Source organism: Paraburkholderia kururiensis JCM 10599 = LMG 19447, from assembly GCF_003986935.1.
Classification (GTDB): domain Bacteria; phylum Pseudomonadota; class Gammaproteobacteria; order Burkholderiales; family Burkholderiaceae; genus Paraburkholderia; species Paraburkholderia kururiensis.
Genome location: NZ_RJZE01000012.1, coordinates 55,733 through 221,499, shown reverse-complemented (window position 1 = coordinate 221,499; position 165,767 = coordinate 55,733). Strand labels below are relative to the sequence as shown.

General features: G+C 65.1%; 153 protein-coding genes, 1 tRNA gene and 2 pseudogenes (1 of these 156 cut by a window edge). 90 read left to right on the top strand and 66 right to left on the bottom strand.

Annotation, left to right across the window (positions count from 1 at the left end; all coding sequences use genetic code 11):
- Nucleotides 1-301 precede the first annotated feature (301 nt).
- The 4 genes from PKKP23_RS16675 (at nt 302) to PKKP23_RS16660 (ending at nt 3,242) form a co-directional block, all read left to right on the top strand.
- Nucleotides 302-871, top strand: a complete 570-nt coding sequence (locus tag PKKP23_RS16675; protein ID WP_126877709.1) for a carboxymuconolactone decarboxylase family protein — start codon at nt 302-304, stop codon at nt 869-871.
- Between the two features lie 64 nt (nt 872-935).
- Nucleotides 936-1,712, top strand: a complete 777-nt coding sequence (locus PKKP23_RS16670) for an enoyl-CoA hydratase/isomerase family protein (protein WP_126877708.1) — start codon at nt 936-938, stop codon at nt 1,710-1,712.
- A 52-nt stretch (nt 1,713-1,764) separates the two neighbouring features.
- Complete coding sequence (locus tag PKKP23_RS16665) at nt 1,765-2,436, top strand: peroxiredoxin-like family protein (RefSeq protein ID WP_126877723.1); 672 nt, start codon at nt 1,765-1,767, stop codon at nt 2,434-2,436.
- Nucleotides 2,437-2,525: 89 nt separating this feature from the next.
- Nucleotides 2,526-3,242: an SDR family oxidoreductase gene (locus tag PKKP23_RS16660; RefSeq protein WP_126877707.1), complete on the top strand. Its 717-nt coding sequence runs from the start codon at nt 2,526-2,528 to the stop codon at nt 3,240-3,242.
- Here PKKP23_RS16660 and PKKP23_RS16655 read toward each other — a convergent pair.
- Nucleotides 3,219-4,151, bottom strand: coding sequence for a LysR family transcriptional regulator (locus tag PKKP23_RS16655; RefSeq protein WP_126877722.1), 933 nt, complete (start codon nt 4,149-4,151; stop codon nt 3,219-3,221). The two genes, PKKP23_RS16660 and PKKP23_RS16655, sit on opposite strands and share 24 nt — an antisense overlap.
- 206 nt (nt 4,152-4,357) lie before the next feature.
- Nucleotides 4,358-5,473 (bottom strand): alkene reductase, encoded by a 1,116-nt coding sequence (locus PKKP23_RS16650; RefSeq protein WP_126877706.1) that lies wholly within the window; start codon nt 5,471-5,473, stop codon nt 4,358-4,360.
- A gap of 244 nt (nt 5,474-5,717) precedes the next feature.
- On the opposite strand from PKKP23_RS16650, the gene PKKP23_RS16645 reads away from it, so the two are divergent.
- The gene (locus PKKP23_RS16645) at nt 5,718-6,341 is read left to right on the top strand and encodes a glutathione S-transferase family protein (RefSeq protein WP_126877705.1); all 624 of its coding nucleotides are present in this window, start codon (nt 5,718-5,720) and stop codon (nt 6,339-6,341) included.
- A 318-nt stretch (nt 6,342-6,659) separates the two neighbouring features.
- Here PKKP23_RS16645 and PKKP23_RS16640 read toward each other — a convergent pair whose 3' ends face one another.
- The 4 genes from PKKP23_RS16640 to PKKP23_RS16625 form a co-directional block, all read right to left on the bottom strand.
- The gene (locus PKKP23_RS16640; RefSeq protein WP_126877704.1) at nt 6,660-7,562 is read right to left on the bottom strand and encodes a plasmid partitioning protein RepB C-terminal domain-containing protein; all 903 of its coding nucleotides are present in this window, start codon (nt 7,560-7,562) and stop codon (nt 6,660-6,662) included.
- On the bottom strand, nt 7,559-8,428 hold the full coding sequence (locus tag PKKP23_RS16635; RefSeq protein ID WP_420873233.1) for a ParB N-terminal domain-containing protein: 870 nt from the start codon (nt 8,426-8,428) through the stop codon (nt 7,559-7,561). The genes PKKP23_RS16640 and PKKP23_RS16635 overlap by 4 nt, the downstream gene beginning before the upstream one ends.
- A 29-nt stretch (nt 8,429-8,457) precedes the next feature.
- Nucleotides 8,458-10,023 carry a recombinase family protein gene (locus PKKP23_RS16630; RefSeq protein ID WP_176049016.1) on the bottom strand — a complete coding sequence of 522 codons (1,566 nt, stop codon included), beginning with the start codon at nt 10,021-10,023 and terminating at the stop codon, nt 8,458-8,460.
- 169 nt (nt 10,024-10,192) lie between these two features.
- Entirely contained in the window at nt 10,193-10,636 is a 444-nt protein-coding gene (locus tag PKKP23_RS16625; protein ID WP_126877702.1) for a hypothetical protein, read from the bottom strand.
- 403 nt (nt 10,637-11,039) lie between these two features.
- On the opposite strand from PKKP23_RS16625, the gene PKKP23_RS34990 reads away from it, so the two are divergent.
- The gene (locus tag PKKP23_RS34990; protein ID WP_126877701.1) at nt 11,040-11,375 is read left to right on the top strand and encodes a hypothetical protein; all 336 of its coding nucleotides are present in this window, start codon (nt 11,040-11,042) and stop codon (nt 11,373-11,375) included.
- A gap of 211 nt (nt 11,376-11,586) precedes the next feature.
- Here PKKP23_RS34990 and PKKP23_RS16615 read toward each other — a convergent pair whose 3' ends face one another.
- The 3 genes and pseudogenes from PKKP23_RS16615 to PKKP23_RS16605 all read right to left on the bottom strand — a co-directional run bounded on the left by PKKP23_RS16615 (nt 11,587) and on the right by PKKP23_RS16605 (nt 13,115).
- Nucleotides 11,587-12,099, bottom strand: coding sequence for a 3'-5' exonuclease family protein (locus PKKP23_RS16615; RefSeq protein WP_126877700.1), 513 nt, complete (start codon nt 12,097-12,099; stop codon nt 11,587-11,589).
- Nucleotides 12,100-12,559: 460 nt separating this feature from the next.
- Nucleotides 12,560-12,754, bottom strand: a pseudogene (locus PKKP23_RS16610) (magnesium chelatase domain-containing protein); the annotation flags it as partial.
- Nucleotides 12,755-12,860: 106 nt separating this feature from the next.
- Nucleotides 12,861-13,115 (bottom strand): accessory factor UbiK family protein, encoded by a 255-nt coding sequence (locus PKKP23_RS16605; RefSeq protein WP_017772582.1) that lies wholly within the window; start codon nt 13,113-13,115, stop codon nt 12,861-12,863.
- Between the two features lie 409 nt (nt 13,116-13,524).
- Here PKKP23_RS16605 and PKKP23_RS16600 point away from each other — a divergent pair, with 409 nt between their 5' ends.
- The 7 genes from PKKP23_RS16600 to ptsP (PKKP23_RS16570) all read left to right on the top strand — a co-directional run bounded on the left by PKKP23_RS16600 (nt 13,525) and on the right by ptsP (PKKP23_RS16570) (nt 21,154).
- Nucleotides 13,525-13,863, top strand: a complete 339-nt coding sequence (locus PKKP23_RS16600; protein ID WP_006048089.1) for a P-II family nitrogen regulator — start codon at nt 13,525-13,527, stop codon at nt 13,861-13,863.
- Nucleotides 13,864-13,889: 26 nt separating this feature from the next.
- On the top strand, nt 13,890-15,398 hold the full coding sequence (locus PKKP23_RS16595; protein ID WP_126877699.1) for an ammonium transporter: 1,509 nt from the start codon (nt 13,890-13,892) through the stop codon (nt 15,396-15,398).
- A 273-nt stretch (nt 15,399-15,671) separates the two neighbouring features.
- Nucleotides 15,672-16,961, top strand: coding sequence for a glutamate--cysteine ligase (gshA, locus tag PKKP23_RS16590; protein ID WP_017772583.1), 1,290 nt, complete (start codon nt 15,672-15,674; stop codon nt 16,959-16,961).
- Between the two features lie 169 nt (nt 16,962-17,130).
- Nucleotides 17,131-18,087 (top strand): glutathione synthase, encoded by a 957-nt coding sequence (gshB, locus tag PKKP23_RS16585; RefSeq protein WP_126877698.1) that lies wholly within the window; start codon nt 17,131-17,133, stop codon nt 18,085-18,087.
- A 274-nt stretch (nt 18,088-18,361) separates the two neighbouring features.
- Nucleotides 18,362-18,859, top strand: a complete 498-nt coding sequence (locus PKKP23_RS16580; RefSeq protein ID WP_017772585.1) for a PTS sugar transporter subunit IIA — start codon at nt 18,362-18,364, stop codon at nt 18,857-18,859.
- Between the two features lie 67 nt (nt 18,860-18,926).
- Nucleotides 18,927-19,196, top strand: a complete 270-nt coding sequence (locus PKKP23_RS16575; RefSeq protein WP_017772586.1) for an HPr family phosphocarrier protein — start codon at nt 18,927-18,929, stop codon at nt 19,194-19,196.
- Nucleotides 19,197-19,411: 215 nt separating this feature from the next.
- Nucleotides 19,412-21,154, top strand: coding sequence for a phosphoenolpyruvate--protein phosphotransferase (ptsP, locus tag PKKP23_RS16570; RefSeq protein ID WP_017772587.1), 1,743 nt, complete (start codon nt 19,412-19,414; stop codon nt 21,152-21,154).
- 45 nt (nt 21,155-21,199) lie between these two features.
- Here the strand turns inward: ptsP (PKKP23_RS16570) and PKKP23_RS16565 are convergent, their stop codons facing one another.
- From PKKP23_RS16565 to gpmA, 3 genes are all read right to left on the bottom strand, one after another.
- A complete protein-coding gene (locus tag PKKP23_RS16565) occupies nt 21,200-21,958 on the bottom strand; it encodes a HesA/MoeB/ThiF family protein (RefSeq protein ID WP_017772588.1) in 759 nt (252 codons plus the stop codon).
- A gap of 175 nt (nt 21,959-22,133) precedes the next feature.
- A complete protein-coding gene (locus PKKP23_RS16560; protein ID WP_126877697.1) occupies nt 22,134-23,717 on the bottom strand; it encodes a S41 family peptidase in 1,584 nt (527 codons plus the stop codon).
- Nucleotides 23,718-23,989: 272 nt separating this feature from the next.
- A complete protein-coding gene (gene gpmA, locus PKKP23_RS16555) occupies nt 23,990-24,736 on the bottom strand; it encodes a 2,3-diphosphoglycerate-dependent phosphoglycerate mutase (protein WP_017772590.1) in 747 nt (248 codons plus the stop codon).
- Nucleotides 24,737-24,915: 179 nt separating this feature from the next.
- Here gpmA and PKKP23_RS16550 point away from each other — a divergent pair, with 179 nt between their 5' ends.
- The 4 genes from PKKP23_RS16550 (at nt 24,916) to PKKP23_RS16535 (ending at nt 27,260) form a co-directional block, all read left to right on the top strand.
- The gene (locus tag PKKP23_RS16550; protein ID WP_126877720.1) at nt 24,916-25,341 is read left to right on the top strand and encodes a rhodanese-like domain-containing protein; all 426 of its coding nucleotides are present in this window, start codon (nt 24,916-24,918) and stop codon (nt 25,339-25,341) included.
- Nucleotides 25,338-25,598 carry a glutaredoxin 3 gene (gene grxC, locus PKKP23_RS16545; RefSeq protein WP_017772592.1) on the top strand — a complete coding sequence of 87 codons (261 nt, stop codon included), beginning with the start codon at nt 25,338-25,340 and terminating at the stop codon, nt 25,596-25,598. The genes PKKP23_RS16550 and grxC overlap by 4 nt, the downstream gene beginning before the upstream one ends.
- A 168-nt stretch (nt 25,599-25,766) precedes the next feature.
- Complete coding sequence (gene secB / locus PKKP23_RS16540; RefSeq protein WP_017772593.1) at nt 25,767-26,240, top strand: protein-export chaperone SecB; 474 nt, start codon at nt 25,767-25,769, stop codon at nt 26,238-26,240.
- A gap of 21 nt (nt 26,241-26,261) precedes the next feature.
- Nucleotides 26,262-27,260: an NAD(P)H-dependent glycerol-3-phosphate dehydrogenase gene (locus tag PKKP23_RS16535; RefSeq protein ID WP_126877696.1), complete on the top strand. Its 999-nt coding sequence runs from the start codon at nt 26,262-26,264 to the stop codon at nt 27,258-27,260.
- A 71-nt stretch (nt 27,261-27,331) separates the two neighbouring features.
- Here PKKP23_RS16535 and trmL read toward each other — a convergent pair whose 3' ends face one another.
- Both trmL and PKKP23_RS16525 read right to left on the bottom strand, forming a co-directional pair.
- Entirely contained in the window at nt 27,332-27,802 is a 471-nt protein-coding gene (trmL, locus tag PKKP23_RS16530) for a tRNA (uridine(34)/cytosine(34)/5-carboxymethylaminomethyluridine(34)-2'-O)-methyltransferase TrmL (protein WP_126877695.1), read from the bottom strand.
- Nucleotides 27,803-27,827: 25 nt separating this feature from the next.
- Entirely contained in the window at nt 27,828-28,502 is a 675-nt protein-coding gene (locus PKKP23_RS16525; RefSeq protein WP_240659036.1) for a ComF family protein, read from the bottom strand.
- A 243-nt stretch (nt 28,503-28,745) separates the two neighbouring features.
- Here PKKP23_RS16525 and PKKP23_RS16520 point away from each other — a divergent pair, with 243 nt between their 5' ends.
- From PKKP23_RS16520 to PKKP23_RS16490, 8 genes are all read left to right on the top strand, one after another.
- Nucleotides 28,746-29,711 carry a methyltransferase domain-containing protein gene (locus tag PKKP23_RS16520; protein ID WP_126877693.1) on the top strand — a complete coding sequence of 322 codons (966 nt, stop codon included), beginning with the start codon at nt 28,746-28,748 and terminating at the stop codon, nt 29,709-29,711.
- Nucleotides 29,712-29,973: 262 nt separating this feature from the next.
- Nucleotides 29,974-30,450 (top strand): DUF2244 domain-containing protein, encoded by a 477-nt coding sequence (locus tag PKKP23_RS16515; RefSeq protein ID WP_126877692.1) that lies wholly within the window; start codon nt 29,974-29,976, stop codon nt 30,448-30,450.
- Nucleotides 30,451-30,525: 75 nt separating this feature from the next.
- The gene (gene coxB / locus PKKP23_RS16510) at nt 30,526-32,112 is read left to right on the top strand and encodes a cytochrome c oxidase subunit II (protein ID WP_126877691.1); all 1,587 of its coding nucleotides are present in this window, start codon (nt 30,526-30,528) and stop codon (nt 32,110-32,112) included.
- Between the two features lie 43 nt (nt 32,113-32,155).
- Nucleotides 32,156-33,769, top strand: coding sequence for a cytochrome c oxidase subunit I (ctaD, locus tag PKKP23_RS16505; RefSeq protein ID WP_026121002.1), 1,614 nt, complete (start codon nt 32,156-32,158; stop codon nt 33,767-33,769).
- A gap of 105 nt (nt 33,770-33,874) precedes the next feature.
- Nucleotides 33,875-34,009, top strand: coding sequence for a cytochrome oxidase small assembly protein (locus tag PKKP23_RS34565; protein ID WP_017772601.1), 135 nt, complete (start codon nt 33,875-33,877; stop codon nt 34,007-34,009).
- A 31-nt stretch (nt 34,010-34,040) separates the two neighbouring features.
- Nucleotides 34,041-34,682 (top strand): cytochrome c oxidase assembly protein, encoded by a 642-nt coding sequence (locus tag PKKP23_RS16500; protein WP_126877690.1) that lies wholly within the window; start codon nt 34,041-34,043, stop codon nt 34,680-34,682.
- Nucleotides 34,683-34,717: 35 nt separating this feature from the next.
- Nucleotides 34,718-34,945, top strand: coding sequence for a DUF2970 domain-containing protein (locus PKKP23_RS16495; protein ID WP_126877689.1), 228 nt, complete (start codon nt 34,718-34,720; stop codon nt 34,943-34,945).
- Between the two features lie 142 nt (nt 34,946-35,087).
- The gene (locus tag PKKP23_RS16490) at nt 35,088-35,945 is read left to right on the top strand and encodes a cytochrome c oxidase subunit 3 (RefSeq protein WP_017772604.1); all 858 of its coding nucleotides are present in this window, start codon (nt 35,088-35,090) and stop codon (nt 35,943-35,945) included.
- A gap of 128 nt (nt 35,946-36,073) precedes the next feature.
- On the opposite strand, the gene PKKP23_RS16485 is transcribed toward PKKP23_RS16490, so the two are convergent.
- A complete protein-coding gene (locus PKKP23_RS16485) occupies nt 36,074-36,283 on the bottom strand; it encodes a twin transmembrane helix small protein (RefSeq protein WP_017772605.1) in 210 nt (69 codons plus the stop codon).
- Between the two features lie 99 nt (nt 36,284-36,382).
- On the opposite strand from PKKP23_RS16485, the gene PKKP23_RS16480 reads away from it, so the two are divergent.
- From PKKP23_RS16480 to PKKP23_RS16460, 5 genes are all read left to right on the top strand, one after another.
- Nucleotides 36,383-37,108: an SURF1 family protein gene (locus tag PKKP23_RS16480; RefSeq protein WP_126877688.1), complete on the top strand. Its 726-nt coding sequence runs from the start codon at nt 36,383-36,385 to the stop codon at nt 37,106-37,108.
- 91 nt (nt 37,109-37,199) lie between these two features.
- A complete protein-coding gene (locus tag PKKP23_RS16475; RefSeq protein WP_126877719.1) occupies nt 37,200-37,880 on the top strand; it encodes an SCO family protein in 681 nt (226 codons plus the stop codon).
- 73 nt (nt 37,881-37,953) lie between these two features.
- Nucleotides 37,954-39,063: a COX15/CtaA family protein gene (locus PKKP23_RS16470; protein WP_126877687.1), complete on the top strand. Its 1,110-nt coding sequence runs from the start codon at nt 37,954-37,956 to the stop codon at nt 39,061-39,063.
- An 8-nt stretch (nt 39,064-39,071) separates the two neighbouring features.
- Nucleotides 39,072-39,977: a heme o synthase gene (gene cyoE / locus PKKP23_RS16465; RefSeq protein WP_017772609.1), complete on the top strand. Its 906-nt coding sequence runs from the start codon at nt 39,072-39,074 to the stop codon at nt 39,975-39,977.
- Between the two features lie 4 nt (nt 39,978-39,981).
- Nucleotides 39,982-40,608 carry an SCO family protein gene (locus PKKP23_RS16460; protein WP_126877686.1) on the top strand — a complete coding sequence of 209 codons (627 nt, stop codon included), beginning with the start codon at nt 39,982-39,984 and terminating at the stop codon, nt 40,606-40,608.
- A gap of 61 nt (nt 40,609-40,669) precedes the next feature.
- On the opposite strand, the gene PKKP23_RS16455 is transcribed toward PKKP23_RS16460, so the two are convergent.
- Nucleotides 40,670-40,960: a YciI family protein gene (locus tag PKKP23_RS16455; protein ID WP_126877685.1), complete on the bottom strand. Its 291-nt coding sequence runs from the start codon at nt 40,958-40,960 to the stop codon at nt 40,670-40,672.
- Nucleotides 40,961-41,232: 272 nt separating this feature from the next.
- On the opposite strand from PKKP23_RS16455, the gene PKKP23_RS16450 reads away from it, so the two are divergent.
- From PKKP23_RS16450 to chrA, 3 genes are all read left to right on the top strand, one after another.
- Nucleotides 41,233-43,206 carry a methyl-accepting chemotaxis protein gene (locus PKKP23_RS16450; protein ID WP_126877684.1) on the top strand — a complete coding sequence of 658 codons (1,974 nt, stop codon included), beginning with the start codon at nt 41,233-41,235 and terminating at the stop codon, nt 43,204-43,206.
- Between the two features lie 230 nt (nt 43,207-43,436).
- Nucleotides 43,437-44,249 (top strand): MetQ/NlpA family ABC transporter substrate-binding protein, encoded by an 813-nt coding sequence (locus PKKP23_RS16445; RefSeq protein ID WP_042299402.1) that lies wholly within the window; start codon nt 43,437-43,439, stop codon nt 44,247-44,249.
- A gap of 225 nt (nt 44,250-44,474) precedes the next feature.
- Nucleotides 44,475-45,686 carry a chromate efflux transporter gene (gene chrA, locus PKKP23_RS16440; protein WP_168724573.1) on the top strand — a complete coding sequence of 404 codons (1,212 nt, stop codon included), beginning with the start codon at nt 44,475-44,477 and terminating at the stop codon, nt 45,684-45,686.
- 45 nt (nt 45,687-45,731) lie between these two features.
- On the opposite strand, the gene PKKP23_RS16435 is transcribed toward chrA, so the two are convergent.
- Nucleotides 45,732-46,661, bottom strand: coding sequence for a bifunctional helix-turn-helix transcriptional regulator/GNAT family N-acetyltransferase (locus PKKP23_RS16435; RefSeq protein WP_126877682.1), 930 nt, complete (start codon nt 46,659-46,661; stop codon nt 45,732-45,734).
- 342 nt (nt 46,662-47,003) lie between these two features.
- Here PKKP23_RS16435 and PKKP23_RS16430 point away from each other — a divergent pair, with 342 nt between their 5' ends.
- The 5 genes from PKKP23_RS16430 to nagE all read left to right on the top strand — a co-directional run bounded on the left by PKKP23_RS16430 (nt 47,004) and on the right by nagE (nt 54,533).
- The gene (locus PKKP23_RS16430) at nt 47,004-47,738 is read left to right on the top strand and encodes a GntR family transcriptional regulator (protein ID WP_017772616.1); all 735 of its coding nucleotides are present in this window, start codon (nt 47,004-47,006) and stop codon (nt 47,736-47,738) included.
- A 101-nt stretch (nt 47,739-47,839) separates the two neighbouring features.
- Nucleotides 47,840-48,943: an N-acetylglucosamine-6-phosphate deacetylase gene (gene nagA / locus PKKP23_RS16425; protein WP_126877681.1), complete on the top strand. Its 1,104-nt coding sequence runs from the start codon at nt 47,840-47,842 to the stop codon at nt 48,941-48,943.
- Nucleotides 48,936-49,952 carry an SIS domain-containing protein gene (locus PKKP23_RS16420; RefSeq protein ID WP_126877718.1) on the top strand — a complete coding sequence of 339 codons (1,017 nt, stop codon included), beginning with the start codon at nt 48,936-48,938 and terminating at the stop codon, nt 49,950-49,952. Before nagA ends, PKKP23_RS16420 begins: the two co-directional genes overlap by 8 nt.
- Before the next feature lie 12 nt (nt 49,953-49,964).
- Nucleotides 49,965-52,607 (top strand): phosphoenolpyruvate--protein phosphotransferase, encoded by a 2,643-nt coding sequence (gene ptsP, locus PKKP23_RS16415; protein ID WP_126877680.1) that lies wholly within the window; start codon nt 49,965-49,967, stop codon nt 52,605-52,607.
- Nucleotides 52,608-52,751: 144 nt separating this feature from the next.
- On the top strand, nt 52,752-54,533 hold the full coding sequence (gene nagE, locus PKKP23_RS16410; RefSeq protein WP_126877679.1) for an N-acetylglucosamine-specific PTS transporter subunit IIBC: 1,782 nt from the start codon (nt 52,752-52,754) through the stop codon (nt 54,531-54,533).
- A 132-nt stretch (nt 54,534-54,665) separates the two neighbouring features.
- Here the strand turns inward: nagE and PKKP23_RS16405 are convergent, their stop codons facing one another.
- The 6 genes from PKKP23_RS16405 to rpoH all read right to left on the bottom strand — a co-directional run bounded on the left by PKKP23_RS16405 (nt 54,666) and on the right by rpoH (nt 62,893).
- Complete coding sequence (locus tag PKKP23_RS16405) at nt 54,666-54,863, bottom strand: hypothetical protein (RefSeq protein WP_017772621.1); 198 nt, start codon at nt 54,861-54,863, stop codon at nt 54,666-54,668.
- A 10-nt stretch (nt 54,864-54,873) separates the two neighbouring features.
- Nucleotides 54,874-56,010 (bottom strand): cytochrome d ubiquinol oxidase subunit II, encoded by a 1,137-nt coding sequence (cydB, locus tag PKKP23_RS16400; RefSeq protein WP_017772622.1) that lies wholly within the window; start codon nt 56,008-56,010, stop codon nt 54,874-54,876.
- An 18-nt stretch (nt 56,011-56,028) separates the two neighbouring features.
- Nucleotides 56,029-57,618, bottom strand: a complete 1,590-nt coding sequence (locus PKKP23_RS16395; RefSeq protein WP_126877678.1) for a cytochrome ubiquinol oxidase subunit I — start codon at nt 57,616-57,618, stop codon at nt 56,029-56,031.
- Nucleotides 57,619-57,981: 363 nt separating this feature from the next.
- Nucleotides 57,982-59,829: a thiol reductant ABC exporter subunit CydC gene (gene cydC, locus PKKP23_RS16390; protein ID WP_240659035.1), complete on the bottom strand. Its 1,848-nt coding sequence runs from the start codon at nt 59,827-59,829 to the stop codon at nt 57,982-57,984.
- 4 nt (nt 59,830-59,833) lie between these two features.
- Nucleotides 59,834-61,627, bottom strand: coding sequence for a thiol reductant ABC exporter subunit CydD (gene cydD / locus PKKP23_RS16385; RefSeq protein ID WP_126877677.1), 1,794 nt, complete (start codon nt 61,625-61,627; stop codon nt 59,834-59,836).
- 330 nt (nt 61,628-61,957) lie between these two features.
- Entirely contained in the window at nt 61,958-62,893 is a 936-nt protein-coding gene (rpoH, locus tag PKKP23_RS16380; RefSeq protein ID WP_026121009.1) for an RNA polymerase sigma factor RpoH, read from the bottom strand.
- Between the two features lie 357 nt (nt 62,894-63,250).
- On the opposite strand from rpoH, the gene PKKP23_RS16375 reads away from it, so the two are divergent.
- Both PKKP23_RS16375 and PKKP23_RS16370 read left to right on the top strand, forming a co-directional pair.
- A complete protein-coding gene (locus PKKP23_RS16375) occupies nt 63,251-63,814 on the top strand; it encodes an acyloxyacyl hydrolase (RefSeq protein WP_042299413.1) in 564 nt (187 codons plus the stop codon).
- Between the two features lie 49 nt (nt 63,815-63,863).
- Nucleotides 63,864-64,247 (top strand): nuclear transport factor 2 family protein, encoded by a 384-nt coding sequence (locus tag PKKP23_RS16370; RefSeq protein ID WP_017772628.1) that lies wholly within the window; start codon nt 63,864-63,866, stop codon nt 64,245-64,247.
- 36 nt (nt 64,248-64,283) lie between these two features.
- On the opposite strand, the gene leuA is transcribed toward PKKP23_RS16370, so the two are convergent.
- Complete coding sequence (gene leuA / locus PKKP23_RS16365) at nt 64,284-65,981, bottom strand: 2-isopropylmalate synthase (protein WP_126877676.1); 1,698 nt, start codon at nt 65,979-65,981, stop codon at nt 64,284-64,286.
- A 354-nt stretch (nt 65,982-66,335) separates the two neighbouring features.
- Entirely contained in the window at nt 66,336-67,331 is a 996-nt protein-coding gene (gene ybiB / locus PKKP23_RS16360) for a DNA-binding protein YbiB (protein WP_126877675.1), read from the bottom strand.
- Between the two features lie 265 nt (nt 67,332-67,596).
- Between ybiB and PKKP23_RS16355 the strand changes: the two genes are divergently transcribed.
- Complete coding sequence (locus PKKP23_RS16355; protein WP_126877674.1) at nt 67,597-68,295, top strand: fumarylacetoacetate hydrolase family protein; 699 nt, start codon at nt 67,597-67,599, stop codon at nt 68,293-68,295.
- Nucleotides 68,296-68,322: 27 nt separating this feature from the next.
- Nucleotides 68,323-68,967, top strand: coding sequence for a maleylacetoacetate isomerase (maiA, locus tag PKKP23_RS16350; RefSeq protein ID WP_126877673.1), 645 nt, complete (start codon nt 68,323-68,325; stop codon nt 68,965-68,967).
- 124 nt (nt 68,968-69,091) lie between these two features.
- Here the strand turns inward: maiA and ftsY are convergent, their stop codons facing one another.
- Complete coding sequence (gene ftsY, locus PKKP23_RS16345) at nt 69,092-70,453, bottom strand: signal recognition particle-docking protein FtsY (RefSeq protein ID WP_126877672.1); 1,362 nt, start codon at nt 70,451-70,453, stop codon at nt 69,092-69,094.
- A gap of 246 nt (nt 70,454-70,699) precedes the next feature.
- Here ftsY and rsmD point away from each other — a divergent pair, with 246 nt between their 5' ends.
- The 3 genes from rsmD to PKKP23_RS16330 all read left to right on the top strand — a co-directional run bounded on the left by rsmD (nt 70,700) and on the right by PKKP23_RS16330 (nt 72,364).
- On the top strand, nt 70,700-71,329 hold the full coding sequence (gene rsmD, locus PKKP23_RS16340; RefSeq protein WP_126877671.1) for a 16S rRNA (guanine(966)-N(2))-methyltransferase RsmD: 630 nt from the start codon (nt 70,700-70,702) through the stop codon (nt 71,327-71,329).
- A 110-nt stretch (nt 71,330-71,439) separates the two neighbouring features.
- Nucleotides 71,440-71,949, top strand: a complete 510-nt coding sequence (coaD, locus tag PKKP23_RS16335; RefSeq protein ID WP_017772636.1) for a pantetheine-phosphate adenylyltransferase — start codon at nt 71,440-71,442, stop codon at nt 71,947-71,949.
- 157 nt (nt 71,950-72,106) lie between these two features.
- Complete coding sequence (locus PKKP23_RS16330; protein ID WP_017772637.1) at nt 72,107-72,364, top strand: YfhL family 4Fe-4S dicluster ferredoxin; 258 nt, start codon at nt 72,107-72,109, stop codon at nt 72,362-72,364.
- Nucleotides 72,365-72,396: 32 nt separating this feature from the next.
- Here PKKP23_RS16330 and hisC read toward each other — a convergent pair whose 3' ends face one another.
- From hisC to PKKP23_RS16290, 8 genes are all read right to left on the bottom strand, one after another.
- A complete protein-coding gene (gene hisC / locus PKKP23_RS16325; RefSeq protein WP_126877670.1) occupies nt 72,397-73,467 on the bottom strand; it encodes a histidinol-phosphate transaminase in 1,071 nt (356 codons plus the stop codon).
- A gap of 19 nt (nt 73,468-73,486) precedes the next feature.
- Nucleotides 73,487-74,086: an aminoacyl-tRNA hydrolase gene (gene pth, locus PKKP23_RS16320; RefSeq protein WP_017772639.1), complete on the bottom strand. Its 600-nt coding sequence runs from the start codon at nt 74,084-74,086 to the stop codon at nt 73,487-73,489.
- A gap of 138 nt (nt 74,087-74,224) precedes the next feature.
- Nucleotides 74,225-74,845, bottom strand: coding sequence for a 50S ribosomal protein L25/general stress protein Ctc (locus tag PKKP23_RS16315; RefSeq protein ID WP_017772640.1), 621 nt, complete (start codon nt 74,843-74,845; stop codon nt 74,225-74,227).
- Between the two features lie 155 nt (nt 74,846-75,000).
- On the bottom strand, nt 75,001-75,963 hold the full coding sequence (locus tag PKKP23_RS16310) for a ribose-phosphate pyrophosphokinase (RefSeq protein WP_176049014.1): 963 nt from the start codon (nt 75,961-75,963) through the stop codon (nt 75,001-75,003).
- Nucleotides 75,964-76,002: 39 nt separating this feature from the next.
- Nucleotides 76,003-76,079, bottom strand: a tRNA-Gln gene (locus PKKP23_RS16305).
- Between the two features lie 52 nt (nt 76,080-76,131).
- Nucleotides 76,132-77,013, bottom strand: a complete 882-nt coding sequence (gene ispE, locus PKKP23_RS16300; RefSeq protein ID WP_126877669.1) for a 4-(cytidine 5'-diphospho)-2-C-methyl-D-erythritol kinase — start codon at nt 77,011-77,013, stop codon at nt 76,132-76,134.
- 21 nt (nt 77,014-77,034) lie between these two features.
- Entirely contained in the window at nt 77,035-77,700 is a 666-nt protein-coding gene (gene lolB / locus PKKP23_RS16295) for a lipoprotein insertase outer membrane protein LolB (RefSeq protein WP_126877668.1), read from the bottom strand.
- Nucleotides 77,700-79,547, bottom strand: a complete 1,848-nt coding sequence (locus PKKP23_RS16290) for a tetratricopeptide repeat protein (RefSeq protein ID WP_126877667.1) — start codon at nt 79,545-79,547, stop codon at nt 77,700-77,702. Before PKKP23_RS16290 ends, lolB begins: the two co-directional genes overlap by 1 nt.
- A gap of 87 nt (nt 79,548-79,634) precedes the next feature.
- On the opposite strand from PKKP23_RS16290, the gene mutM reads away from it, so the two are divergent.
- On the top strand, nt 79,635-80,465 hold the full coding sequence (gene mutM, locus PKKP23_RS16285) for a bifunctional DNA-formamidopyrimidine glycosylase/DNA-(apurinic or apyrimidinic site) lyase (RefSeq protein WP_126877666.1): 831 nt from the start codon (nt 79,635-79,637) through the stop codon (nt 80,463-80,465).
- A gap of 36 nt (nt 80,466-80,501) precedes the next feature.
- Nucleotides 80,502-81,608, top strand: coding sequence for an A/G-specific adenine glycosylase (gene mutY, locus PKKP23_RS16280; protein WP_126877665.1), 1,107 nt, complete (start codon nt 80,502-80,504; stop codon nt 81,606-81,608).
- Nucleotides 81,609-81,640: 32 nt separating this feature from the next.
- Here the strand turns inward: mutY and PKKP23_RS16275 are convergent, their stop codons facing one another.
- The 11 genes from PKKP23_RS16275 to kdsD all read right to left on the bottom strand — a co-directional run bounded on the left by PKKP23_RS16275 (nt 81,641) and on the right by kdsD (nt 91,178).
- Nucleotides 81,641-82,276: an LON peptidase substrate-binding domain-containing protein gene (locus tag PKKP23_RS16275; RefSeq protein ID WP_126877664.1), complete on the bottom strand. Its 636-nt coding sequence runs from the start codon at nt 82,274-82,276 to the stop codon at nt 81,641-81,643.
- Between the two features lie 80 nt (nt 82,277-82,356).
- Nucleotides 82,357-83,250, bottom strand: a complete 894-nt coding sequence (gene rapZ, locus PKKP23_RS16270; RefSeq protein ID WP_017772649.1) for an RNase adapter RapZ — start codon at nt 83,248-83,250, stop codon at nt 82,357-82,359.
- Between the two features lie 66 nt (nt 83,251-83,316).
- Nucleotides 83,317-84,285 carry an HPr(Ser) kinase/phosphatase gene (gene hprK / locus PKKP23_RS16265; RefSeq protein WP_017772650.1) on the bottom strand — a complete coding sequence of 323 codons (969 nt, stop codon included), beginning with the start codon at nt 84,283-84,285 and terminating at the stop codon, nt 83,317-83,319.
- 152 nt (nt 84,286-84,437) lie between these two features.
- Nucleotides 84,438-84,953: a PTS IIA-like nitrogen regulatory protein PtsN gene (gene ptsN / locus PKKP23_RS16260; protein ID WP_017772651.1), complete on the bottom strand. Its 516-nt coding sequence runs from the start codon at nt 84,951-84,953 to the stop codon at nt 84,438-84,440.
- Between the two features lie 278 nt (nt 84,954-85,231).
- A complete protein-coding gene (hpf, locus tag PKKP23_RS16255) occupies nt 85,232-85,591 on the bottom strand; it encodes a ribosome hibernation-promoting factor, HPF/YfiA family (RefSeq protein WP_017772652.1) in 360 nt (119 codons plus the stop codon).
- Nucleotides 85,592-85,762: 171 nt separating this feature from the next.
- A complete protein-coding gene (locus PKKP23_RS16250; RefSeq protein WP_126877715.1) occupies nt 85,763-87,271 on the bottom strand; it encodes an RNA polymerase factor sigma-54 in 1,509 nt (502 codons plus the stop codon).
- Between the two features lie 290 nt (nt 87,272-87,561).
- A complete protein-coding gene (gene lptB, locus PKKP23_RS16245) occupies nt 87,562-88,344 on the bottom strand; it encodes an LPS export ABC transporter ATP-binding protein (protein ID WP_017772654.1) in 783 nt (260 codons plus the stop codon).
- Entirely contained in the window at nt 88,341-89,018 is a 678-nt protein-coding gene (gene lptA / locus PKKP23_RS16240) for a lipopolysaccharide transport periplasmic protein LptA (protein ID WP_126877663.1), read from the bottom strand. The genes lptB and lptA overlap by 4 nt, the downstream gene beginning before the upstream one ends.
- A gap of 32 nt (nt 89,019-89,050) precedes the next feature.
- On the bottom strand, nt 89,051-89,650 hold the full coding sequence (gene lptC, locus PKKP23_RS16235; protein WP_126877662.1) for an LPS export ABC transporter periplasmic protein LptC: 600 nt from the start codon (nt 89,648-89,650) through the stop codon (nt 89,051-89,053).
- Nucleotides 89,647-90,195 carry a KdsC family phosphatase gene (locus PKKP23_RS16230; protein ID WP_126877661.1) on the bottom strand — a complete coding sequence of 183 codons (549 nt, stop codon included), beginning with the start codon at nt 90,193-90,195 and terminating at the stop codon, nt 89,647-89,649. The genes lptC and PKKP23_RS16230 overlap by 4 nt, the downstream gene beginning before the upstream one ends.
- The gene (kdsD, locus tag PKKP23_RS16225; RefSeq protein ID WP_017772658.1) at nt 90,195-91,178 is read right to left on the bottom strand and encodes an arabinose 5-phosphate isomerase KdsD; all 984 of its coding nucleotides are present in this window, start codon (nt 91,176-91,178) and stop codon (nt 90,195-90,197) included. Before kdsD ends, PKKP23_RS16230 begins: the two co-directional genes overlap by 1 nt.
- Before the next feature lie 158 nt (nt 91,179-91,336).
- Between kdsD and PKKP23_RS16220 the strand changes: the two genes are divergently transcribed.
- The 5 genes from PKKP23_RS16220 to purU all read left to right on the top strand — a co-directional run bounded on the left by PKKP23_RS16220 (nt 91,337) and on the right by purU (nt 96,593).
- Entirely contained in the window at nt 91,337-93,334 is a 1,998-nt protein-coding gene (locus tag PKKP23_RS16220) for a monovalent cation:proton antiporter family protein (RefSeq protein ID WP_026121015.1), read from the top strand.
- A gap of 119 nt (nt 93,335-93,453) precedes the next feature.
- Nucleotides 93,454-94,020 (top strand): adenine phosphoribosyltransferase, encoded by a 567-nt coding sequence (locus PKKP23_RS16215; RefSeq protein WP_042299439.1) that lies wholly within the window; start codon nt 93,454-93,456, stop codon nt 94,018-94,020.
- A gap of 125 nt (nt 94,021-94,145) precedes the next feature.
- Nucleotides 94,146-94,760: a LysE family translocator gene (locus PKKP23_RS16210; protein ID WP_126877660.1), complete on the top strand. Its 615-nt coding sequence runs from the start codon at nt 94,146-94,148 to the stop codon at nt 94,758-94,760.
- Between the two features lie 14 nt (nt 94,761-94,774).
- Nucleotides 94,775-95,620 carry an NUDIX hydrolase gene (locus PKKP23_RS16205; RefSeq protein ID WP_126877659.1) on the top strand — a complete coding sequence of 282 codons (846 nt, stop codon included), beginning with the start codon at nt 94,775-94,777 and terminating at the stop codon, nt 95,618-95,620.
- Between the two features lie 103 nt (nt 95,621-95,723).
- Complete coding sequence (purU, locus tag PKKP23_RS16200; protein ID WP_126877658.1) at nt 95,724-96,593, top strand: formyltetrahydrofolate deformylase; 870 nt, start codon at nt 95,724-95,726, stop codon at nt 96,591-96,593.
- An 81-nt stretch (nt 96,594-96,674) separates the two neighbouring features.
- Here the strand turns inward: purU and PKKP23_RS16195 are convergent, their stop codons facing one another.
- The gene (locus tag PKKP23_RS16195; RefSeq protein ID WP_126877657.1) at nt 96,675-97,760 is read right to left on the bottom strand and encodes an AI-2E family transporter; all 1,086 of its coding nucleotides are present in this window, start codon (nt 97,758-97,760) and stop codon (nt 96,675-96,677) included.
- A 49-nt stretch (nt 97,761-97,809) separates the two neighbouring features.
- Nucleotides 97,810-100,692: an excinuclease ABC subunit UvrA gene (gene uvrA, locus PKKP23_RS16190; RefSeq protein ID WP_017772665.1), complete on the bottom strand. Its 2,883-nt coding sequence runs from the start codon at nt 100,690-100,692 to the stop codon at nt 97,810-97,812.
- 134 nt (nt 100,693-100,826) lie between these two features.
- Between uvrA and PKKP23_RS16185 the strand changes: the two genes are divergently transcribed.
- Together PKKP23_RS16185 and PKKP23_RS16180 are read left to right on the top strand one after the other, a co-directional pair.
- Complete coding sequence (locus PKKP23_RS16185; RefSeq protein ID WP_126877714.1) at nt 100,827-101,984, top strand: MFS transporter; 1,158 nt, start codon at nt 100,827-100,829, stop codon at nt 101,982-101,984.
- 166 nt (nt 101,985-102,150) lie between these two features.
- On the top strand, nt 102,151-102,672 hold the full coding sequence (locus PKKP23_RS16180) for a single-stranded DNA-binding protein (RefSeq protein ID WP_126877656.1): 522 nt from the start codon (nt 102,151-102,153) through the stop codon (nt 102,670-102,672).
- 95 nt (nt 102,673-102,767) lie between these two features.
- Here PKKP23_RS16180 and PKKP23_RS16175 read toward each other — a convergent pair whose 3' ends face one another.
- Nucleotides 102,768-103,487 (bottom strand): alanyl-tRNA editing protein, encoded by a 720-nt coding sequence (locus tag PKKP23_RS16175; protein ID WP_126877655.1) that lies wholly within the window; start codon nt 103,485-103,487, stop codon nt 102,768-102,770.
- 143 nt (nt 103,488-103,630) lie between these two features.
- Between PKKP23_RS16175 and PKKP23_RS16170 the strand changes: the two genes are divergently transcribed.
- Nucleotides 103,631-104,356: a helix-turn-helix transcriptional regulator gene (locus PKKP23_RS16170; RefSeq protein ID WP_126877654.1), complete on the top strand. Its 726-nt coding sequence runs from the start codon at nt 103,631-103,633 to the stop codon at nt 104,354-104,356.
- Entirely contained in the window at nt 104,353-105,327 is a 975-nt protein-coding gene (locus PKKP23_RS16165) for a threo-3-hydroxy-L-aspartate ammonia-lyase (protein ID WP_126877653.1), read from the top strand. The genes PKKP23_RS16170 and PKKP23_RS16165 overlap by 4 nt, the downstream gene beginning before the upstream one ends.
- 146 nt (nt 105,328-105,473) lie before the next feature.
- On the opposite strand, the gene PKKP23_RS16160 is transcribed toward PKKP23_RS16165, so the two are convergent.
- Complete coding sequence (locus tag PKKP23_RS16160; protein WP_126877652.1) at nt 105,474-106,388, bottom strand: LysR family transcriptional regulator; 915 nt, start codon at nt 106,386-106,388, stop codon at nt 105,474-105,476.
- 105 nt (nt 106,389-106,493) lie between these two features.
- Between PKKP23_RS16160 and PKKP23_RS16155 the strand changes: the two are divergent.
- The 3 genes and pseudogenes from PKKP23_RS16155 (at nt 106,494) to PKKP23_RS16145 (ending at nt 109,789) form a co-directional block, all read left to right on the top strand.
- A pseudogene (locus PKKP23_RS16155) lies at nt 106,494-107,845 on the top strand (MFS transporter).
- Between the two features lie 337 nt (nt 107,846-108,182).
- Nucleotides 108,183-108,617 (top strand): CHRD domain-containing protein, encoded by a 435-nt coding sequence (locus PKKP23_RS16150; RefSeq protein ID WP_017772673.1) that lies wholly within the window; start codon nt 108,183-108,185, stop codon nt 108,615-108,617.
- Between the two features lie 182 nt (nt 108,618-108,799).
- A complete protein-coding gene (locus PKKP23_RS16145; protein WP_126877651.1) occupies nt 108,800-109,789 on the top strand; it encodes an alpha/beta hydrolase in 990 nt (329 codons plus the stop codon).
- On the opposite strand, the gene PKKP23_RS16140 is transcribed toward PKKP23_RS16145, so the two are convergent.
- Nucleotides 109,762-110,655: an EcsC family protein gene (locus PKKP23_RS16140; protein ID WP_126877650.1), complete on the bottom strand. Its 894-nt coding sequence runs from the start codon at nt 110,653-110,655 to the stop codon at nt 109,762-109,764. The genes PKKP23_RS16145 and PKKP23_RS16140 overlap by 28 nt on opposite strands.
- A gap of 136 nt (nt 110,656-110,791) precedes the next feature.
- On the opposite strand from PKKP23_RS16140, the gene PKKP23_RS16135 reads away from it, so the two are divergent.
- Complete coding sequence (locus tag PKKP23_RS16135; RefSeq protein ID WP_126877649.1) at nt 110,792-112,387, top strand: MDR family MFS transporter; 1,596 nt, start codon at nt 110,792-110,794, stop codon at nt 112,385-112,387.
- A gap of 69 nt (nt 112,388-112,456) precedes the next feature.
- Complete coding sequence (locus tag PKKP23_RS16130; RefSeq protein WP_017772677.1) at nt 112,457-112,921, top strand: MarR family winged helix-turn-helix transcriptional regulator; 465 nt, start codon at nt 112,457-112,459, stop codon at nt 112,919-112,921.
- Nucleotides 112,922-112,973: 52 nt separating this feature from the next.
- On the opposite strand, the gene PKKP23_RS16125 is transcribed toward PKKP23_RS16130, so the two are convergent.
- A complete protein-coding gene (locus PKKP23_RS16125) occupies nt 112,974-114,266 on the bottom strand; it encodes an amino acid deaminase (protein ID WP_126877648.1) in 1,293 nt (430 codons plus the stop codon).
- A gap of 205 nt (nt 114,267-114,471) precedes the next feature.
- Between PKKP23_RS16125 and PKKP23_RS16120 the strand changes: the two genes are divergently transcribed.
- The 3 genes from PKKP23_RS16120 (at nt 114,472) to PKKP23_RS16110 (ending at nt 117,379) form a co-directional block, all read left to right on the top strand.
- Nucleotides 114,472-115,362: a MurR/RpiR family transcriptional regulator gene (locus tag PKKP23_RS16120; protein WP_026121018.1), complete on the top strand. Its 891-nt coding sequence runs from the start codon at nt 114,472-114,474 to the stop codon at nt 115,360-115,362.
- Nucleotides 115,363-115,365: 3 nt separating this feature from the next.
- Nucleotides 115,366-116,874, top strand: coding sequence for an N-acyl-D-amino-acid deacylase family protein (locus PKKP23_RS16115; RefSeq protein ID WP_126877647.1), 1,509 nt, complete (start codon nt 115,366-115,368; stop codon nt 116,872-116,874).
- 115 nt (nt 116,875-116,989) lie between these two features.
- Nucleotides 116,990-117,379, top strand: coding sequence for a RidA family protein (locus PKKP23_RS16110; RefSeq protein ID WP_017772681.1), 390 nt, complete (start codon nt 116,990-116,992; stop codon nt 117,377-117,379).
- 7 nt (nt 117,380-117,386) lie between these two features.
- On the opposite strand, the gene queF is transcribed toward PKKP23_RS16110, so the two are convergent.
- The 3 genes from queF to ilvA are packed head-to-tail and all read right to left on the bottom strand — an operon-like array spanning nt 117,387 to nt 120,679.
- Complete coding sequence (gene queF, locus PKKP23_RS16105) at nt 117,387-118,211, bottom strand: NADPH-dependent 7-cyano-7-deazaguanine reductase QueF (protein WP_017772682.1); 825 nt, start codon at nt 118,209-118,211, stop codon at nt 117,387-117,389.
- The gene (locus PKKP23_RS16100; protein ID WP_126877646.1) at nt 118,208-119,110 is read right to left on the bottom strand and encodes a 5'-nucleotidase; all 903 of its coding nucleotides are present in this window, start codon (nt 119,108-119,110) and stop codon (nt 118,208-118,210) included. The genes queF and PKKP23_RS16100 overlap by 4 nt, the downstream gene beginning before the upstream one ends.
- A gap of 45 nt (nt 119,111-119,155) precedes the next feature.
- Nucleotides 119,156-120,679 carry a threonine ammonia-lyase, biosynthetic gene (gene ilvA / locus PKKP23_RS16095; protein WP_126877645.1) on the bottom strand — a complete coding sequence of 508 codons (1,524 nt, stop codon included), beginning with the start codon at nt 120,677-120,679 and terminating at the stop codon, nt 119,156-119,158.
- A gap of 465 nt (nt 120,680-121,144) precedes the next feature.
- On the opposite strand from ilvA, the gene PKKP23_RS16090 reads away from it, so the two are divergent.
- From PKKP23_RS16090 to PKKP23_RS16005, 18 genes are all read left to right on the top strand, one after another.
- Nucleotides 121,145-125,257, top strand: coding sequence for a DUF3683 domain-containing protein (locus PKKP23_RS16090; protein WP_126877644.1), 4,113 nt, complete (start codon nt 121,145-121,147; stop codon nt 125,255-125,257).
- A gap of 42 nt (nt 125,258-125,299) precedes the next feature.
- Nucleotides 125,300-125,728 (top strand): HIT family protein, encoded by a 429-nt coding sequence (locus PKKP23_RS16085; protein WP_017772686.1) that lies wholly within the window; start codon nt 125,300-125,302, stop codon nt 125,726-125,728.
- 8 nt (nt 125,729-125,736) lie between these two features.
- Entirely contained in the window at nt 125,737-126,150 is a 414-nt protein-coding gene (locus tag PKKP23_RS16080) for a gamma-butyrobetaine hydroxylase family protein (RefSeq protein WP_126877643.1), read from the top strand.
- Nucleotides 126,151-126,238: 88 nt separating this feature from the next.
- Nucleotides 126,239-126,970: a bifunctional demethylmenaquinone methyltransferase/2-methoxy-6-polyprenyl-1,4-benzoquinol methylase UbiE gene (gene ubiE / locus PKKP23_RS16075; RefSeq protein ID WP_126877642.1), complete on the top strand. Its 732-nt coding sequence runs from the start codon at nt 126,239-126,241 to the stop codon at nt 126,968-126,970.
- Between the two features lie 36 nt (nt 126,971-127,006).
- Nucleotides 127,007-128,047 carry a Tim44 domain-containing protein gene (locus tag PKKP23_RS16070; RefSeq protein WP_126877641.1) on the top strand — a complete coding sequence of 347 codons (1,041 nt, stop codon included), beginning with the start codon at nt 127,007-127,009 and terminating at the stop codon, nt 128,045-128,047.
- 130 nt (nt 128,048-128,177) lie between these two features.
- On the top strand, nt 128,178-128,813 hold the full coding sequence (locus tag PKKP23_RS16065; RefSeq protein ID WP_126877640.1) for a ubiquinone biosynthesis accessory factor UbiJ: 636 nt from the start codon (nt 128,178-128,180) through the stop codon (nt 128,811-128,813).
- A 15-nt stretch (nt 128,814-128,828) separates the two neighbouring features.
- Entirely contained in the window at nt 128,829-130,409 is a 1,581-nt protein-coding gene (ubiB, locus tag PKKP23_RS16060; RefSeq protein ID WP_026121020.1) for a ubiquinone biosynthesis regulatory protein kinase UbiB, read from the top strand.
- 52 nt (nt 130,410-130,461) lie between these two features.
- The gene (locus PKKP23_RS16055; RefSeq protein WP_126877639.1) at nt 130,462-131,154 is read left to right on the top strand and encodes a methyltransferase domain-containing protein; all 693 of its coding nucleotides are present in this window, start codon (nt 130,462-130,464) and stop codon (nt 131,152-131,154) included.
- Nucleotides 131,155-131,295: 141 nt separating this feature from the next.
- On the top strand, nt 131,296-131,661 hold the full coding sequence (locus PKKP23_RS16050; protein ID WP_126877638.1) for an FmdB family zinc ribbon protein: 366 nt from the start codon (nt 131,296-131,298) through the stop codon (nt 131,659-131,661).
- 76 nt (nt 131,662-131,737) lie between these two features.
- A complete protein-coding gene (locus tag PKKP23_RS16045; protein ID WP_017772694.1) occupies nt 131,738-132,397 on the top strand; it encodes a DUF502 domain-containing protein in 660 nt (219 codons plus the stop codon).
- Nucleotides 132,398-132,463: 66 nt separating this feature from the next.
- Nucleotides 132,464-134,266 carry an aspartate--tRNA ligase gene (gene aspS, locus PKKP23_RS16040; protein ID WP_017772695.1) on the top strand — a complete coding sequence of 601 codons (1,803 nt, stop codon included), beginning with the start codon at nt 132,464-132,466 and terminating at the stop codon, nt 134,264-134,266.
- 230 nt (nt 134,267-134,496) lie between these two features.
- Nucleotides 134,497-134,979, top strand: a complete 483-nt coding sequence (gene nudB / locus PKKP23_RS16035) for a dihydroneopterin triphosphate diphosphatase (protein ID WP_126877637.1) — start codon at nt 134,497-134,499, stop codon at nt 134,977-134,979.
- Nucleotides 134,976-136,271 carry a cardiolipin synthase ClsB gene (gene clsB / locus PKKP23_RS16030; RefSeq protein WP_126877636.1) on the top strand — a complete coding sequence of 432 codons (1,296 nt, stop codon included), beginning with the start codon at nt 134,976-134,978 and terminating at the stop codon, nt 136,269-136,271. Before nudB ends, clsB begins: the two co-directional genes overlap by 4 nt.
- A 237-nt stretch (nt 136,272-136,508) precedes the next feature.
- Nucleotides 136,509-137,108, top strand: a complete 600-nt coding sequence (locus tag PKKP23_RS16025) for a TetR/AcrR family transcriptional regulator (protein ID WP_017772698.1) — start codon at nt 136,509-136,511, stop codon at nt 137,106-137,108.
- 73 nt (nt 137,109-137,181) lie between these two features.
- Nucleotides 137,182-138,969, top strand: coding sequence for an acyl-CoA dehydrogenase C-terminal domain-containing protein (locus PKKP23_RS16020; RefSeq protein ID WP_042299469.1), 1,788 nt, complete (start codon nt 137,182-137,184; stop codon nt 138,967-138,969).
- A gap of 135 nt (nt 138,970-139,104) precedes the next feature.
- On the top strand, nt 139,105-141,543 hold the full coding sequence (locus PKKP23_RS16015) for a 3-hydroxyacyl-CoA dehydrogenase/enoyl-CoA hydratase family protein (RefSeq protein ID WP_126877635.1): 2,439 nt from the start codon (nt 139,105-139,107) through the stop codon (nt 141,541-141,543).
- Nucleotides 141,544-141,573: 30 nt separating this feature from the next.
- Nucleotides 141,574-142,773 (top strand): acetyl-CoA C-acyltransferase, encoded by a 1,200-nt coding sequence (locus PKKP23_RS16010; protein ID WP_042299471.1) that lies wholly within the window; start codon nt 141,574-141,576, stop codon nt 142,771-142,773.
- 122 nt (nt 142,774-142,895) lie between these two features.
- Nucleotides 142,896-143,669 carry an enoyl-CoA hydratase gene (locus PKKP23_RS16005; protein WP_126877634.1) on the top strand — a complete coding sequence of 258 codons (774 nt, stop codon included), beginning with the start codon at nt 142,896-142,898 and terminating at the stop codon, nt 143,667-143,669.
- A gap of 94 nt (nt 143,670-143,763) precedes the next feature.
- Here PKKP23_RS16005 and fdhD read toward each other — a convergent pair whose 3' ends face one another.
- Nucleotides 143,764-144,588 (bottom strand): formate dehydrogenase accessory sulfurtransferase FdhD, encoded by an 825-nt coding sequence (gene fdhD / locus PKKP23_RS16000; protein WP_126877633.1) that lies wholly within the window; start codon nt 144,586-144,588, stop codon nt 143,764-143,766.
- Nucleotides 144,589-144,738: 150 nt separating this feature from the next.
- Between fdhD and PKKP23_RS15995 the strand changes: the two genes are divergently transcribed.
- Both PKKP23_RS15995 and PKKP23_RS15990 read left to right on the top strand, forming a co-directional pair.
- A complete protein-coding gene (locus tag PKKP23_RS15995; RefSeq protein ID WP_126877632.1) occupies nt 144,739-145,221 on the top strand; it encodes a nitrate reductase associated protein in 483 nt (160 codons plus the stop codon).
- Between the two features lie 147 nt (nt 145,222-145,368).
- Complete coding sequence (locus PKKP23_RS15990; protein WP_126877631.1) at nt 145,369-148,485, top strand: sensor domain-containing protein; 3,117 nt, start codon at nt 145,369-145,371, stop codon at nt 148,483-148,485.
- A gap of 37 nt (nt 148,486-148,522) precedes the next feature.
- Here PKKP23_RS15990 and PKKP23_RS15985 read toward each other — a convergent pair whose 3' ends face one another.
- On the bottom strand, nt 148,523-148,918 hold the full coding sequence (locus tag PKKP23_RS15985) for an acyl-CoA thioesterase (protein ID WP_017772706.1): 396 nt from the start codon (nt 148,916-148,918) through the stop codon (nt 148,523-148,525).
- A 178-nt stretch (nt 148,919-149,096) separates the two neighbouring features.
- On the opposite strand from PKKP23_RS15985, the gene PKKP23_RS15980 reads away from it, so the two are divergent.
- Nucleotides 149,097-151,031, top strand: a complete 1,935-nt coding sequence (locus PKKP23_RS15980; protein WP_126877630.1) for an ABCB family ABC transporter ATP-binding protein/permease — start codon at nt 149,097-149,099, stop codon at nt 151,029-151,031.
- On the opposite strand, the gene murU is transcribed toward PKKP23_RS15980, so the two are convergent.
- Both murU and PKKP23_RS15970 read right to left on the bottom strand, forming a co-directional pair.
- A complete protein-coding gene (gene murU, locus PKKP23_RS15975) occupies nt 151,015-151,746 on the bottom strand; it encodes an N-acetylmuramate alpha-1-phosphate uridylyltransferase MurU (RefSeq protein ID WP_126877629.1) in 732 nt (243 codons plus the stop codon). The two genes, PKKP23_RS15980 and murU, sit on opposite strands and share 17 nt — an antisense overlap.
- A gap of 16 nt (nt 151,747-151,762) precedes the next feature.
- Nucleotides 151,763-152,851 (bottom strand): aminoglycoside phosphotransferase family protein, encoded by a 1,089-nt coding sequence (locus PKKP23_RS15970; protein ID WP_126877628.1) that lies wholly within the window; start codon nt 152,849-152,851, stop codon nt 151,763-151,765.
- A gap of 259 nt (nt 152,852-153,110) precedes the next feature.
- On the opposite strand from PKKP23_RS15970, the gene PKKP23_RS15965 reads away from it, so the two are divergent.
- The 4 genes from PKKP23_RS15965 to rsmA all read left to right on the top strand — a co-directional run bounded on the left by PKKP23_RS15965 (nt 153,111) and on the right by rsmA (nt 158,907).
- Complete coding sequence (locus PKKP23_RS15965) at nt 153,111-155,483, top strand: LPS-assembly protein LptD (RefSeq protein WP_126877627.1); 2,373 nt, start codon at nt 153,111-153,113, stop codon at nt 155,481-155,483.
- 105 nt (nt 155,484-155,588) lie between these two features.
- Entirely contained in the window at nt 155,589-156,947 is a 1,359-nt protein-coding gene (locus PKKP23_RS15960; protein WP_017772711.1) for a peptidylprolyl isomerase, read from the top strand.
- Nucleotides 156,948-156,976: 29 nt separating this feature from the next.
- Complete coding sequence (pdxA, locus tag PKKP23_RS15955) at nt 156,977-158,002, top strand: 4-hydroxythreonine-4-phosphate dehydrogenase PdxA (RefSeq protein ID WP_126877625.1); 1,026 nt, start codon at nt 156,977-156,979, stop codon at nt 158,000-158,002.
- A 59-nt stretch (nt 158,003-158,061) separates the two neighbouring features.
- Nucleotides 158,062-158,907: a 16S rRNA (adenine(1518)-N(6)/adenine(1519)-N(6))-dimethyltransferase RsmA gene (rsmA, locus tag PKKP23_RS15950; protein ID WP_126877624.1), complete on the top strand. Its 846-nt coding sequence runs from the start codon at nt 158,062-158,064 to the stop codon at nt 158,905-158,907.
- On the opposite strand, the gene PKKP23_RS15945 is transcribed toward rsmA, so the two are convergent.
- The 4 genes from PKKP23_RS15945 to PKKP23_RS15930 form a co-directional block, all read right to left on the bottom strand.
- Nucleotides 158,876-159,835 carry a DMT family transporter gene (locus PKKP23_RS15945; RefSeq protein ID WP_126877623.1) on the bottom strand — a complete coding sequence of 320 codons (960 nt, stop codon included), beginning with the start codon at nt 159,833-159,835 and terminating at the stop codon, nt 158,876-158,878. The two genes, rsmA and PKKP23_RS15945, sit on opposite strands and share 32 nt — an antisense overlap.
- A 155-nt stretch (nt 159,836-159,990) precedes the next feature.
- The gene (locus tag PKKP23_RS15940) at nt 159,991-160,428 is read right to left on the bottom strand and encodes a MarR family winged helix-turn-helix transcriptional regulator (RefSeq protein ID WP_017772715.1); all 438 of its coding nucleotides are present in this window, start codon (nt 160,426-160,428) and stop codon (nt 159,991-159,993) included.
- The gene (panE, locus tag PKKP23_RS15935; protein ID WP_126877622.1) at nt 160,425-161,381 is read right to left on the bottom strand and encodes a 2-dehydropantoate 2-reductase; all 957 of its coding nucleotides are present in this window, start codon (nt 161,379-161,381) and stop codon (nt 160,425-160,427) included. Before panE ends, PKKP23_RS15940 begins: the two co-directional genes overlap by 4 nt.
- Before the next feature lie 128 nt (nt 161,382-161,509).
- Nucleotides 161,510-162,520 (bottom strand): LysR family transcriptional regulator, encoded by a 1,011-nt coding sequence (locus tag PKKP23_RS15930; RefSeq protein WP_126877621.1) that lies wholly within the window; start codon nt 162,518-162,520, stop codon nt 161,510-161,512.
- 214 nt (nt 162,521-162,734) lie between these two features.
- Between PKKP23_RS15930 and gloA the strand changes: the two genes are divergently transcribed.
- Entirely contained in the window at nt 162,735-163,121 is a 387-nt protein-coding gene (gene gloA / locus PKKP23_RS15925) for a lactoylglutathione lyase (RefSeq protein WP_126877620.1), read from the top strand.
- 1 nt (nt 163,122) lies between these two features.
- Here the strand turns inward: gloA and PKKP23_RS15920 are convergent, their stop codons facing one another.
- The 4 genes from PKKP23_RS15920 to glyS all read right to left on the bottom strand — a co-directional run.
- Nucleotides 163,123-164,055: a M48 family metallopeptidase gene (locus PKKP23_RS15920; protein WP_126877619.1), complete on the bottom strand. Its 933-nt coding sequence runs from the start codon at nt 164,053-164,055 to the stop codon at nt 163,123-163,125.
- Nucleotides 164,056-164,135: 80 nt separating this feature from the next.
- Nucleotides 164,136-164,897, bottom strand: a complete 762-nt coding sequence (locus tag PKKP23_RS15915) for a lysophospholipid acyltransferase family protein (RefSeq protein ID WP_126877618.1) — start codon at nt 164,895-164,897, stop codon at nt 164,136-164,138.
- Between the two features lie 72 nt (nt 164,898-164,969).
- A complete protein-coding gene (gene gmhB, locus PKKP23_RS15910; RefSeq protein ID WP_017772721.1) occupies nt 164,970-165,533 on the bottom strand; it encodes a D-glycero-beta-D-manno-heptose 1,7-bisphosphate 7-phosphatase in 564 nt (187 codons plus the stop codon).
- Nucleotides 165,534-165,540: 7 nt separating this feature from the next.
- A protein-coding gene (gene glyS / locus PKKP23_RS15905; RefSeq protein WP_126877617.1) for a glycine--tRNA ligase subunit beta crosses the window boundary here: on the bottom strand, nt 165,541-165,767 show its end. 1,879 nt of this gene lie beyond the right edge of the window; only the last 227 of its 2,106 coding nucleotides appear in the window; the start codon falls outside the window, past its right edge; it ends in the stop codon at nt 165,541-165,543.

Here is a 165,767-nt window from a genome sequence, read left to right as displayed (position 1 = left end):
AGCACGACACAGCCAAAGAAGGAGCGAAAGAAGACCCAGATACCCACCGAATAACCCGCAAAGCTGGTCCAACGGGTGGGTCAGAATTCAATGCAAATCGTGGGTCAGGCTTCCGTGCAAATCAACATCAGAGCATTTGCTCCGGTTGCGTTGGACCATCTGCTCTCCTCAGACGTGTACCTCAACGGCACAGCGACCGCTTTATGCCTGCCAGGAATGAGTGTTATCGACGGCGCCTGCCTTCTTCGAAAAGGCGCTGACCTTCATCATTTGCTCACCGTCAACCAACAGGAGCAAAACGATGAGCAACTTCCAAACCTACACAATCGATAACGCACCGGCCGCTTCGAAGTCCAGTCTCGAAGACACGAAACGCGCCTTTGGTTTCGTCCCCAACCTGCAGGCGCATATGGCGGAGTCGCCCGCGCTGCTCGCCGGTTACTCGGCGCTGTGGGATCTGTTCTCGAAGAGCACGCTGACACCGCACGAACAGCAGGTCGTCTATCTGACTTCCAACTTCGAAAACAACTGCCACTACTGCATGGCCGGTCACAGCACGCTGGCAAAGATGATCAAGATGGACGCAGGCGTGATCGCCGCGCTGCGCGCCGGCACGCCGCTGCCCGATGCAAAGCTCGAAGCGCTGCATCGCTTCACGACCCTGGTCGTGCGTGAGCGTGGCTTCGTTCCGGAAGCCGATGTCGACGCGTTTGTCGCCGCTGGCTACACCCGTCAGAACGTCCTCGAAGTGATTCTGGGCGTAGCAACCAAGGTGATGAGCAACTACACGAACCACATCGTCCACACCGAACTCGACGGCTTCATGGCCGGTAACGAGTGGACCAAACCGGTCGCCGTCGCTGCCGCCTAAGCCGTCTCCGGGCGCCCTCGCAGCTCCCGTTCCACCCCATATCGAAGCTCACCGAGGAACCGCCATGTCCACGTTCGACCGCTACAAAGACGCCTACTCCAACGCCAGACTGGCCCGTACGCCGGACGGCGTGCTCGAAGTCCGTTTCCATACCGACGGCGCGAAGCTCGTCTTCAATGGCCATACGCATGAGCAGTTCACCGACATGTTTCATCAGATCGGCGAAGACCCGGATAACCGCGTCGTCATCCTGACAGGTAGCGGCGACGCATTCATGGACGCGATCTCGCCGGAAGGCTTCGATTTCTTTACGCCGCGTGGCTACGACAAGATCTTCCGCGAAGGCCGCAAGATCCTGATGAATATTCTCGATATCGAAGTGCCGATGATCGCCGCGCTGAACGGTCCGGTGCTGTTGCATTCGGAATACGTCCTGCTGTGCGACATCGTGGTGGCGACACCCGAGACGGTGTTTCAGGACATGCCACATGCCGTGTTCGGCATCGCTCCCAACGATGGCGTCCATCTGCTGTGGCCGGAAATGATCGGCAGCATTCGCGGCCGGTATTTCGTGCTCACGCAGCAAGAGCTCGGGGCCGAGGAAGCAAAATCGCTGGGCGTAGTCAACGAGATCGTGCCTGCGGATCAGTTGCTGGAACGTGCGCACGCAATTGCCGCAACGATCACAAAGCAGCCGCCGCTCACCACCAAATACACGCGCATCGGACTGACGCAGCGTCTGCGCCGCGTGATCGACGAGGGCATCGGCTACGGCTTGGCGCTCGAAGGGATCACTGCGGCCGAAGTGGCCCGCATTGCAGCCGCGCAGAACCCAGCCTGAATTTGCGGCCACCCGATTCCTCAATTCACTATTCCCCTCAAGGAGAACGCTCATGTCACTGCAAGACAAACTCGATGCATTCCGGGCCGATTTCAAGGCGGGCAAACCACCGTTCAACGCACCGCCGGAGATTCATCCGGTAATGGAGCGTGCTACGGCAGAACTGATAGCAAGCGGACAGGCGGGCCGCGCGATCAAGGCAGGCGACCGCGCACCGCATTTCAACCTGAAAGATCAGGATGGCAACGACATTTCTTCCGCTGCGTTGCTGGTGAAGGGCCCACTGGTGGTGACGTTCTATCGCGGCGTCTGGTGCCCTTACTGCAATATCGAATTGCAGGCGATCAACGAAGTGCTGCCGAAGATTCAGGCTTATGGCGCGAACGTCGTGGCAATCTCGCCGCAAACGCCGGTCAACAGCCGTAAATCGGTGCGCACCAACGAACTCGGTTTTCCGGTGCTGAGTGACGTGGGCGGCCAGACGGGCGCCGAGTTCGGATTGCAATTCGCGTTGCCCGACTATCTGGTCGATCTGTACAAAAACCTGAAGAACGATCTGCCGACGTTCAATAACGATCCGGGCTGGACCTTGCCGATGCCAGCGCGCTACGTCATCGGACAGGACGGCATCGTGCTGTATTCGGAGGTCAACCCGGATTACACGCGTCGTCCGGACCCGTCGGACATGTTTCCGGTTCTGGAAAAAGCAACGGCCAACGCCTGAGCCCTGCCGCTCAACGCCAGCCAATTGCCACCTGCGCCGGAGAACCCGGCGCGGCTTTTCTAGCCCTTCCAGTTCGTAAAGGACATTTGATGACACAGCGTACATTTCTCGTAACCGGCGCGACCAAAGGCATTGGCCTTGCACTAACAGAACGGCTGATCGCCGATGGCCACCACGTGGTGGGCCTCGCGCGTGACGCAAGCGACTTTCCGGGCGAACTGGTCCGCGTCGATCTGGCCGATCGTGCCGCAACCGGCGCGGTACTCGATGACCTCGTTCGCCGCCATGCGTTCGATGGTGTGGTGAACAACGTCGCGTTGGTCAGACCGCAGCCTCTGGGTGAAGTCGCGTTAAACGATCTAGACGACGTTCTCGCGCTGAATCTTCATCCTGCGGTGCAGACCGTGCAGGCCCTGCTTCCCGGTATGCGCACACGCGGCTGGGGACGGGTCGTGAACATTTCCAGCCTGACGATTCTGGGCATGACGCAGCGCACGGCCTATGCCGCAGCGAAAGCAGCGTTGGTGAGCTTTGCGCGTTCGTGGGCGCTGGAACTCGCGGGCACGGGTATTACGGTGAACGCGGTCGCGCCGGGTCCGACCGAGACCGCACTGTTTCGCGCGAACAATCCGCCGGGCAGCGACGGCGAGAGGCGTTATCTGTCCGCAGTGCCGATGGGGCGCTTCGGCCAGCCGCATGAAATTGCCGCGACGATTGCGTTTCTGCTATCCGACGCGGCTGCTTTCATGACCGGCCAGACGCTTTATGTCGACGGCGGCGCATCAATCGGAAAGCTCGCTTTCTGAGGCCATGCCGTCGGTGCCGCTGCCAGCGGCACCAAGGATCTCTTCAACAAAGGCGACGAACGCTCGCGCCTTCGCACTCATCAGTCGTCCGGCGGGAAACACCGCCCACAGGTCGATCGAGGGCAATTCCCAGTCCGTGAGTACCGCTTGAACCGTGCCATCGGCAAGTTCGGGCGAGAACATCCATTCCGATGCGATCGCGAGACCTATGCCGCCGAGCACCGTCGTGCGGATGCCTTCGGCGGCGCTCACACTGACGCGTCCAGACACGACAACGGCCACTTCCTTGCCTTGCTGGCTGAATGCCCACGACTCGCCACCGCCTCGCAACGAATACACGATCACCTGATGCTGACTGAGGTCCGCAGGCGTTTTCGGCGCGCCCGCTACGGCGAGATACGCAGGCGTTCCAACAACCAGTCGGCGGCTTTGTGCAATGCGGCGTGCCGTCATCGTCGAATCATCGAGAGAACCCATGCGCAGTGCAACGTCCACACCCATTTCGAGCAGGTCGATGGTTCGATCGTCCAGCACGATATCGATCTGCAGGTTCGGGTGTCGGTCAAGAAACGTCTTGAGCGCAGGCAGGATATGCAGGCGCGCGAACGTCACGGCGGCACTGATGCGCAGCACGCCGGATAGCCCGGTCGACGCGTCGCGCGCGACATGCTCGGCAAGCTCTACTTCTTCGATTGCGCGCCTCGCGTGCTCGTAGAAGCGCTGCCCCGCATCGGTGGGGGTCAGGCCGCGTGTCGAGCGCAACAGCAGTCGTACGCCGAGCCGCTCCTCAAGTTGCGCAATCGACTTCGATACGGCCGGTTGCCCGAGTTTGAGCCGCTTCGCGGCTGCCGAAAACGAGCCCGCCTCCACAACGCTGATGTACGTTTCCATTGCTGCCATCCGGTCCATGAAGTCGCTTCTCCTTGAAGGACCGTAAAGTCCGTGTTGTAGCCGAGATGTGTGTTCAGCCAGAAGTCTATCGCGCCAGAACATGGCCGATGAAGTCAGTGGTGTTAGCGGCCTTTGCATCGACATCGCAATCAGAATCCGCAAAAGCAAAACGACCCCGCACAGGCGATCCTGCGTCGGAGCCGTCAGCAACGCTCGCTTCTGTTTCAGATACCCGGCGCCGCGCTGTGGAAGGAATAATCGGTGTAGCCGCGCGCATCACCGCCATAGAACGTCGAGCGGTCGTAACGGTTCAGCGGCGCGCCGACACGCAGTCGCTCAGGCAGATCCGGATTGGAGATAAACAGGCGCCCGAAGGCGACGAGATCGGCGTCGCCTGCCTCGATGATGCGATGCGCGCTATCCGCAGTAAAACCGCCCGCCGCGATGAGTGTGCCTTTGAACACTTGCCTCAAATCTTTCGCGGAGACCGCCGAGGCCGCTGCGGCGACGTCATCGTTACCGCGCACACGCGGCTCGACTACATGCAGATACCCGAGCCCATAGCCATTCAGACGACTGGCGACATAGCCGAACGTGGCACGCGGATCGCTATCGGACATCGTGCCGTAGGAGCTTCCCGGCGACAGACGAACCGCGATCTGGCCTGCGTCCCACACCGAACTGATGGCATCGAGCACCTCGAACAGAAAGCGTGCGCGGTTCTCCAGCGAGCCGCCGTACGCGTCGGTACGGTGATTCGAACCGTCCTGGAGAAACTGGTCGGGCAAATAACCATTGGCGGCGTGCAGTTCGATACCATCGAAACCAGCCTGTTTCGCCAGTGTCGCAGCGTATCGGAATTCCTCGATTACGCCGGGAATCTCATCAAGTGCGAGTGCACGCGGGACGACCTGTTCGACTTCGACAACCTCGCCGCTTTCGTCGTGGATTGCCGAGTGTTCATAGGCGCGGATGGCAGAAGGCGCGACCGGCACTTCTCCGCCGATGTTGGCGGGATGCGCCTGTCGTCCCGCGTGCCACAGTTGCAGGAAGATTCGTCCGCCTTCCGCGTGGACGGCGTTCGTGACGCGTCTCCAGCCGCGCGCGTGTACATCAGTGTAGATGCCCGGTGCGCCCACATAGGCGAAGCCGAGCGGAGAGACGGACGTCGCATCCGAAATCAGCAAGCCGCCCGACGAAGCGCGCTGCGCGTAGTAATCGACCATCAGATCGCCGGGGACGTTGTGCGCATCGGTGCGCATCCGTGTGAGCGGGGCCATGACGACACGGTGACTGACCGGATAAGGACCGACCTGAGTCTGGGTGAAGAGCATGTTCATTGCGCGTTACCTGAAAAATGAAAAGACCTTCTGATTCTCAGGGCAAGCGTGGGTCTGCAGAAGACCGCACCGAGTGATAGCTGCCATTCCTGCGCGGAATAGCGAGAAGCATGAGTCACCGGGCGTCGTGAGCCATTCCTTGCAGGAATAGCGCTTATCACTTCGGCCGGACTTCACCGATGGTCAAATCCCGCGCAAAGTTCGTCTCACGTCAGGCAGTTACCTCTCCCAAAGGACCACACCCATGTACCACGTTCATGCATTCGCTACGCCCAATTCCGTCAAGGTGCCGATCGCACTCGAAGAGCTCGGAATCGACTACACGCTGCATGCCGTCAACGTTCGAAAGGGCGAGCAGAAGAGCGAAGCATTTCTCGCATTAAATGCCAATGGCAAAGTGCCCGTGCTGACCACCGGGGACCGTAGTTTCACACTGACGGAGTCAGCGGCCATCCTTGTCTATCTCGCCGAGACGCACGGCAAGCTGCTCTCGCAAGACCCGTTGCGGCGGGCGCGTACGTTCGAACAGCTCTTCGTCCATGGGTCGGGCCTGAGCCCGGCCTTCGGGCAAGCGGGGTACTTCCTCAAGTTTGCACCGGAGCCGATGCCACACGCCATCGAGCGCTTCTCGAGCGAAGCAAATCGTCAATTGAAGCTGCTCGACGCGATGCTTGCCGTGCAGCCATTCGTCGCGGGCGATGAATATTCCATCGCGGATATCGCTCACTTTGGATGGATATGGCGACGTGCCTTTCCGGACCTGACGCTTGACGAGACGCCGCATGTGCAACGCTGGTACGATGCGATGCTTGCCAGACCGGCAGTCACGAAGGCAATCGGGAAACTCGAACGGCTTGCGAACGCGTGATGCGCTTCACGCATGTCGACCGGCAGGAAATCGCACGCCGATCAACTGCTCACTCCTCGTCCACAACCGACGGACCAGGTCCGGGCCGACTGCCCAAGGCGCACACCGGCTTTGCTACGATCGGACACGGCCAGAGACGCGATATCGCTGGGTGGCAAAATGTCCGCTCCCGAAAGTGGACCGGCCGTTCGGCGTCCCAGCGGATGCTCATACAAACGTCCGAAATTGGCCGATTTGCGCCTCATGCGAATGGCATATCGAGTCGAAGCAGCCGGCGAAGGTGGTCGGCTGTATGCGCTTCCGAGCGTGGAGCGCCCCTTATGCCGACCCCTCGAACGCGGGCTGATCGAGAGCAATTGTGTCGACAATGGTCTGGATTTCCACGAACAGGTCGGAATGTTGAGATCGCAGATACTGTTGTACCGATGCGTTGTCCAGCAGCCTCGCCAGATATCCCTTTGCGAGCACAAGGTTCAACACGTCCTGCCCATAGGTCTGTTCCACCAGCTTGTATTGCCCCTGCAGGTTGCTCATCTCCCGTTCCATTTTTGCCATCTGCTCCGGACCCACGCCCGTCAGCTTTTTGGGCTTCTTTCCGTCGATCAGCTGGGATGCAGGCGTCGCGACGAGCAGTGCTTCAGCGTACGCGACGGTCAGGCTATTCGCCGCAGTCATCAATTCGACGCACTCGACCTGTCGCGTCGTTTTCATCTTGCGCAGGGCACGAACGAGCTCGGGCGAAAACTGCCGGTCCTTCAGCAGTTCGGCCGCCTCCGCACAGATGCCGTCGAGCAACGCCATCCGCTTGAGGATCTGTGATACGTCCACCGCCAGCGCCTTCGCCAGCCGCTCCGGCGAGACCCCTCGTTCGACCGCCCGACGGATCATGTGGTGCTCCTGGATGGTGGATAGCCGGTTGACCCTGTTGTTGAAGGTGTAGCTCTCATCGTCGGTTGCGACGAGACAGGTAGCGGTTTCGAACTGCAGATCCAGCAGCGCAGCGAGCCGGAGATGGCCATCGAGCAGGACGTGCTGACCCGACGTGATGTCGGCGGCCGTAACCGACAGTGGTTCGATCATCCCGACCTCTTCGATCGAACTTTTGATCTGCCTGAACTTGCGTGATATCGGCACTCCGGCCGACAACCGCTTGGAGGGCAGGATGTTCCCGACCGGAACCGTCAGCGGTTCGGGAATGAAGCCTAGTGCAACGCTGCTCATGCCAGGCTCCCACTGGACCACACACGTTCTGCCAGATACTTCGGCAGCGTGGCCAGTCCTTCCGCGCGCAGCAGGTTCACAAAATTCTCGTCCGAAAACAGTTGCCGGAGTGCGCCGACCACGAACAGTAAGCGCTGCTGCGTGAACTCAGCTTTCTTTACCATCGCCTTTTGCCGCGCCACCTCGCGCTGGTATGTCCGGACAAGACTGGATGTCGTTACGTCAGCCATCTTGCGCGGCATGTTCCGGCCGGCGCCACGGCCAAGCGCCTTACGGCGCTCGACGATCCTTCGGGCGTCCATCAACTGCCGGCCGCGCAACTTCCCGGATTCGTACGCCTCCTGCAGGGCTGCCTGAATGGCTTCATCGCTGTCCCCGGCGCCAACGATCGACAGAGCCGTCCTCAGTGGAACCTGCCCCGTTTCCACCGCAACGACAAGGCGTTCCTCGCCCTGCCGAAGCAGCGTCAGGATGCCCTGGACGTAATGCATCGTGAGACCAGTCTTCTCGGCGATGGCTCTCGGCGCATAGCCCCGTTCCTGCAGGTCCCGGATTCCGGCGAGCAACTCAAGCGGACGGCACAGCCGACGTGCAATATTCTCCGTGAGGCTCATGATGAATGCGTCTTCGTCGCTCACGATGTCCACAAGAGCCGGAATGGTGGTCTCGCCAAGGGCGCGAAATGCTTTCAGGCGGCCCTCGCCACAGACGAGCAGGTAGCGCTCACCCCCGTCCGCCGTCGCGCGCGGGGTTACGACAATTGGCTTCTTCAGGCCGATCGCCTTGATGTTGCTGACGATCTCCTCGAAAACGCGGCTGTTCCGCTCTCTTGGATTGATCACGTCGATCTGGTCGATCGGGACCATCCTTACCTCGGCTGGCTGCCGATGTCGCATCATGCTGCTCTCCTCAGGCGGGCGCGCTGCGCCATGCCATACAGGAAATCGAGTGTGTCGAAGCGATAGCTTTCGAACTCGACGGGATTCCAGTCTGCGAGCTGGATACGCGGCTGGCCGAAGTCGAGCCGCGGGAGGAGGTAGTAGTCAAGCGTGGACTGGTTGTTGCGGTCCAGCCGGACGGCTACCGTGATGTCGGGCAGCAGACTGGTGTCAAACCGGACCTTCCAGTGGTTGCGGCCCGAGTCGTGTACCTGGCAGCGCGACAGGACAATGCATGCCGTAAATTCGCTGTTCACAGCCAGCATGTCTGTTGCGGGGTCGCGAACGACCATGCCACCCAATGCCGCTATCCGGTTCTCGGTCTCGGCAACAATGCCCGGATGCAGTTGTCGCAGGAACCGGTTGGTCTCGATGTACCGGTAGTCGCGACCCGGCGTGAATCCGACCGTCTGGTATGCGCGGATCAGGCTGCCAAAGTGATAGGCATAGACCGACGAGGATGGCATACCCTCCGTTTCGTCGATCACTACGCCGGAAAGGAATCCCCGACTGTGATACAGCTTGCGCAGGCGCTCGATGAGATCCTCGCTTGAGTAGCGCCGGGCTCGCGCGCGCATGATGCCCTGGGCTGTGTAGAAAGTTTCACTGGGGACAACCGGTTCGAACGCCCTTTCCTTGCGGATCCACATGTCAGGTGGATTCACAACGCGGGCCTTCCTGAGCTTGAAGGAGACACGGTTGTAGACGTTGTTACCGATGTATTTCTCGTTGGTCAGAACCTCCCGTACGGTTGCCCGGGTCCAGTTGCGCCCGAGATCGGTCTGGATATGCATGCCGTTCAGCCGGCTGGCGATCTCATATTCGTTCAGCGACCCGTCGATGAACCAGCTGTAGATGAGGTTTACCGTCCGGATTTCGTTCTCAGGGCCGGGCATGAGGATGACGCGGTCGGTCTGCAGGCATTTGTGCTCACCGCGCACCAGTTCGCCCTTCATCAGGCCAGCCTGATCCACGAGAATGCGGCGGAGCCCATAGCCTGCGGGACCGCCTTGTCTGAAACCCAGTTCGATCAGCCGGCATTGTCCGGCGAACACCTTCGCCGAGAGCTCCCGACTGTATTCGCCAGCCATTGCGCGCTTGACACCCTTGACGATTGTTGAGACCGGAGAGCCATCGTTTTCGAACTGCTCGGCGCAGTACGCTACCTGGATGCCGGCCCGCCGGCAGACGTACTCATAGTAGGCACTTTCGTCTGCATCCTGGAACCGGCCCCAACGACTCACGTCATAGACGAGAATCACCTGAAAATCCGCGGCGCCGCTTTCGACGTCCCGGATCAAGGCCTGGAGCGCCTGGCGCCCGCCAATGCTCAGGCCGCTCTTGCCTTCATCGGCATAGGTACGCACGATCTCGAGTCCGCGGCCCGCTGCGTAGTCCCGTATCCGGTCCCGCTGATTTTCGGTCGAGTACTGCTGGTGTTCCGTTGACATCCGGACATACTCGGCCGCACGCACCGCTGAAGCCTGCGTGACGACTGGTTCGCCTGTGCATTCGAGGTTCACGATTCGCTCCAACCGGCAACGACTCCTCGCCTCGCCGCTCCAGGTCCACCGGCCAACCGGATTCCTGTCGACGTCAGCCGATCCAACAGGTTGAGCGCGGCTGATGCGAGCAACACAAGACAAACGTAGCAGGTGTACAGCCGGGATCAATCACGTCATCTCTTTGCAATCACACGGGAGGAGAGCCGGGCGCGGAAAGGACGGTGATGTGAACCATCCACGCGTTCATCTTTGCAACGCTTGCCCCGACTGCATCGCACAGAAGATAGAAGCCCGACGTCAGCGGGCGGAAGGCCGCTGACACATCCATCTTTGCAACGGGCTCGGCATGTCGCAGGGCATTGCGTTCTCGCTGCATTGCGCGGTTGCGCTCGCGCGACGCTGGATGCGTTTCGCGATAGCGTCGCCAGTACTCCGGATGCCGGGCACTCCAGGTGGCTTGGGCCTTTGCCTGGTTCTCTCGATAGTCAGGATCCGTTCGAAGGCGCTCATGCTGCCAGGCGCGCCGACGGGCGGCCTGACAGGCCGCCGATGAGCAGTACCGTTGATTCGGGACGTGTGCGAGCGGGGTGAAGAGCGCGCCGCAGGCGGCGCAGGTGCGGGCCGGTCTCATGGCAGGGCTCCAGGCCGGCACATTGTCGACACACGTTCAGCGCACGCCGGCCAGCTCTTCGCTGAACGTCGCATTTTGACGTGTAGCGACGCGCGTGACCGACACCTCCTTGACGAAAGGACCGCGTGTCGGCTTTTCAGCGCCAAATTCGACCTTGAACGCGTTCTATACGCCTCAGAGCTTACGATGGAACGCTTATTGTCCACCAGGCGAGCGCGCCCGTTTTCACATCGACTCAGCGATCTTCCTCTCGTACGTACCTGATTATGGATGACCCAGGACATACACGGCGAGCATTGCCTGTGAAGTCAGCCCGTTCGATCGTGACCGCATCCGCCTTGGTGTCACGCAGGCTCGAGGAAAATGGTGGTATTCCAAAGCCGCAGAGTATGCAGGCCGCCCGATGGAGAGTCTGGAAATGGACCACACATTAGTCGATATATGGGTAATTGACGACAACCTCGGCATTCCGCTCAGACGAGGGCCAATGACTGTTCATGGCCGATTCTGTCGAAAAACACCGCAGAATTCGAGCGGGTTACGCCGCTGCATGAGCGAAGGACTCGTTGAAGGCGAAGGATTCGCCGTGGACGCCAGCGTGGTTAAGGCCGATGCGAATCGTGCGCGCGGCGTGCCTGGAGAAGAAGTGATTGACTGGCGCAAAGGCGATGGCCTAACACGGTCTAGAGAAGCCTTGATCGCCGCTCAGCGGTCGTTACCGCTTAACATGGCCGAGTGAAATCACTCGGCCATGTTAAGCCACAACCAGCCAGCCAGATTGCTTAATTCGCGACGCGCAGAAGCCCGGCGTTGTTGATGTTCACGCAGAACTGACCCACCCTAATCCAAAACCGAGGGTGCTAAAGATTAAACAGATGGAAGTGACGGATAACACGGCCATAGACCTTCCGGGAGAACCTATGCCGATAGCTGGAAATCTTCTCGGTGTTTCAGCGGCTGCATGCCCAGGCATTTGCGCGAGCATCATGTAGCGCGTGATGCTCGCCGCCGTGACGCCTGTAATACAAGGCGCGACGTTGGGCATTGAGTTGAGTCGACACGTCCTCGACCTTCCAGCCGTTTAAGACGGAATCATCGATCAGTGTAAAGAGAAGGTCGAGGTCCATGCGGAGCTCGTAGCAAAGCGTCGGGCACCCCGAAACCGGGATGCGGAGGAACCAGTTGCACAATTCGCTTCGCAGTTGTGCGAGCGTCATACTGCGCCCAGCTACACGTCCCATTTGCGGCAGTACCGCAGCTCGTACGAATTCATTGCACGCCGATGGATCAAAGTCGTGGCGCTCGCCATAGAATTCGTGCCCATTTTCGCCCACAACAGCCAGACTAATCAGCGCGGGGTGCTCAAATCCTGTGAACTCGGTATCAATGAAGTAGCGATTGTTCCAACCGCTTTGTGATGCCGGGTGCAACTGTTCGTCCCCGGAGAAGGTAATGTGGCGCATGACTTGCCTCCCGGCCAACCTAGATCCTCGAGCGCGTCACACGCGGCTCGACTTCGACGCCCTGTAGCTAGCAATAGACTTGACCTCGACGAGCAATGGGCGGCACCGATCTTCAGACAAGCGATTGCTGGCCCTAAATCGTACGAGGAAATCGGGCGTGTAACGTTGATCTCGCGCGGTTCTGTATCTACCGTCGCAAAGATAGGCGTTGGTCGTGCCTACACGCCTTTCTGCGGAGGAAGATTCATGTGCCGGCCGTCAGAACCGCTAGGGTGCTGCTCTCCACGCGTGATCAAGTTGCGCCCGAGAAGTCCAAATGAGAATGAAAGATTTGTAACAAGAGGCGGCTCGGTTGCGTATCCCGTAATGTGAGAAAGTGGGTCTGAAGCTGCGAGGCCGAAAGATATCGATGGTGAAATACCTTGCTCACATTTGCCCAAAAGAGTCCTTGACTACATTTGATCCGGCGGACCGGAAAGTCGAAACCGCAGTTTTGAAGCGCGGCGCGAACACGCTCGCGGCTTTCGCGGACTTCGAGGTCGGGCAGGCCGACCATGGAGAACGAGGGTAATCCGTTGGCGAGGTGAACCTCGACCGTGACTTCGGGCGCGCGGCCAGCAGCCGGCGCGCGGCTGCGCACCACGGCAAGCGACATGTTTTCCTCCCGGTGAAGTAGCCCGGCGGCGGACGCCCGGGCTACCTCGAAACGCTGATGACTCTACGGCTCGCTTGCCGTGGCTCGGGTCTCGACTCGCGAGACCTTAAGAGGACTGTGCCGTAGCGAGCTTCTGCTCGAGTTCGGCGACGCGCCGCTCCAGTTCTTCGAGCCGCGAGCGCGTGCGCACGAGCACCTGAGTCTGCGTATCGAATTCCTCGCGCGTGACGAGGTCGAGCTTCGAGAAGCCCTGCGAGAGCATTGCCTTGACGTTGCGCTCCATGTCCTTCGCGGGCGAGTTCTTCAGCAACTCCCCAATACGTGCCTGCAGATCGTTGAAGACGTCGTTCGGCTGTTTCATTTCAAACCCCTTTCTGCACAGAGACTGTGCAAGTTTCGTTGTGACTGTGCTGAGCGGCGCGCAATGAACAATTTTGGTGCGTGAAACACGAGCCACCTCACATTCATGGGCGCCTTTGGTGCGGGCGCTGCCCGGCCAACCGTGCGGACACTCTAGCAACGATCGCGTCGTGGCGCCACCCAGCGCGGCCCACGTTAGCCGTCAGGCCAGGGGCCTTGTTGCGGCGGGCGCAGAGGTGCGTTGGCCATGCGGCTATGTAAATTGGCATGGGAGTTGCTGTTACTGCCCCGCGCACCGAAAGCCGGCTCGCCGGCGGTGCATCGACGCGGTTGGGGAGTACCGCATGTCGACGGACAGGGCACGAAAAACGGGTTACGCAAAGGGTTACGCAACTTCAGCGAGGATTTCAATGAAACTCATTACCGCAATCATCAAGCCGTTCAAGCTCGATGAGGCGCGCGAAGCCTTGTCGGCCATCGGCGTCTCCGGGATCACGGTCACGGAAGTGAAGGGCTTCGGACGGCAGAAGGGGCACACGGAGCTTTATCGCGGCGCCGAATACGTCGTGGACTTTCTGCCCAAGGTGAAGATCGAGGCGGCAGTTTCCGACGACATCGTCGACCAGGCGATCGAGGCGCTGGAGCGTGCCGCGCGTACGGGCAAGATCGGCGACGGCAAGATCTTCGTCACGCCGATCGAACAAGTGATCCGGATCCGCACCGGCGAAACGGGCGCGGACGCCCTGTAAGAATACAGAGACAAGAGGAAACGAAGATGCGCAAAGTATTGATGTCATTGTTCATGGCCGGCTCGCTGCTGGCGGGCGGTATCGGCGCTGCACTGGCCGATGACGCGTCCGCGCCGGCGGCCGCTTCCGCTGCTGCATCGGAGCCGGCCGCAAGTGCCGCGCCCGACGCATCGGCGGCGGCTCCGGCGTCGGCACCTGCTGCAGACGCATCCGCAGCACCGGCGGCCAGCGCCGCCGCAGCACCCGACGCGTCGGCCGCTTCGGCCGCCGCTGCGGCTCCGGCCGCGCCCACCGCGCCGTTCTCGGTCGATTCGTCGAAGATCAATTCCGGCGACACCGCGTGGATGCTGACCTCCACCGCGCTCGTGCTGTTCATGACGATTCCGGGTCTCGCGCTCTTCTACGGCGGCATGGTCCGCAAGAAGAACGTGCTCGCGACGATCATGCAGAGCTTCGCGATCACCTGCCTCATCACGGTGATCTGGACGGTGATCGGCTACAGCCTCGCGTTCACGCCGGGCAACTCGTTCATCGGCGGCTTCTCGCGCGTCTTCCTCGCCGGCATGAACTACATCAAGGGCGACAAGGCGACGACGCTCACGGTGAGCCACCTCGCGACCACCATCCCGGAGACGGTCTACTTCGTCTACCAGATGACGTTCGCGATCATCACCCCGGCGCTCATCACCGGCGCGTTCGCGGACCGCATGAAGTTCTCGGCGATGCTCGTGTTCATGGCGCTGTGGTCGATCCTCGTCTACTCGCCGATCGCGCACATGGTCTGGGAACCGACCGGCTGGCTCGCATCGGCAGGCATTCTGGACTTCGCAGGCGGCACGGTGGTGCACATCAACGCCGGTATCGCCGGTCTCGTGTGTGCGCTCGTGCTGGGCAAGCGCGTGGGCTATGGCCGCGACGTGATGGCTCCGCACAACCTGACGCTGACGCTGATGGGCGCCGCGATGTTGTGGGTGGGCTGGTTTGGCTTCAACGCGGGTTCGGCAGTGGCGGCGGATGGCCGTGCCGGTTTCGCAATGCTCACGACGCAAGTGGCGACGGCATTCGCCGCGCTGGGCTGGATGTTTGCCGAGTGGATCGCCAAGGGCAAGCCCTCGGCGCTGGGTATCGCGTCGGGCGCCGTGGCGGGTCTGGTGGCCGTTACGCCGGCCTCGGGCTTCGTGGGTGTGGGCGGTGCGATCGTGATCGGCATCGCGGCTGGCGTGATCTGCTTCTGGTCGGCCACGTGGCTCAAGGGCAAGTTCGGCTATGACGACTCGCTCGACTGCTTCGGCGTGCACGGCGTGGGCGGTATCGTCGGCGCCATCCTGACCGGCGTGTTCGCGGTCAAGGACATCGGCGGCGCCGACGGCAGCGTGGTTCTGCAGCTCAAGGGCGTGCTCACCACCGTGATCTACAGCGGCGTGCTGAGCTTCATCCTGCTGAAGGTGATCGACATGGTGATCGGCCTGCGCGTCACGGAAGAAGAAGAGCGCGAAGGTCTGGACGTGGTGCTGCACGGCGAGCACGTCGAATAAAGGAATTCGGGGCGGCCGCCCGGCCGCCCTCACGGAGTAACAAGCGCAGCGACTTTGGCCCGCCTTATGGCGGGCTTTTTTCTGCCTGCACGTTTTTGCTCTTCGCCTCGGGATGCCGGCAATGAGGCGCCCGCGCGCCTGCTTCTTTCCCCCTTCTGCCTATCAGGGCTATAGCCACAATGCATGCGCCCCCCGCTTGCCAACGGAGAAAGCGGCCCCAAATGCACAAGGCATTTGCTCTACAATCTTTTTTCTCCCGTCAGCGAGTGATCAATGGTTCCGCATCTAGTTACGGCGTTAAACGGCCCGCTGCTCGATCTCGAGCGGAAGATCCTCGACGCCACGCCGGCGATCGAACGCTGGTTCCGGCTCGAATGGCAGGAGCACACGCCGCCGTTCTACTGTTCGGTCGATCTGCGCAACGCGGGCTTCAAGCTCGCGCCGGTCGACACCAACCTCTTTCCGGGCGCCTTCAACTGCCTGCCGCAGGAAGTGCTGCCGCTTGCCGTGCAGGCCGCTATGGCGGCCATCGAAAAGATCTGTCCGGACGCGAAAAACCTGCTCGTGATTCCGGAGCGCCACACGCGCAACGCGTTTTATCTGGAGAATGTGGCGCGGCTCGCCACCATCATGCGCCAGGCGGGACTCAACGTCCGCTTCGGCACGCTCGACGAAACCATTGCCGGCCCCGTCACGATCACGCTGTCTGACGGCCAGAAGATCGTGCTGGAGCCGCTCGAGCGCACGCCGCGGCGGCTGGGTCTCAAGAACTTCGATCCGTGTTCGATCCTGCTCAACAACGATCTCTCCGGCGGCATTCCGCCCGTGCTCGAAAACCTGCATGAGCAGTATCTGCTGCCTCCGCTGCATGCCGCGTGGGCGGTGCGCCGCAAGTCGACCCACTTCTCGTGCTACGACGACGTGGCCAAGAAGTTCGCGAAGATGGTCGAGATCGATCCGTGGATGATCAACCCGTACTTCGCGCACGTCACGGGCGTGGATTTCGAACTCCGCACGGGCGAAGAAGCGCTGGCCGATGCGATCGACGGCGTGCTCAAGAAGATCGCGCGCAAGTACCGCGAGTACGGCATCTCCGAGCGCCCTTACGTGGTGATCAAGTCCGACGCGGGCACCTACGGCATGGGCGTGATGACGGTTCACGACGCCTCGGAAGTCGCGGCGCTTTCCAAGCGCGAGCGCACCAAGATGGCGGCGACGAAGGAAGGGCTGGAAGTGCACGACGTGATCGTGCAGGAAGGCGTCTACACCTTCGAGCACGTAGGCGACGAGGTGGCCGAGCCGGTGGTCTACATGATCGACCGGTATGTGGTGGGCGGTTTCTACCGTGCGCACGGCAGCCGTGAGCGCGACCAGAACCTCAACGCGCCGGGTATGCACTTCGTGCCGCTCGGTTTCGAACACACCGCGCTGCCCGACGCCCATGCGAAGCCGGGCGCGGCGCCGCCGAACCGCTTCTACATGTACGGCGTGGTGGCGCGGCTGGGGCTGCTCGCCGCGTCGGTGGAACTCGAGAAGACCGACCCGGAAGCCATTCAGGTGTAGCGCGAGGCGCGTCGCCGCGTTTGGGCGGCAAGGCCGACGGCGCCCCTCACGGTCAACGCAAGTGAGGCGCCGCGCCACCGCGCCGCGGCCGCACGCTGGCGAGGTGCGCAGCGCTGCTGTCTGGCGCGGTACCGGGCGCCGCAGCGCCCATCAAAACATCAGGGAATTCATGAACATCCTTTTTATCGCCGACCCGCTGGACCGCTTCAAGATCTACAAGGATTCGACCTACGCGATGATGGCCGAGGCGGCGCGCCGTGGCCACACGCTCTACGCGTGCGAACCGAAGCACCTGGGCTGGGCGATGGGCGCTGTCGAGGCGACGGTGCGGCGCTTTCAGATCATCGGCGACGGCGAGGACTTGCATCGTCATCCGTGGTACGCCGCTGAGGCGCCCACGGCGCGCGAACTCACCGGCTTCGACGCCATTCTGATGCGCAAAGACCCGCCGTTCGACATGGAGTACGTCACGTCGACGTGGCTGCTCGAAATTGCCGAGCGGGCCGGTGCGCGTGTGTTCAACCGGCCACAGGCGATTCGCGATCACTCGGAGAAACTGGCGATCGGCGAATTTCCGCAGTTCGTGGCGCCTACGCTGGTGACGCGCGACGCGGACCGGTTGCGCGCGTTCCACGCCGAGCACGGCGACGTGATCCTGAAGCCGCTCGACGGCATGGGTGGCATGGGCGTATTTCGCGTGAAGCCGGACGGCATGAACCTGGGCTCCATTATCGAAATGCTGAGCCACGATGGCGCGCGTTCGGTGATGGCGCAGAAGTTCATCCCCGAAATCAAGGACGGCGACAAGCGCATTCTGCTGATCGGCGGCGAGCCCGTGCCGTATTCGCTCGCGCGCATCCCGCAAGGCAACGAGGTGCGCGGCAATCTCGCCGCGGGCGGGCTGGGCCGCGCGCAGCCGCTTACGGCGCGCGACCGCGAGATCGCCGCGACGCTGGCCCCGGTGCTTGCCGCGCGCGGGCTGTTGCTCGTGGGACTGGATGCCATCGGCGACTGGCTCACCGAGGTCAACGTGACGAGTCCTACGTGCTTCCGCGAAATCATGGAGCAGACGGGTTTCGATGTGGCCGCCATGTTCATCGACGCGCTGGAGCGCGCGGTCGCCTGAGCGCATCCGCCCTGCGCGATACGGCGCAGGGCGGATGCGATGCAGGTGCGAGCCAGGAGCCAGGGCGGGCAGATGTTTGTTCAAAGAGCGAAAATGACCCTGCTACAATGCGCGCTCGCGCGGCGGGACAGTGGAAAAAACGCTGTCTATACAAGGGCTTTCAAACAGCCGACCGCGTGGTCCGACCCTTGCATCTCATGCGGATGCGAAGCTGAAAGGTCGGAGGTTTCGGTCCGGGCCGCGCTCCAGGGCCGTTATTTGCAGCAAGGCTGATATGGCAGGCATTCTGATCATCGCGCATGCTCCGTTCGCTACCGCGCTTCGCGAGTGTGTTGCTCACATTTACGGCGGGTTGCCCGCACGCATCGGTGTCATCGATGTGTTGCCGGACAGCGACCCCGCGCAGGTGGTGGCGCAGGCCAACGCCGAGATCGACCGTCTCAGGGAAGAAAACGGCGCCCTTGTGCTGACCGACATGTTCGGCGCCACGCCGTCCAACATCGCGGCACGGCTTGCCACGCTCCCGCAGGTGCGGGTGCTGGCCGGCGTCAATCTACCGATGCTCGTGCGCGCCGTCTGCTATCGAGCCACGCCGCTCGATACGCTCGTCGACAAGGCGCTCGCCGGTGCTACCAAAGGGGTTCAAGAGATCGTTCCTGGCGCGCCTGCGGTATCTGCTGCCGCCGCGGCTTCGGACTGTCTGACCGAAGCGGCCGTCACGCCCTGTGCGGCGCTGCCGAATAACGAGACTGTGAAGCCGGCTGGAGCGTAACGAAGCATAGACGAGCGCCTGACTTCACTACCTGTCTGTCCTACCAACCAGCGTTTCGGACCCACCCATGCTGCAACAAGAAACCACCATCGTGAACAAGCTCGGCCTGCATGCTCGCGCCTCGGCCAAACTGACGCAACTTGCCGGCAACTTCCAGGCGGAGATCTGGATGAGTCGCAACGGCCGGCGCATCAACGCGAAGAGCATCATGGGGGTGATGATGCTGGCGGCGGGCATTGGCAGCCAGGTGCTGATCGAAACCGAAGGTCCGGACGAGCAGGACGCGATGGACGCACTGCTGAAACTGATCGCCGATAAATTCGGCGAAGGCCAGTAAGCGCGCGACGCAATCCCGATGCGTGAAAACGCCGCGGCTTGCCGCGGCGTTTTTTGTTTGGCATGCCGAATAGCGGCTTGCGTACGGCATTGCGGCGGGTGGCGACCATGCTGCGCCGCACACCATCGATACGCGTTACGGAATTTATAATCACTATCGGGGTCCGAGGCATTGCAGCGGTTTGCCGCGGCATCACACAACTAGAGGAGGTGCGCGTGTCGTTCACGCTGCATGGAATTCCCGTGTCACGCGGTATCGCCATCGGGCGGGCCTATCTCATCGCCCCGGCTGCACTCGACGTCGACCACTATCTGATCGAGCCTTCCCAGATCGAAGGGGAGGTCGAGCGCTTTCGTACGGCGCAGGGCACAGTCCACGAGGAACTGGAGGCGCTGCGCGCCGACCTGGCTGCGGACGCGCCCAGCGAAATGGGCGCCTTCCTCAACGTTCATACGATGATCCTGAACGACGCGATGCTCGTGCAGGAGACCATCGACCTCATCCGCACGCGTCGCTACAACGTGGAGTGGGCGCTGACTGAGCAGCTGGAACGTCTGTCGCGCCATTTCGACGACATCGAAGACGAGTACCTGCGCGAGCGCAAGGCCGACATCGAGCAGGTCGTGGAGCGCGTCTTGAAGGCGCTGGCCGGTGGTTCACAGTCGGCGCTGGATGGCGTGCACGGCAGTTGCGACGAGATGATCGTCGTGGCGCACGACATCGCGCCTGCGGACATGCTGCAGTTCAAGACGCAAACGTTCCAGGGCTTCGTCACCGACCTGGGCGGACGCACCTCGCATACGGCAATCGTTGCACGCAGCCTTGGAATTCCCGCCGCGGTGGGCGTGCAGCAGGCGAGCACGTTGATCCGCCAGGACGACCTCATCATCGTGGACGGCGATCACGGCATCGTGATCGTCGACCCGGCGCCCATCGTGCTGGAGGAGTACACGTACCGGCAGAGCGAAAAGGCACTCGAGCGCAAGAAGCTGCAGCGGCTCAAGTTTTCGCCCACGCAAACGCTGTGCGGCACGAAGATCGAGCTGTGCGCGAACATCGAATTGCCCGAAGACGCGCGTGCGGCGCTCGAAGCCGGCGCAACGGGCGTGGGGCTCTTTCGCACCGAGTTCCTGTTCATGAATCACAAGGAACAACTGCCCGAGGAAGAAGAGCAGTTCGCGGCGTACCGCCACGCGGTCGAACTCATGAACGGCTTGCCGGTGACGATTCGCACCATCGACGTGGGCGCCGACAAACCGCTCGACGCGGCCGCCGAAAGCTACGAAACCGCGCCGAATCCTGCACTGGGATTGCGCGCCATTCGCTGGAGCCTCTCCGAGCCGCAAATGTTCCTGACGCAGTTGCGCGCGATTCTGCGTGCGTCGGCATTCGGCTCGGTGAAAATTCTGATTCCGATGCTCGCGCACGCGCAGGAGATCGACCAGACGCTCGACCTGATCCGCGAAGCGAAGCGCCAACTCGACGATGCCGGCCTCGCCTACGATCCGAACGTGCGCGTGGGCGCAATGATCGAGATTCCCGCGGCTGCGATCGCGTTGCCGCTGTTCCTGAAGCGCCTCGATTTCCTCTCGATCGGCACCAACGACCTGATTCAGTACACGCTCGCCATCGACCGCGCGGACAACTCTGTCGCGCATCTCTACGATCCGCTGCATCCCGCGGTATTGCATCTGATCGCGTTCACGCTGCGCGAGGCGAAGCGGGCAGGCGTACCCGTTTCGGTGTGCGGAGAGATGGCCGGCGACCCGGCGTTGACGCGTCTGTTGCTGGGCATGGGGCTCACCGAGTTCTCGATGCATCCGAGTCAGCTGTTGGTCGTGAAGCAGGAAATTCTGCGCTCGCACCTGAAGACGCTCGAAAAGCCGGTGGCCGACGTGCTCGCCGCGTTCGAGCCGGAAGAAGTGCAGGCCGCGCTCAAGCGCGTGGCGCAAGCCTGATCGAAGGGCTACTCATGCGGCCGGCACGTGCACGCCGGCTGCGCTTCACTCGCGATGCGCTTTGCCGCATACCGGGCAATCCGGCTGGCGCGCAATGCGCATCGTGTTCCATTCCATGTGCAGCGAGTCGAGCATCATGAGCCGCCCGACGAGCGGCGTGCCGATCTTCGCGATCACGCGCAGCGCTTCGGCTGCCTGCATGGTGCCGATGATGCCGACGGTGGGTGCGAACACGCCCATCGTCGAACACGCGACTTCCTCGAACGGCTGGTCTTCCGGAAACACGCAGGCGTAGCAGGGCGAAGCCGGATCGCGGAAATCGAACGTACTGATCTGGCCGTCGAAGCGCAACGCCGCGCCGGAGACGAGCGGCACGCCGTGGGCGACGCACGCGCGGTTGATCGCGTGACGCGTGGCGAAGTTGTCGGTGCAGTCGAGCACGACGGTGGCGGTCGGCACGGTGGCATCGAGCCATGCCGCGTCCACGCGTGCCGCGACCATGTCCACCTTCACATCCGGATTGATGCGCGCGAGCGTCTCGCGCCCCGACTCCACCTTCTTGCGGCCAATCGATGTGGTGGCGTGGAGAATCTGCCGCTGGAGATTGGTGAGGTCGACGGTGTCGTCGTCCACGAGCGTAAGGCGGCCGACGCCGGATGCCGCGAGGTACATCGCAGCGGGCGAACCCAGACCGCCGGCGCCCACCACAATGGCGTGCGCGTCGAGAAAGCGCTGCTGCGCTTCGATACCGAGTTCGTCGACGAGGATATGGCGGGAATAGCGAAGGAGCTGATCGTCGTTCATGGCAGGCGCGGGTTGAGGCGTCGCGTGGGTGCGGAGGATGCCGGTCGGGCGGACGGTCCGTGTGTTGTCGCTATTCTAGCCGCGCAAACAAATGAGCCTTCGCAGCGCGTGCTGCGAAGGCTCAGTTAGAAAGCGACTGATTGAAGCGGCTGCGGCCTTACTTCGGGCTGCGGCCTTACTTTGCGGCCGGTGCGGAGGTCGCACCCGGCGCCGACGCCCCCGGCGCGGCGGAGGCGCCCGGCGTGACCGGCAGCGCAGGCTTGACCGAAACAGGCGCCGAAGCGGACTGCGGCGGCTTGTTTTGCGCGAGGCGCCGCTCCATCGGCGACTTCGATTCGACAACGGGCTTGCCTTCCAGCTTGTTCAAAGCCTGCTGGAGCATGAAGTCGTCAGCGGAACCGAACTCGACCGGCTTGCGCTCGCGATCCTTCTCGCGTTGTTCCGGCGTCTTCTTGTCGTTCTGTTCTTCGAGCATGCGCAGTTCGTCCATGCGCATCTGCTCGCGCTGCTCCTGTTCCTTCTTCTCGTTCGGGTCCTGCGTGTTCGCGAGGTGATTCGAGTAATCGACTTCACGCGTGACGAGTGCGTCGTCCGGATCGCCGTCGGCGTACTGATCGACCGGGATATCAGGACGAATGCCCTTGTTCTGGATCGAGCGGCCGCTCGGCGTGTAGTAGTACGCGGTGGTCAGGCGCAGGGCCGTGTCGGCAGTCATAGGACGCACCGTCTGCACCGAGCCCTTGCCGAACGTGGTCTTGCCCACAAGCAGCGCGCGATGCTGGTCTTGCAGCGCACCCGCCACGATTTCGGACGCCGACGCGGAGTACGCGTTGGTCAGCACGATCATCGGTACCGTCTTGAAGATGGACGGCAGATTCTTGAGCGGGTCGCCGTCGAAGGACGGCAGCCGATAGTTGTCGTAGGTGTCGCGGTAGATCTGCTTGGAATCCGGAATCTGGCCGTTGGTGGAGACCACCACCGAATCCGGCGGCAGGAAGGCGCCCGCCACGCCTACCGCGCTCTGCAGCAGGCCGCCGCCGTTGTTGCGCAGGTCGAGGATGAGGCCCTTCAGATTCGGTTGCTGACGCGCGATGTCCTGCAGCCGCGCCGCGAGATCGGGCGTGGTGCGTTCCTGGAAGCTTGTGATGCGGATGTACGCGTAGCCCGGCGCCAGAATCTTCATCTTCACGCTCTGGACCTTGATGATCGCGCGCGTAACGGTGAGCGGGAAGGTGCGGTCGTCGGTCTTGCGGAAGATGGTGAGCGTGACCTTCGTGCCCGGCTCGCCGCGCATCTGCTTGACAGCATTGTCGAGTGTCATGCCGCGCACCGGCTTGTCGTTGATGCGCGTGATCAGGTCGCCCGGACGGATGCCGGCGCGAAACGCGGGCGTGTCTTCGATGGGCGAGATCACCTTGATGAGACCGTCTTCCTGCGAAATTTCGATGCCGAGACCGGCGAAGCGACCCTTGGTCTGCTCCTGGAGTTCGGCGTAGTCCGTTTTGTCCAGATACGACGAGTGCGGGTCGAGGCTCGACACCATGCCCTTGATGGCGGCGGTGAGCAGCTTCTTGTCGTCGACCGGCTCGACGTATTCATGCTTGATCTGCCCGAAGACTTCGGCGAAGAGCCGCAGCTGGTCGAGCGGCAACGGCGCGCTCGCGGGTTGCTCGGCCGACACGGAGAACTGCAGGGTTGCAAAAACGCCGGTGGCAAGGCCCGCGGCGATCAGGCCGATGTTTTTCAGGTTCTTTCGCATAGAGTCTGTTGCGGTCAGAAGCGCGTGGCAACGTCAAAGGGGAGAGCGACGGACAAGTATAACTGCACACCGCTACGCACTGTGCAGATGGCGGCGCGACGCCAATGGGACTTCGACAGGGGCCAGGCGGGCAGGTTCAAGACGCGCCGGAGTGGACGGTGTGCGCGGGCGGTGCAGTGCAACATCAGGGCAGAGGCCGACGCCACGCAGTAGTGAGGCATCGGTGGGCGGCGATCGTATGCTCTTCGATCGCCGCCGGAAACTGGCTTGCGTCAGCCCTTCTTGCCCTGATTCGCGACCGCGGCTTGCGCCTTCGCGATGGCTTCGGCGTCGCCGAGGTAATAGTGCTGGATCGGTTTCAGGTTCTCGTCGAGTTCGTACACGAGCGGCACGCCGTTCGGAATGTTGAGGCCGACGATGTCGGTGTCCGAAATATTGTCGAGATACTTCACGAGCGCGCGGATCGAGTTGCCGTGCGCCGCGATCAGCACCTTGCGGTCCGAGCGCACGGCCGGCGCGATCGATTCGTTCCACATGGGCAGCACGCGTGCCACCGTGTCCTTCAGGCATTCGGTGAGCGGCAACTGCTCGCGCGGGACCTTCGCGTAGCGCGGGTCGTTGTAGGACGTGCGGTCGTCGGATGCGTCCAGCGCGGGCGGCGGCGTGTCGTAGCTGCGGCGCCAGACGAGCACCTGCTCGTCGCCGTACTTCGCCGCGGTTTCGGCCTTGTTGAGGCCGGACAGCGCGCCGTAGTGGCGTTCGTTGAGGCGCCACGAATGCACCACCGGGATGTACATCAGGTCCATCTGATCCTGCACGTGCCACAGCGTGCGGATGGCGCGCTTCAACACGGAGGTGTAGGCGATGTCGAACGTATAGCCTGCTTCCTTCAGAAGCAGGCCGGCCTGCTGCGCTTCGCGGGCGCCCTGTTCGGTGAGGTCGACGTCGACCCAGCCGGTGAAGCGGTTTTCCTTGTTCCACGTCGATTCGCCGTGGCGGATGAGAACGAGTTTGTACATGGAGTGTGTGCCGGTCGGTAGTAAGGAAGCGGTAAATGGGTGCCGCGCGAGTTGCGGTGCGGGGTGGACCGCAAGCGCGTCGGTCGAAGGCCCTGCCGGAGCGGCGCAGGTTGCGTCGCCCTCGCGTCAAACGGTTATTTTATAATGAGCGGATTGCCCGTTTCCGGATTCCCTTTCTCGTGACGTTCTTCTCCAATTACATCAACCTTGTACTCATTGCGATCGTCCTCATTTCCGGAGGGTTGCTCCTGTGGCCTTCGATCAGGCGGGGCGGGCGCGGCGGAGTCTCCGCCGCCGAGGCAACCCAACTGATCAACCGGCGCAACGCGATCGTGGTGGACGTGCGGGCAGCCGACGAATTCGCCAAAGGCCATCTGCCTTCAGCGCGTCATGTCGAACTTGCCGAACTGCAGGCAAAGGTCGCCCAGATCGCGAAGAACAAGAGCACCCCGGTGCTGCTCGTCTGTCAGACGGGGCAGCGGGCGAACAACGCGGCGCGTATCGTGCGCGACGCGGGTTACGCCGAGGTCCATGTGCTGGAGGGCGGCATCAACGCCTGGCAGCAGGCCGGCATGCCGGTCGTCAAACAAGGAGTCGCGAAGTGAACAAGGTTCTCATGTACAGCACGCAGGTGTGTCCGTATTGCCAGATGGCCGAACGTCTTTTAAAGTCGCGCGGCGTCGAGCATATCGAAAAGGTGCTGATCGACAAGGATCCGTCCCGTCGCGAGGAAATGATGACGCGCACCGGGCGCCGCACGGTCCCCCAGGTGTTCATCGGGGAAACGCATGTCGGCGGTTACGACGACCTTTCCGCGCTGGATCGCGCTGGCGGCCTGACGCCGCTGCTCGAAGCGGCCTGAGCCGAAGCGGGGCGCAAGGCAGCGCACGGCGCCTCGTGCGCCTCCGCACGCCCCGGCCGCTCGTGTCGAGCACATGCGCTCGCTATATTTGCCGACTTGAGCGCCACAACCACACGCACGGCGGACTACGGCCCGCCGCCATCCGTTAATCAGGGAGCCTGCATTACCATGTCCGACGAGAACAACCAGCCGTTTTTCAACATCCAGCGCATCTACCTGAAGGATCTGTCGCTCGAGCAGCCGAATTCGCCCGCGATCTTCCTCGAACAGGAGATGCCCTCGGTCGAAGTCGAAGTCGACGTGAACGCTGCGCGTCTCGCCGACGCCGTGTTCGAAGTCGCGGTGACCGGTACGGTGACGGCCAAGGTCAACGACAAGGTCGCATTCCTGATCGAAGCGAAGCAGGCCGGCATTTTCGACATCCGCAACATTCCGGCTGAGCAGATCGATCCGCTCGTCGGCATTGCATGCCCCACGATCATCTTCCCGTACCTGCGTTCCAACATCGCCGACGCGATCACGCGCGCGGGCTTCCCGCCCATCCATCTGGCCGAGATCAACTTCCAGGCGCTCTATGAGCAGCGCCTCGCGCAGATCTCGCAAGGGGACGGCGGCGCGCAGCAAAGCAACGCCACGCATTAACCCACCTTGACGGTGCCGGGTATGAAGGTTGCCGTTCTCGGCGCCGGCGCATGGGGCACCGCGGTCGCCGCCCATCTGGCCGCGCGGCATGACACGGTGCTCTGGGCGCGCGACAGCGCGCTCGTTGCCGAACTCTCCACGACGCATGAAAACGCCCGCTATCTGGCGGGCGTGGCCTTGCCGCAGAGCCTGCGTTACGACGCAGATCTGGCGGCGGTGCTCGACCACGCGCGCGATGACGCCTCGCTCGTCGTGCTTGCGGCGCCTGTCGCCGGGCTGCGCGGCTTGCTTCGCTCGATGCGCGACGGCGGCAAGGTGCCCGCGCATTTCGTGTGGCTGTGCAAGGGCTTCGAGTCCGATACGCAGCTCATGCCGCATCAGGTGGTGGGCCAGGAGTTGCCCGATCATGCGAGCAACGGGGTGCTTTCGGGACCGAGCTTCGCGCGCGAAGTGGTGGAGGGCTTGCCGGTCGCGCTGACGGTGGCGAGCGCGTCGGCGGTGTGCCGCGAGCGTACGGTCGCAGCGTTTCATCATCGCGCCATGCGCATCTACACGGGCGACGACGTGGTGGGCGTGGAAGTGGGCGGCGCAGTGAAGAACGTGCTCGCGATTGCGACAGGCATTTCCGATGGCCTCGGGCTCGGACTCAACGCGCGCGCGGCGCTCATTACGCGAGGTCTCGCGGAAATGTCGCGGCTTGGCGTGACGCTGGGCGGCCGGGCCGAAACGTTCACCGGTCTCACCGGACTCGGCGACCTGATTCTCACCGCAACGGGCGATCTTTCGCGCAATCGAACGGTGGGCATGCAGTTGGCCTCGGGCCGCACGCTCGACGACATTCTTGCCGCACTCGGCCACGTGGCCGAAGGCGTGCGTTGTGCGAAGGCGGTGCTCGCGCTCGCGCAGGCGCATGGCATCGAAATGCCCATCACGCAGGCCGTCTGCGCGGTGCTGTTCGAAGGCGTCGCGCCGCGCGATGCCGTGAGCGCCCTGCTCAGGCGCGACTCCAAGGCCGAGTAGGCTCGACTCCTCTTTCGTTCAACGTCCTGCAATCGTGACGGGGTGCATTTCGCGCTCCGCTCACGCGCTCCTCACTCTCCTCCTTCGAATCCCGCTTGCCGCCACGCTTCGAACACGACCACGGCGACCGTGTTCGAGAGGTTCAGGCTGCGATTGCCGGGCCGCATCGGCAGCCTCACGCGTTGCTCCGCGGGGAAATGAGCGAGCACGGCATCGGGCAGGCCACGCGTCTCCGCTCCGAATACGAACCAGTCGCCTGGCTGAAACGGGTGCGAGTGAAACCGCCCTGAGCCGCGCGTCGTGAACGCGAACATGCGGGACGGGGCGGGCGACTCTGCTGCAATGAAGGCTTCCCAGTTCGCGTGCACGCGCATCTGGGCGTACTCGTGATAGTCGAGCCCCGCGCGACGCATCTTCGCGTCGTCGAGCGGAAAGCCGAGCGGTTCGATGAGATGCAGTGTCGCGCCTGTGTTCGCGCAAAGGCGGATCACGTTGCCGGTATTCGGGGGGATTTCAGGTTCGACGAGAACGACGTTGAACATATCGGAATGAATTGAAGACGGACAGCTAGTTTTTCGGCGTGCGCAGCGCGACGAAGTTCGTGACGCGGCGTGCGCCGGCGTCCTTGAGTATGCGTGCAAGCGCTTCGAGCGTTGCGCCGGAGGTCATCACGTCGTCGACGATGCCGACATGCAACCCTGCTACGGGACTCGCAAGCGCAAACGCATGTCGCAAGTTGTGGCGGCGCGCTTCGAGGTCGAGTTGCGACTGCGGCGCTGTATGGGCGACGCGATTGACGAGCCGCGCATCGCTGCGTACACCGAGCGCTTTGGCAAGCGGCCTTGCCATCTCCCAGGCCTGGTTGTAGCCACGCGTGGCAAGTCGTTTGCGCGACAGCGGTACGGCGGCGATCACGTCGGGAAGCTGGGCGGCGTCCACTGCGTCGCTTGCTGTCCGGGCCAGCCGTCGCGCGAATTCGCCGGCCAGTGCAAGGCGAGCGTTGAACTTGAGGCCGCGCGCGAGCGTATCGAGTGGTGGACGGTAGTCGGCGAGGGCAAAGGTCGCCTCGAAGGGCGGCGGCGAGGCCGAGCAGTCGGCGCAGCGGTAGGGCGTCGCGCCCGCCCGCCGTGGCCGGCGCACCGTTCTCGCGGTGGGCAGCGGTATCGCGCATGCCGCGCAGCGCAGGCGCGACTCGTTCCAGTAAGCCTCGTCGCAGCCCGCACAAAACACCTGCTGCGACATATTGCCGCATAACGCGCACAGATTCGGCAATGCGAACTGCGTAACGCGCGGCAACCATCGCCGGGCTTCCAGGTCCGCGGTCGTCCATAACCGATTCGCAAACCGGGCGACGCGGTTCTTCATGATCGGCACGAGGGGAGCAAAAGACGGGGCAGGCATGTCAAGGCCGCGCCGCGCGGGCGGCTACGCTGAATCGAGGGGAGCGACCGAGTATACTTTGCGCTCTTCTCCAATACGACCGCCATGTCCCCGTCTCCCGCAAAATCCAGCCGTCCGGCCTATGACGCCCGGCTGCTGCGGCGGATCTTCGACCGCCGCGCCGCGACCTTCAGCGACGTCGCGTTCCTCCCGCGGGAAATCGCCCAGCGCATGCACGAGCGGCTCGACTACATCAAGGCGAGCCCGGCCAGCGTGCTGGACGCGGGCTGCGGCACGGGCGACGACCTTCCGGCACTTCGCGAGCGTTTTCCCGAGGCGCCGGTATTCGGCACCGACCTTTCGCACGGCATGCTGCTGCGCGCCCTGCGCCACGAGACCGCCGACACGAGCTGGCGGCGCTTTCTGCCGGCCGTGCTCGGCAAGACGCTGGGCACGCGCGGCCCGCGCTTCGCGCAGGCCGACTTCGGCGCGCTCCCCTTTGCATCGGGCGCGTTCGACTTCGTCTGGTCGAATCTGGCGCTGCACTGGCATTCGCGTCCCGACCTCGTTTTCCCTGAGTGGCAGCGCGTCCTCAAGGTGAATGGCTTGCTCATGTTCAGCACGCTCGGCCCCGATACGCTCAAGGAACTGCGCGGCGCGTGGGCCGAAGTGGACGCGGCGCACGGCATTGCCACGCGCGCGCATGTGATCGACTTCGTCGACATGCACGATCTGGGCGACATGCTGGTGGAAAGCGGCTTCGAGATTCCCGTGATGGACCAGGAGACCTTGACCATCACCTACCGTTCGCCCGAGTCGCTCTTGAAGGACGTGCGCCGCTGGGGCGCCTATCCGTTTGGCCGCGATGCCGCGTTGTCGCGCATTTCGCGGCGCCTCATGAAGGCGCTGTACGCGGCGCTCGAAGCGCGCCGGCGCGAGGACGGCACGATCCCGCTCACCTTCGAGGTGATCTACGGACACGCGTGGAAAGCGGTGCCCCGGACCACGCCCGAAGGGCACGGCATCGTGCGCATCGAGGACATCGGACGCGGGCCGACGAGGAACCGATAACGCGGTAAAGCGCCGGTTCGTTATGGCGGGAATCAGTGTTGCAAAGCGCGCCATGAACCTGCGACAAAAGGGCGCAGAGGCTTGTCGCATCTGGCTCCGAGGCCCGTGGCGCCTTGCTTGTGGCCGCCAGGGATCGCGCCTATAATGCGTCAGTTTGTCGCTCAGGGTCCCCACTTCTGAAGCGGCAGACCCAACGCTGAAGAGTGCCGAAGGCTCACATGGAAGAGCCGTTTAGCGGCAGCGGCGTGAGCAGGAGGCGACGATGCAGGTGTGCGATCTGCTGGCGAATCCGGAGACGGTTCTCAAGGACTGGACGATCAGGCGCAACTGCTCGGTGTCGCCTCGGCAGTTCGTGGGTTTCTATGTATCGCTCGCGCTCGTGTCTTCGGCGATCGCCATCATGCTGCTCGTGAAGGGCGTCTGGCTGGTATTGCCGTTCACCGGTCTCGAGCTGCTGGTTGTCGGTGTCGCGTTCGTCGTGTACGCGCGCCATGCAGTCGATTACGAACGCATCAGGCTGTATCCGCACCGGCTGGTGGTCGAGCAGGTCAGCGCCGACGAGCTCACGCAGTTCGAGTTCAATCCCCGCTGGGTGCGAGTCGAAACAGGCGCCACGCCGCGCGAACCGGTCAAGCTGGTATCGCGGGGGCAGACGGTCGCAGTCGGCGTGCATCTTGCGCAATATCGGCGCGCGCAGTTTGCCGAAGAACTGCGCAGGGGGCTTGCCGGTTGCGGCTAGCAGCCGGTTGCGAAGCGCCGCCGCGCGAGGCAAGGGGATGCGTGGCGATGGCCTTGCGGCGGGGCGAGGGTTTGAATGGAAATTTTGGGTAAGGAAGCTATGAAAACAATCAAGCGAGCCCTCATGGGCGTGCTGGCGTGTAGCGGACTCTTGTTCGCCGGCGCCGCCCTGGCAGTTGGTGATAGTCCCGGCGGCCCCGCCGTCAACGAGATCAATCTCCAGCCGCCTGTGACACGGATCGCAGAGGAGCTCTACAGCCTCCACACGATGATGTTGATCCTGTGTACCGCGATCTTCATCGCCGTGTTCGGCGTGATGTTCTATTCGGTCTTCGCGCACCGCAAGTCGAAAGGACACAAGGCCGCCAATTTCCACGAAAGCACCACCGTCGAAATCATCTGGACGATCGTGCCGTTCATCATCGTCGTGCTGATGGCGCTGCCCGCCACCCGCACCGTCGTCGCGATGAAAGACACCACCAACGCCGACCTCACCGTGAAGGTCACCGGCTACCAGTGGAAGTGGGGCTACGACTACATCAAGGGTCCGGGCGAGGGCATCAGCTTCCTGTCCACGCTGACCACCCCGCGTGCCGAAGTGAACGGCCAGACGCCGATTAACGACACCTACCTGCAGGAAGTCGACAATCCGCTCGTCGTGCCCGTCAACAAGAAGATCCGCATCATCACCACCGCCAACGACGTCGTGCACTCGTGGTACGTGCCCGCATTCGGCGTGAAGCAGGATGCGATTCCGGGCTTTGTGCGCGACACGTGGTTCAAGGCCGAGAAGGTGGGCACCTATCGCGGCTTCTGTACCGAACTGTGCGGCAAGGAACACGCGTTCATGCCGGTCGTCGTCGAGGTGCTCTCGGATGACGACTACGCGAAGTGGGTCGACGTGCAGAAGAAGAAAATGTCCGCCTCTGCCGACGATCCCAACAAGACCTACACCATGGCCGAACTCATGGAGCGCGGCGCGAAGGTCTACGCGGCGAACTGCGCGGTGTGCCACCAGCCGACCGGCAAGGGCGCGGGCGCATTCCCGGCGCTCGACGGCAGCAAGATCGCCAACGGTCCGCTCGCCCAGCACGTGAGCCTCGTGCTGAAGGGCAAGAACGCGATGCCCTCGTGGGCGCCGACGCTGAATGACGTCGAGATCGCTTCGGTCATCACCTATGAACGCAACTCGTGGGGCAACCACACGGGCGACGTGCTGCAACCGCGCCAGGTCGCGGACGCGCGCAACGGCAAGCTGCCCGAAGGCGGCGACCATCTGACGGGCGCGGCAGCAAGCGACGCGCAACCGGCATCGGCCGCGTCGGACGGCGCAGCCGCACCGCAAGCCAGCCTGCCCGCAAGCGTCTACTTCGAAACCGGCAAGAGCGATCTGCCGGCCGACGCGAAGGCGGCCATCCAGGCCGCGGCCGACTACGCGAAGGCGCACCCGGATGCGAAGTTCACGCTGTCGGGCTACACCGACGCGAGCGGCTCCGCGGATTCGAACGCCGAACTCGCCAAGACGCGCGCCCAGGCCGTGCGCGATGCGCTGAAGGCGGCCGGCATCGCCGAAGACCACATCATCTTGAAGAAGCCGGAGACCATCACCGGCGGCAGCAACGCGAAAGAAGCCCGGCGTGTCGAAATCAGCCCGGCGGCCTGACGTGCCACTCGGACCGCAGCAGTATTCGTTTTAGGAGATTGTCATGTCTAGCATCGGACACGATGTAGTCGGAGGCCACGAGCACGTGCACGGCGACCATGCGCACGAGACGCCGCACGGCTGGCGCCGCTGGCTCTTCGCGACCAACCACAAGGACATCGGGACGCTGTACCTGATCTTCTCGTTCGTCATGTTCCTCTCGGGGGGCGTGATGGCGCTGATGATCCGTGCCGAACTGTTCGAACCGGGCCTGCAGATCATGCGGCCGGAGTTCTTCAACCAGCTGACCACCATGCACGGCCTCATCATGGTGTTCGGCGCGATCATGCCGGCGTTCGTCGGCTTCGCGAACTGGATGATTCCGCTGCAGATCGGCGCATCGGACATGGCCTTCGCGCGCATGAACAACTTCAGCTTCTGGCTGCTGCCTGTGGCGGCGGTGTTGCTGGTGGGTTCGTTCTTCGCGCCGGGTGGCGCAACGGCTGCGGGCTGGACGCTCTACGCGCCGCTCTCCACGCAGATGGGCCCGGGCATGGACTTCGCCATCTTCGCGATCCACATCATGGGCGCGTCGTCGATCATGGGCGGCATCAACATCATCGTGACGATCCTGAACCTGCGCGCGCCGGGCATGACGCTCATGAAGATGCCGATGTTCGCGTGGACGTGGCTCATCACCGCCTACCTGCTGATCGCCGTGATGCCGGTGCTCGCGGGCGCGATCACCATGGTGCTGTTCGACCGCCACTTCGGCACGTCGTTCTTCAACGCGGCAGGCGGCGGCGACCCGGTGATGTACCAGCACATCTTCTGGTTCTTCGGGCACCCCGAGGTGTACATCATGATTCTGCCGGCGTTCGGGATCGTGTCGCAGGTGATCCCGGCGTTTTCGCGCAAGCCGCTGTTCGGCTATAGCTCGATGGTCTATGCAACGGCATCCATCGCGATCCTGTCGTTCATGGTCTGGGCGCACCATATGTTCGCAACCGGCATGCCGGTCACGGGCCAGCTGTTCTTCATGTACGCGACGATGCTGATCGCTGTGCCGACCGGCGTGAAGGTGTTCAACTGGGTTGCCACGATGTGGCGCGGCTCGCTCACGTTCGAAACGCCGATGCTGTTCGCGATCGGCTTCCTGTTCGTGTTCACGATGGGCGGTTTCACGGGCCTGATGCTTTCCATGGCGCCGCTCGACATCCAGTACCACGGTACCTATTTCGTGGTGGCGCACTTCCACTATGTGCTGGTGGCGGGGTCGCTCTTCGCGCTCTTTGCGGGGTGGTACTACTGGTCGCCGAAGTGGACCGGCTGGATGTACAACGAGACGCGCGGCAAGATCCACTTCTGGGCGTCGATGATCTTCTTCAACGTCACGTTCTTCCCGATGCACTTCGTGGGCCTCGCCGGCATGCCGCGCCGTTATGCGGACTACCCGGCGCAGTTCACGGACTGGAACCAGGTCGCAACGATCGGCGCATTCGGTTTCGGCCTCGCGCAGGTGTACTTCCTGTTTGCGGTCGTGCTGCCCGCGTATCGCGGCGGCGGTGAGCTGGAAAAGGCGGCGGACAAGCCGTGGGATGGCGCAACGGGCCTCGAGTGGACGGTCCCGAGCCCGGCACCGTTCCATACGTTCGAAAATCCGCCGACGGTCGAATAGTCGAATAACCCGCCCGCCTGCGGCAACAGATGCAGCAACGCTCCCTGGTCTCGCGTCCTTCGCGGGAAACGAGATCGGGGAGCGTGAAGTCTCCCAAATTCACGCATGACCCGGAATCCAGAAAAAAGACGTACACCCGAGCAGATTCGCGCAGCCAACCTGCGACTCGGCATGATCCTGCTCGCTATCGTCGCCGTCTTTTTTGTGGGTGCCGTCATCAAGCAGTGGCTGTTCAGCTGACGCCGGCCTGATGGTTTGTTGAGGAAGTTCGATGTCGACGCAGCCGCGCCTTGAAGCAGATTCACCGGCGGAATCCCGGGCGGATCGCTCGTTCAACCGTTCGATGCTGGTCAAGCTCGTCGTGGTGGCGTGCCTGATGTTCGGCTTCGGTTTTGCGCTCGTGCCGATGTATCGCGCGATCTGCCAGATCACCGGCATCAACAACCTCGTGCAGCGCGATGCGACGGCGCGCGAGGCGAAGAATACGCAGGTCGACATGAGCCGCACGGTGTCGATCGAGTTCGATGCGAACGCGCGCGGCCCGCTTGGCTTCAAGCCGGAGCAGCACAGTCTCGACGTGCATCCGGGCGAAGTCACGACGGTGATGTACGAGGTGTCGAACGAGCAGGCGCGCATCGTGAAGGCCCAGGCCATTCCGAGCTACGCGCCCAAGGTTGCGACGGAGTACTTCCGGAAGATCGAATGCTTCTGCTTTACCCAGCAGACGCTGCAGGCCAACGAAACGAAACGGATGCCGGTGGTATTCGTGGTTGACCCGAAGTTGCCGAAAGATGTGAAGACCATCACGCTGTCGTACACGTTCTTCGAGCTGAACACGCCTGCGCCGGCAACGGACGCGGCAACGCAGCAGACAGGTGCGGCGGCCGCGGGTGCGGTTCGCAACCCGGCTTGACGAACATAATGGCAGAGCAAGGGGAGCGAGCAGCCATGAACGCCGACGGCGGCAAAGGCAGAGACAACAACGGCGGCCAGAAGAGCTCGCTGGGCCAGGTGATCAAGGCTGTGGCATGGTCGTTTCTGGGCGTGCGCAAGCGCCGCGACCTCGAGGCCGATGCGGCGCAGCTGAACCCGCTGCACCTGATCATCGCGGGCGTGATCGGCGCGGCGATCTTCATCGGGGTGCTGATCCTGGTGGTGCACCTCGTGGTGGGCTGACGCGACTATCGCGCATCCGCCAGCAGGGCAGCGGCAGGAAGGTGGGCGCAGCAAGGAAGCAAGCCGATGCGGCGGCCACGCCGCGCCGGAGAAGATACAGCCGGAGATTCCGGAACAACTGGACTGAAGTGGAGAATCAAGAATGAGCGGTCAAAACGAGAGCCCGTACTATTTCGTACCGCATCCGTCGCGGCATCCGATCAGCGCGTCCATCGGGCTGCTCGTGATGCTTTCGTCGCTCGCGGCATGGGTGAATGGCGAGTCGTGGGCGCCCATCACGGCGGCGGCGGGCCTGCTGTGGCTGCTCTTCACGCTGTGGCACTGGTTCGGCGACGCCATTGCCGAGTCCGAAGGCGGAATGTACGGCAAGCGCGTCGACAGCTCGTACCGCTGGAGCATGAGCTGGTTCATCTTTTCCGAAGTCATGTTCTTCGGCGCGTTCTTCGGTGCGCTCTTCTACGCGCGTGAAATCGCGATGCACCAGCTGGCGAGCCTCGACTACAAGCTGATCTGGCCGGACTTCTCGGCAGTGTGGCCGAACAACGGTCCGGCTTCGCTCGTGTCCGCCTACAAGTCGATGACGCCGTGGCCGGTGCCCACCATCAACACGGCGCTGCTGCTCTCGTCGGGCGCGACGCTGACGGTCTCGCACCATGCGCTGCGCGACAACCACCGCACGAAGGCGATTGCGTGGCTTGCCGCAACGCTCACGCTCGGTATCTGCTTCCTGTTTCTGCAGGGCTTCGAATACTTCCACGCGTACAACGAACTGAACCTCACGCTGTCGTCGGGCGTGTACGGCTCCACGTTCTTCCTGCTCACCGGCTTCCACGGCTTCCACGTGTTCCTGGGCGGCACGATGCTGGCGGTGGTGATGATCCGCCTGATCCGCGGCCACTTCACGGCGGACCACCACTTCGCGTTCGAAGGCGCGGCGTGGTACTGGCACTTCGTCGACGTGGTCTGGCTGGGTCTCTACGTGGTCGTCTACTGGCTGTAAGGCGGGCCTGCCAGTACGCGCGAAACGACACGCTGCGGACCAGAGCTCGAACGAGCCATCCAACGCCGCCTTCGACGCAGGTCAAGGCGGCGTTTTGTTTCCAGCGTGAGGGAACGCGATTGCGCGCTTCAGCGGCCGTAAGGAATGCCGGTGGACTGGATCCAGCCCATCCAGTGTGCGAACAGGATGAACAGGAACAGCGAGATCGACAGTCCCACGCGCGCGGCGAGCGACCAGACCATCCGCTTCGTGCGGCCCCGGTCGTGCATCATGAAATACAGCGCCGAGATCATGCTGGCAATGATGAGTGCGAAGGCGATGGGAACGAGAATGTGCATGGAACCTGCTGAAATCCGGCGAGATAGAGGAAATAGCGTAATTATCGCACCCCGACCGGTGTTGCGTCCGTGCCGCGGGTTGGGCAAGGGCAGCCCGCGATGAAGATTCGCTGGTTCCCCGCGCTGCTGATCCTGATCGTGGTCGCCGTGACCGTGAGGCTCGGATTCTGGCAGCGCGACCGCGCGCATCAGAAGGAGGCGCTCGAAGCGCGCATCACTCAGTTCGAGAACGCCCCGGCTCAAACCATTGGTTCTCAGCCTGTGGCGCTGAAGGACATCGAGTTCCATCGCGTGCGGGCCACGGGTACCTTTGAGCCGGAGCGGGCGGTCTATCTCGACAACCGGCCGTATAACGATCAGCCGGGCTTCTACGTCGTCATGCCGCTCAAGCTCGCAGATGGCCGGTATGTGCTCGTGAACCGCGGCTGGCTGCCGCGCAACATGCAGGATCGCACGGCGATCGCGCCCTACCAGACGCCCAAGGGCGAAGTGCAGGTGGAAGGCATCGCGCGAGCCGACGCGTCGCGTGCGTTCGAGCTTGGCCAGGGCGGGTCGGCGGCTCATCAGCCGATTCGCCAGAATCTCGACGTCGCTTCGTATGCAACCGAAACCGGCCTGCCGCTGCAGCCCTTCGTCATTCAGCAGACGAACGATACGCACGACGGCCTCGTGCGCGACTGGCCCGTGCCCACGATGGGCGTGGAGCGCAACTATGGCTACATGTTCCAGTGGTGGGGCATGGCCGCTGCGGCGCTCGGGTTCGGTCTATATGCCGCGCGACGCGCCGCGAAGAAACCGCGCGTGTCCGAAACGTCAGAGGCTTAACGCGCAGGGCGCGCTGCCACCATCCCTATCGCACGCCGCCGGGCCATGCCCCGACGCGTACGACTGAAAGAAAGAGGTTCTTGTCGTGTCGATGCAAACTACTTCTTCCCGCGGACCGGATCGGCCGACAGCGGGCACCCCGCAGTCGAATCGCCCAGGCGCCGGAAGCGCCCCGACGGGCGGCGGCCGCGGATCGTGGGAACGCGGCCGCTGGGTCGTCCTGCTGATTGCGCTCGTGTGCGCGGCACCCGTGATTGCGTCGTATCTCACGTATTACGTCTTCAAGCCGAAGGGCGGCACGTCGAGCTACGGCACGCTGATCGAACCGCAGCGCCCGATTCCCGAGTCGCTCGTCGTGACGGGCGAAGACGGCAAGCCCATGAAGCTCGCCTCGCTGCGCGGCCGCTGGTTGCTGATTTCCGTGGACCGTAGCGCCTGCGACAAAGCCTGCGTTACGAAGCTCTACTTCATGCGCCAGGTGCGCGCAACGCAGGCCGGCGAACGTGAGCGCATCGTCAACGTGTGGCTGCGCACCGATGCGCAGCAAGTGCCCCCGGCGGTGCAGGGCGCGTACGACGACACCGAAATGCTGATTGCCGATCCGTCCGCGGTCTCGGCGTGGTTGCCGGTGGACGCTGGCACCACGGTGACCGACCACATCTACATGGTCGACCCGAACGGCAACCTGATGATGCGTTTCCCGAAGGATCCCGACCCGAGCAAGATCAAAGGAGACGTCACCAAACTGCTCAAGTGGTCGAGTATCGGTTGATACTGGCGGGTTTGCGTGCAACGGCCCGCAACGGCGTACACGCGGCTGGCGTGTGAATGGAAAGAGAGAAGAGATGTTCGTACTGCAACTGGGGCTGATTGGCTTGTGCATCGCGCTGCTGCCGCTCTCATGGGTCTGGGTGAAAGCAGACGACAGCCGGTTCCGCAAGCTCGTCTGGGTCACCACGTTCCTGACGCTGGATCTCGTCATGTTCGGCGGCTTCACGCGCCTGACTGATTCCGGCCTTGGCTGTCCCGACTGGCCCGGCTGTTACGGCACTTCTTCGCCGTTCATCGCGCACGCGGCCATCGCGGCGGCGCATCAAGCCATGCCCACCGGCCCCGTGAGCATGACCAAGGCGTGGATTGAGATGATCCACCGCTATTTCGCCATGGCGATCGGCGTGCTCATCATTGCCCAGACCGTGATTGCGTGGGCGGCGCGTATCCGCCGCAGGCCGCTGCACGTGTCGCCGTGGTGGCCAACGGCGCTGTTGTTGCTGATCGTGGTGCAAGGCGCATTCGGCGCATGGACCGTCACGATGAAGCTGCAGCCCATCATCGTCACGACGCATTTGCTGCTTGGCCTTGCGTTGCTTGGCACGTTGGGCTGGCTCGCAGCGCGCATCACGCCGTTGCCCGCCCACGAGCCGGAGGCGGCGCGCTGGCGTATCGCCGCGCTGGCCGGCCTCGCGCTGCTCGTCGTGCAGATTGCGCTGGGCGGCTGGGTGAGCACGAATTATGCGGTACTTGCCTGCACCGACTTCCCGACCTGCAACGGCGCGTGGATTCCGCCCATGGACTTTGCCCACGGCTTTCACCTGTGGCGCGCCCTTGGCATGACCGGCGACGGCGAGGCGATCACCCAGGACGCGCTCGTCGCGATCCACTGGACGCATCGCACCTTTGCGCTGGTGGTCGTCGCTTATCTGGTGTGGTTGGCGTTGAAATTGCGCCGCTTCGAGTCGCTAGTGCGGCCCGCCAACGGCGTGTTGCTCGTGGTGGTGATCCAGTTTGTCACCGGACTTTCGAACATCGTGTTGCAGTGGCCGCTGCCCGTCGCGGTGGCCCATAACGGAGGCGCGGCGATCCTGCTGCTACTGCTCGTCATGCTAAACTTTCGAATCGCTTCAAGCCGTCCCGGCCGCACGGTCGAACTCGCGCGCGACGCCGCGCCAGCGTGATTCCCTCTATGGACAGCACAACTCTCTCCCAGACGCCCGGTAACCGCATTTCGCAGTACATCGCGCTCACGAAGCCGCGGGTCACGCAGCTTGCGGTGTTTTGCGCCGTGATCGGCATGTTCCTCGCCACGCCGGGCATGGTGCCGTGGACTGTGCTGATCGGGGGCACGATCGGCATCTGGCTGACGGCAGGGGCCGCTTTCGCCATCAATTGCCTGATGGAGCAGAAGGTCGACGCGATGATGCGCCGTACCGCCTGGCGCCCGTCGGCGCGCGGCGAGATCACCACGGTGCAGATCCTGCTCTTTTCGGCCGTACTGGGCGGTCTCGGCATGTGGACGCTCTATACGTTCACCAATGCGCTCACCATGTGGCTCACGTTCGCCACGTTCGTGGGCTATGCCGTCATCTATACGCTGCTGCTCAAGCCCGCTACGCCGCAGAACATCGTGATCGGCGGAGCCTCGGGCGCCATGCCGCCCGCGCTCGGCTGGGCCGCGGTCACGGGCGCGGTGCCGGGCGACGCCTGGATTCTCGTGCTCATCATCTTCGTGTGGACGCCGCCGCATTTCTGGTCGCTCGCGCTCTACCGCCGCACGGACTACGAAAAGGCCGGCTTGCCGATGCTGCCCAACACGCACGGCGAGCAGTACACGCGGCTGCACATCTTCCTCTACACCGTGATTCTCTTCGCGGTCACGTTGATGCCGTTTATCTCCGGCATGAGCGGCGCCGTGTATCTGGCCGCTGCGGTGCTGCTGGGCGCGGTGTTTCTCGGCTACGCATGGAAGATCTATCGCGAGTATTCGGATGCGCTCGCACGCAAGACCTTCCGTTACTCCATCGTTTATCTCTCGCTGCTGTTCGTCGCGCTGCTGGTCGATCACTACGTGCGCACGCTCATTGGCGCATAAGACCATGCAGAACTCTCCGCTCGCACGCGCGTCGCGCGTGGCGCTGGCCGCGCTCGTTGCGTGTGCCTTGGGTAGCGCGGCGCTTCTTTCGGGCTGCGGCAAGCAGCAGCCCGCGTTCCAGAATCTCGATCTCACGGGCAACAAGCAGTTCGGCTCGGATTTCGCACTGCCCGACACCAACGGCAAAACGCGCACGCTCGCCGACTACAAGGGCAAAGCCGTGGTGCTGTTCTTCGGCTATACGCACTGCCCCGACGTGTGCCCCACCACGATGGCGGAGCTTTCCCAGGCACTCCAGCAAATGGGCCCCGACGACGCGAAGCGCGTGCAGGTGCTGTTCGTGACGGTGGACCCGGAACGCGACACGCCCACGCTGCTGTCGCAATACGTGCAGGCGTTCAATCCGACGTTCGTCGCGCTGCGTCCCGCCAACGACGCGCAGCTGCAAAAGATCACCAAAGACTTCCGCGTGTACTACGCGAAGGTGCCGGGCAAGACGCCCGACAGCTACACCATGGACCACACCGCCGCGAGCTACGTGTTCGATCCCGACGGCAAGCTGCGCCTTTTCGCCCGCGACGGGCAGGGCGCCCAGCCGTGGGTGCACGATCTCAAGCTGTTGCTCGATTGAACCGACGCGGCGCTATTGAAGCGCCTTCGTTAAGCCTGCTTGCACGACGCCCGTGCCGACCTCAAGCCGGAATCGGAAAATTCAGGCCCGGCGCGAGGCGCGTGGCCTTGAACTCCGTAACGTCGTAAGTCGCCAGATCCTGCTGCGCGAACGGGTCGGTAGCCAGAATGGCGTCGAGCTTCTCGCGCTCGATACGCACCGCCAGAATGACGCCGCCCTTGCGCGGTACCGTAGGCCCCGCTGCAATGAACACGCCCGCGTCGAACTGCTTCGCGAGAAACGCCCGATGGGCTTCGAGCGCGTCGTCGATGCGTTCGAGCGGCGCCGTGTAGGTGAGCGAGATGACGTACATGAGTGCCTCGTCGTTGTGTGTGTGAAGTCTTCGTGAAGCGCGTGGGCGCGCGTGAAGGCTCATTATCGCAGCCGTGTTCGATGCCTGCTTCCGGGTGAGCGCACGCGGGTCCGGCGAGACGGGCACGGCGCCTCGCCCGTTCCTGGCTCGGGACCTTCCTTACACTTTCTCTCAAGTTGACTCTTTTGGGTGCCGTTATACCTGCGGCAATCGTTTGCGTTTGCCCGCAGGCGCATCGCGCAAGAAAACACCTACAAGAAGAGACCAACGCTATGAGCAGGATGAGTCTGAACCGCAAGCTGTGGTTGTCGCTCGCATTCGTTTGGCTGGGGCTGCTGGGGGTGGGCCTCTGGAGCGCGGTGGAAACCCGTGGAACGATGCTCGCCGAGCGCAAGGCTGGCATGGCGAATCTCGTGGACGCGGCGCAAGGCGTCGTGAACGGCTATTACGCACTCGCTCAGGCGGGCAAGATGAGCGAAGCCGACGCCCAGCGCGAGGCGCTCGCGCGGCTCGCCACCATGCGCTACGGCGACGCCGGCTACGTTTTCGTGATGGATTCGAAGCCCGTCGTGCTCATGCACCCCACGCTGCCGCAGATGGTCGGCAAAGCGGCGGGCGACTTCAAGGACCCGGACGGCAAGCTCGTCTACGTCTCGATCGTGGATGCGGCCAAAGCGACGGGCCGCGGCTTCACCGAGTATCGCGGGCGCCTGCCGCACAGCGAAACCGCGCTGCCGAAAATCGGCTACGTCGTGCGTTTCGCGCCGTGGGACTGGAACATTTCGACCGCCGTGTTCGTGCGCGACATCGACACCACTTACTACGAGACGCTGCTCACGCATCTGGGCGCGATTGTCGTGATCGGCGTGGCGATCTCGCTCGCCATGCTGGTGGTGATCCGCAGTGTCCGAAAGAGCCTGGGCGGCGAGCCCGAAGACGCGTTGCGTCTCGCCAGGCACATTGCGCGCGGCGACCTCTCGCAGTCTGTCCAGGTTCGCAACGGCGACTCCAGCAGCATGATGGCCGCGATGCGCGACATGCAGGACCGGCTGCAACGCACCATCGGCGAAATCCGGTACTCCGCCGAATCGATTGCGGCCGCAACCGAACAGATTGCGGCCGGCAACGGCGACCTCTCGCAGCGCACCGAGCAGCAGGCCGCATCGCTAGAGGAAACCGCCGCGAGCATGGAGCAGCTCACCGCCACGGTGAAGCAGAACGCCGACAACGCGCGCCAGGCGAGCGGACTCGCGAACAACGCCTCCGAAATCGCGACGAAGGGCCACGACGTGGTGAGCCGCGTGATCGGCACGATGGGCGAGATCAACGACAGCTCGCGCCAGATTGCCGACATCATTGGCGTGATCGAAGGCATCGCGTTTCAGACCAACATCCTCGCGCTCAACGCGGCGGTGGAAGCCGCCCGCGCGGGCGAGCAGGGACGCGGCTTTGCCGTCGTGGCCGGCGAGGTGCGCAGCCTCGCGCAGCGCTCGGCAACTGCGGCGAAGGAGATCAAGCAGTTGATCGATGCGTCGGTGGAGCGCGTGAACAACGGTTCGTCGCTCGTCGAACAGGCGGGTGCGACGATGGGCGAGATTCTCCAGGCCGTGCGCCGCGTGACGGACATCATGGGTGAGATCGCGGCAGCCTCCGAGGAACAGAGCAGCGGCATCAGCCAGGTGGGCCGCGCCGTGACGCAGATGGACGAGGTCACGCAGCAAAATGCCGCGCTCGTGGAAGAGGCGACGGCTGCCGCGGCGTCGTTGCAGGACCAGGCGGCAAGGCTGCGCGAGGCGGTGAGCGCGTTCCGCGTGGACGGCGCCGCCGCGGCGAGCGGGCTGGTATCGAGCGTGGACGTTGCGCCGACGCGAAACAGCGCCAAAGCCGTGAACGCGAAGGCAGCCGCGCCGGCTCGTGCTGCGTCGCCTGCGGTGAAGAGCGCTGCGGCTGGCGGTTCTGCCTCGGCCGGCAAGGCTGTGGCGAGGTCTTCCGCTGCTTCGGCCGCTTCGAACGTTGCGACGGCTGGCGCGGCATCGGGTCGCAGCGAGCATGGGCAGCCCGCGAAGGCGCGGACGGCCGCCTCGGCCGGTGCCGCTGAATCCGCGTCCGCTACGAAACCGCCCGTCGCCGAGACTGCCGCGGTTAAGCCTGCCGCTACGCCGGCGGCCGCCGCCGCAACCGTCACTCCCCGCGCTACGTCGAGAGCCGCCGCGGTCCCCGCAGACGACGACTGGACGACGTTCTGACCGAAGCTTCGCTCGTCCGTCGCGCCACCGTGTCCGGCGCGACGGCGCCGGGCGTGCCTTGCGTTTTGCCTTGGCCACACGGCACCGCACCGCACCGCGCAGCGCATACCAGTATTCGATTCCGTTATTTCTTAATGCTCCCGGCATATGAGACCATTTATGTCGCCGCCGGTATGGCATCAGGCCTGCCGGCGCGACAGAACCCGGAATCACGTCAGTCGAACTTTCCCATGCAGCGCAGAAATCTCCTCAAGCTCTTTTCCGCCGCCGTTGCGGCAACCGCATTCGCCGCCAGCTTCGGCGCACGCGCCGACGAAAGCGTCATCAAGGTCGGCACCATCAGCGGGCCCGATGCGCAGATTTGGTCGGTCGTCCAGAAAGTGGCGAAGCGCGAAGGCCTCAACGTCAAGGTCATCGAGTTCAACGACTACGTTCAGCCGAACGCCGCGCTCGACGCGGGCGACCTCGACGCTAACAGCTTCCAGCACCAGCCGTATCTCGACAGCCAGGTCAAGCAGCGCGGCTACAAGATCGTGAGCGCGGGGCTGACCTACATCTCGCCGCTCGGCGTCTACTCGAAGAAGCTGAAGTCGCTGAAAGACCTGCCGCAGGGCGCGAAGGTCGCGGTACCCAACGACCCGTCCAACGAGAACCGTGCGCTGCTGTTGCTGCAGGCGCAGGGCGTGATCAAGCTGCGCGCCGGCGCAGGCGCGAGCGGCAGCAACGCGACGCCGCTCGACATCGCGGAAAATCCGAAGAAGGTGAAGCTCGTCGAGCTCGATGCCGCGCAGCTGCCGCGCTCGCTCGCCGACGTCGATGCCGCGGCGATCAACACGAACTACGCCCTTGCCGCAGGCCTGCAACCGACGAAAGACGCCATCGCGCTCGAAGACGTGCACAGCCCGTACGCGAACCTGATCGCTGTGCGCACGCAGGACAAGGACAAGCCGTGGGTGAAGAAGCTGGTGGCGGCTTACCAGTCCGAAGACGTCCGCCAGTTCATCAAGACGCAATTCAAGGGATCGGTTGTGCCCTCGTTCTAAAGCGGCGCCGCCAGCTTTTGCAATCGACAACGCCACGGCTTGCCGTGGCGTTTTGTTTTACCCGGCTGCTTTGGCGCGAACGTGCGAGCGCCGGACAACGCCCACGCATCTCGGGCACACCGCTTCGCCCCGACGCTGCTAGCATGTCGCGCGACGCCGCCTGAAGCGACGTGCCCCAGGCGTCGCACCGAACGTGACCGCATCCCGACCGACATGGACGACCGCATGCCCTCCGTTTCCCGCCCTGCCGTGCCCACGCGCCCGTCCGTATTCGAGATCTTCGCGATCTTCCTTCGGCTCGGGCTCACGTGTTTCGGCGGACCGATCGCACATCTCGGCTTCTTTCGCGAGGAATTCGTGCGCCGCCGCGCGTGGCTCACCGACGCCGCGTTCGCCGATATCGTCGCGCTCTGCCAGTTCATGCCGGGCCCGTCGAGCAGCCAGGTGGGCATTGCGCTCGGGCTGCGCCAGGGCGGCATAGCGGGCGCGATTGCCGCATGGACGGGCTTCACGCTGCCGTCCGCGGCGCTGCTCTGTGCGTTCGGTCTTCTCGTCGGGCGGCACGGAGCGACGGCGCAATCCGGCTGGCTGCACGGACTAAGCCTCGTTGCCGTCGCTGTCGTGGCGCAAGCGCTGTGGGGCATGCTGCGTACCCTCGCGCCCGACCGTCCGCGTGTGGCGATTGCCGTCGTATCCACGGTCGTCATGCTGGCGTTCACGACACCGCTCGCGCAACTTGCGGTGCTCGCATTCGGAGCGCTGGCGGGCTGGTTGCTGCGTGGCCGCTTGCCGGAGGTGAGCGAGCACAGCGAACCGATTGGTGCCGGCGGGCGTGTGCACGCCGTGCTGATGATCGGGCTCTTCGTCCTTCTGCTGCTCGGGCTGCCCGCTCTGGCCACGGTCTCCGGCAACTATCCGCTGCATCTGTTCGCGAGTTTCTTCCGCGTGGGCTCGCTCGTGTTCGGCGGCGGTCACGTCGTGCTGCCGCTGCTCGAACAGGTGGTGGTGCCGCCGCATTGGGTCACGCCGGAAGCGTTCATTGCCGGCTACGGCGCCGCGCAGGCCGTGCCCGGTCCGCTCTTCACGTTCGCGGCGTTTCTTGGTGCGGTATCGAATCAGCAGCCCGCAGGCGTGGCGGGCGCGGCCATTGCGGTTGTCGCTATTTTTCTGCCGTCGTTTCTGCTGGTGATTGGCGTGATGCCTCTGTGGGAGCGGCTGCGGGGCCTCGCCGCGTGCCGCTACGCGCTAATGGGCGTGAATGCCGCCGTGGTGGGGCTGCTGGCCGCGGCGTTCTATTCGCCGCTCTGCGTGAACGCACTGCGCCACCCGGCGGACATCGCATTTGCCCTCGTGGCGCTCGCGCTGCTGATGGCGGCGCGCTTGCCACCCTGGCTCGTGGTGGCGTTCTCCGCGCTCGCAGGGTATCTGATTTTCTAAAGGACGACTGAGCGCAGCGAACACGTGCGCTCAGTTCACGTCGCCTCACGACAGCGTGAGCTCCCACCGTTCAACGGTAAGCGGATGCCCGAAGCGGTGCGCGTCCTTGCTGGTCGCACAGTGGAAGCCCATGCGCGCCGCGAGCCGCCGCGCGTCGGCCATCACCGTCGCGAGCGAGAGCGAGAGCGCGGCGTAGCGCGCGTCCTTTGCGAAGCGCACGCATTCCTCCAGCAGTTGTGCGCCGATGCCAAGGCACCGCATGTCGGGCTCCACATAGAACATGCGCACGCTCGCAATTTCCTGCGAGCGCGCGGCGATGAGCGCCGACCCCACCGTCATGCCGTCTTGCTCGGCGATCCAGCATGCCTCGCGCTGCGCGTCGTGCGTCTGCGTGAAGGTGGCAACGGTGCGCGCGAGCAGTGCCTCGAAGCGGGCGTCCCAGCCATGGGCGGCGGCCGAGAGTTGCGCCTGACGGTGCACCAGCCAGCTCGCCTCGCCTGCCTTCGGGGCGCGCAGCTTCACGAGGCCCCGCCGCGGACGGTCATCGAGCAGCCGTTCAATCAGCTTCATCGCGCCGATCAACTGCTGCTGCGACCCTTGCGGCAGCCGCGCCAGCACCGCGCGAACTTCGGCGACAGCGGCTTTCTCCAGCGGTTCGTACTCGGCGCGGCCCTGTTCCGTGAGCGAGAGCAGCGACTGGCGCGCGTCGAATTCTGAGGGCCGGCGCGTCAGCAGATTGCGCCGCTCGAAGCTCGTGAGGATGCGGCTCAGGTAGCCGGTGTCGAGACCCAGATTGCGGGCGAGTGCCGCCGCCGTGTTCGCGCGGCCGCGCGACAGCTCGTTGAGAATGCGCACCTCCGTCAGCGAGAAGGCGCTCTTTTGCAGATGCTCGTGAAGGGCGCCGATGTGGCGCGTGTAAAAACGATTGAAGTGGCGGACGGCCTCCGCGCGCCTCAACGCATCAGATTCAGTCAACTCCGGCTCCCCGTGTTCTTCGTCTTTGCCTGCGATGCACCACTATAGGGGCCGCCTGTCGATATGGGAACGGGTTGTGTGCGCCGCATGCAAGGTTGCGGGCAACCAAGTGGTATCAAAGCGGTATGCGTAAAGCGCGACACGGGGGCGCCGCCAGGGTAAATCCCGATACCGCAGAAACGCGCCGCAAGCCTTGGGAGAAGCGCGCAAACGACCGCCAGGTAAGGCTTGAACACCGATCGACAGGCCTGGAACCAGTTCGTTGACTGGTATTATTGTGGTTATATAATGGGCTCGGCTTGAAGAACCCTCCCAACCGTTCCTTCCCCGCCCGAGCCCTCAATGGAAACCCGCTGGTCCGCGCTGATGCCCGATGCGCGCAACGTCACACCGTTGTACCTGCAGCTGGCGCGCAATCTGGCGACGGCGATCCAATGCGGCGTCTGGTCTGCGGGCGAGGCGCTGCCTTCGGAACGTACGCTCTGCGATGCAATCGGCGTGTCGCGCATCACCGCGCGCAAGGCTATTGCGCTGCTCGTGGAGCAAGGTCTGATTCGCCGCGCGCGCGGCGCCGGCAGTTTCATCACGCCGCGTGTGGAAGATCCGCTTTCGCGCCTCACCGGCTTCACCAAGAAGATGCAGCAGCGCGGCTTCACGCCCGATTCCATCTGGCTCGAGCGCGACGTTCGCGCCGCCACGCGCGACGAGATCGTGCATCTCGGGTTGTCGCCAGGCGCGTCGGTGGCGAACCTGCGACGCCTGCGTCGCGCGGACGGCATCGTAATGGCCGTCGAGCACTCGGCGTTGCCAGTTTCGATCGTGCCCGACCCGCATGCAATCGGCGTGTCGCTCTACAGCCACCTCGAGGAGCGCGGCGTGCCGGTGGTCCGCGCGCTGCAGCACTTTCGCGCGGTGAACGCCACGAGCGAAATCGCCGCGCTAATGGAGATCGAGCCGCGCGCGGCCCTGCTGGTCATTCAGCGCGTGGGTTTCAGCGCGGATCAGCGGGCCATCGAACTCACGGACACCTACTGCCGGGACGGTTACTACGATTTCGTGGCCGAACTGCTCCAGTAACGGGAACACGAACGGCGCCACGCGAATCAGTCATGAACGTCTCTCTCGTATCACCTGAGGTATCACCCAAGGCCTCGGCCGAAGCATCACCAGGAACACACATGCTGACCGGAAACATACTGACCCCCGACGGCTGGATTCACGGCACGCTCGAAACGGCAAACGGCCGCATCACGTCGCTTGCCGGCGAGCGCGTCGACCCCGCGACCAACGACGCGCCCTACATCCTGCCCGGCTTCATCGACCTGCACGTGCACGGCGGTGGCGGCGCCGACGTGATGGAAGCCGGCAACGCCATCGAAACCATTGCGCGCACCCACGCGAAATACGGCACGACGAGCCTGCTCGCCACCACGATGACGGCCCCGCGCGAGGAACTGATGAACGTCGTGGCGGGGCTCGGCAACGTGGCGCGCAGCCGCACGCCGGGCGGCGCGCGCGTGCTCGGCGTGCACCTGGAAGGGCCGTACATCAATCCCGGCAAGCTGGGCGCGCAGCCGGACGCCGCGGTGTCCGCCGTGCTCGACGAAGTGCTCAAGTACCTTTCCATCGCGCCCATTCGCGTGGTGACGGTGGCGCCCGAAATCGCAGGCCACATCGAGATCATTTCGGAGATGGCAGCGCGCGGCGTGCGCGTGCAACTCGGTCACTCGCTCGCGACTTACGACGACGCCGTGACCGCGCTCAAGCACGGCGCGCGCGGCTTCACGCATCTCTTCAACGCGATGTCGCCGATGCATCACCGCAATCCGGGCCTCGTGGGCGCAGCACTTGCGCACGCCGAATACGCCGAGATCATTCCCGACCTGCTGCACGTGCACCCTGGCGCGATTCGCGCCGCACTGCGCGCGATTCCCCGCCTCTACGTGGTGACGGACAGCACCTCGGCCACCGGCATGCCCGACGGCGAGTACCGCCTTGGCAGCCAGCACGTCACGAAGTGCCTCGGCGGCGTGCGTCTTGCCGACGGCACGCTCGCCGGCAGCACGCTCACCATGGACGTCGCGCTGCGCAACCTCGTTTCGCTCGGCCTGCCGATTGCGGACGTATCGAACCGCATGTCGCGCTACGCCGCCGACTACCTCGGCATCGAAGACCGCGGCCGTCTCGCGCGCGGCGCGTGGGCCGACATCGTCGTATTCGACCGCGCGTTGACGCTGACGGCGACCTACGTCGAAGGAGAATCGATTGTCGAATATGCTTAAAGAGGCCCTTGCGTCCGCGGACGCGGTGGCCGCTCAACTCGCCGACACCTCGCGCATCGAGGCATTGGCAGCGAGGCTCGAAGAGAAGCCTCGCCACGTCGCGCTCACCGTGGCGCGCGGCAGCTCGGACCACGCGGCGAGCTATTTCGCGAGCCTCACGATGAGCCGCATCGGCGTGCCGGTGGCGTCGCTGCCCATGTCGATCGCCACGCTGCAGCAAGCGCCGCTGCGTGTGCGCGATGCCTTCGCGCTCGCGTTCTCGCAGTCGGGCAAGAGCCCCGATCTGGTGGGCACCGTGGCCGCGTTGCGCGCCGCGGGCGCGTTGACCGTAGCGGCCGTGAACGTATCCGGCTCACCGCTCGCCGAGGCCTGCGAATACGAGTTGCCGCTGCTCGCGGGGCCCGAACTCAGCGTCGCCGCCACGAAGAGCTATATCGCGATGCTTTCGCTTTCGGCCCAGCTTGTCGCGCACTGGCAGCGCGACGCAGCGCTGGTTGCTGCGCTGCGCTCGCTGCCCGACGTGCTTTCGCGCGCGGGCACGCTCGACTGGTCGAAGGCCGTGGACGAACTGCGCGACGTTTCGCAGATGATCGTGATCGGTCGCGGCACGGGGCTTGCCATCGCGCAGGAAGCGGCGCTCAAACTCAAGGAAACGTCGGGCATTCAGGCCGAGGCGTTTTCGAGCGCCGAAGTGCGGCACGGTCCGATGGAAATCATCGACCGCGACTATCCGCTGCTCGTGTTCGCGCCGCGCGGCCCCGAGCAGGCCGGGCTCGTGCAGCTCGCGCGCGACATGCGCTCGCGCGGCGCGCGCGTGCTGCTCGCGGCGCCCGCCGATGCGGCCGACGCTGCCGACGTGACCTTGCCGCTCGAACCGGCCGCCGATGCCGCGCTGGACCCGATCCCCGCCATTCTTTCCTTCTATGTGATGGCCGCCGGCCTTGCCGCCGCGCGCGGGCGCAATCCCGATACGCCGCGCCATCTGCATAAAGTCACCGAAACACATTAAGCGAGAGTCCTGATGGAACGTGTCGTGGAGTCGCATCTGATGAATCCTGCCCAGGGTCAGTTTGTCCTTCTGGCGCCGCTGACCGGCCCGGTCGTGGCGCTAGCCGATGTTCCCGACCCCGTGTTCGCCGAAGGCATGTTCGGCGACGGCATCGGCATCGATCCGCTCGAAGGGCGGCTCGTCGCGCCGTGCGACGGCGTCGTGGCGCACCTCGCGCGCACCGGCCATGCGCTCACCATTCGCACCACGCAGGGCGCGGAAGTGCTGCTGCACATCGGCATCGATACGGTCGCGCTGAACGGCGAAGGCTTCACGCCGAAGGTCGCGGAAGGCGCGAGCGTGCGTGCGGGCGACGTGCTCATCGAGTTCGATCAGGACTTCATTGCTCGCATGGCGCCGAGCCTCGTTTCCGTGGTGGCCATCGCGAATTCGGATGCGTTCGAAGTGGTGGATCGCGCGCGACGCGGCGTGGTGAAGGCCGGCACGAGTGAACTGCTCGTGCTGCGTGCGCGTGGAGCGGGCGAGGGCGCTGCGAGTGCGCAAGCGTCGGCGAGTGCCGCGACGCAAACTCAGGCCGCATCGCACACCGAAGCAACGGCCTGCGCGAGCGAAGTGCGCCGCACCGTGACGCTCGCCCACGCGGGCGGCCTGCACGCGCGGCCCGCGGCCCGCGTGCGCGAAGCCGTGCGCGGTCTGGAGGCGCGCGTGGAAGTGCACTTCGGCGCACGCAAGGCGCCGATCGAAAGCGTGGTCGGGTTGCTGGCGCTCGGTGCAGGCGAGGGCGCCACGGTGGAACTCGTCGCGACGGGTCGCGATGCGGCGAAAGCCGTCGAGGCCGTGGCCAACGAACTGCTGCGCGAGGCGCACGGCGAGGTCGAAGAGACGCGTGCGCGCGATGCCTCGCCCGCGCCACACGAAGTGCCGCGCGAGCCTGCGTCGGCACTGCCTGCCAACACGCTTGCGGGCGTGTGCGCGTCGCCTGGTGTCGCGCTCGGCAAGCTCGTGCGCTGGGACAACGTCGAAGTCGAACCCGTCGAGCAGGCGGCCGGCACGCCCGCCTCTGAAAGCCGGTTGCTGGACAAGGCGCTCGCAGCCGTGGATGCCGAACTCGACACCACCGTGCGCGAAGCCTCGCAGCGCGGCGCAGTAGGCGAAGCCGGCATCTTCGCGGTGCATCGCGTGTTGCTGGAAGACCCCACGCTGCTCGACGCCGCGCGCGATCTCATCAGCCTCGGCAAGAGCGCGGGTTTCGCATGGCGCGCGGCCATTCGTGCACAGATCGCCGTGCTCGCCGACGTGAAGGATTCGCTGCTCGCCGAGCGCGCCGCGGATCTGCGCGATATCGAAAAGCGCGTGCTGCGCGCGCTGGGCGGCTCCAGTGGCGCCAATCGCACGCTGAGCACGCTGCCCGACGAGGCCGTGCTCGCCGCCGACGAGTTCACGCCGTCGGACCTCTCGTCGCTCGATCGCAGCCGCGTCACGGCGCTCGTGATGGCGCGCGGCGGCGCGACCTCGCACGCGGCCATCATCGCGCGGCAGACCGGCATTCCGGCGCTCGTCGCCGTGGGTAGCGCGCTGCATGCGATTGCCGAAGGCACGCAGGTCGTCGTGGATGCAAGCGCGGGGCGCCTCGAATATGCGCCGGGCGAACAGGAGATCGAACGTGCGCGGCGCGAGCGCGACCGGCTGGACGAACTGCGCGAAACGAACCGGCGCATGTCGGGTGAGGCGGCGGCCACGCGTGACGGCCGCGCAATCGAAGTGGCCGCGAACATCGCCACGCTCGACGACGCGAAAACCGCTGTCGAAAACGGTGCCGACGCGGTGGGCCTGCTGCGTACGGAACTGCTCTTCATTCATCGTCCGGCGGCGCCTACGGTGGACGAGCATCGGCAAAGCTATCAGGCCATTACGGACGCGCTCGCGGGCCGCACCGCGATCATCCGGACGCTCGACGTGGGCGCCGACAAGGAAGTGGATTACCTGACGCTGCCGCCCGAACCGAACCCGGCGCTCGGCCTGCGCGGCATTCGCCTCGCCCAGGTGCGCCCGGACCTGCTCGACGATCAACTGCGCGGCCTGCTCGCTGTGCGGCCCGCGGGCGCCGTGCGCATCCTGCTGCCGATGGTGACGGACGCGGGCGAACTGGTGCGGCTGCGCGCGCGCATCGACGAACTCGCGCGCGAGCAGGGCCGCACCGATCGCATCGAAGTGGGCGTGATGATCGAGGTGCCCTCGGCGGCGCTGCTCGCCGACCAACTGGCGCGCCATGCCGACTTCCTCTCGATCGGCACCAACGATCTCACGCAATACACGCTCGCCATGGACCGTTGCCGGCCCGATCTCGCGGCGCAGGCCGACGGGCTGCATCCGGCGGTGCTGCGTCTTGTCGGCATCGCGGTTCAGGGCGCGGAAAAGCACGGCAAGTGGGTGGGCGTGTGCGGCGCGCTGGCGGGTGACCCGCTCGCCGTGCCGCTGCTCGTGGGCCTTGGCGTCACGGAGCTTTCGGTCGATCCCGTCAGTGTGCCGGCCATCAAGGCGCGCGTGCGCAATCTCGATTACCCGCTGTGCCGTCAGCGCGCCCAGGATGCGCTGGCGCTCGACTCGGCACAGGCCGTGCGGGCCATGAGCCGCGAAACCTGGCCGCTGGACTGAACTCGTCGCGAGCACGACGAGCAGTCCGCGGCACGGATTTGCACCACGTAACACACGATGTAACGCATCAGCATCAACCAGGGCATCAAACCCACTTCAACTTCACGCGATTTCACACGAGACAAGAGACCAGGAGGTGACTCAATGGATGGCAATCCGTTTCTGAAAGTGCAGCGGCTCGGGCGAGCGCTGATGCTGCCCATCGCGGTGCTGCCGGTAGCCGGCATTCTGCTGCGGCTCGGCCAGCCCGATGTCTTCAACATCAAGATGATCGCGGACGCGGGCGGCGCGATCTTCGACAACCTGCCGCTGCTGTTCGCCATCGGCGTGGCGGTCGGCTTCGCGAAGGACAACAACGGCGTCGCGGCACTCGCGGGCGCGATCGGCTATCTGGTCGAGATCGCCGTGATGAAGGACATCAACGACAAGCTCAACATGGGTGTGCTGTCGGGCATCATCGCGGGCCTCGTGGCGGGGCTGCTCTACAACCGCTACAAGGACATCAAACTGCCCGACTACCTCGCGTTCTTCGGCGGCAAGCGGTTCGTGCCGATCATCACGGGTCTCGTGTGCGTGGGGCTCGGCATTGTGTTCGGCTACGCGTGGCAACCGGTGCAGGCGGCTATCGATCTGGCCGGCCACTGGCTCACCACGGCGGGCGCCGTCGGCACGTTCGTGTTCGGCGTGCTGAACCGGCTGCTGCTCGTCACGGGCCTGCATCACATCCTCAATTCGCTCGCGTGGTTCGTGTTCGGCACGTTCACGCCGCCCGGCGGCGGCGCGGCCGTTACCGGCGACCTGCACCGCTTCTTTGCGGGCGACCCGAGCGCGGGCGGCTTCATGTCGGGCTTCTTCCCGATCATGATGTTCGGCCTGCCGGCAGCGTGCCTTGCGATGCTGCACGAAGCGCCGAAGGAACGCCGCGCGGCGGTGGGCGGCCTGCTGTTTTCGATGGCGCTCACGTCGTTCCTCACGGGCGTGACCGAGCCCATCGAGTTCAGCTTCATGTTCCTCGCGCCGGTGCTGTACGCGATCCACGCGGTGCTGACCGGGCTCTCGCTCGCTATCTGCTCGCTGCTGGGCATCAAGCTGGGCTTCACGTTCTCGGCGGGCGCCATCGATTACGTGCTGAACTACGGGCTCTCCACGAAGGGCTGGGAAGCCATTCCGCTCGGGCTCGTGTACGGCGCGCTCTACTACGGGCTGTTCCGCTTCTTCATCCGCAAGTTCAACATGGCCACGCCGGGCCGCGAGCCCGCTGCCGAGCAGGCGCAGGTGGATTCGTTCGTTGCAGGCGGCTTCGTTGCGCCTGCGGCGGGCGCGGCGGTGTCGCGTGCGTCGCGCTATATCGCGGCGCTGGGCGGCGCGGCCAACCTGAAAGTGGTGGATGCCTGCACGACGCGCCTGCGTCTTTCCGTGGCGGACCCGGCGAAGGTATCCGAAGCTGACTTGAAGACGATCGGCGCGCGCGGCGTGCTCAAGCGCGGCGGCGACAGCGTGCAGGTGATCATCGGCCCGGAGGCCGACATCATTGCGGACGAGATGCGCGCGGAGATGGCGTCGGCGGGCGCGGGTGGCGTGGCGAGTGTGGCGAGTGCGCAGAAAGTGGTTGCGGGCACTGCATCGGGCCCTGCGTCGTCGGATGCGGAAGCCGGCCCGCTCGATCCCGATCCTGCGCGCTGGCTCGCGGTGTTCGGTGGCGCGACCAACGTCGTTTCGCTCGAAGCCGTTGCGACGACCCGTTTGCGTGTGGTCGTGCGCGATCCTTCGGCGGTCGACCGCCAGCGGCTCGCGGCGCTCGACGTGGCCTGGGTGTCCGCGGACACCTTCCATATCGTCGCGGGCTTCGCGGCGCAACGCTACGCGCAGTCGTTGTCGGCGCGGCTCTTGCCCGCAAGCGGCGGGGCGGCGGCGCAGCCGGCCTGACGGGTTGCACGTGAGTTGCCGCATGTGAGACGTCGCGAAGCCATCGCATAAGCGGCACGCACCCGCATCGCGACGCCCCAAAAGCAAACAGCACCCTCGGGTGCTGTTTGTCTTTGTGAAGCGAAGGCGCGCTTACTTGCCGTTCGCGGCGCGGCGCTCCTTCTGTTGCGTGTCGTAGAGCACGCCGCCCGCCGCCGCGAACAGCACGATCATGATCGTGCCGATCAGCCACGAGAAGTACCACGCGCCGTAAGCGCCCACCACGACGCCAATCACGATGGCGATCACGACGAGCACGGCGAGGATCAGAAAGTGGAACAGGGTTTTCATCGCGAAGTCCTCAATATGCGTGCGGATCGGTTTCGATTTGGTCCGCCTTGACCTTGCCGCGCATCACGTGGAACGCCCAGCTCGTGTAGCCGAGCACGATCGGCACGAACACCACGGTCCAGCCGGTCATCCAGGTGAGTGTCGTTTGGCTCGATACCGAGTTCCAGACAGTGAGACTTTGGTTAGGCATGCTGGACGACGGCATCAGGAACGGGAAGAGCGCCGTGCCGGCCGTGCCGATCACGCCGATCCATGCGATCGCGCCGAGCCACCACGCGAGCGTCGAGCGACCCGCGCGCAGCGAGAGCAGGCCGAGAATCAGGCCCACATAGCCGAGTGCCGGCACGATCCACAGAATCGGGTAGCTCTTGAAGTTGCCGAGCCAGGCACCGGCGGCCAGTTCGACCACCTGTTGTTGCAACGGCGTTTGCGCGAGCGCCGGGCTGACCGAATGCACGAGACGGTAGCCCTGCATCTGCGAGACCCACACGCCGCACACCGAGAACACCACGACCGCGAGAATCACGGCGACGGTCGCCACGCTCTTCGCGCGTTGCTGGACCGCGCCTTCGGCACGACCCACGAGCATGGCTGCGCCCATGTACAGCGACATCGCCAGCGAGAGCACGCCGCACAGCACCGCGAACGGGTTGAACAGCGTAATGAAGCTGCCCGTGTAGTACGAGGTGAGGTCCCAGTTGAAGTGGAACGGCACGCCCACGAACATGTTGCCCACGCCCGCGCCGTACACGATCATCGGCACGACGCCGCTTGCCACCAGCGCCCAGTCCCATGCGCCGCGCCACGTGGGCGAGTCGATCTTGCTGCGGTACTCGAAGCCGATGGGACGCATGATCATGGTCCACAGCAGGAGCAGCATCACGATGTAGAGGCCGGAGAACGCGGTGGCGTAGATGAGCGGGAACGCCGCGAAGATCGCGCCGCCGCCCAGGATGAACCACACCTGGTTGCCGTCCCAGTGCGGGGCGATCGTGTTGATCGCGACGCGCCGTTCAACGTCGGTGCGGCCGACGAAGCGCAGTTGCGCGCCCACGCCCATGTCCATGCCGACCATCGTCGCAAGCCCGATGAGCAGCACGCCGAGCAGCAGCCACCAGAGCACTTTGAGGATTAGATAGAGTTCCATGGTCTTGTTCCTTGCGGATCACCGCGCGGTGTCGTTGGCGAATGCCGGGGTGAGGATGGTGGGCGTGGCGCCCGGTTCAGCATGGTCTTCGTCCGGACCCTTGCGGATGAACTTCACCATCAGGTAGGCCTCGACGGCGATGAAGATCGAGTAGAGCAGCACGAAGCCGATCAGCGAGAACGTCATGTAGCCCACGCTATGGCTCGATGCGGACATCCAGGTGGGCAGCAGGCCGAACACCGTCCACGGCTGACGACCGATTTCCGCCGTGAGCCAGCCCATTTCGCAGGCGAGGAACGGCACTGGGATCATCCACGGCGCGAGCTTCAGGAACCACTGTTGACGGCCCACGTCGCCGCGCAGCGAGAGGATGACGGCGATCACGAAGTAGGCCAGCATCAAGAGGCCCAGCGCCACCATCAGGCGGAACACCCAGAACATCCAGAACACGTTCGGCACGACCGACTGCGATGCCTTGGCGATGTCGGCGTCCGTGGCGTTGGCGGTGTCTTGACCTGCTGCGTAGCGCTTCACGAGGAAGCCGTAGCCGAGGTCGGCCTTGTGCGCGTTGAACTGCGCGAGCGCGGCGGGGTCGGTCGGATTGCTGCTCAGCACCTTCAGCGCGTTGACGGCGGGAATGCCGTTCTTGATGCGCTTGGCGGCGTCCGCGACGATCTGGTCCACACCGGGGACCGGCGTGTCCATGGTGTGCGTCATGAGCGGCGTGAGCACGTACGGCACCTGCAACGCCCACGTGTTCTTGCGCGTCTCGTTGTCAGGCCATGCCGCGATGTTGAACGGCGCCGGCGCCGGTTCGGTCTGCCACATGGCTTCCATCGAGGCGAGCTTCGAAGGCTGCGCCTGCGCGGCCACGAAGCCGAGCGCGTCGCCCAGCGTCAGCACACCCGCAACCGACAGCACGCCGAAGATGCTCGCCATCTGGAACGAGCGCTTGGCGAGTTCCACGTGACGCTTGCGCGCGAGGTAATACGCGCTCACGGCGGTCACGAAGATCGCGGCGGTCACGTAGCCCGCCACGCTGGTGTGGACGAACTTCGTTTGCGCGTCGTTGCTGAAGATCAGGGCACCGAAGTTGGTGAGCTCCATGCGCATCGTGACCGGATTGAACGTGGCACCCACGGGGTTCTGCATGAAGCCGTTGGCCACCAGAATCCAGAGCGCGGAGAAGTTCGAACCGAACGCCACGAGATACGTGACCATCAGGTGCTTGCCTTTGGATAGCTGCTTCCAGCCGAACACCATGAGGCCGATGAACGTGGACTCCATGAAGAACGCCATCAGGCCTTCGATGGCGAGCGGCGCACCGAAGATGTCGCCGACGAAGCCCGAGTAGAACGACCAGTTCGTGCCGAACTCGAACTCCATCGTGAGACCCGTCGCAACGCCGAGCGCGAAGTTGATGAGGAACAGCTTTCCCCAGAATTCCGTCATCTGCCGGTAGATGGGCTTGCCGGTGATCACGTAGACGGTTTCCATGGCCGCCAGCATGAACGACATCCCCAACGTCAGCGGGACGAACAGAAAGTGGTAAAGCGCGGTGGCGGCGAACTGGATTCGCGATAGCTCAACCACGGTATCGTTGATCATTTGACACTCCAGTCAAGGCGATTTGAAGCGGTTGCGGGGTGGGCTGCTGTGTGGGAGCGCCTCAACGTGAAGCGCTGCCGCGTGTGGCTGCTGTCGCGTGTGGCATAAGGTCGCGAACGTGCCATGCCTACCCTCTGGTCTTGTTTCTATGACGAGCAGAGTCATCTTTGTGCGACTTCCCGCCGGCCGTGCGTGTGGGTCGGATCGCTTGGCCGCGCCTGCTGTAGCAGGCGGTCGCGCGGTCCGATGCCGTGTCCACCTCAGCAATTTCCCTAACGCTGGTGTGGACATATCGATGGTAAGAAGTTCGCGATGCCGGGTTTTTGTCGCAGGTCAAAACAGCCGTCTCATGCGGCGCGCATGTCAGACGTCTTGCCCGGCTGGCTGAACGCTGTCGTTGCGCAGGAGCGTGGAGAAGGCGCCGTCGCGTGCGAGCAGGGTTTGCGCGGCGCCCTGTTCGACGATGCGCCCTTCGTCCAGCACGATCACCTCGTCCACCAACCCGGCGAGCGCAGACAGCCGGTGCGTGATGAGCAGCACCGTGCGCCCTTCCATGAGCTGCATGATCGAGCGCAGCAAATCGGCTTCGGTAGCCGTGTCGAGGCCTTCCGTGGGTTCGTCGAGAATCAGGATGGGCGCGTCGCGCAGCAGGCCGCGCGCGACCGCAAGGCGCCGCGCCTGGCCGCCGGACAAGCGGGTGCCCGCCTCGCCGATCTCGGTGTCGAGCCCCTGCGGCAAGCTCTGGATGAAGTCGTGCAACTGGGCCGCCCGACAGGCGGCTTCGAGCGCGGCTTCGTCGGCGTCGGGCCGGGCGAGCAGCAGGTTTTCGCGGATCGTCGCGTTGAAGAGATAGGTGTCCTGCGCGACGACGGCGATGCGTGCGCGCAGATCCGTGGCAGCGGCCTCGCGCAGCTCGACGCCGCCCAACGTAATGCTGCCTTGCTGGTAGTCCCAGAAGCGCAACAGCAGGTTCGCGATGCTGGTCTTGCCCGCGCCGCTGCCGCCCACGATGGCGAGCCGCCGTCCCGCGGGCAGATCGAACGACACGTCGTGGAGCACGGCGTGAGCCGCGTCGGGATAGCGCATGCCGACGTGGCTGAATCGCAGGTCGTTGCTCGCGGCGAGCGGCGTGGAGGTTTCGGGGTCGTGCACGGCGGGTTGCGCGTCGGCGAGCGCGAAGATGCGCCGCGCGGCGGCGAGGCTTTCGCCAAGCATCTGCATGGCGAGCGGCAGCGGAACCACCGCCTCGAAACTGGCGAGCACGAAGAGCGCGAGCATCGCGAGGTCGGCCGGCGGCAGTGTGCCTGCGCTGACGCGCGGAATGGCAATCAAGAGCGCGCCCCACATCGCAAGCGACGCCGCTGCGGAGAGGGCCGCCTGTGCGATGGCCTTGATGTCGTTGAGCTTCACCTGCGTATCGAGCAGGGCGCCGGAGAGCTGCTCGATACGTTGTGCGTGACCTTCTGCCGCACCGTACACGCGTAGCTCGGCGAGTCCCTGGAGGTCGTCGACGATGGCGTCCTGCAACTGCGCGCGTTGAGCGATGCCTGTCGCGGCCGGGCCGCTCGCACGCCGATAGACCAGCGCCGGCAGCACGACGCCCGCGAGGGCGAGGAAGACGAGTGTGACGAACGCCACTGCCACGTCGAATGCCGCCATCGTCGCGACGATCAAAAGGGCGCCGAGCGCGCCTGTTGCCATCGGCAGGATCACGCGCAGGTAGACGTGGTTCAGGCTTTCGATGTCGGCGTGGATGCGCGTGAGCAGATCGGCGCCGCGCGTGTGTTGCAGACACGCCGGCGCGAGCGGTTCGATGCGCTCGTAGAACCAGACGCGCAGCTTCGCGAGCAGACGGAAGGTGGCTTCGTGCGTGACGAGCCGTTCGATGTAGCGGCCGCCCGTGCGCACGATGGCGCAGGCGCGAATGAGGGCAGCGGGCGTGAAGTAGTCGAAGACGATGTGATTGATGCCGGCGAGCGCCATCGAAGCGATGAACCAGCCGGAAATCGCCATGAGCGCGACGTTGCCGATCAGCGTGACGAACGACACGGCGATGCCGGCCGCCATCCATTTCCAGTACGGACGGAAAAGCGTGACGAGGCGTATGAGGTCGGCGCGGGCGGTGTTGCTCGCATTGTTGACGTCGCTGCTGTTGGTGCTGTTTGTGACGTGCATGCGCGGGGCCATCGTATTGGGTGTTTTCGTCGTCATGGCTTCACCCCGCGGCAGGATGCGGCGTTGCGGCCGATGTACGGCCAGTACTGTCAACGCCAGCGCCGATCAACTCGCGGTACAGCCCGTCCTCGCCGATCAACGCCTCGTGCGTCCCGCTTTGCGCGACCTTGCCGCCGTCCAGCACCACGATGTGGTCCGCAAGACGCGCGGTGGCCGGACGGTGCGCCACGAGCAGCACCGTGCGGCCGTGCGCGAGTCTGCGCAGGGCTTCGTGAATGTGCGCCTGCGTTGCGGAATCCAGATGGGCCGTGGGTTCGTCGAGCAGCAGTACGGGCGCGTCCTTGAGGAAGGCGCGTGCCAGCGCGAGGCGCTGGATCTGCCCGCCGGAAAGGCCCGCGCCGCGTTCGCCGAGCGGCGTGTCGTAGCCGTTCGGGAGCGCCATGATGAAGTCGTCGGCGCCTGCCTGTTGCGCGGCGGCGCGCACGGCGTCGAACGATGCAGCGGGATTTGCGATCTGGATGTTGTCGCGCACGCTGCCGAGGAACACGTGCGCGCGTTGCGGCACCCACGCGACCTGTGCGAGCCAGCTTGCCGGTTCGACCTCGGCGAGCGACTGTCCGTTGATGCGGATGCTGCCTTGCTGGTTCGCCACGAAGCCGAGCAGCAGGTTCAGCACCGTGCTCTTGCCTGCCCCGCTCGGGCCGACGAGCGCCGTGATGCGTCCGGGTTCGAGCGCGAAGCTCACGCGGTCCAGCGCCGGCTGGTTCGCGTCATAGGCGAACGAGACCGCGTCGAATGCGATGCCGTACTGCTGCGCGGCGGCGAGCGGCGTGCGCGCAGCGTGGGTTTGCGGCTGCGGCGTATCGAGAATGGCCGCGATGTGCTCGACGGCGCCGATCGCTTCCATGCGCGCGTGATAGTGCGTGCCGAGCGTACGCAGCGGCAGATAGAACTCGGGCGCGAGCAGCAGAACGAGGAACGCGGGCTGGAAATGCACCTTGCCGTACAGCAGGTTGAAACCGATCAGCACGGCCACCATCGCGATGCTCACCGTCGAGAGAAACTCCAGCACAACCGCGGAGAGGAACGCGATGCGCAGAACCTGCATCGTGCTCTGCCGATACGTTTCCGAGAGGCGGGCCACCACTTGTGCCTCGCGCCGGCTCGCGTTGAAGAGCTTGAGCGTGGTGAGGCCCTGGAGTGTGTCGAGAAACCGTGCGGCGAGGCGCGTCAGCTGATGCCATTGGCGCTGGTTCATTTCGACCGAACGCTTGCCCACCAGAATCATGAATACGGGAATCAGCGGTGCGGTGAGCGTGAGAACGAGCCCGGAGACCCAGTCGATGGGAAACACCACCACGAGAATCGCGATGGGCAGCATCGACGTGAGCGCGCGATTGGGCAGCCAGCGGGCGTAATAGCCCTCGAGCGCGTCGATGCCGGTGACCGCGCGGCTTGCGAGCGCGCCCGTTGCTTCGCCCTTGAGCCACGCCGGGCCGAGCGCGTGAATCTTGCGCACGAGTTCGGCGCGCAGTTCGCCGCGTACCCTGGCGGCGGCGCGCAAGGCGAGGCGCTCCGAAGCCAGCGTGAACGCGAAGCGTGCTGCGAACACGGGCAACATGGCGGCGAGCGCGATCCACACGTCGGCGAGCGCGGCGCCTCGGACCACGACAGCGTTGACCGTCCATGCAAGCAGCGCGGACGACACGATCACGAGCAAGCCGGCGGCAAGGCCGGCGGCCACGGCGAGACGAAGGCCGCCGCGCGCGGAGCCGGTGCGGCGCGCGAGCCAGGCATCGAGAGTCTTGTTCAGGTGCGGTGAGGCGGGCGTCATAGAGAAGCGGGAAGAGCGCGCCGGGCGGCGAAGGGTGCGCGGTCCGGCATGCGGTGGGTTGATGGTGCTTTTTTTAACCCGAACCCCGTTCTGAAGCGTGATTTAGGTCAAGCGGCCTTCAGTTCGCGCTTGCAAGGCGTCGGCGCGGAGGCGGACGCAGATTCTATCGTCGCCGGATCGCGATTTCCGGGTTGTGATGATTTGCCGCACAAAGGCGGGAGGCCGGCGCAAAGGCGCAAAAAAGCCCGCTGCCTGTTCGGGGCAGCGGGCTTGGAGAGGAACGATGGAAGGGCGGCAACCGCGGATGGCCGCGGCCGCCGTCACGTCCAGTTACGCGTATTCGGCCAGCGCCGTGCGCATCTTCTTCATGGCGCTCGCTTCGATCTGACGGATGCGCTCGGCCGACACGCCGAACTCGTCGGCAAGCTCGTGCAGCGTGGAGCCGCCCGAGCCGTCGTCGGCCACGTTGAGCCAGCGCGCTTCGATGATGCGGCGGCTGCGTGCATCGAGCGCTTCGAGCGCGCTCGCAATGCCGTCCGTCTGCAGGCGATCGTGCTGCTTCGCGGCGATGACCGCGGTCGGCTCGCTATGCGAATCCGCCAGCCAGGCGATAGGCGCGTACGATTCCTCGCCGTCTTCCACCTGGCCTTCCAGCGCGACGTCGCCACCGGAGAGGCGCGTTTCCATCTCGACCACTTCCTCGCGCTTCACGTTCAGTTCCTGCGCGAGGCCTTCGATCTCTTCCGGCGTGAACGCCTGCACGCCCTGCTTGTGACTGCGCAGGTTGAAGAACAGCTTGCGCTGCGCCTTGGTGGTGGCGACCTTCACCATCCGCCAGTTGCGCAGGATGTACTCGTGAATCTCGGCCTTGATCCAGTGGATCGCGTACGAGACGAGCCGCACGTTCTGCTCCGGATCGAACCGCTTGACCGCCTTCATCAGGCCGATGTTGCCTTCCTGGATCAGGTCGGCATGCGGCAGGCCGTAGCCGAGGTAATTACGCGCGATGGACACCACGAGGCGCAGGTGCGACAGCACCAGCTTGCGTGCGGCGTCGAGGTTGTTGTGCTGACGGTAGTCGGTGGCAAACTGACGCTCTTCCTGCGGCGTCAGCATGGGAATCCGGTTCACCGCCTGAATGTAGGCGTCGATGTTGCCCAGCTGGCCGGGCAGAAGCGTGAACTGCGCGAGCGCCAGCGAACCTGCCGGAGCGGCCTTGGCCGACGACGGGCTCAGAGTACTCGGAAGGGTCATTGCGTTGCTCACGGATGGGAACTCCTCTGGGGTTCTTGCAAAGTCAGACTTCGACTGTACGGTGCATGTTAGCACTCTGGTTTACCGAGTGCTAATTCTTGGATAGATTCCAGGGCCGGAGGTTCCCGGAATGCTATCGAAATTCGTCTTTTAATAGTGTGACGCCCCGTGGGCAGAATTGTCAGGCCGCGCGTAGAATTCTCGCGGAAGCCAGCAGCGCCGCAAAAAGCGGTCGATTTTTCCGGAATTTGAAGGAGTTATTTGCTGCGAAGAGCGATGAGGGACAGGTTCGGTTTTTGCTAATCTGCTGGCCTATGTTGGGACGATCGCTCGTCGATCAAGATCAAAATCCGACTAACAGGGTGTTCGATGATCAGAGAAAACTGGGCGTGGCGCAGCCGGGTCGCACAGGCAGCGCTGGCGGCGGCGCTGGTGGGTCTGTCCGGCAGCGCGGCGGCGGACCAATTCGGTATCCAGGTGACGGGCGCGGTGGCCGATCACCATGTCCGCAAGCTGGATCTGGGGTTTGTCTGGGATCCGAACATCACGTGGTGGGAAATCGGCGGCTGGCACTTCACGGTGCTGGGCGAGGCTCACGCGGCGTGGTGGCATACCGACGAAGGCAACGTGCACAACAACATCGGCGAGTTCGGTGTGGGGCCGGTGCTCCGGTTCGTGAAGAGTTCGGGCTGGGTGCGGCCGTTCGTGGAAGCCGGCGTCGGCGTGCGGTTGCTCACCAGTCCCACGATCTCGACCTCCTATACGCTTTCCACGGCCTTCCAGTTCGCCGACATGGTGGGCGTAGGGGCGCAGTTCGGCAACCATCAGCAGTACCAGGCCGGCTATCGCTTCCAGCATGTATCGAACGCCGGTATCAAAGAGCCCAATCCTGGTATAAATTTCAGCCAGCTATACCTGCAGTACAACTTCTGAATCGTGGCTGCTCTCGCGGCGGCCGGCCGATGCATAAGGGGCGCAAGCGATGGCGGCAAAAGTGATCGAGGCGATTCGCGCGCTGGAGCGCGACCGCTTTCGCGCGATGGTGGACGGCGACGGACCGTTGCTCAGCGCGCTGCTTTCGGACAACGTGATCTACGTTCACACGAACGGCAAGCGCGAAACGAAGCAGCAGTTCATCGACGCGATCACGGCCGGCCGCCGCCGCTATCGCCAGATCGAAATCCAGTCGCAGGACGTGCTGCCGGTGGGTCGCGAGACCTGCGTTGTCAGCGGCCGCGCGCTTATCGAAATGGAAGCGAACAACGGCGCGCTGCTGTTTCCCATCGCGTACACGGCGATCCAGGTGCAGGAGGATGGCCACTGGCGTCTCGTTGCCTGGCAGGCGACGCGCTGCGCGATCGAATGACGGCGCCGTTGCGGCGCCGCTTCTCCTTTTTCTCGCTTACGCTGCCGCGCGCCGGTCGACGTCCGGCCACGCGGCACGGTTGACGGCGCTTACCACGGCGTCGGCCACGGCGGTCGCGGCATCCTCGGCAACGCCTACGCCGTGGCGTACCGCCTGTGCACCCACGCGGCAGCCCACGAACACGGCTGTCCGGCCGTCGGCGGTGCGTGCTGTTTCGTGAGACGTGATTTCTACGGCTTCGCCCGATGCGCCGGCCATCGCCCGAACAATGGCCTGGGCGTGAGCTTCGAGCGCGTTCGCGTCGTGCGGGGCCGCCGAGTCCGCGGCTGAAGCAGCCATCGGCGCAATGGGCGCAAGCTGCACCGCGAGATCGCGCTCGTTCCAGCGCAGCTTGCCGGCGCTGATGCGGCGCGCCGGGCCCTGCGTCTCGAAGTATTCGCGCGTGAAGAGCGCACAGATCGACTCACCGGACATCTCCGCGCCCGACGAATCCGTGGCCGCCTGCACCGCGTGGCTGAACTCGATCTGCACGCGGCGCGGCGGCGTGAAGCCCATGCCGCGCTCCAGCAGCCAGGTGGCGCCGCCCTTGCCCGACTGGCTGTTCACGCGGATCACCGCGTCGTAGCTGCGGCCCAGGTCGGCGGGATCGATGGGCAGGTACGGCACTTCCCACACGGCGTCCGGACGCTGCTGCACGAAGCCCTTGCGGATGGCGTCCTGATGCGAGCCGGAAAACGCCGTGAACACGAGATCGCCGGCATACGGATGCCGCGGATGCACCGGAATCTGGTTGCAGCGCTCCACGACGCGGCGCACCGCGTCGATGTCCGAGAAATCGAGGCCCGGGTCAATGCCTTGCGTGTAGAGGTTCATGGCGAGCGTGACGAGATCCACGTTCCCCGTGCGCTCGCCGTTACCGAAGAGGCACCCTTCGATGCGATCCGCGCCCGCCATCAGCGCCAGTTCCGCGGCCGCCACCGCCGTGCCGCGATCGTTGTGGGGATGCACGGAGAGCACGATGCTGTCACGGTAGGCGAGGTTGCGGTCCATCCATTCGATCTGGTCTGCGAACACGTTGGGCGTGGCCGCTTCCACGGTGGCGGGCAGGTTCACGATCATCTTGTGATCGCGCGTGGGGCGCCAGGTTTGTGCGACCGCGTCGCACACTTCCCGCGCGAAGGTGAGCTCGGTCATGCTGAAGGTTTCGGGCGAGTACTGGTAGATCCAGTGGGTCTGCGGCCGGGCGTCGGCGTGGGCGCGGATCCGCTTCGTGCCCTCCACGGCGAGCGCCTTCACTTCGTCTTTCGACTGGTCGAACACGATCTTGCGGAACGACGGACAAATCGCGTTGTACAGATGCACGATGGCGCGCGGCACGCCTTCGAGCGCTTCGAACGTCCGCGCGATCAGGTCTTCGCGCGACTGCACGAGCACTTCGATCGTGACGTCTTCGGGAATGCGCTTTTCGACGATCAGCTTGCGCACGAAGTCGAAATCGGTCTGCGATGCCGAGGGAAAGCCGACCTCGATCTCCTTGAAGCCGATGGCGACCAGCATCTCGAAGAATTCGAGCTTCTGGGCAATGCTCATCGGCTCGATCAGCGACTGGTTGCCGTCGCGCAGATCAGTGCTCATCCAGATGGGCGCGCGTTCGATGGTGCGCGTGGGCCACTTGCGGCCGTTCAAACGGATGGCGGGGAAGGGGCGGTATTTCTCGGCGGGTTGACGCAACATGGCGAGCCTCATTCGTCGTGTCGTTGCGAGAGGCGGTGGGCATCGGGCGGCTGGCGGGCTGCTGCCGCTGCACGGAGCGCCTGAGGCGCGACGTGCATTTGACCCTCGCGATTCGGCCGCACGATAAGCGGACGAATACTGACGACTTACAGGTTGTAAAGAGAACTGCGGTTTGGGGTGAAACGGAAACTACGGAAACTGCTGGGAGGACCGCGCGTTGAAGAGGGCGCGCGGCGCTACGCCTTGCTTACGCTAGACGTAGCGGTAGGGGCCGCGGTAGGCGGCCGAAGGTAATTCGGAGGGTGTTCGGGGTGGAACGCATTGTTCGAATGTATGCGAGAGCAGCGCGCGGTGTCAACCACCCCGCCGCTTCGCGATGCCGGCGATGACCTCGACCTGGCGCTGAATCGCAGGCGGCACGGGCGCCTCGCCGCGCATCACGGCCTCGATCCACGCTGCTGTCGTGGCGGCGTCACGGGCTTCGGGCAACTCGGCCTGCGGCGCCTCGGGCGAGGACCGCTCCGCTTCGACCAGCGTTTCGCAGACGCCGTCGTGCAGCCAGTCCACCTGAACCTGGCGGCGCGTGTCGGCCACGGCTTCGCCTTCGGTGCCGCGCGCGAGCAGCGCACCGCCCGCCGCCACGTCGGGATGCGAGTTGAAGAGGGCCGTCAGGCTCTCGCGATAGGGCGGGTGTGTGTAGTTGACGAGCCGCAGCCCCGGAGGCGCGAACGGCTGAAGAATTTTCACGAGCGTGTGCGTCGAGTTGCGCACGCCCATGCGGCGTCGCAGGGCGAGCAAGCGCGCGAGCTTCGGCGCGAGCACTTCGATCGGCGTGAACGCAAGGCGACGCGAGGCCAGTTGCGCTTCGGCTTCGTCGTGCGAGCGCGCCGCTTCGATGCCGAGCGCCGCGAAGATTTCGGCGCTGGTGACGCGGCCCGGATCGGTGCTCACGCCGTGCACGAGCACGGGCACATCTTCGCGCGCGAGCAGCAAGGCCAGCAGCGGCACCAGGTTGGGCTGGCGCCGCGCACCGTTGTAGCTGGGGATGGAAACCGCCGATACGGTCGAAGCCGCGTCGCCGTGGGCGTCCGTGGCCACGCGGAGCGGCTCAAACGATGCATGAGCGGCCGCGAGCATGGCGGCGAGTTCGTCGGCGGTTTCGCCTTTCAGGCGGTAGGCGAGCAAAACGGCGCCGAGTTCGAGGTCCGACACCCGGCCGTCGAGCATCGCGGCGTAGAGCGCGTGCGTGTCCTCGGACGAAAGGGCGCGCGCGCCGTGCGGTCCGCGGCCGATCTCCTTGATGAGGTGGGCACACGGAAACGGATCGGCAAGATTGGCTGGCTCGTTCATGGCAAAAGCGGTGCGGGCCGGTGCTGGAGGGCCGGCGTGTCCTGGGCGGATTGAAACGGAATGGCCTTCAGTATCGCATGAGGCTGTGGCCGGCGATCGTTACCGGCCGGCGCTCGTGCCTGTACAGGCGGTGCGCGGCGAAGGTTCCGCGGCGTTGCCGGAGCGGTCCGCGAGGCACCCTGCATTCCGGCGTCCGCAGGCGGCACACGCTAAACTCATCGTTTTCTCGCCGCGCACGCGGCTTTCCAACAGGACGGAGAACGGCATGACATACGTGTTTGCTCCGGCGCCGGTCGTAGCGGTGCCGGTTGCGGGTTCCAGCGAGTTGTTCGCGGTGCGCCGCATCTATTGCGTGGGCCGCAATTACGAGGCGCACGCCCGCGAGATGGGCCACGATCCGAACCGCGAGCCGCCGTTCTTTTTCGGCAAGCCGGCTGACGCCGTGGTGTACGTTGCCTCCGGCGAAACCGGTGAGTTTCCGTATCCGTCGCTCTCGAAGAACGTGCACTTCGAGATGGAAATGGTGGCGGCCATCGGCAAAGGCGGCAAGGACATCCCGGTCGATCACGCGCTCGATCACGTGTATGGCTACGCGCTCGGCCTCGACATGACGCGCCGCGATCTGCAAGCCGAAGCTAAGAAGCTGGGCCGTCCGTGGGACACCGCGAAGGGCTTCGATTACTCCGCTCCCGTGGGCCCCATCCATCCGGCGTCGAAGATCGGCCATCTGGGCAAAGGCGCAATCTGGCTCACCGTGAACGGTGAAGAGAAGCAGCGCTCCGACATCTCGCAGCTGATCTGGCCGGTGGCCGACACCATCGCGTATCTGTCCACGCTGTTCGAGCTTCAGCCGGGCGACCTGATTTTCACGGGCACGCCTGACGGCGTCGGCGCCGTCGTGCCGGGCGACGTGATGAAGGGCGGCGTGGACGGGCTCGGCGAATTCACGGTGCGCGTGGTCTGAGCTGGAAGCGGGGAGGAGACACAACACATGCAGCTTTACAGCTATTTCCGAAGCTCGGCGTCTTACCGCGTGCGGATCGCGTTGAACCTGAAAGGCCTGCCGTACGATTACGTGCCGATTCATCTGCTGCGCGGCGGTGGCGAGCAGTTTTCGTCCGCGTATCGCAAGCTCAATCACGATGCGATCGTGCCCACGCTCGTGGACGACGGCCACGCGCTTCAGCAGTCGCTCGCCATCGTCGAGTATCTCGAAGAGACGCATCCCACGCCGCCGCTGCTGCCCGCAACCGCCGTGGACCGCGCGCACGTGCGCTCCATTGCGCTGCAGATCGCGTGCGAGATTCATCCGCTCAACAACCTGCGCGTGCTCAAGTACCTGAAGCACACGGTGGGCGTGACCGACGACGTGAAGGACGCGTGGTACCGGCACTGGGTGGAAGCGGGTTTCGAGACGCTCGAAGCCCGGCTCGCCGGCGATGCGCGCACGGGCAAGCTGTGTTTCGGCGATACGCCCACGCTTGCCGACGTCTGCCTCATCCCGCAGGTCTTCAACGCGCAGCGTTTCAAGGTGGACACCGCGCGCTTTCCGACCATCCAGCGCATCTACGACCATGCCGCGCAACTCGACGCGTTCGAGCGGGCGGCGCCGGGGCAGCAGCCGGATTCGGAGTAATGGAGGGTCCTGCGGCGGGCGCGTTGGTTGCGTCGCGCAGCGCGGCAATGAAAAAAGGGGCGTCCGATTACGGCGGACGCCCCTTTTTGTCGCTATATGCCAGACGTCGAGAAGCCGAGAAGCGCTACGCGCCCAGTAGCGCGTCGGCAAATTCCTCGGCGCTGAACGGCTGCAGGTCTTCCACCTTTTCGCCCACGCCGATGAAGTACACGGGCACCGGCCGTTGTCGCGCGATGGCGGCGAGGATGCCGCCCTTCGCCGTGCCGTCGAGCTTCGTGACGATGAGGCCGGTCAGGCCGAGCGCGTCGTCGAATGCTTTCACCTGGGCGAGCGCGTTCTGACCCGTGTTCGCGTCGATCACGAGCAGCACTTCGTGCGGCGCGCCGTCGAGCGCCTTGCCGATCACCCGCTTCACTTTGCGCAACTCTTCCATCAGATGGAGCTGGGTGGGCAGGCGACCGGCCGTGTCGGCCATCAGCACGTCGATCTTGCGGGCGCGCGCGGCGCCCACCGCGTCGAAGATCACGGCGGCAGGGTCGCCGCTTTCCTGCGCGACCACCGTCACGTTGTTGCGCTCGCCCCAGATGGCGAGTTGCTCGCGCGCGGCGGCGCGGAACGTGTCGCCGGCCGCGAGCAGCACTGACTGATCGAAGTGCTGCAGATGCTTGGCGAGCTTGCCGATGCTCGTGGTTTTGCCCGCACCGTTCACACCCGCGATCATCATGACGAGCGGCTGCGCGCGGCCGAGCACGAGCGATTTCTCGAGCGGCTTCAGCAGATCCACGAGCAGGCCGCGCAATGCGGTTTTCACCTGCTGTGCGTCGGTGAGCCTGCCCGTGCGGACTTTCTCGCGCAGCGATTCGAGCAGGAACTCCGTGGCTTCCACCCCTGCATCGGACATCAGCAGTGCGGTCTCCAGTTCTTCATACAGCGCTTCGTCGATCTTGGTGGCGACGAAGATGCCCGCAATGTTCGAGCTGGTTTTGGAGAGACCACTTCTAAGCCGGGAGAGCCACGACTTCTTCGCTTCGGGTTCCGGTGCGGGCGGCGGAACGATTTCGACTGTTTCGACGGATTCTTCGTCGGCCTGGCTGCTTTGGGCAGCGCAGGCGGTGGCCTGTTGTGCGGCGGCTTGGGTCGGGGCGGGCGCAGGCATCGCGACCGGCGGTGCTGCTACGGTCGGCGGCGTGACGGCTGGTGGTGCAGGCGTGGGCGCAGGCGCCGGCGCCGGGATATCGACGGCGGGCCGCTGTTGAGGCGGCGCAGCTTCAGGCTGGCGCGCGGACGGCACCGGTGCCGGTGCCGCTGCCGGCGCCGCGGCTGGCGTGACGCGAGCGGCTGCCTCCTGCGGCGGTCGGGTTTCCGCGACGTCGGCGGGCTGTTGCGCGGGTTCGCTTTGAACCTCGGCCGAGATATCAGCTTGCGCGTCGACGGGCGTGCCTTCGGCGGCTTTCGATCCTCTGAATCGCTTGAAAAAACTGAACATGATCTGGCGTGTCTGGTGCGGGGCCGACGCCCTGTGCCCGACCCTCGGGCGGCAACGGTGGCGTGGCAAGTGGGGGATGCGCGAATGCGGAACGTGCAAACGCGCCATTTTATCAGGCGGCATCCCGGCTCGTGGCGGCGCGGTGGTCGCGTGCCGGGCTGCGTTCGCCGGGAAGGCCTGTGGTAACGTGGGCGCTCCGGCACCTTATCGCTTATCACTCCGCTTATTACCCCGCTTACTACCCGTATGTCCCGTTCTTCTCCTTCGCGCGCCCATGGTGCCCACGCTGCCGCGCCGGTGCGAGGCAAATCGGCTCACACCGTGCGCATCATCGGCGGTGACTGGAAGCGCACGCCGCTTCCGGTGCTCGACCTCGATGGCTTGCGGCCTACGCCTGACCGCGTTCGCGAAACGCTTTTCAACTGGCTTGGCCAGCGGCTCGACGGCGAGCGGTGTCTCGACCTTTTCGCGGGCAGCGGCGCACTCGGATTCGAGGCGGCGTCGCGTGGTGCCGAGCGCGTGCTCATGGTGGAGCGCAACGCGCGCGCGGCCGCGCAACTGCGCGCGAACCAGGCGCGGCTCGATGCGCGAGCGATCGAAGTCGTGGAGGCGGACGCTCTGCGTCTCGCCGCCGGCCTGACGCCGGCATCGTTCGACGTGGTGTTTCTCGATCCGCCGTTCGGCGACGCTGCGACGCTCGACCGTGCGCTGGAGGTCGCCGCGCCGCTCGTCGCTGCCGACGGCTTCCTCTATGTCGAGGCCGGGGCGCCGCTCGATCCGGCGCAAACCCCAGCGCTGGCGGGTTGGACGGTGGCTCGCCACGGCAAGGCAGGGGCGGTCCACTATCATTTGCTGCAGCGCGAAAATGAGGAATAATGCGCGTTCCATAACAAGCGCCGGACGGCTCGCCGTCACGTGCGCGGTCGCGGGCATGGCCGTCGCCGCTGGCGCGGCGCCCTCATTTGTCTGTTGAGAGGAGAAACAACATGGTAGTCGCCGTGTACCCGGGTACGTTCGATCCGCTCACGCGCGGTCACGAGGACCTCGTGCGGCGGGCGTCGAGCATCTTCGACACGCTGGTGGTGGGCGTGGCGGACAGCCGCAACAAGAAGCCGTTCTTCTCGCTCGACGAACGCCTCGACATTGCCCGCGAGGTGCTGGGCCACTATCCGAACGTGAAGGTCATGAGTTTCAGAGGTCTGCTTAAAGACTTCGTTCGCAGCAACAACGCGCGCGTGATCGTGCGCGGCCTGCGCGCCGTGTCGGACTTCGAATACGAGTTTCAGATGGCTGGCATGAACCGCTACATGCTGCCGGACGTCGAGACCATGTTCATGACGCCGTCCGACCAGTATCAGTTCATCTCGGGCACCATCGTTCGCGAGATTGCCCAACTGGGCGGCGACGTCAGCAAGTTCGTGTTTCCGTCTGTCGAGAAATGGTTGCAGGACAAGGTCTCGGCGCTGGGCGGCCCCGTCATTCCGAAGAACCCCTGAGCAATTTGACGAAGCGGCGTAAACTGGCGGCTGTGTTCAACGCAACGAAACACGGCCTCTCTTTGCCCCGCCCCCGTTTTCGGCTCGCAGCCATCAGCGACATCAACCGGAAACGACCGGCGCCAGTTGGAAGAGGCCGGCAGGAAGTGAGAAAAGCATGGCCCTGATGATTACCGACGAGTGCATCAATTGCGACGTTTGCGAGCCCGAGTGCCCGAACGACGCCATTTCGATGGGCCCGGAAATCTACGTGATCGACCCGAACAAATGCACCGAATGCGTCGGCCATTTCGATGAGCCGCAATGCCAGCAGGTGTGTCCGGTCGAATGCATTCCGCGCGATCCCCAGCATGTGGAGACGCGCGATCAACTGATGGAAAAGTATCGTGGCCTGATGGCCGCGAAGAATGCCTAGCCTCTAGCGTTAGCCCGGCGAGGGCGGCGGTCTTACCGGCCGAGCAACTCGCCCAGCGCACTGACGAGCGTGTCGCACTCCGCGTCGGTGCCAATCGAAATCCGCAGATACTGGTCGATGCGCGGTGCCTTGAAGTGCCGCACGAAGATTTCGCGCTCGCGCAACGTCGCCGCAAGCATCGCGGCGTCGTGGTCCTTGTGGCGCGCGAACACGAAGTTCGCGGCTGACGGCACGACGTCGAAGCCGAGTGTTTCCAGCTTCGCTGTCAGGCGTTCCCGGCTTGCAATCACGCGGGCGCAATTCGTTTCGAACCACGCGGTGTCTTCATACGACGCGGTTGCTGCCACCTGCGCCAGTCGGTCGAGCGGATACGAATTGAAGCTGTCCTTCACGCGGTTCAGCGCCTCGATGAGCGCAGTATCTCCAAACGCAAAACCCACCCGCATGCCCGCCAGCGAACGCGCCTTGGAGACCGTCTGCACCACGAGCAGATGAGGATAGCGGTCGATCAGATTCACCGCCGACTGCGCGCCGAAGTCCACATACGCTTCGTCGATCACCACCACCGATTCCGTATTGCGCGCCACGAGCGCTTCGATCTGATCGAGCGGCAACGCGCGGCCCGTGGGTGCGTTCGGATTCGGAAACAGCACGCCGCCGTTGGGCGCGGTGTAGTCGTCGATACGGATTGCGAAGCTTTCGTCGAGCGTGACCGTGCGGTAGGCCACGTCGTAGAGCCGCGCGTAGGTCGGATAGAAGCTGTACGTGACGTCGGGGAAAAGCACGGGATGCGCGTGCTTCAGCAGCGCCTGGAACACGTGCGCGAGCACTTCATCGGAGCCGTTGCCGACGAACACCTGGTCTGCCCGGATGCCGTGATGCGCGGCCACGGTTTCGCGCAGCCGGCGGGCGCTCGGGTCCGGGTAGCGACGCAGCGCTTCGCCCGTGTCGCCCAGTTCGCGACGAATGGCCTCGACCACGCGAGGCGAAGGCGGGTACGGATTCTCGTTGGTATTGAGCTTGACCGGATGCGCGAGCACCGGCTGTTCGCCGGGCACGTAGGGCACCAGTCGATGGACGATGTCGCTCCAGTAGCGGCTCAAAACAGTCTCCCGTTCGTGTTCAGACGCGATGCAGTTGCATCATCGCGCGCTCGAGTTCGCCCTTGACCACGAGCGGCATCACGGCGAGCGAGCGTTCGATGGACGCATCGATCACGTCCTGCTCTTCCTTGCGCGGCGGCTTCAGCACGAAATTGGCGACGTCCGGCTTCGCACCCGCTCGCGCGCTCTCGGGAATGAGGTCGCGCGGATGCCCGATGCCGATGCGCAGCCGCCAGTAGTGCTGCGTCGACAGGTGGGCGGAGATGTCCTTCAGCCCGTTGTGGCCACCGCTACCGCCGCCCAGCTTGAGCTTGACCGTGCCCGGCGGCAGATCGAGTTCGTCGTGCGCGACGAGAATCTGGTCGGGCAAGATCTTGAAGAAATGCGCGAGCGCGACCACCGACTGTCCGGAGCGGTTCATGTAGGTCTGCGGCTCGAGCAGATGCACTTCCTCGCCGTAAAGGCGCGCCTTCGCGTAGTGGCCGTGAAAGCGCCGCTCGTCGCGCAGCGACGTGCCTGCTTCGCGCGCGAGCTGGTCCACGAGCCAGAAGCCTGCATTGTGGCGCGTCGCGGTGTATTCGGCGCCCGGATTCCCGAGCCCGACGATCAGCCTGATCATGATGAGGTTCTCGCGGCCGCGCCGCTCGCGGGCGAGGCACGCAACGATCGAAAAAAAACCCGCCGGGGCGAACCGCGGCGGGTCACGTCGTCCGTTCCATTGAAACGGATCGAGAGGATAGCTTCGCTATCCCTCAGCTCAGGCAGCGGGCTTCTCGCCTTCGCCTTCACCTTCCGCGGCAGCATCGGATGCTGCGCCAGCCGGGATTGTCGCCGAAACGATAACCGGGTTTTCAGCGTCGAGGTGAGCCGTGAGCGCAACGCCGTTGGGCAGGGGAATGTCCTTCGCGTGCAGCGACTGACCTGCTTCGATCTTCGCCAGATCGACTTCGATGAACTCAGGCAGTGCGGCCGGCAGGCATTCCACTTCGATTTCGTTGAACACGTGCGAGATAACCGCGCCCGACAGCTTCACGGCCGGGTTGGTTTCCTGGTTCATGTAGTGCAGCGGCACCTTCGTGTGGAGCTTGCGGCTTGCGTCAACGCGCTGGAAGTCCACGTGCAGCACGAGCTGACGGAACGGATGGTATTGCACGTCGCGCAGCAGCACTTGCTGCGACTTGCCGGCCACTTCCAGGTCGAGGATCGACGAGTGGAAGGCTTCCTTCTTCAGGGCGTGCCACAGCGCGTTGTGATCGAGTTCGATCAGTTGCGGCTCGGCGCTGGCACCGTAAACGATGCCCGGCGTCTTGCCGGTATTGCGCAGGCGGCGGCTCGCACCCGTACCTTGCAGGTTGCGCTCGAAAGCGACTACTTTCATCTTGCTTCTCCAATGTACTGCCCGCGACCAGGCAGTAAAAACGGGGCCTTCGCACACTGGCTCGGGCCCCAACATAATGGCGCGAACCTTCGTTCGCTCGCGCCTTGATGCGAACAAACGCGGTATCCGGAGACACCGCGCTTACCGCAAAACCTTTAACTTTCGGCGAACAGCGACATCACCGAGTCGCCGCGGCGGATACGCGAGAACGTCTCCGCGAGCAGACCCGCGCACGAAAGCGAACGGATCTTCGAGCAGGCACGGGCTTCTGCGCCAAGCGGAATGGTGTCCGTCACAACGAGTTCGTCGAGCGACGAGCCGGCAATGCGCTCGCCTGCGCCGCCCGAAAGCACCGGGTGCGTGGCGTAGGCGAACACCTGCTTCGCGCCGCGGTCCTTGAGCACCTGTGCTGCCTTGCAAAGCGTGCCGGCCGTGTCGACCATGTCGTCCATGATCACGCAGGTACGGCCTTCCACTTCACCGATGATGTTCATCACCTCGGCGACGTTCGCTTTCGGACGACGCTTGTCGATGATGGCCAGATCGCAGTTGAGCTGCTTCGCGAGGGCCCGGGCACGCACCACGCCGCCGACGTCAGGCGAAACGACCAGCAGGTTCTCGTAGTTCTGCTTGCGCAGATCACCGAGCAGCACGGGCGTGGCGTAGATGTTGTCGACCGGAATGTCGAAGAAGCCCTGAATCTGGTCGGCGTGCAGATCCATCGTGATGATCCGCTCGACGCCGGCAATTTCCAGCATGTTCGCCACGACCTTCGCTGAGATCGCGACGCGCGCCGAGCGCGGACGGCGGTCTTGCCGGGCATAGCCGAAGTAGGGGATGGCAGCGGTGATCCGGCCTGCGGATGCGCGCTTGAGCGCATCGACCATGATCATCAGTTCCATCAGATTGTCGTTCGTCGGCGCGCAGGTGGACTGCAAAACGAAGACGTCTTTGCCGCGTACGTTTTCCTGGATTTCAACCTGGATTTCGCCGTCGGAGAAACGGCTCACCATTGCTTTACCGAGGGGAATTCCAAGAATCTTGACGACATCCTGAGCAAGCGCAGGATTGGCGTTGCCAGTAAAAACCATCAGGCCGTCATGGCTGCTGCTCATCATGCACCTGCTTCAGGCTGGGCGGAGGAATGCGAGAATTTTTGGCAGGGGAGGAAGGACTCGAACCCTCGAATGCCGGAATCAAAATCCGGTGCCTTAACCAACTTGGCGACTCCCCTACACTAACTTTGAGCTCCACCGGGCCGGTAGGACTGCCCGATGATGCAAAACCTATGCCGCGAAAGCGAAGAGTGGATGGGTATCGAGGCTTTCCGTTACTACGCTCAACCAACCTGCCGGCATTTTGGCTTGCGCCGCTTCTGCTTCGGCCCGGCTGGCAAACGCTGCAAAAACGCTTGCGCCTGATCCGGTCATCCGCGCGGGTGCGATGTTGTCGAACCATCCCAGCACCTGCGCAACTTCCGCGTATTTCCTCGCGACAACCGGCTGCATGTCATTTTGGCCGAAGCTTTCTGGCCATCCTGCGCTGCAACCTTGCTGTGCAAGAAAGTCCGTCATTGTGATGACTTTCGTGTCTCTTGTCAACGCCTCGTCTGAAAAAATTGCGGCGGTCGGGACATGTGCCCGCGGCGTGACAACGAGAAAAAAACGCCGCGGCAATTGTACAGCCTGAAGCGCTTCGCCAACACCCTCTGCGAAGGCATTTTTGCCGAAGACGAAGAAGGGCACGTCGGCGCCCAGCTTCAGTGCAAGCGACTGCAGTTCCTCGCGAGGCAAATCAAGCTTCCAGAGGCGATTGAGCGCGAGCAGCGTGGTCGCCGCGTCCGAGCTGCCACCACCCAGACCCGCTCCCATCGGCAGTCGCTTTTCGATCTCGATCTCGACGCCTTTGCGCGTGCCCGTGTGCTGCTTGAGCAGTGTCGCGGCACGTACGGTGAGGTCCTGTTCGGGCGGTACGCCGCGCACTTCAGTCTTGCGCGTGATCTCGCCGTCTTCACGAGCGGTGAAGTGCAGCGTGTCGCCCCATGCGAGTAGCTGGAAAACGGTCTGCAACGAGTGGTAGCCGTCGGGCCGGCGCCCCGTGATGTGCAGGAAAAGGTTCAGTTTGGCGGGCGCGAGGCAGCCGCGCAGCGAGTCGGGTGTTTCAGTCATGAGGAAAGCGCAGGGCGCTGCTTACTGGTCGAGCACGAGCTTGATGTCGAGCGGCGGTTCCGCGCGGCTCAGGTTGACGCGCTTCACGCCGGTGGCGGGCGCGTCGGCATACGAGAGGTAATCGATGGTCCAGCCGTCCTGGCGGATCTGCTTGAGCCGCGAATCCTGCCCGGCGTCCTTTTCGGTCTGCGCATGCGATGTGGGCGCAATGGACGGCTGCAGCCAATAACGCAGCCCTTCCACAGGCAGCGCGAAGCCGAGCGCGTTTTGCATCAGCGTCGATACGTTGTCTGCCGTGAGCGGTTGCCGGTTGGGCAACTCGAGCGTGGCGGCCGCGGGCGAAGACGTCACGATGGCAAGCGTCTGCCCGAACGGATTGAGCAACTGGAGCGTGACGGTGTCGCCGTTTTCGCGCCAGTCGAAGTTGCCGTACGCATTGCGCGGCTGCCCGTTCTGATCGACGTACTGCACGGCGAAGCGCCCGTGGTACGCGCGGCTCGTTTGCGCGGTGACGGACGTCGAGGCGTTCGAGGTCGATTCAGCGGGATGCGGCACGCTCGCGCACCCGGCAAGCGCCAGGGCGAGCACGGCGGCGAGCCCGAGGGCGCCGCGCCGTGCAGCCTTATAGCCGCCGGATGCATGAGGAAAGCGAGAAGCGAAACGGTTGGCGTGACGGGATGAATACATCAGAGATCGTTCACCTGAAAGCGCTTGAGCGTTTTCACGAGCGTGTCGTTATCGGGTTCAAGCTTGAGTGCGTCGCGCCAGGCGGCGCGCGCTTCGTCCTGGGCGCCGCTCTTCCAGAGCACTTCGCCGAGGTGCGCACCGATTTCGGCATTCGGCTGCAGCGTATAGGCCTTGCGCAGCAGCTTGATGGCGTCCGACGTCTCGCCGAGCCGGTATTTCACCCAGCCCACGCTGTCCATGATGAACGCGTCGTTCGGCGCGAGCGACGACGCTTTTTCGATCAGCTTGTCCGCTTCCTGAAGGCGCTGGTTACGATCGGCCAGCGAGTAGCCGAGCGCGTTGTACGCCTGTGGATTGTTGGGCTGGGTGCGGATCAATTTGCGCAGCTGCGTTTCCATGACGTCGTAGTGCGCGTTCTTTTCCGCGGCCATCGCGTAGTCGTAGGTCAGATCCGGATCGTCCGGAAACTGCTCCACGGCCTTGGCGAGTCGGGCTTCGGCTTCGGGATAGCGCTTGGCATCGAAGAGGATCGCGGCGTCCGTGCGCGCGATGAGCGCCTGGTCGCGCGGGTCCGCGGCCTGAATGCCGGCGAGGAGCTTGCGCGCATCGTCGGGCTTGCCCTGTTTTTCGAGCAGCTGCGCGCGCGTGACCTGTGCCGGAATGTACTGCTGGCTGTCGGGCTGAATGCGGTCCAGCCACTTCGCGGCGTCCGTCTCGTTCTTTTGCTCGAGCGCGAGCTGCGCGAGGTAGATGTAGGCCTGGCCCGGGTCACCGCCAGGCGTCTTTTCGGCCTGCTGCGCGTACTGCGTCAGATACGCCTGCGCTTCAGGGAATTTCTTCTGCTGGATGCTGATGAGCGCGAGTGCCATCAGCGGCGTGAGGTCGCCGCTGTTGTCCTTGCGCATGGTCTCGAACTGCTTGCTCGCGTCGTCGAGGCGGTCCGCAGCGAGATACGTCTGCGCAAGCGCGAGCCTTCCGTCGTGCGACTTCGGATTCTGCTGAACATACTTCTCGAGCGACGCGATTGCTTCGTTGCGCTCGTCCGGACCCATCTGCGCAAGCATCAACGCGGCGGGCAGGTAGTCCGGCCGCATCGAGAGCGCGGTTTCGAGCGACTTGCGCGCGCCGGGCACGTCGTCGGCGAGCAATTGCTGCCGGCCGATGGCAAGTTGCGCCTCGGGCCGCTTCATGTCGTTCTTGAGCAGGTCCTTGAGCGTGTTCAGACCGCCCACACGGTTGGGGCCACGTGAGAGCAGCAGTTGCAGCGAGAGGATCGCGCTGCCGCGATTCTCTTCCGATACGCGCGCAAGCTCGCGCGCGAGCAGGGGCTCAGCGTCCTCGGGGCGGCCCGAGAGCACGAGCAGCGACGCATCGAGTTGCGCCGCGCGATCCGACGCGGGCGCGTACTGCTGCCAGAGCTGCGCGGCGGCGAGGGCGTCCGAGGGGCTTTGCGCCGCGATGGCGATTTCGGTTGCGCGTTGCGCCATGCGCGGGTCGTGCGTGTCGCGTGCGAGGGCGAGGTACGTCTGGTACGCCGGCGCGGGCTGGTCGCGCTGCAATGCGATTTCAGCGGCCAGAACCTGGAATACGATCTGGCTCGTCAGCGGAACGTCAGGCAGAGACTTCTGTTCCTCGGCAGTAGGTGCGCCGAGCATATCGGGCATTGCCGAGGTGTCGCCCGTGTCCGGCGAAGGGTCCTGCGCGAACGCGGGGGCGGCGGCGAGCGTCCACGCCGCAACCACCGCGGCGCCGAGCAAGCGGCGGACCGAAATGGCAGACGGCAGGTGGAGCTGAGGCAGGGCGTGAGCCCGGCGCTTCGCAAACAGCTTCACGAAAGACAGTTCCATGGAAATCCGTTGAATGTTTCGGACGATTGTAACGCGCTCGCTACAATAAGCGCACAATCGGCCACGCAGCCAGCAAACCACTTAGACATGCCAGAACTGCCGGAAGTTGAGGTTACCCGTCGGGGAATCGAGCCTTATGTCGCGGGCCGTCGCGTAGCGCGCGTCGACGTTCGCACTGCCGCCCTGCGCTGGCCCGTTCCAGCCGGACTCGCCCGCCTTTTGCGCGGGCGTACGGTCTACAAGGTCGAGCGGCGCGGCAAGTATCTGCTGTTCGAGATCGACGAAGGCTGGTTCATCGTACACCTGGGCATGACGGGCACGCTTCGAGTGCTGCGCAACCTGCCGCACCTGCCCGCGGCGGGCAAGCACGATCACATCGACTGGATCTTCGACGACTTCATTCTGCGGTTTCGCGATCCGCGGCGCTTCGGCGCCGTACTGTGGCATCCGCGCGAAGCGGGCGACGTGCTCGGTCATCCGCTGCTCGCGAGCCTTGGCATCGAGCCGTTTACGCCGGCGTTTTCGGGCGCGCTGCTGCACCGGAAAACGCGCGGCCGCAAGGTCTCGGTCAAGCAGGCGCTGCTAGCCGGCGACATCGTGGTGGGCGTGGGCAACATCTACGCATCGGAGAGCCTCTTTCGCGCGGGCATTCGGCCTACCACGCCGGCAGGCCGCGTGTCGCTCGCCCGTTATGAACTGCTTGCGGACGCTATCAGAGCGACGCTCGCCGCCGCCATCGAGAAGGGCGGGAGCACGCTGCGCGATTTCGTGGGCAGCGACGGCGAGAGCGGTTATTTCCAGCTGGACTATTTCGTCTATGATCGCGCTGGCCAACCGTGCCGCGTGTGCGGCACGCCGATCCGGCAGATCGTTCAGGGCCAGCGCTCCACCTACTATTGCCCGGTCTGTCAGCGCTGAGACCCGGCTTCGCTTCTCCTTGCTTCCCCTCTTTTCATGCTCGCTCCCACCGTTCTTTCCTCGTCCGCGCAGCACACGTATGCCGCATTTTCAGCGCGGCTCATCGCGTGGCAGCGACAGCACGGCCGTCACGACCTGCCGTGGCAGAACACGCGCGACGCCTATCGCATCTGGCTTTCAGAGATCATGCTGCAGCAGACGCAGGTCTCCACGGTGATTCCGTATTACGCGCGTTTTCTGGAGCGATTCCCGGACGTGGCGGCGCTCGCCGCCGCACCGCTCGACGACGTGATGGCACTGTGGGCTGGGCTCGGCTATTACTCGCGCGCTCGCAACCTGCATCGATGCGCCCAGGTAGTGGTGGATGAGCACGGCGGGGTGTTTCCCGGTACGGTGGACGCGCTCGCGGAACTGCCGGGCATTGGCCGTTCGACGGCCGCCGCCATCGCGTCGTTCGCATTCGGCGCGCGGGCCACGATTCTCGACGGCAACGTGAAGCGCGTGCTCGCGCGCGTGTTCGGCGTGGAGGGATTTCCTGGCGACAAGCGCGTGGAAACGGCGATGTGGTCGCTCGCCGAGTCGCTGGTGCCGGGTGCCGAGGCCAGCGACGCCGACGTCACCGCCTACACCCAGGGGCTCATGGATCTGGGCGCCACGCTCTGCGTGCGCGGCAAGCCCGAATGCGCGCGTTGCCCGTTTGCCGACGATTGCGTTGCGAACACAACGGGCCGCCAGCGTGAACTGCCGGCGGCCCGGCCCAAGAAGACCGTGCCGACGCGCCGTACGTGGATGCTCGTGCTGCTCGATGGGGATGCCGTGATGCTGGAGCGGCGTCCGCCGTCAGGCATTTGGGGTGGCCTGTGGAGCCTGCCCGAGGCGGCAGACGAAGTCGCACTTGCGGATCGCGCGCGCACGTTCGGTGCGCGGGGCGCCGCTTCTGCGCTTGCGTCGCTTACGCACACGTTCACGCACTTCAGGCTCGATATCGAACCGCGTGTGGTCGAAATGGATCGCATCGCGAATGCGCAGCCTATGGCCGGCGCTGCAGAGACAGCCTGGGTCTTGCTCAACGATATCGATTCGTATGGGGTGCCTGCGCCCGTGCGCAAGCTGCTCGACGGATTGCGCGGCTCGTTGCTATAGCGGGTTCGCGGTTGCAGCGAGCGCCGCGCCGCCTACAGCAGTTGATGCTGCTGCATGTAGTGATGCACGACGTCGATGCGCGCACCGGCGTCCTGCAATTCCATGAGCTTTTGCCGCGCCCGCAGCGCGACGGGCAGCACTTCGGCGAGCCGGTTCGATACCCACGTCGGGTCGTCGAGGCGGAACGGTTCGGCGAACGGCACGCTGTCCGGATCGCGCTCGCGAATCGTTTCGATGATGCGTTCCAGCACCTCCGCGCACGCGCCGAATTTCGCGAGCCGGTCGGTGCCTTCCAGCGGCGCGTCGTCGCCGATCGGCTCGGCCATGCCGACCAGAAGGCCGCTTGCTTCCACCCGATGCGTCAGCAGCCGGAAGCGCCGTGTGCCGCGTGCGCGCACCAGCAGCATGCCGAACGTTTCGACGTCGCATTGTTCGATCTCGGCCAGGCACCCGGTCGCTTCCGGCACCGAAGGTTCGTCCGGCTGAGCTACTTCGCCACCGCTCTTCAGCAGGCATACGCCGAACGGCGTGTTCTCGCGCAGGCAGGTGCGCGCCATGTCCAGGTAACGCGCCTCGAAGATCTTCAGCGGCAGCAGGCCGTCGGGGAAGAGCACCGTGTGCAGCGGGAACAGCGGCAGATCGGCGAGTACGGCATTGGTAGAGGACATGGCGCAACGCTTTCGGTTAAGGCCGCGCGGCGCGGCCAGTTGAGCACGGCCAGTTAGGCGCGGCCAGTCGGCACGGCCGTTCAGGCAACGAGCTTCGACGATTCGCCTACGTCCAGTGGCGCATCGCGGTGCCGCACGATAACGTTTGCTTCTTTCGCAAGACGCGCGGCGAGCGTCTCTGCGATGAATACCGAGCGGTGTTGACCGCCCGTGCAGCCAATTGCGACGGTGAGATAGCTGCGATTGTCTTCGCTGAAACGAGGAAGCCACTTCACGAGAAACGCGTGGATGTCGTCGATCATTTCGCGCACGACGGGCAACGCGTTCAGGTAGTCGATCACGGGCCGGTCCAGGCCCGTCAACGGACGCAGCTCACGGTCGTAATAGGGATTCGGCAGGGTGCGCACGTCGAACACAAAGTCGGCGTCTAGCGGCACGCCGCGTTTGAAGCCGAACGACTCGAAGGTGAGCGCGAGACTGCTGCGTTCCTGCTCGACGAAGCGCTTCACCCAGGCGCGCAGCGCATTCGCGCGCAGATTGCTCGTGTCGATCTGATGGCCGAATTCGGCAAGCCCCGCGACCAGCTCCCGCTCATGCTCGATTGCTTCCTCAAGCGACGTGAGCAGCCCGACGTCGGCGTCATGCAGTGTGGAGCCCGACAACGGGTGGCGGCGGCGCGTTTCCGAGAAGCGCTGGATCAGTGACTGCGTGCTGGCGTTCAGGAACAGCACGCGCACGTCGTGCTGGCGCGAGAGATCGCGGATCATCGCGGGCATTTCGTCGAGCGAAGCGCTCGAACGGGCGTCGATGGCTACCGCCAGCTGCTCCTGGCCGTCGCTGGCCAGATAGGCGGCGAGCTGTGGGAGAAAACGCGGTGGCAGATTATCGACGCAGTAATACCCCGCGTCTTCGAGCGCGTTCAACGCAACAGACTTGCCGGAGCCGGAGATGCCGGTGATCAGGATAATGCGCATGGGAGTGGGGAAACGGTTCGTTTCATCATAGCATCTGCCCCGCGCGCCTGCCCGGCTGGCGCGGCGCTACATCAGCTTGCCGGGGAACTGGCTGTCCGGATCCTGCATGGCGAGGCGCTGGCGGTCCATGAAGTCGCGCAGCGTATCGATGCCGCGCAGTTGCAGGATCGTGTTGCGCACGGCGGCTTCCACGAGCACCGCGAGGTTGCGGCCGGCCGCAACCTGAATCGTGACCTTGCTGATGGGCAGGCCGAGCACGTCGACCGTCTGGCTTTCCAGCGGCAGGCGCTGGAATTCGCCGTCGGGGCGGCGCACCAGCTGGACGATCAGCTTCAGCTTCATTTTGCGGCGCACCGCCGTTTCGCCGAAGATCGTCTTGATGTCGAGCAGGCCAAGGCCGCGCACTTCGAGCAGATTCTGCAGCAGCGGCGGGCAGCGGCCCTCCACGAAGTCGGGGCCGAGCCGCACGAAGTCGACGGCGTCGTCGGCCACGAGGCCGTGGCCGCGGCTGATCAGCTCCAGACCCAGTTCGCTCTTGCCGAGACCCGAGTCGCCCGTGAGCAGCACGCCCATGCCGAGGATGTCGAGGAATACGCCATGCAGCGTGGCGCGTGGCGCGAGGATGCGCGACATGTAGAGGCGCAGACTGTCGATCACCGCGGCCGCCGACATCGGCGTGGTGAAGAGCGGCGTGGACGAGCGGGTACAGCGCAACACGAGTTCCGGCGGGGCGGCGACGCCGCCGGCGACGACGAGGAACGGCGGCTCGAGGGCGATCAGCTCGGCCATGTGCCGCGAGCGGTCTTCGTCGGTCTGGCGCTGGTAGTAATTGACCTCCGCCTCGCCCAGCACCTGGATGCGGTTCGGGTGGATCAGGTTCAGGTGGCCCACGAGGTCGGCGCTCGACGTCGCATTTACCACCGTTTCGGCCGAGAAGCCGCGTTCCCAGCCTTCATGCCCCGTCAGCCAGCTGAGCTTCAGCGTGGCGGCGTTGTCGTCGAAGATGCTTTGGGCGTTGATGCTGGAGGTGTCCATGAATCCAAGACTCCAAGGTGGGCCGCTCGTCCGGCGTTCCGGAGCGAGGCTGCCCGGTGGGCGCATCGGATGGGGCGTACCTCAGCCGTGTTGCGCGGAGTGCGGCGTCGGGGGGAGAGCGGTCTTTCGCCGGGCGGGCCGGCCGCGATACGTCAAGGTTGCCACTGGGTGAGCAGGCGATGCAATGCTTCGCGGTCTTCTTCGGTGTGCAGGCGCTCGCGCGTTTCCCGGTCCGAGAGCAACTGGGCGATTTCCGAGAGAATTTCGAGGTGTTGCTGCGTGGCTTGCTCGGGTACGAGCAGGAAGATCAGCAGCGAGACAGGCTGGCCGTCCGGCGCCTCGAACGGAATGGGCGCCGCGAGACGCACGAAGGCGGCGAGCGGCTGCTTGAGGCCCTTGATGCGTCCGTGCGGGATGGCCACACCTTCGCCGAGGCCAGTGGACCCGAGGCGTTCCCGCGCAAACAGATTGTCGGTCACCGTACTGCGGGCGATGCCGTTCTGGTTTTCGAAGATCAGGCCCGCTTGCTCGAACACGCGTTTCTTGCTGGTGACGGAGAGTCCGACGACGACGTTCTCGAGTGGAAGAATTTTGGCTAAACGATTCATGTTGGCAGGCGAAAACGTGGCCTGGATGCTGCTTGCCGCGGCGGGTGACGGATATTCCATGTCTGACAGGATGCTCACGGCGAAGTGCGACGAAACCCCTTTTTTAACGGGACTCCGGCGGAAATGCCCCGAAAGTGACCGAAACATTATAGAACAAGCATACATCGGCATGGTGCGATGCGCCATGCATTCACCCAGGCATCGAAACCTGGCGTTCGTCGCGGTTATCCCATTAGCCGTCATGCCCAGCCCATGAAAAAACCGCCCGGTTTCGGGCGGTTTTTTCATGGGCTGCCAGCCGGACTGTCCGTGGCCGCGCGGGCCGTGCCACCTTCGTCTTATTGCGGTGGGACTTCGACGGGCGGCGTGGTGGCTTGATGCTTGATGGCCTCGTGCTGATGCCCCTGTACGCGATCTTTGTGGCGCACAACCTGCCGGTCCAACTTGTCGACCATCACGTCGATGGCAGCATACAGATCGCCGTTCGCGCTTTCGATGAAGATGTCTTTGCCCTTCAGATGAAGACTGATTTCAACCTTCTGTCTCTTGTCCTTTTCCCTGTGATTGTCGACCGAGAGGACCACATTGCCATCGATTACCTGATCGAAATGTCTTAGCACCCTATCCAGTTTGGTGATCACGTATTCTCGCAACGCTGGCGTTACTTCGAGATGGTGTCCACTGATCTTCAGATTCATCGTGCTTCTCCAGGCTGATGGCCGCCGTGCGCGTTCGAATGCGGCGATACCGGTCGACTGCTGTCCGATTTATGCCGTCTCCCCGAGACTGACTACGGACGGGCCGCATCGGCCGGCCATCCCCGCCAACAGCGACGCGGCCGGAAAACGCCCGTCGCGATAAGCAACGGGCTAAAGAGACTTGCGCAGGTTGACCGCTGGAATCTTGAGCGCCTCGCGATACTTCGCCACCGTGCGGCGCGCCACCACGAAGCCCTGTTCCGCCAGCAGTTCGGCTATGCGGCTGTCTGAAAGAGGGGATTTCGGGTTCTCTGCTCCTATCAGTTGCTTGATGAGCGCGCGTATGGCCGTGGATGAGGCCGCGCCTCCCGTATCCGTCGAAACATGCGATCCGAAGAAGTACTTAAATTCAAGCGTCCCAAACGGGGTGAGCATGTACTTGCCGGTTGTCACACGCGAGACAGTTGACTCGTGTAAGCCCAGCGTATCAGCTATTTCCCGCAAAACCAAGGGGCGCATCGCAATTTCGCCGTGCACAAAAAAGTTCTTCTGACGCTCCACAATGGCCTGCGCAACACGCAGGATTGTTTCGAAGCGCTGCTGAATATTTTTGATTAACCAGCGGGCTTCCTGCAGTTGCTGACGCAACGAGCCGCTGCCTGGATCGCCGCGGTTGTTGCGCAGGATGTTCGCGTACAGATGATTGATGCGCAGCTTCGGCACGACCTCGGGATTCAGTTCGGCGTGCCATCCTTGTGCGGTCTTCTTCACGATCACGTCGGGCACGACGTAGTCGGCTTCGGCCTTGCCGTAGGCCGCACCCGGGAACGGTTCGAGCGAGCGGATCAGCGCATGGGCGTCGCGCAGTTCGTCGTCGCTTGCCTTCAGATGTTTGCGCAGACGAGTGAAGTCTCGTGCGGCAAGCAACTCCAGATGGTGCGCGACGATTTCGAGCGCGAGTGTGCGAGTAGGCGACGGGTCGAGCCGAAGCAACTGCAGCTTCAGGCATTCCGATGCCGAACGCGCGCCGACGCCAGGCGGGTCGAAGCTTTGCAGCAATGCGAGTGCTGCGTTCAACTCGTCGGCGTCCACCTCGAGCTCGACTGGCAAGTCGGCCAGTATTTCTTCACACGTTGCCGTGAGGTAGCCTTCGTCGTCGAGCGATTCGATGAGGAACGTGATGAGCGCGCGGTCACGCGGGCTTGCCTGCGTGACGCGCAACTGTGCCGTCAGGTAGTCGCGCAGCGACGTGGTGGATTCGTGGATCTGCAGCGGCGGAAGGTCGTCGTCGTCGGACGCGTTGCCGGAGCGGCCATAGTCGTCGAGGTTCCACTGCGACGCATCGCCGTTGGCATCGGAGCCGAGGCCGTTGTATTCGTCGACGCTGGCGGGCTCGCCGCTTTCCGAACTCTCTGTTGAGGAAGACGACGAGGGTGCGGCGGACATCGGCTCGGGCGCCGAAGGCGTGGGCGTTTGCGCGATGACGGAACCGTCTGCCGCCACCCGCAACGGGCTGGCGATCCAGTCGTCTTCGTTTTCGAGCAGGGGGTTCTGCGCGATCGCCGTCGCGACTTCCTGTTGCAATTCGAGCGTAGACAGCTGCAGCAGCCGGATGGACTGTTGCAGTTGGGGGGTCAGCGCAAGATGCTGCGACAGGCGAAGTTGGAGGCTGGCTTTCATGGCAATTTGAGATTCATTGTAAAGAGTTTGCCACGACCGCGATACCCGGCGACATACGCGAAAACGCGTGCCCAGATCTGGTGCGGCTGCGAGCACGGCGCGAGGCCGGCGAGCGTAGGAATTGCTGCGCGATGGGGCGCGGCTCATTAAACGCTGAAGGAGCGGGCCGGGTGGCGGCCCCGCGCAGAGGACGCCGGCAGATGGCGTGTGACCATGCGCCGGGTGCGTCTTGATGAAGCAGGCAGCGGAGCGAGCGCAGCGTAAGCGCTTGCTCTGCCACTCTCCTGTGTCTACATGCGGAAGTGTTCGCCCAGATAGACGCGGCGCACGCTTTCGTTCTCGATGATGTCGCCCGGTGCGCCTGCCGCCAGCACGCTTCCGTCGCTGATGATGTACGCGTGATCGCAGATACCTAGCGTTTCGCGAACGTTATGGTCGGTGATCAGCACACCGATGTTGCGCTGCTTCAGGAACTTCACGATCTTCTGAATTTCGAGAACGGCGATCGGGTCCACGCCCGCGAACGGTTCGTCGAGCAGAATGAAAGCCGGGTCCGTGGCGAGTGCGCGCGCAATTTCCACGCGTCGCCGTTCGCCGCCCGAGAGCGACAGCGCCGGGTTCTCACGCAGATGCGCGATCTGCAACTCGTCGAGCAGCGCTTCCGTGCGCTCCGTGATCGCTTCCTTCGAGAGCCGCTTGCCGGCGCCGTCATGCTGAAGTTCGAGCACCGCGCGAATGTTCTGCTCGACGGTGAGCTTGCGGAATACCGAGGCTTCCTGCGGAAGATACGACAGCCCGAGCGATGCGCGCTTGTGGATGGGCAACAGGCTGATGGACTGGCCGTTCAGGTCGATCTCGCCGGCATCGAGCGGCACGAGTCCCACGATCATGTAGAACGACGTGGTCTTGCCCGCGCCGTTCGGCCCGAGCAGCCCGACCACTTCGCCGCTCTTCACGTCGAGCGACACGTCTTTCACGACCGTGCGCGAGCCGTAGCGCTTCTTGAGGTTGCGTACGACGAGGGAACTGCTGGTGCCGGCCGGCTGGCGGTTATGAAGGGGGCTCGCGTTCACTGCGGTGTTCCCTTCAATTGCGTGGACGGCACAAGCGTGGCTGAGGCACCGGTGAGCGGCGCGGCGCCGCCGTTGCGCGGCGACAGCATGGCGCGCACGCGCCCTGTCGGGTTGCCGGGGCCGGCTACGTCCTTGCCGGACTTCGCGGTATAGAAATCGTTCTGGCCGTCGTAGGTGATCACGCTGCCGTGCACCTGATCCATCACCGTGGAAAGCCCTTGCAGGCGACGCACGGTTGCGCGCGTGGTGAGCGTGGTGAGGTCCTGCTTGCCGTCGTAGTCGATGCGCTCGGCGTCGCCGTCGATGTATTCGTCCACGCCGTCGCGCTTCTGGCGGAAGTAGGCGAGATTGTTGCCCGTCGACGTACCCGTGGCGTACTGGTAGCCCTGCGGATCCTGGTGCACCTCCACACGGTCGGCCTTGATCACGATCGTGCCTTTCGTGGCAACCACATGCCCCGTGAAGATGGTGACCTGCTTGAGGTCGTCGTACGTCATGTTGTCCGATTCGATGTTGAGCGGCTTGTCCTTGTCGGCGCGCTCGGCGTGCGCCGCGGGCGCTACGCCGGCGAGTGCGAGCACGAACGTCAATGCCGCCAGAGCGGCAAAGCTGGTGCGGCGGACGCCGCCGGCCGCGCGCGGGCCGGCTTCGAAACAGGGGAACGAGTGGTTCATGCAGTCGTGCCTGGAATGGATGACCCGGGCTGTCAGGAGGAGCCGCCGGAGTCGGCCGGAGCGATCGAGCCGCGGACATTGCCGAACAGCTGGATCACCCGGGTGACATTGTTGTAGTTCATGCCGTTGGTGGCCGTCATGACCGACTGGCCGCGCTGAAGTTTAACCGGCTTTTCAGTCAGGATCACATCGTCGTTGACCAGCACGCGGAAATGCTCGGAATCGGCCTGCATCGGCGGGTCGCCGGCGCCCGGCGCGCGTACGATGCGCGCGTGGTCGTACATGTCGACCACCGACGCGTCGCTGTTCACCGTGCCGCGCTCCGCCGTGGCCGTGACGATCGGCTTACCCGGCTGGAACGCGCGCACCGCCGGACTCGTGAGGTCGCTGTTCTCGTCGTCCTCGTAGTGGAGAAGATGCGTGGCCGTGAGCCGGTACTGCGTAGCGCCGGACTGATCGAGTTCGGACACCGAGAAGTTGTCGGCGAAGTAATCCGGCGTGTGCGTCTTCGGGCGTTGTACGCTTTCGTTCGGACGAGGCAGCGTCGCCTGGAGCAGCCACCATGTGATGCCGGCGAGCGCGGCCATGGCGACAACCGGAATCAGCGAGGTCCAGCGAAACGGCGCGTTCATTCGTGTGCCGCTCCGCAGGCGGCGGCGAGCATCGCTTCATAGCGATGTTGGGCGCGCAGCAGCGCGTCGCACACCTCGCGCACGGCGCCGTGGCCACCGCGCGCTTCGCTCACCCAATGCGCGCGTGCGATCACTTCGGGGTGCGCGTTCGCGGGCGCCGCGACGAAACCGCAGCGGAGCATCACCGCGAGGTCGGGCCAGTCGTCGCCCATGTAGCCGCAGTCTTCGGGCGGGATGCCCGTTTCCTCGCGCAGCTTCACGAACGCGGCGAGCTTGTCTTCGACGCCTTGATGCACGTGCGTGATCTTGAGTTCCTCGGCGCGGGCCGCCACGATGCCCGAGCGCCGCCCCGTGATGATGGCCGTTTCGACGCCGGCCCGCTGCAGCAGCTTGAGGCCGTGGCCGTCCATCGAGTTGAACGACTTCATGGTGTCGCCGTTCGCGGTGAACATCAGGCTGCCGTCGGTGAGCACGCCGTCCACGTCGAAGATCATCAGCCGCACACGGCTCGCGCGTTCGGTGGCGGTAAGGGCGGAGACGGCCATCAGATCACCTTCTTCGAGAACAGATCGTGCATGTTGAGTGCGCCGATGAGCTTGCCGGCGTCATCGACCACGAGCATCTGATTGATCCGGTGACGCTCCATCAGTTCCACGGCTTCCACGGCGAGGCGGTCGGCGGCGATCGTGCGCGGGTTGTGCGTCATGACCGATCCGATTGGCAGATCGCGGAAGTCGCCCACGCGTTCCAGCACGCGCCGCAGGTCGCCGTCCGTGAAAATGCCGAGCACGCGGTCGGCGTCGTCCACGATGGCCGTCATGCCCATGCGCTTGGCCGTGAGCTGGAACAGCGCGTCGCGCACAGTGGCGCTTTGCGGCACCTTCGGAATCTGGTCGCCCGTGCGCATCACGTCGCGTACGTAGGTGAGCAGCCGCCGGCCAAGCGCGCCGCCCGGATGCGAGCGGGCAAAGTCGTCGGCGCCGAAGCCGCGGGCGTCGAGCACGGCGACCGCGAGCGCGTCGCCCAGTGCAAGCGCCGCCGTGGTGCTCGCCGTGGGCGCGAGATTGAGCGGACAGGCTTCCTTCGATACCCCGGAATTCAGATGCACGTCGGCGAGCTTCGCGAGGCTCGAACCCGGGCGGCCCGTTATCGCGATGAGCTTCGCGCCCAGCCGCTTGATAAGCGGCAAGATCGCGATCAACTCTTCGGATTCTCCTGAGTTGGACATCGCAATAAAGACATCGTCGGCGGTTACCATGCCGAGGTCGCCGTGGCTGGCCTCGGCGGGATGCACGAAGAAGGCCGGCGTGCCGGTGGAGGCGAGCGTTGCCGCGAGTTTGCGGGCGATATGGCCTGACTTGCCGATTCCCGAAACGACCACGCGGCCACGGCAACTGAGGATGAAATCGACCGCACCGACGAAGCCTTCGTCGAGCTGGTCGCGAAGCGAGCGCACGGCGTCAGCTTCGATGTCGAGCACGTCGCGAGCGAGCGCGAGTGCCCGATCGCCATTGATTTTCGCTATCATTCGCGGAGTATAGCAAAGGCGTTTGTTCGCCGCGCCGCGCGCCGACCGCGCGGCCGCTGCCTTCGCCGGCCGCTCGACCTTGTTGCGCCTGGGTCCCGCCGCAAGGCGTCCATGCCGCCGCGCAACGGTTCCGCTGACGAACGAGGACGCTTTTCACGATGATCTCCCCGCTGGAAATGACGCTGTTTCTGCTGCTGGCTTCAGTGGCGGGCGTCGTTCTCTTCCGCTATCTGAACCTGCCACCCATGCTCGGCTACCTCTCGGTCGGCATCGTGGTGGGGCCGCACGCGTTCGGCATCGTTCCCGATTCGCACGGGGCGCAGAACCTCGCCGAATTCGGTGTGGTGTTCCTGATGTTTTCGATCGGGCTGGAGTTTTCGCTCGCGAAGCTGCGCTCCATGCGGCGCGCCGTGTTCGGGTTGGGCCTGCTGCAGGTGCTCGCGACTATTGCGATTGCCGTGGTGGTGGGTCTCGCGCTCGAACGCTGGGTACACATCACGTGGGAAGGGTGCGTCGCGCTGGGCGGCGCCATTGCGATGTCGTCCACGGCGATCGTGAGCAAGATGCTTGCGGAGCGGCTGGAACTCGAGTCCGCGCACGGCCGCAACATCATGGGCGTGCTGCTGTTCCAGGACCTCGCCGTGGTGCCGCTTCTCATCGTCATCGCGGCGTTCGGCGGCGGTTCGGCTTCGCTGATGGAGTCGCTCGGGCTCGCCGCGGTGAAGATCGTGGTGGCGCTCGCGCTGCTCCTGATCGTGGGGCAGCGCTTCATGACGCGCTGGTTCAACGTGGTCGCGCGGCGGCGCTCGCAGGAGTTGTTCGTGCTGAACCTGCTGCTCGTCACGCTTGGCGCCGCGTTCATCACCGACAAGTTTGGCCTCTCGCTCGCGCTCGGCGCCTTCATTGCCGGCATGCTGATTTCCGAGACGCCGTACCGGCATCAGGTGGAAGAAGACATCAAGCCGTTTCGCGACGTGCTGCTCGGGCTTTTCTTCGTGACCACGGGCATGCTGCTGGACCCGCGCGTGATCTGGGAGCATCCGCTGCTGGTGTCCGGCTTCCTGATCGTGCCGATGCTGCTAAAGGCGGTCATCATCACGGGGCTCGCGCGGCTCTTCGGCGCGCTGCCCGGCGTGGCGATGCGCACGGGGCTCGGCCTCGCGCAGGCCGGCGAATTCGGCTTCGTGCTGCTCAATCTGATACTCGACAAGCATCTCGTGGATGCCACGCTGCTCCAGGCCATTCTCGCCGCAATGCTGCTGTCGATGCTCGCCGCACCGTTCGTCATCCAGAACGCCGACCGCATCGTGCTCAGGCTTTCGTCGACGGAATGGATGCAGCAGTCGTTGCAGATGACGCGCATCGCTACGCAAAGCCTCAAGCAGAGCGGGCACGTCATCATCTGCGGCTATGGGCGTTCCGGGCAGAACCTTGCGCGCATGCTCGAGCACGAGGGGCTGTCGTACGTTGCGCTCGACCTCGATCCTGACCGCGTCACGGCGGCTGCGGCCGCGGGCGAGTCGGTGGTGTTCGGCGACGCGGCGCGCCGCGAATCGCTGGTCGCCGCGGGCGTGCATCGCGCCGCGGCCATCGCGATCACCTATGCGAACACGCCTTCGGCGCTGCGCGTGCTGCACAACATCCACGAACTCGAACCGACGCTGCCCGTCATCGTGCGCACCGTCGACGACTCCGACCTCGAAAAGCTGCTTGCCTCGGGCGCGACCGAGGTGATTCCCGAGATCGTCGAAGGCAGCCTGATGCTCGCCTCGCACACGCTCGTGGTGATGGGCGTGCCGATGCGGCGCGTGGTGCGGCGGGTCGAGGAAATGCGCGACCAGCGCTACAGCCTGCTGCGCGGCTACTTTCACGGCGCCGACGACGCGGACGTGGACGACGGTCACGAGCAGGTGCGGCTACAATCGGTGCCGATCGACGCGAAGGCGGACGCCGTGGGCCGCACGCTCGCGGAGCTGGGCCTCGCGGACATCGGTGTCGAAGTGACGGCGATCCGCAGGCACGGCATTCGCGGCGTGGAACCCGACCCGTCGACGAAGCTGCGCGCAGGCGACATCGTCGTGCTGCGCGGCTTGCCCGAGCAGCTGGCCGAGGCGGAAGAGCGCCTTTCGCGGCGAAGCCGCGCCGCCGCCGCGTGACGGCACGCGCGCAGTGTCGGAAAGCATTGCGAGCCGCCGCTTCCAGCCGCACGACACGCCGCCAGGGCGCTTTCGGCACCCCGACCACTCACCATTGAATCGATTCACCGGGAGACATCATGTCCCACGCGCCCGCGAACGCGCCGCTCGACGCAGCCCAGTTCGTCAAAGACCAGATCCGCACAGTGCCCGACTGGCCCCAGCCCGGCGTGCAGTTTCGCGACATTACGCCGCTCCTGCAGAGCGCGAAGGCGCTGCGCGTGCTGATCGACCTGTTCGTACAGCGCTATATCGACGCGCGGCTCGACTACGTTGCCGGGCTGGACGCGCGCGGCTTCATCATCGGGCCGATTCTCGCGTACGAACTGAACCTGGGCTTCATCCCCATCCGCAAGGTGGGCAAGCTGCCGTACCGTACGGTGTCGGAGTCGTATCAGCTCGAATACGGCGCGGCGACCGTGGAGATTCACGAGGACGCGTGCAGCGCCGGCGACCGCATCGTGATCGTCGACGACCTGATTGCGACCGGCGGCACGATGATGGCCGGCAAGAAGCTGCTGGAGCGGCTGGGCGCCGTGGTGGTGGAGGGCGCGGCGATCATCGATCTGCCCGATCTGGGCGGCTCGCAGCTGTTGCGCGCAGCCGGCCTGCCGCTCTACACCGTGACCGAATTCGGCGGCCACTGAGTTACCAGCCGGGGCTCAATCGGTAACCCGATTGAGCCCCGGCTGGTTCGCTGACGCGGGCGGTTCTGTTGCCCGCAGCTCATCGCCACCGCAATCGCTGCCGCCATCCACCCGACGCTACGATCATGCCCAACTTCCTGCTCTTTCTCGCCACCTCGATCGCCATCACGCTGGCGCCCGGCCCCGACAACCTCCAGGTGCTGGCGCGCGGCATCTCGCAGGGCCGTGCGGCCGGGCTCGTCGCCGCGCTGGGTTTTGCGGCGGGCGTGACGTTCCACACCACGCTTGCGGCGCTGGGCGTTGCGGCGGTGCTGCGCTCGTCGCCGGTGGCGTTTCAGGTCATCAAGCTCGCGGGCGCCGCGTATCTGGTCTGGATCGGCATCAAGGCGCTGCGCAGCCAGGGGCTCGCCACTGCGCACGAAAGGCCGCGCCAGCCGCTTGCCACGATCTTCCGGCAGAGCGTGCTCGGCAACATGCTGAATCCGAAAGTGACGCTCTTCTTCGTGGTGTTCCTGCCGCAGTTCGTCGACCCGCATGGGGCGCAAGGCGTGACGCTGCAGATGCTCGAACTGGGCGCGCTGTTCATGTTGCAGACCGTCGTCGTGTTCTCGGTGTTCGGCGTCTGCGCGGGCCTGATCGGCACGTGGCTCAAACGCCGGCCGCGCGTGGGCGTGTGGCTCGACCGCATCGCGGGCGCCACGTTCATTGCGATCGGCATTCGTGTCGCGCTGCGCGACTGAGCCGGAGTCTGCCCATGAGCTTGCCGTGCATCGTCGCTGCGCGTCGTTTCGATCCCGCCGCGCATCTGCCTTTCCATATCGGCGTGGAACGCGTGGGCTGGGTGCGTCGCACCGATGCGCCGCTGCTCGCGCGCTGGCCCGACGTGTTCGACATCGACGCCGCGCGCATCGCCTTGTCGGCGGCGTTTTCCACGGTTGATCTACGCAGCGCGGCGCTGGGCGCCGTTATCGGCGCACTCGCGGCGGAGGGGCGTATTCCGGGCTGGCGCGACGAAACCTACGCGATCCGCAATGCCTTCGATGCCGCGCCGCTCGCCTATATCGAGCGCGCCGCCTCGCGCTTCTTCGGCACGATGACTTACGCGGTGCACCTGAACGGCGTCGTAGAATACGCGGCCAGCGCGCCGCAGCTCTGGATCGCCCGGCGCAGCGAAACCAAGGCGACCGATCCGGGCATGCTCGACAACGTCGTGGCAGGCGGCATCGGCTGGGGCTTCGGCATCGAGGCCACCATCGTGAAGGAGTGCTGGGAAGAGGCGGGCATTGGCGAGGACATCGCCGCGCAAGCCGCGCCGGGGCGCACGGTGCACGTGCTGCAGTCGCTGCCGGAGGGCACGCAGGCCGAGCAGATTTTCGTCTACGACCTCGCGCTGCCCGCGGATTTCGCGCCGCTCAATCAGGATGGCGAAGTGGGCGAGCATCGGCTCGCGCGCATCGACGAAGTGGCCCGCTGGATCGAAGAAGGCGCCATGACGGTGGACGCCAGTCTCGCGACGCTCGATTGCCTCTTGCGCCGCCGCTGGATCGATGGCGAGGCGTGCGAGGGCATCGAAGGACTCTTCGCGCCGCCGGCGCTCTGAGCGTTCGCGTCGCCCGCTGCGGCGCATGTGCGGCACATGCGCCGCACAATCAGTCAGTTCAAAGAGTCAGTTCAAAGCAACAGGAAAGGGAGTCACCGCGGTTATGTCGACCGAACACAGCTTCATTCTCAAATTGTCGTGCGCCGACAGGCCCGGCATCGTTCACGCGGTGTCCGGCTTCCTGTTCGAGCGCGGCGCCAACATTCTCGACTCCGCGCAATTCGGCGACAGCCGCACCGGCGATTTCTTCATGCGCGTGCACTTCCAGCAGGTGGGCGGCGACCCCGGCGTCGAAGCGCTGCGCGCCGCGTTCGATACGCTCGCCGCGCAGTTCGGCATGCGCTGGGAGGTGCACGACGCCTCCGTGAAGCCGCGCGTGATCATCATGGTGTCGAAGATCGGCCACTGCCTGAACGACCTGCTGTTCCGCTACCGCACGGGGCAACTGCCCATCGAGATTCCCGCCATCATCTCGAACCACAAGGACTTCTATCAGCTCGCCGCGAGCTACAACATTCCGTTCCATCACTTCCCGCTGACGTCGTCCGCGGACGAGGCGAAGTCCGCGCAGGAAGCGCGCGTGCTGGAAGTGATCGACGAGCATCAGGCCGATCTCATCGTGCTCGCGCGCTACATGCAGATCTTGTCGCCGCAACTGTGCGGGCGCCTCGCGGGTCGCGCGATCAATATCCATCACTCGTTCCTGCCGAGCTTCAAGGGCGCGAAGCCCTACTACCAGGCGTTCGACCGCGGCGTGAAGCTGATCGGCGCCACGGCGCACTACGTGACGACGGACCTCGACGAAGGCCCGATCATCGAGCAGGAAGTGGAGCGCGTGGACCACAGCATGACGCCGGAACAGCTCACGGCGATTGGCCGCGACGTGGAGTGCGTGACGCTCGCGCGCGCGGTGAAGTGGCACATCGAGCATCGTATTCTGCTGAACGGCAGCAGGACCGTGGTGTTTCGCTGATTTGACTGGACGGGGAGGCTGGACGGAGAAGCGGCGGCGGGGTGCGGGCTATCTAGCCGCCCCGCCGTTCCCCGATGCGGCCTAGACGAGCCGCAGATAGATGAGTTCGCGCTTGATATACGCGTAGAACACGGGCGCCGCAATGACGCCCGGAATGCCGAACGCGGCTTCCATCACCAGCATCGCGACCAGCAGCTCCCACGCGCGCGCCTCGATCTGGCCGCCCACGATGCGGGCGTTCAGGAAGTACTCGAGCTTGTGAATCAGGATCAGGAACGCCAGCGACATGACAGCCGCCGGCAGGCTCACCGTGAGCGCGATGGCCACGATCACCGTGTTCGAGATCAGATTGCCGATCACCGGCAGCAGGCCCACCACGAACGTGAAGACGACCAGCGTTTTCGAAAGCGGCAGCGGCGCGTGGACGACCGGCAGGATCAGCAACAGATAGATGCCGGTGAACGTTGCGTTGATGGCCGAAATCTTCACCTGCGCGAACACGATGCGGCGGAATGCGTCGGCAAAGCGCGCCACGCGTGTGACGAAGGCCTTCGAGAGCGGCAGCCGCTGCGTATGCCGCTGTGCGCCCACCGCGATGATCGCGCCGATGATCATGCCGATCACCACGTGCCCGAAAATGCGCGCCGCGCTCTTGCCGCCCTGCTGCAGCGTGCTGGCGTGGGCCTGCATGAGCGCCGCGGCCTTCGCTTTCATCTGGTCGGTATCGACGGGCAGGTAGGCCGCAATGGCTTCCGGTATCCGGCCGCGCGCCTGATCGATGAATTGCATCATCTGGTCGAGCACTTTCTGCACGCTCGGCACGTCGCTTTCGAAGTGTTCGATGATGCCGATCGTGATGCCCGTGAGCGCGCCCACGATCACCGTGGCAACCAGCACCACCGAGGCCCAGCGCGCCCGCTGGCTCGACATCCGGCGTTCGATGAGCGGCGCTATCGTATGCACGAGTTGATAGACGAGCATGCCGGCGAGCAGGGCGCCTAGCAGCTTCAGGTGAAGCACCGCCCACATCGCGAACAGCGCGACGATGTAGCTGCCGATTTCCACGGCCGACAGCTTCGGCAGGCTCATGTCGCTCGTCAGTCTGACCGGGCGCGGGCGCAGGTCCTGCACTTGTCCTTCTTCGGACACCTCGTTGCGCTTGGCCATCGTTCCTTCAATCTCCAACCTCGGGTTTTCCCGCTGGGGGATTTCCCATTCATTTCGCGGCTGCAACCGCGGCCGGGCGCTTGAGCAGCGGCGCCAGATACCTGCCCGTGAAGCTTGCCTTCGACTTCGCTACCTGCTCCGGTGTGCCCTGAGCAATGATCTGGCCGCCGCCGGCACCGCCTTCCGGACCCAGATCGATGACCCAGTCGGCGGTTTTGATGACATCGAGATTATGCTCGATGATAACGACCGTATTGCCCTGGTCGCGTAGTCGGTGAATCACCTGGAGCAGCAGGGCGATGTCGTGGAAGTGCAGGCCCGTGGTCGGTTCGTCGAGGATATAGAGGGTGCGACCGGTGTCGCGCTTGCTCAGTTCCAGCGAGAGCTTGACGCGCTGGGCCTCGCCGCCGGAAAGCGTGGTGGCCGACTGGCCCAGCCGGATGTAGCCGAGACCCACGTCGAGCAGCGTTTTCAGCTTGCGCGCCACCACGGGCACGGCCTTGAAGAACTCGTGCGCTTGCTCCACGGTCATGTCCAGCACTTCGCTGATGTTCTTGCCCTTATAGAGCACCTCGAGCGTTTCGCGGTTGTAGCGCTTGCCGTGGCAGACGTCGCAGGGCACGTAGACGTCGGGCAGGAAGTGCATTTCCACCTTCAGCACGCCGTCGCCCTGGCACGCCTCGCAGCGGCCGCCCTTCACGTTGAACGAGAAGCGGCCGGGGTCGTAGCCGCGCTCCTTGGCGGCGGGCACGCCCGCGAACAGCTCGCGGATCGGCGTGAAGAGGCCGGTGTACGTGGCCGGATTCGAGCGCGGGGTGCGGCCGATCGGCGACTGGTCGACATTGATGACCTTGTCGAAGTGCTCGAGGCCCTCGATCGCCTCGTAGGGCGCCGGTTCCGTCGACGAGCCGTACAGGTGCTGCGCCACGGCCTGATACAGCGTGTCGTTGATGAGCGTGGACTTGCCCGAGCCGGACACGCCCGTCACGCAGGTGAGCAGGCCCACCGGCAGATCGAGCGTGACGTGCTTCAGATTGTTGCCGTAAGCCTCGATGATGCGCAGGTGACGCTCGTCCGGGTCGCGCCGTTCGTCGGGGTACTCGATTCGGCGCGTGCCGGCCAGGTACTGGCCCGTGAGCGAGGCCGCGTCCGCCTCGACCTGCTGCGGCGTGCCCTGCGTGATGATCATGCCGCCGTGCTCGCCCGCGCCCGGGCCCATGTCCACGACGTAATCCGCCATGCGGATCATGTCTTCGTCGTGCTCCACGACGATCACGGAGTTGCCGAGGTCGCGCAGGTGTTTGAGCGTGGAGATGAGCCGGTCGTTGTCGCGCTGGTGCAGGCCGATGGAGGGCTCGTCGAGCACGTACATCACGCCCGTGAGGCCCGAGCCGATCTGCGAGGCGAGCCGGATACGCTGCGCCTCGCCGCCCGAGAGCGTTTCCGCGCTGCGTTCGAGCGAGAGGTAGTCGAGCCCGACGTTGTTGAGGAACATGAGCCGCGCGACGATTTCCTTGATGACCTTGTCGGCAATCTCGCGCTTCGCGCCTTCGAGGCGCAGCGTCTGGAAGTAGCCGAGCGAGTCGCGCAGCGGCCAGCCGCTCACTTCATAGATGGCGCGGGCGTCTTCGCCGGCGCCGATGCGCACGAAGCGCGCTTCGCGGCGCAGCCGCGTGCCTTCGCAGGCGGGGCACGCCTGGTTGTTCTGATACTTCGCCAGTTCCTCGCGCACGGCGACCGAATCCGTCTCGCGGTAGCGCCGCTCCAGGTTCGGAATGATCCCTTCGAACACGTGCTCGCGCACCGACGTGCGGCCGCGCTCGTTGATGTACGAGAACGGAATGGCCTGCTTGCCCGAGCCGTACAGCAGGATCTTGCGGATCTTTTCAGGCAGGTCTTCGAACGGCGTGTCGATTTCGAACTCGTAGAACGCCGCAAGGCTCTGCAGCATCTGGAAGTAGAACTGGTTGCGCCGGTCCCAACCCTTCACGGCACCCGCGGCGAGCGAGAGCGACGGATGCGCCACCACGCGCTTCGGGTCGAAGAACGTGATCTGGCCCAGGCCGTCGCATTCCGGGCAGGCGCCCATGGGGTTGTTGAACGAGAAAAGGCGCGGCTCCAGTTCCTGGAGCGAGTACGAGCAGATCGGGCAGGCGAACTTCGAGCTGAACAGGTGCTCGCGATCCGTATCCATTTCCAGCGCGATGGCGCGGCCGTCCGCGAGGCGCAGGGCCGTTTCGAACGATTCGGCGAGGCGCTGCTTCATGTCGGGACGCACCTTCAGGCGGTCCACCACCACGTCGATGCTGTGCCGGTCGTTCTTTTTGAGCTTGGGCAGCGAATCGACGTCGTAGATTTTCGCTTCGCCCTCGTTGGCGGTGCCGCCGCCCGAGCGCACGCGGAACCGCACGAAGCCCTGCGCCTGCATCTCGTCGAAGAGTTCGGTGTGTTCGCCCTTGCGGTTGGCCACCACGGGCGCAAGGATCATGAGCCGGGTTTCTTCCGGCAGCGCGAGGGCGGCGTCCACCATCTGCGAGACGCTTTGCGCCTCGAGCGGAATTTCGTGGTCCGGGCAATACGGCGTGCCGACGCGCGCGTAGAGCAGCCGCAGGTAGTCGTGGATTTCGGTGACCGTGCCCACCGTGGAGCGGGGGTTGTGCGAGGTCGCCTTCTGCTCGATCGAAATGGCGGGGGAAAGCCCCTCGATCAGATCGACGTCCGGCTTCTCCATCAGTTGCAGGAACTGGCGCGCGTAGGCTGACAGACTCTCGACGTAGCGGCGCTGGCCTTCGGCGTAGAGCGTGTCGAACGCAAGCGACGACTTGCCCGAGCCCGAAAGCCCCGTGATCACGACGAGCTTGTGGCGCGGCAGATCGAGATTGACGTTTTTCAGGTTGTGGGTACGGGCCCCACGGATACGGATTTGTTCCATGAACCTGCGGGAGAAGGGAAGGCTAAACCTGCTACTATAGCGACTTTTCCAGACCGCCGTTACGGCTTGCTGACAGCCTGCAGGCGCGCCGTTGCGCTCTCCCGATGTCCAATCCGTCTGCCACTTCCTCACGCATGAGCGCGCCCGAATTGCGGGCCACCGTGTCGCTTGCAGCCATCTTCGCGCTGCGCATGCTCGGGCTTTTCATGATCATGCCGGTGTTTTCGATCTACGCGAAAACGATCCCCGGCGGCGACAACGTGCTGCTCGTCGGCATCGCGCTGGGCGCGTATGGCGCGACGCAATCCCTGCTCTATATCTTCTACGGCTGGGTCTCCGACCGCGTGGGCCGCAAGCCCGTGATCGCGACCGGCCTCGCCATCTTCGCGATAGGCAGCTTCGTGGCCGCGTTTGGACACGACATTGCGTGGGTGATCGTTGGGCGCGTGATTCAGGGAATGGGTGCCATATCGTCGGCCGTGATCGCGTTCATCGCCGACCTCACCGCCGAGGAGCACCGCACCAAGGCCATGGCGATGGTGGGCGGCAGCATCGGCGTGTCGTTCGCGGTGGCCATCGTTGGCGCGCCTATCGTGTTTCACTGGGTGGGCATGAGCGGGCTTTTCTCGCTGGTGGGCGTGTTCTCGATACTTGCCATCGGCGTGGTGCTCTGGGTCGTGCCGGATGCTCCCAAGCCCGTGCACGTGCGCGCGCCGTTCGCAGAAGTGCTGCACAACGTGGAGCTGCTGCGGCTGAACTTCGGCGTGCTGGTGCTGCACGCCACCCAGACCGCGCTCTTTCTCGTCGTGCCGCGCATCCTGGAAGCGGGCGGCCTGCCCGTGGCTTCGCACTGGAAGGTCTACTTGCCCGTGATGGGCCTCGCGTTCGTGATGATGGTGCCGGCCATTATTGCCGCCGAGAAGCGCGGGAAGATGAAGGTGGTGCTGCTTTCCGCTATCGCCCTTATCCTGATCGGACAGCTGTTACTCGGCGCTGCGCCGCATACCATTCTGGCTGTGGCCGCGATTCTGTTCGTGTACTTCCTCGGTTTCAACATTCTCGAGGCGTCGCAACCGTCGCTGGTCTCGAAACTGGCGCCCGGCAACCGCAAGGGTGCCGCGGCCGGGGTCTACAACACCACGCAGTCCATCGGCCTCGCGCTAGGCGGCATGCTGGGCGGCTGGCTGCTGAAGTCGAGCGGCCAGAACAGCGTGTTTTACGCATGTTCGGGCCTCGTATTGTGCTGGCTTATAATCGCCGCCAATATGAAGGCGCCGCCGCGCAGGGCGTGACTGGCCGGCGCCACAATCCATATTGAGCACACAGGGCGGCGATCGCGCGCAGCGCGGTGGCAGGTTCGCCTGAAGCGGGCCTGTCGCGGCGCCGCTTTGCACGGGACCGTCCGCGCGCAACACCCTCGCACAGCGCCGCCTGCAACGGAATCAACAGGAGAAACACATGGCATCCGTGAACAAGGTCATTCTCGTCGGTAACCTCGGCGCCGATCCCGAAGTACGCTACCTGCCGAGTGGCGACGCGGTGGCGAACATCCGGCTTGCCACGACGGACCGCTATAAGGACCGCGCAAGCGGCGAAATGAAGGAAGCCACGGAATGGCATCGCGTGGCGTTCTTCGGGCGACTTGCTGAAATCGTGTCGGAGTACCTGAAGAAGGGCTCCTCCGTGTACATCGAGGGCCGCATCCGCACGCGCAAGTGGCAGGCGCAGGACGGCACCGACCGTTACTCGACCGAAATCGTCGCTGACCAGATGCAGATGCTGGGCGGCCGCGGCGGCGCCTCGATGGGTGGCGACGACGGCGGCTACCGCGAACCGGCCGAACGCAGCGGCGGCGGTGGTGGTGGCCGTGCGGCTGGCGGCGGCGCGCCGCGTGGCGGCAGCCAGGGCGGCGGTGCGGGTCGGTCGAACGCGCCGGCCGGCGGCGGGTTTGACGAGATGGATGACGATATTCCGTTTTGAAGCCGACCAACGGTACGCGTGGCTAAAAGCCCGCTCTTCATCGAAGAGCGGGCTTTTTTCTTGCCCCGTCGGACGAGCCCCGACAAAAAACCGTCCTACGCCAGTTCGATCCTCACTCGCCGGTTCCGGCGCCCCTTGTTCTCGATCTTGACCACCCGCACGGGCCGCGACTGCCCCGTGTTGGATAGATGTGTCCCGCCGCAAGCCTGGCGGTCGAGATCGCCGATCTCGACGATCCGCACGCTGCCGTCCGGCGTGGGCGGCGGTGCCACGGACAGGCTTCGGATGAGCCCCGGCGTCGCTCGCGCTTCGCCTGCGCTCACGTAGTAAATGCGCACATCGAGCGCCGCGCCGATCACGTCGTTGACCGGCGCTTCCAGCGCTCGCAGCAGATCGTTGTCGCCTTCTGGCAGGTCGAAATCCATTCGTGCGGTGCCGTCGGCGTTGATCTGGGCGCTGGTCACGAGTGCGCCCGCGAAGCGCTGGTAGACGAGCGCGTTGAGGACATGCGTCGCCGTGTGAAGCTGCGCGACGGTGGAGCGTCGATCGGCGTCGATCGAGACGTGCACCGAGCGCTCGCGCGGCAATTCGGCCGGCGCATCGAAAAGATGCCAAAAGGCGTCGCCTTCCACCGACACGCCGGAAATGCGCACCTCGCCATCCGCGTGGACCAGGGTGGCCGCGTCGCACACCTGTCCGCCGCCGCCGGGATGCAAGGCGGACCGCGCGAGCAGCACCGCCCCTGGGCGCGCATCGACGATCGTGGTTTCGAATTCGAGCAGGTCGGGTTGCTCGTGGCAGAGATAGTGCGGCACCGTGGCTCCTCCCGGAAATGGACAGCTGGATGGCCAGTCTATTCACGCTCGCGTGCCAGCGTCTTGGCCAAAATGTTGCCGCTTGCCGGGGTCGTGCGAGGTCTGAAATTGACATTCCGTCATAAATCGCCAAAATGTCATGCATGAACCGACCGCCAGCCCGACCATCCACCGGCACCCGCAAATCCAGCTCACGCAAGCGCTCCATCGCGCCCGACACCGAACGCGAAAACGCGCTGCTCCTGCGCGAAGGCGCGAAGATCGTCGAAGCGTTGGGCCGCACGCTCGCTCCGCTTGTCGAGGTAGTGCTGCACGATCTCACGCGTCCCGAGCATTCGGTGGTGGCGATCGCGAACAATCTCTCCGGCCGTCAGGCCGGCGACGCCGTGACGGAACTCGGTCTGGCTCGCATCACGAACCCCGGGTTTCCCGAAGTCGTCCAGAACTACGCGAACCGCTTTCCGGATGGCCGGCCGGCCAAGAGCACGTCGATCGGGCTCAAGAACAGCGCGGGCGACTATGTGGCGGCCATCTGCCTCAACATGGACATCTCGCTGATCGGCGCCGTGACGGCCGGCCTCGGTCAGTTGATGCAGACCGACAGCGCGGCTGCCCCGGTTGGTGAATCGCTGGCGCCGCGGCGCGTGGAAGATGTGCGTGCGGCGCTCGAGCGTTTTGCCGCTGCGCGCAACACGACGCCCATGGGCATGACGCTCGCCCAGCGCCGCGACGCCTTGCGCGAACTCGCCGGCAGCGGCCTGCTGAACCTGCGCCACGCCTACGCCGAAGTCGCGCAGACGCTCGGCGTGGCGCGCTCCACCGTCTACACCTATCTGCCTACGGAACAACGCACGGAACAACGATCATGACCGCGATGCCCATTTCCTTCGACGACGTTGCCGCCGCCCACGACCGCCTGCGCGGCGTGGCACATCGCACGCCGGTGCTCACGTCGTCCACGGCGAACGCGCTGAGCGGCGCGCAGCTGTACTTCAAGTGCGAGAACTTCCAGCGCATGGGCGCGTTCAAGTTCCGCGGCGCCTACAACTCGATCGCGCAGTTCACGCACGAGCAGAAGGCGGGCGGCGTCATCACGTTTTCGTCGGGCAATCACGCGCAGGCCATCGCGCTCTCGGCAAAGCTGCTGGGCGTGAAGGCGGTGATCGTGATGCCCGAGGACGCCCCCGCCGTGAAGGTGGCGGCCACGCGCGGCTACGGCGGCGAGGTGGTGTTCTACAACCGCTACACCGAAGACCGCGAGGCGCTGGGTCGGCGGCTCGCGGCCGAGCGCGGCCTCACGCTGATCCCGCCGTACGACCATCCGCATGTCATGGCGGGGCAGGGCACGGCGGCCAAGGAACTGATCGAGGAGGTGGGCGAACTGGACCTGCTGCTGGTGTGCCTGGGCGGCGGCGGGTTGCTGTCGGGCTGTGCCGTGGCGGCGCGTGCGCTGAGCCCGCGCTGCACGATCGTCGGCGTGGAGCCTGAAGCCGGCAACGACGGGCAACGCAGTCTGCGCAGCGGCGAGATCGTTCACATCGATACGCCGAAGACGATCGCCGACGGTGCCCAGACCCAGCATCTCGGCCAGTACACGTTCGCGGTGATCCGGCAACTCGTGGACGACATCGCGACGGTGAGCGACGCCGAACTCGTCGAAACGATGAAGTTCTTCGCGAGCCGCATGAAGATCGTGGTGGAGCCGACCGGTTGTCTCGCGGCTGCCGCGGCGCTGCAAGGCAACGTGGACGTGAAGGGCAAGCGGGTTGGCGTGATCGTGTCGGGCGGCAACGTCGATCTCATGCGCTTTGCCGAACTGGTGAGTGCGGCGCAGAGCTGAATGGCGCGGCGCAGGCTGCCGCGGTGGCTGCTGCAGTGGACCTCGGTGTTCCGCCACGGGCCATCGCGTCCTGCGGCTGTCAGCCTCTTGGCCTGGAAGTACCGCGCTCGCCTCTACACCACGCTTGCGCCAACTCCGCGCCACCCCTACGCCAGCAATTCCCTGAGCACGGTGCGCGCGTTCGCCACCAGCTCGCTTTCTCCGGCGCGAGCGGGCAGCAGATGAAACTCCACCGCAGGAAGCGTCGGTAGGCCCACGCTCTTCCCGCACGCCACGAGCCCCGCGCCGATCGACGACTCGTTCAGGCACGAGATGCCCAGCCCGGCCTTGAGCGCGAGCTGCAGTCCCGCGACGCCCGACGCCGAATGCGAGATCAGGTACGGCACCTTGCGCTCCTCAAGCAGCTTCACGACGTAGCGCTGCAACTGGCACGTGGCGGGCAGCAGCACGAGCCGGTACGGCGACTCCATGCGCCGCGTGTCCATATCGGCCGATGCCGCCCACACCAGCTTCTCGCGCCGCACCACGGTGCTGCCCTTCGCGACTTTCCCCAGTTTCGACGCTCCGCCTGTGCCGCGTGCCGCCGCACGTCCCGCGGGCGCCACGATGCGCAGCGAGAGACCGATGTCGAAGGTGTTGTCGTCGACGCTGCTGTCGATCACGGCGCTCGGCAGTACGGTGACGTGCAGCTTCAGCCGCGGATGCTGCTCCGAAAAGCGCCTCAGCACGAGCGCGATTTCGTGCGGCCGGTAGTAGTCGGTGATCGCGATGCGAAGCTCGCCGTCCAGCGCGCGGCCTTGCATGTCGTCGAAGGCGGCCTCGGAGAGCGCGAGGATCCGCTCTGCGTGAGCAAGCAGCTTCACGCCGGCTGGCGTCGCGGTCATGCCCTGCTTGCTGCGCACGAAGAGCGGCTGGCCGACGCGGTCTTCGAGCTTCTTCAGCTGTTCGCTCACCGACGACTGGGAGAGGAAGATTCGCTCGGCCGCCGCCGAAACGCTGCCCGCTTCGGCGACCGCAACGAGCGTGCGCAATTGGGCGAAGTCAAAACCACGCAGATTCATGATTCGGTATGGCCGATGGAAGTGATCTCATTTTCCCGCTTTTCCGATAGATCGTCCGTTCGTACGATGCCTCCATTCGATTTCGCTGAATCACCGGAGGCAGGCATGAACGGAAACTTCGCGCGCGGCGCGGTACGCGGGCGCAATCATCGCTGGAAGGTCTTGGGCGTGGGCTTTGCCGCCAACGCGAGCTTCGCGGCGGCGTTCTCAGGCATTCCGACGACGGCTGTGCTGCTGCGCGGCGCGTATGGCATCGGCAATGGCGGGCTGGGGCTCGTGCTGGGCATGCTGGGCCTCGGCATCGCACTGAGCGAGTTGCCGTGGGGGATGCTCACGGACCGTTGGGGCGATCGTCGCGTGCTGTTGCTCGGACTGGGCGGCACCGCTGCGGCGCTCGTCGGCATGGCGCTGTTCGTCGTACCGCAGGCGGGCCATGTGCCGTCGCTTGTGAGCCTCGCCGCGGGGCTACTGTTCGTCGGATTGCTGGGCGGCAGCGTGAACGGATCGAGCGGCCGCGCCGTCATGGCCTGGTTCAAGGAGGGCGAGCGCGGCCTTGCCATGAGCATCCGGCAGACCGCGGTGCCCGCCGGCGGCGGCCTCGGTGCGTTGATGCTGCCCGCGCTGGCCACGGCGCATGGGTTCTCGGCGGTCTATGGCGTGCTTGCCGTGTTGTGCGCGGCAACGGCGGGCTTTGCGTGGCGCTGGTTGTACGAGCCGGAGCTGGCGACGGGCGGGCATGCATTGAAGCGCGCCGACGAGAAAGCCGCAGCCGTTCAATCGACAAACTCGGCAAGCGGCCACGCATCGAAGACGTACCTTCAACCTCATCACGCTCGGGTTCGCGCTCGCGCCGCCGCGAGCCCGCTATCTGGCGCGTGACGCTCGGCATCGCGGCGCTCTGCGTGCCGCAGCTCGCCGTCGTGACCTTCGCCGCGGTCTTTCTGCACGACTTCAGTCATGCGGGCGTCGTGACCATCAGCGCGACGATGGCTGCCGTGCAGACCGGCGCCGCGATCATGCGCGTATGGAGTGGGCGCTGGACCGATCGTCATGGCAACCGTCGCGGCTATATGCGTGCGTGCAGCCTGCTAACCGCAGCGTTCTTTGCATTGCTCGCGGCGATGACGCTCGCTGTGCCGCATGCCGATTCCGCGGCGGCCACGTTGTTTGCCGTTGCGATCGTGGCGGGCGGCGTCTGCGCATCGGCGTGGCATGGCGTGGCTTATACGGAACTCGCGACGCTCGCCGGCACGCAACGAGCCGGCACCGCGCTGGCAATGGGCAACACCGGCGCCTTCACGACGTTGTTCCTCACGCCGCTCGCCATTCCGCTGCTGCTCGCGGTGGGTTCGTGGAGTGCCGTCTGGGCTGCGGCAAGCCTGTGTGCGCTGCTCGCCTTGCCGGTCTTTCCGCGGCCGTATCGCGCGAAGATAGGCGCGGTGGGCGCGGCGAATTGATCGCACGAATTCGCCGGTTTCTGTTCGCCGAGAAGGGCGTGCAGGCGAAAAAAAACGCGGCCGAAGCCGCGTTCAAGCTTGGAGACCCTTCAATGAAGAGTCACTTCTCGCAGGAAGAAGCGTAGTCGGTCGAGCGACGAAAATCGAGAACAAATCCGACAAGGCACTGTTCAAAAATATCGGAAGAATCGCGGCGACCGCGGCTGCGAGCCGGGCGGGCAGCACGGCGGCGCACCGGATTTTGCACTAGCATGTGGCAGGCGTCGCGAGGGCGCCTTCCGATGTGACGTTGTTTGTGATGTCGCATCGGACAGAATTGCCGAATCCGGAGAACAACATGAAAGTGCTTCGCACATTGAAGGTCGCTGTCGCGTTTTGCGCCTTGATCTCTGGCGCTGCTTTTGCCGATACCGTCGCGTTGAGGGCCGACCTCGAACCGTCCAGCGAAGTGCCGCCGCGCGTGAGCCACGGGCACGGCATGCTGGACGCGACGTTCGATACGTCCACGAAAAAGCTGCAATGGACGGCGACTTACGAAGGACTCTCCAGCCCCGTTACAGCTGCGCACTTCCACGGTCCCGCGCCCGTGGGGCAGAACGCGAAGGTGCAGGTGCCGGTGGAGAAGCAGGCGCTCGCGAGCCCGATCAAGGGCGCCGCCACGTTGACCGAACAGCAGGTGACGGACTTGATGGCGGGGCAGTGGTACTTCAACGTTCATACGGCGCAGAACCCCAGCGGCGAGATTCGCGGCCAGGTGCGGCTGACCAACTGAGTGAGCGCGGGCGGCAGTTGCTGCCTCGCGCAGGGATCGGCGGTTGCCGGCAAGCGTCGGTAGGTGCCAATGAGCGCCGATCAGCACCACTCGTCGGGCACCACGTCTAGAGCGTTCAATCGACTCGCCTTGATTTTGCCCCGCGTACCATGGGCGCTTTCTCGCCCATGGAGCCTGTACCGATGAGCTGGCAAAGTGCACTCGCGTGCTGGGTGCTGCGCAGGCAGTTTCGCCCCGAGACGCTCAAGCCCTCCATCAACGTCCAGCGCGCCCGCGCGCGCACGGCAAAGCGCGCGTGGTCGCCGCGCGTGCCGCCCGGCTGGCATCTGCGCGAGCAGTATGGCGCCACGTACGCGCCGCTCATGGGCGAATGGCTCGAGCGTCGCGTGAACGCAGTTTCGGCCAACACGTCAGGCACCGGCGCTGCGACCCCTCACGCGGGGACGCGCACGATTCTCTACCTGCACGGTGGCGGCTATTACTTCTGCTCGCCGCAGACGCACCGCGCCATTGTGTTCGGCCTCGCCACCCGTGCCGACGCGCGCGCTTTCTCGCTCGACTATCGCCTCGCGCCCGAGCATCCGTTCCCCGCCGCACTCGACGACGCGCTCGCCGCCTATCGCCAGTTGATCGCGGACGGCACGCCGCCGGAGTCCATCGTGATCGCCGGGGACTCGGCGGGCGGCGGCCTCGCGCTGGCCACGCTGGTGGCGCTGCGCGATGCGGGCGACGCCTTGCCCGCGGGCGGCATCCTGTTTTCGCCGTGGACCGACCTCGCCGCAACGGGCGCGACGCTACGCTCCAACGACGGCGTCGACCCGATGTTCGCCGGCGCCGCGCTTGCGCGCGCGGCGAAGATCTACCTGGGCGAGACCGAGCCGACGCACCCCTACGCGTCGCCGCTCTACGCGGACCTGCACGGCTTGCCGCCGCTCTTCATGCAGGCCGGCAGCACGGAAGTGCTGCTGGACGACACGCGGCGCGTGGCCGACAAGGCGCGAGCGGCCGGCGTGGAGGTCGAGCTGCACATCTGGCCGAAGATGCCGCACGTGTGGCCCATCTTCGCGCCGTTTCTGCCGGAGTCGCGCCGCGCGCTGGACGACGCGGCCCGCTTCGTGCGCCGCGTTACGCGCGCGCAGGCCGCTCAGGCGAGCGAGACGTCGATGGTCTGATACGCCGCCTTCACCGCTTCTTCGCCGTACTTGCGCTCCAGCCGGCGCACGGTGAAGTGGCCGTGCGCGACCTGCTGGAAGTGATCGATGAACACGGTGTTGACCATCGCGCCCAGCACGGCGCCGATCGCCGGGATCGATTTGGCCGCCACCTGCTCGCTCACCTGCACCGAAAAGCGTGCCGCGATGGCGTTGACGAGGCGCACGAGCGCCGCCGAGCCATGCGCCGTGATGCCCTTCGACGCGATCTCAGACGATGCCTTCGACACCGCCTGCGCGAGCGCGCCGCGCATGATGAAGTAGCCGAGATCGGCTTCGTCGTCGGTGCTCGAGTGGCTGCCCATGCCGAGCACCGCGAGGCATTGCAGCTGGGTGTCGGTGGAATTCAGGTCTTCGCCTTCGCTGCGCGCCACGTCGCAGATCGAGCGGAACATCAGCGTCGTGGTGACCGGTAACTCGACCGGCAGCGCGAGCAGCCCGAACGCACCGCCCGCCGCGCCGGTGGTCGCCACGGCGAACTTGTGAAGCAGGTTGCCGGGTTTCCCGGGCGTGGCGGGCGGCAAAGCCGCTGCGCCTGTAGCGCCGGAGCCGATGTGGCTCGTGATGTGCCCCGCTCCATGCCCCGGCTTGCGCAGCGTTTTCAGCGCAATCTGCAGGCATTTGCGCAGCGCCGACTGCGTCGCCTCCGCAACCTTCTCGTTGGCGACGGCCGGCAGCCGCAACATGACCTTCTCTAAAGGCGCGCCGACAATCGCTGCCAGCTTCATGGTGAGCGGCGGGCTTTCAAGCTCGTGTTTGGCGCGCGCCAGCGCGGCCATGTCGTCGGCGCAAAGCGCTTGCGCTGACGTGGTGGGAACCCACTCCATACCCCTCCTGAGGGACCTGACGTCCCAATAACGCCTCGATGCCCGCCCGGCAGGATCGCAGGGCACAGCCTGATTAGAACCCCCAGGCGTGATATGATTTCATTTCTTTGACGAGTCAACCATTGCGCTATCAAAAATGGCCGTCCACACCACAACCCACCATTCGAGTGGGCAGGTCTTGCCGTTCCGGGAGTCGCTGCTCGCGATGCTCGGCATCTCCTTCGTCACCATGCTCGTTGCGCTCGACCAGACCGTGGTCGGCACCGCGCTGCCCACCATCGTCGCCGAACTCAAGGGCTTCGACCTGTACGCGTGGGTCGCCACGTCGTATCTGCTCGCCTCGGTGATCACCGTGCCGATCTTCGGGCGCCTCGGCGACTATTACGGGCGCAAGCCATTCCTCATTGCGTCGATCGTCGTGTTCACCGGCGCCTCCGTGTTGTGCGGGATGGCGAACAGCATGCTGTTTCTCGTGCTCGCGCGGGGGCTGCAAGGCATTGGCGGCGGCATGCTGGTGGGCACCGCGTTCGCCTGCATTCCTGACCTTTTCCCCGATTCCGTCGTGCGCCTGCGCTGGCAGGTGATGATGAGTTCGGCGTTCGGTATCGCGAACGCGATCGGGCCTTCGCTGGGCGGGTTCCTCACGCAGTACGCGGGATGGCGCTCGGTGTTCTACGTGAATCTGCCGGTAGGGCTGCTCTCGCTCTTTTTCGTGTGGCGCTACCTGCCGCACATGCGGCACGTCGCGCACGAAGGGCGCATGCGGCTCGACTGGCCGGGCGCGGTGCTCATCGCCGTGGCGCTCGGTTCGCTTCAGCTATTTGTCGAACTGCTGCCGAAGCACGGCGTGAGCGCTGCGGCCGTCGCGCTGCTCGCCGTGAGCATCGTGGCCGCGTGGGCGCTTTGGCAATGGGAAAAGCGCTTCCCGCAAGCGATTCTTCCGGTCGACATGTTCCGCAACCGGAGCTTGAACGCGCTCTTCACGCTTTCCGTGCTGGGCGGCTTCTCGATGTTCTCGCTGCTGTTCTACGCGCCGCTGCTGTTCCAGGGCGGTTTCGGGATGTCGCCGAAGGAAGCAGGTCTCGTGATTACGCCGCTCGTGGTGTTCATCACGATCGGCAGCATTGCGAACGGGCGCATCGTGTCGCGCATCCCGAATCCGAACCTCATGCTCTATGTCGGCTTCGGCATGCTCGCGGTGTCGTGCCTCGCGGTGGTGATCGCCACGCGCGCCATGCCGCACGCGCTTCTGATGTCGTTCATGATTTTCGGCGGTCTGGGGCTCGGTTTCGTGATGCCGAATCTCACGGTCTTCGCCCAGCAGACCGCGGGCCGCGAGCACCTCGGCATTGCTACGGCGCTGCTGCAATCGCTGCGCATGATCGGCGGGATGGTGGGCACGGCGATCACAGGCACGTTCGTCACGCACATGTACGCGAGCGGTGTGCGCAGCGCGCTGGAAAACGATCACGCGATGCAGTGGTTCGGCGATCTGGGCGACCCGCAGATTCTCATCAACCATGAGGCGCAGGCCACGCTCACCACGCAGCTGGCGCAGGCGGGCCACAACGGCGGCGTGCTGCTCGAAACGGCGCGCGAAGCGCTGGTGGCCGCCATCCACCTGGGCCTGGCGTTGGCGGCGGCCGTGGCGGTGATATCCGTCTGGCAGAGCCGGCGGGTGCCACCGGTTAAACTACGGCGTCAGATCGAGCCCGCGGTTCCCGCCGAATGAGCGGGTTCATCGAGCAATTCGTCGAGCAGGCCGGCTGACGTTTCGTTTTCAGGCATTACGGCATACATCATGGAAGAACAGGACCGCGTCGCCATCGTTCAGCAGTTTGGCCGCACCTATCGGGCGTTCATGTCGGCGTTCGAGGCGCAAGTTGGCCACCCGATGCCGCGTTGGCGGATTCTGCTCGCGCTCTACGACCAGGCCGGCGAGTCGTCGCAGAAGCGCCTCGTGGAGCGGCTGCGCGTGGATCCGGGCGCACTCACGCGGCAACTCAAGCTGCTGGAAGGAATGGGCTGGATTGCCCGCAGTTCCGACGAACGCGACAACCGCATCACGAACGTGAAGCTCACCCAGGCGGGCCGGGACGCGATGGAAGAAAGCCTGCCGCGTCGCAATGCCTTCCTGCACGACACGATGGCGGCGATGCCGGAGGACGCGCTGAAGGCCCTTTCCGGAGCCCTCGGTTTGCTGGAAGCGCGCATTGCCGAGGTGGCGGCCGCCGCGCCGGCTGCTCCAGTGCAGGACGCGGCTTAGCGTGGCCTCACGCGGCGCGCCACGCCGCGTTTTCATCGCATCCTCGCACCACTCAGAAGAACGTCTCGACCACCTCGGTCACGCGATACGACGGATCCACGATCAGCACCTCGCGCCACTTGTCGAAGGTGAGACAGGGATGCGAGATGTCGAAGGCGATCATGTCGCCCACTTTCAGGTCCGCGCCCGGCGGAATGCGCAGATACGCGTGCTGGTCCATCATGCCGAAGATTTCCCAGCCTTCGTTCGGCGCGATGTCGCGCGGCATGCCATGGTCGCTGCCGTCGCGGCTTGGGCGGAAGTGGCGCGCGGGCTCAGGGTAGCCGGCGTCGAACGCGGCGTCTCGCTTGCCGAATCCGACAATGGCGCGGTCCGGCTCGGGAATCGACTGCACGTAAGCCCACAGTTGCAGCGCAGGCAGCAGGCCCTGGCCCATTTTCCGTGCTACCGGATTGCGCGCGAAGATGTCGCTCTGCGCCTTCTTGTAGATGCCGACGTCGTGGGTCAGATAGCAACCGGGACGCAGCACCACCTCGATGCGGCCGCCCGCGGCGGCTTTTGAAAACTCTTCGGCCACCACGTCGTACCACGCCGAGCCCGCGCCGGTGAGAATGGCCGGCGCACGCGCGAAGCGGCCCGCGTCGGCCAGTTGCGTGGCGAGGCTCACGGCCTCGCGCAGAAACGCGCGCACTTCGTTCTCTTCCTTCAGCACGCCTTCATAGACTTCCACGCCCGCGAGCCGCAGCGAATCGGGATAGCGTTCGACGGCGGCCAACACCGCGTCGCGCTGCGCGACATCGCGCACGCCCGTGCGTCCGCCCGGCACACCCAGCTCCAGTAGCACGTTGAGCTGCTTGCGCACCGAGCCGAAGAACTGGCCCAGTTGCTCGACGCCATCCACCGAATCGACGAGGCAGAAGAATTCGAACTCCGGGTCGCTGAGCAGTTCGGCGACCATCATCATGTTGCGCCGGCCCACGAGCTGGTTGGCCATCAGCACGCGCGACACGCCGCCGTGCCACGCGGCACGCGTCTGGTGTGCCGTGGCGAGCGTGATGCCCCACGCGCCGGCGTCGATCTGGCGGCGAAAGAGCTGCGGCGCCATCGTGGTCTTGCCGTGCGGCGCGAGTTTCGCGCCGTATTCGGCGACGAAGTCCTGCATCCACTTCAGGTTGTGCTCGATGCGGTCCGCGTAGAGCACGGCGGCGGGCAGGCTCACGTCTTCGTCGAGCAGGTTCCATTCGAGACGGCCCGCATCCGTCAACTGGATGCTCGAGCCCGGTACGTTGCCGAGGCCCTTGCTGTTGGGATCGATCGTGCGCCCCTGATAGTTTGTAACTTTCATCTCGCCTTGCTCCATCGCGTTGTTATGCGGAACCCAAGTTGACTTCGCCATGGTACAGAAAGTACGATGCCGACGTAAATGTTATTTAGTACCAGAAGCGGTGCGGTGCCACCTACCCGCTACCCGGCACCCGGTACTGGATGCCGTACCGTACCTGATGCATGTGACCTGCGCTGCCGTCCTGTATCCCGTTCCCGCCTTCTCCATGAATTCAGCCACAGAACCGCAGACCTTCGACATCGTCGCGCGCATTGCCGAATGCGCGCCCGATCTGCGCTCGGCGGAACGCAAGGTGGCGGCGCGTATTCTCGACGACCTGACGGCCGCCTCGCGCGCGAGCATCGGCGCGCTCGCGCACGACGCGAAGGTGAGCGTGGCCACCGTTACGCGTTTCGCCAAAACGGTGGGCTGCCGCGACGTGCGCGAACTCAAGCTGCGGCTCGCCCAGGCGGCGGCCGTCGGGCAGCGCTTTCTGCACGCCGAAGCGCCTGCGGATGCCGCCGGATCGATCGCCACGCGCGTGTTCGACGAATTGCAGACCGCGCTTGCGCACAACCATCAACTGCTGCGCCAGGCGCCCGTGGCGCAGGCCGCCGCGGCGCTGCGCGAAGCGCGCATGATCTACGTGTTCGGCATGGGCGGCGGCTCGACGGCGCTGGCCGACGAAGCGCGCTTTCGGCTCGTGCGCCTGGGCCGCCCCGTCGCAACCTACCAGGACGCGCTGCTGCAACGCATGGTGGCGAGCACGCTCTCGCGCGACTGCGTCGTGGTGGCACTCTCGACCACGGGCCGCGTGCCCGAGATGGTCGAGAACTGCCGCATCGCGCGCAGCTACGGCGCCACGGTGGTGGCCGTCACGGCGCCGGCCTCGCCGCTCGCGAAGCTGGCCGACTGGGTGATTCCCATCGTCGCGTTCGAAACCGATTTCATCTACAAGCCATCGTCGTCGCGCTACGCGATGATGATGGCGCTCGACGTGCTCGTCACCGAACTCGCCGTGAGCCAGGGCGACGAGAGCCGCGAACTGCTGCGCCGCATGAAGCACGCGCTCGACGCGCACCGCGGCGGCGGCGACAGGCAACCGCTAGGAGATTGACCCATGCACTCGCATCCTGAAGCCGCGGATACGCTGATTGTCGGGGCCCAGTTGTACGACGGCACGGGCGCGCCGCCCGTGGAGCGCGACGTGGCTATCCGCAACGGCCGCGTCGCCGCGATCGGCAATCTGTCGAACTGGCTGGCCGAAGAGGTCGTGGAGGCGAACGGGCGCGCGCTCGCGCCGGGCTTCATCGACGTCCATACGCACGACGACACGCACGTGATCCGTGCGCCGCAGATGCTGCCGAAGCTGAGCCAGGGCGTGACCACGGTGATCGTGGGCAATTGCGGGATCAGCGCGTCGCCCGTGGCGCTCAAGGGCGCACCGCCCGATCCGATGAACCTGCTCGGCGAGCGCGACGCGTTCCAGTACCCGACTTTCGCGGCTTACGTCGACGCCGTGAACGCCGCGCGGCCTGCGGTAAACGTGGCAGCGCTCGTTGGGCACACGGCGCTGCGCAACAACCATCTGGACCGGCTCGACCGCACGGCGACCGTCACGGAGATCGACGGCATGCGCGCGCAGCTCGAAGAAGCGCTCGCGCACGGCGCGCTGGGCTTGAGTACCGGGCTCGCGTACGGCTCGGCGTTCGCGGCATCGACGGAGGAAGTGATGGCCCTCGCCGAGCCGCTTGCCGCGGCGGGCGCCATCTACACCACGCATATGCGCACGGAGTTCGACGGCATCCTGGACGCCATGGACGAAGCGTTCCGCGTGGGTCGCCACGCGCAGGTGCCAGTCGTGATCTCGCACCTCAAGTGCGCGGGACCGTCGAACTGGGGCCGCAGTACCGAAGTGCTCGAACGGCTGGAAGGCGCGCGGCGCCTGCAACCCGTGGGCTGCGACTGCTACCCGTACAACCGCAGTTCGTCGACGCTCGATCTCAAGCAGGTGACGGGCGACATCGACATCACGATCACGTGGTCGGAGCCGCATCCCGAAATGGCGGGCAAGCGCATCAAGGAGATTGCCGCGGAGTGGGGCGTGAGCCAGCCGGATGCCGCGAAGCGCCTGCAACCCGCGGGCGCGGTGTACCACAACATGTCCGAGGACGACGTGCGGCGCATCCTCGCGCATCCGGCCAGCATGGTGGGCTCGGACGGCTTGCCGAATGACCCGCTGCCGCATCCGCGGCTGTGGGGTGCCTTTCCGCGCGTGCTGGGCCACTACGCGCGCGACATGGCGCTCATGCCGCTCGAAGAGGCCGTGCGCAAGATGACGTCGCTCTCGGCGCGCCGCTTTGGCTTGGCGCAGCGCGGCGAGGTGCACGTGGGCTATCACGCCGATCTCGTACTGTTCGACCCGGCGCGCGTGCGCGATGCCGCGACGTTCGAACGGCCCCAACAACCTGCGGACGGCATCGACGCCGTGTGGGTCAACGGCGTGCTGTCGTACCGCGAGGGTCAGCCGTCCGGCGAGCGGGCCGGGCATTTCGTGGCGCGCGGCGCGGTGCCGGCGCAGGCTGCTGCATCGGCGGGAGCGGCGGGAGCGGCGCAGCGCGCGTTCTGAATTCAGCGTTCAAGTTCCGTCGTGTGCCGGCCGGTGCGCCGGCGTGCCGGGACGGCATTCCTCTCGCGCGTTGCGCTCTGCGGCGCGCGCCAACAAACGACCAGGAGCAGAAACGATGAAGCGTTATGGTGTGGAAGGTGGCAAGGGCACGGGCGGTCAGCACATGCCGTTTGCGCGCGCGGTGGAGGCGGACGGTTGGCTCTTCGTCTCCGGCCAGACGCCCATGGAAAACGGCGAGGTCATCAACGGCGGCATCGTCGAGCAGTCGCACAAGGCGATCCAGAACATGGTCGCCATCCTGAAGGAAGCCGGCTACGGCACCGAGCACGTCGTGCGCTGCGGCGTGTGGCTGGATGACCCGCGCGACTTCGCGTCGTTCAACAAGGTGTTTCGCGAGTACTTCGGCGAGAATCCGCCGGCACGGGCCTGCGTCGTCTCGAGCATGGTGGTGGACTGCAAGGTCGAGATCGACTGCGTGGCCTACAAGGCGCCGGCCGGGAAGTAACGCGGCCTTACTGCCGGGCGAGCCGCGCGTTGTCCGGCATCGGCAGGTTGTAGTTGGTGCGGAACGGGTTGATGTCGAGCCCGCCGCGCCGCGTATAGCGCGCGTAGACCGCCAGCTTCACCGGCTGACATTCGCGCAGGATGTCCACGAAGATGCGCTCCACGCATTGCTCGTGGAACCCCGTGTGGTTGCGGTACGAAATGATGTAGCGCAGCAGCCCGGCCTGGTCGATCTGCGGGCCGACGTAGTGGATCTGCACGCTGCCCCAGTCCGGCTGGCCCGTCACGGGGCAATTCGACTTCAGCAGGTTCGACACCAGCGTTTCTTCCACCGGCGCCTCGCCGAGCGCGGCGCGCAGCAGCGACGGGTCCGGATGGTAGACGTCGGCGTCGAGGTCGAGGCGGTCCAGCGAAAGCCCTTCGAACTCTTCGAACTGAAGCTTGGCGAATGCCGCGGGCGGGTCGAGCCGCACCGACACCGAGGCCCCGCACGCCGCCGCCACGTCGCGCTTGATGGTGTCGCGCACGGCGTCGATGGATTCGAACGGCGTCTGCGCGAACGACCCGAGGTAGAGCTTGAACGACTTCGATTCGACGATGTTCGGCGAGTCGGCCGGAATGAAGAACGTGGCCACGGCGATCTGCGGCTTGCCGCGCGGGGTGAGCCACGAAAGCTCGTAGGCGTTCCAGATGTCGGTGCCGAAGAACGGCAACTGCGCGCCAATGCCGATGGCTTCACGCGCCGCGGCGCGCGCGATCGGGAAAAGCAGCGTGGGATCGTACTGTTCGGTGTACGTGGCGGGTTTGCCGAGCGGTGACTGTTCGGGTGTCATGATGCGTTCACGATGCCACTCGCGACGTGCCCCGTCGCCGTGACGGCGCGGGCCGATTCGCAGTGGCGGATCTGGTCGTCGAAGAAAAAGTCCGGTTCGAATTCGCGCAGGAAGGCGCCCTTGTCGAGGCCGCCCAGGAACATCGCTTCGTCGATTTCGATATTCCAGGCCATGAGCGTGCGAATGGCGCGCTCATGCGCTGGAGCCGACCGCGCCGTGACGAGCGCGGTGCGGATGCGCATGGGCGAGGCTTCGTCCGCGAGTTTCTGCAGACGGTGCAGCGCTTCCAGCAACGGCTTGAGCGGCCCAACGGCTAGCGGCAGCTCGCGATTGTCGCGCTCGTGGCTCACGAACGCGCGCAGCCCGTCGCGCTGGAAAATCTGCTCCGCTTCGTCGGAAAAGAGCACCGCATCGCCGTCGAACGCGATACGAATTTCGTCCGGATACCGGCTTGCCATTGTCGCCGATTCGGGCAGCACGCGTGCTGCGGGGAAACCGGCGGCGAGCGCGTCTCGCACGTCGTCGTGATTGGCCGACAAAAAGAGCGACGCGTTGAGCGGCTTCAGATAACCGAACGGCGGGCGGCCGCGCGTGAACACGCCGCGCTCGATGGCGAGTCCGTGTTCGCGGCACGAGCTGAACGCGCGCAGCCCGCTGATGGGGTCGCTGCGCGAGAGAATCGCCACTTCCACGCGATGCGCGCTCGTGTTCAGCGCGAGCAGCTTGCGGATCAGCGCGAACGCCACGCCGGGTCGCGCCGGCACCGTGAGGCGCTCGCGCTGGAGCGCCTCGTAGGCTTGCAGGTCGCCGGTCTCGAAAACGCGGTTTTCTTCCTCGAAGTCGAACAGCGCGCGCGACGAGATGGCGACGACCAGTTTGTCCGCGAGCGAGAGCGTCATGCGTGTGCGGTCCTGTTTCTGTTTTGTGCGCAGCGGCCGCAGCCCTTACGAGAGGAACAGCCGGTAGACCGGGTTCGCCGTTTCTTCCCAGTTCGGATAGCCGAGCGTGGCGAGGAAGCGGCCGAACTCGGCGTCTTCCGCCTTCGGCACCTGGATGCCGACGAGGATCGAGCTGTAGTCCGCGCCCTGGTTGCGGTAGTGGAACAGGCTGATGTTCCAGTTCGGCGCCATCGAAGAAAGGAACTTCATGAGCGCGCCCGGCCGCTCCGGAAACTCGAAGCGGAAGAGCCGTTCGTCGTGCGCGAGCGGCGAGCGGCCGCCCACCATGTAGCGCACGTGCTGCTTGGAGAGTTCGTCGCCGGTGAGGTCGACCGTGGCGAAGCCGTGCGCCTCGAAGTTGCCGGCGATCTGCGCGGATTCGCCGCGGTTCTTGATCTGCACCCCGACGAAGATGTGCGCGGACTGCGCATCGGCAATGCGGTAGTTGAATTCCGTCACGCTGCGCGTGCCCACCAGCGCACAGAACCGTTTGAAGCTGCCGCGCTCTTCGGGAATGGTGACGGCGAACACGGCTTCGCGCGACTCGCCCACCTCGGCGCGCTCGGCCACAAAGCGCATGCGGTCGAAGTTCATGTTGGCGCCGGAGGTGATCGCGATCAGCGTCTCGCCTTCGATGCCTTCGCGTTCCGCGTACTGCTTCGCGCCTGCCACCGCGAGCGACCCGGCGGGTTCAAGCAGGCTGCGGGTGTCCTGAAACACGTCCTTGATCGCGGCGCACAGGGCGTCCGTATCCACGGTGATGACTTCGTCGAGCGTCTCGCGGCACACGCGGAACGTCTCTTCGCCCACGAGCTTGACGGCCGTGCCGTCCGAGAACAGGCCCACCTCGTTGAGCGCCACGCGCTCGCCGGCCTTGATGGATTTGGCCATGGCGCACGAGTCCTCGGTCTGCACGCCGATGACCTTGATCTCCGGGCGCACCGCTTTCACGTACGACGCCACGCCGGACGCGAGGCCGCCGCCGCCGATCGGCACGAAGATCGCGTGGATGGGGCCCTGGTGCTGGCTCAACATTTCCATCGCGATCGTGCCCTGGCCGGCGATGACGTCGGGGTCGTCGAACGGGTGCACGAAGGCGAGCTGGCGCTCCTCCTGAATCTTCAGGGCGTGCGCGTAGGCGTCGCTATACGATTCGCCGGCCTGCACCACCTCCACCGTCGGGCCGCCGTGGGCGCGCACCGCGTCCACCTTCACCTGCGGCGTCGTGACCGGCACCACGATGACCGCCTTCACGCCGAGCCGCGCGGCCGAGTAGGCGACGCCCTGCGCGTGGTTGCCCGCCGACGCGGTGATGACGCCGCGCGCCCGCACGTCGGCCGGCAGATTGATCATCTTGTTGTAGGCGCCGCGCAGCTTGAACGAGAACACCGGCTGGTTGTCTTCGCGCTTCAGGTAAATGGCGTTGCGCATCCGTGCCGAGAGGTTCGGCGCATGTTCGAGTTCGGTCTCGCGGGCCACGTCGTAGACGCGTGCGGTGAGGATCTTCTTGAGATAGTCGTGGGGAGCCATGCTGGGGACGCGCGCCGCGTTCGGTGAGGAAGGGAAAAGGTCAATGATAGCGCCATTGAGCACCGCTCAGGCCGCCGCCAGAGGCGCCGCAAAGCCCTTGGCGGGGCAGGGTGGCGGTCGGCGCCGGCCTGGATCATGGGTTAGAATCGCGTTTTGGAACAAGGACCGAAAGATGCGCTGGCAGCCTCGGATCGCCCATTTGATGCCCGCGCGGCGCGAGACCCGCCCCGCGGCGCAGCGGCACGCCCGCCACGCACGATCGTGTAGCGGAATCTGAGCCAGCGAAGTCCCCGGCCAGTGCGGCAGCGTTCATCGCTCCAGCATGGCCGGCGCGGGCTTCACATCACGGTCGTCCGTAAATAGCAGACTATTTCGGACACGCTTCCCCAGAATGCGCCCCACGCGCACTGCCAGCCGGCGCTTACTGCACAGGTCCGCCGCGCTAGCCCACCGAGTCGTCCTAACATGAACGCACCTCAAGTTTTCGATCCCAACGGGGCCGCCGCGGCGGTGGCCGCCGACGCTGAGCCGCGCCTGCGCGAAATTCCCTATAACTACACCTCGTTCTCGGACCGCGAAATCGTCATCCGGCTGCTCGGCGAAGACGCATGGACGGCGCTCTCGGAACTGCGTGAAGAGCGCCGCACGGGCCGCTCGGCGCGCATGCTCTACGAGGTGCTGGGCGACATCTGGGTGGTAAGGCGCAATCCGTATCTTCAGGACGATCTGCTCGACAACCCGAAGCGCCGCGACCTGCTGATCGGGGCGCTCAATCACCGGCTCGCGGAAATCGAAAAGCGCCGTCGCGCCGATTTGCAGGAGCACAGCGACGAGGCGGGCATCGACCGCGCCGCGCGCGTCGAAACGCTGGTGGGCGCTACGCGCCGCGCCATTGACGACTTCGCCGCCGAATTCGCCCGGATGGCCGAACTGCGGCGGCGCGCGACGAAGGTGCTGGGCCGCCGCACGCAGAAGGACAACATCCGCTTCGACGGCCTCGCGCGCGTTTCGCACGTGACGGACGCCACCGACTGGCGCGTCGAGTATCCGTTCGTCGTGCTCACGCCCGACACCGAAGCGGAGATCGCCGGTCTCGTGAAGGCCTGCTTCGAACTCGGTCTCACCGTGATTCCGCGCGGAGGCGGCACGGGCTACACGGGCGGTGCGGTGCCGCTCACGCCGTTCTCGGCCGTCATCAATACCGAAAAGCTGGAGCAGCTGGGCGCCGTCGAACTGACGGAACTGCCGGGCGTGGCCCGCAAGGTGCCCACCATCTATTCCGGCGCGGGCGTGGTCACGCGCCGTGTGACCGAGGCCGCCGAGCAGGCCGGCTACGTCTTCGCCGTGGACCCGACTTCGCTCGACGCGTCGTGCATCGGCGGCAACATTGCGATGAACGCCGGCGGCAAGAAGGCCGTGCTGTGGGGCACCGCGCTCGACAACCTGGCCTGGTGGCGCATGGTGGACCCGGAGGGCAACTGGCTCGAAGTCACGCGCCTCGAGCACAACCTCGGCAAGATCCACGACATCCCTGTGGCGCGCTTCGAACTGAAGTGGTTCGACGGCGAACATGCACCGGGCGAAAAGCTGCTGCGCACGGAGATGCTCGACATCGAGGGGCGGCGCTTCCGCAAGGAAGGGCTCGGCAAGGACGTCACCGACAAGTTCCTCGCCGGCCTGCCCGGCATCCAGAAGGAAGGCTGCGACGGGCTCATCACGTCCGGGCGCTGGGTGCTGCACAAGATGCCCGCGCACACGCGCACCGTCTGCCTCGAATTCTTCGGCCAGGCGCGCGAGGCGATTCCGAGCATCGTCGAAATCAAGGACTACCTGTTCGAGACGTCGAAGCAGGGCGGCGCGATTCTGGCCGGTCTGGAACACCTCGACGAGCGCTATCTGCGCGCCGTCGGCTACGCGACCAAGTCGAAGCGCAACGCGTTTCCGAAGATGGTGCTGATCGGCGACATCGTGGGCGACGACGCCGACGCGGTGGCCGCCGCCACCTCGGAAGTGGTGCGCATGGCCAACGGCAAGAGCGGCGAAGGCTTCGTCGCCGTAAGCGCCGAAGCGCGCAAGCGTTTCTGGCTGGACCGCAGCCGCACCGCGGCCATCGCGAAGCACACCAACGCGTTCAAGATCAACGAAGACGTCGTGATTCCGCTCGACCGCATGGGCGAGTACACGGACGGCATCGAGCGCATCAACATCGAGCTGTCGATCAAGAACAAGCTGCAACTGCTGGGCGCGCTGGAAGCGTTCTTCAAGGCGGGCAAACTGCCGCTCGGCAAGAGCGACGACGCCAACGAGATTCCGAGCGCCGAGCTGCTGGAAGACCGCGTGCAGCAGGCGCTCGACCTGCTGCGGCACGTGCGCGCGCGCTGGGAATTCCTGCGCGATCACCTCGATATGCCGCTCGCCGAGGCGCAGCACCATCTGGTGCAACTGGGCTACGAGGCGCTGGCCGAAAAATTCGCCGACCGCGTGGACGTGCAGACCGACGCGAACGTCTTCCACGTCACCCAGGACCGGACGATCCGCGTGTCGTGGAAGCAGGAGATTCGCGCGGAACTGCGCCAGATCTTCAACGGCGGCGCGTTCAAGCCGATCCTCGACGAGGCTCAGGCCATCCACAAGCGGGTGCTGCGCGGCCGCGTGTTCGTCGCGCTGCACATGCATGCGGGCGACGGTAACGTCCACACGAACATCCCGGTCAACTCCGACAACTACGAGATGCTCCAGGACGCGCACGCCGCGGTGGCGCGCATCATGAAGCTCGCGCGTTCGCTGGATGGCGTGATCTCGGGCGAACACGGCATCGGCATCACCAAGCTGGAATTCCTCACCGAAGACGAGATCGCCGAATTCCGCGCGTACAAGCAGCGCGTCGATCCGCAAGGCCGCTTCAACGCGGGCAAGCTGCTCGACGGCGCGGACCTGCGCAACGCCTACACGCCGAGCTTCGGACTCATGGGCTACGAGTCGCTCATCATGCAGCAGTCCGACATCGGCGCGATCTCCGCTTCGATCAAGGACTGCCTGCGCTGCGGCAAGTGCAAGCCGGTGTGCGCCACCCACGTGCCGCGCGCGAACCTGCTGTACAGCCCGCGCAACAAGATTCTCGCGACGTCGCTGCTGGTGGAGGCGTTCCTGTACGAGGAGCAGACGCGCCGCGGCGTGTCGATCAAGCATTGGGACGAGTTCAACGACGTGGCCGACCACTGCACGGTCTGCCACAAGTGCGTCACGCCCTGCCCGGTGAAGATCGACTTCGGCGACGTCTCCATGAACATGCGCAACCTGCTGCGCAAGATGGGCAAGAAGAAGTTCAACGCGGGCAGCGCGGCGGGCATGTTCTTCCTGAACGCCACCAACCCGCAGACCATCAACCTCGCGCGTACCGCGATGATGGGCTTCGGCTACAAGGCGCAGCGCCTCGGCAACGACCTGCTCAAGAAGGTCGTGAAGAAGCAGACGGCGCATCCGCCTGCCACCACCGGCAAGCCGCCCGTCGTGGAGCAGGTGATCCACTTCGTCAACAAGAAGATGCCGGGCAACCTGCCGAAGAAGACGGCGCGCGCGCTGCTCGACATCGAAGATAACAAGATCGTGCCGATCATCCGCAACCCGAAGACGACCACGGTCGATTCGGAAGCGGTGTTCTACTTCCCGGGCTGCGGCTCCGAGCGGCTGTTCTCGCAGGTGGGACTCGCCACCCAGGCCATGCTGTGGGAAGCGGGCGTGCAGACGGTGCTGCCGCCGGGCTACCTGTGCTGCGGTTACCCGCAGCGCGGCGCGGGCCAGTACGACAAGGCCGAGAAGATCGTCACCGACAACCGCGTGCTGTTCCACCGCGTGGCGAATACGCTGAACTATCTCGACATCAAGACCGTGGTGGTGTCGTGCGGCACCTGCTACGACCAGCTCGCGGGCTATGAATTCGAGAAGATCTTCCCGGGCTGCCGGATCATCGACATTCACGAGTTCCTGCTCGAAAAGGGCATCAAGCTCGACGGCGTGACGGGCACGCGCTACATGTACCACGACCCCTGCCACACGCCGATCAAGACGATCGACCCGGTGAAGCTCGTCAACGAACTCATGGGTTCGGAGAAGGACGGCTACCGCATCGAGAAGAACGACCGGTGCTGCGGCGAGTCGGGCACGCTGGCCGTCACGCGCCCGGACATTTCGACGCAGGTGCGCTTTCGCAAGGAAGAGGAGATCCGCAAGGGCGCGGCGAAGCTGCGCGGCATTCCGCTCGTGGCGCAAGCGGGCGCCAACGCAATCAACCCGGCCAACGCCGCGGCGGGGGCGGCCGGTGCCGCCGCGGGTTCGGTGCTCAAGGCCGGCGACGGCCCGCAGCCGGCCGCGCCGCAAGCCAACAACGGCGCAGCGGACGTGAAGATCCTCACGAGCTGCCCGTCGTGTCTGCAAGGTCTCTCGCGCTACAACGAGGACGCCGGCATCGAGGCGGATTACATCGTCGTCGAAATTGCCCGCCATGTGCTGGGCGAAAACTGGATGGCGGATTATGTCGCGCGTGCGAACAATGGCGGAATCGAGCGCGTGCTGGTCTAATGGCACCGTTGCGGCATCCTGCCGATCTGCCTGAGGACAACGATGGATTGCGTATTCTGCCGTGAGGACGGCGGCGAGGTGCTCTGGCAGGACGACACCTTGCGTGTCGTCCTCGCCGACGAACTGGATTATCCCGGCTTTTGCCGGGTGATCTGGAACGCGCACGTTGCGGAGTTCTCCGATCTGGACGGCGGCGCGCGGGAACGGATCATGCACGCGGTGTACGCGGTCGAGCGCGCACTGCGCCGCGTGATGCAGCCCGTCAAGGTGAATCTCGCGAGCCTCGGCAACCAGGTGCCGCATGTGCACTGGCACGTCATTCCGCGCTATTCGAACGACGCCCATTTCCCCATGCCGGTGTGGGCGCCGCGCCAGCGCACCGTGTCCGAAAAACTTCTCGCCGCACGGCGCGCCCAAGCCACGTTGCTGCGCGACGCCGTGCGTAACGAAATCGAGCAGGCGCTCGCCTGAGGTCAATCATGAGTGGACTGAAACCCGATACGCCGGTGCCTACCGGCGTCGTCGTGCACGCGGTATCGCGCGTGCTGGAACTCCAATACGCCGATGGACGCAGCTACCGCGTGCCGTTCGAACTGATGCGCGTGTATTCGCCGTCGGCGGAAGTGCGCGGCCACGGGCCCGGCCAGGAGACGCTCCAGACGGGCAAGCGCGAAGTCACGATCACGGCGCTCGAAGGTGTGGGCAACTACGCGTTGCAGCCGACCTTCTCGGACGGTCACTCCACGGGCATCTATTCGTGGGGCCTGCTCTATGACCTGGCCACGCGCCAGGACGAGCTGTGGGCCGAGTACTTCGCAAAACTGAAAGCAGCAGGCGTGGAGCGTGACGCGCCCATGCCCGCGCCGGCAGCCGCACACGGCCACTGTCATTAATACCGATCCGGCCGCGCCCTGATACGATGGCGCCTGCCGCGTATGGCGCGGCGCAACAATTCCGAACCCGCGACAAAGGACCAGCGCGATGAGCAAAACCCACTTCGGCTATCAGACCGTCGACGAACAGGAAAAAGCGAAGAAGGTGGCGGGCGTGTTCCACTCGGTCGCCTCGAACTACGACCTGATGAACGACCTGATGTCGGGCGGGCTGCATCGCGCCTGGAAGGCCTTCACGATCGCGCAGGCGAAGGTGCGGCCGGGCGCCAGGGTGCTGGACATCGCGGGCGGCACGGGCGACCTCTCGAAGGCATTCGCGAAACAGGCCGGCCCGACGGGCGAGGTCTGGCACACCGACATCAACGAATCGATGCTGCGCGTGGGCCGCGACCGGCTGCTGGACAAGGGGGTCATCACGCCGGCGCTGCTTTGCGACGCCGAGAAGATTCCCTTTCCGGACAACTACTTCGACGTGGTGACCGTCGCGTTCGGGCTGCGCAACATGACCCACAAGGACATGGCGCTTGCCGAAATGCGCCGCGTGCTGAAGCCGGGCGGCCGCGTGCTCGTGCTGGAGTTCTCGAAGGTATGGGAGCCGCTGCGCAAGTTCTACGACGTCTATTCGTTCAAGGTGCTGCCCTGGCTGGGCGACCGCTTCGCGAAAGACGCCGACAGCTACCGCTACCTGGCCGAATCGATCCGCATGCATCCGGACCAGGAAACTTTGAAGACGATGATGGAACAAGTCGGCCTTGAAGCCGTCAAATATTACAATTTGTCAGCTGGCGTGGTAGCCTTGCATGTCGCGACAAAGTATTAGCGTTCTCAACTCGTTGTCTTAAAAGGAATTTCAGTCATGTCTGATGCGCGCTCGAAGTCTTTCAAAAGTCTTTCTCCTTCGTGGGCGGCGCGGATCGGACGGTTCGCGGTAGTCGGTCTGGTGGTCGTGGCGACATTCGCATCGCTCGATGCCGAAGCTCGGCGCATGGGCGGCGGTCGCACCATTGGCCGGCAGTCGTCTACCGTGACGCAGCGCCAGACTACGCCGCCGGCGCAGCAACCGGGGCAACCCTTGCAGCAGTCGGGCCAGACCGCTCAGGCGCAACGGGCGCCCGCACCCACTCCCACGCCGGCCGCGGCGCCTTCGCGTTCGCGCTGGCTCGGCCCGCTCGCGGGGCTCGCCGCGGGTCTCGGCATTGCCGCGCTGCTGTCTCACTTTGGCCTGGGTGAAGCGTTCGCCGGCATGATGGCGAACATCATCGTGATCGCGCTCATCGCCATGATCGCGATCTGGCTGATCCGCAAGTTCATGGGCCGTCGCCGCGACGCGAACCAGCCCGCTTACGGCGCAGCGGGTGCCGGTCGTGCGGACGCTTATGCGGACGCCCATCGCGCCGGCGATTTCAATTCGGCGCGTGATGCAGCGGAGCCGCGATTCTCGGGCATGTCGTCGCTGCCTGCGGCTGCGAGCCCGGCCGCTGCGGCTGCAACGGCGTTCGAGCCGGCCTCTCGGGTCGCTGTGCCGGCCGGTTTCGACACCGAGGCGTTCCTGCGCAATGCAAAGGTCCACTTCGTGCGCCTCCAGGCCGCTTGGGACGCTGGCAACATGGACGACATTCGTGAATTCACCACGCCGGAAATGTTCGCCGAAGTGAAGATCGATCTCGACTCGCGCGGCGCGCAGGCGAACCAGACGGACGTGGTGCAACTCAACGCAGAACTGCTCGGCGTTGAAGACCGTGGCGGCGAGTATCTGGCCAGCGTGCAGTTCTCGGGCCTCATTCGCGAGACGGCGGGCGCGCCTGCCGAGCCGTTCCTCGAAGTATGGAACCTCTCGAAGTCGGCGCGTCGCGACGAAGGGTGGCTGCTCGCCGGCATCCAGCAGTTGACCCACTGACCGCACTGACGCACGTCGTATCGTCCGTCTGGCCGCCCCCCGGTACGGCCCGGTTCGGACGTGACGGACGTTACAATAGGAACCCGCGCGTGGCCTTCGCCCGCGCGGGTTTTTATTCCTCCACGTGCCGATGACCCTCGCCGCCAAGCCCTTTGCCGCTGCCGTCAATCACCTGCTCGCCCGCGAAACGTGGGCGCTCGAGCGTCTCGCTCCCTATGCCGGCAAGACTGCCCGGCTTGCCTGCCCGCCCGTCGCCCTGACCCTCCTCGTGAAGCCGGACGGCTACCTGGCGGCCGTGGACGAGAGCGACGCACATGCGTTCGACGTCACTGTTTCCGTGCCCGCTGATGCCGTGCCTGCGTTCCTGCAGGGCGGTCAGGCGGCCGTCATGAAGCACGTGAAGATCGAGGGCGACGCCGAATTCGCCACAACCATCGCGAAGCTGGCCGAACACCTGCGCTGGGAGCCGGAAGAAGATCTGGCTCAACTCATTGGCGACGGCCCGGCGTGGCGCGTCTCGTCGTTGGTGCGCACGGCGGGCGAACACGCGCGCCGCGCGGGGCGCAATCTGCTCGACTCGGTGGCCGAATACCTGCTCGATGAAGACCCGCAACTGGTGCGCCGCGAAGCCCTTCAGGATTTCAGTGAGGAACTGGCCCGCGCGCGCGACACGCTTGCGCGCGTCGAGAAGCGCGTGGAGCGTCTGGAGCAGAAAATCGCTGGCGAGCGCTCGCGCACGACAGCTACATCGCGCCCGGCGCACTAGGTGATCGGGCCCGACATGCGTGTTCTGCGAGTTCTAAAGATCTTTTTCACCGTCATCCGTTTCGGACTCGACGAGATGATGCTCTCGCGCATCAACGACCGCCGCGTGCGGCTGTTGCTGCGTATCACCACTATCGGCCGGCGTTTCGACCAGCCGCCAGGGGTGCGGCTGCGGCTCGCGCTGGAAAGCCTGGGGCCGATCTTCGTCAAGTTCGGCCAGGTGCTGTCCACGCGCCGCGACCTGTTGCCCCTCGACATTGCCGACGAACTGGCGCGCCTCCAGGACCAGGTGCCGCCGTTCGATTCGGACGTCGCCATTGGCCTCATCGAGAAGTCGCTGGGCGCGCCGGTGGGCGTGCTGTTCGACGACTTCGAGCGCGTGCCGGTGGCCAGCGCCTCGATTGCCCAGGTGCACTTCGCGAAGCTCAAGACCGGCGACCACGCGGGCAAACCCGTGGCCATCAAGGTGCTGCGTCCCAACATGCGGCCCGTTATCGATTCCGACCTCGCGCTGCTGCGCGACCTCGCCGTGTGGGCCGAGCGGCTGTGGGCGGACGGCAAGCGGCTCAAGCCGCGCGAAGTGGTGGCCGAGTTCGACAAGTACCTGCACGACGAACTCGACCTCATGCGCGAGGCGGCCAACGGCAGCCAGTTGCGGCGCAATTTCGCGGGGCTCGACCTCCTGCTCGTTCCCGAGATGTACTGGGAGTTCTGCACGCCCACCGTGCTCGTCATGGAGCGCATGGTCGGGGTGCCCATCAGCCAGGTGGAGACGTTGCGCGCAGCCGGCGTGGACATTCCCAAGCTCGCCCGCGAAGGCGTGGAGATCTTCTTCACGCAGGTGTTTCGCGACGGCTTCTTCCACGCGGACATGCACCCCGGCAACATCCAGGTGAGTCTTGACCCCGCGCACTTCGGCCGCTACATCGCGCTCGACTTCGGGATCATTGGCGCGCTTTCGGACTTCGACAAGAACTACCTCGCGCAAAACTTCCTCGCCTTCTTCAAGCGCGATTACCACCGCGTCGCGACGCTGCACCTGGAGTCGGGCTGGGTGCCGCCCAATACGCGCGTGGAAGAACTGGAAAGCGCCATTCGCGCCGTTTGCGAGCCGTACTTCGACCGGGCGCTGAAAGACATTTCACTCGGCCAGGTGCTGATGCGTCTCTTCTCGACCTCGCGCCGCTTCAACGTTGAAATCCAGCCCCAACTGGTACTGCTGCAAAAGACCATGCTCAACGTGGAAGGTCTGGGCCGCTCGCTCGATCCCGACCTCGACTTGTGGAAGACCGCGAAGCCGTACCTCGAACGCTGGATGAACGAGCAGATCGGCTTGCGGGGCTGGTACGAACGACTGAGAATCGAAGCGCCGCAGTGGAGCAAGACGCTGCCGCAGTTGCCGCGCCTGATTCATCACGTGCTGGCGCAGCGCCACGACAATCCCCATGCAGGCACGAGCGACGAAGCGATGCGGTTGATCCTGCTGGAGCAGAAGCGGACCAACCGGCTGCTTCAAGGGCTGCTCATGTTCGGCCTCGCCGTGGGCGCCGGTGCCGTGGCCGCCCGCTTGTGGCTCGCGCTCGCGTACGGCGGCTGAACGGGCGGCGCGGCTGCTCCAGATCCGACAGCACCGAGGGAACCAACACGCCATGACCGATCCGACGCATCCGGCTGTGCCACCCGATGAACCGGGCAGTGCAGGAAAGACCGCCGCGCCAGCAGTTGCGCCGTCGGCCCCCGAATTCGAATCCCGCGATCCGCGCAACCCCGCGTTCTGGAACGAGCGCTTCGAGCAGGGCTTTACTCCTTGGGACCAGGCTGGCGTGCCGCCTGCGTTCGAAGCCTTCGCCGCGCGGCATCCGGGCGAGGCGATCGTGATCCCCGGCTGCGGCAGTGCCTGGGAAGCGTTGTGGCTCGCTCAACGTGGCCGCCAGGTGCGCGCCATCGATTTCTCACCGGCAGCCGTGGCCACGGCGCGCGCGCAGTTGGGCCCGCAGTACGCCCATGTTGTGGAGGAAGCGGACTTCTTCGCCTGGCAGCCGCCATTCACGCCGGGTTGGGTCTACGAACGCGCTTTTTTGTGCGCCCTGCCGCGGGATTTTTGGGCGCGTTACGCTGCGCGCATGGCCGACATCCTGCCGGAAGGCGGCTTGCTCGCGGGTTTCTTCTTCATTGGGGCTACGCCTAAGGGGCCGCCGTTCGGCATCGACCGCGCCGAGCTCGAGGCTCTGCTCGAACCCGATTTCATGCTCGTGGAAGACGAGCCAGTGTCCGGCTCGATACCGGTCTTTGCCGGCCGCGAGCGCTGGATGACCTGGCAACGCCGCGCCGGCCGCTCTTGATCCGCGCGGTCTTCGCCCCCATCTGAAGCGCCGGTGGCCGCGCAACGCGCCGGCCGGTGAAATCGCCGGGCCGGCAGGCGTTTGCGGCTATAATTCAAGGCTTTGCAAGCGTTTATCAGATTTTCATCAGGGAACAGGATCATGCCGATCTACGCTTATCGTTGCGAATCGTGCGGCTTCCAGAAGGACGTGCTGCAAAAGATGAGCGATTCGCCTTTGACGCAGTGCCCCGAGTGCCAGAAGGACACCTTCCGCAAGCAGGTCACGGCGGCAGGCTTCCAGCTGAAAGGCTCCGGCTGGTACGTCACCGATTTTCGCGGCGGCAACAGTGGCGCCAGTGGCGCGAGCACGGGTGCGAAGAAGGAAACCGCGGCGGGGTCGTCGGAAACCGCTTCGGCCGGCAGCGACAGCGCGAGCGGCAGCAAGTCGGCCAGCGGTTCGGAAGGCACATCGGGCGCCGCGCCGGCGACGACGTCCACCGCGGCCAGCACGACGGGCAGTCCCTGATACCCGAGCCGTCCCATTCTGACCGAGGGGCGGCGCCCTCGCCGCGGCGCTTCGCCACGGCTCTCCGGCGGTACACATGACGACCAAGAAAGCGACGCTCAAATCGGTTTTCCTGACTGGCCTGCTCGTGCTGGTGCCTCTGGCCATCACGCTGTGGGTGCTCAATCTGATCATCGGCACGATGGATCAGACGTTGCTGCTGTTGCCGACAGCGTGGCAGCCGGAGCGCCTGTTCGGGTTCCATCTGCCGGGGCTTGGTGCACTGCTTACGCTCGCGTTCGTCTTCGTCGTCGGCCTGCTGACCCAGAACCTCGTCGGGCAGAAGCTCGTGGAGGCGTGGAACGCCGTGGTGCGCCGCATTCCGGTGGTCGGTCCCATCTATACGAGCGTCAAGCAGGTGTCCGACACGCTGCTTTCCAGCAGTGGCAACGCGTTCCGCAAGGCGCTCCTGATCGAATACCCGCGTAAAGGTTCGTATACGATTGCGTTCTTGACCGGCATTCCCGGCGGCGACGTCGTGAATCACCTGAAGGAAGAATGCGTGAGCGTGTACGTGCCCACCACGCCTAATCCGACGTCGGGCTTTTTTCTCATGATCCCGCGCAGCGAGGTCGTCGAACTCGACATGACGGTCGACGCCGCGCTCAAGTACATCGTTTCGATGGGCGTCGTCGCGCCGTCGGCGCCGCATGTGGCGCCCGCGCCGCAGCGGCGCACCGTCGAGCCTCCGCTGTAACACCGGCTGGCGCCCGCCGTTGTGGGACGCAGCCGTTCAATTCCTGAATAACGAAAGACGAACATCATGTCGATGAGATCTGAATACTGCGGTCTGGTGACCGAACACCTGCTGGGCCAAACCGTGTCGCTGTGCGGCTGGGTGAGCCGGCGCCGCGACCACGGCGGCGTTATCTTCATCGACCTGCGCGACCGGGAAGGCCTCGTTCAGGTTGTCTGCGACCCGGACCGCGCCGAGATGTTCAAGACGGCCGAAGGCGTGCGCAACGAGTTCTGCGTACAGGTGAAGGGCGTGGTGCGCAACCGTCCGGAAGGCACCACGAACGCGAACCTCACGAGCGGCAAGATCGAAGTGCTGTGCCACGAGCTGACCGTGCTGAATCCGTCGGTCACGCCCCCGTTCCAGCTCGATGACGACAACCTCTCGGAAACCACGCGCCTCACGCACCGCGTGCTCGACCTGCGCCGTCCGCAGATGCAGCACAACCTGCGCCTGCGCTACCGCGTGGCGATGGAAGTGCGCAAGTACCTCGACGCGAAGGGCTTCATCGACATCGAAACGCCGATGCTCACCAAGAGCACGCCGGAAGGTGCGCGCGACTACCTCGTGCCGTCGCGCGTGAACGCAGGCCAGTTCTTCGCGCTGCCGCAGTCGCCCCAGCTCTTCAAGCAGCTCCTGATGGTGGCGAACTTCGACCGCTATTACCAGATCGTGAAGTGCTTCCGCGACGAAGACCTGCGTGCCGACCGCCAGCCCGAGTTCACGCAGATCGACTGCGAAACGTCGTTCCTCGGCGAGCAGGAGATTCGCGACCTGTTCGAAGAGATGGCGCGCCACGTGTTCAAGGAAACGATCGGCGTGGAACTGGACGCGAAGTTCCCGGTGATGCAGTACTCGGAAGCCATGAGCCGCTTCGGCTCGGACAAGCCCGACCTGCGCGTGAAGCTCGAATTCACGGAACTCACGGACGCCATGAAGGACGTCGACTTCAAGGTGTTCAGCACGCCGGCCAATACCAAGGACGGGCGCGTTGCAGCCCTGCGCGTGCCGAAGGGCGGTGAGCTCTCGCGTGGCGATATCGACAGCTACACGGAATTCGTGCGCATCTATGGCGCGAAGGGCCTGGCGTGGATCAAGGTCAACGAGGCTGCGAAGGGCCGCGACGGCCTGCAAAGCCCGATCGTGAAGAACCTGCATGATGCGGCCATCGCGGCGATCATCGAGCGCACCGGTGCTCAGGACGGCGACATCATCTTCTTTGCCGCGGACCGCGCAAAGGTGGTGAACGATAGCCTCGGCGCACTGCGCCTGAAGATCGGTCATTCGGAGTTCGGCAAGGCGAACGGTCTCGTCGAGGCCGGCTGGAAGCCGCTGTGGGTGATCGACTTCCCGATGTTCGAGTACGACGAGGAAGAGAACCGCTTCGTCGCTGCGCACCATCCGTTCACAAGCCCGAAGGACGAGCACATCGAGTATCTGGAAACGGATCCGGCCCGCTGCCTCGCGAAGGCCTACGACATGGTGCTGAACGGTTGGGAAATCGGCGGCGGTTCGGTGCGTATCCACCGCGAGGAAGTGCAGAGCAAGGTGTTCCGCGCGCTCAAGATCGGTCCGGAGGAAGCCCGTGCCAAGTTCGGCTTCCTGCTCGACGCGCTCCAGTACGGCGCGCCCCCGCACGGTGGCATTGCGTTCGGCCTCGACCGTATCGTCACGATGATGGCCGGCGCCGATTCGATCCGCGACGTGATCGCGTTCCCGAAGACGCAACGTGCGCAGTGCCTGCTCACCCAGGCGCCGAGCGAAGTGGACGAGCGTCAGTTGCGCGAACTCCACATCCGCCTGCGCACGCCGGAACAGAAGGCGCAGTAAGCCGCTGGCGGTCGCTCGTCCGTCGCGAGTGGCCGCACGCAAGCGGCACACCGTTTCCGCACAGCACAGAAAAAGGCGCATCACGCGCCTTTTCTGCTTTTTGCGCTACATTCGTACTGGCCGGCTGCCAGGCGCCGCAAGCATCGAATGCATGGCGCCGATAGACAGCCGGCTTTCCCCGATTTCACCGCCGACATGCCCGCGCGCGGTTCGCGCTGCGCCTCGCCACCATGCCGAAGAAGATTCCGGAATCCGTTCTCGTCGTCATTCACACTCCGCAGCTCGACGTGCTCATCATCGAGCGCGCCGATCGGCCGGGCTTCTGGCAATCCGTCACGGGTTCGAAAGACCGGCTCGACGAGCCACTCACCGAAACCGCCGTGCGCGAGGTCGCCGAGGAAACGGGCATCGTCGTAGGATCGGCGGACGTGCCGTATACGTCGCTGTTCGACTGGCAGCATCAGATCGAGTACGAGATCTACCCCGTGTGGCGGCACCGCTATGAAGAGGGCGTGACGCGCAACGTCGAGCACTGGTTCAGCCTCGAAGTGCCGCAGCGGCTCGAAGTCACGCTCGCGCCGCGCGAACACACCGCATTCCTCTGGTTGCCGTGGCAGGAAGCCGCGAGCCGTTGCTTCTCATCATCGAACCGGGACGCCATTCTCCAGTTGCCCGCGCGACTCGATGCGCGCCGCCAGGCGCACGGCCGATGACGGCGACGCGCGAATCGTCGGTGCCCGCGCGCCTGCCGCGGCTCGAACGGCTGGGCCGCACGTTGCTTGGCCGCCGCTACTGGTCGCGCTATCGCTTCACGGCGGGCAATACCGTGAAGCTCTTTTGCTCCGGGGACGAATACTTCGACGCGCTCGTTCAGCGTATCGACGCCGCCACGCGCGACGTCATGCTGGAGACCTACATCTTCTGCGACGACGCGGCGGGTCAAGCCGTCTCCGAAGCCCTGCTGCGCGCCGTGGGCCGCGGCGTGCGGGTGCGCGTCATTACCGACGGCATCGGCACTGGCCGGCTGCCGTTCTTTGACACCTGGGTGGCTGCGGGCATCGAGCATCGCATCTTCAATCCGCATCTATTCGGCCGCTTCGGCTTTGCGCGCACGCACCGCAAGCTCGCGGTGGTGGACGGCACGTTCGCCTGGTGCGGCGGCATCAATATCGTCGACGACTTCGACAACAATGGCACACGTCTGCCGCACGCGCGCTGGGACTTCGCCGTCGAGTTGCGCGGCCCCGTGGTGGCGGACGTGCGCGAGGCGTTCGAACTGCAATGGCAGCGCATAGTGCTCGGCCACCGGCCACCCGTTCGGGCCGACGACGAGGGCGCGGCGATAGGCCCCGCGTCGCACAGGCGATCCTCCTTTCTGCGCAACGCGTTCAGTGGCCGTTTCCGCGCGAGGCGCGTTCGTCCGAGAGGCGAGCCCTGCGTGGCCTTCGTCGCACGCGACAACGTCGTGAACCGGCGGGCCATCGAAAAGGCCTACCTCGCCGCGATCGGCCAGGCGCGCAAGGAAGTGCTGCTCGCGAATCCCTACTTCATGCCGGGGCGGCGCCTGCGACGGGCGTTGATCCACGCGGCGCAGCGCGGCGTGGAGGTGCGGCTCCTGATCGGCCGAAAGGAGTTCGCCGCGCTCGACTACGCGGTGCCGTTCCTGTACCACTCGCTGTTGAAGGCGGGCGTGCGCATTGCCGAGTATGAAAAGACGATGCTGCACGGAAAGGTGGCCGTGGTGGATTCGAACTGGGCCACGGTGGGCTCCTCGAACCTCGACGCGCTGAGCCTCGTGCTCAACAACGAGGCCAATGTGATGCTGGTGCTGCATCCGGAGATCGATGCATTACGCCATGCCATCCTCACCGCCTTCAACGAGTCGCGCCTGATCGACGAGGCCCGCTACGAAGCGCGGCCGGCCGCCGAACGGCTGCTCAACTGGCTGGCCTACACGGCCTATCGGACCACCATGAAGCTCCTGACGGTGGGCGGCTACGACTAGGTCGCGTCCAGATCAAACCCCTTTCCGCGCACTTATCCGACCCTGCACGCTGCCACACGCGACCCGGCACGCGCAATCGAGGAAATATCGGCTTCTGCTCGCCACCCCATGCGGCGCAGAATTAGAGTGCCTGTTAGACCCCGGTTTCTAATAAAGTCCTTGTTCAGCGGGCGGTCGTACCCAACAATAGTACGGCCGTTCGATTTTATTTCGGTCACATCGTAACGGTATAAAGCTATGCGAAAAGGCGAACAGACGCGAGCCGCAATTCTCGATGCAGCACTCGACCTGGCCAGCCGGGATGGACTCGAAGGTCTGACCATCGGTTTGCTGGCCGAGCGTATGCAGATGAGCAAGAGCGGGGTGTTCGCGCATTTCGGGTCGCGCGAAGACTTGCAGGTGGAAGTGGTGCGTGAGTATCACCGCCGTTTCGAGGAGGAAGTGTTCTTCCCGAGCCTGCGCGAGCCGCGCGGTTTGCCGCGTTTGCGCGCCATGCTGTCGCGCTGGATGGAGAAGCGCATTCAGGAAGTCACCACTGGATGCATCTACATCAGCGGCGCGGTCGAGTACGACGACCGTGCAGACAGCGCCGTGCGCGAGCAGTTGGTGGCAAGCGTCACGATGTGGCGCGCCGCGCTCATGCGGGCCATTTCGCAGGCAATGGAAGAAGGGCATCTGCGCGCCGATACCGATCCGCAGTTGATGCTCTTCGAGTTGTACAGCTTCACGCTCGGCCTGCATCACGACGCACGCTTCCTGCATCTGCCCGATGCCGTGCGCCTGACGTGGGCTGCGCTGGAAAAGCTGATCGTTTCGTATCAGAGCGAAAGCCGCTAGCGGGACCGGCGCGGTCGGCACCGCGCTGCAAGCAGCGGCGAGCTTGTCAGTCCTCATCCTTGGAGAAGAAGTCATGGGACAGTACGCCCCGCCGCTGCGCGATATGCAATTCGTGCTGCATGAACTGCTGAACGTCGAAGCCGAAGTGAAGCAAATGCCGAAGCACGCGGACCTCGACGCCGACACTGTCAACCAGGTGCTCGAAGAGGCCGGCAAGTTCTGCTCCGAAGTGCTGTTCCCGCTGAACCAGGTCGGCGACCGCGAAGGCTGCACCTACGCTGGCGACGGCGTGGTGACCACGCCTACAGGGTTCAAGGAGGCGTACCAGCAGTACGTCGAGGCCGGCTGGCCGGCGCTCGGTTGCGATCCCGAATTCGGCGGCCAGGGCCTGCCCGCGTTCGTGAACAACGCACTCTACGAGATGCTGAACTCGTCCAACCAGGCGTGGACGATGTACCCCGGTCTCTCGCACGGCGCCTACGAATGCCTGCATGCGCACGGCACGCCGGAGCAACAGAAGACCTATCTGCCGAAGATCGTCTCCGGCGTCTGGACCGGCACCATGTGCCTCACCGAGCCGCACTGCGGCACCGACCTCGGCATTCTGCGCACGAAGGCGGAGCCGAACGGCGACGGCTCGTATGCCATCACCGGCACCAAGATCTTCATCTCCGCGGGCGAACACGACCTCGCGGAAAACATCATTCACCTCGTGCTCGCCCGTCTGCCCGATGCGCCGGCCGGCACGAAGGGCATTTCGCTCTTTATCGTGCCGAAGTTCATTCCCGATGCAGCCGGCGAACCCGGCGAGCGCAACGGCGTGAAGTGCGGCTCCATCGAACACAAGATGGGCATTCACGGCAACGCCACGGCCGTGATCAATCTCGACAACGCGAAGGGCTGGCTGGTCGGTGAGCCGAACAAGGGCCTCAACGCGATGTTCGTCATGATGAACGCCGCGCGTCTTGGCGTCGGCATGCAGGGCCTCGGCCTCACCGAGGTCGCGTACCAGAACGCGCTGGTCTACGCGAAGGAGCGTCTGCAGATGCGCTCGCTTACCGGCCCGAAGGCGCCGGACAAGCCCGCCGATCCCATCATCGTGCACCCCGACGTGCGCCGCATCCTGCTCACGCAGAAGGCCTACTTGGAAGCAGGCCGCGCGTTCTCGTACTGGACCGCGCTGCAGATCGACCGTGAGCTGTCGCACAGCGACGAGTCCGTGCGCAAGGAAGCCGCCGACCTCGTCGCGCTCCTCACGCCCATCATCAAGGCGTTCCTCACCGACAACGCATTCGAGTGCACCAACCACGCGCTGCAGGTGTACGGTGGCCACGGCTTCATCTCCGAATGGGGCATGGAGCAATACGTGCGCGACGCCCGCATCAACATGATCTACGAAGGCACCAACGCCGTTCAGTCGCTGGACCTGCTCGGCCGCAAGGTGCTGGGCGACATGGGCGCCAAGCTGAAGAAGTTCGGCAAGCTCGTGAGCGACTTCGTGGAAGAGGAAGGCGTGAAGCCCGAGATGCAGGAGTTCGTGAACCCGCTCGCCGACATCGGCGACAAGGTGCAGAAACTCACCATGGAAATCGGCATGAAGGCGATGCAGAACCCCGACGAAGTGGGCGCCGCCGCCGTGCCGTATCTGCGCACCGTGGGCCACCTGGTGTTCTCGTACTTCTGGGCGCGCATGGCGCGCATCGCGCTGGACAAGGAAGCGTCCGGCGACCCGTTCTACAAGTCCAAGCTGGCTACCGCGCGCTTCTACTTCGCGAAGCTGCTGCCCGAAACGGCGGCCACGATCCGCCAGGCGCGCGCGGGCGCGAAGCCGCTGATGGACATCGACGAAGCGCTGTTCTAAGCGCCCGCTGGCCTGCCTCGCGTGCTCCGGCGTGAGTTGATCGCCGTCCCGCACGCGAGGCCGCCACGGTCCCGACATACCCTCGCACATTCCATTCAATTCGCTCGACATTGCACATTCCGCTGGAGGAACAACGTGAGCAATCTGATCATTCGCAAGGTGGCCGTGCTCGGCGCCGGCGTGATGGGCGCGCAGATCGCCGCGCACCTGATCAACGCCCGGGTGCCCGTGCTGCTGTTCGACCTGCCCGCCAAGGAAGGCCCGAAGAACGCGATCGCGCTGAAGGCGATCGAAAACCTCAAGAAGCTGTCGCCCGCGCCGTTCGGCGTGAAGGATGACGCGCAGTACATCGAGCCCGCCAACTACGAGGACGACCTCGCGAAGCTGGCCGGGTGCGACGTCGTGATCGAGGCCATCGCCGAGCGCATGGACTGGAAGCACGACCTCTACAAGAAGGTGGCGCCGCACATCGGCGCGAACGCGATCTTCGCGTCCAATACGTCGGGCCTCTCGATCACGGCGCTTTCCGATGGTTTTTCGGATGAATTGAAGGCGCGCTTCTGCGGTGTGCACTTCTTCAATCCGCCGCGCTACATGCATCTCGTGGAGTTGATCCCCACGGCGCACACGCGGCCCGAGATTCTCGACCAGCTCGAAACGTTCCTCACGAGCGCGGTGGGCAAGGGCGTGGTGCGGGCGAAAGACACGCCCAACTTCATCGCGAACCGCGTCGGCATCTTTTCGATTCTCGCGGTGGTGGCGGAAGCCCAGAAGTTCGGCCTGCGCTTCGACGAAGTGGACGACCTGACAGGCAGCCGGCTGGGCCGCGCGAAGTCGGCCACGTTCCGCACCGCAGACGTGGTGGGCCTCGACACCATGGCCCACGTCATCAAGACGATGCAGGACAACCTCGCGGACGACCCGTTCTATCCCGTCTACGAGACGCCCGCGGTGCTCGCCGCGCTCGTGCAGAAGGGCGCGCTCGGACAGAAGAGCGGCGCGGGCTTCTATCGCAAGGAAGGCAAGGCGATCAAGGTGCTCGACGCCAAAACGGGCGAGTACGTGGAAGCCGGCGCGAAAGCCGACGAACTGGTGGGCCGCATCCTCAAGCGCCCGCCGGCCGAACGCCTGAAGCTGCTGCGTGAATCCACGCATCCGCAGGCGCAGTTCCTGTGGTCGATTTTCCGCGACGTGTTCCACTACATCGCCGTGCATCTCGAATCGATTGCGGACAACGCGCGCGACGTCGATCTCGCTATCCGCTGGGGCTTCGGATGGAACGAAGGTCCGTTCGAAGGCTGGCAGACGGCGGGCTGGAAGCAGGTGGCCGAATGGGTGCAGGACGACATCACCGCGGGCAAGGCGCTCGCGAACGTGCCGCTGCCTGCGTGGGTGTTCGAAGGAGCGGTTGCGGAGAAGGGCGGCGTGCATACGGCCGAAGGCTCGTGGTCGCCCGCGGCGAAGCGCTTCGTGCCGCGCTCGTCGCTCTCCGTCTACGAACGCCAGGTATTCCGCGCGCCGCTGCAAGGCGAAACGGGCGCGGACCCGAAGACCTTCGGCAAGACGCTCTTCGAGACCGACCACGTGCGTGCCTGGGTGGACGACCGCGCGGGCGAAGACGACGTCGTGATCGTTTCGTTCAAGAGCAAGATGAACACCATCGGCCCGGGCGTAATCGACGGGCTCACGCAGGCCATCGAACTCGCGGAGCAGTCGTATCGCGCGGTGGTGGTGTGGCAGCCCACCTCGCTCAAGCTCGGCGCGCCGGGCGGCCCGTTCTCGGCAGGCGCGAACCTCGAAGAAGCGATGCCGGCGTTCATGATGGGCGGCGCGAAAGGCATCGAGCCGTTCGTCAAGAAATTCCAGCAAGGCATGCTGCGCGTGAAGTACGCGAACGTGCCCGTGGTGTCCGCCGTGTCGGGCATCGCGCTCGGCGGTGGCTGCGAGCTGCTGCTGCATAGCGCGAAGCGCGTGGCGCACATCGAGAGCTACGTCGGCCTCGTCGAGGTGGGCGTGGGTCTCGTGCCCGCAGGCGGCGGCTTGAAGGAAGCGGCGCTGCGCGCGGCGCAAGCCGCAGACGCGGTGGGCGCGAACCCGAGCGATCTGCTGCGCTTCGTGCAGAAGTCGTTCGAAAACGCGGCGATGGCGAAGGTCTCGGCCTCCGCGCTCGAAGCGCGTGCGATGGGCTACCTGAAGCCGTCGGACACCATCGTCTTCAACGTGTTCGAACTGCTCGACACGGCGAAGAAGGAAGCGCGTGCGCTCGCCGCCGCAGGCTATCGTGCGCCGCTGCGTGCGACGCAGGTGCCGGTGGCCGGCCGCTCGGCGATTGCGACCATCAAGGCGTCGCTCGTCAACATGCGCGACGGCCGCTTCATCAGCGATCACGATTTCCTGATTGCGAGCCGTATTGCCGAAGCGGTATGCGGCGGCGACGTCGAAGCCGGCAGCCTTGTCGACGAAGAATGGCTGCTCGCGCTGGAGCGTCGCGCGTTCGTCGACCTGCTCGGCACGCAGAAGACGCAGGAACGAATCATGGGCATGTTGCAGACCGGCAAGCCGGTGCGCAACTGAAGCGGCGAGTCATTCGGATCGGAGTCTCACATGAGCAAACAGTTACAGGATGCATATATCGTCGCCGCGAGCCGCACGCCCATTGGCAAGGCGCCGCGCGGCGTGTTCCGGAATACGCGGCCTGACGAGCTGCTGGTGCACGCGATCAAGTCCGCGGTTGCGCAGGTGCCGGGGCTCGACACGAAGGTGATCGAAGACGCGATCGTCGGTTGCGCCATTCCCGAAGCGGAGCAAGGCCTCAACGTGGCGCGCATGGGCGCGCTGCTCGCGGGTCTGCCGAACACGGTCGGCGGCGTCACGGTGAACCGCTTCTGCGCCTCGGGCGTGACGGCGCTCGCCATGGCTGCGGACCGCATTCGCGTGGGCGAAGCGGACGCGATGATCGCGGGCGGCTGCGAGTCGATGAGCATGGTGCCGATGATGGGCAACAAGCCTTCGATGTCGCCGCACATCTTCGACGCCAACGAGAACATCGGCATCGCCTACGGCATGGGCCTCACGGCCGAGCGCGTGGCCGAGCGCTGGAAGGTGAGCCGCGAAGCGCAGGACGCCTTCTCGCTGGAGTCGCATCGTCGGGCGATTGCCGCCCAACAGGCGGGCGAGTTCAAGGACGAGATCGCGCCGTACACCGTGACCGAACGCGTGCCGGATCTCGCGAGCGGCGAAGTGAAGGTGAAGACGCGCGAAGTTGCGCTCGACGAAGGTCCGCGCGCCGACACGTCGCTGGAAGGCCTTGCGAAGCTGCGCACCGTGTTCGCAAACAAGGGATCGGTGACGGCGGGCAACAGCTCGCAGACCTCGGACGGCGCGGGCGCGCTCATCGTTGTCTCCGAGAAGATCCTGAAGCAGTTCAACCTCACGCCGCTCGCGCGCTTCGTGAGCTTTGCGGTGCGCGGCGTGCCGCCGGAGATCATGGGCATCGGGCCGAAGGAAGCCATTCCGGCGGCGCTGAAGGCCGCGGGCCTTACGCAGGACGACATCGACTGGATCGAGCTGAACGAGGCGTTCGCTGCGCAGTCGCTCGCCGTGATCCAGGACCTGGGCCTCGATCCCGCGAAGGTGAACCCGATGGGCGGCGCGATTGCGCTGGGCCATCCGCTCGGCGCCACGGGCGCGATTCGTGCGGCGACGGTCGTGCATGCGCTGCGCCGTCGCAACCTGCGTTACGGCATGGTGACGATGTGCGTGGGCACCGGCATGGGCGCGGCCGGCATCATCGAGCGCCTGTAAGGTGCAGGCCGCTTCTTCGCATGCTCGCTTGTCCGGGCAGCGAGGAGGCCCCGTAAAGGCATGAACGGTTCGCAGGTCGCGAGGCTTGCGAACCGTTTTCGTTCAACGGAGGAGATCCGCGAATGACCACCGACATCCTGACCAGCCAGACCGACGACGGCGTGCTCGCCATCACCTTCAACCGGCCGGCGCGCAAGAACGCGATTACGGCCGCGATGTACCAGGCGATGGCCGACGCGCTCGTTGCCGCGCAGCGCGACAAGGCCGTGCGCGTCGTGCTGTTTCGCGGCAGCGAGGGCACGTTCTGCGCCGGCAACGACCTCGAAGACTTCATGAAGGCGCCGCCCGCAGGCGAGGACGCGCCGGTGTTCCAGTTCCTGCGCGCCATCAGCACGGCGGAGAAGCCCGTGGTCGCGGCGGTGGCGGGCGCGGCCGTGGGCATCGGCACGACGCTGCTGCTGCATTGCGACCTCGTCTACGCGGCCGACACAGCGAAGTTCTCGCTGCCGTTCGCGCAGCTGGGGCTGTGCCCGGAGGCGGCATCGTCGCTGATTTTGCCGCGCATTGCGGGCTATCCGCTCGCAGCCGAAAAGCTGCTGCTGGGCGACGCGTTCGACGCCCACGAGGCGCTGCGCATGGGCTTCGTGAATCGTGTGCTGCCTGCCGCGGAGGTGGAGGCGTTTGCGCTTGCTCAGGCGAGCAAGCTGGCGGCGCTGCCGGCGTCGTCGCTGCGTGTGACCAAGGCGCTGATGAAGGGCGCGGCGCAGCACGAGGTCCATACGCGCATGACGGAAGAGGCCGTGCACTTCGGCAAGATGCTGCTCGCGCCTGAAGCGCGGGAGGCGTTCAAGGCGTTTTTCGAGAAGCGTAAGCCGGATTTCAGGCAGTTCGATTGAGCGTGGGCGACGAGGCAAAAAGGCGGCGCGTTATGCGCCGTTTTTTGTCCATACACCTCGCGTACACAACGCAGGTAACGCGTAGTAGCCCCCCTCACGCCGTCCCATACTCCACATACCCCGATTCCCGGCAAAAACTCACGAGCCGCAAGCCCGCTTTCTTCGCGATGGCAATGGCCAGCGACGACGGCGCCGAAATAGTCGCCACCAGCGGCACGCCCACGCGCGCGGCCTTGCGCACGAGTTCGTAGCTGGCGCGGCTGGAGAGAAACACGAAACCGTCCGTGGTGTCGGCGCGTTCCAGCACGAGCTGGCCGATCAGCTTGTCGAGCGCATTGTGACGGCCCACGTCTTCGAAAGCGTGCAGAATCTCGCCCCGCGCGTTGCACCACGCCGCCGCGTGCAGTCCGCCTGTGAGCTTCGTGAGCGCCTGGTGCGCGGGCAGGTCGTGCGCGGCGCGGGCGAGCGCGTCGGGCGCGAGCCGCGCGAGAAAGCCTGTATCCGGCACACGCTCCGGTTGCAGATCGAGCAGATCGATGCTTTCGATGCCGCACACGCCGCAGCCCGTGCGGCCCGCAAGCGCGCGGCGCTTTTCCTTCAATCCCGCGAACGCCTGCTGCACGATCGTGAGTTGCACTTCGGCGTAAGGCAACTCGCCGTCTTCGCGAAATGCGACTTCAATGTCCTGAATGTCGGCGTTGCGGTCCACGATGCCTTCCGAAATGGCGAAGCCGACCGCGAAGGCCTCCAGGTCGCGCGGCGTGCACATCATCACCGCGTGCGAGATGCCGTTGAACACCAGAGCCACAGGCCATTCCTGGCCGACGTGATCGACGAGCGTTTCGGCGGCGCCGCCGCGGTGGCGCGTGACGGGCAATTCGATGGCGCCGGGCTGGCCGGCGGTTTCCAGTGGGTTCAAGCGTGGACTCCTTGGCGCGCGGCCCGGACAAAACGCCCAGCCGGACGTGGGCTCGTGGGTCGCGCAGAAGGTTCTAAAATACCCCAAGCCGGCGCCCCGCGTGGCCGGCAACCGACAGAACCTGGCTGACAGAACCTGGGATATACCGCCATGGGACTCCACGAAGCGCCGCTGCTTTTCCAGTTCGAGGTCGCCTCTTCCGAGGACCTCACTTACATTCCGATGTCGGTCCGCTTCAACCTGGACCGCTTCGGCCTGCGCATCTCGCTCGCTCAATGGCAGATGCTGCCGTACGAGGACCGCAAGCTGCTCGCGCGCTTCCCGGTGGAGGAAGACGCACAGATCGAGCCGAATTTCGACCACGCGCTCTTCGAGATGCTGCGCACGCACGCCAACGTGGAGCCGGAATGGTTCACGCCCGACACCGCGCCGGCCTGGCGTGAAGCCGGCGCGGTGCCCGACGGCGTGCTGCACCAGGCGTCGCTCGCGAGCCTCCCCGCGCCAACCAGCGAGCAATGGGCGCAGCTGGCCCCATTCAAGCGCTACGTTCTTGCCAAGCTCTCGCGCAAGCCGGAAGGCAATCACGATTTCCTGCCCGCCATGCGCGAATTTGGTTTGGCCAAACCGGCCTGAACGGAATTTTTTTCTTTTCCCTCAAACTGTTCCGGACGCTGCCGTTATCCATAGGTTGAGGCGCATCGCGCGCCTGCCCGTCGCAGATATGTGGTGAATAAAGCCCCGCAGGCACCCCGACCGCAGGACGAACGACGCCCGGAACCCATGAACTCTTTCTTCTCGAAGCGGCTGCTGATCAACGTGGCGGTCGTGGCCGCCGCTGTCGGCGCGAACGCGTTCGTCGCGTACACGCAGATACGCGGGCAGCGCGAGGCCGACGCCCGCACCTTGCGGGCCACGCACATCCGTCAGGATCTGGACACCTTTCGCGACACGCTCAACGACGAGCTGATGGCGCTCGGCCGCTACGAGACCGCGGGCGAGGGCGAAAGCGAGCCAGCGATGCGCGAGCGTACGGCAACGCTCGACCAGACCGTGGCGCGGCTGCGCACCGCCTTCGCCGACACGCCGGACATGGCGGCCGACTTCGATAACCTCGCCCTCGACGCTGATGCCTTCCAGCGTGATCTGCGCGTAGCGCTGGCGCGCACGGCGCGCCCCGGGCCGGCCGGCAGCGAAGACGCGCGTACGTGGGTGGCGCCGGTGTACATGCGGCTCGACGTGCAGATGGGCCGCTTCGAATCGCAGTTCTCGGCATTGCAGCAGAAGCAGCGCATCGCGCTCGAAAAGGTGATCGACGATTCCATCGCCGAAAACCGCCGGGCCGTGGTGCTGCTCGTCATTTCGATGCTCGCGGGCGGCACGCTGCTCATCTATACCTTCGGCGTGCGCGAGAACGCCGCGCGCGAAAAGCTGCGCATCGCGCGGGCACTGCGCAGCAGCGACGAACGCTTTCACGGCCTGTTCGAAGCGCATCCTGTGCCCATGTACATCTTCGACCGCGACACGTTGCGCTTTCTCGCCGTCAATCTGGCCGCGATCCAGCAGTACGGCTACAGCGAAACCGAGTTCCTCGCGATGTCGGTGCGCGCCATTCATACGCCCGAGGACGCGACGCGGCTCGAATCGCATCTCACGCGCAGCGACCCGTCTTCGCACGGCGGCCGCACCATGGCCGGCATCTGGCATCACGTGCGGCGCGACGGCTCGCACGTGAGTGCGGACATCTCGTACCACACGCTCACGTTCATGGGCCGCCACGCGGTGTTCGTGCTCGCCGACGACGTGACCGAGCAGATCGCCGCCGAAGCCGAAGCCCAGCGTTCCAACCAGATGCTGGAGACGGTGATCGACAGCATTCCGCAGCGCATTTTCTGGAAGGACCGCGAATTCCGCTACCTGGGCTGCAACATGGCGTTCGCGCGCGACGCGGGGCTTGCGTACCCGGAACAGGTGATCGGCAAGACCGACTACGACCTGCCCTGGCGCCAGTTCGCCGACACCGTGCGCGCGCACGACCGCGAGGTGATCGAGTCCGGCGTGCCCAAGCTCAACTTCGAAGTGGACCTCGTGATCGACGGCGTGCATCGCACCACCGTCACGAGCAAGCTGCCGTTCACGGCGGGCGACGGCAACGTGCTGGGCGTGCTCGGCTCCTACACCGATATCACGGAGCGCAAGCGCGCCGACCTCGCGCTGCGCCTGCAAAGCCGCGCGCTCGACGCGAGCGTGAACGCGATCATCATCACGGGCCCGGGGCCGGGCGGCCATCTGATCGAGTACGCGAACCCGGCCTTCGCGCGCATCACGGGCTATGACCCCGCCGAAGTGGTGGGACAGGACTGCCGGCTGTTGCAGCGCGACGACCGCGACCAGGAAGGGCTGCACGCCATCCGCCAGGCGCTCGCCGCCAACCGCGAGGTGAGCGCCGTGCTGCGTAACTATCGCAAGGACGGCGCGCTGTTCTGGAATCAGCTGTTCATTGCGCCGGTGCCCGACGCGGACGGGCGCACCACGCACCACGTCGGCATCGTGAGCGACGTGACCGAGCTGATGCGCTACCAGGAACAGCTCGAATACCAGGCGAACTACGACGGCCTCACGCGGTTGCCCAACCGTAACCTGCTGCGCGACCGGCTTCAGCAGGCGCTCGTCGCGGCGCAGCGGCGCGACCGCGGGCTCGCTGTCGTGTTCATCGACCTCGACGGCTTCAAGAACGTGAACGACAGCCTCGGCCACAGCATCGGCGACCGGCTGCTCTCCGTCGTGGCCGAACGCCTGGCGCGCTGTGCGCGGGCAAGCGACACGGTGGCGCGCCACGGCGGCGACGAATTCGTGATCGTGATGACGGACACGGTGGACGAGCAGTCGCTGATCGCGTGGATGGAGCGCGCGCGGGCCGCGATTTCGGAGCCGGTCTGGCTGGACGGCAACGAGCTTTACGTGGGCTGCAGCATGGGCGCGAGCCTCTTCCCGCAAGACGGCGACGACGCCGAAACGCTGATGAAGAAGGCCGACCTCGCGATGTACCGCGCGAAGGACATGGGGCGCAACACCTTCCAGTTCTTCCAGCCGGAGATGAACGCGAGCGCGACCGCGCGGCTTTCGCTGGAGCGGCGCCTGCGGCGGGCGCTGCGCGACAACGAATTCCTGCTGCACTACCAGCCGCAGATCGACATCGACACCGGCCGGATCGTGGGCATGGAGGCGCTCGTGCGCTGGCAGGACCCCGAAGCGGGGCTCGTCTCGCCGTCGGCGTTCATTCCGGTTGCCGAGGAAAGCGGGCTGATCGGACCGCTTTCCGAATGGGTGCTGCGCGAGGCGTGCCGCCAGAACAAGGCGTGGCAGGCGGCGGGGCTGCCGCCGGCGCGCGTGTCGGTGAATCTCTCGGCGCGCGTGTTCCAGCAGCGCAACATCACGCGGCTTGTCATGCAGGTGCTCGAAGAGACCGGGCTCGATCCGCAGTACCTGGAACTCGAACTCACCGAAAGCACCATCATGCGCAACGCCGAGGAAGCGGTGATCATGCTCAACGATCTGCACGCGCTCGGCATTGGCCTCGCCATCGACGACTTCGGCACCGGCTATTCGAGCTTGAGCTACCTCAAGCGCTTCCCCGTGGACCGCCTCAAGATCGACCGCTCGTTCGTGTCCGACATCGGCATTTCGGGCGACGACGAGACGATCACGTCCGCGATCATCGCGCTCGCGCACTCGCTGGAACTGCAGGTGATTGCGGAAGGCGTGGAGACGTCGGCGCAGCTCGACTTCCTGAAGGAACGAGCCTGCGACGAGATGCAGGGGTTCTTCTTTGCCCGTCCGATGCCGCGCGACGCCATCGCGAATCTGCTGCAGGGCGGGATGGAGTGCGCCGAGGCTTAGCGCGCAAGCCCCGGCGGCGCGTTTCTCCGGCGCGTGCTCAGTCGAGCGCGGGCAGGGCGCGCGGGCGGCGGTCGGAGTCGGTGGCGACGTAGGTGAGCGTGGCTTCGGTCACCTTTACGACGTCTTGCGTGAGGCTCATGCGCTGCGCGTAAACCTCCACCGACACGGTGACCGACGTATTGCCCGTCTTCACGATGTCCGCGTAGAAGCTCAGCAGGTCGCCCACGAATACCGGCTGCTTGAAGATGAACGAGTTGACCGCGATGGTGGCCACCCGTCCGTTGGCGCGGCGGCTGGCCGGAATCGAGCCGGCAATGTCCACCTGCGCCATGATCCAGCCGCCGAACACGTCGCCGTGGACGTTCGCGTCCGAAGGCTGCGGCACGACGCGTAGCGCGGGCGGCTTCTGCGGAAGGTGGATGGACTCGGTCATGTGTTTATCCATGGAAAGGGCGCGTGTGGACGGATTCGTGTGTATGGAGGGAGGCGCGGCGGCCTGAAGCGGCGGCCGCGGCCTTCTGCGACAATACGGAAGATCAGAAATTGTACGGGAAAGTGCGCAGCGGCGAGGCGCGCAGAACCCGCCCGTCACGAACCCCACTCCAGAATCCATGCGTCGCCTTCCTCCTTCCGGCGAGCCTTCGCCGCTCGCAACCGGTCCGCGTAACGACTGGCAGACCATCGTTTCGCTGCTGCCGTACCTTGCTACCTACAAGTGGCGCGTGATCTTCGCGCTGACCTGCCTGATCGGCGCGAAGGTGGCGAACCTGGGCGTGCCGGTCGTGATGAAACGCATCGTCGACAGTCTCGCCTCCGTGCAGCAGCTCACGGCGCTCGGGCGCGCGGAGCATGCGCCCTCCATCGTGCTGGCGGGCGGCATCGGGCTGCTCGTGATCGCCTATGCGGTGGTGCGCCTCTCCACTTCGCTCTTCACCGAACTGCGCGAAATCCTGTTTTCGAAGGTCACCGAAAGCGCGGTGCGGCAACTCGCGCTGAAGGTGTTCCGGCATCTGCATGCACTCTCGCTGCGCTTTCACCTGGACCGGCAGACGGGCGGCATGTCGCGCGATATCGAGCGTGGCACGCGCGGCATCACGCAACTCATTTCGTACTCCCTCTACAGCATCCTGCCGACGCTCGTCGAAGTCGGCCTCGTGCTGGGCTTCTTCGTGGTGCGCTACGAGGCCTACTACGCGATCGTCACGCTCGTGGCACTCGTCGCGTACATCGTGTTCACGGTGAAGGTCACGGAATGGCGCACGCACTTCCGGCGCACGATGAACGAACTCGACTCGCGCGCGAACTCGCGTGCCATCGATTCGCTGCTGAACTACGAAACCGTGAAGTACTTCGGCAACGAGGAATGGGAAGCGCAGCGCTACGACGAAAACCTCAAGCGCTATCGCGCGGCGGCCATCAAGTCGCAGAACTCGCTTTCGGCGCTGAACTTCGGGCAGCAGGCGATTATCGGCACCGGGCTCGTGTTCATTCTCTGGCGCGCGACGCAAGGCGTGATGGCGGGCCGCCTCACGCTGGGCGACCTCGTGCTCATCAACACGTTCATGTTGCAGCTCTACATCCCGCTCAATTTTTTGGGTGTGGTGTATCGCGAGCTCAAGCAGAGTCTGACCGACATGGACCGCATGTTTTCGCTGATGGGCGTGATGCGCGAAGTGCCCGACGCGCCGAACGCGCCGCCGCTCGCGGTACGCGGCGGCGAAGTGCGCTTCGATCACGTGAACTTCGCCTATGAAGCGTCGCGGCCCATTCTGCACGACGTGAGCTTCACGATTGCCGCGGGCACGACGACCGCGGTGGTGGGCCACAGCGGCTCGGGCAAGTCGACGCTCGCGCGGCTGCTGTTCCGCTTCTACGATCTGGACCGCGCGAGCGGCGGCGCGATTGCCATCGACGGCCAGGACATCCGCGACGTGGCGCAGGACACGCTGCGCGCCGCGATCGGCATCGTGCCGCAGGACACGGTGCTCTTCAACGACACGATCTACTACAACATCGCGTACGGCAGACCTTCGGCGTCGCGCGACGAGGTGATCGCGGCGGCGCGCGCGGCGCACATCCACGAGTTCATCGAAGGGCTGCCCAAGGGCTACGAGACTTCGGTGGGCGAGCGCGGACTCAAGCTCTCGGGCGGTGAAAAGCAGCGCGTGGCGATTGCGCGCACGCTACTCAAGAACCCGCCGATTCTCGTGTTCGACGAAGCCACTTCGGCGCTCGATTCGCGCTCGGAACGCGCGATCCAGCACGAGCTGGATCAGATCGCGCGCAATCGCACGACGCTGATCATCGCGCACCGGCTTTCTACGGTCGTGCACGCGCAGCAGATCATCGTGATGGACCACGGGCGCATCGTCGAGCAGGGCACGCACGCGGAGTTGCTGCGCGCGGGCGGCCTGTTTGCGCAGATGTGGGCGCTTCAGCAACAGCGCGCCGAGCAGGAAGCGCGCGATGGGGACGGCGCCGCTGAGGGTATCGAAACGCCGGATGCGTCCGCGTTGCCGCAGACGGAGACTACTGGGCGCGCTTGAGCCGCGCGTCCAGATCGGCCAGTTGCGCGGGCGTGCCCACGTTTTCCCAGGCGCCTTCGTAAAGCTCGCCCGTCACGAGCCCGCGCGCAATCGATTCGCGATAGTACGGTTTGAGCGCACAGCGCGTGCCACGCGGCAGTCCGTGGAACATGCGCGTGTCGTACAGGCCGATATTGCCGAACGTGTAGCGCGGCGCGCCTTCAAGCGAGAGCGTGCCGCAGACGTGATCGTCCAGCGCGAAATCGCCGGACGGATGAAACGGCGGGTTCGGCACCATGACGAGATGCATGCCGGGCTCGGGCTGCGCGGCGAGCCGTTCGGCGTGCCGCGCGAGGTGCGCGTAGTCGAAGTCGCTGTAGACGTCGCCGCTCACGGCCAGAAAGATTTCGGGCGTACCGGCGTCTTCGAGCAGCGGCAGCGCCTGCGCGATGCCCCCCGCGGTTTCCAAGGCCTCGCGCTCCGCCGAATAGCGCAGCGCGACACCCCAACGCGAGCCGTCACCGAGCCGCGCTTCGATCTGCGCACCCAGCCACGCATGATTGACGACGATGGTCGTAAAGCCGGCCTGCGCGAGCCTTTCGATCTGCCATTCGATCAGCGCCTTGCCGCCTGCGGGCAAGAGCGGCTTCGGGCAGGTGTCGGTGAGCGGGCGCATGCGTTCGCCGCGGCCGGCGGCGAAGATCATCGCCTTGCGGTTGAAGAGCGGTTGCGTCATGGGTCGGAGCGATCGGTCAGAACGTGTAGCCGACTTCGGCGCCGCGTCCTTCGAGCGAATCGAGCAGCTTCGCGAACGGCGCGAGCGGCGCGTAGCGCTGCGTCACCTTGCGCGCGTAGTTCACGAAGCGCGGCAGGTCGGCCAGGTAATGCGGCTTGCCGTCGCGATAGTTGATGCGGCAGAAAAGGCCCAGCACCTTGATGTGGCGCTGCAGGCCCATCCATTCGAGCTGGCGGTAGAACTCGCCGAAGTCCGCGTCGACGGGCAAGCCCGCCTTCTTCGCGCGCTCCCAGTACCAGGCGAAGCAGTCGAGTTCGAAGGCCTCGTCCCACGACAGGAACGCGTCACGCAGCAGCGAGACGACGTCGTAGGTGATCGGCCCGTACACCGCGTCCTGGAAGTCGAGCACGCCGGGGTTCGGCGTGGCGATCATCAGATTGCGCGGCATGAAGTCCCGCAGCATGAACACCTGAGGCTGCGAACGCGCGCTCGCCACGAGCAGCGCGAAGGTGCGGTCCAGCACGCCGCGCGTCGCCTCATCCACGGTGTGGCCCAAATGGCGGCCGATGTACCACTCGGGCATCAACTCCATCTCGCGGCGCAGGAACGCTTCGTCGAACGGCGGCAGTACGTCGGGACGCGACGCGAGTTGCCAGCGGATCAGCGTGTCGAGCGCGTCGCGCATCAGTTCGCGCGGCGCGGGGCGGCTGGCTTCTGTCGGGGACGCCGTGCCATCGGGCGCCGCGCCCTTGAGTGCATTCAGATACGAATCGGTGCCCAGGTCGGTGACGAGCATGAAGCCCGCGTCGAAGTTCACTTCCAGCACGGTCGGCACGTGCACGCCGGCATCGGCCAGCAGGTGCGCCACCTGGGCGAACTCGCGGCATTTTTCGGGCGGCGGGGCGTCCACGGCAATCGCGGTTCCGCCGGGCAGGGTGCCGGCGGCAAGCCGGAAGTAGCGGCGAAAGCTGGCATCGGACGAAGCCGGCGCGAGTGTGGCCAGATCGAGCCCGTGGCGCGAGGCGAGGCCGCCAAGCCAGGCGGTGAGGAGATCGAGTCGAGGATCGGGGGCGCTGGAATGGCGGAGGGCGGCGTCGAGCGTCATGAAAACCGGGCGAAAACGGGAGGGGACAACGTATTGCCATATAATACCCCACGACTTTTTTGACGCGACTCGCGCCAAAGCCCCGAACAAACGGTTCGCCCGCCCGCTTCATGCCTTCATCGCCGTGCGATTGAGCGATTGCCCGATGAATTGTTAATGGTTGTGCACTCCAACTGTCACGGTTCGACGGTTCGATTGCGCGAGGCGGCTGATCGTGATCCGAAGGGCGCGCGGCCGGGCCGATCCGCCAAAACCTTACATGCCGCCCAGACAGTTTTTCCAGACGAACTCTTCCAGTGACGACTGCGCGCCGGGCAAAAGGCGGCTCATCGCGGCGCTCGTGGCCGTGCCGGGCTTCGTGCCCGCGTTCGCGCACGCCCAGCTCGCCGGGGATGCCGCGCAGCCGCAGCCGCTCGACGGCCCGTGGAGCCTGCGTCTCGCGCCCCAGCTCGAAGAGCATCCGGTGGCATCCGGCCAGCGTCCGGCCACCTTCGTGCTGGGCGACAGCACGACGGGCACGGCCAACCAGGACATCGCCGCGAAGGGTTCGGCCGAAGTGCGTCACAACACGGCCATCGTCAAGGCCGACGCGCTCCACTACGACGAAGACACCGACATGGCCGACGCTTACGGCCAGGTCCGCATCACCCAGAACGGCAACACGTTCGTCGGCCCCGAGGCGCACCTCAAGGTGGAGTCGAGCGAAGGCTTCATGACCGCGCCGAAGTACCACTTCACGTTGACGGGCGGCTCGGGCAGCGCGGAACGCGTGGAGCTGATCGACAACGAGCGATCGGTGTTCACGAAGGGTACGTACACGGCGTGCCGCTGCGAGTCGGACCCGGCCTGGTACATCAAGGGCACCGAATTCGACTTCGATACCGGCGCCGACGAAGGCGTAGCCCACAACGGCGTGCTGTTCTTCCAGGGCGTGCCCATCTTTGCGAGCCCGTGGCTGTCGTTCCCGCTTTCCGGCGACCGGCGCAGCGGCCTGTTGCCTCCCACGTTCTCGCTCAGCTCGAACAACGGTTTCGAGCTTTCGGTGCCGTACTACTTCAACATCGCGCCGAACCGCGATGCCACGATCACCCCGCGCATCATCTCGAAGCGCGGCGTGCTCACGCAGGTCAACTACCGTTATCTGTCGCCCAACTATACCGGCCAGATCACAGGCGAATTCCTGCCGAACGACGCGATCACGAAGACCAACCGCTACGCGCTGTACATCCAGCACAACCAGAATTTCGGCGGCGGGTTCGGCGGCTACGTGTACTACAACAAGGTCTCGGACAACACGTATCCGGAAGACCTGTCGTCCACGTCCACGCAGTTCATCAACGGGCTGCAGACCACGTATCAGCAGGAAGCGGGGCTCACGTACAACAACGGGCCGTGGTCGGTGCTCGCGCGCTGGCAGCACTGGCAGACGCTCGCGCCTTCGGCGCCGCCGTACGGCCGCGAGCCCGAGCTCAACGTGAAGTACGCGAAGTACAACGTGGGCGGCTTCGACTTCGGTGCGGAAGCCGACTACTCGCGCTTTCGCATCACGACGCAGGATGCGACCCAGGGCGACCGTATCGTCTTCAACCCGTACGTGTCGTACTCGGTCGTGGGGCCTGGGTACTTCGTCACGCCGAAGGTGCAGTGGCACTTTGCGTCGTACAACCTGAGCAATATCGGTACGGGTTCGCCGGCGGGACAGCCGAAGGACTTCACCGAGCAGGTGCCTACGTTCAGCTTCGACAGCGGGCTGATCTTCGACCGCTCGGTGCGCGTGTTCGGCGAGGACTACATCCAGACGCTGGAGCCGCGGCTCTATTACGTCTACACGCCGTATCACAACCAGACTTTCGCGCCGCTCTTCGACACCGCCGAATCGGACTTCGGGCTCGCGGAAATCTTCACGCCGAACACGTTCGTCGGCAACGACCGCATCGCCGACGCGAACCGCATCACCGCCGCGCTCACCACGCGCTTTCTCAACCCGGCCACGGGCGACGAGCGCGCGCGCTTCGTGATCGCGCAGCAGTACTACTTCCGCGACCAGCGCGTCACGTTGCTGCCGGGGCAGACCACGTCGGAAGCCACGACGCATTCGGACCTGATTCTCGGCGCGGCGCTCAAGCTGGGGGCCGGTTTCGCTTCGGAAACGGCGTTCCAATATAATGCCGACAACAATCAGCTGACGAAGGCGAGCGTGGGTTTCGGCTTCAGTCCGGGCACCTCGCGTGTCGTGAACGTCGCCTATCGCTACACGCGCCAGAACACGACGCTCACCAACGAGCCGATCAACCAGATTCTGATTTCGGGGCAATGGCCGCTCTCGCACCGTGTGTACGGTGTGGCCCGCTTCAATTACGACCTGGGCGGGCACCGGATCGTGGACGGCCTCGTCGGCATGCAGTACGACGCGGACTGCTGGGTACTCGGCGTGGGTATCCAGCGCTACGCGAACGGCGTGAACACCACGGGCAGCCAGACCACCGGCACGCGCTTTCTGGCGCAGCTCACGCTCAAGGGGCTGTCGAACGTCGACAACGGCCTCGTTGCAGCGTTCCGCGCGGGCGTGGCCGGTTACACGCCGCTGCCGCCGGCTCCGCCGCCCGATTCACGTTTCACCAACTACGAATGACACATGACTGCGGCGCAGCAGGCACGACAATGCGTGGGCAATGCGTCATCGAACGCGAGTAGACGGGCGAAGCGGCCCGCCATCTTTGGAGTATCTGTGGGAATCATGAAAAAGCTTCGCCTCGCAGCATGGGCTGCAACTTTCGCCGCTGCGGCGTATTTCCTGCCGGCCACGCCGGCGAGTGCCCAGGCACTGAGCGCCGCGAGCAGCGGCCAGGTGGCCGATACGATTGCGGCAGTGGTCAACGACGGGGTCATCACGCAGCGCGAGCTCGACGAACGGGCGGGTCTCGTCGCGCGGCGTCTCACGCAGCAGGGCGCGCCCGTGCCGCCCACGGACCAGCTGCGCCTCCAGGTGCTCAACCAGATGGTGCTCGAACGCATCCAGCTGCAGAAGGCGAAGGAAGACGGCATCGTGATCGACGACGCCACCGTGCAGCGCACGCTCGCACGCCTCGCCCAGGCCAACAACATGGATCTCGCCACGTACCGCGCGCGGATCGAGGCCGAAGGCGTGAACTGGAGCACGTTCACGAACGACGCCCGCACCGAACTCACGCTCTCGAAGCTGCGCGAGAAGGAAGTGGACAGCAAGATCACCGTTTCGGACGGCGAGGTCGCGAACTACATCGCGAGCCAGCGCGGGCCGAACGCCGGTCTCACGAGCGATCTGCGCTTCGAGCACATCCTGCTCAAGGCACCGCAGAACGCGCCGCAAACCGAGATCGAAGCCGCGCAGCAGAAGGCGCAGGCGCTGCTGCAACAGGCGCTGGGCGGTGCCAGTTTCGAAAAGCTCGCGAAGTCCGATTCGCAGGCAAGCGATGCCGGCAAGGGCGGCGACATGGGCTTTCAGCCCACCTCGAAGCTGCCGGCCGAATTCGTGACGGCGGCTTCCACGCTGCGTCCGGGCCAGGTGAATCCGTCGGTGATCCGCACGGGTGACGGTTTCGAAATCGTGCGTCTGATGGAGCGCCGCTCGGGCCAGGGCGCGCCTTCGGCGGACGCCTCGCATCTCACGCAGACCCACGTGCGCCACATCCTGCTGCGCGTGGGCGACGGCATGTCGGAACCGCAGGCGCGCCAGAAGCTGCTCGATATTCGCCGTGAGGTGCTGGCGGGCGGCGATTTCGCCAAGTTCGCGCGCACCTACTCGCAAGACGGCTCTTCTTCGCAGGGCGGCGATCTGGGCTGGATCAGCCCGGGCGAGACGGTGCCTGAATTTGAGCGCGCCATGAACTCGCTGCAGGATGGCCAGGTGAGCGAGCCGGTGCGCACGGAGTACGGCTACCACCTGATCCAGGTGCTGGGCCGCCGTGAAGCGCAGGGCTCGGTTGCGCAGCAGATCGACCTCGCGCGCCAGGCCATCGGCCAGCGCAAGGCGGAGCAGGCCTACGCCGACTGGCTGCGCCAGTTGCGCGACAGCGCCTACGTGGACTACAAGGTCGGCACGCCGTCCCTACAATAGACGGTCACTTCCGTCGTCCACTCCACGCCATGACCGCCGCCTCCACTTCCTCGCCTGCAGCCGGCGCTGCGCAAGCGCCGCTGCAAATCGCCATCACGACCGGCGAGCCTGCCGGCGTCGGCCCCGAGCTGACGGCGGCGGCACTCGCGGGCGCGGCGGCGCACTGGCCGGACGCGCAGTTCGTGGTGATCGGCGACGCGCAGTTGCTGGCGCAGCGCGCGCGAGCCGTGGGCGTGGACTGGGCGTCGCTCGTGGCAAGCGGGCGGGTTCGCGTGCAGCACGTGCCGCTCGTGGCGCCGTCCGAGGCGGGCAAGCTCGATGCCGCCAACGGCCGCTACGTGCTGACGCTGCTCGATACCGCGATCGACGGCGCGATGGCCGGCACGTTCGACGCCATCGTCACGGCGCCGCTGCAAAAAAGCACGATCAACGACGCCGGTGTGCCATTCACCGGCCACACCGAATATCTCGCCGAGCGCACTCACACGCCGCGCGTGGTCATGATGCTCGCGGGCACGGGCCAGCGGCCGCTGCGCGTGGCGCTCGCCACCACGCATCTGCCGCTCAAGGACGTCTCCGCCGCGCTCACCGTCGAAGGTCTGGTCGAGACGCTGCGTATCGTCAACAGCGACTTGCGCCGTCATTTCGGCGTGCCGCTGCCGCGCATTCTCGTGACGGGACTCAACCCGCACGCGGGCGAGAACGGCTACCTGGGGCGCGAGGAAATCGACGTGATCTCCCCGGCGCTGAATGCCGCGTGCGCCGAGGGTATCGACGCCCGCGGCCCGTACCCTGCCGACACGCTGTTCCAGCCGCGTTACCTGAAGGACGCCGACTGCGTGCTCGCCATGTTCCACGACCAGGGCTTGCCGGTGCTCAAGTACGCGACCTTCGGCGAGGGCATCAACGTCACGCTCGGCTTGCCGATCGTGCGGACCTCCGTCGATCACGGCACCGCACTCGATCTGGCCGGCACGGGCCGCGCGGACGCGGGCAGCATGATCGCCGCGGTGGACGCCGCGGTTTCCATGGCGCGGCACCGTCGCGCGGCCTGATACCTGATACGTAACGGGTAACGGCGCTTCGCTTTCACTCTTTTCCGGTTTCTCCATCGATGTCCACCAGCCGACAGCACCAGGGCCATTTCGCGCGCAAGCGTTTCGGGCAGAACTTTCTGGTCGACATGGGCGTGATCGACGCCATCGTCCGATTGATTCGCCCGCAACGCGGCGAGCGCATGGTGGAAATCGGGCCAGGGCTGGGCGCGCTCACGGAGCCGCTCGTCGAGTGCGTGGCCACGCCGGAGCAGCCGCTGCATGCGGTCGAACTGGACCGCGATCTGATCGACCGCCTGAAAAAGAAGTTCGGCGACCGGCTCGCGCTGCATGCGGGCGACGCGCTCGAATTCGACTTCGGCTCGCTTGCAGCGCCGGGCGACAAGCCGACGCTACGCATCGTCGGTAACCTGCCGTACAACATTTCGAGTCCGCTGCTGTTTCACCTCACCACGTTCGCGCATTGCGTGATCGACCAGCACTTCATGCTGCAGAACGAGGTGGTGGAGCGGATGGTCGCGCAGCCCGGCAGCAAGGCGTTCAGCCGGCTCAGCGTGATGCTGCAGTACCGCTACGCGATCGAAAAGATGCTGGACGTGCCGCCCGAATCGTTCCAGCCGCCGCCGAAGGTGGATTCCGCGATCGTGCGCATGATTCCGTACGCGCCGCACGAACTGCCGGACGTCGATGACCGCGTGCTGGGCGAAGTGGTGACCGCCGCGTTCTCGCAGCGGCGCAAGATGCTGCGCAATACGCTGGGCGCATTCCGCGACCGCGTGGATTTCGACGCGCTGGGGTTCGATCTTGCGCGGCGCGCCGAAGACGTGCCGGTGGAGGAATACGTGCGCGTTGCGCAGGCAGTGAGCGGCGCGGCTAGGACGCCTCGCGGCGAGCCGGCGCGTTGACCAGCGCGATGCCCGCGAGCACCATGGCCGCGGCCACGAGAAAGCGCGAACTGAACGATTCGCCGAGCAGCAGCACGCCGAAGGTCACGCCGAAAAGTGGCGTGAGAAACGAGAACACGGAAAGCCGCGACGCCATATAGCGCGTGAGCAGCCAGAACCAGAGCAGATAGCTCACGAAGGCCACGATCACCGCCTGATACGCGAGGCTCGCGAGCGTGAGGGGCGTGATCGATGCGATGGCCTCGAAGCGCGCCTGGCCGACGCCGGCCGCCAGTCCGAGCAACACCACTGCCGATACCGCGAGCTGATAGAAGAGCGTCTTGCTCGCGCTCGTATGCGCGAGCTTCGTTGCACGAACCACCACTGTCGTAGCGGCCCAGGCGATGCCGGCGAGCACGCCGAGCGCGTCCCCGGCCACGCCGGCCAGCATCGAATGCGTGCTGTCCGCGGCGCCGGCGGGCGCGTGGCGCGCGAAGCCGTCGGCGAAGGCGAGAGCCATGCCTGCGAATGCCACGCCGATGCCCGTCCACTGCGTGCGGCGCAGCTTTTCACCCCCCACGAACCAATGCAGCCCGAGCGCCGTGAAGCACGGCGCCGTGTACAGAAACACGGCCATGCGCGAGGCGCTGGTGAGCGAGAGACCGACGAAGATGCAGACGAACTCCGTGGCAAACAGCACGCCCGCGAGCAGGCCTGCGCCCAGCGTGCCGTCGTCGCGAAAGAGCGGTGTGCCGCGCATGCGGGCCCAGCCCCACACGAGCAGTGTGGCGATGGTCGAGCGCAGCCCCGCCTGGAAAAGAGGCGGGAGCACCACATTCGTGCTCTTGATGGCGACCTGCTGAAAGCCCCAGATCGCGCACAGCACGATCATCAGTATCGTGGCGAAGCCGTCCAGCGGACGGCGGGCCGACAGCGCGGCGGTGCTCATGCGTGATCGTTCCGGCAAGGAAAAGGAGCCTCACGATAGCAAAAAGGCCACGCTCGCAGGGACCATGACCCCACGCGTCGCATGTGCTTGCTGCGGTGCATCGCGTGGTTTCCGCGTACGGTCGCTGCTGCTTGCGCCCGTCGAGCGGACGCCGCTTATCGATGCGCCATCGCCTGCGTGATGTCGAACAGTTCGCCGCGCAGCGCCTTGGCCCGCTCGCGTCCGAAATGCTGCTCGAACTCGGTCTGTGCCGCACGCCACGCCACGCACGCTTTCTCGAATACGCGCGCGCCTTTCGCGGTGAGGGTGTAGACCAGCGCACGCGCGTCTTCGTCGGAAGGCTCCGCGGCCGCGAGGCCGTCGCGTTGCAGCGGCTTCAGCGCGCGCACGAGGGTCGTGCGGTCCATCACCATGGCCTCGGCGAGGGCGAGCATGGTGGAGCCCGGCTTGCGCGAGAGGCGAGCGAGAATCGCGAACTGCGCGGCCGAGAGACCCGAGGGCGCCAGATGCCGCTCGTAGATCTGCGTGACGTAGCGCGAGGCCTGGCGTAGCGCGAAGCAGTTGCAGGCGTCGTAGGACGGAGCTTTGCTCATGATGCGGCTCCCGCCTGCGGCTGCGCCGCGCGGCGCACTTCGTAGGCTTTCAGATGGCTGTAAGCGAGCCGCAGTACGGAGAGCGCCGCGTCGTCTCGCTGGCGGTCGTCGCCGCGACGGATCAGGTCGCCGAGCACGTGGTCTGCTTCGATGCGCGAGCCTGCCTGAAGATCGCGCAGCATCGAGGCCGTGAGCGGCGAGCCGGCCGCAAACAAGATCGCGCGCATCCGCGCGTTGAATTCGGGCCGCACCGCGTAGCCGTTGTGGGCCGCAACGGCCGAGCACTCGGCAAACAGATTCGCGATGGCACGCTCGCCGTCCGGCGTCGCCAGAATTTCGCCGACCGAGGCCCGGAAGAGGCACGTAATGCCGGCGAGCGTCGCGAGAAACACCCACTTTTCCCACAGCTCCTGGACGATGTTCGCGCTTGCGGTGACGTCGAAACCGGCGTTGCCCATCGCTTCGGCTACGGCCTGCGCGCGTTCGGATACGCCGCCCGCCAGCTCGCCGAACACGATGGCCTGCATGTCGTTGAGATGCACGATTTCGCGTTCGGCGTTCAATGTGGCCGCGATCAGGCACAGGCCGCCCATCACCTTGGAGGCACCGAAGCGGCGTTGCAGTTCGTCGACGTGCTGCATGCCGTTCAAGAGCGGCAGGATCACGGTGGAGGGGCCTACCGCGGCCTGGAAGGAGTCGATGGCGTCTGCCAGATCGTAGGCTTTGCAGCTGAGCAGGATCAGGTCGAACGGCTCGCGCAGGTCGCCCTTCACCACCGTCTTCACGTCGCGCAGCGTGAGATCGCCGTACCGGCTGCGCACGACGAGGCCCGCGTGGCGTAGTTCTTCGGCGCGCTGCGGCCGCACGAGGAACGTGACGTCGCGCCCGGCATGCGCCATACGCGCCCCAAAATATCCGCCGACACCGCCGGCGCCCACGACCAGAATTCGCATGCTTCGAGTCTCCTTGCAGGTTGCTTGCGGAAATCCGCGTCGCCATGCATCGGGTGGGATGCCAAAGCCGCACGGCGTCTGAGTTGTGCATATGCATGCACATGCGTCCGTATGGTAGTGCAGCCTGCTCAGATCTGCTGCGCGGTGCTCGTGCGACTGCGCTTGCGGGGAGGCGTCAACGTCGGCGACGCGGCAGGCGCAGGCGGCGCGGTGAAGAACGTGGTGGCGAAGTCCACGAAGGCTCGCACCTTCGCCGCCATGAGCCGGCGGTCGCGCCACGCAAGCTGTAGCTCGATCTCGCTGTCCACGAGTTCGAACTCCGGCAGGATTCGCACCAACCGGCCGCTCGCGAGTTCGCGCTCGATCATCGAGCGCGGCAGTATGCCCAATCCCGCGCCGCCCAAGACCAGTTCCTTGTTGAACGCCGCACTGTTCGTCGAGATGTCGTATCTCAGCGGCACGACGATCTCGTGTTTCGCGTGGCTGTCATCAGCGGATGCATCTCTCGCATGAGACGCGCGGTTGCGAAAGCGCAGTTTCGGCTCGCGAATCGACGTGAGCATGGTGACGAAGTCGAGCGTCGCGAGGTCTTCGGGCGTCTTCGGCGCTTCGCGGCCTTTCATGTACTCGGCGGAAGCCGCGACCACGAGCGGAATGCGATTGATGACGCGCGTAATGGTCTGGTCGCTCGTCAGCATGTAGGGCAGCACGATGCCAAGGTCGTAGCCTTCCTCCACCAGGTCCACGGGGCGCTCGGCCAGGGTGAGTTCGACCTGCACGTTCGGACAGGCCACGCGAAACCCGTTGATGAGCGCAGGCAATAGCTGCACGGCTGCGGTAGCGTGCGCGACGAGCCGCAGCACGCCCGAAGGATCGCGGCTGTGCTGGCCTGCGTCGGCTTCCAGCGCATCGAGCTCGTTGATCACGCGCGAGCAGCCGGTGTAGAAATGTTCGGCTGCTTCGGTGAGGGCGATGTGCCGCGTGGTGCGGTGAAAGAGGCGCACGCCGAGCCGCTCTTCGAGGTCCGATATCGACCGCGAGACCGCCGGCGTCGACAGTCCCATTGCTTGCGCTGCGCGCGTGAAGCTTCTCGCGTCCACGACGGCGCAGAAGATTCGCAATGACTCAAGGTGATCCATACCGCCTCCTGATGCTTGCCCGCCGCACGGGATTGAATCATCGCAGAACCGCAGATTTCGCGCGCAAGACGCGGCAAGTGGCTGTAAGAACGCGTAATGCGCTTGGAGCCGCAGCGCGGCGCAAACTGGCGCATTCACGGGTGGAACGCCGGCGGCAGGCCGTGCGCATTTTTGGTAACCTGCGCGTTTTCACGAAGGCAAAACGGAGTACGCGATGCGCTTGCTGCACACGATGATCCGGGTCGGCAATCTCGACCGCTCGATCAAGTTCTACACAGAGCTGCTCGGCATGAAACTGCTGCGCCGCGAAGATTATCCCGAAGGCCAATTCACGCTCGCGTTCGTCGGCTACACCGATGAACGCGACGGCACCGTCATCGAATTAACCCACAACTGGGACACCGGGTCGTACGATCTGGGCGGCGGCTTTGGCCACCTCGCCGTTGAAGTGGAAGACGCCTACGCCGCGTGCGAGAAGATCAAGGCGCAGGGCGGCACGGTGGTGCGCGAAGCGGGTCCGATGAAGCACGGCACGACCGTGATCGCGTTCGTCACGGACCCGGACGGCTACAAGATCGAGTTCATCCAGAAAAAGAAGTAACTCACATCACCGGCAGCAGCTCGGGCGGGTGCTGGCGCAGCGCCTCCCGCGCTTCGCGGAACTCGGGAAAGATCGACTCCACGGTCTGCCAGAAGCGCGGGCTGTGGTTCATCTCGCGCAGATGCGAGAGTTCGTGCGCGACGACGTAGTCGATGACCGAGAGCGGGAAGTGGATGAGCCGCCAGTTGAGGCGGATGCGTCCGTCGCTCGAGCAACTGCCCCAGCGCGTCGCCGCCGACGACAGCGCATACGCGCGGTACGTCACCCCCAGTTTGTCCGCATAGACCTCGAGCCGCTCGCCGAAGAGCCGCTTCGCCTCGTTCTGCAGCCAGCCCTGCACGCGGTCTTTGATCTGCTGCGGGTCCGCGTGCAGCGGCAGCGGCAGTGCGAGCGCTCTCGCCGCTTCATCGAATGCGAGCGTGCCGTGCGGCGCGGCGAGCGTCACGCTGACAGGCTTGCCGAGATAGGGCACCTCGGCGCCGTCTTTCCATTCCACCTGAGGCAGCGCGCGCTGTTCCGTGCGGGTCTGCCATTCCGAGAGCTTCGCGAAAATCCAGCGTTCCTTGCCTGCGATGGCCGCTTCGATGTCCGCGAGCGTCACCCAGCGCGGCGCCGTGATGGTGAGCCCCGTGCCGTCGATCGTGAAGCCGATGGAGCGGCGCGAGGAGCGCTTGAGCCGGTAGTGCAGCGTCTTCGCCCCGAGCGTGAGCGCGCGCAGCTTCGTGCCGTCCGGCGCGCGCGGCGGTGTAGCCGGTGCTGGCGTCAACGGGTCAAGGGCAGAGGCAGGGGACGTTGGCGCGAGCGGCTTGACCGACGTGAGCGGCGCAAGCGACTGCGGCGTGAGCGGCACCTGAACCGGCTCGGGAAAGAGCGGCAGGTCGAGTTGCCGGCTGTCGAGCGCCGCGGCGTGCCGCGGCCTGGGAGGCTTGTGCATCGAATTCGGCTTGGGCGAAACGCTCGCAATTTGCGCGTCATGCGCGCCCCGCGGCGAGGCGCGAACGCACAGGGGGCGCGTCAGATCCGGGCAGTGGTGGCGGGCGAAGCATCCGTCACGTTGTACGCGGCAGGGTCGATGCGGCGCATCTCGGCTTCGATCCATGCTTCCAGGCGCGTATTCACTTCGTCGGCCGTTAGTCCTGCAGTATCAATGGGTTGGCCGATCGACACCGTGACTATACCCGGATATTTATAAAACGAGTTGCGAGGCCACACGCGCCCTGCGTTGTGCGCGATGGGCACCACGGGCGCGCCGGTCGCAATCGCAAAGCGCGCGCCGCCGGTCTTGTACTTGCCCTGCTTGCCCACCGGCGTGCGCGTGCCTTCGGGGAACATGATCACCCACGCGCCTTCGCTCATCCGCTGCTTGCCCTGGCGCGTGACGGAATCGAACGCGTGCTTGCCTTCCTTGCGATCGATGTGAACCATCTTCAGCATGCCCAGCGCCCAGCCGAAGAACGGCACGTAGAGCAGTTCGCGCTTGAACACGTAGCAGAGCGGCCGCGGCATCACGGCGGGAAACGCAACCGTCTCCCATGCGGACTGGTGCTTTGAAAGCAGCACCGCCGGGCCGTCCGGCAGGTTTTCCATGCCCTGCACGCGATAGCGGATGCCGTTGAGCCAGCGCGTGACGAAGATCGTCGTACGGCACCAGCCCACGGCCATCCAGTAGCGCCGGTCGGCGCGCATGAACGGAAAGGCGATGAAGCAGGCGGTCGCGTACGGCACCGTGAACACGGCGAAGTACACGAGCAGCAACAGGGAACGGACAAAAAGCATGGGTGTGATCCTGCAAACAGGCGTCCAGCTTCCACTGGCAAACCGCAAGCGGCTAGCGCGGCGCTGACGGCGTTACTCGTGTCGGCTCGAAAGAAAGTCGAGCGCGAAGGCGCGCAGGTCGTCATGGACCTTCGTGCCTTCGGGCAGCCCCCCACTGGCGAGCGTCTTCGTACCCTTGCCGGTGCGCACGAGATGCAGCTGAAAGCCGAGTACGGCGCCGGCCTGCAGGTCGCGCAGCGCGTCGCCGACCACCGGCGTGTCTTCCGGGCTGATCTCGAAGCGCTCGGCAATCATCTTCAGCATGCCCGGCTTTGGCTTGCGGCATTCGCACTGGTCTTCGGCCGTGTGCGGGCAGAAGAATACGGCGTCGATACGGCCGCCCACCGCGGCGGCCATGCGGTGCATCTTGAGATGCATCGCGTTGAGCGCCGCCATGTCGAAGAGGCCGCGGCCGATGCCCGACTGGTTCGACGCCACTGCCACGCGATAGCCCGCCTGATTCAGGCGCGCGATGGCTTCGAGGCTGCCCGGAATGGCGACCCATTCGTCGGGCGACTTGATGAAGGCGTCCGAGTCGAGGTTGATCACGCCGTCGCGGTCGAGAATGACGAGCTTTCTGCTGGCACTGGTCGGCATGGCGAGCTCAGGCGGCGAGCCGCGAAATGTCTGCCACGCAGTTCATCTGCTGGTGCAGCGCGCCGAGCAGGGCGAGGCGATTCGCGCGCAGCGCCGCGTCTTCGGCGTTCACCATGACGTCGTTGAAGAACGTGTCCACCGGCTCGCGCAGCGCGGCAAGCGCGGTGAGCGCGCCCGTGTACTGCCGCTCGGCCAGCTGCGACTGTACGCGCGGGGCCACCTGTTCGAGCTGCG

Excerpts from the sequence above, each read along its gene's own strand:
- lptA (WP_126877663.1), bottom strand. The coding sequence starts at position 89,018 with ATGAACCACTCGTTCCCCTGTTTCGAAGCCGGCCCGCGCGCGGCCGGC.
- PKKP23_RS16635 (WP_420873233.1), bottom strand. The coding sequence starts at position 8,428 with ATGGTCCCGATCGACCAGATCGACGTGATCAATCCAAGAGAGCGGAAC.
- PKKP23_RS15965 (WP_126877627.1), top strand. The coding sequence starts at position 153,111 with ATGCCGCCCAGACAGTTTTTCCAGACGAACTCTTCCAGTGACGACTGC.
- PKKP23_RS16180 (WP_126877656.1), top strand. The coding sequence starts at position 102,151 with ATGGCATCCGTGAACAAGGTCATTCTCGTCGGTAACCTCGGCGCCGAT.
- PKKP23_RS16290 (WP_126877667.1), bottom strand. The coding sequence starts at position 79,547 with ATGGAACTGTCTTTCGTGAAGCTGTTTGCGAAGCGCCGGGCTCACGCC.
- PKKP23_RS16050 (WP_126877638.1), top strand. The coding sequence starts at position 131,296 with ATGCCGATCTACGCTTATCGTTGCGAATCGTGCGGCTTCCAGAAGGAC.
- PKKP23_RS16450 (WP_126877684.1), top strand. The coding sequence starts at position 41,233 with ATGAGCAGGATGAGTCTGAACCGCAAGCTGTGGTTGTCGCTCGCATTC.
- PKKP23_RS16055 (WP_126877639.1), top strand. The coding sequence starts at position 130,462 with ATGACCGATCCGACGCATCCGGCTGTGCCACCCGATGAACCGGGCAGT.
- PKKP23_RS16455 (WP_126877685.1), bottom strand. The coding sequence starts at position 40,960 with ATGTACGTCATCTCGCTCACCTACACGGCGCCGCTCGAACGCATCGAC.
- PKKP23_RS16215 (WP_042299439.1), top strand. The coding sequence starts at position 93,454 with ATGTCCCACGCGCCCGCGAACGCGCCGCTCGACGCAGCCCAGTTCGTC.
- chrA (WP_168724573.1), top strand. The coding sequence starts at position 44,475 with ATGCCCTCCGTTTCCCGCCCTGCCGTGCCCACGCGCCCGTCCGTATTC.
- gshA (WP_017772583.1), top strand. The coding sequence starts at position 15,672 with ATGGTTCCGCATCTAGTTACGGCGTTAAACGGCCCGCTGCTCGATCTC.
- rsmA (WP_126877624.1), top strand. The coding sequence starts at position 158,062 with ATGTCCACCAGCCGACAGCACCAGGGCCATTTCGCGCGCAAGCGTTTC.
- PKKP23_RS16100 (WP_126877646.1), bottom strand. The coding sequence starts at position 119,110 with ATGACGCTCTCGCTCGCGGACAAACTGGTCGTCGCCATCTCGTCGCGC.
- PKKP23_RS16430 (WP_017772616.1), top strand. The coding sequence starts at position 47,004 with ATGGAAACCCGCTGGTCCGCGCTGATGCCCGATGCGCGCAACGTCACA.
- clsB (WP_126877636.1), top strand. The coding sequence starts at position 134,976 with ATGACGGCGACGCGCGAATCGTCGGTGCCCGCGCGCCTGCCGCGGCTC.
- cydC (WP_240659035.1), bottom strand. The coding sequence starts at position 59,829 with ATGACGACGAAAACACCCAATACGATGGCCCCGCGCATGCACGTCACA.
- nagA (WP_126877681.1), top strand. The coding sequence starts at position 47,840 with ATGCTGACCGGAAACATACTGACCCCCGACGGCTGGATTCACGGCACG.
- PKKP23_RS16130 (WP_017772677.1), top strand. The coding sequence starts at position 112,457 with ATGGAAGAACAGGACCGCGTCGCCATCGTTCAGCAGTTTGGCCGCACC.
- coaD (WP_017772636.1), top strand. The coding sequence starts at position 71,440 with ATGGTAGTCGCCGTGTACCCGGGTACGTTCGATCCGCTCACGCGCGGT.
- PKKP23_RS16605 (WP_017772582.1), bottom strand. The coding sequence starts at position 13,115 with ATGAAACAGCCGAACGACGTCTTCAACGATCTGCAGGCACGTATTGGG.
- PKKP23_RS15915 (WP_126877618.1), bottom strand. The coding sequence starts at position 164,897 with ATGCTTTTTGTCCGTTCCCTGTTGCTGCTCGTGTACTTCGCCGTGTTC.
- cydD (WP_126877677.1), bottom strand. The coding sequence starts at position 61,627 with ATGACGCCCGCCTCACCGCACCTGAACAAGACTCTCGATGCCTGGCTC.
- PKKP23_RS16500 (WP_126877690.1), top strand. The coding sequence starts at position 34,041 with ATGTCGACGCAGCCGCGCCTTGAAGCAGATTCACCGGCGGAATCCCGG.
- trmL (WP_126877695.1), bottom strand. The coding sequence starts at position 27,802 with ATGTTCAACGTCGTTCTCGTCGAACCTGAAATCCCCCCGAATACCGGC.
- ubiB (WP_026121020.1), top strand. The coding sequence starts at position 128,829 with ATGCGTGTTCTGCGAGTTCTAAAGATCTTTTTCACCGTCATCCGTTTC.
- PKKP23_RS15940 (WP_017772715.1), bottom strand. The coding sequence starts at position 160,428 with ATGAGCAAAGCTCCGTCCTACGACGCCTGCAACTGCTTCGCGCTACGC.
- PKKP23_RS16275 (WP_126877664.1), bottom strand. The coding sequence starts at position 82,276 with ATGTCCTCTACCAATGCCGTACTCGCCGATCTGCCGCTGTTCCCGCTG.
- gloA (WP_126877620.1), top strand. The coding sequence starts at position 162,735 with ATGCGCTTGCTGCACACGATGATCCGGGTCGGCAATCTCGACCGCTCG.
- PKKP23_RS16020 (WP_042299469.1), top strand. The coding sequence starts at position 137,182 with ATGGGACAGTACGCCCCGCCGCTGCGCGATATGCAATTCGTGCTGCAT.
- PKKP23_RS16535 (WP_126877696.1), top strand. The coding sequence starts at position 26,262 with ATGAAGGTTGCCGTTCTCGGCGCCGGCGCATGGGGCACCGCGGTCGCC.
- PKKP23_RS16310 (WP_176049014.1), bottom strand. The coding sequence starts at position 75,963 with ATGATGAGCAGCAGCCATGACGGCCTGATGGTTTTTACTGGCAACGCC.
- PKKP23_RS16520 (WP_126877693.1), top strand. The coding sequence starts at position 28,746 with ATGTCCCCGTCTCCCGCAAAATCCAGCCGTCCGGCCTATGACGCCCGG.
- ybiB (WP_126877675.1), bottom strand. The coding sequence starts at position 67,331 with ATGAACGAGCCAGCCAATCTTGCCGATCCGTTTCCGTGTGCCCACCTC.
- PKKP23_RS16580 (WP_017772585.1), top strand. The coding sequence starts at position 18,362 with ATGGCAGGCATTCTGATCATCGCGCATGCTCCGTTCGCTACCGCGCTT.
- PKKP23_RS15945 (WP_126877623.1), bottom strand. The coding sequence starts at position 159,835 with ATGAGCACCGCCGCGCTGTCGGCCCGCCGTCCGCTGGACGGCTTCGCC.
- PKKP23_RS16495 (WP_126877689.1), top strand. The coding sequence starts at position 34,718 with ATGAACGCCGACGGCGGCAAAGGCAGAGACAACAACGGCGGCCAGAAG.
- PKKP23_RS16025 (WP_017772698.1), top strand. The coding sequence starts at position 136,509 with ATGCGAAAAGGCGAACAGACGCGAGCCGCAATTCTCGATGCAGCACTC.
- PKKP23_RS16660 (WP_126877707.1), top strand. The coding sequence starts at position 2,526 with ATGACACAGCGTACATTTCTCGTAACCGGCGCGACCAAAGGCATTGGC.
- cyoE (WP_017772609.1), top strand. The coding sequence starts at position 39,072 with ATGGACAGCACAACTCTCTCCCAGACGCCCGGTAACCGCATTTCGCAG.
- PKKP23_RS15985 (WP_017772706.1), bottom strand. The coding sequence starts at position 148,918 with ATGACCGAGTCCATCCACCTTCCGCAGAAGCCGCCCGCGCTACGCGTC.
- PKKP23_RS16650 (WP_126877706.1), bottom strand. The coding sequence starts at position 5,473 with ATGAACATGCTCTTCACCCAGACTCAGGTCGGTCCTTATCCGGTCAGT.
- PKKP23_RS16670 (WP_126877708.1), top strand. The coding sequence starts at position 936 with ATGTCCACGTTCGACCGCTACAAAGACGCCTACTCCAACGCCAGACTG.
- PKKP23_RS16525 (WP_240659036.1), bottom strand. The coding sequence starts at position 28,502 with ATGTCGCAGCAGGTGTTTTGTGCGGGCTGCGACGAGGCTTACTGGAAC.
- PKKP23_RS16220 (WP_026121015.1), top strand. The coding sequence starts at position 91,337 with ATGATCTCCCCGCTGGAAATGACGCTGTTTCTGCTGCTGGCTTCAGTG.
- PKKP23_RS15980 (WP_126877630.1), top strand. The coding sequence starts at position 149,097 with ATGCGTCGCCTTCCTCCTTCCGGCGAGCCTTCGCCGCTCGCAACCGGT.
- PKKP23_RS16045 (WP_017772694.1), top strand. The coding sequence starts at position 131,738 with ATGACGACCAAGAAAGCGACGCTCAAATCGGTTTTCCTGACTGGCCTG.
- PKKP23_RS16315 (WP_017772640.1), bottom strand. The coding sequence starts at position 74,845 with ATGAAAGTAGTCGCTTTCGAGCGCAACCTGCAAGGTACGGGTGCGAGC.
- PKKP23_RS16005 (WP_126877634.1), top strand. The coding sequence starts at position 142,896 with ATGACCACCGACATCCTGACCAGCCAGACCGACGACGGCGTGCTCGCC.
- PKKP23_RS16490 (WP_017772604.1), top strand. The coding sequence starts at position 35,088 with ATGAGCGGTCAAAACGAGAGCCCGTACTATTTCGTACCGCATCCGTCG.
- PKKP23_RS16010 (WP_042299471.1), top strand. The coding sequence starts at position 141,574 with ATGAGCAAACAGTTACAGGATGCATATATCGTCGCCGCGAGCCGCACG.
- purU (WP_126877658.1), top strand. The coding sequence starts at position 95,724 with ATGTCGACCGAACACAGCTTCATTCTCAAATTGTCGTGCGCCGACAGG.
- lptC (WP_126877662.1), bottom strand. The coding sequence starts at position 89,650 with ATGAACGCGCCGTTTCGCTGGACCTCGCTGATTCCGGTTGTCGCCATG.
- PKKP23_RS16565 (WP_017772588.1), bottom strand. The coding sequence starts at position 21,958 with ATGAACGACGATCAGCTCCTTCGCTATTCCCGCCATATCCTCGTCGAC.
- PKKP23_RS16600 (WP_006048089.1), top strand. The coding sequence starts at position 13,525 with ATGAAACTCATTACCGCAATCATCAAGCCGTTCAAGCTCGATGAGGCG.
- gmhB (WP_017772721.1), bottom strand. The coding sequence starts at position 165,533 with ATGCCGACCAGTGCCAGCAGAAAGCTCGTCATTCTCGACCGCGACGGC.
- PKKP23_RS15930 (WP_126877621.1), bottom strand. The coding sequence starts at position 162,520 with ATGGATCACCTTGAGTCATTGCGAATCTTCTGCGCCGTCGTGGACGCG.
- gpmA (WP_017772590.1), bottom strand. The coding sequence starts at position 24,736 with ATGTACAAACTCGTTCTCATCCGCCACGGCGAATCGACGTGGAACAAG.
- secB (WP_017772593.1), top strand. The coding sequence starts at position 25,767 with ATGTCCGACGAGAACAACCAGCCGTTTTTCAACATCCAGCGCATCTAC.
- PKKP23_RS16665 (WP_126877723.1), top strand. The coding sequence starts at position 1,765 with ATGTCACTGCAAGACAAACTCGATGCATTCCGGGCCGATTTCAAGGCG.
- hprK (WP_017772650.1), bottom strand. The coding sequence starts at position 84,285 with ATGGACACCTCCAGCATCAACGCCCAAAGCATCTTCGACGACAACGCC.
- cydB (WP_017772622.1), bottom strand. The coding sequence starts at position 56,010 with ATGGAACTCTATCTAATCCTCAAAGTGCTCTGGTGGCTGCTGCTCGGC.
- PKKP23_RS16560 (WP_126877697.1), bottom strand. The coding sequence starts at position 23,717 with ATGCGAAAGAACCTGAAAAACATCGGCCTGATCGCCGCGGGCCTTGCC.
- PKKP23_RS16140 (WP_126877650.1), bottom strand. The coding sequence starts at position 110,655 with ATGGAGTGGGTTCCCACCACGTCAGCGCAAGCGCTTTGCGCCGACGAC.
- PKKP23_RS16445 (WP_042299402.1), top strand. The coding sequence starts at position 43,437 with ATGCAGCGCAGAAATCTCCTCAAGCTCTTTTCCGCCGCCGTTGCGGCA.
- PKKP23_RS16330 (WP_017772637.1), top strand. The coding sequence starts at position 72,107 with ATGGCCCTGATGATTACCGACGAGTGCATCAATTGCGACGTTTGCGAG.
- PKKP23_RS16645 (WP_126877705.1), top strand. The coding sequence starts at position 5,718 with ATGTACCACGTTCATGCATTCGCTACGCCCAATTCCGTCAAGGTGCCG.
- queF (WP_017772682.1), bottom strand. The coding sequence starts at position 118,211 with ATGACACCCGAACAGTCACCGCTCGGCAAACCCGCCACGTACACCGAA.
- maiA (WP_126877673.1), top strand. The coding sequence starts at position 68,323 with ATGCAGCTTTACAGCTATTTCCGAAGCTCGGCGTCTTACCGCGTGCGG.
- PKKP23_RS16250 (WP_126877715.1), bottom strand. The coding sequence starts at position 87,271 with ATGAAAGCCAGCCTCCAACTTCGCCTGTCGCAGCATCTTGCGCTGACC.
- PKKP23_RS16405 (WP_017772621.1), bottom strand. The coding sequence starts at position 54,863 with ATGAAAACCCTGTTCCACTTTCTGATCCTCGCCGTGCTCGTCGTGATC.
- PKKP23_RS16230 (WP_126877661.1), bottom strand. The coding sequence starts at position 90,195 with ATGGCCGTCTCCGCCCTTACCGCCACCGAACGCGCGAGCCGTGTGCGG.
- ftsY (WP_126877672.1), bottom strand. The coding sequence starts at position 70,453 with ATGTTCAGTTTTTTCAAGCGATTCAGAGGATCGAAAGCCGCCGAAGGC.
- PKKP23_RS15920 (WP_126877619.1), bottom strand. The coding sequence starts at position 164,055 with ATGCACAAGCCTCCCAGGCCGCGGCACGCCGCGGCGCTCGACAGCCGG.
- PKKP23_RS16090 (WP_126877644.1), top strand. The coding sequence starts at position 121,145 with ATGAACGCACCTCAAGTTTTCGATCCCAACGGGGCCGCCGCGGCGGTG.
- PKKP23_RS16470 (WP_126877687.1), top strand. The coding sequence starts at position 37,954 with ATGTTCGTACTGCAACTGGGGCTGATTGGCTTGTGCATCGCGCTGCTG.
- PKKP23_RS16110 (WP_017772681.1), top strand. The coding sequence starts at position 116,990 with ATGAAGCGTTATGGTGTGGAAGGTGGCAAGGGCACGGGCGGTCAGCAC.
- PKKP23_RS15995 (WP_126877632.1), top strand. The coding sequence starts at position 144,739 with ATGGGACTCCACGAAGCGCCGCTGCTTTTCCAGTTCGAGGTCGCCTCT.
- PKKP23_RS16125 (WP_126877648.1), bottom strand. The coding sequence starts at position 114,266 with ATGAAAGTTACAAACTATCAGGGGCGCACGATCGATCCCAACAGCAAG.
- ptsN (WP_017772651.1), bottom strand. The coding sequence starts at position 84,953 with ATGGAATATCCGTCACCCGCCGCGGCAAGCAGCATCCAGGCCACGTTT.
- PKKP23_RS16115 (WP_126877647.1), top strand. The coding sequence starts at position 115,366 with ATGCACTCGCATCCTGAAGCCGCGGATACGCTGATTGTCGGGGCCCAG.
- PKKP23_RS16080 (WP_126877643.1), top strand. The coding sequence starts at position 125,737 with ATGAGTGGACTGAAACCCGATACGCCGGTGCCTACCGGCGTCGTCGTG.
- PKKP23_RS16355 (WP_126877674.1), top strand. The coding sequence starts at position 67,597 with ATGACATACGTGTTTGCTCCGGCGCCGGTCGTAGCGGTGCCGGTTGCG.
- ctaD (WP_026121002.1), top strand. The coding sequence starts at position 32,156 with ATGTCTAGCATCGGACACGATGTAGTCGGAGGCCACGAGCACGTGCAC.
- PKKP23_RS16150 (WP_017772673.1), top strand. The coding sequence starts at position 108,183 with ATGAAAGTGCTTCGCACATTGAAGGTCGCTGTCGCGTTTTGCGCCTTG.
- PKKP23_RS16210 (WP_126877660.1), top strand. The coding sequence starts at position 94,146 with ATGCCCAACTTCCTGCTCTTTCTCGCCACCTCGATCGCCATCACGCTG.
- PKKP23_RS34565 (WP_017772601.1), top strand. The coding sequence starts at position 33,875 with ATGACCCGGAATCCAGAAAAAAGACGTACACCCGAGCAGATTCGCGCA.
- PKKP23_RS16595 (WP_126877699.1), top strand. The coding sequence starts at position 13,890 with ATGCGCAAAGTATTGATGTCATTGTTCATGGCCGGCTCGCTGCTGGCG.
- PKKP23_RS16485 (WP_017772605.1), bottom strand. The coding sequence starts at position 36,283 with ATGCACATTCTCGTTCCCATCGCCTTCGCACTCATCATTGCCAGCATG.
- mutM (WP_126877666.1), top strand. The coding sequence starts at position 79,635 with ATGCCAGAACTGCCGGAAGTTGAGGTTACCCGTCGGGGAATCGAGCCT.
- panE (WP_126877622.1), bottom strand. The coding sequence starts at position 161,381 with ATGCGAATTCTGGTCGTGGGCGCCGGCGGTGTCGGCGGATATTTTGGG.
- PKKP23_RS16370 (WP_017772628.1), top strand. The coding sequence starts at position 63,864 with ATGGCGGCAAAAGTGATCGAGGCGATTCGCGCGCTGGAGCGCGACCGC.
- PKKP23_RS16475 (WP_126877719.1), top strand. The coding sequence starts at position 37,200 with ATGCAAACTACTTCTTCCCGCGGACCGGATCGGCCGACAGCGGGCACC.
- kdsD (WP_017772658.1), bottom strand. The coding sequence starts at position 91,178 with ATGATAGCGAAAATCAATGGCGATCGGGCACTCGCGCTCGCTCGCGAC.
- pth (WP_017772639.1), bottom strand. The coding sequence starts at position 74,086 with ATGATCAGGCTGATCGTCGGGCTCGGGAATCCGGGCGCCGAATACACC.
- PKKP23_RS16375 (WP_042299413.1), top strand. The coding sequence starts at position 63,251 with ATGATCAGAGAAAACTGGGCGTGGCGCAGCCGGGTCGCACAGGCAGCG.
- uvrA (WP_017772665.1), bottom strand. The coding sequence starts at position 100,692 with ATGGAACAAATCCGTATCCGTGGGGCCCGTACCCACAACCTGAAAAAC.
- leuA (WP_126877676.1), bottom strand. The coding sequence starts at position 65,981 with ATGTTGCGTCAACCCGCCGAGAAATACCGCCCCTTCCCCGCCATCCGT.
- PKKP23_RS16145 (WP_126877651.1), top strand. The coding sequence starts at position 108,800 with ATGAGCTGGCAAAGTGCACTCGCGTGCTGGGTGCTGCGCAGGCAGTTT.
- PKKP23_RS16085 (WP_017772686.1), top strand. The coding sequence starts at position 125,300 with ATGGATTGCGTATTCTGCCGTGAGGACGGCGGCGAGGTGCTCTGGCAG.
- PKKP23_RS34990 (WP_126877701.1), top strand. The coding sequence starts at position 11,040 with ATGGAGAGTCTGGAAATGGACCACACATTAGTCGATATATGGGTAATT.
- PKKP23_RS15970 (WP_126877628.1), bottom strand. The coding sequence starts at position 152,851 with ATGACGCTCGACGCCGCCCTCCGCCATTCCAGCGCCCCCGATCCTCGA.
- rapZ (WP_017772649.1), bottom strand. The coding sequence starts at position 83,250 with ATGCGCATTATCCTGATCACCGGCATCTCCGGCTCCGGCAAGTCTGTT.
- aspS (WP_017772695.1), top strand. The coding sequence starts at position 132,464 with ATGTCGATGAGATCTGAATACTGCGGTCTGGTGACCGAACACCTGCTG.
- PKKP23_RS16615 (WP_126877700.1), bottom strand. The coding sequence starts at position 12,099 with ATGCGCCACATTACCTTCTCCGGGGACGAACAGTTGCACCCGGCATCA.
- nagE (WP_126877679.1), top strand. The coding sequence starts at position 52,752 with ATGGATGGCAATCCGTTTCTGAAAGTGCAGCGGCTCGGGCGAGCGCTG.
- PKKP23_RS16395 (WP_126877678.1), bottom strand. The coding sequence starts at position 57,618 with ATGATCAACGATACCGTGGTTGAGCTATCGCGAATCCAGTTCGCCGCC.
- PKKP23_RS16070 (WP_126877641.1), top strand. The coding sequence starts at position 127,007 with ATGTCTGATGCGCGCTCGAAGTCTTTCAAAAGTCTTTCTCCTTCGTGG.
- nudB (WP_126877637.1), top strand. The coding sequence starts at position 134,497 with ATGCCGAAGAAGATTCCGGAATCCGTTCTCGTCGTCATTCACACTCCG.
- ubiE (WP_126877642.1), top strand. The coding sequence starts at position 126,239 with ATGAGCAAAACCCACTTCGGCTATCAGACCGTCGACGAACAGGAAAAA.
- gshB (WP_126877698.1), top strand. The coding sequence starts at position 17,131 with ATGAACATCCTTTTTATCGCCGACCCGCTGGACCGCTTCAAGATCTAC.
- PKKP23_RS16460 (WP_126877686.1), top strand. The coding sequence starts at position 39,982 with ATGCAGAACTCTCCGCTCGCACGCGCGTCGCGCGTGGCGCTGGCCGCG.
- mutY (WP_126877665.1), top strand. The coding sequence starts at position 80,502 with ATGCTCGCTCCCACCGTTCTTTCCTCGTCCGCGCAGCACACGTATGCC.
- PKKP23_RS16675 (WP_126877709.1), top strand. The coding sequence starts at position 302 with ATGAGCAACTTCCAAACCTACACAATCGATAACGCACCGGCCGCTTCG.
- PKKP23_RS16480 (WP_126877688.1), top strand. The coding sequence starts at position 36,383 with ATGAAGATTCGCTGGTTCCCCGCGCTGCTGATCCTGATCGTGGTCGCC.
- PKKP23_RS16135 (WP_126877649.1), top strand. The coding sequence starts at position 110,792 with ATGGCCGTCCACACCACAACCCACCATTCGAGTGGGCAGGTCTTGCCG.
- murU (WP_126877629.1), bottom strand. The coding sequence starts at position 151,746 with ATGACGCAACCGCTCTTCAACCGCAAGGCGATGATCTTCGCCGCCGGC.
- PKKP23_RS16120 (WP_026121018.1), top strand. The coding sequence starts at position 114,472 with ATGAATTCAGCCACAGAACCGCAGACCTTCGACATCGTCGCGCGCATT.
- PKKP23_RS15960 (WP_017772711.1), top strand. The coding sequence starts at position 155,589 with ATGAAAAAGCTTCGCCTCGCAGCATGGGCTGCAACTTTCGCCGCTGCG.
- PKKP23_RS16575 (WP_017772586.1), top strand. The coding sequence starts at position 18,927 with ATGCTGCAACAAGAAACCACCATCGTGAACAAGCTCGGCCTGCATGCT.
- PKKP23_RS16185 (WP_126877714.1), top strand. The coding sequence starts at position 100,827 with ATGAGCGCGCCCGAATTGCGGGCCACCGTGTCGCTTGCAGCCATCTTC.
- rsmD (WP_126877671.1), top strand. The coding sequence starts at position 70,700 with ATGTCCCGTTCTTCTCCTTCGCGCGCCCATGGTGCCCACGCTGCCGCG.
- PKKP23_RS16420 (WP_126877718.1), top strand. The coding sequence starts at position 48,936 with ATGCTTAAAGAGGCCCTTGCGTCCGCGGACGCGGTGGCCGCTCAACTC.
- hpf (WP_017772652.1), bottom strand. The coding sequence starts at position 85,591 with ATGAATCTGAAGATCAGTGGACACCATCTCGAAGTAACGCCAGCGTTG.
- PKKP23_RS16655 (WP_126877722.1), bottom strand. The coding sequence starts at position 4,151 with ATGGACCGGATGGCAGCAATGGAAACGTACATCAGCGTTGTGGAGGCG.
- PKKP23_RS16165 (WP_126877653.1), top strand. The coding sequence starts at position 104,353 with ATGACCGCGATGCCCATTTCCTTCGACGACGTTGCCGCCGCCCACGAC.
- ilvA (WP_126877645.1), bottom strand. The coding sequence starts at position 120,679 with ATGGCTCCCCACGACTATCTCAAGAAGATCCTCACCGCACGCGTCTAC.
- PKKP23_RS16515 (WP_126877692.1), top strand. The coding sequence starts at position 29,974 with ATGCAGGTGTGCGATCTGCTGGCGAATCCGGAGACGGTTCTCAAGGAC.
- PKKP23_RS16640 (WP_126877704.1), bottom strand. The coding sequence starts at position 7,562 with ATGAGCAGCGTTGCACTAGGCTTCATTCCCGAACCGCTGACGGTTCCG.
- coxB (WP_126877691.1), top strand. The coding sequence starts at position 30,526 with ATGGAAATTTTGGGTAAGGAAGCTATGAAAACAATCAAGCGAGCCCTC.
- ptsP (WP_126877680.1), top strand. The coding sequence starts at position 49,965 with ATGGAACGTGTCGTGGAGTCGCATCTGATGAATCCTGCCCAGGGTCAG.
- PKKP23_RS16205 (WP_126877659.1), top strand. The coding sequence starts at position 94,775 with ATGAGCTTGCCGTGCATCGTCGCTGCGCGTCGTTTCGATCCCGCCGCG.
- PKKP23_RS15990 (WP_126877631.1), top strand. The coding sequence starts at position 145,369 with ATGAACTCTTTCTTCTCGAAGCGGCTGCTGATCAACGTGGCGGTCGTG.
- PKKP23_RS16065 (WP_126877640.1), top strand. The coding sequence starts at position 128,178 with ATGACCCTCGCCGCCAAGCCCTTTGCCGCTGCCGTCAATCACCTGCTC.
- PKKP23_RS16170 (WP_126877654.1), top strand. The coding sequence starts at position 103,631 with ATGAACCGACCGCCAGCCCGACCATCCACCGGCACCCGCAAATCCAGC.
- PKKP23_RS16195 (WP_126877657.1), bottom strand. The coding sequence starts at position 97,760 with ATGGCCAAGCGCAACGAGGTGTCCGAAGAAGGACAAGTGCAGGACCTG.
- lolB (WP_126877668.1), bottom strand. The coding sequence starts at position 77,700 with ATGTATTCATCCCGTCACGCCAACCGTTTCGCTTCTCGCTTTCCTCAT.
- ispE (WP_126877669.1), bottom strand. The coding sequence starts at position 77,013 with ATGACTGAAACACCCGACTCGCTGCGCGGCTGCCTCGCGCCCGCCAAA.
- PKKP23_RS16625 (WP_126877702.1), bottom strand. The coding sequence starts at position 10,636 with ATGAGACCGGCCCGCACCTGCGCCGCCTGCGGCGCGCTCTTCACCCCG.
- pdxA (WP_126877625.1), top strand. The coding sequence starts at position 156,977 with ATGACCGCCGCCTCCACTTCCTCGCCTGCAGCCGGCGCTGCGCAAGCG.
- PKKP23_RS16160 (WP_126877652.1), bottom strand. The coding sequence starts at position 106,388 with ATGAATCTGCGTGGTTTTGACTTCGCCCAATTGCGCACGCTCGTTGCG.